Raw genomic sequence first — 230,686 nt, 5'->3', positions numbered from 1 at the left:
CGTATCTCTCCATCAGCAACGTTGTTGGCTGCCGTTGCGGCCAAGATTCCATCACGATCACGAACGCCTCCGCCGGCCCGCTGACCATCACCTCGGCAACGCTGAATGACCCGACCGGGAAGTACACGAAAGTCTCCGGCATGAGCAGCGGAACCTTGCAGCCAGGCGAAAGCACAACCTGGACGCTCCGCTATTGCCCCAACGATCTGGCCGACGACCGTGCGGACCAAGCCTTCATTGACGTGAACCTAAGCGATGGCCAGCGATACCAAGTCCTGATTCGGGGGACCAGCACCACCCCAAAACTCTACGTCACGCCGCTGACCACCTACGGATTGGTTGAGGTTGGGACAACAAGAACCGACCGCATTTTGGTGGAGAATATCAGCACGGTTCCGGTGGAGGTGGATACGCTGTATCTGCCGCCAGGGTACTCCATCGTTGCCACAACGCGCCCGTTCCCGGCAACGTTGCAACCGCGCGATTCCATTCTGGTGGATGTTCAATTCGCGCCAACGCAGGAGACGGCCTACAACGGGAACGTGCGTGCGGTCAGCAGCAACCCGTGTGCGATTCAGCAAGTTGGGAGCTTGACCGGGCAAGGGATTATCTACCGGTTGGACGTCCCGCTCAGCTTTATCAATTACGGGCTGGTGCGCCCGTGCGATTGCATTGTTCGGGAAATCCCGCTGCCGAACCAAAGTGCCTTCAAGCCGATCACCGTTGACTCCATCTGGATTGACGGGCGGAACGTTGCCAACGCAATCCCCGCAGTCTATTCGTGGCGAAGCAAGCTGACCGGCGCGCGGACGCTTCCCTACCAGATTCCGCCAAGCACCACCGACACGTTGGAGATTTCGTTCTGCCCGAACATTCCGGCAACGCAGCAGAATTTGCTGGCCAACGGGAAGTTCCACATCCGTTCGCACACCACCGATTGGAACCGCGAGGACACGGTGACGATGAGCGGGCGGCGCGAGCTGAATTTCCAGCCGGCTCCAACGCCAATCAACTTCCCGAACACCCGCGCCGGCACAACATCGCCCAACCGAACCGTGACGGTGACGGTCCCCGACCAGTTCGTGAATCCCAGCGGCGACAGCATGATCGTGACCGGGATTCGGTTTGTTCCGGACCAGCAAGTGTTTGCGGCGGCCCCGGTAAACGGCGCGCCATTTCCGTGGGTGATTAAGCGTGGCGACACCTTCCGCATTCGGGTGAACTTCACCCCACGCGCACCCCGCCCGTACCAGGCGCGGATGTATATCACCACCTCCTATCCCTGCAACGACGACGACACCACCGTGCTGGTTCGCGGCGAAGGGTTTGCCTTCCCCTACGGAATGCGGATGACGTTCGACACCGTTGCGGCCACGCTCGACACGATCACCATCACCACCTGCGACACGCTGCGGCTTCCGGTCATCACCGACCGTGATATGCCGCAGGATCGGATTGATGTTCGGTTCAGGATTCAGTACGATTCCACCATCGTAAGCCTGGGGCAGGTCTCCAGCAGCTACACCAACAACATCACCGCGATTGACACCGGCGACGGCGCACGGGTCACGCTGCGGAACGCGCTGCAGGTCCCGGCCGACACCATCGCGTGGGTGACGTTCATTCCACGAACGGGGGACACGATTTTCAAGGTCCACATTGATGAGGTGGATTTCGACAGCGACACGCTGGTCCTGTACAAGCTGGTGGTTCCGCCCGACAGCATCTACATCCAGATTGCGCAACCACGCATCGCCGTTTCATCGCTGACCAGCTTCGACACGGTGAACCTGAAAAGCTGCGCCGACAGGGTGCTGGCGGTGACGAACCCGGGCAAAATTCCGGTGGAGTTCAACGCGCTGCGGCTTCCCCCCGGGCATACGGTTGTGGGGAGCAGCGTCCCGTATCCAACCCAGCTTGCGCCGGGGGATACCGTCCTGCTGACGGTGCGGTTCTGCCCGTTCGTGGAGCGGTTGTACGACACCGCAATCACTGCCGAATCGAACCTCCCTTGCCCAATCGCCGACACCGGGCGGATCTACAGTTTCGGCTACGCTCCCCCCTTCCCGTTCCGCTTTACTTTGGACACGAACGTGAGCCAGATTGACACGATTGGCGGGGTGATTGCCGACACGATTGAGGTGGGGATTTACAGCGACCGGGACATTGCCCAGATGCCGTTGGATGTTGGGTTCGCGCTGAATTACAACCGGCGTGCGTTGCAGTTCTTGAGCATCAGCTCGCCCTACTCGGCGGCGGTTTCGGCAACGGAAGGGACAACCGGAATCAGGGTGAGCATCCCCGGCTGCGACAGCGTGCAACGTGGGGAGCTTGCGCGGGCGCGGTTTGCCGTTGCGGTTCCGGACTCCATCCGCTCGCCGATGCACCTTGCGGTGTTGGCAACCGATTTCAGCAGCGACTCCATCTTCTTCGTGAAGCTGATCCCAACCGGCGACACCAGCATCGTGCAGGTGGACCCGCGCTGCAATATCTCACGGCTGAATTTCCGTGGCGGGCTGAACCGGCTGACGGCTCCATCGCCGAACCCAACAAAAGGGATTGTGACGATTGAGGTGGAGTTCTTTGAAGATGCCAACGCACGGCTCAGCTTGTTCAACAGCGCGGGGGTCCAGGTGGCGAAGCTGATGGACGGGCACCAACTGCTCCCCGGCGGACGCTACCGCGTGGAGCTGAACACCGCCGATCTTCCGCAGGGAAGCTACTTCTACATCTTTGAAGCCAACAACTTCCGCGCAACCGAACGGATGGAAGTGGTGAGGTGAGTTTTTTGCAGCGAAACGGTAGCAGCTCCCGGATCCGGGCAACGGTAGCGGCCCCGACCTTCGTCGGGATTGATAACAGGTCTTTAGCCTGCCGAGACGTTCCCCAGAGATAGACACGGTAGCGCCTCCGACCTTTGTCGGAGCCCAGTCGTTCCTCAAAACTAGACGCCGAAGGCTAAAGACCTTCGGCTACCTCGTCCCTCCAATGCTGGAGGAATGGGCAGGTGAGTTTTTTGCAGCGAAACGGTAGCGGTTCCGACCTTCGTCGGGATTGATAACAGGTCTTTAGCCTGCCCAGTCGTTCCCCAATGCTAGACGCCGAAGGCTAAAGACCTTCGGCTACCTCACAGTGGTAGCGGCCCCGACTCATTCGGGACGGCTACCTTATGGCGGCATGGCACAACGCGTTTTTCCAACAACCCATGACACCGGTTTGACGCACTTGCATACTCAACAACACCGCGCACTCCTTCTTTGCGCGATTGCTTTTTCATTGATTGCGGCTTCGCAGGCCACGGCCCAGGAAACGCCCCCAGACACAACCGAATTCGATTCGGGGCGATTGGAGCGGGTGACGTTCCGGCTTGGGGCGTTGGGGGGATATGGCTACAACCGCCACGAAACCCAAGCCAGCATCTTCACCAGCGGAACCGAGTGCGGCGCGTTTGGCAATGGCGACGGGGAGGGGATGATTGCTGGGGTGTTCGGCGAGTTCCCACTGCTTGGCGGCGCGGTTGACCTTACCGCCCATCTGCTGTTTGCGCAGCGCGGCGGATCCTTCGGCGAGGCCTACACCGCAGGGCTTCCGGTGCTGGACCCAAACAGCAACCGCTACGTCCCGCTTGAACGGAAGCACAACTACACCGCAACGCTGAATTTTTTTGTGGGTGAGTTCGGGCTGCGGGTTGCGCCATTTCCAGAGTTCCCAATCTACGTCCGGGCCGGCGCGGGCGCGGGGTTTCCGCTGGCGGAACCGACCTACCACCAAACCGAGGAAATCACCTCCCCCGATGGTGTGGTCTATCCCGAAACCAATCGGGTGATTCGCGATGTTGGGAACGGACCAATCAACGATGTCCAGACGCTGATCACCGCAAGCGGGACGCTGGGCTACGCCTTCCCCATTGCCAACCGATTGAGCATTGCACCGGAGGTAAGCTACTATCACCCCTTCACCGACATCACTCTATCGAATCGCTGGCGCACCTCCACCATCCAGGGGGACCTTGCGCTCCGCTACGATTTTGGAGTTCCGGTGCAACCGCCGCCGCCACCTCCTCCGCCGCCACCGCCCCCCCCACCTCCTCCGCCGCCGGAGGTTCTTCCCGTGGCGGGAATCACCGCCAGCACAAGCGAGCGGGTCCAGGTGGTGCGAACCATCGTCACCGAGACGTTCCCGATCCTTCCGTACATCTTCTTCGACAGTGCCAGCACGGACATTCCCGGGCGGTATCAGAAGATTAGCCCCGAAGCGCGTGCGGCGTTCAATGAGAAAGATTTGCCGCACCGCTCGTTGGATGCCTACTACAACATCCTGAACGTGATCGGCTCGCGAATGGCCGCCGAGCCTTCCATCAAGATCACCCTGAACGGGACCACCGACGGGCGCGAAACCGCAACCCAACCCGAAGCCACCACGCTGGCCAAGCAGCGGGCGCAGGCGATAAAAACGTACATCACCAACACGTGGGGGGTGGATCCAAAACGGATCGCCATTGCGGTGCTTGCGCGGCCAACGTTCCCCAGCAGTGCCGAGTATCAGGAAGGGGTGGAGGAAAACCGGCGCGTTGAAATCGCTTCGCTGACCGATGACCTGTTGGCTCCGATCCTTCACGAGCGGTTCAATGAGTACTCCTACTCCCCCAAAAGTCTATCCTTCGCAACGGAGGCAACCAGCCCGGCGGCCATTCGCTCGTGGCAATTGCGGGTGAGTGCCGGAACCACCACCGTGGCCCAGCAGGCCGGAACCGGCGCGCCCCCCACAACGGTAACGTGGACCCTGGACGACCACGCCGCTGGGGTGATTTCCGAAAACGTTGGGGAGCGTGGGGAGATAGAAAGCGTGCTGGAGATCACCGATGCGCGGGGGAAACGGGCGCAATCGGAAGCAACGATTCCGGCAAGCGGGGCAACCCACCCGTTCGAGATCAGCAGGCTGAGCTTGATCGTGTTTGATTTCGACAAGGCGGAGATAACGCCGCAGAACCGGCGGATGGTTTCGGCATTTGTGGCGCAATCCATCTATCCCCGCTCCACCTTGCAGATCACCGGCTCCACCGACCGGCTTGGCGAGCTTCGGCACAACCAGCAGCTGTCGGAATCGCGCGCGTTTGCGGTGCGGGATTTGATCCTTGCCGAGCGGCCCGGCGCGGCCATTCTTGGCGCGCAAGGGGTGGGGCCGTCGCGGCTGCTGTACGACAACGCCCTTCCCGAGGGCCGTTACTACTGCCGCACGGTGACGGTGGAGGTCTCAACGCCGCTGGAGGATATTCGGAAGGAGCCGTAAGGGGTCAATGGGGACGAGTTACCCCGCACCGTGAAAGATTGCCACGTCTAAAAGCAGGCATCTGGTGGGGCCAGTCCTACCAGCAGTGTGGGATCGTGTAACCATTGAAGGAAGGCGGTGTTCTTGGGCATAATTTTTGCTTATTATGGGTGTCCGATTTGACCATAGCAAGAATACCATGCTGCTATGTGCCCAAATCTATCCAAGCCGATCAATCGTACAGTAGCGGGCGTGGATCCGTGCGCCGCACCTGCGATTTTTGACCCGATGACGCAGCAATAGCCAACCGATGACCAACAAACGCCAAGAATGAGGAGCACGATCGGACTCGAGAAAAAAGGATCCCCCCATGTTGTTGTTAACACTGTTACGCCACTATCTGCCTTGCTCTGCCGCAGATATTCGTCAATGGCGGCCAATAGCACGACGCACGCTATTGGCCATAACTGATTTATAGAAAAATCAACAATGCCCGCTGAAGCAGCCCAGAAGGGTTGCGGTTCATATCCATGAACCATGCGTGGTGCAATAGGCAATACAAAAAGAACGCATCCAGACTACATCTCTCACTAACCGGAGTTTCCAACCATGAGACACCTGTACAGACTTTTGCTGGGGGTAGCCCTAGCACTGATGCTGCCGATGGGCTTATCCTACGGCAACGTCTCCAACTACCAATTCTTGGACACCTACGGTGATCCAATTTCACCAGAGGGAAAGCCCACCGAGATACTCAGCGTCGGGGCCGATGACGATGTCGCCGCCTTTACTCCATCGGTTGCAAAAGGCCAACCGGCGTTCACCTTCTACTTCGATAACAAGCCGTACACACGATTCTCCGTAAGCTCCAATGGTGTGATTGGGCTTGGCTCAACGAACGTGACTGGCTACTATGTCAACAACCTAACAGCTACAAGCGGAAACTACTCATTAGGAACAACACCTCAGATTGCTCCGTTCTGGAACGATCTTCGCGTTCCAGGCGATGATTTTGATGATGAAGTTTCAGGGTCTGTCTCGTATTTCATCAACGGCACTGCCCCAAATCGCGTTTTGGTTATTGACTTCCAATCCATTGAGCTTTCATACTACGATTACGTGTACGGGTCCTTCCAAGTTCGCTTATATGAAGGATCCAACAGGGTTGAACTCTGGTATGGAGATATGAGCACCTACTCCAACGTGTATGGTGATTACTATTCCAATTCCGCATCCATCGGCATTGCCGCAAGCTCTTCCGATTTTATCAGCGTTACCCCTGGCTCTGAAAGCGGAGGGAGTGAGGCTAAAGCATCAGGAGGTGGTTTTCAAGGAATCACAGGAGCTACGACTAGCACCAGCACTGCGAACAACGACATCTATTTATTCGACACTCCCATTAGCTACGGCACCCTCTACATCTTCAACCCTTGCAACATCCAGATCAGTGGCGACCCTGCCCAGGGTGGGACCACGGTGATGGCCGACGGCGACAAGCTGTTGAGCGGAACGAAGATTCAGGTGTGGACCTCGCAGGGCTACCAGCCATTCACCATCTATTTGGATCCCGATCCTTGCTCGGCACGCGGCTACACCTTCAGCATCAGCGGAGCGAACCCAGGCGATTTCATTATTTCGCCAACTAGCGGGAAGATCGGTGCCGACAGCAAGGTGACACCAACGGTGACCTTTGCTCCAACGGCGATTGGCATCCGCACCGCCACGCTGCAAGTCACCGACGACAACGGTTTCAGCCGCAGCTACACTCTTGAAGCCGAAGCCACACGGCGGTTGATCTACATTGGCAACGTTGCCAGCGGCGGAACAGCTTCCGTTGCCAGCGGCGACACGCTTATCAACGGCATCAAAGTGACCCGCCTTGCGTGGCAAGACTTCATGCCGCTGACGGTGAGCAACACCAACAACAACGGCAAGGCCCCGAGCGCACCAACCAGCTTCGTGCTGAACGACCCAACCAACCAGTACAAAATCGTCAACCCAGACAACGGCCAGTTGGTGAACACTTACAGCACCGGGCTAACGGCTTTGGGTTCCACAACCCCGGCAATCCGCTTCTCGCCAAAAGGCGTTGGTCCGCAGCGGGCAACCTTGACGGTGAATGCCGAAGGGGAAATCCGGACGTACGTTCTCTACGCCTTCTCCGCCGCTGCCGGTGGTGAATTCTACTTGGGCAGCCGCAAGCTGGGTCCAAATGAAGATGTCTTCAACAAAGATTTCATTTGCGCCGGGGAGTATATCCAAAGCTACCCGATCAACGTGGTGAATGTTGGCGAAGGGGAGTTCCAGATTTTGGGATCCATGGTCTATCGAACCGATTCGATTTACGGGCAAGGGAACCCAGCCTATCCGCTGCTGATGGATGAGAACTGGATGCCGATTCCATCGGTTGATTACTTCATCAGCACCGAACCAGGCGTTGCTCCGGTTCCGGCAAACGGCTTCCAAGATTACCCGATCTCCGTTCCGGAGAAAGGCTCGCGGACGATTTACGTGAACTTTGTGGCACAGGAACCAGGCAAGCGGTTTGCCCGCATCTACCTGCCAACCAACGGCGCAAACTTCACCGGGATCAATCCGGTCACGGGTTACACCGAAGATGGATTGCTCACGTTTGATCTGTTCGGTCGTGGTTTGGGATCCAGCATCAGCGACCGTGTGGAAGGTGGCCAGCTTCCGAAGCCGGTGAAGTTCGCGAACACCGCAGTCCGCACCAGCCGCATGATGACCGTCACGCTTTACAACCCAGGTGCCTGCGACCTTCGGATTGACAAAAACCGCTTCCGTATTGGTTCGGGCGACGTGAAGGAGTTCAAGATTGTTGATGCCTTCAGCAACCTTACGCTGGACGGAAACACCGGAACCTACATGATGGCCCCGGGCGACAGCACCACCGTCACGTTAGAGTTCACGCCATCGCGCAGCGGATCGCGCCGCGCAACGATTGAGCTAAGGACCAACGATTCCACGATCATCCTTCCTGGGCTAACCGAACGGGGAAGCTACTACTGGGATGTTACCGGCGTTGGAACCGTTGGGCTTGAGCCACGCGACGTGATGTTTGCCCCGGCAGTGATTGGCGGCGCAACCGCGGACCACTCGGCAGCAAGCGCGATGGTGGAGAACACCACGCAGGAATTGATCTTTGTGAACAAGATTGAGATTGTGGGAACCGATGCAGCGGAGTTCACGATGGATCCAGCGAAGCCGTGGCCAGCCGTGCCGTTTGCAGTGATGCCGGGTGCAGCCATGCACTTCGCCATTGTTCACAACCCAGCACCAGCAAGCCAGCCAGGCCCACGCAACGCCCAGCTGAACTTGACCCTTTCCAACGGCGACGTTGTGACGTTGAACCTGATTGGCGAAGCCGGAACCCGCACGCTGGCCACCAGCCAAGCCTCGTTGTTCGACAACGTGACGATTCCGGTTGGGAAGGTCGCACGCCAAACGGTGATGATTACCAACAATGGCACCATGCCGATTAAGCTGGGAACCACAACCATCACCGGCGCAACCTCCACCGACTACACCCTGGGCCGCCTGCCACGCACCAGCTTGGCCCCGGGACAGAGTGAGTTCCTTGAAGTCACCTACCGTCCGCTCAACCAGGGAACCTCCAGCGCTACCTTGACCATCAACAGCAACGCCACCAACGGCGCGCTGACCGTCCAGCTTGGAGGAACCGCTACACGCATCCAGCCAGGAACCGGCGAAAGCAACGGAACCAGCAGCGTGGACGCGACCTTTGGCGCAAACGGCACAACGCTCTGGCAAACCGCACCAAACCCAGGCCGCGACCTTGTGACGCTGGCCTACCGTTTGGCCAATGCCGGAAACGTCTCGGTGAAGCTCTACAACGAGCAAGGCCAGGAAGTGCTGACTCTTGACGAAGGTGCACGCGCCGCCGGCGACCACAGCGTTAGCTTCAGCGTCGGTGAGTTGAGCAGCGGAAGCTACCACTACCGCCTGAGCGTCAACGGCCAGACGATCATCCGTTCGATGGTCGTGGCCAAGTAATCGCGCAGCAACGCGCACGCCGATAACCAACGCAGGGTGCTTCTTGAAGAAAGAAGCACCCTGCGCTTTTTTTTTCAAAGATTTGAACAATTAAGGAAAAAACTCTTTGTCATTAGCCCCAACTTTCCGATGTTTTCGGCTGCCAGCCGGAAGCCTTATCAAGGCCACCAGCTGTGGCATCTGTTTTCAGCCCTCCCTTCCCCAGCAATTCGCACCCGTAGAGCGCGTTGCTGTTGTTAGTGAATGTCGCCAAATGAGCAACGTTCTTCCATCCTTAATCCATCGGGAGTTAACCCATGATTTCTACGTATCGCCTACTGGGGGCAAGCCTCCTACTCATCATGCTGATATGCTGGCCGGCAAGCGGCCAGTCGCTTAATCAGTACCAGTTTTCATCCTCGACAGGGGCCTCGCTGACCGACATGGGCAGTGCAAGTTCGCTGTTGGGATCATATCAGGATGACGTAGCCTCATCCGTCACGAACATCGGGTTTACGTTCAAGCTTGCCGGAACCAGCTACACACAATTCTCCGTTAGCTCGAACGGGGCGTTGGGTTTGGGCTCATCAACAGTAACCACTACGTATTGCTGCCCGCCATCACTGGCTTCCAGCTATGGCACCCCAATCATCACAGCATACTGGCGCGACCAGTACTGCCCAAGCGATGGTGGCGTGTACTACTTGCTGAGCGGGTCATCGCCAAACCGCGTTTTAACAGTGGAGTGGCGTGTGAACCAATGCTGCGTTAGCTCTTCCTACCAAGTGAAGTTCCAAGTGCGGCTGTACGAAACGACCAACGCTATTGAGTTCGTGTACGGGTCCGGTTCTTCCGCGTACGGCACCAGCTACAATGGGTCTGTTGGTATCAGCATCAGCTCAACACAGTTTGCTTCTATCAACACCTCAACTCCATCTGTCTCCTTCTCATCGTACAGCTCCACCTACTACCCAACCTCGGGGACACTCTACAAACTGGCACCATGCGTTGCCAATCTGATGATTGCAGGGGACCTTGCGCAAGGTGGGACAGTAAAGATGGCCAACAACGACAGTTTGTTTACAGGCGGGGCGTTCTTGGTCCAACGCGGCAATGCCCCAACGTTCCAGCCGTTTTCAGCCAGCAACGGATCGGCATCGCTTCCGGCGTGCGGCACGCGCACCTACACGTACAGCATTAGCGGGGCAAGTGCTTCGGAGTATAGCTTATCGAACTCCGCTTCCGGTCCTTTCACTTCGGTGTTAAGCGGCACGTTGGTCAACGCAGCCACCAGCACGCCGTACATTCGCTTTGCGCCAACAGGGCTGGGGGTACGCCCGGCGGTGCTTACCATCCAAGATGACAACGGGTTTTCCATCAACTACAACCTTGCCGCCCAGGGGAGCACCCGCGTGCAATACGTTGGGAATATTGCCGAAGGAGGAACCGCTGCCATGGCCGATCAGGACACCCTGATGCGGATCATTCGGGTGGACCGTTTTGCTTGGCGCGATTGCACCCCGCTTTCCATCCTAAACTTCAACAGCAATGCTGCGGCCCCAGCAATGCCCGTCACCTACACCATCACCGACCCAACAAACCAGTATAAACTGGTGAACCCAGTGGGGGGCGGCTTGGTGAACACGTTTAGCACAACAGTGCAAGCCACGGGGACCTCAACGCCCGTGATTCGGTTCCTTCCGGTGGGCGTGGCAAACCAGTTGGCAACGCTAACCGTAACAACGGAAGATGGCAAACGGACCTTTAATCTCTACGCCTACTCCCGCGCTGCTGGCGCAGACTTTTTCATTAACAGCACCAAGCTGACATCCGATGCAGAGCTGTTCAAAAAAGATTTCATCTGCACCGGCGAGTCGTTCGTTACCCTCCCTGTTGTGATGAAAAACATTGGCGAAGGAACGATGCGAATCACCGATGTTGAGGCCTATGAAACCGACACCATCTACATGCAGGGGGCTCCACGGTATCAGTTGCGCCGCGTGAATGGAACCGCACTGATAGGAACCAAGGATTACTTCCTGACCACCGACCCAGGCGTGGCTCCGGCATCAAGCAATGCAACGCCGTTCTATCCATTGGAGACACCGGAAGCGGGTAACTCCACCTACTATCTGACCTTTGTACCACAGAAGCCTGGCAAGCGATTCACACGGATGTTTATCCACACAAACGCTGCCAACTTCACCGGAGTTGATGTTGATGGAACCGTGCGTGATGGATTGCTGGTGTTGGATCTGTTCGGACGTGGGATTGGGGCGCTTCCAGCCGCAAGCAACGGCTCTGCGATTAGCGCAGTCACCATGCCGCAAACCAAAATCGGCAAGACCTCGACAACAACCATCCAGCTATGCAACAACGGCGCGTGCGACCTTCGCGTTGGCCGCCGCCAGTTCCACGTGTTTGGCGGCGATGCCCAGGAGTTCAAGATTGTTGAAGCCTTCCTGGGAATTGGCACCGAGCAGAGCAACAACGACGACACATGGGTGATTCCGCCCGATAGCTGCGCTTCAATTACCTTCAGCTTCACTCCATCGCGCAGCGGAACGCGCCGCGCAACGGTGCAGCTGCAAACGAACGATTCCACAATCATTCTTCCAGGAAACACCGAGCGGGGAAGCTACTACTGGGATATCAGCGGCGTGGGGTTGGCCACGGTCCAGACAAACGATGTGGCCGTTGCCCCAAGCGTGATTGATGCCCCCGGCGCAGAGGCAGGAATCGGAAATGCCCACGCCGAAAACAACACCATCGAGCTAACAGTCATCGAAAAAGTGGTGATTGCCGGACCCGATGCTGCCGAATTTGCAATGAACCCGGCAAAGCCCTGGCCAGCCGTGCCATTTGCCATCAGCCCGGGGCAAAGCATTGATCTAAGCATCATCCACACGCCAGCGGCGGGAAGCCAGCCCGGACCACGCAACGCAATGCTCCTGCTGATTACCAGCACGGGCGACACGTTGACTGCAGCAATCACCGGCGAGGCCAACACGCGCACCATTGCAGTGGCCCCGGCCTCGTTGTTCGACAACGTGACGATTCCGGTTGGGAAGGTCGCACGCCAAACGGTGATGATTACCAACAATGGGACGGCCCCGCTGCGGTTGGGAACCACAACCATCACCGGCGCAACTTCCACCGATTACACCCTGGGTCGCCTGCCACGCACCAGCTTGGCCCCGGGACAGAGTGAGTTCCTTGAAGTCACCTACCGTCCGCTGAACCAGGGAACCTCCACCGCTACCTTGACCATCAACAGCAACGCCACCAACGGCGCGTTGACCGTCCAGCTTGGAGGAACCGCTACACGCATCCAGCCAGGAACTGGCGAATCCAACGGAACCAGCAGCGTGGACGCGACCTTTGGCGCAAACGGCACAACACTGTGGCAAACCACACCAAACCCAGGCCGCGACCTTGTGAAGCTGGCCTACCGTTTGGCCAATGCCGGGAACGTCTCGGTGAAGCTCTACAACGAGCAAGGCCAGGAAGTGCTGACCCTTGACGAAGGTGCACGCGCCGCCGGCGACCACAGCGTCAGCTTCAGCGTCCGTGAGTTGAACAGCGGCAGCTACCACTACCGCCTGAGCGTCAACGGCCAGACGATCACTCGTTCGATGGTCGTGGCCAAGTAATCGCGCAGCAACGCGCACGCCGATAACCAACGCAGGGTGCTTCTTGAAGAAAGAAGCACCCTGCGTTTTTTTTAGGAGAGTGTTAGAAATCGAGTGGGAGCAACAAGGCGCAAAATTGCGTTGCGCTCCCGCAGTCAAGAACCACCTTGCAAGCCCCCTACTTCCCCACTGCCGACATTCCTGCGTTGTGGTGGGCTTGCACTTCCAGCCAGCGTTCGGCATCAATCGCGGCCATGCAACCGCTTCCGGCGGCCGAGACCGCTTGGCGATAGACGTGGTCCTGAACGTCGCCACAGGCGAACACTCCATCAACGTTGGTGTAGGTGCTTTTTCCTTTGGTGATCAGATAGCCGTTCGTGTCGGTCTGAAGCTGCCCGTGGAAGACTTCGGTGTTCGGCTTGTGGCCAATGGCGATGAACAATCCGTCGGCCTTCATCTCCCATGTTTCCCCCGTTTTGGTGCTGCGCAGCACCACTCCGGTCATGGATTTCATCGGGGAGCTGTCGCCGATTACGTTCACCACGTTGGCATCATAAATCACCTCAACTTTGGGATTGGCCAACACCCTATCCACCATGATTTTGGAAGCGCGGAAGGTGTCGCGGCGGTGGATCAGCGTCACCTTGCTGGCAAAACGGGTAAGGTAGTTCGCCTCCTCCATTGCGGTGTCGCCCCCCCCCACCACCAGAACTTCCTTCCCACGGTAGAAGAACCCGTCGCAGGTGGCGCACGCGCTAACGCCGTAGCCCATGAAGAAGGCTTCCGACTCCAAGTTCAGCAGCCTTGCCGATGCGCCGGTGGCAACAATCAAGGCATCGCAGGAAAGAAGGTTGCCGCGATCGGTTTTCAGTTTGAACGGGCGCTGGCTTAGGTCCACTTCGTCCACAAACTCGAACCGGCAATCGGCCCCGAATCGCTGGGCTTGGCGGCGAAAGATCTCCATCATCTCCGGCCCCATGATCCCTTTTTCGAACCCGGGGTAGTTCTCAACATCGGTGGTGATAGTAAGCTGCCCGCCGGGGACGTTCCCCTCAAGGATGACCGGTTTTAGGTTGGCACGGGCGGCATACAACGCCGCCGTCAGCCCCGCAGGGCCGGACCCCATGATGATGAGCGTATGATGCTCGCGACCATTGCGAACCTCACCGTCGTGATGCGGCGGAACGAAAGGGGAATCGTTGTGAGAATCCATAGTTGAGCGGAAGTCGGTTGTTGGAAAATCAGGTATCGGGCCAGGTATCGGATCGGCTGAAGGGGTCGGCTTACACCGACAGAATATCCTTCTCTTTTTCAGCGAACAGTTTTTCGATTTCGGCAATGTAGCGGTCGGTCAGTTTTTGCACGTCGGCTTCCCCACCCTTGCGTGCGTCCTCGCTCATGTGCTCCTCTTTTTCGGCCTTTTTCAAAGCCTCCATGGCATCGCGGCGTGCGTTGCGGACACCGATCTTGGAGTCCTCGGCAACCTTCTTGGCCATTTTTGCAATCTCGCGGCGGCGTTCTTCGGTTAGGGGGGGAATCGGCAGGCGAAGCACCACGCCATCGTTCGCCGGGTTCAGGCCCAGATTGGCGGCTTGGATTGCCCGATCAATCGGCCCAATCATATTTTTTTCCCACGGCTGCACAACGATCATCGTGGCATCGGGGGTGGTGACGTTGGCCACCTGCGAAATCGGCACCAGCGACCCGTAATAATCCACCCGCACGGAATCCAACAGGCTTGGCGTGGCGCGCCCGGTGCGGATTTTTGCGAAGTCAATCGCGCAATGCTCGATTGCTTTTTTCATGCTGCCTTCGGCTTCGGCAAGGATCAGTTTAACATCCATAGTGGTTCTTGAATAGCTGTTCTATGCGTTGGTTGTTCAATGTTGCGGCAAGGCTTTCCCCGCTTTCCATCTCCGCCAATTCTTTCACCCTTCGCCCCGCACCACGGTTCCGATATGTTCCCCCAGGATCAGCCGTTTCAGGTTGCCCGGCTGGCTCATGTTGAAGACGATAATGGGAAGGCGATTTTCCTGGCAAAGGGTGATGGCGGTTAGGTCCATCACCCGCAGGTTGCGTTCGTGGACTTCGCGGTAGGTGACGTGGTCGTATCGCTGGGCGGTGGGGTTCGTGCGGGGGTCGGCGTTGTAGATGCCGTCAACGCCATTCTTCCCCATAATCAGCGCGCCGGCTTCAATCTCGATTGCCCGAAGCGCGGCGGCGGTATCGGTGGTGAAGTACGGGTTGCCGGTTCCCGCGCCAAAGATCACCACACGCCCTTTTTCAAGGTGGCGCACGGCACGGCGGCGGATGAACGGCTCGGCAATCTGCTCCATTTTAATCGCTGTTTGCAGCCGGGTGGTGATGCCCCGATTCTCCAACGCGCTTTGCATTGCCAGGGCGTTCATCACCGTGGCCAGCATCCCCATGTAGTCCCCCGTCACCTTGTGAATCCCTTCGGCAGCGGCTTGGATTCCGCGATAGATATTGCCGCCGCCAATGACGATTCCAATTTCCACACCAAGCTGATAGATCGTCTCCACCTCGCTGGCAAAAGTCTCCAGCATCTGCGGGTCAATGCCGTAGCCGGCTTCCCCCATAAGGGCTTCGCCGCTGAGCTTCAGCAAAATTCGCTTGTATTGTGGATGGTCCATGCGGTCTATCAGTGCGGTTGAGTTAGGGAACAGTCGCGGCCAGAATTAAGCGGCCAAAAGTAAGAAAAACTCCGGCAGCCACCGGCTTTAGCAGACTTTTCGTAACGGTTGGCTTTTCAAAAGCCTGCCTGGCCAATGCCCCGCGCAACGGCAGCCCCTTGATAACAAGCAGTGCCATTCAACGGTAACGTGAATGGCACTGTGTGTTGTCTTCATTCGATGCGTGCGCCAGTTAGCTTCCCACTACCGCCTTCACATACTCCCGGCGCATGGTCGCGATTGCGCTGATGCTGATCTCCTTCGGGCAAGCGGCTTCGCATTCGCCGTGGTTGGAGCAATCGCCAAAGCCTTCCTTCTCCATCTGCTCCACCATGTTGATAACGCGGCGTTTCCGCTCCGGCGCGCCTTGTGGCAGCAGCGCAAGGTGGCCAATTTTTGCGGCGGTGAAGAGCGACGCGCTTGCGTTCGGGCAGGCGGCAACGCAGGCCCCGCAACCGATGCACGCGGCGTAATCGAACGCACGGTCGCTGTCGGCTTTGCTGACCGGAAGCGAGTTGGCATCGGGGGGCGCGCCGGTGTTGGTGCTGATGAACCCGCCAGCGGCGATAATCCGGTCCAGCGAGCTGCGGTCCACCACCAAGTCGCGAATCATCGGGAAGGCAGCGGCGCGCCACGGTTCAACAACGATGTGGTCGCCATCGTTGAAATGCCGCATGTGAAGCTGGCACGCGGCGGTTCCGCGCTGCGGGCCGTGGGGCATTCCGTTAATTACCATGCTGCAGGACCCGCAAATCCCTTCGCGGCAGTCGTTATCGAACTCCACGGGGACCTCACCTTTTGCCGACAACTGCTCGTTCAGCAGGTCGAACATTTCCAGGAAGGACATGTGGGGGTTCACCCCCGGAACGGCGTACTGGACAAACTTTCCGGGCTGCGTCGGCGAATCTTGCCGCCACACCTTCAAATGGATGGTCATTAGTGTATCACTCATCGTGCGCTTCCCTGTTATTTGTAGCTGCGCTGTGTTGGCGCAACGTATTCAAAGGTGAGTGGTTCTTTGTTCATCGTCGGCAAGGTTCCTTCCCCTTGATACTCCCACGCGGCGGCAAAGCTGAAGTTTTCGTCGTCCCGTTTGGCCTCCCCTTCTTCGGTCTGGTATTCTTCGCGGAAATGCCCGCCGCACGATTCTTCCCGCTGCAAGGCATCGCGGGCCATCAGCTCGCCAAGTTCCATGAAATCGGCAACGCGCCCGGCGAATTCAAGGCTTTTGTTCATGGTGTTGCGCTCCCCAGGGATCTTCACGTTTTGCCAATACTCTTGGCGCATTTTTCCGATCTCGGTAATGGCGTGCTGCAACCCTTCGCGGTTGCGCCCCATGCCAACGTAATCCCACATCACCTTCCCAAGCGAGCGGTGGTATTCCTGCACCGTCTTGGTTCCGTTGACGTTTAGAAGTTGGCTGATTCGCTCGCGGGCTTCGTTCTCGGTTGCGGCAAAGGCTTCGTTCGATTCGTCAACCTTCGGGAAGGTATTGTTGGCAATGTAGTTACCAAGCGTGTAGGGGATCACGAAGTAGCCATCGGCAAGCCCTTGCATCAGCGCGCTTGCGCCAAGCCGGTTTGCGCCGTGGTCGCTGAAGTTTGCTTCGCCCAGCACAAACAGCCCGGGGATGGTGCTCATTAAATGATAATCCACCCACAAGCCCCCCATGGTGTAGTGAACCGCAGGATATATCCGCATCGGGACCTTGTACGGGTCCTCGCCGGTGATCTTCTCGTACATCTGGAACAGGTTCCCATACCGCTCGCTGATGGTTGCGTCGCCAAGCCGGCGGATGGAGTCGGCAAAATCGAGATAGACCGCCATGCCGGTGTCCCCAACGCCTTTTCCGCCGTCGGCTTGCTCCTTTGCGTTGCGGCTGGCAACGTCGCGCGGGACAAGGTTGCCGAAGCTGGGATACTTCCGCTCCAGGTAGTAATCGCGATCCTCTTCCGGTATCTGCTCCGGCGAGCGTTTGTCGCCGATGTTTTTCGGAACCCAGACGCGGCCATCGTTCCGAAGGCTTTCGCTCATCAGGGTAAGTTTGGATTGATAATCACCACTGACCGGAATGCAGGTTGGATGGATCTGCGTGAAACAAGGGTTCGCAAAAAACGCGCCCCGCTTGAAGCACCGCCACGCCGCCGTGACGTTGGAGTTTTTTGCGTTGGTGGAAAGGTAGTAGACGTTGCCGTAGCCGCCGGTGCAAAGCAGCACGGCATCGGCAGCGTGGCGTTCAATTTCGCCGGTGACAAGGTCCCGCACGATAATGCCACGCGCTTTGCCATCAACAACAACAAGGTCCAACATTTCGTGCCGGGCGTACATCTGGATTTTTCCGGCACCCACCATTTTCTCCATTGCCTGGTAGGCTCCAAGCAGAAGTTGCTGGCCTGTCTGCCCGCGGGCGTAGAAGGTCCGGCTAACCTGCGCGCCGCCGAACGAGCGGTTTGCCAGCAGCCCGCTGTACTCCCGCGCGAACGGAACCCCCTGGGCCACGCACTGGTCAATGATGTTGTTGCTGATCTGGGCCAAGCGATAGACGTTCCCTTCGCGGGCGCGGTAGTCGCCACCTTTTACGGTGTCGTAGAATAGCCGCCAGATGGAGTCGCCATCGTTCGGGTAGTTTTTGGCGGCGTTGATCCCCCCTTGCGCCGCAATGCTGTGGGCACGCCGGGCGGAATCTTGGATGCAGAACGCTTTGACGTTGTAGCCAAGCTCGGCCAACGAAGCTGCCGCCGATCCGCCAGCCAGCCCCGTTCCCACCACGATGATGGTATGCTTCCGCTTGTTGTTCGGGTTTACCAGCTTTGCGGTGGATTTAAAGTTCGTCCACTTCTCGCTGATATGCCCAGAAGGGATTTTTGCGTCCAGTTTTGGATGCGTTGGGTTCTGGCTCATACGGTGGCTCCTCGGTGATTAATGTACATCCAGATAGGAAGGAACAGGAACCCAACAGCAAGCAGCACCGCAAGCACAAAGGCAACGGAATAAATGGCTGTTGAGTAGCGGGGTTTCATTGCCGCAAGCGATTGCAGCGCGCTCCAGATACCATGCCGCAAATGGAAGCCCAGCATGATCATCACCCCAACATAAAAAGCAACCCACCAGATGTTCGAGAAGACCTCCACCACCAAGCGGTGCAGGTCGCGGGCTTCTTGGCCATTGATGACAGCCGTATATCCCTGGCTGATGTTTGGACCAAAGCGCATTTGAACGATGTGGATCACCAGGAAGATCAGCAGGATGCTGCCGGTAACGGCCATCGTCCGCGAGGAAAGCGACTGGCGACTTGGTCCCCCTTTGCTGGCCACAACATCGTAGCCTTGCTTGCGCGCCGCACGCTTACGCAGCATAATGGCAATGCCAACATAGGCGTGCAGCAGGATGACAAGCCCCAAGCCGATCTCCACGATAATCAGCAGCATCCCAAAGTTGTGAAGGTTTTGGGTGTACTGGTTGAACGGAGTTGGATCCGAGTTGAGCAAGGCAAGATTAGCGGAGAGGTGCGAGATCAGGAACAGCACCAGCAGAACGCCGGTGATGCCCGTCAGCAGCTTGCGCCCCACCTGCGAGGTCAGCGCTGATAACAGCTTGTTTGGTTCCTTCATGGCAGTGTGAGTAATCCAGAAGTTGATAGCCCCAGCGGGGACCTGTGTTTGAAACGTTTGGAGTAACCAGCAGAGGGATCGCAACCGGCAATCAGCCGGTTAAGAATCCACGCGACCGTTGGAGAAAGGCGCGGCGAATTTACGAATTGAGCATTCCTATCCAAGCGTTTTCCCCGTTTTTTTTGGGTTTCCAACCTGCGAATTACGGCAATTCCCCAGCCACGCAACCCTGACGGATGTCATGCTGCAACATTCCGATAAGGAGCCGCCGCAAACGACCGCCGCCCGAAACCATGTTCTGGCTTCGGGCGGCATAATCTCCCCTCTCTCACTCACTCTGTGTCGAACGTTCGCTTACTCAGCTTTCCCCAGCTTGCGAAGGTATTCCTGCAACCGCTGGCGTTGGGCAGCTGGAAGAGCGGTGATATCAATCACCACCTTCCCACCAACCACTTCATACGGAAGCAGCGTCTCCCCCCGTGTTCGCCGCTTTTCTTCCCCTTGCTCCACCAACGTTCCGCTGATTGCCGTGGCGGTGTCCAGATTCAGCTGCAGCCGCGCATTGTGCGACACCGCTTTGCTGGCAAGCAGCCGCTCGGTGGCCAACTCCGTGAAGGTCAGGCGGTTGTTCTGAAGGTCCAGAATATCAGCCGAGGTAATCGCCGCGCCAAGTCCACTCTCCTTCCCTTGTTTGGCGGAGCGTTGCTCGGCGGCGGCTTCCACCGTTGCCGGTTCCGCTGCTGCGGTCTTGTACGATTCCAGCTGACCTTCCGATTTCGGCAACCGCACTTCTGGCGGCAAATCCTTCGAAGGAGGAATGACGTTCCTGCCACGCGGGTTGCGGCCCTGAAGGTCGGGAACGATTGGCGCGGGCGGCGGCGCGCTGAACGCCAATCCCCCACCGTAATCCGCCGCAGAATCTACCTGGGAGCTGCTTTCGGCAGCCGCTTCTGTGGGGCCCATTAAGCTGATGCCATCGCTGGAGCGAAGGGTGTTGCTGTACACCGTTCCCCGATGCAATGGATTCTCCAGATACTCAACACTACTTTCTTCATCGCGAGCCAGCAGAGCATGGATTGGAGACGCGGCAGAGTCGGCAGGGGGTGGTTGCAGCTGTGGCGAGCCAACTCCATTCAAGACGACTGTCCCCTCGGCTGCATCGAACCGCCGCGTGCTGGTGGCACTCTCCTCATCGAATATTGCCAGTGCATCGCCACCCCATTCCTCCTCACCGATCGCGGCACCACTGGCCTCCGCTCCATCATCGGCTCCTTCCGGCACGCCCGATGGTGCGCTCGCATCCAATGGTGCGCTGTCGTCAGGGGCCACGACGATACTGGCGGGCGACGCTGCGGCAACGGTGGGTGCTGCGGTTCCGCGCCCGCTGCTGGTTGCGGAATATTCGCGAGCCGAGGCCCGTTCCGATAGCCGATCTGGTTGGTGTATCGCCAGCAGTTCCTCCCCAATTTTTTCCGTCACCGAAAGCTCCGTTGCTGAAGATTCCGGTTGCTTCGCAGCAAGGGTTTCGCTGGTTGGCTTCGGAGCCGATTGTGGCTGGGCAATGCCGACCGAGACTTCGGAGTTATCGGATGCAAGGCTTGGCGGCGCACTGCCGTTGCCACCCCCCACCCGATCCCATTGCCAGACGATGCCGGAGGCAACCACCAGCACCAGCAACGGAAGCAGCAACGCAACCAACCGCCGGCGGCGGCGCTCCGCTTTTGAGGCGGCAATGACTTCCTTCTGAACCAGCTCTGAGTTGATTGCGGCGTTCTTGGCTGCAACTGGGTAGGCATTGGGAGGATCAGTTTCTGCCAGCATCATTGCAGCCATTGGCGTTGGCAACGTTGCGGCCTGCGAATCGGCAAGGGACCCCATCCCCTCTTCCCGCTGCAGGCGATCGAACAGGGCGTTGCGCATCTGCAGCGTTGGCGTGTGAAGCACTCGCGCATCGCGGGCAACCCCCTGCAAGGCAATCTGCGCCTTGAAGATCTTCCGTGCCTCGGGCGACACCGACAAGCGATGATGCAGTTCGGCCTCGGCCTCACTGCTCAGCGTGCCATCAAGGTAGTGTGATATTAGATCTTCGATGTTCATCGTGCTGTTTTGGGAACGCTGATTGAAGCGTTAAATGCCAATGGAATAAGAACTCTGCTGTGTTGCAATCGCCCTGGGTTACTCATCTCTCACCAAAAATTTTTCCAATGCTTTGCGAAGCGCGCGGCGGGCGCGGCTAATCCGCATCCGTGCGGCTTCTTGGGTGCAGCCAACCGTGGCGGCCACCTCCTCATACTCCATCCCGTTTACCTCCCGCAGCACGAACACATCCCGCAGCGATTGCGGCAGAAGCTCAATCGCCACCCGCAGTTGCTTGTAGATCGTCTCGTTGGCGAACAGGTCATCTTCGCCGTACAACTGCGAGAACGATTCCTCGATGGGGACCATCAGGCGTTCGTCCCAGCGGCTTGCTTCTTCATCGTCGTCGGGGGTGAGGGAAACCGTGGGGCGGTTGGAGCGGTGGAAGCTGATCGCCAAGTTGTGGGCAACCCGGAAGAGCCATCCCCGGAAGTTCTGCACCGGGCGGTATTCCTCGCCACGGTTCAGAATCTCCTGCCGCCGTCCCCGCTCGCGGAACAGCTTCACGAACGTCTCCTGGAACAGGTCCTCGGCAGCGTCGGGGGCATCCTTCAGGACGGTGCGTAAATAGGTGAGGATGCCTTTATCGTAGCGTTCGTACAGCGCAACATACGCTTGCTCGCTGCCAAGCAGGAACTGCTCGAACAGCGTTTCATCGCTCAGATCGGCGGCGATGGAGGTTCGTATTTGGTGTTGGGAGTTCAACGCGATGTGTGCGGAGTATTCGGGAACGGTTTTCGGTTGCGCGCTCCCTTGCCTGACGCAGCCAACGGAGGGCTGTAACATCCCCCAGTTTCTGCGCGGCTGCGGCTTTTTATAAATCCCGTGCGGAGAAGGTGTCGCCCCCTTCCAACGTCCCGCTTTCCAACCCCTTGCGGAACCAGCGGGCGCGCTGCTCGGACGTTCCGTGGGTGAAGGCATCGGGGACGGTGTAGCCTTGCGCCTCCATCTGCAAGCGGTCGTCGCCAATGGCGGTGGCGGCGCGGAGGGCTTCTTCGATGTCGCCAATTTCCAACAGCCCTTGCTTCTGCGCATGGTGGGCCCACACGCCGGCCAAATAATCGGCCTGCAGCTCAAGCCGCACCGAAAGCTCGTTGGCGGCGGTCTTCCCAACCCGTTGCTGCTGGCGGTGGACCCGTTCAGAAATCCCTAACAGATTCTGGACGTGATGCCCAACCTCGTGGGCGATAACGTACGCTTGGGCAAAATCCCCCGGCGAGCGGAACCGACTGCGCAGCTCGCGGAAGAAGGAGAGATCAATATAGACCTTCTGGTCCATGGGGCAGTAGAACGGTCCCACCGATGCGCCAGCCACCCCACAGGCCGATTGCACCTGGTCCGAAAAAAGCACCAACCGCGGCTGGCGATAGGCTTCGCCCTGGCGCTGCATAATCCCCGACCACACGTCTTCGGTGTTCCCCAGCACTGCCGAAACAAAGGCTTTGGCCGAGTCATCATCCGGATTGATTGGGCGCGTTGCTTCGCTGCTGGAAGGGGAAGGAAGCATCGGGGCTTGGTCGGTCATTGCCCCGGGGTCAACCCCCAAGAAGTAGGCAAGCAAGGCAATCACGATTGCCCCCATCCCACCACCAACAGCCAGTCCGCGCCGCGGTCCCCCCTGCCCCCGTTGATCTTCGATATTGCTGCTTTGGCGTAAGTCTCTCCAACGCATATTTTTTTGCTCCAAGGTTTGATTGATTCCGTTGCCACACCCGGCCAGTGATCGGGTGCGGTTCAAAATGCCCAATCGGCTACTCGTTCTCCTCCGCCTTCATGGCCACCCATTGGGTGTCGGCCAGCTTCCCCTGGCGAAGCAGTGCGGATTGAAGAAGGTTCCCAACCTCTTCATCTTCCGGCAAAATAGAAAAGGTTTGCTGCAACAGCTGCTCGGCTCCGGCTGGGTCATCTTCGTTCAGCAATCGTTTGGCAACGGCCACGGCGGTGCTGCGGGCACGGCTCTCAAATTCTTCGCGAAGGCTTTCGTAGAACTCATCATACAACCCCGGGAAAGGGACCTGGCCGCGCCACAGCGCCAGCATCTGTTGGATGCTCCGCAAGGCATCGGCAACGCCCCCTTCGCGAAGCGCCTGCCGGGCTTGGCGAAGCGCGGCGTAGGCATCCAGAATGTCAACGTGGCAAAGTTCACGGTTCAGGCGTGGGGTGTCGCCGTCGGTCAGGATCATCTCCGTCCCAATCGCCTCGCGCAGGCGAAGCACCGCAACGTTCATCGAGCGGCGTGCGCGGTCGGGGTCCTCGGAATCGTTGGTTGCAAGCCGGCAAAAATCAATCCTCTCCAACGGCTCGCGCAGCATCGCATCGGCAACCAGCAGCCCCAGCAGGGCTTGGTTCCTGGCACCACGCAGCCGGCTTGGCTCGGCGGCTCCGCGTGGTTGGGTTGTAATCTTGCCAAACATTCCAACCCGCAAGGCCGGCTCGGGAGGGGTGGCCGTGGGTTGATTGCCTTCGGCATTTTTTGCCATTGCCCGCCCGGCGCGCAACCATCGGGTGGCTTCTTCTTTGGGAAGGTGGCTGCCGTAGCGGTCCAACAACGGCTCAATCGGCGTGTGGATTCCATGCTCCACAAACCACTCGACCAAGCTCCGTATTCCCATTTGCCGCAAGGCTTCGGCAGCCTTGGTGGCGGCCCACGGATTCCCTTCCTGCTCGGCTTGCTGCGCAATGGCCAGGAAGGTGTAGCGGTCGGCAAGGTCGTAGATGCGAAGGATTGGCCGATGCAGAAGCTCCCGCGCCATCTCCATTTTCATCTCCACTTCCATCTCCATCGTGGCTGGCTCCACCGGAAGCGTGCTGGCTTTCCACAACCTCAACAATGGATGCTCCTCCCCCCCCTCCTCCATGAATTCATCAGGAACCTCACCACCGGAAGCGGCGCAGCGTTGCCAGAAAAGCCTTTGCGAAAGGGGTGCATCGCCAAGCTCAAGCTGGAAGAATGCCGCCATTTCCATTGCCCCTTCAATGTCAAACCGCAAGGCCAGCGCAAGGCAGATATCCCAGCAGCGGCGGGCAACAAGTCCGTGCAATTCCTGGTCCAAATTCCCCCAGTTCGGCAACGCCGCAAGCAGCGATTGAAGTTCCGTTGCCGCAGCCCCCATCAACGCCAGCGAAGCCAGCTTCAGCAGCATGGCGGAATAGAAACTTTGCCAGTAGGCAGCGTCGCGGAAGTAGCGGACCAGGCGGTCGGACTGGGCGATTGTTTCGGAGGGGGCGCCGGTGGTGAACAGGAATTCCAGAACCCACGGGCGGTTGCGCAAATCGCCATCATCCAGCGCGTCAAGCTGCTGGCGCAGCCGCTGCCGCCGCGCCAGTTCCTCAAGGGTGTCGAACTTCAGGATCAGGTAACGCGCAACGTGAAGCAGCGCATGGTTCTTGAACGGCTCGGTGGCCTGTTCGCTGGCCATCAGCTCGTCAATCTCCTGCTCAATAATCCCCATCCGCTCAAGGTCTGGCTCGATAATCGCGAAGTGCATCGCCTGGCCCAGGAACTCTAGATACGGGAAATCATACCGGACCTCGGGGTGGCTGCGGCAAAGCTCCTGGACCTGATCCCAAACGTTCAGATAGGCGGGACCCTGGCAGCGCCACAGATATTCTTGCTGGAATGGGAAGGCGTACATCCGCGCCGTTGGATAGCCATCATCAAGAAGCGTTGCCGAAATCTCCATGATCTCATCAATCATTCCGGCATAGGCCTCCGGCGCGTTACGGGTGCGAAGCTGGTTTACGCCACGCATCAGCAGTTCAATCCGAACACGGTGTTGGTCGGTGCGGTTTTCCCATCCATCCACCGCTTGGTAAATGGCTTCGCAGGCATGATAGATGGTTAGGGCATAGGGCCAATCGGCAGAATGGTCCAGCGCGGAAGCTGCCGGCAGCAAAGCGGCAATCGCACGCTCGGCCAGCGATTGCGGTAACGGCTGGGGCAGCGCACGCTCGGCCAGCAGCTGGAACGGGCGCACCGAAAAGAGGGGCGGGGAATCGGTAAGCAACGCAACAATGCTCCGGAACGGCGGCGCGGCCCGCTCCCACAACGAACGGTGAAGCAGGGTATGAACAAACGCGAACGGAGGCTGCGCGCTTGCCACACCGTTCAACGTGTGGGAAGCTGTGTGCGGGCGAACAATCACCCCTTGCTCCATCAGTTGCTCCACCATTGGGCCAACATTGGGAAGCAGCAGCGTGGCGGCCTCGAAGGAGAACGACTCGCCCAAAACCGCAAGCAGCTGTGCGGCGTGAAGCTCTTCATCGGAAAGGTGGGCAATCATCCCTTCGGAGATTCGCTGGGCGGTCCGCTCCACCACTTCGGCAAAGGCTGCCGGAGCAAGGCTAACGCGCCAGGCGTTCGTGCGTTCGTCCATCCGCATTGCCCCGGTGTTGATTGCACCGCGAAGTGCCGAGCGGAACGCCAGCGGATTGCCCAGCGTTGCCCGCTCCATGGACCGCAAGGCTTGCGGGTCGGCATTGCCGCCGAACAGTTGATCCCAAAGTTCGGAAAGGGCTTCGCCTTCCAATCCAGCAAGGGCAACCTCCTTTTGAAGAAAGGGCTGCAACGGTTGGCGTGCTTCAAGGTCCGCAGGGCGCGACGTGCAGAGCAAGGCCAGAGAGTCGTCGGCAAGGGAATCAAGCAGCATTGCGAACTCGCGAAGCGTGGCCCCCTGCAGCAGATGGATATCTTCAATCACCAGCAAGGTGCGCCGCAATCCGGCAATCCGTTGCAGCGCGGCGGCGGCGGCGGGGATTGTCCCTTCCGGCTCCTGCTTCAGCAGCCCCCCAGCCGATTCCGACCCCCACATTGCCAGGGCCAGCACCGGCCCAATCGAGGCAGATTCTTCCGGGCGGAGCCTTGCGTGAACCACCGCGCCATCGGCAGCGGCAATGCGCCGAATTGCTTCCTCAACAAGGCGGCTTTTTCCGCTCCCCGCTTCGCCAACAACCAGCATTGCTCGCAGCGTGGCCGGCTCGGCATGGCTCCATAGTTGGGAAATCTGCTCAAGCTCCGCCACGCGCCCCACAAACGGAAGCGCGCCGCTGCGAACGAAGCGATCAATGGAAGGAATGGCAGCAGAAGGAATGGACATGGGACGCCAGACGATTGCAAACGGGAGAGGAATTGGCTGGGAAGATAGCACGGAATTGGCCGCCGTTCCGCAGCAAGGACCAGAAACGAGACAAGCCGCAGGAGACGATGATCCTGCGGCTTGCAATGAAGCTCAATAACCTGCGAAAAACTTTTCAGGCTACGCTGTTTTGGCGCACATCTTGGCTTAGCGAGCGTCGTCGGTGACGAACGGAAGCAGGGCAAGGTGGCGTGCGTACTTCACGGCGCGGGTTAATGCGCGCTGCTGCGTTGCGGTAAGCCCGGTGATACGCTTCGGGAGGATTTTCCCTTGGTCGTTGGTGAAGCGAAGCAGCAGCTTGGTGTTCGTGTAGTCAATGTACTCGATCCCCTTCAGCGGGTTCCGGCGGCGGCGCGGCGGCTCGGCACGTTTTTGCTGGCGAAGCGCACCATCGGGAAGGTTGTTTTGATCGCGACGATTATTACGTGGATTCACGGTAGCCTGAAATATGGAAGTTCTGAGTTGTTCGTATCGCTGGTTTACGAGTTCTGCTTGGAAGCGCGGATATCTTTGGAGCGTTGGAACCGCTGGTTGAAGCGGTCAATGCGTCCGGCGGTATCAATCATCTTCTGGCGCCCGGTGAAGAACGGGTGGCACTCGGAGCAGATTTCTAGCTTGATGTTGCCAATGGTGGAACGGGTAACAAACACGGCTCCGCAAACGCAGCTTACCTGCGCGGCAACATAGGTCGGATGAATTTTCTCTTTCATTATGGTTCAGCCCCTTTCAAAAAAAGTGATTAGCCTTTCACTGCTTTCTCAACTTCGGCAAGGTCCTTCACCTGGATGAATCGCTCGCCAAAGGTGTAAGTGCCCCGATTGGACTTGTTCATCGTGACGATTTTCACGGAAATCTTGTCCGATGCGCCTTTCTTCTTGTTCTTATCTTGGAACGTTTGCGTTTTTGCCATGGCTGCCTCCGGTCTACGTCGGTTGTTAAAGCTGTGTGCAGAATAAGGACGGCAAAGATACACCGACCAGTGTCCCTTTGCCAAGCACTGCACATCTTGCAATTGTTTCTTGGTTGTTCACGAAAGAGGGCGACCCCCTTGCGGGAAGCCGCCCGTCTTCCGTTTCTAGACCATTATGGGAACTTGCTGAAAAAGAGCTACGGTTGATTGCCCGTGTTCGTACTGGTCGCGCTCTGGTGTGCAGGAGGGGGGAGTCGAACCCCCACGGGTGTTGAGCCCGCCAGATTTTGAGTCTGGTGCGTCTGCCTATTCCGCCACTCCTGCTTGTTGCCGGGGTTGGGGGCAAAGCCCTGGGCTTTGCCGTTCGGCACGTTCCGCAGCCCGGTAAGTGGCACTACTGTTCTGCGGAAAAGGGCTGCAATGATACGCCCACAACCCCCACGAATGCAACAAAAGAATTGTAAACGGCTAATTATTCTGCCGAATCGCCGTTTTCTTCTCCATTTCCGCCGTTTCCTCCCTCCGCTCCTTCCTCGGAAGCCACAATGGCCACCCCGGTGATTTGGTCGCCTTCGTTCAAACGGATCAGCCGGACCCCCTGGGTGTTGCGGCCAAGCACGCGAATTTCCGCAACGTGCTGCCGGATCACCATCCCCCCTTTGGTCATCACCACGATGTCGTCGGCATCCACCACTTCGCGCATGGAGATAACGTTGCCAGTTTTATCGGTAGTGTTCATGGAGATCACCCCCTTTCCGCCACGCCGCGTCAGGCGGAAATCGGCAACCTGGCTCCGTTTGCCGTAGCCGTTTTCGGCCACCACCAGAAGGTTCGATTCGGTCCGTTTGACGGCCACCATGCCGATCACGAAATCGTTGTTGGCAAGCGTCACCCCGCGGACCCCTGCGGCCTGGCGGCCCATGTCGCGCACGTCGGTTTCGCGGAACCGGACGGCCATTCCCTGGTGGGTCCCGATAACGATGTCGTTGGTCCCGTCGGTTAAACGGGCTTCCACAAGGTTATCGCCGTCGGCAAGGTTAATGGCGATGATCCCGTTGGAACGGATGTTCGCGAAATCTTTCAGCGGCGTTTTCTTCACCGTCCCTTTCTGCGTCACCATGAAGACGAACTCCTCGGTGGCAAACCCACGCACGGCCATCACGGCAGTGATGTTCTCATCCTTCTCCTTCGGAAGTAAGTTGGCAAGCGAGCGGCCTTTTGCGGCGCGCCCGGCCTCCGGTATCTCGTAGATTTTCACCCGGAAACAGCGGCCACGGTCGGTGAAGAACACAAGGTAATGGTGGGTGGACCCAACAAACACGTGCTCGATGAAATCATCCTCGCGGGTTTGCATCCCTGTCACCCCTTTCCCCCCGCGAAGCTGGCGGCGGTAGCCACTTGCCGGGAACCGCTTGATGAACCCGTTGTTGCTGATGGTGACCACCATGTCCTCCTCGGCAATCATGTCCTCGATCGTGAAGTCACGATAATCGTAGATGATCTCGGTCCGGCGGGGGTTGTCGTATTTCTGCTTCAGCTCCAGAAGCTCGGTGCGGATGATCTCCATCTGCAGGTCCTTGGACCCCAAAATTGCGCGCAGCCGTTCAATCAGCTTGATGGTCTCGCGGTACTCATCTTCGATTTTCTGGCGTTCCAACCCGGTAAGGCGTTGCAACCGCATATCCAGAATGGCCTTGGCCTGGATTTCCGACAATCCAAAACGGCTCATCAGGTTTGCTTTTGCGGTCTCCACATCCTTCGATTTTTTGATCGTCTCAATCACCGCGTCAATGTTATCCAGGGCGATGATGTAGCCCTCAAGGATATGGGCGCGGCGTTCGGCAGCCTCAAGGTCGAATTGGGTGCGGCGGACAATCACCTCGTTGCGGTGCTTCAGGAAGTACTCCATCACCTCCTTCAGGTTCAGCACGCGGGGGCGGCCATCCACCAGTGCCAGCATAATCACGCCAAACGTCTGCTGCATTTGGGTGTGTTTGTACAGGTTGTTCAGCACCACTTCTGGGGTTGCGTCCCGCTTCAGTTCCACCACCACCCGCACGCCGTCGCGGTCCGATTCGTCGCGGACGTTGGAGATGTCCTCCAGCCGTTTTTCCCTGACCAGATCGGCAATTTTCTCAATCAACTGGGCCTTGTTGACTTGGTAGGGGAACTCGGTAATCACCAGCTGCTCCTTCCCCGATTTCAGCACCTCGGTGTTCACCCGTGCGCGCATCACCACGCGCCCGCGCCCGCTTTGGAATGCCTCGGCAACGCCTTCGTAGCCGTAGATGATTCCGCCGGTCGGGAAGTCAGGGGCTTTCACGTGCTTCATCAATTCCTGGATGGTGGTCTCGGGGTTATTGATGATTTCAATCAATCCATCCACCACTTCACCAAGATTATGGGGAGGGATATTGGTGGCCATTCCCACCGCAATGCCGCTTGCCCCATTTACCAGAAGGTTCGGGAAGTTCGCCGGAAGCACCGCCGGTTGCTGAAGGGAGTCGTCGAAGTTGGGGACGAAGTCAATGGTGTTTTTGTCAATGTCCCGCAGCATCTCCATGGCCACGTGGGTAAGGCGCGCCTCGGTATACCGCATGGCCGCTGGTGGGTCGCCGTCCATGCTGCCAAAATTCCCTTGCCCATCCACCAGCGGGTGGCGCATCGAGAAATCTTGGGCCATGCGGACCAAGGAGTCGTAAATGGCTCCGTCGCCGTGGGGGTGGTACTTCCCCATCGTCTCGCCAACGATACGGGCCGATTTTTTGAACGGACGGTTTGGGGAAAGGCTCAGTTCGGACATGGAGTACAGAACCCGGCGATGCACCGGTTTTAAGCCGTCGCGCACGTCGGGAAGCGCGCGCGAGACGATGACCGAAAAGGAGTAATCAAGGAAGGAGTTCCGCATCTCATCTTCAAGGGAGATGGGGACCAGTCGTTCGGACGTTGTTGCCATGGAGGGTCAGTTCTGTATGATTGAAAACGTTGATTGCTACAAGCCGCAAAGTGCCATAACGGATGCCTAACGAAACAGGCAACGGCAAACCGCCAACCACCATCGCAACCCCGTGGCTGCGGAAGGAGGCTGAAGCGTTGAAAAATGGTAGAAATCGGCGATTTCTGTGGTTGTTCTCTGCGCAAGCATCCGCCGCAAAGATAGAAAAAACGGCCTTCCCAACCGCCGAAAAAATTGCCCGCCGAGCGGGATTTTTTGCGATTGGGAACGCCGTTGCAACCTCAGCAAAAAACGGGGCAATCTCCCCGCCAAACCCAGCGATGATTCGGCACCGCCGCCACGTGTCAGGCTACCGCTTCCGCGTGCCATTTCTTGAGCAACTCCGCTTCCCGCTCGGCAGAGATTCCGGCGCGTGGTTGGCGATCCGCCGGAAGCGTCGCGCTCCAATCCAGAACGGCCCGAACGGTTTCGGCAAGGGGGCGGAAGGTTAGGCCATCGGCAATGGCGCGCCCGCAATCCACCCGCGAGAAACCGGCCATTGCGGGGTCCTCGGCAATCCAAAGCGGAAGCTCCATCCACTGCCCCACCCCCTCGCGAAGCAGGAAGTCATCGGGAACCCAAGTGAACGTGGCATCGCTTCCGCTTACGCTGCGGCACGCTTGGGCAACGTCGGCCATCGTCAGCTGGTGGCCAGGTCCGGTGGCGCTGTACAACCCGCTTTTCCCCTGCTCAGCCATGTTTAGGGTCCATGCAGCAAGGTCCTCAACATCAATAATCTGGACCGGAGCCTCCGGTTTTCCCGGGAGCAGGACCTGGCCGCCACGGGCAATCCGGCGGGGCCAGTAGCTGAAGCGGTCGCTCCAGTCATCGCGCCCAACAATCAGCCCGGGGCGGATATTCAGCGCGTGTCCGGGCATTGCCTGCTGGACGGCACGCTCGCACAGGACTTTCAGGGGGCCGTAGCTTTCAAACGTTACTTCCTCCATCGTCTCATCGTCCAAGCTCCCAACCGGTCCGGATTCATCCATCCCCGGCGTGCTGAAATCGCTGAATGCGCTGATGCTGGAGATGAACGTGTAATGGCCGATGTTCCCCCGCAGGGCATCCATCACCATCGTGATTTGCCGGGGGAACGATCCGCAAGTATCAATCACCGCATCCCATTTCCCGCCGGCCAGCAGGGCGCAATCGCTGTTGCGGTCCCCCTTGATTTTTGCCGCCTCCGGGAACAGATCGGGATTGTGAATGCCACGGTTGAACAGCGTTACCGAATGCCCCCGCGCAATCGCCTGCTGGGTAAGATGCTTGCCAAGGAAGATGCTTCCACCAATGATAAGAAGGTTCATTGTTGAGGTTGGAATTGTGAATTGGTTGTTGAAGAACAAGGGCGCAGAATTGGGCAGGCCGCTACGCCCAGATGGGACCGTAGGTTGCGGAAAATTTCTTGGGCTATTGCATTCAACCCGCAGAAGAGCGAGTTTACAAAGGGCGGCCAACCGAGTACACGTCCAACAAACACAATTTCCGAGAAGATGAGTATGCCGAACAGACGACCCACGATGCTGAACCGTGCCTTCATGGTGTGCGCCATGATCCTGTGCGCGGGATTGACCGCTGCCGGGCAGCAATCGCTTCCACAATCGCTGCAGCAAGCTGCTGCCGCTGGGGACCTTGCCGCCGTCCAGCAGATGGTGGCGGCCAACCCAACGCTGGTGAACCAGGCGGATGGAAACGGGCGCACGCCGCTTCACGCCGCCGCCACCGAAGGGAAGATTGACGTTGTCACCTTCCTGCTATCGAACAAAGCCGCCGTTGACCCGCGCGACAACTTTGGCGCAACGCCACTGTACCTTGCGCAGAACGATCACGAGCTGGTGATCCGCCACCTGCTTGCCCGCGATGCCAACCCCAGCGCGGCAACCAACGACGGCCTTACCCCGCTCCATTGGGCCGCGCTCCGCGGAACGCTCACAAATGCCGAACTGCTGTTGCAGCATGGAGCCAGCGTGAATGCCCGCTCGAAGGTTCAACAGATCACCCCGCTGCACGAAACTTGGTCCGGCAACCGTGCCGATATGGCCAAACTGCTGGTTCGCTACGGTGCCGACGTGAACGCTGTGGAGAAATGGTACGGCTTCACGCCGCTGCATTTTGCCGGGTTTAGCATGCGGATGGAGCTTACCGAAGAATTGCTTGCGCTTGGTGCCGACCCAACCATCAAAGCCGCCAACGGATTTACGGTTGATCTTCAGCAGATCAAAGCGTTCCGGGCAGCGGTGTTGCAGAGGGCGAAATAGAGGAAGGGGAAGGATTGCCGAAGAAATAACCAGCCAACACGCACGCGAGACACAGGGATCACAGAGGGGAACAACAATTTTCTCTGCGCCCCCTGTGTCTCGCGTTCATTTCACTTGTTCCACTAACGCTTGTACCACCGCCTTTGACCGCCACATTGACCGCCAAACAGAACCCGCTTCTACCGCTCTGCTCATTGCTGATCGCAATGGTGATGACATCACCCCAAGAAGCCTTCCCGCAGCCGATTATGGATGCCGTGAAGAAGGAGGATGTTGATGCTGTTCGGGACATCCTGAAGCGCCAGCCGGACGAAGTGAACCACCGCGATGCCGAAGGGTTCACCCCGCTTCATCACGCCGTCCGAAGCACGCAGATTGGGATGACCCGCTACCTTCTGGACCACGATGCCAACCCCAGCGCGGTTGCCAACAACGGCATGACACCGCTTCACCTTGTCTCCCACTCGGAAATTGCGCGGCTGCTTACCCGCTACGATATCCCCCTGAATGCCCAGGATACGGCCGGGGCAACACCGTTCCACTACATCGCCGAACGTGGACGACCGGGGTTAGCAGAGGTGCTGTATGAGAAGCTGGCGAAGCTGGAAATCCGGGACCACAACGGCATGACGCCACTGCTGCGCGCCGCACGCTCCGGCACGGCCGCAATGGTGGGGTGGTTTATCGAACGCGGGGCCGGCCTGGGGGCAAAGGATAACGCGGGCCACACCGCGCTCCACTGGGCCGCCGCGAATACCCCGCAGGCAGTTCAACAGGTGGCCGATAAAGGATTTAACCCAAACGAGCGCGACAACCTGGGGCGCACCGCACTCCATTATGCCCGCAACGATTCCGTTGTTCAGATTCTTGTTGCCCACAACGCCACCGTGAACGTTGCCGACCTTAACGGCGCAACGCCGCTGCACACCGCCGCATCGGCCGGGCTGACCACAGCCGTTACCGGGCTGGCCACGGCCGGGGCCACAATCAACGCTGCCGATGCCGCCGGACGCACCCCGCTCCACTACGCAGTGGCCACAGGCTTCGAAGCTGTCTGCCGCGAACTTCTGCGGCTGAAGGCGGACCCTTCCATCAAAGCCAACGATGGGCTATCGGCGGCGGACCTTGCCCAGTCCAGCAAGAATTCAGCAATCAAAAAACTCTTTCCGGCAGCATCCAAAGGAGGCACCAGCAAAGGGAGCAAGGGGAAAGGGAAGAAGAAATAGAGGTGGCGAAAAAGCTGGGGCTGCGTACTTTGCGGCAAGCAGCAGGCGGCCCAATCTGGCCGTGCCAGCGGTGCTGCTTCCGGTGCCAACCGTTCATCATTCATCCAACATCTGCATGGCCCACATCGAACTCAACAACCCGTACCCCGGCATTTCGGGACTTCTTGCCTACCGCCCCCAAACTGCCGAACCGCTGAACTTCCTGGCCGAAACGATCCTTCGGGGGAACTCCACCCTAACCACTGCCGAGCGCGAATTGATTGCGGGATACGTCTCGCACCTGAACCAATGCCGATTCTGCACCGGCTGCCACATCGGCGCGGCGCAATGCTTGTGGCAGGACGACGGCACGCTGATGGCGGAAGTGAAACGGAACCCGGAGGAGGCCGCAATCACCGAAAAAATGAAAGCCTTGTTGGCAATTGCCGCCGCAGTCCAGAAAAGCGGACGGGAAGTAACCCCGGCCCATATTGACCGCGCCAAAGCCGCCGGCGCAACCGATCTTGAACTTCACGATGCCGTGCTGGTGGCGGCCGCCTTCTGTATGTTCAACCGCTATGTTGACGGGCTTGGAACATGGGCACCGGACGATGAGCAGAGCTACGTCATGGCGGGGAAACGGCTGGCCGAACAGGGCTACATGAAGTAAGGAGTAACGCGGGAGGATTGGGCCTACAACCCGAACTCCACCACCAACACCCTGCGCAAGAACTCCCCAACGCTGGCCTGGGTCAGCTTGTGAAGCTGCACGCTGGCCAGGATGAACCGCTTCTCCCCGCTCCGCACGGCAACCACCGGCTCACCCTGCCATGCGGAAGAAAGTGGAAGGCGATACAGCACCGATGCCGTGATGGCCGGATACAACGGATGGACGAACATTGTCCCGCTCCCTTTCTGCAATGGTGGATATTCCCCCCCTTCCGGCAGCGGAACCGGCCCCAGCGTGGTGGTTGCCGGAAGCGGGTTCGGCAGCTCGTTGGTGGCCACCGAATCAACGGGGGCAAAATCGGTGATGAAGGCTTGGGCATCAAGAACGCTGGGGAGCGCGGTGGTCATCAGCACCTTGCCGCCGGAACGGGTGTAGGCCGGCAGCGTTTGCGCCGCCAGCGCAAGCGTCGGCGAGGCATCACCATACCAGATAATGGCATCGAACAGCCGGAACGTTTCAATCACCATTGGGTCAATAATCGGCGGGACCAGCGCGCCGTAGCCCCCGGTGGATGCGGCCCCGCGCCGGATGTCGAACTCATCATATTTCCCTGCCAATCTTCCTCCATCCAACGTATCTAACAACCCGGCATAAAATCCCGCAGCATCACTGAAGGTGTAATCGCGCACCAGCAGAAGCCTTCCGCGCGGGCGTTTGGCGTACCACACGCCGTCGTTCTCCGGCATTGCAATCGTTTTGCTGTTGGCCCCGGCAGCGTCCACTGCGCGAAGGTAGAAGCGGTTCAGATCGTTCGGGCGGATTCCATCCAACTCATGCAGCGTGATGGTGGTTGTCCCGGGCGGCAGCGGGTGCCACGCGCCACTGGCCACGGTATCGTTCAGCGCCCACTCGTAGCGGGCGATTGTTCCGGCCCCGTCAATGTCGTACCCCACCCAGCGGAATGTGGCAACGGTGAATGTGGTGTCGGGAAGTTGAACAAGCCGCCGCGAAGCCTGCGTGGAGTCGTCGCCGAAGAAGACCACCGGCGGGCTGTTCTCGATGGGGACATCCAGCGTTGCCGGCGTGGGATCGGTTGCGCCCTCAAGCCCCACGAACTTCTCTCCATCGTCGTATCTGCCGTTGCTGTTGGCATCATCGAACGGGACGGTGATGGCGGTATCGGCCTGGGGGAAGACCGCAGCCCCGTTATCCACCGCCGCGATGCTGAACGTGAACAAGCCATTTGCCCCCTGCAGCGGAAGCGAAAACGTGCTGTCGTTGCGGCGGGTGAAATACCAGTTTGCGCGATCCCAGGAGAAAAGGAAGCCCCTAACGAAGCCGTCGGGATCGTCGCCATACCAGTTCAGATGGACGCGGCTGGTAAGAACGTTGTTCACCGTGTCGGTGGCAAGATGCGTGACCGGCGGGCGGTTGGCAAGCGGGCCGTTCGGGGCGGTTTGGGTGCATCCCCAAAACCCCAGAAGCAACGGCAGCAACAGCAGGAACAATCTGCCGTGGAGGCGGCTTGGTGATGGTGTCAATGTGGTCCCCATTCTTCCTTTTGTTCAGCGGTTCAGAAACTGCGCAATCCCCGCTTGGCAATCGGGGGTTAGCCGGGCAAGGGCGTTCATTCGCGAGGCATAATCCAGCGCGGAAGTTAGGGGCATTCCATCAAGCGCGGTCAGCATCTGCTTGGTAAGCGTGATTGCCGAACCGCTTGCCGCCGCGAACTCCGCCGTCAACGTGGCGATGTGCGCATCCAGCGCGGCAATGGCTTCCTCTCCATTCCCAGGAATCACCGTGGTGACCAGCCCCCGCTGGAAGGCTTCGGTTGCGGCGATAATCCTTCCGCTCAACAGCAGTTCGCGGGTTTGCATCTGCTGGCTTTTGCGAACCAGAAACGCCATGACGATTGCCGGGATAAATCCAATCTTCACCTCGGTATAACCAAAGGTTGCCTGCTCCACCGCAACAACGATATCACACACGGTTGCCAGCCCGCACCCGCCGGCAATTGCCGGACCATGCACGCGAGCAATCACCGGTTTCGGGACTTCATAGATTGCCCGCAAGGTACGTGCAAGCGAAGCGGAATCGGCCATGTTATCCAGCGCGGTGAACTGCGCCAGCTGCTGCAAGTAGGCAAGGTCCGCACCGGCGCAGAAGGCTTTCCCCCGCCCGGCAATCACAATCGAGCGGACGGAATCGTCCCCCCCCAATTCCTGAACAGCGTCGTGCAGTTCGCTGACCATCAGGCTGTCCAACGCGTTCCGTTTTTCGGGACGGTTCAGGTAGATGAAGCCCGCGCTTTGCGCACGCTCAATTTCAAGGCGTTGATACTCTGGCATTCGGAAGGAAAAAGTTGAAAGAGAAGACTGTGCAAAGATTCGATTCCCCGGCTACTTCACCACCATCACCTGCTGCGAAGTCACCGTGGTCCCGTTGATAAGCCGCACAAGATACCGCCCGCTTGGAAGCCTGCTGGCGTCGTACGTGATGGTGGTGTCGGTGGCCGTCAGTTGGTCGGTAAGGTCCGCCACGGCGTTGCCGTTGTTGTCGAACACGCGCAGCTGGAAGTTCGGCCCGGCGGTCCTGACCCGCAGCGCGAACACCTGGGCCGTCGGGTTCGGGCGTGCAAGCCCCAGATACCCCGGCCCGGGCTGCGCCCCGGCATCGGCAACGCTGGTTGGGATTCCAAGAAGCTCGTAAATGGCTTGCTTCCCCTGGCGCGTTGGCGTGGTCATGCCAAACAGGAACAACGTGGTGTCCTCCTGGCCCGGGTCAAGCGTGGCGACCTTCCCCCACACCATGCTGATATCCCCCGGCCCCGCGCTTTCCGAGCCAACACCGTTGGAAATCGTCCGCCATTTTTCCGAGAAGGTGAAGCCGTTGTAGAGGTTGACGGTGTCGCCATCGTTGTCAATGGCGTAAAAGATTGGGCGTTGCACATTCCCCGCAATTGCCCCGGTCACGCCGTAGCCGCTGGCGTTTTCCACGCGGGAAAGGACGCTGATTTTTCCGCTGGGATCCGGCGCGTAACGGACGGTCTGCCCCCCCGATGATGCGAAGATGTCCCAGTCGGTGAAGGTGGCGATGCGCAAGCTGTCCAGCCGTTTGCCGCTTTGATTTCGGGTTCGCAGCTCAATCCCAATCGCATCCTGGATTCCTTCTTTTTTGATGAACCGCAGCCTCAGTTCAAGCCCCATTTTCCGCCCGTCGGTGACCACCGAGTCGGTCAGCGTCAGGGTGGAGTCGTTGGCAAGCGTGGGAAGGTCCAGTGGGCCAAAGTCAATCGTGCGCGGCTCGGAATCGCTTCCGCGAATGTTGCTCAGGATTGTTGCCCCGTCGCCAGCCAGAATAAACCCGCCCTCGTACAACAACGATTTCCCCTGATAGAGGAAGCCATCGCCCACGGTGTTGCTTGGGTAATCGTGGTAGCCCAGCCGCCCACGGATGGAGATGGAAGCCACAATGCCCGGGGTGGAGGTGCTGAAATATGGGCGCGCGAACATCTGGCGGTCGAAACCAAAATCGCTGTAGCCGCCGTCGGCGGAGTAGGCAAAGCGCAAGTGGACGATGGACTCGGTGGGCGCGGTGACGGTGAAGCGGATTCCATCGGCCACCACGGCAACGCCGTCGCGTAGCAATTGGGCGTGGCGCGCGGTGTCGTCGCTAATCTGGATTGTTGGCTCCTGGTCGCCAATGGTTGCGGCGGTGATGCGGATGTTGTTGGCATCCCCCAGCACGTTCCGCAGGCGAACCCGCAGCAGCCCTTGCTCGCCAACCGAGAAGTTGTCGCGTGGAATTCCGTTCAGGTCGGTAAGGAACACGGAGTCAATGATGATTCCCGGGCGGGAGAACGGGTCCTCGGTCAAGGCACGCAGGATATTGACCCGCCCGGTTCCCATCAAGCCAACTTTGTCGGGATTTTTGTTGTTGATATTCTCGGCCGTCAGCCGCAAATGGGCAATGGCTTGATCGGCAGTCAGCGCCGGGTAGCGGCTGCGCACCAACGCCAACGCTCCGGTAGCGTTCGGCGCGGAGAAGGAGGTGGCAACGCCAACCTCACCGTACGTGTTGTTCTCACCGGTGGAGAACCCTCCCGGGGCCGAAACCCCGATATGCGGGCCAAGCGTGGTTTCGTAAACATCATTCCCCCCCACCGCCCCAACACCCAACACATGGCGGTAGCCTGCGGGGTAGTAGGCTCCATATCCCGGCGGGTTTCCCCCCCCCGCCACGATTGCGCAATCGAACGTCTGCACCACATTGGTGATAAGGTCCTGCAGCACCCGCGAGTAGCTTTCCTCACCCCAACTGCAGTTGATCACTTTGCACCCCCGCCGCGCTGCGTAGATGATCCCTTCGTAGGCCATCGTCAGCTCGCCGGTTTTGTTGTTGGCCATTTTGATTGGGAAGAATCGGCACAGATTTCCAACCCCGGCAATCCCAATCTTGTTGTTGGTTGCTGCCGCCGCAAACCCGGTAACGAAGGTCCCGTGGGCCGAGCCTTTGGTGATGCCAGGAAGCGTGCTGTCCTCCTGCCACGTCAGGTTTGCGCCGCGCCAATCGTCCACGGCTCCGTTGCCGTCGTCGTCAAGGTTGTTGGTGCGTTTGTCGCGGCCCAGTGCGTCCTTTCCCATCTCGCCGGTGTTCTCGCTGATGTTCGGCGCAAGGTCCTCATGGAACATATCAATCCCCGCATCCACAATGCCGATCAGCATGGTGGTGTCGCCGGGCCAGACCTCCCATCCCTCGTAGGCCCTCATTTGGGGAAGCTGCCTTTGCTGCCAGATTTGCGGGTCGTTCGGGGAAAGTGGCGGGCTAACAAGGCGCGGAAGGATCATCGGCTCGGCATACTCCACTTCTGGGAACTCCATCAACTTCCGCGCGGCCTCGCGGGGGTGAATCGCGGCGGCGTACCGAACCTCGGTGATTCGGCTGAACTCCTCCTGCGCTTGCAGGCCACGCACGTACCGTTGCAACGCGGCCCCGCCGTTCCCCTTCCCCCCTTTTGCCGGCGGCTGAACCAGCGCAGGGATGGTGATGGGAATCCGCGTGGCATCCCCTTCGCCAAGCCCGGCGCGGGCGATAAGCTGGGCAACGTGGCTTGGGGCATCGGCATCGGCTTGCGAGGCTGGCAATCCGGCATTGCTTCCGGCACTGCTTCCCCACCCTTTCCGGAGCTTCACGTAGATAGCGTTGGCCACCACGTTATCCCCGCTAATCATGTCAGGAATGGAGCCATGCACGGCCAACGCCTGCTGTTTCGCGCTGGGGGGTAGCGGCGCAACGATAGCCGAACGAGTGGCTTTTTTATCAGCCTTTTTCTTCTCGATCGGCGCGGCCTTCTTTTCAACCTCGATAGACTTGGAGGGAGCTTGGGCAAGCGCGGGGATCGCGCCAATCAGCAGGAAGGCAATGCCAGCAAGGGAGAAGCGGAGTAATCGGGGCCGAGCGTTCATGGTTCGTGCGATTGAAAGACCACGATGGATTTCACCACCGTGAAATGGTTGTTTAGGTTCCTGCCAGCGGGCGTTCCCGCAGCAACGGGGGCGTTAGCAGTTGCTCGATTTTCACGGCGTGCATGGTTGCCGGGTCAATTTCCAGATAGACCGCTGCAAGCCGGGTGTCGCCGGTTGCCATCTCGAATTTGTGGGGGGTTTGCAGCATAAACCGCTTGATCGCCACCTCCTTTTTCATGCCGATCACCGAGTCGTACGCGCCGGTCATTCCAACATCGGTCAGGAATGCGGTTCCCCCGGGAAGGATGCGGGCATCGTTGGTCTGGACGTGCGTGTGGGTCCCAATCACCGCGCTAACCCGCCCGTCCAAGTAGGCGGCAAGGGCCATTTTCTCGGCAGTGGCTTCGGCGTGGAAGTCCACGATAATGGCGCCGGTTGTGTGGCGCAGTTTGTCCAACGCCCAATCGGCGGCATGGAACGGGCAATCAATGCTGGGAAGGAAGGTGCGCCCCTGCAAGTTTATCACGGTGACAGTGTGACCGGTGGGAAGGGCGTTTGTTACGAACCCCAGCCCAACATTGCCGCGAGGGTAGTTCAGCGGGCGGATCACGTTCCGGTTGTTGGCCAGCACATCTTTCGACTGCCATTTCTCCCAGATATGATTCCCAGAAGTGATCACGTGCGCCCCGGCGCGGAACATTGTTTCGGCATCCGAGTTGCGGATTCCCTTCCCGTCGTACACGTTCTCCCCGTTGACAATAACAAAGTTGGCGGCATACTGCTGGATCAATCCGGGAAGTTCGTCGGCAAGGCGTTGAAGCCCGGGTTCGCCAACAACATCACCAACCAACAGGATGCGAAGAAGTTCAGGCATGCAAGAAATTGATAAGTCGGGTTTGCTGGGTGCGGGTGTGCGCGAAGCCCGCTGTATTTTGCGCGGCACAAAATACAAACGAACCGCAAGCGGGGAAGGGATGGGCCATGAAGGAATCGTAACCCCAACCCGGGTAACTTCCCCCCCCATCCACCCGCACAACAGTTGCAGAGCCGATGGCACTAAAAATCTACACGAAAACCGGCGACGACGGGACCACCGGGCTGTTCGGCGGCCAACGGGTCAGCAAGGACTCGCTCCGCATTGAATGCTACGGAACGGTTGATGAACTGAACAGCGCGGTTGGCCTTGCCCGCTCGCACGGGCTTCCCGCCGAATATGAGGAGCTTGCCGACACCTTGCAGCAGCAGCTGTTCGTGCTGGGTGCGGACCTTGCCACGCCGCACCTGCACGATGCCAAGAAATATGATGCCAAAAAATTTTCCATCCCCCGCGTTACACCCGCCGATGTGGAGTGTCTGGAGACGGCAATTGACCGTTTGGAGCAGACGCTACCTCCGTTAAAGAACTTCATTCTTCCTGGGGGAACGCCCAGCGGTGCGGCGTTGCATCTGGCCCGCACAATCTGCCGACGCGCCGAACGAAGTGCCGTAACGCTGCATGGCCAGGAACCCACCATCGGCCAGTTGCCAATAACGTATCTGAACCGCCTGAGCGACCTGCTGTTTGTTCTTGCCCGCGCCGCTAACCATGCCGCCGGAATCGAAGAACACCCCTGGAAGCCTCGGGGATAACATGGCCAGAAAGGAGTGGGGCCCCCTTCTCCTTTTTGCAGCGAACCACGGGCAACCAGCAACTGGCCAATAACAGTTTCTAACATACCCCTACCAAAAACCTTCTTTTCTTCGCCCCATTGTTTTCCGTTTTGCCGTAAAAATGGTGGTACTTTCGCGCTGGCGGCTGCCAGCGGACATGGCCTGCCGATGCTGCTTGGCGAAGCTCCGCTAAACCGATTCCCGCGTGCTGCATCCATGCCGGCTAACTTGAGCGTCGGGCGCATCGTTAGGGGGGGGGCGGGGGAGATAGAAGCGACGGCACACAGAGCCAACAACAGGCCCGCGGCGCTTATTCACATCGAGCAAAGTTCAATCAATCATAACCCGACGGCTGGTGGATTTCCCGCCAGCGTCACAGTTCAACTACAGGAGAGACAAACCGTATGAAACTCAAAAGCTTTTTGATCGGCAGCGCGTTGCTTGCCACGTTGGTAGTGGGCGGTTGCAACGAGAACGACAACCCCGTTGACCCAACACCAGATCCAGTTGCACCGAAGGCCGTCACCAATTTGGTGGCCGTTTCGCTGGACAAGTCTACCGTTGGCCTCCGCTGGAATTCCCCAGTTGACACCGCCTTAACTGGCTATGAAGTATCCTGGAAAAGCCTTGACGGTATCGACTCCGCAAGTATCACCAGTAATGATACAACAGAAACAATCCCCAACTTGAGAGAAGGGAAGATCTACACCTTCACTGTAAGAACCAAGCGTGGCACAACGTTGTCAGCCGCTGTTACCCGCCAGTGGGCAGGCGCGCAGCGGTTCAGCAACGATGCTGCAAACCCAGCGATGACGATCAAGTTGTACGAAAAAGCATCCTCCAACGGAAGCGGATTGACCCTGGACCCAAGCCTGGGCGGCCCGAAGAACGTGTCGGTTGCCAAGCCAACATCGGATGTTCAACTTGGCTTTATTGTTGACCCCGCTGGGAAAGTGGTGATCGGTGCCGCGTACTCCTTCCCAGAGTTCAAGAACGTGGATAAGTTCGACAGCAACACCTACGTCTCCACGCAATCGTGGGTAGCAACGGGATTGAACGATTGGTTCATCACACAATCGCTTGACACGTATATTCCAAACGACGACGGCAACCTTCGCGCCTTCACCTTCGAGGCAACGGTAAGCGGAGCAACCGGGCAAGGGTTTGTGGTTCGCACCGGCGGAAAGGACAACTACCACTACGCTCGCGTTTTTGTGAACAACGTTGGTGGCAAGCTGCTGCAAGGCACCGCACCAAACCGCTACGTGGAGCTGACGATCTCCTACCAAAACACGCCAAACGTACCGTTCGCCAAGCGTGGTGCCGAGTCGCCAGTGGGTGTCTATTCCCGCCGCTTGTACTAAGCTGATGCGCCGTTCCGCCCAGCATCTGCTGGTTGGGATAAGCAAAAAAAGAACCGGGGTGGAAGCTGCAAGATGCTTCCACCCCGGTTTTCTTTTGTGGAGATTTCTTTGTCCCTTCCCCACTCCCCAATCTTTGCTGGGGGAGTTAGTAGAGGACTATCGCATTTCCTTCCCCTTTCCGTGCGGTGTCCAGGGCCTGCCGCGCTCCGTTGATTACCACATCGGCCCCTTCAAGATCGCCCAAATCGCAAAGCCCGGTTGAGATGGTCACCGAAAGTTTTCGCTGGCCAACGGTGATAACCCGCCCGGCAATCTCCTTCCGCAATTTCTCTCCCCAAAGGTAGGCCTGCTGGTCGTTCTTCCCAATCAGCACCACGCCGAACCCGCCATCGGGAAGCCGCCCGGCGGTGTCGTAGGGGCGGATGGCGCGGCTAATCATGGCCCCAACGTGGGCGTACACCGTTTCCTCCAACTCCGGCTGCCCTTTCACTTGCAGCGAAACCGGCATATCAATGGTGATAAGCGCAAGGGTCAGCGGGGTGGCAAAATCGCGGGCGCGCGAAACCTCACGGGTCAGCGCGGAATAGAGGTAATCGGAATTGTACAGCCCCGTCACCTCATCGAACACGCTTTGCGACTCCACCGCCTGGTTGGCGTTATAGACCTCAATGGCCATTGCAGCATAGCGGACCAAATCGCGCAGGATATCAACATCGCGGGGGATGTAGGCCGATGCCGCCGGATGCTCAATCGCCAACGCGCCGTAGCACTTGGCGGCGGCCACCAACGGCAGCGTCAGGAAGGTTCCGCCAACCGGAAGTTTCTCCCCCATTCGGAAGCGGGTCTCCTTTCCAATCTGGGCGATATAGACCTCCTCGGCAAACCGCGTTGCGCGGCCAATCAAGCTGCCGTGCATGTCGGGCTGCAGGGCTTTCACCTCCCACTTCAGCGTGTCGGAGTGGACCGCCGAAATCCGCCACTCGCCCCGCTCGGTGTCGAACAACACGCAGGCAACGTAGGCGGAATCGAACAGCTGCGAGACATGATCCACCAACATTTTTGCCACCGCTTCGGGGGTCAGCGAGGTCCCCGTGAAGGCGCGGTGCATCTGCTCGAACGCATCCAAAGTCCGCGCGCTCAGTTGCAGGTCGAACTTCTCGGTGTAGCTGCGAATCAGCCCAGAGATCAGCCGGGTGTATTCGGCAAGGGTGGCAACCGAACCTTCATCGAAGGCGTTCTCGATGTTCGAATCGGCGGCCAGCACCCCCACAGCCTCGCGGCGGAAAAAGACGGGGACCCCAACAAAGGAGCGGGTATCGGTTTCGCGGGCGTAGTATTGGATAAGCTCGCGCCCGGCGGCTGGGCTGATGTCGGTGATGATTTCCGGCACGCCACTGCGGGCAATCTGGCTGATGATGTCGGTCCCGATCGGGAACCGCGTTCCGGTTTTCACCTCGACGTTTCCGGTGGTAACGGTTGCTTCCGGCAGAACGTGGCCGCGTTCAAGATTCACCCAAAAATAGACGATGGACCGCGCCTCGATCGAGCGGGCAACAGCGTTCAGCGTCTGCGCAACCAACCGAACGAACTCGGCCCGCGGCTCGCTCCCCTTCCCTTCCTCATCTCCATCGGAAGCCAAAAAATCGTCCAGCATCATCTGCACCTGGTGGCGCACCGGTATCCGTTCCGGCTGGACTTCCTCCACCGGCCCGGTTAGCGGGACCGCATCGGCAACCTGCTCCTTTTGGGGAAGCTCAACGCTTGGCGCCTGGGCCGGTTCGGCGATGGGAGCCGCTGGCGCAACCTCAATCTCCGGCGTGGCAACTGGCTTGGGTGATGGTGGTTCCGGGGCAGCAATTGGCTCGGGCGATGGCAACTCCGGCACGGCAGCAGAAGGCTGCGCCGCTGTGGGCGATGCCGCGACCGGCGCGGCTGCCGGCGTGGCAGCGGCCACGGGCGATTCTTGGGAAGCAGGGGCCGCGGTGCGGATCGGCTTGATGATGCGGAACGATTCCCCGCCAGATTCCTCACCTTCCTGATCGTTGCCATCATCACCAAAGCTGCGCGAAGGGCGCGATGGGACCGATGGGGTTACGTCGAACGAACCGGCATTCACGTCGTCATCATCACCAAAACTGCGCCGCCCGCCGATTGGGGAGTTAGAGGTCCGTTCCGAAGTCCTTTCGGTTGATGATACCAGCGGGCGTGATGGCTCGCGCGTGGGTTCCGGTTCATCCTCCGGTCCAAATTTTTCTTGGAAGTCATCAACGTCAAAAACAATGCGGCGGGTGCTGCTGTTGGGGTCGGTTTTTACTTTGGTTTTGAACGCCGGTGTTGGAAGCGTGGTGCTTCGTTGGCGGATTTGCACTTGGTCGTTCATCCGCTGGCGGATGGTGGCGTACAACGCCAACCCGCCAAGCACCGCCACCGCCCCGCCGATAATTTTGATGATCGGATCGGGCAGGAACAGAGCAATGGCCACACCCAGCAGGGTGATCACCACCGCCAAGCCATCCTGCGGTTTGATTGCGTCACGGAATTGTACGGAGTTCATCCCCATAGAAGTTTATTGATGGAGCCGCGCACGGTTGCGCACGGCAAAAAGAACGGAACGATTCTTTGGCGGCAACGGCAGAAGAATGGCCGCATCCGCCGGTCAGGGCGTTGCGCCGGTGCCGGGCTGATACTCGATAAGTTCAACCAGCGTGCTAGAGTTTTCTTTCTGGGCCATCTGCTGCGAGATTCCTTTCTGCGGCCCGGCTTTTGCCGTCAACGTCATGTTCAGGGCAGCCTCGATGGTGGTCCGTTTCCGCACCGGGAACCCGCTGGCAAAATTCACCAGAGCTTCCCCCTCCTTTCACTTTTGCGTCGTTAATCACCGCCGCAAGCGCCTTGTTCTCCATGCTCTTTTTCGGGAAGGCCGCCGTCAGGGTCACTTGCACATTCCCCACGGATCCGGCTTCGGTGTTGCGGACCTCGGCCAGCCGGTAGGTGATGGTGCTGGCTGCTGGCAAGCCGCCAATCGGGAGCGTATCCAACCGCTTCCAGGAATTCCCCAGGGTTATGCCGGTGTCGGGGACAAACTGAAGGAAAAGTTCGGGAAGGACGATGCCGTAGTATTGCAGCTTCACGGCATCCTTCAGCATGGCGCGTTGCTGCGGGCTGATGCTATCTTTTTTGGAGCCAAGCATCTGGCTGATGATCGGGTCCACATTGGCAACATCCGAGACCTTCCCGTTGTTCTGCACGGTGATGTTCACCCGTTGGCCAATCAAGGCCTTCATGTCGCTTGCGCCCGGGACCGAAGGGTCCAGCTTGTTTCGGCTGTCGAAATGGAGCGTTTTGCCAACCGAGTCCAACGGGTTTGGGGGCATTGCTTGGTCAATGCGGATGCTGTCGTAGCGCATCTCCAACGTAAAGGATCCATCGCTGTTGATGCCGGTGATTTTGGCGGTGAAGTTGAACACGCTGGTTTGCTTCAGCCGCACGCCGTTTTGCTCCTTGTCGTTCTTCTGCGTCAGCCGGTAGCGGTAGATGTCGCCCGCTTTTGGCGTGACTTTCAGGGTGTGGCGCGTGTTGCTGTCGTTTACCGCAGGGGCCTGGGTAAAGGCCGCCGCGGCGGAGTCGGCAGCGGTTGAAGCAGAAGAATTCTGCTGTGCGGAATCGCTTTTCCCCTCGCCACTCTTTTTCCCCGCGGGTGGCGCGTCACTGCCGCATCCGGCAAGGAAGATTGTGGCAATAGCAATAGCAACGACCCACCCACCCGCACAACGGGCAATGGCGGAGAAACGATAGCGCAATGGGGACACGTGAGTATGGTTCACAAGGTTTACGAATGAAGGGATTGCGGAGAGGAAGCAACCACGCAAGAAGAACGCCAGCTTGGTTGCTATTCTTGGTTACTATCCTTTGAATACTGGGCTGCAATTTAGGGCATCTTCCCGCAACCTCCACACTGCCACCTGTTTGTGTTGGTGAGAAGGGAAAAAAGAGAGCGTGGGCGGCTTCGGAATAACGTATGCCGCGTTGGTGCGTAGGTTTGCGTTGGAAGTCCGCACGCCACGTTCAATCCAGACAACTCAAAATCAGAGAACCAACCACAGAAGGGAATCGCGATGAAGATCTTTAACCATCTGCCAGTATGCCTATTGCTGATTGGAGCAATCCTGTTCGGGTTGGGCAGGGAGGCCGCAGCCCAAATCGTCCCCGTGGCCGTGCCACGCAAAGCGATTGCAAGCGATGCGTTGGCGAACATCGGCCACGCCTCCATCCAACAGGGAATCAGCGGGGCGAACAACCTGCTGCAAGAACTTGGCTCGGCCAGCGACTCCCTCTCCGCGCCAATCCACGCCATGTTACGCAAGGGGAACGAAGCGATTGCGAAGATCACCAGCGACACAGCAACCACACTGCTGCAACGGATTCAACAGATGCGGAACCAGCTTGCGGTTGCACGCCAAGCGCTTGATTCGGTCATCATCAAGCAAGAAATCCGCTACCCCAACAGCCACCAGGGGATTGACTCGCTACGGCAAGCAGCGATAAAAACCATTAACGATGCAGATGCGTGGGCGAAGTCTGTGGAAAAGCGTTGGCGGCAGGCCGTGTGGGAAAAAGAGACCGGGGATGGATTCTCCTATCAGCTGGGGACTGACCTTCTGGAGACCACCCTCTATTTTGAGAACAGCACCAACGACGCGGTGTATCGGCTTACCCCGAACGTCCGGCTGGCGGTTGGCGGAAGCAACGCCGCGGTGGGTGATGCCGCAATCACCACCGATCTGTTCGTGATCTACGGGCCAAGCCTGCGTGCCTCGATCGGCGCGCTGGTGGTGAACAAGGAGGACGAGACCGCCGACTCCGCAGGGAACACCGTGGTCAACCAAGAAGCAATCAAACGGAACTTGCTGAGCGACCTGCTGAACGGCGGCGGCAACTACTTGGTGACGCTCACCAGCGGCTTGCTGCAATACCGCAAACCCGAGCTGGACATCCGTTGCAACCTTAACTATCGCTTGGGAATCCAGACCGGTGGCGCGTCCGCTTCCTCCATCCAAAGCAGCACCCATAACCTGCTGATCGAGGCAACGGGGAGCTACTCACCCGTGGCCGATGTTGTGGTGTTCGGCGGCGCAACGTTCAACTACCTGATTGCCGACAAAGCATCTATCGGCCAGCTTGGGATTGGCAATGCCGCCACGCTTCCGTTCTGCAATTACTACTTGGGCCTGAAGTTATTCCAGCGTGGCGAAGTCGCCTTCCGGGGGTTCGCACTGCTGGACCAGGATGCCCCCACCGTCAGCGGAAGTTTTTCGATAGCCCTTACGCCGTAGGGGGTTGTGGTTCGATTCCGAACTCCCATTTCTATCTCCCATTTCTCGCTCCTTTCTATCCCCCGCACAAGTATCGTTTCCCCTTGCTGGCGTTGCGGCTTACCCCTTCGTTTCTTCCCCCTTCATCTCCCCCATTTGCTGGATGATCTTTGCCACCAACGCGGTCCAGCCGGTTTGGTGGCTTGCGCCAAGCCCCGCGCCGGTGTCGCCATGGAAGTATTCGTGGAACAGCACAAGGTCGCGCCAGTTGGGATCGGCATCAAGGCGGGGGTTCCCTCCGTTGGCTGGGCGGCGATCCGCATCGCCACGCAGGAATAATCCCGCAAGCCTTCGCTCCAGCTCCATCGCCACTTCCCACAAATTCAACATGGTCCCCGATCCGGTTGGGAACTCAACGGTGAAATCGTCGCCGTAGTAGTGGTGGAATTTTTGCAGCGATTCAATAATCAGGAAGTTCACCGGGAACCACACCGGCCCGCGCCAGTTGGAGTTTCCGCCAAACATCCCGGTCTGCGATTCGGCCGGCTCGTAATCCACCCGATACTCCATCCCCTCCACCTGCAGCCGGTACGGATGCTGGCGGTGGTGCCGCGACAGCGAGCGAATGCCATGCTCGGAAAGGAATTCGTTTTCGTCCAGCATATACTTCAGGATGCTTCGCAGGCGTTCCTCGTTGGCCAGTGCCATCAGCCTCCGCTGGCCGGTGCCTGGGGCGTTCATCTGGGCAATGCCGCTCAGCAGATCGGGGCGATTCTCCAGGAACCACTCCATCCGCCGGCGGAACCCGGGAAGTTGCTCCAGCAACGCCGGCTCGATTGTCTCCACGGCAAACAGCGAGATCAATCCCACCATCGAGCGTATCCGAACCGGGAAGAAGCCATGCGGCAGATGGATGATGTCGTAGTAGAAACCGTCCTCCTCATCCCACATATCCAACCCGTCGTTCCCCCGGATGTTCATGGCGTGGGAGATGTACAGGAAATGCTCCCAGAATTTTGTGGCAAGGTCCTCGTAGGCAGGGTTCTGGTGGGCAAGCTCCAGCGCGATTGCCATCATGTTCAGGGTGTACATCGCCATCCAGCTTGTGCCGTCGGATTGCTCCAGATGTCCCCCCGTTGGCAGCGGCGCGCTGCGGTCGAACACGCCGATGTTGTCCAAGCCCAAAAATCCCCCTTCGAAGATGTTGTTCCCTTCGGCATCCTTCCGGTTCACCCACCACGTGAAATTCAGCAGCAGTTTCTGGAACACCCGCTCAAGGAAAACGCGGTCCCCCTTTCCCTTCCGTTTCTTCTCAATCCTGTACACCCGCAACGCCGCCCACGCATGGACCGGCGGGTTGACGTCGCCCAACTTCCACTCGTAGGCGGGTATCTGGCCGTTCGGGTGCATGTACCATTCGCGCAGGAACAGGATCAACTGCTGCTTTGCAAACTCGGGGTCCACCAACGCAAGGGGGATGCAATGGAACGCAAGGTCCCACGCCGCATACCACGGATATTCCCAAGCGTCGGGCATGGAGATAACGTCGGAGTTGTACAGGTGGGGCCAATCGCTGTTGCGCCCGCTGTGGCGTTCGGCAGGGGGCGAGGGCAACGCGGGGTCGCCTTCCACCCATTCGGAGATCACATAGTGGTAATACTGCTTGGTCCAAAGCAGCCCCGCAAACGCTTGGCGCATGACGTTGCGGGCATCATCGCTAAGGTTGTGGGGGATGATCGTGTGGTAGAACTCATCGGCCTCGGCACGCCGCCGCGCCATCACCTGGCTGAACTCGCGGCCAAACGCCCGCACACGCTCCACCCCGTAATCCCGATCGGTCAGCCGCAGCCTGATTGTCCGCTGCTCCCCCGGCTCCAATCGAATCCGGTAGTGGGCCGAAGCCTTTGTCCCTTCGTGGTCCGGGTTCACCGCGCCGCCGTTGCCCCGCACCAAATATTCGTTGATGCTATCCTTGACGAACGGGGTGGAGTTCGGGGCGTTGTACAGCCTGCGGTTGTTCGTGTTGTTCTCGGTGAACAGCAGCATCGGGTTCCCCTCGCAGTACAGCCTCCGCTGCTGGTAGTAATGGTGGTCCAGCTGGATGATTGGGCACGCAGCATTCGGAACGGCGTGAAGCCGGGGCTTCTCCCACGTATCCCTTCCCCACGTCCACGTGTTGCGGAACCAGAGGGTGGGAAGCAAGTGAAGCGTGGCCGGGTCCGGCCCACGGTTGGTTGCGGTGATGGAGATCAGGATGTCCTCCACATCAGCTTTGGCGTACTCAATCTCAACATCGAAGTACCGGTCCTCATCGAAAATTCCGGTGTCGTCCAGCTCGAACTCAGGGTCCGCTTTTCCACGGCGGCGGTTTTCCTCCAGCAGCCGTTGGTAGGGGAATTCGGCGTGGGGGTACTTGTACAGGAACCGCATGGAGGAGTGGGTGGGGGTGCTGTCCAGGAAGAAATAGTGTTCCTTCACATCCTCGCCGTGGTTCCCCTCCTTCCCGTTAAGGCCGAACAACCGTTCTTTCAGGAACGGGTCGCGCCCGTTCCAAAGCGTCAGCGCGAAGCAGATGAATTGGTGGCGGTCGCAGATTCCACCGATTCCATCCTCGTTCCAGCGATAGGCGCGGTAGCGTGCGTGGTCAAAGGGGAAGTACTCCCAGGGTTCGCCGTTGGGACTGTAGTCTTCGCGCACGGTCCCCCAGGCACGCTCGCTTAAGTATGGTCCCCACCGTTTCCAATGGCGGCTTCGTTCGGTGCTTTCGTTCAGGCGTTGTTCTTCGATGGTCATGGTTGGGAATTGGGAATCGGTTGTCGCGGGCGATTGGACGTAGCGGTTCTTCAGCATCACTGGCTCAGCATCACTGGCCCAGCATCTCTCACTCAGCATCACTCACTCTTCCGCCCCCTCACTTCTTTGCTGTTGCTGGCTACAGTTTCGGCCCGAACCGCCGTAGCCATTCCGCCATAAAGTTCTTGCGAAATTTTTCGCCGGGCGCGATTGCCAGCACGGTTTGGCGCAGCTGGCAGTAACGCCGCGCAAGCCGCTGCGAGGGGGAATCGGCATACTGGGCGGCAAGCACCAGCAGCCGGATGCATTGGTGGTTCAGCGTCACCGAGACATCATGCAGGGAACGGCTTTTGATTGCACTGGCCACCACCTCCAACCCATCAAGATCGCCAATGCGGTAAAAGTATTTGGCTTTGATCCGCAGCAGCGGTGGGATGAAGGGTGAGTTCGGTTCAAGATAGCGTTCCATTGCCAGAAGCGCGTCCATAATCTCACGGTGGTTCCCAAGCTCCGGCTGGTACAACCGGTATCGCGCCTGATATGCTCGCGCCGATGCCAGCTGATACTCCAACCCCGCCTTCCTGTTGTGGCAAATCAACTCCTCAATCAGCTGCGGAATCCCTTGCAAACGGTGGCTGGAAAAAAGGATGCCGATCCGCATCGTCATCATCCGGTGATACTGCACTGGGGTGCTTCCCATCACGCTCATGGCCTGGGCAAAGCAATCGCTGGCGGTCTCCAAGTCATCCTCGTTCAACGCCTTCATGCCGGTAGAATAGGCTTGGTATCCCTGCTCCTGTTCGGCAGTGATTGCCGCATCGCTCATAAACGAGTAGCCCTTGTCGGCAAGCTGCAAGAAGACCTCGACGCGCCGGTTCCATGCCTCCATCATCGTTCCCCAATCGTCGTGCAAACGGTGGTACTCGGCCTCGACGGTCAGCTTCATGTACTCAATCATCGGCTGGTGGTCGCGAAGGAACCACAGCCCCCGCAACTGCTCGATCTCCGCTTGCCATTCGGCAAGTTCTTCCTCGGTTCGTTTTGTGCGCAAGTCGCGGTGCAAAGCGGCCCGCAGGAAGTTCATGTAGCCATGCAGCACCACCCTGGCAAGCTGGTCGGCATCCTGCTGGCGGCTGTTGAGTGTGGCGGTTTCCGGCGCAGCGACTTTGTGGAGGATGCGCAAGTACAGGGAATGATTTTGGGCAACAAAAAACTCATCGTGGAAACCGGTGCGAAGCTCGGCAATGTTGTGGCGCAGCAACTGCTCGGCATCGTGCCAACGGCCATGCTGGTGCAGCGCGCGGGCTTGGTAGTAGCGAAGCTCCATGGGGGAAAGGGCAACCGCAACCGGCGCAGATAGTTGGCGCGATCCGAACTCACTCAGCTTTTTCCCCAAGCTGTCGTTCAGCCGCAGCAGCGCGGTGTAGGCTTTGCGGAACTCGGCGGGGGTCTGGTGCGCGCCGTACAGCTGCGCCACGGCTTGGCGATGCTCGAACGGTTGTTCCTGGGCGATTAATTGCTGGTAGAAGTCGAACAACATCTGCTGTTTCGACCCCGCCGCCAATGCCGCACCCGCTTCCCGGCGCTGGTCGGGAGCAAGACTGAGCAGTAATTGGATGACCGAATGTGGAGACACAGCACCGAACCGTTTTGGAAGAAACCCCTTGCGTAGCTACGCGAATGTATCAAAATGCTGATTCCAATGAACGCCGATTAGCTTTTTTTTGGAGCCACGGATTCCGCTTGGCCAATTCAAGAGAGGGGTCCGCCATGTATCACACACACAAAAGGATGAGACGATGAACACGAACGACACACACCGGATGAAGATTCTGCTGGCAACAATCGCGATGCTGCTGTTCGCGGTATCCTTGCCGGCAACAGCGCAACCGACGTACAAAGCCAGACTGGAGCTGGGAAAAAATCAAGCAGGAAAAGTGCTGGAGTATTTCTCCGGCAAACGGATGCCCAACGGCAACATCCGCTACGATGCCACAATTGACGGGCGGAAACGGGTGGTGATCTACAAACTTTCGCGCCAAGACCGGGCGCTCAGCGTCAGCATTGACGATGGAGCCGGAGGGGGGGCAATGGAGTATCGGGTACGCCCGATTGCAGAACCGGGCGGGACTGCATTCGTTTATCAAAAAATTGAGTGGGCAATTCTGGCAGGAGGCAATGTTATCGGCCAAACCACCAGCGATAAAAACAGCAAGGATGTGCTGATATACTCGAAATAAAGTAGTTTGCGAAAAAGGGATGATGGGGTTACGTTAGGGAAAAGATAGTAGTCATTGAATAGATAGAGGGAAGAGATGATAGAACTTACGGAGGAATTACGGACACAACTGCGGAAATTGCAGCGAATGGAGAAAGAAGCGTCGGTATGTGAAGATCACGACGCTGCTGATGCTTGACGGGGGATTTAGCGTTGGCGAGACGGCCTTTGCGTTGGGTGTTGATAATTCGACGATATATCGGTATGCCGAAGGGTATCGAGCATCAAAGAGCTTTGAGGATTACATAGAAGACAAGTATGTGGCTATGGTGGGAAGCTGAGCGGTGAACAGGCATCAGCTGTATCGAAGGAACTGGAGGGACATCTGCATCATACATCGAAGGAGGTAGTGGAGTTGGTGTGCGAGCGTTATGGTGTGCGATATACGGAGAGCGGGATGGTAGCATTGCTGAAGCGTCTGGGCTTTGTGTACAAGAAGACGAGTCTGGTCTGCCGAAGGGGAATCGAGCGGAGCAGGAGGAATTTCTTGAACGTCTGGCGGGATTGCTTGCTGATAGGGGTGAAGGCGAGGAAGGTGGGGTAGTGTATTTCAGTGATGCGGTGCATCCTCAGCACAACACACGGAGCAGTTACGGGTGGATCAAGTCGGGGAGTCGGTATGAAGTGCGATCGAACACGGGTCGGGAACGTGTGAACATCAACGCGGCATTGAACGCGCATGATGTGGGAGATGTGGAGGTGGTGGAAAGCGAGCGGGTGGATAGTGAATCAACGATTGAGTTGTATGCAGCCTTAGAGCGGAAGCATCCGAGTGGAAGGATCAGAGTGATTTGCGACAACGCGAGATACTATCGGAGTCGTCGTTTGCGGGAGTGGTTATCATCATCGCGAATAGAGCAGGTATTTTTGCCGAGTTACTCACCGAATTTGAATTTAATTGAGCGATTATGGAAATACATGAGGAAGAAGGTAATAGACAGGAGGTATTATGAAACGAAGGATGAATTTCGTGGAGCTATCCGAAGATTTTTCAACGATATTGAGGAGTACCGCCCAGAGTTAGAGAGACTTCTAACCCTGAATTTCCACGTGCTCTGATTTTCGCAAACCTCTTTGCAGTGAGTATAACCTTGAACCCGGGCGCCAGCTACGATGCCTACTCCATGGACGTACTACTCCATTTGCCAAGCGAAATTGCGGCACTTGACCCGGGCCAACTTGTTGATGGCGGCGGCACTCCGGAAGCCCAATCGGCAGGAAGTATTTTCAAAAAACTGCTGGACATTTTGATTGGCGGAGTGAAGTATCAACGTGATTGCCAAACAACCAAAGTGAAGGTCTGCAAATGCTTGGCAGCGTGTGCTCAGGCACCGAACACTCCTCCCGGCAATTGTTCTTGCAGCGATTGCTGTGGCATTTGCTGCAGCGGCGAATGCACCATCACCGAGGAAGAACAACGGAATTGCAGCGCGACGGTCAGCGTCGGAAAAACGAATTAGCGATTACTCAGGATCGGTACACACACACATCACACAGCAAAGGGGCTACCGTTTATCGGTAGCCCCTTTTCCATAATTATGCTTGGCACTTTCCTGCTATTCCCTTCCCTTGCTACCCCTTTCCCTTGCTACCCCTTCAGCACCTGGATATCCTCGGCCCGCAGTTGCTCGCGGATTTGTTTAATCAGCGAGGTCTGCACCGGGTTTGCGTCGCGCAGGCGTGCGTAGCAGTGGATGGCAAGCGTCACCCCGGCACTGTCCCCCTGGACCACTTGAACATTGGGGCGGGGGATTTCCAGGATTTGGTCGTTGGTGATAAACAGCCGCTGGATCAACTGCTGGGCGCGGGTGATCTCAACATTTTCGCCAATCGTCACCTTCAGCTCAATCCGAACATACTCATGCACGCTTCGGTTTTTAATCACCCCGCTGAAAATGGTGCTGTTGGGAACAAACGCCCTGACGTTATCGGGCATATCAATCATTGTGGAAAAGATGCCAATCTCGATCACCGTTCCGGTAACGCCGCTTACCTCCACCTCATCCCCCGCCTTGAACGGGCGGAACATCAGCAGCATAAACCCAGCCGCAAAATTGGAAAGCGACCCCTGCAACGCCAACCCGATTGCAAGCCCAGCAGCCCCCAGCACCGTCACCAACGAGGTGGTTTCGATGCCGAACACCCCAAGCAGAACAAGGATCAGAATCACCCACAACAGGATGCGCGCCGCGCTGCTGCTGTACCGCCGCACCGTGGGGTCGTGCACGGTCCGTTTTAGCGCGCTGGTGATTACCGACATCATCAGCTTCATCAGCAAGATGCCGATGATAAGAACGATGATTGCCGCAATGAACTTCAGCCCAAAATCCAACAACGAGAACTCCAACTTCTCGCCAAGTAACGTCCGTTTTAGATAGACCAGCGTGCTGTCCATGTACCCTGAGTAAGGTGTGCCGTGAAGGAAATAAACGGCACGAAAATACACCCCAACACCCCAGTCGAAGCAGCAACGGGTGTGTGGAACTGTCAAGCCTGGCGATTACGCCGCTGCTGTGTCGGTCAATAAGAAGAAACCGAAGTTGCCGATAAGCCATGTATTTTGCCGGCCATGAACTTCGGATAAACTTCAAGCAACAACCGTATCCCATACCGCCAATGCAGCCAAACCACCTGCCGCTATTTATCAATGGCCACTACACCAACGCTTCGTCGGGCCAGACCTTCAACGACATCAGCCCCGTTGATGGGCGATTGGTTGCCACCGTGGCCCAAGCCGATGCCAGCGATGTTGACCGCGCCGTGCAAGCCGCCAAACAAGCACTCCATGGAGCTTGGGGGAAGATGGGCGTTGGGGAACGCTGCGACCTTCTGGCACGCGTGGCCGACCGGATCATGGAACGGTTCGATGAGTTCCTTGCCGCAGAAATCAACGACACCGGGAAGCCCGTTGGCTGGGCCTGCAACGTTGATATCCCCCGCGGCGCGGCGAACTTCCGAATCTTCGCCAACCTTGTGCGGAACCTTCCCACCGAATCGTTCCAAACCGACACCGACGACGGACGCGGCGCGCTGAACTACGCGCTTCGCTCCCCCGTTGGCGTTGTTGGCGTGATCTGCCCCTGGAACCTTCCACTGCTGCTGATGACCTGGAAGGTTGCCCCCGCGCTTGCCTGCGGCAACACCGTTGTGGTGAAACCAAGCGAGGAAACCCCCGCCACCGCCACACTGCTTGGCCACGTGATGAACGAAGTTGGAATCCCCCCGGGCGTGTACAACGTGGTTCACGGGTTTGGCCCCGGTTCGGCGGGTGAGGCCATCACGCTCCACCCTGACATCTCCGCCATCACCTTCACCGGGGAAAGCCGCACGGGGCAATCTATCATGCGGGCGGCGGCGGCAAATGTGAAGCATCTATCGTTCGAGCTTGGCGGCAAAAATCCCGCCATCATCTTTGCCGATGCCGACTTCGAGGCGGCGGTGAAAGGGACCGCACGGTCCACCTTCGCCAACTGTGGCCAGGTCTGCCTTTGCTCCGAACGCGTCTATGTGGAACGCCCCATCTACGAACGATTTGTTGAGGCCCTGCAGCGCGAAGCCGAAAACCTGAAGTATGGCGACCCCATGGACCCCGCCACAACCATCGGCCCGTTGATCTCGAACGTCCACCGGGAGAAGGTCCTCAGTTACTACCAACTGGCACGGGAAGAAGGGGCAACGGTCATCACCGGCGGCGGCGTTCCCGACGTTGGGGAAGCCTACGCTGGCGGAGCGTGGGTCCAGCCCACCATCTGGACCGGGCTGCCCGAAAGCGCGCGCTGCATCCGCGAGGAAATTTTTGGACCGGTCTGCCACGTCCAACCGTTCGACAGCGACGAGGAAGCCGTGGCAATGGCCAACGACAGCCAGTACGGGCTGTGCGCCGCCGTTTGGACCCAACATCTAACGCGCGCCCATTGGCTGGGGAAGCAATTGGAGGCGGGGATGATTTGGGTGAACACCTGGTTCCTTCGCGATTTGCGCACCCCGTTCGGCGGCGTAAAACTTAGCGGGATTGGGCGCGAAGGGGGAATCCATTCGGTGAATTTCTACAGCGAAATGAAAAACGTCTGCGTGAAACTGTGATCCCCAACGCCCCCATGCCAGACCACGCCACCAACGCCCCGAACACCGAGTACTTCCTGCTTGGCGACGGGCGCATCACCGCCGCGGTGCAATGGAGCCGCGACCCCTCCCTTTCGCCGATTGGGCTGCTGTTGTGGGATGCCGAACGGATGACCCGCAAAGAAGGGACATGGCTGTTCCACCCCGAGCTTGGGTTGCAACGCACCATGCTGACCGTTGTGGTTGATGGAGTGCGCCACCGCCCAACCCACCAAACCGTCCGCGTGGAATGGCAGCTGCGCCGCCGGCCCGAAGTTGTTGCCACGTGGCAAGCCGGCGCGCTGAGCGTGACCGAGCGGTTCTACGTCCAAAACCCTTCCTCCAACCTGGTCAGGGAAGTCTCCATTGCCCCCGCCGAAGGCTTGGCGGCGGCAGTGCAGATCGAGGCGGCATTGTACGCCAACCCTTTGCTGTTCGATGAGTTCGGCATTCTTCCCGGCAACCTGCTTCATGCCGAAGGATACGCCGTGCTCCACCTGTTTGCGGTGCCGTCGGGAAGCGCGTTCGAGCGGTTCATCACCGTTCCCTGCAAGCCCGATGCTTCCGGCATTTGCGCAACCTTCATCTACTCATTGGAAGCGGTTGGAATGGCCGAGCGGGAAGGATTCGGGGAGGGGGATCGCGAGATTGTTGAGGAATCGCCCGCGGCGGATGATCTTTCCGGAAGCAGCCTTGCCGCGCAACTGAAACGCCAGTATTTCATTGCCCGCAACGGGCTGCGCGCCGCGGTAAGCCGCACCGGGAAGTTCGACGCATCAATCTGGCAGTATGGATACGAGTGGGGGATGGATGCCGCAATGGTTGCCACCGCCGCCGCCACCAGCGGGCGGTTTGCGTTGGCGCGGCAGCTTCTGCGGAACATCTTCGGGCGGCTATCCAACAGCGAAGGGATGATCGCCGAGTCAAGCCGATTTCGCGGCGGTGAGCTTTCCGAACTGAACGGAAACGGCGCGGTGCTGGACGCTATCTGGCACTACTGGCGATGGACCGGCGACACCGATCTGCTCCGGCTGTGGTGGCATCGCATCCGCGCCATTGCGGACTATCCGCTCCGCCCGGAATATCAGCACGAAAGCGGCTTGCTGCAAGGTCGCCGCGACCTTTGGGAACGGCTTCCGTGGATGGGCGTTCAGCCGGGGTTTGACATCAGCCACCAGGTTTTTTGCGCCGTTGGGCTGGTCCACATTGCCGAGCTTGCCCAGCACCTTGGCCATCACGACGATGCCCAGCGGTGGCACGCCGCCGGCAACCGAATCCGCGAAGCGATGCTTGGCCACCCGCAGTATCGGCTGGTTCACGAAGGGCGGATTATCCACCGCCGCTTGGCCGACGGCACGCCCGCTGAAACCATGCGCCCGGACCCAACATGGAATCACCCCGATTACGCCCCCCTACCTTCCCACGCCAGGAACCTCCACCGGCCCGATTGCCGCACCCCCTTGCACCCCCGACGCAGTGGAGGCCCTGCCGATTATCTACGGGCTGATCCCCCCAAACAGCAGCCTTGCGATGGAGACGTTGCAGAGTTTGGAGCAGCTGTGGGACCAGAATGGATGCGGGGGATATGGCCGAAGCACCGTTGCTTCCGACCCCGACTCCCCCGGGCCATGGGCCTTTGCAACCGCCTTCATTGCCTCGGCTGAAATTGAAGCCGGAGCAACCGAACGCGCCGAACGTTCGCTGCGGTGGCTGCTGGAAAAAGCCGGGGCGGGCGGGGCTTGGTTTGAGTATTATGGCCCGCGCCAAACGCCGCCATTTCCGCCGGTGGGGATTATCGTTTGGGGCTGGGCGCAGTTCATTATCCTGATGGTGCGCCACCTGTTGGGGGCAAGCATCGAGGGGGATTGGCTGGTGATCTCCCCAAAAATTTCCGGCATTCAACACACCCTTCGCGTGGGCGCGGGGACCATCGCAATCACCATCCGCGGGAAGGGTGCCGCCATGCTTGATGGCCAGCAGATTGCTGTTGAAAATGGCGGGGTGAAAATCCCGCTGCCGCTGAATGTGGGCCACACGTTGGAGTTCATGGAATTCGGGCAATGCCATTCTTTACCATCGTTATGAACCATCAGCTTTCGGCGTTCCGAATCTTCCTTCTGTGCGTTGCTTTTCTTCTTGCCCCAGCCGTTGCAATGCCGCAATCGCAGTCACAGTTGCAGCCGCAATGGACGCTGTACGCCGTTGTGCTGGGCAACCAGGACTCGATTGTTGGAAGCAGCACGCTTGGGAGCGGGTTGTTCCGCAGCGTTGATGCTGGGCAGACCTGGGACCACCTTGGCCCGCGCAATCTGAAAGCCTACTCGATGGATGCGGTGGACCGTTCGGGGGGGCAGATTCTGTTTATCGCTGCGGGGAACGGGGTGCATAAATCCACCGACTACGGGAAAACCTGGCGCATCACCACCAGCTGGCAAATGACCGAGGTGATGGACCTGAAGGTCTCCCAAGAACATCCGCAATGGGTCTTCGCCGCAACAGCATGGGGGTTGTGGCGGTCCAGCGACGGCGGCGAAACATGGCATAACCCGAAAGGGAAATTGCAGAAACGGTACATCTACCGGCTGGCTTGGGAGGGAAGCACCCTGATTGCCGAAGAAGCCTCCACCGGAAACTCCATCCGCTACCGCTCCGGCGACCAGGGCGAATCGTGGACCGAACCGAATTACGGATCCGCCGCCGCCAGCCCCGGCGATTACTTCTACCAGCCCAGCACCCCCGGGTCCATCACCCCCCCGGCGAATTACTACGTTGGGTTCAACGGGGTGCAGCAGTACCGCGCCGACTCCGCCGCGCCGCATTGGGCCGACATCACCGCCAACCTTCCCACACGCCGGGTCCACGCGCTGCTGGCAATCCCGCAAACCGGAACTCTTCTTGCCGGAACCTTCGGGCGGGGGCTATGGAGGAAAGAACTTGGCGACACCGCTTGGCAGCAATCCGGGTTGGGGAACGCGCAGGTCTGGAGCCTTGTGGCAAAGCCCAGAAATCTTGCGCCAGCAGGTGAGGTTTCCCGGGGCAAGCAAGCGGGCCGTGGAAAGAAGTTGGATGTTAGAACTTCCGCCGCGCCATCCTCAAAAAGGCTTTCTCAATCCATCAACATTCGGCGTTCGGCGGTTGCCGATTCCGCGCTGCACCAGATTGCACGGAACAACGCGCTGAACTTCCAGTTCGTTGCCGCAAAACTGATGACCGGAACCGACACCGCGCTGGCATGGCGGCAGCTTGACACACTGCTGCGCCAACCCAAAGGGGATATTTTTTGGATGTATCCCGCCACCGGTTTCTACTTCTACTGCCGCCACCTTCTAAGCCAGCAATGGCGGGACCGTTTCCGCCAAACGTGGGGACGCTACACCCCCTACCGTGGCGACACGGAGAACCATTTCCTGATGTACTATTCCTCGCTTCTCCTCTTCAGCCAGAATGGCCCGATCTTCCCGGAAGCCAATGGTTCAATGGGAAAAGCTCGCGCCAGATTCGTGCCGAGGCAACGGAGTATCTGCGCCACTGGATTGATGAAACCGCCACCAAAGGGATGACCGAATGGGACTCGCCACGGTATCACTACTACTACATGGCTCCGCTCCTTCTGCTGCAAGATTTTGCGGGCGACCAATCGCTCCGCCGCCGCTGCGGGATGATGCTGGAGTTCCTGCTGGCCGATGCCGCAACGGAGTATCTGGGCGGCAGCTACTGCGGCGCGCACTCCCGCGATGGCGAAAGCTCCACGCTGAACCCACGGGCTGCCGAGATGAACGGCTACATCAATTTCTACCTTCGCGACACCGTGCCGATTCCGTTTGCTGACTTGGCGTTTGCAGCAATCAGCCCGTTCCGTCCGCCGGAAATTATTCGGGAGATATTGGACCGGCGGGACCTTCCGTTCGTGCATCGTGAGGTGCACCGCTCGCGTGGGAAGATGCGGTTCAGCACCGAAGCCTTCACCCCCGTGGCCAAGCAGACGTTCATCAACCGCGACTACGCCATTGGCTCGATGCAAGGGGGGATTCAATCCCCAATCCAGCAACACACGTGGGACGTGACGTTTGCCGCCAACCGCCCAAACAACACCATCGTTGGGCTGAACCCGTACGCCTCGGCCCAGGAGCTTGGAACGTTTTTCCCGGAGGAGCCGGACCTGATGTTGGAGAATATCGGGACCACCAAAGCGGGCTACCGCAGCCCCGACAAATGGATTGGCGGGTCGCCATTCGAGCAGGTTTGGCAGCACCGTGGGACGCTGATTGCGCACTATCACATCCCGCCCGAAGCAACCTATCCCCACGTTGACCTTTTCTTCCCGAACTCCCTTGACACCTTGATTCGCCGCGACCCCAGCGGCTGGATTATCTGCCGGATGGAAGGGGGAATGGTGGGGGTGTGGCCGTTTGATTCATCGGGAACTTGGAGCCAGCTGCCAGCGGGGTCCCGGTATCGTTCCGGCAAGGGCTACGTGGTGGAGACCGCAAGCGGGAAGGAGATGGAGTTTGCCGATTTTATCGAGCGATTACGCCAGCGAAGGCCAAGCCCGAACAGCTACACGACCATCCACAGTGAGCAACTTACGCTGCAACAGCAACGCGACGGAAGCACGGAGTTATTGGTAAACGGAGCCGCCGCGCCCGCAATCCGCAAGGGGCTTCGGATGGAGGGGCCATTTCTTGAATGCACCACCAACGGAGTGGTGACGCTGCGCGCAGGGGCGCACCCGGGGGCAGCGGTGAGGGTGTTAGATTTTTCGCGTGGCCGCCGCTGACGCGTGCAGGGCTTTTTCCTGGGCCGGGCAATCAAGCCAGCCTGAATTTTTTCAGCATACTTCCAGCAACCGAATGCGGTATCTGTTGATTGTTATCGGCGCGATCGCCTTGCTTGCCGCAGGGGTGGTGATCTACGAAACCGCCACCAGCGACCGCACCATCTCGCGCCTTCTGTTCGGGGCCGGGACGGAGCCAGTGCCGGTTGCGGACCTCCCTTCCGATTCCCGCCATTTCAGCTTCCGCGCCGCAGCCGGCAGCGTGGTGAATATTCAGTTTGAGCAAGCGGAGATTCGGGTCCTGCGTGGCGTAACCGCCAGCATTGGTGTGGACCTGTTTGTGGAAGGGGATGCGGTGGGATTCGGGCGGGTGCGGGCCGATGCCACGCAGGACCCCAGCGGGAATGTTCACGTGGCGGCCTATCCAGTGGGGTCGCCGCTTACCGCCGGAAGCATCACCATCCTGATTACGCTTCCCGACAGCACAACGTTGGAGGCCAAAGGAAAAGCCGGAAGGCTTACGGTGGATGGAGTGGTTGGGGAAGTGCGGTTCGCCACGGAACGCTGCGCCACCGCCGTGCGGGACCTGCGCGGGACCGTTGCCGGAACGGATACCTCAGGAACCATCACCCTTGAGCGGCTGACCGGCAACGGCAGCTTTGCGCTGGCCGGATCGGCACTGCACGCCGCCATGAATGATGGAAACCTACGTGGATTTGGAGAAGGTGAGGTCCAGATTGAGGAGCATTTCGGCATGGTGAATATCCAGCTGCGGCGGGGGAACATTGCGGCCGCGCTGCGCCAAACAACGGACACCTGCCGGCTGCTGACTCAAGCGGGAAATATCGAGCTTCGCTTGCCCGGCGCGCTGCTTCCATCGCTTGACGCGCTCCCCCGCGCCATTGGCATTCCCGATTCGCTTCCCCTTCCCGTTGCCCCGCCAATCGTTGCGCGGGCACCGCAGGGAGCTATCAGCGTTCGATAAAACAATCCCTCCTTCCATTTTGAGTATTCAGGATGCAGCACTATCTTCGCGGCGATTTCCTGCTATTGAACTCCTCAAACAACAACCTACGAGGCTTACCAAATGACTGAACAGAAACGACTTTCCTTACTCCCACGGGTAGCAACGTTCTTACTGGGGACGCTCTGCGTGGCAAACATCGCCATTGCCCAGCAATCATCGCCAGTTGTTGACCCCAACGGGCACATGGGGGTGGGGACAACCGCACCGGATCAATCGGCAGCCCTTGACATCGTTTCAACAACTGGCGGGCTGCTGATTCCGCGAATGACCTCGGCCCAGCGCGATCAGATCCCGAACCCTGCAACGGGGTTGTTGGTGTTCAACACCACCACTGGCAATTTTGAGTACAACGATGGAACGCCGGGCACCCCAGTATGGGAAACGATTTTGAACACCAGCAACCTGGTGAACTTTGGGTGGTCCACTACTGGCAACCCGAACACCAACCCTTCCACCAACTTCCTTGGAACAAAGGATGACGTGGCGTTGGTGGTCCGCACCAACAACATCGAGCGGATGCGGGTGGATAACGATGGCGACGTTGGCGTTGGAACCACCGGCCCCAACGTTCGGATGGATGTTGATGGCGGGTTGGCAGTGCGCCCCTCATCGGAGGTCTCGGTAAGCGATGGCTCAACAATCACCGTCGGCAACCGCTCCTACATCCGCGCCCGCTCAACTACCGATTGGAATGCCACGGAAGTAAGCCTAAGCGATGGGGTGCAAGATGGGCAGATATTGGTGCTGCAAGTCAAGGGCGATTGCGACGATGGGTCCTGGCAAGGAGATCTGTCCGATGGCTTCAAACTCTCCGATGCTAACATCTTGGCCGGAATTTTCTCTGATCTACTTGATCTCCTCCCCGATGATGTAATCACGCTGATCTGGGATGCCGCAGCAGAGAAATGGGCTGTAATTAGTAGCGAAGACAGTTATAGCTGTGAAAGCGGTGGTAAGATCAAGCCGGAGAAAGAGGAGAAAGACTCGCCATCAACGACCTCACCAAAAATCCTCTACAACGGGCAATAACAACGCTGCGTACGTGCAAACGTCAGGGGCGGAACCGCGAAAGGTTCCGCCCCTATTTTTTTGATACTGGCGATAGGCTACAATGCCTCATCAATCCCAAAGTAGAACTCTAGTTTTTCCCCGATTCCGAAATCAAGCCGGATGTTGATCCGCTCCTTTGGGTCCAGCGAAAAACGGATGCCGGTCCCTGCCGAAGCACGAACGTCCCGCAGGCTGAAGGTTGCCAACGTTGGGGCAACCGCACCAACCCCGGCAAACCCCACCACGCCAAACCGCCACCAGACTGGCAAGCGATACTCCGCCTGCGCGGCCAGCATGTGGTTGTTCCGGTAGCGGCCTTCGTAGAAGCCCCTCATCCGATTTTCGCCCCCAAGCTGGGAGAGCATGTAGAACGGTGCGTTGCCGCTGGTGAACTCACCATACGCCTGGGCAGCCACCACGTGGCCATCGAACAATGGCCAATAGCGGCGTGCATCCAGCGTGTATTTTCCGAATCCGAAATCGCTTCCCAACGTGCCATCGTACCCCATTGCCGTCAGCCGCACGTAGGTTCCGCGCATGGTGCTGAAGGTGTAGTCGCGGTCGTCAATTCCGGCAATCACTCCGGCACCGCTCACCAGACCGCCGCCGCTTCCGGTGAACAAGCCTTGCTCTAAAAACCCGCCAGAATCCACCGCAAGGAATTTGTCGTGGCGGGCCTCGTAGCGGACCGCAAGCATCAAGTGGTCCCAGTATCGGGTGATTGCCGCCGAACAGCGAAGCGTCCGCGGTTCGTAGAGTTCCTCATCCTCCTTCCGCGTAGCATTCCCCACCCCGTAGAAGTAGGTGGGATATTGCAGATAACCCAAGCTCCCCTTCAAACTCCATCTTCCCTGATCCCAATAAATTTCCGGGTAGCAGATGATGGAAAGCTGCTTGTTTTGGGTGTAGATTCCGCCGCCGCTGATTTCATCAGCGCGTGAGTCCAACGGCGCATCCTCGGCGCGGGAATAGTAGATCACGGCCCCCCCGCCGGCCCAACGGGTCTCCGGCGTGTAGGCGATAAAAGGAAGAATGGCCAAGCCGCTGCGGTCGCGGGTCGCACTGTCGGCAGTGCCGGCGGAGGTGCTATCGGCGGCGGCTGTGGAGTCTTGGGCCTGCGTGGAAAGGAGCGGAAGTAGAAGAAAGAGGCAGGGAAGGAAGGCGTGTGTGAAGTATTGCATGGGTAAAAATCGTGTAAGTTTCTCACATACGGAAAGATAGCTGCCAGCGGTTTACTATCTTCGGCCCGATTGCTTATTGGTTATTGCCAATTTCTCCGTTTGGTCTTGTTGGTAGCCTTCTCTGTACCTCCCTTCTGCTCCGCATGACACATCACGAGCTTCTTCGCAGAATTACGGTTAGCACGCCAGGCGATCCCGGCAGTGCGCTGATTCGTGGGACCTCCATCGCCGTGATCGAGGTGCTGGGAAGGTTTGCCACGGGGGAAAGCACCGAAGAACTGCTACGCCGCTACCCCCAACTGGTCGAGGAGGACCTGCACGCCTGCGCCGCGTATGCCACCGAGATAGCGTTGCTATCGGCCGCGCCGCCAACTGAGGAATCGGCCTACATCCCACCAACCGGAACACGCCTGCGGCTGATTGCCGAGGCACTCCGGTTTGTTCGCGGGGTGATTGCTGCCGACGGAGGAAGCCCGCTGGAGGGGGTGATGCGGATTGCGCTGATCGGGTCCCTGGCAACGGCAAAACCGGACCCGGGGGACATTGATCTGCTGATCACCGTGGCAAGCGGGATGGAGCTTGCGCCGCTGGCTTCGCGGGCGCGGCGGCTTCACGAAGCTGCCGAAACCGTGCACCGCGGGGCGGACCTGTTTTTAACCGATGAGGAGGGACAGTATATCGGGCGGATCTGCCGCCAGATTGATTGCGGCCACGGCGTACGGATCAACTGCCGCGCGCTTCATTGCGGCCGCCGCCCGTTTCTGTACGACGACTTGCACCTGGTCAGGCTATCGGCCCGCCTGATTACGGAGCCACCAATTATCCTGTGGCCGAACTTGATTGTGCGCGTCCCGGTGCCGAACGACCTTCAGGCGGGATTGATTGCACCACTTCAACAATTGCTTGGAAACTGGAAATGACCCAACAAGAATGGCTTGAACATCTGCGCGACGGAAGCGGTCCGCTTGCCCCCGACGCAATCGCCAACATCACCCCGAACCCAGACCTGTTGCAGGTGGTTCAACGGCTTATCCAATCCCCCTGGCCCGATGACCCCGAGATGCCACCCCAGGAAGCACTGCTGCCGATTGCCGCAGCCTTTACCATTGGCCTTACCGGCGACACCGTTGCCCCAAAATTGCTAACGTCCGCGCTGCGCCGCGCCTACATCGAGGATTGGGATTGGATGGTTGAGGCCACGGCAACGGGGCTGAAGCATATCGGGCTTGCGGCCTTCCCCGTGATCCACGATGAAATGCTGGCGAACGAGCGCGGAACCGACCGCGAAGAGCCGCCCCCTTCCTACTACCAACGATTGGTCGAGGTGCTTGGCGCGCACGCCGAGAACCGCCCCGACGTTGCGGCCATTATCATGGCGATGCTTCGCCAACGGCTGGCCGACCCGCTGTTTAGCAATCAACGGCTGGAGCTGTGGCTGGCATCCTTGATGCCATTGCAACACCCCGATTTCCCCGAAACCATCCGCCAGTTTTTTGAACGAATGCCCCCGGAGTACACCTCCGAACTGATCGGCACGCTTCCGCAAGCACTGGAGCTTCATGACCGCTGGAGCGCGGTGAACAATCACCGCGAAAATATCCTGAGCCATTACCAATATCTGCGCGACCGGATTGACGAGGAGAACAACCCGCAACCCGCAGATCTATCGGCTGCCGAGCCGGAGAAGCCAGCCCCCAGCATGAGGGCAAAAGGGCCGCGCACGGTAATCCGCGCCGAAGCAAAAATTGGCCGGAACGACCTTTGCCCCTGCGGCAGCGGGAAGAAATACAAGAAATGCCACGGGATGAGCTAATGGCCCAAACAGGGCGCGGGAACGCGGCACACCGCATCAGCCGGAACAATCACACAACCTCAATCCTTCCATGCTTCTTCGCCTAACGTTGTTGCTGTTGGTTGTTGGCATTGCTCCGCTTTCGGCGCAACTTCTTCGAATTCCGTTTCTTGGCGCAAACCGCCCCGATGTTTCGTGGCACCAGTTCAGCACCGATCATTTTGTGGTGATCTACCATGATGGATTGGACAGCATTGCCCGCGAAGCCGCCAACGTTGCCGAAGCCGTCTATCCCGTGGTGACGGGGAATCTGAACACGCAGCTGAGCCACCGCGTCAAGCTCTACCTTTCGGACCTTGACGACGTGCAGAACGCCTTCGCCTTCGACGACGACCACATGTACATCTGGCTTCGCGGCATTCTGGATGACTTGGTGCTTGGGGGAATCCGTTCGTCGGGGCGGGCAAAGTGGTTCCGGGCGGTGATTACTCACGAGTTCACCCACATCGTGATTGCCCACGCCACAAAGGAGTGGACCGGTGCAATCTTTCCTTCGGCCAGCGTCCCCAGGTGGTTCAACGAAGGGACCGCACGGTTTATGGAGCCGGACGGATGGACCACAGACGTTGACCAAGTGCTTCGCGTGGCGGCGGTGAACGCACGGCTGGGATACGACGGCCTGGGAAGGCTTGACGGAGTGATGCTGTACGAGACCGGGCACTCCATCGTTCGCTACATGACGTGGCGGTTTGGCGACAGCACCCTTGCAAAGATTGTGAACGCCGGGCGCGGCGGCGGGCTTGGCCTTTACGACTTTGAGCTTGCCGTCAAACAGGCGACCGGGGAGAGCATGGGGGAAATCTACGCCGACTGGCGACGCACCCTGACGGTGATGTACAGTGCCCAATATGGCGTGCGCGAGGAAGCCGATGAGATCAGCCCGCCGCTGACGAAGCGGTTCGACTTCGTCACCGGGGTTCGCATCTCGCCCGATGGAAAGGAGGTGGCGATGATGGCCGCTTCCGGAGCCAGCACGCAACGGCTGTACGTACTCCCGAACAACGCGATAGCCTTGAGCGATACTGGCGGGCGGCCAGTGATCCTAAGCGATGAACCAGGATTCGACCCAGAGTTTTCTTGGAGCCCCGATGGCCAGCAGTTGGTGCTTTCCAAACAACGGTACGGGCGGCATGATGCATTGCTCCATGATCTGTATCTGCTTGATCGTTCAAGCCGGGGCCTGCGCCGGCTAACCACCAACGCTTCGTTGTTCGACCCCGCATGGTCCCCCGACGGCAGCACCATTGTTGCCGTGCAGAAACGGGCCGGGCGGGACCAGTTGGTGACGGTGGACCCAACAAGCGGGACGGTCCAACAGCTTGGGGCATTGCTTGGCGATGCGCAAGCCTACACGCCCAGCTGGTCCCCCGACGGAAAACGGATTGCCTTCAGCCTGTTCGATTCTTCGGGGCGGCGGGTGATTGCGGTTATCAACCGCGACGGAAGCGGGCTTGCGGTGCTTCCCAGCGATTCCGCTCGCGACCGCTATCCGGTGTGGTCCCCGGATGGTTCCCGAATCGCCATCACCACCCACTCCGGCGGCGTGCCGAACCTTCTAACAATGAAGCCCGACGGAAGCGACCGCCGCTACCTGACGGATATTGCCGGCGGAATCTACTCCGTGCAATGGGTCCCCGGCAGCGACTCCGTGCTGGCCATCAGCTTCGACACCCGCGACCGCATCCTTCCCCACCTGATCCCGGCTTCGCGCCAGATGACCCCAACGCCAGCGGCCCAAATCAAGGTGAAATATTCCGGCTGGCTGTTTGCACGGCTTCCGCGCCAAACCCCGCCAGCCGACAGCATCCCGATTGCACGAATTTTTGACGAAGGAAACTACAGCGCGCTGGCGCACATCACGCCGCTGGCCTACTCCCCTTTGTACGGAACCGACCGGAGCCACGATGGCCAGAAAGGTTCGCGCTGGGGATTGCTTGCGTTGCTGAACGACCCAATGGGAATCCACACAATCCAAGCGTTTGCCGATTATGGAACCGCATCGAATGAGTTTGGCGGGGCGGTGGGATACATCAACAACGCGCTGCCGTTCACGATCATGGTTGAAGGGGCGTATCAGCTTGGCTTTGCACGGATTGTTGGGGAAACACCCGCCTACCAACGGACAACCGCCGGCAGTGCCGCACTGCAATGGACACTCCGCCCGCCGAACTCACTCACCACCGTTCACCAGCTGAAAATCAACGGTGGATACCGAAAATTGGAACCGTGGAACAGCGGAGAATTTGCGCCGGGTGAGCTTGCACCCGCCGCTGCCGAATTGGTGGAGGCCGGGGCGGAGTACACGCTAACCTCACCGGAATTTTTCTTCACCGCCAACTTCCTCCGGTCCGAGCCAGCCATTGGGAGCAGCGTTCAATACAACCGCGTATCGAGCCTGACGGCGTGGAAGGTTCCGTTTGGCGATTGGAGCGATGCTTCACTGCTGTTCCGGATGGAAGGGGAAGCACACTGGGGAACGCAGTTGCCGCAGGAGTTTGTTGGCTTGGATAAATACGACCAGTTCCAACAAGGCTTCAATCTTTTTTCTCTTCACCCAAACCACCGCGTGCGTGGGGTGGAACGCTACGTTTACGGGGACCGCGTGGCCGTTGGCAGCGTTGGCTTGCTGCAACCGTTTGGGGGGGAATCAACGGGGCTATCCACCCTGCTGTTTGTTGAAGGCGGGGCCGCCTGGTTCAGCCAGCAAACGGAGCTGAAGGACGTTCCACTTCTGGGAAGCTACGGCGCGGAACTCCGGTTGCCGCTGATTGAGAACTACATTGCCACGTTCGGCATTGCCTTCGAGATGATTGAGAAACCACGGCGGGATTTGTATTTCCGGTTAGTGGTTGGGTTGTGATCGGTTGCTGGCGCAGGTTCCGCTGCTGTGGCATCTGGAATTGCATTCGGAATTGCATGTAAGGCCCCGCTTACTTGGCCAGAAATTGCCCCGCCATTGATCCATTTTCAATTGCTCATTCTTCCTACTTTTGCCCCATGGCTGAGATCACCTTTACGCTTGACCAACAGAAGGCCCACGACGCGCTGCGCCATCTTTCTATCACGGCAAATGCTGGCTCGGGAAAAACCCGCGTGCTGGTTAGCCGGTACTGCGACATCGTGGAGTACCTGGGGATACGCCCTGCCGAAATGGCGGCCATCACCTTCACCGAAAAAGCCGCCAGCGAGCTGCGAACCCGCATTGCCGAGGAGCTTGAAAAACGGCTGGGGGATGAATCCCACAAAGCCAACTGGGAGAAGCTGAAAAAGGCCCGCGAAGGCTTCACCTCCGCAATGGTTTCCACCATCCACGGCTTCTGCTCGCAACTGCTGCGGGAGTACCCGATCGAGACCGACACGCCGCCAAGTTTCCGGGTGATTAGCGGCTACGAACGCCGCGTGATCGAGAAAGAAGTGGTGGAGGAAGCAATCGAAACCGCGCTCTCCGGCCCAAGCGAGGACCCCCAGCAGATCACCGAATCGTACCGAACCGCACGCCGGATCAGTCGTGAGTTGCTGGAAGAGATCGTTGAGATGATGGTCAACAACCGCGAGCCGATCACCTTCAGCCTAACCAACGGCGTGCTGGCGTTGGGGAAACCGGAGACGTTGGAGCTGTGGGACACCACCATCAGGCAAGCCGTGGAGAGCACGTTGCGCACCCCAGAAGTGCTCAGCAAATTCCAGGACCTTATCAGTTTCATGCGGAACCCTGGCGAGGCGCAACACCTTCTTCAGGCACTGCGCGATGCGCAAACCCCACACGAAATTCTTCAGCAATTCAACGCGCTGAAGATTTTGCCCTTGACCAAAGATGGGACACCGCGAAGAACCGGGATCTTCCGGCTACCGCGCGAGGAGGTGGCGATGCTGAACCCACTTGCCGAGCCGATCCAACGCGCAGCCGAACGCGCAAAACCATTGCTGGAAATCGTCCCCGATCCCGCGCTTCACCAGGAGCTGCTTGACGACACACGGGTGATCTTGGACATCTTCTTTGCAGCAATCCACCTTTACGAGCAACGGAAATCCCACCAGAACGCTTTGGACTTCGAGGACCTTCAGCTGCGGTTGCTGTTTGCGTTGCAACAGCCGGATCCCAGCAGGGCGCTCCTAAGCCGATTCAAAGCAATCATGGTGGATGAATTCCAGGACACGAACGCGCTGCAATACGCCATTGTTCACCGCTTGCTTAGCCGGTTGCAATCGCTGGGAAGAATCTGCATTGTTGGCGATAAGAAGCAATCCATCTATGGCTTCCGCAATGCCGAGGTTGAGGTGTTCGACCACGCCGACCACGACATCACGGAACGGAACAGGGAGGAACAACGCGTGGGGCAGCCGTTGGAGTATCGCAAAAAAGAAATCCCCGAGACTTCCCAAGAAGAATCGCTTGGGATCATCCGGCTTGATGCCTCCTTCCGCCTGCTTCCCTCCAACTGCGCCTACGTCAACCTTGCTTGCAGCCCGGTGATGACCCCCGAGGGGTTGTTCAATTTTGGCGTTCCTTACGAGCCGCTTGTTTGCGCACGCCGCTCCACCGGAGCCGGAGGGGTGGAGGTGATACTGGCACGGGACAACAACGACAGCAACAACGACGACGAAGGGGAAAACAGCGGCCAGCACGAAGCGGAGCAAAAGATTGCGGAACAAACGATTGGCGACCCCAACGAAGCGGAAGCAACGGAGCCAACCGTTAGCGAGGCGGAACTGATTGCGCGCCGGATTCTTCAGTTGGTTGCCACGGGGGAGGAACAAGTGGTGTGGGAATCGCCCGCAGCGGGGGAACCGGAGCAACCACGCCCGGCACGATTTGGCGACATCGCAATCCTTTGCCGCAAGCGAAACAGTTTCCAGGAATTAGAGGATGCGTTCCGTGCCTACGGCATTCCCTTCCTCAACTTCGGCAGCTCGCGGTTCTACAGCTCGCAGGAGATTTACGACATCGTCAACTATCTATCGGTCCTGCTGAACGTCAACGACGATGTGGCGTTGTTGGGCCTGCTTCGATCCCCGTACTTCGGCGTGTCGGACGCGGAGCTGTACCGGATTGGCACAAGCCGTTCCGGGCGTTCGTTATGGGAGCGTGCGGCGCAGCGGGCCAAGCAGGAAGGGGCGCACGAAGCGGTCCGCCGCGCAATCCAAGCCATTGAAGAGGACCGCGCAATGGCGGGGCGTATCCCCCTTTCGCTGCTGATGCGAAGGGTGCTGGAGCGCACGGGCTGGCGCGGCGCGGTGATCGGGACCGAGCGGGGCGAGCAAGCAATGGCGAACATTGATAAGCTGATGGAGAATGCCCGCACGTTCGAGTCGCGCGGGTTCACCAACTTGTACGACTTCGTTGAGCAGATCCGCGAGCAAATTCAGGGCGATGAGGTGGAGTCCGAGGCCCCCATCAACACCGGGCGCGATGCCGTGCTGCTGATGACGATGCACGCATCGAAGGGCTTGGAGTTTCCGGTGGTCTTCCTTCCATCGCTTCACTCGCCGCCGCGCCGCGCCAACACAACCTTGTTCGACCGCGACCTCGGGTTCGGCTGGAATTGGAAGTTCAACCACGACGACCAGAAACCGGCCATTGCCTCGCTGATGAAGCTGCGTGCCACCGAACGCGAACGTGCCGAGGAAGCACGGCTGTTCTACGTTGCCACCACCCGCGCCCGGGACCTTCTGATCCTTTCCGGCAATGTTAAAACAACGAAGCGCGGGACGACGAAGCACGGGACGACGATGCTCGATTGGGGCCTGGCTCCGTTGGGCGATTTTCCCGCCGAGAACGGAACGGTTGAGGTCCCCTCGAAGCTCTGGTTTCTTAGCGAAGATGGCAGAACAAAAACGGAGAAGGATTGGAACCAGCAGGTGAAGGTCTGGTATCAGCTGCCGGAGCAACCGCGCCACGAAACGGAGGCGGGACCGGCGCAGATATTCCGCAGCGAGTTGGTGAACATCGGCGAACTTCCGGCGCGGGCCGAGGGGGACATCTATTCCGCCACGCAGTTCTTGGTCTATTCCCAATGCCCCACGAAGTATTACCTCAAATACCGGCTTGGGATTCCGGAGGATTTAACCGCAGCGTACGACCCAGAGTTCGACCCGAACACCCGCGACAGCGAGGACGGGACCACGTTTGCACGGCTGTTCCGCCGCGCCGCGCTTCGGGTTGATGAGATGCTTGCCGAAATGAGCGACGCATCCGAAGAAGAACCAAGCAACGCCCACGCCGCCGGCGATGAGTTCCTGCAAGCCATCTACGGCCAACAGATTGACTCGATAGCGGCGATGGTGGAAACGGAACCTTCCGCAGCCGCGCCCCAGGCCGAAGCCGACACGCGCGACGCGGTGGAGCGCGTTACCGACGACGTGTTGCTAACCGAGCCGCTCCCCACCGACCAAGCCGAGCGAATGCGCCAGCGGCTGATTGGGACCTTCCGGCGAATCTTGAACAGCCCGCAAGCCCAGCAAGCGATTGCGCCCGCCGGAAGCACCAGCTATGTGGAGCATGAGCTTCGGATTCCGTTCGAGAATGATTTTGTGTTGGGGGTGATGGACCGCTTGATTGTGGAGACCGATCAGGCGATCGCTGTGCTCCATTACAAGACCCGCAAGGTGGCCGCCAACGCGCTGAAAAGCACCGCCGATGAGTATCTGCCGCAGCTTCGGTTGTACGCCTACTTGGTCTCGCTACTGCGCCCCGAGCAGCGGACGTTCCGCTGCGTGATCCTGTTCACCGAGCATCCCGACGCGCCGCAGGAGTTCACCTTCAGCCGGTTCGATATGCACCGCGCCGAGGACGAGCTTCGGAGCGCATTCCGCGACATCCACGACCTTAGCTACACCTCGCGCAGCCGGCTCCCCTTACAAGCCCCGCACTGCCCCCATTGCCCGTACTGGATTGAGAAGGCTTGCTTGTTGGGGCGGGGGAACCAAGCAAACGGATAGCGGCGTGTTTGGGCAAGCCATTCCCCCTTGTTTTTGGAGGATTATTGGCTCCATGAATCGTTGGAATTGGGGCGTTTGGCGGTCCAGCTAAAAAAAAATGTGTTCCCAGGAAAATAATGCTTGCATCTTCCCCGAACTCGAAGTATTGTTGCACACGACACGCGCCGATGGGGTGACGGCGCGCTCGCCCAAGGGCTGATCTTTCGAGATCGGCCCTACTTTTTTTCCCCCTGCTTGTTCCCTGTTTTCGTCACTGTTTTTTGGTTATCCCTGCCGTTCGGCAATCCATGTGGTGTGCATATCGGTGTCGTCCTGGCGGAAGCGGCGGCCCATGGCGCGTTGCAGGCGGCGCGGGCGCAATCCGGCATCGGCCATCATCTGTTCAAGCTCCTGGCGCAGATACAGGCGCACCACTTCAGGCCCGTTGGCATAATAGACGGTTTCTTGATCGGGGGCAATCCAGGCTGGGTGGCTAATCATGACGCTCCGTTCCGGTTCCCAGCTGTTCTCCACCACGAATGTTCCTCCGGCAAGGGCATCGCTCCATGTTCCAAACGATTCGGCATTGTCGGCGGTGAACGTATCCAAGTAGAGTTTCCCCCCGGGCTTCAGCCAGCGGCTGATGTTGCGAAGAAGTTCGCCGTTCTGCTGGTGATTGCCGTAGCCAAAACTGGTGTTCAGCGAAAGAACCACGTCGAACATTGTTTGCGGCTGGAAGGTGAACATATCGGCGGCAACAAACTGCGCCACAACGCCACGCTCGGCAGCGGTGCGGGCGCAATGGATCACCAACGGTTCGGAGCGTTCCACCCCCACCGCACGCGCGCCCATCATTGCAAGCCGCATCACCACTTCGCCGCAGCCGGAGCCAAGGTCCAGCACGTCGGTCCCCGGCCCGATATCCAACTGGCGGGCCAGGCTGCGAGCCACGTTCTCCCAAGCAGGGCCTTCATCGGGATTGCCGTAATACTCACGCTGCAAAAAATCGCTCCACCAATTCCAATCTTTAATAACAGGGATTTGATCGGGAGGGAAAGTTCCGGTGCTGATGTTGTTCATGGCGCGAAAATACGGCGCGGCAGGTATTGCTTCGATGAAATGATGTTGCTACTTTCGTCCCCACGTTCGCACCATTCCCCTTCCATTCCGGCCACCGCCACGGCAGCGCGGCATAACCGCGTGCTCTTCGTTCCACATTCCATCTTCGTAATGCTATGGCTACTTGTCCACTGCTTCGTCGTTTTCTGGGGTGGCTGTTCTTGGTGCTGGGAATGGCGTTGTCCAACCACAACCTTGCCGCGCAAGAATTCAGCCTTGACGATTACCAGAGGTTCCTTAACCAACATGGGAATCTTACCGCCGATGAATTACGCACGCTGTACCCTTTGCCCGGGTTCCGAACCCGCACACACGTTGATTTTGGCAGCGCACTCTATGCCGACAGCATTGACCGCCGGTATCGGCTGACTTCGCACGAACGCTCGCTGCTGCGGGAGCATAGTTTCATGGTGACCGAGCGGGTAACGTGGCCATCGTTTGCGGATGCGTACGTTGACATCTACAACCACGACCTTCCGGTATTCATCACCACCGATGCGTTGCTTCACCCGCTGCATATGTCCTACGATGCGATCTTGGTGGAGCTGGAGGAGAACGCGCTGATCCCTGCGTTGGAAGCAATCCTGACAGGGCTTCGCGCACAGCTTCCGGCAATGGCCGCCCGTTACGCTGCCGAACCCCGCATGACATCCATCCTCCATGACCTTGATCTGTACCTCACCGTTCCCACACGATTGCTGTTTGAATCAAGCCAGACTACCGAACCAGTGTTCCCAGAGAACACCCAGAGAGTGGAACTGATGATGGAGGAGGTACGGAAAGAAAATCTGACTTCGATACCGTTGTTCGGGAGTACCCCACGAACGATAGACTTCAGCCAGTTCACCGTGCGGGGGCATTACACCCTCAATGAGAAGTTAGGCAACTACTTCAAAGCGATGATGTGGCTGGGAAGAACCGAGATATACTTGGCATTGCCGGAAACTGCAGGAGTGACAGCCACACTTGCACAGCTACAACGGGAGCTGATTATTGCCACGCTGTTATCGGAAGGGATGAAGCAGGGGGATTTGATGCAGCAGTACTACAGGATTGATAGCACCATCCAATTGATGGTTGGGAAATCCGACAACGTCACCTTGCCGCAACTGCGGGCAACGTTGGCACAGGTGGGGGTGACACGTGCCGACCAATTGCTGGACACCAACAAGGTTCGGCAGTTCCAAGACACCTTGCTCACCAATGCTTGGGCATATCAACGGATACTTTCGCAGGTGATAGCAGGAGACCCGAGTGTCCCCGGGGGAGCAAAACCAGCATCCGCTTTCCTGCTGTTCGGCCAGCGATTTATCATTGACTCCTATATCACTGCCAACGTGGTTTATGATAAGGTCCCCGATCGGCTCCTCCCATCCAGTCTGGATGTCCTTTTTGCGATTGGGAACAATGGTGCCGCGCAATTCCTGGGAAACTTCCCCTACGCTCCGCAACTTGCTGCGCTCCGCTATTTGATTGATTCATACGACAGCACATCGTGGGGGGAATCCTTTTACAACAGCTGGCTGAACGCTATCCGCGCACTAAGCCCACCGGCCGACCGATCCAGGCTCCCTGAATTCATGCAAACTGCGGCTTGGTGGCAGCAAAAAATGAACACGCAACTGTCATCGTGGGCGCAACTGCGGCACGACAACTTACTCTACGCCAAACAGTCCTACACCGCCCAGAGTGGCTGCTCCTTCCCCGAAGCCTTTGTTGAACCGATCCCTGAGTTCTACCAACGGCTTGCTACGTTTGCCGAACAAGCCTTCGATAAGGTGCAGCATTTGCCCTTCTCGAATCAATCACAACGGGTAGGCGTTGAACGCTATTTCAGCTCGCTGGCGAAGACCTCGCGCCAGCTTGCGACGATTGCACAGAAGGAGCTATCCAACGATACGCTTACCACCGAGGAGAAGAAGTTCCTGACCTCTATGATTCAATCATACAAAGGGGGTGCTGGTTGTGACACGCCGATCCGCGAGGAGGACAAAGTGACCCTCTACTATGGCTGGTACTTTGACCTTTTTTACCAATCGAGCAATTCGAGCAATAAGGCGTGGAAGGAGGATATGGTGGTGGCGGATATTCATACCGATCCAAATTCTACGTCGGTGCTGCACATCGGCACCGGGCCGATCAACATGATGGTTGCCACCTGCACCCTTCCCGACGGGCGTAACGTTGCCTATACCGGACCGGTGATGAGCTACTACGAGAACATCACCACGGAATTCAAGCGGCTAACCGATGAGGAGTGGAAGGATGAACACAAGCGATCGGCACGGCCATCGTGGGTCAACCTGTACTTGGCCAACACAATGGGGGAGGCGCGGGGTAACGCTCCATCGCTACTAACGGGGGTAAACGATCCGCCCCCAACAACAGGAAGCGACCAGAATGAGCTTCGGCTTTCGGCGAATATTCCGAACCCCTTTACCACCAGCACCAGCATTGGATTTACCGTGCCCCCTTCGGCATCTGGTGCCACCGCTACGGTGCGGGTGTTCGACATCAACGGGTCCCCTGTCCGGCAACTGATGCAGCAAGCCCTGGCCAGCGGCAACTACCGCTTGCAATGGGACGGAACCCGCAACGATGGAACCGCCGCGCCAGCCGGAACCTACTTGTGCCAGATTGAAGTTGGGGGATATGTGGGAAGCATCAAGATGACGCGATTGGCTCCGTAGCCAACAACCTAAAAAACACCGTGGGTCCGCAGCGGAATGCTCTGCGGACCCACGATGGTTCTTGCTCCATTGGAATCAAAGCGAACTTACTCCAACAACCGCCGGACAATCTCCTGCGGGGTGACGTTGTCGGCTTCGGCGTTGAAGTTGGTGACGATTCGGTGGCGCAACACCGGCAAGGCCACGGCGCGAACGTCCTCAATTTCCGGGGTGAAACGGCCTTGCAGCACGGCGCGGGTTTTGGCACCCAGAATCAGATATTGCGACGCACGCGGACCGGCCCCGTAGCTTAAAAAGTCGGCGATGAACTTCGGCACAGTCCCCGATTTCGGGCGCGTGTTTGCCACCAGCCGGACGGCGTACTCCACCACATTATCGGCCACCGGAACGCGGCGGATCAGCTCCTGCGCCGCCAGAATCTCACCCCCACCCAGCACCTTCTGCAACGCAATGCTTCCACCAGCTGTTGTCTGCTTAACGATCTGCACCTCCTCGGCAAAGGAAGGGTAATCCAGCCAGACGTTAAACATGAAGCGGTCCAGCTGCGCTTCCGGCAATGGGTAGGTTCCCTCCTGCTCAATCGGGTTTTGCGTGGCCAGCACAAAGAACGGTTCCGGCAACGGATACGTCCGCCCGGCGGCTGTAACGTGGTGCTCCTGCATGGATTCCAGCAACGCGGCCTGCGTTTTTGGCGGGGTGCGGTTGATCTCGTCGGCAAGGACAATGTTGGCAAAAATCGGCCCCTTCACGAACCGGAAAACTTTCTCGCCGGTGGAGCGATCCTCCTCGATAATCTCCGTCCCGGTGATGTCCGAAGGCATCAGATCGGGGGTGAATTGGACGCGATTGAAGGAAAGGTCAAGCACCTGGGAAAGGGTCCGGATCAGCAAGGTTTTTGCCAGCCCAGGAACCCCCACCAGCAAGCAGTGGCCACGCGCCAGCAGCGCAATCAGCAGCTGTTCCACAACGGCATCTTGCCCAACAATCACGCGACCAATCTGGCCACGAATGCGCTGGTACGATTCTTGGAGATTTTTAACGGCTTCTACGTCGGTCATGGGGATGGTTGGTTGTCAAGTGTGTGTGTGTGGTTGGTTGGACGGCGCAAAGGGGTTGTTGGGCGTTGGCGGCGCATCACTCCAGATACCAGGCTTTTTGCTGCCGGAAACTTTCGCCGGTGACGTGCAGGACTTTCATCATGCTTCGGGTGCGGTCGTCGTAGCGGACGCGGTTTGCGGGGGAGTCGCCCACCATCATCTCCTTCAACATCTCCTCGTATGGCTTATTGCTGGTGACGAACACCCGCCCGCCACGCTCGTGGGCGTTCAGCATCACGCTTTTGAAAAGCCGCGAAGCCATGCCGAACCCGCTGTTCAGATCATCAATAATCCACACCTGCCCCGGGCGAAGGTCCAGGCTTTGATTGAAGGTGTAGCGGTCCGCCGGTTGGAAATTCGGCTGCAAGCCACGGAGCATGAACTGCTTGCTGATCCCAACGGCAATATGCGATTTACCGATCCCCGCTTCGCCATGCATGTACAGCCCCGCCCCCATGCTGTCGTCGTTTAGCTCCACCAGCTTGTTGGCAAAATGGAGCATCTCCCGCTGGGAATCGTTGTTGGGGTGATAGTTGTCCAGCCGGGAGCAGAGGTTTTCCAGCGGGATAAAAGGGTTCAGGTCGTAGAACAGAAGGTCGTTCCGAAGGTTGGTGACATCCTGGGGCGAAAGCTGGCCAACAAAAAAATTGGTTTGATGGAGGCCGCTGGCTCCGTCCACTTCCAACAACGGGAAGCATCCCTTCAGCCGTGCAATCACCGCCGGGGTGTATTCTGCGCGATAGAGATGAATCGAGAGGATGTTGTCCATTATCAGAAAATCGGTTGTCGAAACGTCAGAAATCCACCCAACCACCCCGATCGGATCGGGGTGGCTTCGCTTCAGCTTGCGCCATTTCCATCACTTCTTCCCTTCTCTTACTTCCCCCCCATCATGGTTTGCATCTTTTGCCGGATGGTCGCTGGGTTGTAGGTCTGGGCGGCGCGGTCCAGATTGGCAAACTCCCCAAGCTGATCCAACATGGCGATGGAGCGTTGCGCGTACTCCTTTGCTTTGCCTTGCTCGCCGGCGCGGCTGTACGCTTCGGCGATGTTCGCCGAAACCCAGTACGGCATTGCCAACGCCTCGGGATTAATCAGCGATTCCAGTTTGTTGAGGATTGCCACAGCTTCCTTCGGGTTGTTCTTGGTGTTCAGCTCGTCCAATGCCAAGCTGATGTACAGCTCCCAATATCCAGGGATCCACTGGCGGTGATCTTCCAAGAAGAAGGCATCCGGCGTGTTCATGTTCCGGAGCTTGAACCCGAAGTGCGGCGTTTGGTACGATTCATCATCCTTCAATGTCTGCATGGCGCATTGCTTGGTGATGGTCGGCTCGATTGCAAAGCCGTAGGTGCTGCTCGGCTTTTGGCGGACCGGCATCACCCGATAGGCCATTCCTTCGCGGCGCAGATATTCCTCCAGCCCGCCCCACGCATCTTGGTAGGTGGTGGCCGAGAAGTAGATGGGGCGTTCCCACTTGGCCTGGGTCAAGATTTCTTTCACCATGATCTGCTTGAATCCGGCATAAACCCTTCCTTCCTGCGTTGGCTGGCCAGACATCGTCCAGGTCATGGCTCCATCGGTAATGGTTGCCTTCGACAAGCTATCGGGCGGAAGATACTGGGCGGCGGTTGGGCTGCTTATCCCCCACTTCACCACCGATGCCGGGACCGGAACGCTGGCTTGCGCCGGAACCTCGCGCGGGCCAAGCTCAGGGTGGGTTCCTTCTGGGTCCTTCATCATTTGCCCGGGCCAGCTTAGCTGGATTTTCTTTGCCCCCCACGGCTGCTCGTTTTGCATCTGCCACATATACCAATTGGTTTGGGCAAGCTCAAGGTTCACCACGCGAACGTCGCGGCGGACCCCGGCAACGTCTTGCAGGTACCAGAGCGGGAAGGTGTCGTTATCGCCGTTGGTGAACAGAATGGCATCCTTCTCGCAGCTTTGCAGCACGTTGTAGGAGAAGTCCCACGGGGTCCAATTGTGCGAGCGGTCGTGCAGTTTCCATCCGCCAACGCACATGTTGATTGGCACGGCAATGAAGCACAGGGCCAGCGCGCCGGCAACCATTCCGGTGTTTTCCGCACCGTCGTCGCTGGTGGATTGCGCCCCTTCGGCGCGGCGTTTGCGTGCGGCCTCGGCAATGGCCGAAGCACCCAATCCAATCCACATGGCAAAGACCATGAAGGAGCCAACGTAGAAGTAATCGCGCTCGCGGGGCTGCGGCTGCTGCTGGTTCTGCTGCAACGTTGCGATTGCCCCCTGGAACAAGAACACGGCAAGGAACACCATCGCCATTTTGGGGTCGCGGCGGAAATGGTAAACCAGCCCGAACATCCCCAGCAGCAACGGCAGCGCGTAGAACTGCACGGGGAATTTCGCGCCGGACCCCGCCGGCGTAATGAACGCAGCGCGGGTGGCATCGCTTACCCCGCTGAAGGCAAATCCGGCATCTTGCACATCGCTAACGCGGCCAACAAAATTCCAGAACAGATAGCGGAAGTACATGTGCCCAAGCTGCCACTTGAACATGTAGGTAAGCTCGCCCGCGGTGTTGATCTGGTCGAACTTGATGACTGCAGGGTTGTTGCTGTATTTCGGGTAATCGGGGTTCGGTTCGTAGCGGGGCGGGGTCCAAGGTTCGCCATACTCTGGCCAGTGGCGGCTGTAGTATCCGTCCGCCTCGATGCGGCGCGGCCAATCTGGACGCTGGCCGTACTGCTCGCGCCCCAAGTAGCTAACAAGCTCGGCAACGGTGTCCGGCTCGTTCTCATTCATTGGGGGATGGGCGTTGGCGCGAAGCAAAATTTGGACGTAGGTGGTGAAGCCCAAAAAGATCATCAGGAAGGAGAGCGCGGCAAGGAAGAACTGCGACTTCCGGTTTTTCAGGGACCACCACAGCAGCACGGCAATGCCAACCACCGCCAGCACCCCCAACACCTGCGCCGTTCCTCCATCAAGGGGAACCTTGAACAGGAGCAGGCTGACCTTCATATCCTGCCCGGCAATCATTTTGGGGATGTACTCAATCATCCCTTTGTAAATCACCACAAGGAAAGCGAAAGCCGTAATGGCCATCAACCCCAAGAACGAAAGGATGGAGAACTTGTAGTTGCGGAAGTAGATCACCATGGCAATGGCAGGGATCATCAGCAACGCCAGCAGGTGAACGCCAATGGCAAGCCCGCAGACGTACGCCATCAGAAGGATATACCGCTCGTGGCCCGGCTTGTCGTGCTTGCTGTCCCAAACCATCATCAGCCAGACCAGCAAGGCAATCAAGGTTGTCCCGCCGGCATACACCTCCGACTCGACGCTGTTGAACCACTGCGTGTCGCTCCACGTGAACGCCAATGTGCCAATCAAGCCTGCGCCGATGGTGCTTAGGTAGCTGGTGATTGGCGCGCCTTCGCGGTAGGGCCGCCAACGCTCCACCAGCTGGACAATCACCAGATAGACCAACGCTGCGGTGATCGAAGAACAGAACGCGCTGAACAGGTTCAGGCTCCATCCCGGGTCGCCCGGAACAATCAGTTGGAAGACACGCCCAACAATCAGCCACAGCGGCGCGCCCGGCGGGTGGGGAACCTGCTGCCACGTTGCCGCCGCCGAAAACTCGCCGCAGTCCCAAAACGGAACCGACGGCTGCAGGGTCATGGCATACGTGATGAACGTGACAAGGAATGCAACCCCAGCAAGGGCGCGGTTAATGGTACGGTAGTTCATTTCAGGAATCGGTTATCGAAAATTTGGGGTCGGTTGTTGGAGCCTGCGGCATTCCTTTATGCAGCCCCCGAATCTTCACAAGTTCGCGGAGCATTTTTAGGGAATCGTAGATTGGATGGAGTGTCGAGCGTTCGTCGTTGTGCCACTCCACGGGCATTTCTTTGATAAGGAACCCAAGCCGTCGTGCAAGAAAAAGGGCCTCGACATCGAAGCTGAAGCCATCAATCTTTGTGCGGCTGAAGATTTCTTTGGCGACGGTGTCGCGGAACCCCTTAAAACCGCACTGTGTGTCCTTGATTCCGGGGACCGCAAGCGCTTGCACCATCAAGTTGAAGATTTTCCCCATGGTCTCGCGGTACCAGGGCTGATGGACCTTCACCATGCTCCCCTTCAATGCGCGGCTGCCGATGACGATCTCGTACATCCCCAGCAGGACCATCATCCCCCCGGTTTCTTGGATTGGCGTTGAGAAATCGGCATCGCTGAAGATTCGGAACATCCCGTTGGCCTCCAGCATTCCGCGCCGCACGGCCGCGCCTTTCCCCATGTTGCGTGGCTGCACCAGCAACCGCAGCCGCTCCCCTTCATAGCGGCGAACGATGTCGGGGGTGCCATCGCTGGAGCCATCATCCACCACAAGGATTTCCCACGTGTAGGGCTGGCATTGGAAGTAATCAAGCGCTTGCTGCAACGATTTCTCGATGCGCGCCGATTCGTTGTATGCGGGAATAATAAAGGATAGCTCCATGAAGGGAAATAGTCCGCTGCGAATTCCGTGGCCGCTGCGTTAATTGGGGCAACGGTTCGGGCTGTGAGGGGGCGAAGATAAGAAGGAGCCGCCGTATTGCGGCCAACCAAAAACGTACTGGATCAATACCAATTGTTTGCTTCCCCCCCGCCCCGCACACGCCAGCAGCAACCGAACTGGCAATCATAAAAAAATAGGAGAGGGAGTTCCAATGGTGATGGAACCCCCTCTTGCTGTTTTGGGATTGTTGCTTGCGGGCCGCGCTACGGCTTCTTGCTGGTGTCGGCGGTTGCGCCGCCGGCTGGGGCAAGGGGCTTTCCGGTTAGTTCGGCCTGGAGCGCGCGCAAGGCTTCCTGGTTGCGCGACAGGTTCGGGTCGGTTGCGCCGTTGTATCCATCAATCAGCCGCTGGAGTTCGGCCAACGCGCCGGCGGTATCTTTTTTGGAAAGGAATTTCTCCACCTTCCATTGGTCAATCTGCGAGCGGATGGTCGCGGATTCCTGCGGGTACTGTTTCATCATCTCCTCAAGCTGGGCAATGGCTTGGTCATATTCCCCCATGGAGACTTGCAGCAGCATTCTGATCTGCTGTGGCGGGTAGTACTGCGTGGCGGGGTCGTTGCCGTAATCGCCTTTCATCGCGTCAATGGCATCAATCCCCATCTGAGCGTATTTCCGCGCCTTCTCAGGGCTTCCCGCCTGTTTATAGACGTTGGCAAGGTCCGACAGCATGAAGTACGGGACCTTGAAGCGTTCAAAGGAGATCAGCTCCCCCATTTTGTCCAGGGTTGCCACAGCGGCTTTCGGGTCCCGACGCTGGGTTAGCTCGTAGGTAGCAAGCGCCTGATAGAGCGGGATGATGTTGTAGATGACTGGGCGACGATGGTCATCCAAAAACATATTGTCGGGATTGTTCAGCCCGCGCAGTTTTATGCCGTAGTGCGGCTTGGTGTGATACTCGTCGTTGGGCAAGGGGTTCATCAGGTATTGCTTCATCACCTCGTAGTTCATCGAGGCACGCACGCCCCCTTGCTTCACCGGAAGCACGCGGTACGCCATTGCTTCGGGGCGCAAGTAGTCATCCAGCCCGGCCCAGCTGTCGGGTGGGTCGCTGGCGGCAAAGTAGATGGGGCGTTCCCACTTGTTGTTCTGGATGATGTCCGCCACAAGTTTATCCTGCGGGCGGATAAGGTATTGGTCCTTCCCAGCGGCGGGGCCACGCATCGTCCAGCTCATCGTCCCGCTTGCGGTTTCGGTTTTGCCGGTGAACTGGCTAAGCACGTTGGCGGGGACCGTTATCGAGACCGGTTTGCCCGGGGAGAACTCGGTCGAGAGGGCATCGCGTTTGCGGTCGGCCTCAAGTTCGTTAATCCGTAGGATGTCGTCGCCGTAGCTGATTGGCACTTTGTTGGCGTTCCAGGGGCGTTCGTTTTTCAGCTGCCACGTGTACCAGCGGGTGTTGGCAAGCGAAAGGTTAATCACCCGAATATCACGGCGCACGCCGGCAACGTCCTGCAAGTACCACACCGGGAAGGTGTCGTTGTCGCCGGCGGTGAACAGGATTGCATCCTTCTCGCAGCTTTGCAGGATGTTGTAAGCATAATCCCACGGGACCCAGTTGTGCGAGCGGTCGTGGAACTTCCAGCCGCCAACCGCCATGTTCAACGGCGCGGCAATGAAGCAGGCGGCAAGCGCAGCAATGGCAAGCCCGCCACCGGCCCCGGATTCCTCCGCTTCTTCTGCCTGGGCTCCATCCCCCTGTTTGCGGCGTGCCGCCAGCGAGGCCAGCCCCGTTGCCCCAATGCCAACCCACATGGCAAACACCATGAAGGAGCCAACGTAGAAGTAATCGCGTTCGCGGGGTTGGGGTTGTTGCTGGTTTTGCTGCAACGTGGCAATCACGCCAAGCAGAAGGAAGAGCGCGGTGAAGGTCAGCGCCATTTTCCAATCGCGCTTGTAATGGAAGTAGATGCCGAACAACCCAATCAGCAGCGGCAGCGCGTAGAACTTGACGGGGAACACATCGCTGTAGCCAGTGGCGTCAACAAACTGCCGCCGGATTTGGTCCTGGGTGACGCCGGGGTCGGAAATCCAGCTTGCATCGGTGACGTTGGTGAACACCCAATTGGCATCCTGGACATCGCTGGCGCGGCCAACAAAATTCCAGAGGAAGTAGCGCAGGTACATATGCCCAATCTGCCACTTGAACATGAAGTTCAACTCCGCCCCGGTGTTGACGCTTCCCGGAGCAAAGACAAAGGAGCCATCAGGATTCTGGTCCACGGGCGGTTCCCATGGGCCATACTTATCCTGGTAGCGGCGGAACTCTGGGTCCGGCTTGTATCGGCGCGGCCACGTGTTGGCGGTTCCATATTGCTCGCGCCCCAAGTAGCTAACAAGCTCGGCAACGGTGTCCGGCTCGTTCTCATTCATTGGGGCATGGGCGTTGGCGCGAAGCAGAATCTGGGTGTAGGTGGTGAAGCCAAGAATAATCATCACCAGCGAGGTTGCCGATAGGAAGATTTTTGGCTTATGAGCTTTCAAGGACCAGACGATCAGTCCTGCGATTGCCAGCAGCACCATGATCCCCAACGCCTGCGACATGGCCGCCGGAATGGTGATGCTGAAAAGCATCAATCCAATTTTCACATCGGTCCCTGCAATCATTTTCGGGAGGTACTCGATGATCCCCTTGTAGGCCAAGTAATTGAACGCCACCCCGGTAATTGCCACCATTGCCAAGAATGACCCCCAGCCAAAGCGGTAACTGCGGAAGTAGATCACCAACGCCACCGCCGGAATCACCAGCAACGCCAGCAAATGGATGCCGATAGCAAGGCCGCAGATGTAGGCAATCAGCAGCAAATAACGCTCGTGCCCGGGTTTGTCGTGCTTGCTGTCCCACACCATCATCAGCCACATCAGCAGGGCAATCAAGGTTGTTCCGCCGGCATAGACCTCCGATTCCACACTGTTGAACCACTGGGTATCGCTAAACGTGAAGGCCAGGGTCCCAATCAGCCCGCCGCCAAATGTTCCAACATAGCTGGCAATCCCTTCCCCCTCGCGGTATGGCTTCCAACGCTCGATTGCGCGAACAACAATCAGATAAACCAAACCGGCAGTAACTGCCGAGCAAAACGCGCTGAACAAATTCAGGCTCCATCCCGGATCCCCCGGCACAATCATCTGGAACACCCGGCCGATAATCAGCCAAAGGGGCGCGCCAGGGGGGTGGGGAACTTGCTGCCACGTTGCCGCAGCGGAAAACTCGCCGCAGTCCCAGAACGGGACCGAGGGTTGCAACGTCATCGCATAGGTAAGGAACGTCGCAAGAAACGCCACGCCGGCAAGGACGCGGTTGACTGTACGGTAAGAGCTCATGTCGAGAATCGGTTGTCGAGAATCGGTTATCGCAAGGGAGATAGAGGGAGAGAGAGAGATCGTTGCCTGGAATCGGACAATTCAGAAGCGTTTGGTCGTTGGTGAAGAAGCTCTCCCTTTCTTCTTCATGCTTTCCGTTGTTCCCCCATCAGCAACTCCACCGCAAATCGGTCGGCAAAGGGATAGCCTTTTGGGGTCATGCTCAGCAAGTGTTCGGAAAGGGTTGCGTAGCCTTCGGCGGTCAGCATTGCAACGGTGTTCGGCGCGTATTCGGCAAGGTCGCAACCGGCGGCCTGGCGGAAATCAGCGCGGTTCACCCCCCGGCTCCGAAGCCCCAGCATCACCACCTCCTCCAAAACAAGCTGCGAAGATAGCAATTCACGCGACGCAACGGGCAAGGTTCCGGCCTCCACCTGCTGCAAGTAGGCCGACAGGCTTGAGACGTTTGCCCAACGCTCCTGCGGCTGTTGCTCGCGGCGCAAAAAGCTGTGTGCCGATGGTCCAAAGGAGATGTAGGTCTGCCGCTCCCAGTATCCCAAATTATGCCGGCATTCCCGCCCGGGCTTCGCGTAGTTGCTCACCTCATACTGGCCGAATCCATGCTCGGCCAGCGTCTCCATTGTCTCGGCATACATCTCGGCATCCAGGTCGTCGGGCGCGGGGGAAACGCTGCCGCTAAGACGCATTGCGTTTAGGGGTGTTCCCTCCTCAAAGATCAGCGCGTAGGCACTGATATGCTCGGTTCCCAACGCCACCCCTTCGCGCAGATTGCTGCGCCAACGCTGAGTGGTTTGGCCCGGCAGCGCGAAGATGAGGTCCAGCGAGACGTTGCCGAACACCTCCATCGCGGCGGCAATTCCGCGCCGTGCTTCGGCGGCAGTGTGGATGCGGCTAAGGAACCGCAGGTCGTCGTCGTGGAAGGATTGCACGCCAAAACTTAAGCGGTTCACCCCCAACGCTCGGTAGCCAGGAAGCCAGCCTTCGGTTAGCGCGCCCGGGTTGCATTCCATGGTGATCTCGGCATCGGGCGCAATCGCAAACCGGCGGCGCAGCGACTCCATAATCCCCCCCAATTGCTCCGGCGAAAGGAGCGATGGAGTTCCGCCGCCGAAGAAGATGGTGGAATATTCCGTTGGGGCATCCGGCACCGCTGATAGCTGATCGGCACGCAGATCTATCTCCCGCGCCAGCGCCTGCAGAAACCGCTCGCGTGGGGCAAGGTTCTCCACCGAGTAGAAGTTGCAGTAAATGCACTTCCGCTCGCAAAACGGAATATGGAGGTATAAGCCAGGCATTGGAGAACGGTATGAAGTGATGGACGATGGAGCAGAAGGAGCGGCGCGCTTGCCACGGGAAAATGAACCAGCGCGGCTATGCGCTCACGGTCATCCGTTGTTCCCGTTCCTCCCCTTTTGGAGCGGTCGGGTTAATGGATGGATCGGGAGCCGGCGGCGGCGGGGGCGGTGGGGGATCGTCGTCGGGGTCTTGGGGGCTAAGGTGGCCGCCAATATCCAGCCACAACACACGCGACAGCCGCACGGTTAAAGGAACAATCGGCAGGATACCAACCATTGCCAACAGCCCATGGATTGCCGGATGGATATCGGGAAGCACGATCATCAGAACGAACATAAGGAACACCCCAAGCGGAAGCGCGAGGACATAGCCCAGGTACATCGCCCCGGTGAAGAACCCTGGTTCGCGGTCGAACCGTGCACCGCAGTATGGGCACCGATTGTTCATCTCCATCCCATGCCGGAACACAATTCCTTTGCGGCATTTTGGGCAGCGTTGGCGCGCAATTGTTTTGATATATCCAGTCTTGTTCATCTCTGTTTTTCTCTTCCGGCTTCGTGCTTATTCCGCCACCATTACGGCTGATTCCTGCATCCCGTGCCATCGTTCCAAATCGGTTGCAGGCGCGCCACCCCGCCAAGCAGTTTGCGGCAAGGGGCAGCAACGCCCCCTGCTTCCCTTTGCCAAGAAGATACAACCACTTTTCCCCGATGCGAGAGTTTTTTTATCCAGGCCAATCGCCATGGCGAAACTTTACCCCGCGCCGCTGCGTTGGCGGCGGCACCGCGCGGTGGTTCATATCCCTTGCTACTCTCACTGTATCAAACACACCAGCAGTATGGAACAACCGTATGCAACGCCTGATCGTAACTGCAATTCTTGCCGCACACGCCATGTCCACTACACCACAACCCACCTTCGCTGCGCCACCTTCGATGTATCATATCCCCAATGGAAGCGTTCGCCATTCTGGCAACGGGATCGTAAGCGGCAGCACCGGTAAACAGTTGGATGAGTACCTAACCCGCCTTGAAGCCTACGGCATGGCCGGCTCCATCCTTGTGGCAAAGGATGGGAAGGTGATCCTGCAAAAAGGCTACGGGCTGGCCAACCGGCAAACTGGGGCAAAGATCACCGCCGAAACTCCGTTTATCCTTGCCTCGCTCAGCAAGCAGTTCACCGCTGCTGCGGTGCTGAAGTTGGCGATGTATCAGCGGCTATCCCTGCAAGACACCGTCGGAAGATTCTACCCCCTTGCCCCTCCCGAAATCCGCAAGGTGACCATCCATCAGCTTCTTTCCCACACCTCCGGGCTGCCGTACTTGGGAAGCCAACCCTTTGCCCCAATGCCGCGCGACAGCGTGATGTGGGAAGTGCTGCGGATGCGGCTTGAGTTCACGCCCGGAAGCCGCGCCCAATATTCCAGCCCCGGCTACACCCTGCTTGCAGGCATTATTGAACGCGCATCGGGGAAGACGTTCGAGGCATACCTGCGGAAAAATTTGTTCGAGCCTGCGGGAATGGCCAACACCCGGTTCCAAGGGGAACCTGGCGACTGGCCCGGCCACGACGTTCTCCACTCCTACAGCGACAACAACGACGAAGGCCCGATTGGCCAGATGATCGGTGCCGATAAAGGGGTCGGCGCGGGAACGGTGATCTCAACCACCGGCGATCTTCGGCGATGGGAGGAGGCCCTGTGGGGCGGGAAAATCCTGAACGCCGAATACCTTGCCAAACTCTTCACCCCGTATGCCAAGGAGGGGAAAGGGTTCAGCCACGCCTACGGATGGAACATCATCAAAACCATCCGCAAGACGACGGTGATAAGCCACGCCGGAGATTTTGGGGGATACAACACCGATTTTCGCCATTATGTTAATGAAGGCTACTCCATCATCTTTGCCAGCAACACCCGCGTAAAAGGTGCGGGGTTCCGGCAAGCCGTGGTGAACAATGTCAGCCTGATTCTTACTGGCGGGGCGTATGCCGAACCACCCCATGTCCTTGCCACAACCATGGCCATCCCCCAAAACATTCTTGGGACCTACCAGCTGGCAACCGGTGGGCAACTTACCCTTCAGGCAAGGGAAGAAGAGCAAGGGAAATTGCTAATTAGCGGGGAAGGTCCCGATGCCATTGAACTGCTTGCCGGCGCACCAAAAGAGGAGAGCACAGAAGCGGGGAAGCTATCCTCCGTGGCCGCCGAAATCCTTGCCGATGCCGCACAGGGGAACTTGGACCGGCTTCGCGACAACCTCCATCCCAGCCTCCCCTTTGCCCACGTCGAGCAAGGGACTCAGCAACTCTACTCCATGCTGCGCGACAGTTTGGGGGAGTACGAAGGCGCGGAGATTATCGGCACGGGGATCACTGGGCCGCAAAGCGCGCAAACCTACTGGCGGCTGAAGTTCCAACGCGGAACCACCATTGGGATGTATGGCTGGGCTGGCGGGAAGATCATCGCGCTTGATGCCGATCTGCCGGCAGCAATGCAGAAAATCTTCCTTCCAGAATCCCCCACCACCTTTGCTGCCTTCGACATCTTCACCGGCAGGATCGTTCGGGTGAGCATTGCCGAGAAGGGGGGAAAGAAAACGCTGACGGTGGAATCGGACGCTGGGACCGCCGAAGCGGTGGGGTAGGGAACGAATCCGCCGCACAACACGCAAGCAAGCGTTGCATTCCCAAGTTTTTGGGAACGCAACGCTTGCTGTTTTTACTCCATCGGCTTAGCCGCGATATCCAGGGACCACCATCCCCATGCGGTGCATCATTTGGTGCAGCTTGGGCATGGCGACGGCGCGGGCTTGCTCGGCCCCACGCGCCAACAATCGGTCCAGCTCGGCGGGGTCCTGCATGAATTGTTGATACCGCTCGCGAACCGGCGTTAGCTCGGCAATGACGGTCTCGGCCACCTTCATTTTCAAATCGCCGTAGCCCCGTGCGTTGGCGAAGTCGGACTCCACCTGCTCGGTTGTCCGCCCGGTGATTGCGCGGTAGATCGTCAGTAAGTTGTTCACGCCGGCGCGCTCGGGAGCGTCGGAGAAACGAATCTCCCCCGATGAATCGGTCACGGCCCGCTTGAACGAGCGTTCGATTTCGGCGGGATCATCCAGCAACCCAATCCCGTGGCCCCGCACGCTGCTGGCACTTTTGGACATCTTGCTGGTGGGGTCATCCAGCCCCATAATCCGCGCCCCAACCGTTGGGATCACCGGCTCGGGCAAAACAAACGTTGGCCCTTCTTGGCCATACAACCGGTTGAACCGCTCGGCGATGTTGCGGGTTAGCTCAACGTGTTGCTTCTGGTCCTCACCCACCGGAACCTGGTCGGCATCGTACAGCAAGATGTCGGCAGCTTGCAGCACCGGGTAATCAAGCAATCCGGTGGAGACGGATTCCTGTTTTGCGGACTTATCCTTGAACTGCGTCATCTTCTGCAGCCATCCCAGCGGGGTGACGCAGTTCAGCAGCCAGCAGGCTTCGGCGTGGGCGCTGACGTGGCTTTGGATAAACAGCGTGCTCCGGTCGGGATCAATTCCCGAAGCCAGATAGACCGCCGCAAGCGAACGCGTCCGCTTCCGCAAATCGTCGGGGTCCTGGTGGATCGTTACCGAGTGGAGATCAACGATGCAGAAGAAGTTAAGGCTGCCGCTTTCCTGCATCTGGACCCAGCGTTTCACCGCGCCGATGTAGTTCCCCAAGTGAGGTTCGCCCGTTGGCTGCATTCCGCTGAAAACCCGTTTTGGGCGGTTGGGATCGGCTGCCAAATTGGCAGCATTGGATAGAGGTCCGGCCACAGTCGCCGGATCTTCTTCGTGTATTTCCATGATAGTTCTATTGTTTGAATGCTTATCGTTTGAATGGGACGCTTCTTGCACCGCCACCTCCCTTTCTCTTGGCCCCCGCCGCGTTACTCTGCGGTCCCTGCGGCTGATTCCCCACGCTCCAAAGCGCGGCGCAATTGCAGGAGGTGGGATGGTTCGTGGTAGGTGGCCATCTGCAGCCAGCCCAGCCCGTTCAGCTCGCCAAAAAATGGATGGGTGAACGAAGCCGGGTCCTGCAGCAACTGGCCGCTTTCCTGGACTTCCGACAAAAGATGTTGGCGGCTTTGCCACAGCATTGCGATAAGCTCATCGCGGCTCATCTGGCCCCGCGGGGCAACGCGATCCGGCGCAATGGCGCGGCCATTATCGCGCCACTCCCCGGGCTGGACGGTGATGGTTCGCACCGTCTCCCCACGGGCAATTTTGCGGACCCACGCCAACGCCCGCGCCACCGATTCCTCCACGCGGGCAATATGCTCAAGCGTCTCGGCACCGCTCCATTCTTCGGGAAGCGGTTTTGCAAACAGTGCTGCGTCGGAAGCGGCATCGGCCAGGGCAAGAAGCTCACTGCGTGAGGCATCAAGAAGCCGCAAGCAGTTGCCAGCATCGCCAATGGCAGCAAGGGTTGGAAGGCTATTGCGAGTCATTGTTGGAATAGGTTTGTGCGAATAATATGGCTATCTCTACTTTGGCGAAAGGCTACGTTTGGTAGCAACAAAAAAAACACCGAGGAAGCCAGCACGTTGCCGGTTCGCTCGGTGTTTTTTGCATCGAAGAATGATGCCTAATGGAAGTCGGCAGAGAAGCTCCCGTTGCTGACGGTCTTGGTTGCGCCAGTGGAGTGCGTTGCGGTGAATGAGAACGTTCCTTCCACCGTAGCATCATCTAATTTCGTGACGTTGATTTGTGCCTCGGGGGCAGTATAGGCGAAATCCGCGCCAGGGCCGGCACTATAATCCGCTGTGCCAACTGTTGGTCCGGTGGTCGTGGCACTAAATGTTAAACTGATGCTGACACCATTGCCGCTGTCGCCGCTGACGATGATTGATGAGCCGCCGGATTTCCGGGCGGTGACGGTACTGCTGGTTGCGCTGAACGCGGTGCCATCAACGGTGGCGGTCAGGGTGCCATCAACGGTGGCATCGGCGGGGCTGTCTTCGCACGCGCTGAACAGCAGTGCACACGCAAACAGCGCAGGAAGCAACGCGAAAAAACGCTTCATCGGTCGGTACTCCTTTCAAGGATTGATTGGTTGTTGATCTCATCCCCCCCCCCTCGCCTTTTCCCCTATCCTCGCCTATCTATCTTTTTGATGAGTTATGCATTCCTTATCCCCCCACGTGCACGGCGGGCCGCCGTTTGGGATTGCTTTCGGCTTGGCGCAGCACCTCGTGGGTGACGGGTGCGGTGTCCCCTTCGCCAAAAGCAATATAGCGAAGCATATAGCTGAACGGGTTCCCCTCGGTCCAACCGAAATAGACATGAGGGATTTTTCCGGTTCGGTCGCGGACGTACAGCAAGAATGCTGCAATGGCGTTTGGCACCGCTGGGGCCTGGCATCGCAGCACGTAGAATTCGCCGATCTTCTTCCCCTTCACTTTAATCTTCCCGGTGAACTCCGAAGCGTCCCCGGGTATCACCTCGAAGAAGAGGATTGGGTCATCTTCGGGGATATGGTTATTGGCGCGTTTCTCCCGTTCCTTCACCCGGTACTCCTCAACATCGCCACGGTCGCGGCGGTTGGCAATAATCCGGATATCCCCTTCGCGCAGTTCTTCGATAATCCCTTTTGCGGCATCGTCCAGCTCAATCTCCTCAATGCGAAGTTCGGTGGTGCGCAACACCCGCGAAACCAGCGAGCTTAGGACGATAGCAAGGATAAACAGCGAAGCAATCTTCAACCCCTCGGGCCGTTCAATGATGTTGACGATGGTGGTGTAGCCAAACACCAACGCAATCAGCAAAAACGCCCACCGCATTTTCTCCTTCTTCCATGCCGATAGCGTCACGGCAATGGCGGCGGAACTCATCAACACCAACACCCCGGTGGCATAAGCCCCCCCTTGCGCGTCAACATCGGCATCGAAGATGATGGTGACGGCAAAGGCAATGGCGGTGTACACCAACACCAACGGGCGCGTGGCGCGTGCCCACTCGGGGGCCATGCCGTAGCGCGGAAGGTAGCGTGGCACAATGTTCAGCAACCCCGCCATTGCCGAAGCCCCAGCAAACCACAGAATGGCGATGGTGCTAACGTCATAGACGGTGCCGAACAGATCGCCAAAAAATTTATGGGCCAAGAACGCCAAGGCGCGTCCGTTCGCGGGGCCACCAGGCTTAAAGGCTTCCGGTGGGATCAGCGTTGTGGTGACGATGCTGCTGGTGAACAACATCACGCTCATAATCAACGCTGCCGACAGCAACAGCTTGTGGGTGTTGTGGATCCGCCCGGTGGGTTGTTTGTGGGTGTCGCTTGGCTCCCCTTTCACCAGTGGCATCACTGCCACGCCGGTCTCGAATCCCGAAAGCCCCAGCGCAAGTTTTGGGAATAAGATGAGCGCAACGCCAATCATCACCCAGGGATTGCCGTGAACCTCGAACAGATGGTCGGTCCAGTCGGCAAGCACTGTTGCGTGGGTGGCCACCTCGTAGATGCCGTAGCTGACAACAACCACGTTCAAGAGCAGATACCCCGTCACCAAAAAGACCGCCAGCCCAATGGCTTCCTTGAACCCTTTCAGGAACACCGCGCCAAGCAGCGTTACCAGCACCAGCGTGACAATCACCGGATGCTCAAGCCAATGCGGGGCATACGGATTTTCCAGCACGTGCGCCGTGGCATCGGCAGCCGAAAGGGTGATGGTGATGATAAAATCCGTGGCCACAAACCCCAGCAACACCAACACAAACAGCTTCCCTTTCCAACGGGCAAGCAAGTTCTCCAGCATCGAAATAGAGCCTTCGCCATGGGGGCTTGCCGAGGCAACGCGCTTGTAAATAGGGAGCGCGCCAAACAGCGTCAGCAAAATCAGGATAAGCGTAGCAACTGGGGAAAGGAATCCGGCAGCAAGGAAGGCGATGCCAGGCTGATAGCCAAGTGTGGAGAAGTAATCCACGCCGGTCAGGCACATCACTTTGTACCACGGATGCTGGTGATGCTGGCCTTCTTGTTCGTGAGGTCCCTCAACTTCCTTAATCTGCCGCTCGAAAAACCACAGCCTGAACTTGCGGTTGAATAACCGCCGCCGTGCTGATTGATGATTCATAGGTTGTGAACTCCGCAAAAAACCTTCGCTGTTATTCTGGCAGGGGACTCTTGATGGATACTCCATTTCCCCTCTTCCCCCCCTCCTCCTTTTTAGAACACCTCATCCTCCATTGCCCCGACGAAGGTGGCCGCAAACATACGGGAAAGGGGTTTGCTTCGGCAAAGGGCTTTGTTAGAAGCTGTTGGAAGCCTTAGAAGTGATCTTCCTTATCCTTGAACAGCAGATTGAACGTGGTCATCGAGCCGTAGCAGCGGGTGATGTACTGCTGGAACTCCACTTTCTCCCCATCGCTTAACCCTTCGTGGGCGTTGATTTTTTGCTCCAGCACCCGCAGCTGGTTCCGCATCATCACGATTTTGTGGAAGAAGACCTCAATCGGAAGTTCCTTTGCCTGCAGCGTGGTGTCCGCTGGGCTTAGCACCATGGTTCCGCCGTTCCAGCGGGTTCCCAGCTTGTGGACCATAGAGTCCGGCTTTTGCAATCCCAGGCTTCCCACCACGGCCTCGGCCGTTTGCCGGATGAACTGCCCCAACGGGACCTCTAAGCCTTCCACGCTTGCAATCGGTTCGGCAGGTTGCAGCGCGCTTGCCTCGGGCGAGACGGTTCGGTTGTTGCCGTCGTCGAAACGAATTTCAACGGTTTGTTCGGTTAGTCCGCGGATTGTTCCGGTTCCATAGATCGGATGCTTAACCTTCATTCCAATCCGGAGTGCGTCGCTTTTCATCTATCTTGCTCCCAAATGTTCAACAACGTTTTGATTCTTTCGGCCTCCGCTGGTGCGGGGCATATCCGCGCAGCGCAAGCCATTGAGCAGGCCTTCCACCAGCTTGGTGCGGCCCGCAGCGTGCGCCACATTGACACGCTGCAATATACCAACAAGCTCTTCCGGAACTTGTACTCGCGGGCGTATATCGAGGCAGCGAACAACGCCCCCGAAGTGCTTGGCTGGTTGTACGACCAAACCGACCGCCCATGGAAGAACGAGCGGATGCGGCTGGCGTTCGACAAGCTGAACACCGGGCGATTTATCCGCATGATGAAGCAGTATCAGCCGGAGATCGTGGTTTGCACGCACTTCCTTCCTGCGGAGATCATCTCCTGGCTGAAAGCCAAAGGGAAAATCAGCAGTAAGCAAGCGATCGTCGTCACCGATTTCGACATCCACGCGTTGTGGTTATGCCACCATTACGAGCGGTACTTCGTGGCGTTGGAAGAAACCGCCGAACACCTGCGCCGGCTGGGAATACCGGAAGGCAAAATCACCACTTCCGGAATCCCGATTGACCCCGTGTTTGCCGCCCCAAAAGATGCAACGGAGATGCGCCGCAAGCATGGCCTGGCCCAGGACCGCACCACCATTTTGGTTTCCGCCGGAGGGTTTGGCGTGGGACCGCTGGAGCACATGATTGAGTCAATCGGGACCATGCGCCACAACGCGCAAGTGGTGGTGCTGTGCGGGCGGAATGCCGAACTGAAGGACCGGCTTACGCAGCAAGCGGCGAGCCTAGTTGGCCCGCACGTTGCGGTCCACGCGCTTGGGTTCACCACGCAGGTGGATGAGCTGATGGCCGCAAGCGACCTTCTGCTTGGCAAGCCTGGGGGGCTTACCACCAGCGAAGCGTTAGCGCGCGGGCTTGGCTTCGTGATCGTAAACCCGATTCCCGGGCAGGAGGAGCGGAACTCGGACCATTTGCTGGAGCAAGGGGTGGCAATCCGCTGCAACAACCTGCCGGTGCTTGGCTGGAAGATTGACCGCCTTCTGGACAACCCCGCCCAGCTTGCCACCATGCGCCGCAACGCCCGCACACTGGGCAAACCAAACGCAGCGGAAGCGATTGTGAGGAAGCTGATGGAGGGGTGAAAAAACCGAGCCGAGGTGAGAGAAGAATTTGAGAGAAGAATTGGAGAATGATGCCGAACAAAACAGCCCTCCAACTCTGTTGGAAAGATTGCGAGTGAACAGCCACAACAGGGTGATGGATGAATGCCATGGATGTGGCGCGATTCGCAGAAATCGCGCCACATCAATCAAACACAACGGCGCGAACCCTGTAAATCAGGCCAAAATCTAAATTCATGTGGCGCGATTCTCGCGAATCGCGCCACATGAACTATTTTGGTGGCGCGATTCGGACTCCTTTCCAGCAGACAATAACGATGCCGCAGCCGACACCACCATCGGATATGGATGCCCTTCTGCACGCCATATCCCGCTTCCCCAATGGGGCCTCGATGGAGGAGCTTCTATCATTGCCCCAATTTGCTTTTTCCCGGCGCACGTTGCAGCGGCGGTTGCGCCAGCTGGTTCAGCAACATTTGGTGGTTGCTGACGGGCGCGCCAGGGCCATCCGCTACCGCCGAACCGACACCCCCTTCCAGCCAAGCCAAGCACCCGCCACCGATGCCGACATGGAGGGGCAAGCCGAGGAGGTTATCCGGCTTTCACCTGCCGGAAAAAAAATCCAGAAGTATGTTCGCCAGCCGATTCAGCAACGGAAGCCCGTTGGCTACAATCATCGCTTCCTTGATGCCTACCGCCCGAACGAAACGTTTTACTTGCCGGCGGATACTCGCCAACATCTGATGAACGTTGGCCGCCCGTTGGAGGAACATCTTCCGGCCGGGACCTATCTCCGCCAGATTTTCCACCGCGTGCTCATTGATCTAACCTGGAACTCTAGTCGGCTTGAGGGGAACACCTACTCCTTGCTGGATACGCAGCGGTTGCTTGCGGGCGACAGCAGCATTGCCGGAGGGAAGGATGCGCAGGAAACCCAGATGATCCTGAACCACAAGGCGGCCATTGAGCTTCTGGTGGAACAGGCCGATGAGATCGGCTTTAATCGCTACACCATCTGCAACCTCCATGCGTTGCTTTCCGACAACTTGCTGGCCGACCCAATGGCGTGCGGGCGGATTCGTGCGCGTTCGGTGGGCATTGCAAACTCAGCATTCCTTCCATTAGAAGGTCCGCAGCTGATCGAGGAATGCTTCCAACAAGTTCTTGACACAGCCGAAGCGATTCTTGACCCGTTTGAGCAAGCCTTTTTTGCGATGGTTCACCTTCCCTACTTGCAGCCGTTCGAGGATGTGAACAAGCGGGTCTCGCGGCTGTCGGCAAACATCCCCCTTATCCGCCGCAACTTGTGTCCGCTATCGTTTGTGGGGGTGCCGGTGCAAACGTACATCTGCGGCCTGCTAGGGGTTTACGAATTGAACAGCGTGGATCTGCTACGCGATCTTTTTGTGTGGGCATATCAGCGGTCTAGCCAGCGGTACACAGCGGTGCGGCAATCGCTTGGCCAGCCGGATGAGTTCAAGGTGCGCTATCGCGAACTGCTGATTGCCACAGTTGGTGCGATTGTCAAAAACAAACTTGGCAGGAAAGAGGCGGATCTTTCTATCAGAGAATCGGCACTTCGGAGCGTGCCGGAACTGGACCGGCTGCGTTTTGCTGAAGTTGTGCATCGCGAACTCCACTCGCTGCACGCGGGGAACATTGCCCGCTACCGCTTGCGGCCATCGGAGTACGAAGCCTGGCGGGAGATTTGGGAGTGATTCATGGAGCCAGGAAAGCAGCTTCAATACTCCTTCAGCAGGCGGCTCGCAATCAGTTCATCCATCCATCCATCTATCAATCAATCAATCAATCATCGTCACATCCCGCTCAATTCGGAAGCGGAGGATTTTTTCGTTGTCGTAGCCGTGGAATGTCTTGGCGGTCTCGATGTTCTTCCGCCAGTTGGTGCGGTCGCCAAGTTTCAGGTAGCACTCGGCAATGTGAAGGAAGCTGAACGGCGCAACCCACGTCTCGGGATGCTTCCCAATCGCAACCGCGCTCCGGTAGGATTCCATCGCTTTTGCGTACTGCTTCTCCCCTTGCAACCCCAGGCCAATGGCGTAGTGGGCCTGCGCTTTTTGCGCCGGGGTTGCGTCGCGGCGGGCAAGCAGCGCGCTGGCCGTGGCAATGGCTCCATCAAAATTGCTTGCGGCAGCGTTGTTCAGTGCTTTGATTGCTTCCTTGTCGTTTGGGGTCAGCGGCGTGGCCATTAACATCTTTGCCCGGCGGTGCGCCACGATGTCCTCCGGCGCGCCGTAGTTTGGGCTTTGCAACGCCCGTTTGTACGCCTCCACCGCATCCTTCCGCCCCCCTTCCAGCTCCAAGCAGACACCTAACAGATACCAGCCGTAGGCCTTTAGCATCTTCTCATCGCTGCGGCGGAGGAATTTTTGCAGGTAGGTTTTTGCGCGTGCAAAATTGTTTTGGGCAAAGAACGCCATGCCGCAGCGGGCGTAGCTGAAATCGGTGATGCTGCGGAAATCGCTGTTCCCCAGCTGCGCCACTTTGTCCAGATAAACCACCGCTTTTTCCGGCTGGTTTTGGTCAAGGTAGGTGCTGCCCAGCGCGTAGAAAATGGCGACGTTCTTCGGGTACTTCCGCGCCATTTCGCTTAGCACTGCTTCGCCAGCTTTGAAGTTGTCGCGGTAGTAGATGTTCAGCAACGCCAGCACCAGCTTGGCATCGTTGCGGAAGTAGAATCCGCGTGCGGCGGCGTTTTCAATCTCGCGCAATCCCAACTGCGCATCCCCTTTCACCCCGCCCAGCCCCGCCAACACCCCCGCGGCTTTCGGGACCGAGCCAACGATGAAGTGAAAGATTCCCAACCCAAGCTGCGCATCGGCCAGCTTCGGGTCCGCCTTCACGACTTCGTTCAGATGGTCGTAGCAGGTTTTGGCCGAGAGTGCTGCCGACATCGCGTTTTCGGCGCGGGCGTTGGCAATGGCACGGTAGCCGTAGGTCATCCCCAAAAACATCCGCGCACGTTGGTCGCGGGGGTTGGTGCTTAGCCGCGCTTCGGCAACCTTAATCACCCGGTCGCTGGCATTGAAATACAGCACCGACTGCACCTGCTGCCGCGCAAACAAGTAGCTCCATAAATGGACGTTCGCACGGTAGAAATGCCCGCGAGGGTCCTTCGGGTCCAGCCGAATTGCTTGGTCGAAACTTGCGGCGGCGGCATCGAACTGCACGTTGTACAGCTGGTCCATTCCCTGCTGAACCAGGCGGTCAATCTCATCGGCAGATGCCGCCAACGGCATTGCTGCAAACAGCAGGAGAAGCAGAGGTAAAAAGCGGAGGTTCATGGTTATGGGTTGTTTAGGAAGGGATCGGCTGCCTGCGGAATCTGTTTTCACCACCTTGATGTGAGGAAGGTGACCACTGGCTCCAATCCCCCGGCCACCGACGAACGTTGCCCCGTTCTGATGCGGGCCGGCGTGTAAGAGTCGGTAAGATACGCCGCCCCCTTCCGCTTGCTCCCCAGATGCCGAACCGTTGGCGCGGCTTGCTCACGCTTCCGAACCTTGCCGGAACAGGGCCACATGGTATTTTCGCCCCCCATGAATTTAGACTCCTTTTCCCTGCTGATGAACCGGCTGCAGCCGGCAAACACCGATATCCACATCGCCGAGATGAGCGATGCTGAGATGAGCGACCTTTCCGCCGAGCAGGCGCAAGAACTGGTGGCGCGATTTGGCAGCAACACCTTGATCCGCCTTCCCCAACGGGAGCAGCAATTCTTTGAATGGCTGCGCCAAAACGATCCCCCCGTTTGGAACGATTTATGGGGCGATGATGAGGACCCCTACGTTGTTAGCCTTGGCTACCTTAACGACCTTCTTCCCAAACGCCGGGGGTTCCTGATTTGCGACCTTGTTGAGCAGCAGAACCTCATCTTCAGCGAGCAAAGCATCACCCCCGATGAAGGGAAGCTGATGCTGAACGCCGCGCTGGACGTTGTTGCCGCAAAAGGGCGGCTGACGATGGACCAAGCCTTTATGGTGGAGCTGTGGCGCGCACCGATTGACATCTGGCGGTTCACCTACATGTACGGTGTTTCGCTGGACGAGGCCAAGCGCATGGTCCTGTGGCTGATTAGCGAAGGCGCGCTGCTGCTGGCCGCCCCAGCTGGCGGCACCGATTCCGAAATGGAGATGCACGGAAGCAGCGCGGACGGCCAATCCGAAGATCACCACGGCGATGACCAGGAGGATTATCCCGAGGCCAACATGGAGGAAGAGGAGTGACCGAACAGAGCCAAGAAAAAACGGGGCAGCCAATCGTTCTGAAGTTTGGCGGGACCTCCGTGAAGGATGCCCAAGCAATGCGCCGCGTGGTGGCGATTGTTGAACGGGAGCGGGGCAACCATCCGGTGGTTGTCACCTCCGCTTGCGCCGGTGTCACCGATCTGCTTCTTGCCACCGCCCAAAGCTGCGGGGCTGGCGATTTGCACGGCGCGTTGCAGCGGGTCCACCAGCTTCGCCAGCGGCACTTGGAGATTTTGCACGACCTGGGATTGCCCGCCGAACATTCCTGCAAAACCGTGCTGACCACACTGCTTGATGAAGTCGAACAGCTTGCTCGCGGCGTGGTGCTGCTGGGGGAATTAACCCCGCGCACGTTGGACGCGTTTGCCAGCTACGGCGAGCGGCTTTCCAGCCAGTTGCTTGGCGATGCGTTCCGCGCCGCAGGGTGGCACACGGCGGTTGCCGACAGCCGCCAGTTCATCATCACCGATGCCAACTTCGTCAATGCCCGCCCGCTGATGCCGCAGATTGATGCTGCGGTTGCAAAGCGATTGGTGCCACTGATCCAGAGCCACGATGTTGTGGTGGCGCAAGGGTTCGTTGGCGCAACGTTGGACGGGGTCACCACCACGATTGGCCGCGGGGGATCGGACCACACCGGCGCGCTGGTTGGGGCGGCGTTGCACGCCACCGAAATTCAAATCTGGACCGACGTTAGCGGAATCCTGACGGCGGACCCGCGGGCGGTTCCGCAAGCCCAGGTTGTTCCGCACGTCACCTTCACCGAAGCGCGTGAGCTGGCGTGGTTCGGCGCAAAAGTGATCCACCCAGACACCATCGTCCCGGCGGTGGAGCGGGCGATTCCGGTGGTGATTAAAAACTCCATCCGTCCCGACGATGCTGGCACACGCATCCTTCCCGACGGCTCGCCAATTTCCCCGGGCATCCACTCCATCACCATGAAACGGGGAATGCTTTCGGTGATGGTTGGTCCGCGGGACCCGCGCGCAACATCGCTTGGGTTCCAGAAAGCGTTGGGGGTGTTCGCGGCGCACGGGCTGCCGATTCAGTGCGCCGCAATCGCCGAAGCACGCGCAATCATCACGGTGGAAGCGGCGGGGTTCAACGACCTTATCCTTGCCGGGCTGGAAGCCAACTACGTGGTGGAGCTGATGCCAGAAATGGCGGTGATTTGCATGATCGGCGCGGGGCTGCGGAACCAGCCAGGGGCGTTGGGCCGGCCACTTGCCGCGCTTGGGGAAATCCCCATCGGCTTTGTGGTTGCTGGCTCAAGCGACCACATCATCCTGCTTGGCGTTGCCGAACATCACGCCGCCGAAGCCTTGCAGAAAACGCACCACGTGTTGTTTGAGCAATCCCGAAACAAGTAACCGCTGCGCACGTCCCCCGGGCAACCATTCGCCCGGCAACGCGGGGCCGCAATCGGCAACAAGAATATCAACCAAACCAACAACCACACGGAGACCACGGCAATGACCAACCAACTGATGCAAGCAATGCAGCAGATGCAAGAAGTCCAGCGGAAGATGGACGAAGCGCAATCGAAATTTCACGAGCTGCTGATGACCGAAGAAGCCGGCGGCGGTGCGGTCCGCGCCACCGCAAACGGGCATGGCGAGCTTACCAAGCTGGTGCTTGATCCATCGCTGCTGCAACCAAGCGATAAGGAGGCATTGGAAGATTTAATCATCATTGCCGTGAACCGCGCAACGCTGGCCGCAAAGGAAGCTGCCGCGCAGAAATTGGAAGAAGCCACCGGTGGGTTTATGCCAGATATTTCTGGATTGATGGGGCAATAACCAACGCTGAACGCTCCGCATGAACCACCACCAACGCTTGCTTGCGCCGCTGCGCCACCGCGCCATTATCGGCATGGTCCATCTTCTGCCAATGCCGGGCACGCCACGGTTTGGCGGCTCGGTCCAACAGGTTATTGACCACGCGCTGGCCGATGCCACGGCACTTCGCGATGGAGGGATAGATGCGATTATGGTGGAGAACTACGGCGACATCCCTTTCCGCAAATCGGGGCTTGCGCCGCACACCATCGCGCTGATGGCGTTGATCGCTGCCGAGATCAAACGGATGACCCAGCTTCCGTTGGGGGTCAACGCCTTGCGGAACGATCCGCTGGCCGCCCTGGGAATTGCCGCAGCGTGCGGCGGCGCAATGATTCGCGTAAACGTCCACACCGCCGCGATGGTGACGGACCAGGGAATCATTGAAGGGAATGCACGGGAGACCATGGACTACCGGACCTTGCTTGGGGCCAACGTGAAAGTCCTTGCCGACGTAAGCGTGAAGCACGCGCTCCCCCTGGTCCCGTTTCCCATCGAGGAGCTTGCCGCCGACGCAGCCGAGCGGGGCCTTGCCGACGCGCTGATCGTCACCGGAAGCCGCACCGGAGCCGGGGTGGCGATTGAAGAACTTCGCCGTGCACGCGCCGCCACCCACGCCCCGGTGTTTGCCGGAAGCGGCGTAACCAGCGCAACCGTCCGCGACATCCTTGCCGAATGCGACGGAGCGATTGTTGGAAGCTGGCTGAAACGGGACGCAGACGTTGCCGCGCCGGTGGACCCCACACGGGTTGAGCAATTGATGGAAATAGCAAGGGCCGAGTGAGAGAGAGCGGGCATGAGGCGGAAGGCAAGGGAAATCGGCCCCCCCTAACTTGGCAGTAACGCAGTTGTGGCCGGCGCGTACTTGTTCGCTACTATGACCACCACGCATCCCATACGAACCGAAATCCGCACCATGCTTGCGCTGGCGCTGCCGGTGATCTTGGACCACATCGGCGGCATGAGCATGGGCATTGCCGACACGATCCTTGTGGGGAAACTTGGCCAGGAGGCGTTGGCCGCGGTGGGGATCACCAACTCACTCTACTACTTCTTCATGGTGTTCGCCTACGGCGCGCTGACGGCGATTGCCCCAACCGTTGCCCACGCACACGGCGCGGGGAATCACGACGAAATCGGCGAAGCAACCGGGCAAGGGTTTTGGATTGTTGCCGGGCTGTGGGTGGTGGGGATGGTGGCGATGTGGAATGCCGGGCCAATCCTGTTGATGCTGAAGCAAAAGCCTTCCGTGGTTGCGCTGGCCGAGCAATATATCCGGGCGTTAAGCATCGGGATGATTGCCAACTTAATCTACGCCAACCTTCGCGCCTTCACCGTTGGCTTGGGGAAGCCACGTGTGACGATGACGCTTTCCTTCATCGGCGCAGCAATCAATATCCCGCTGGCATACCTTCTGATTTTTGGCGGGCTTGGTATCCCACCATTGGGGGTGATGGGGGCGGGGATTGCAACCGCAGCCGTGAATTTCATCATGCTTGCAATCCTCCTTTACTACCTTCTCCGGACCGAAGAATTCCGGCAATATCACTTCCTGAAAAAAGCCCGCCGCCCCAACGTTGGGCGGATTATGAACCTGCTGAAACTTGGTGTCCCAATCGGCATGGGGAACAGCATGGAGCAAGGGGTGTTTGGGCTAACCTCCATTGTGATGGGGATGATTAGCACCGTGGCGGTGGCCTCGCACCAAATCGCCATTAGCGTTGCGGCGTTTACGTTTATGACACCGTTGGGCGTTGCCACCGCAACCACCACCCGAGTGGGCAACGCCATGGGCCGCCGCGACCCCAACGCCGCCGCGCTGGCCGGCTGGGTTGGCGTGGGAATTGGCGGAGCGTTCATGTGCCTTACCGGGTTGATCTTTGTGATCTTTTCCGGGCAGATTGTGATGCTGTACACCACCGACCAGGCCGTGGTGGAGTACGCCGGCGGGCTGCTGGCGATTGCCGGAGCGTTCCAGCTTTCCGATGGATTGCAAGTTACCGCAATGGGCGCGCTGCGGGGGATGAAGGATACCACCGTCCCAATGGTCACAAACCTTGTGGCCTACTGGCTTCTTGGGCTTCCAACCGGCCTTCTCTTCTGCTTCGTTCTCGAGATGGGCGGCTACGGCCTGTGGTGGGGCCTGACGATTGGGCTAAGCATTGCGGCGGTCCTCCATTCCCTCCGGTTCCGCACGCTTGTCCGCAAACGCCCCGATGCCAGCATGGGCGAAAGCAGCCTTGCATAAACCACGATTGCCGCAACGCTTGCCGCAGTTGCCGCAACCACACTATTTTCCCACGATGAAGCACTACGACGCACTAACCTGCTACGCCAACCGCGAAACCCTTGAACTTCTGCTTGCCGTCAGCAGCACGCTGCCGATTACTGGCACGCTGGATGAAGACACCCGCATCACCCTCTACTTCGACGAAGCAGGGGCAACGCCCCAGGCCATTCAGCAACTGCAATCTTGGCTGCCGGAAGGGGCCAACGTCCAGATGGAAATCACCAGCGTGGCGGAGCAAAATTGGAATGCCGAGTTCGAGGCATCGCTGCAGCCAGTGCGGATTGGCGGCGGGCTGCTAATCACCCAAAGCTGGCAGCCGGAGGAGGCCGAGGAAGGAACGCTGCGGGTGGTGATTGACCCCAAAATGTCGTTCGGAACCGGGCATCACGAATCCACCAGGTTGATCTCCCAACTGCTGATGCAGCTGGACCCAGCGGGGAAGCGCGTGTTGGATATCGGCACGGGAACCGGGGTGCTGGCGATTGTGGCGGCGCTTCGCGGCGCGGCGCGAACCCTGGCGTTCGACAACAACGAGTGGGCGGTGGCCAACACCCTTGAGAATGTTGAGCTGAACGGCGTTGCGGACCGCATTGACGTTCGGCAGTGCGAGCTGGATGACGTTGCCGAAGGTGAGTTCGACGTTGTTCTTGCCAACCTCCATCGCAACATCATCATGCAAATGCTCCCGGGAATCGTGCAACGAATGGCGGCCAGCGGCGCGCAGCTTCTTACCTCCGGCGTGCTGATCGAGGATTACCAAAGCCTGCTTGACGAAGCCGCCAGCCACGGCCTGCGCCCGATTGATGAAGCCCGCGAGAACGAGTGGGTGGCAACGGTGTTTGGAAGGTAGAACGATGAGGAAGTGCGAACGGGGAGCCGCAAGCAGATCGCACACTCCCCGACCTTACTCACCCCCCCCTCACGTGTGCATCACCATCAGCACATATCCATCGGGATCGGCAATGCGGAACTCGCCGTTGGGGGCGTAGAACGGTTTGCTGATTTGGCCGCACGCAATGCCGCGTTCCATCATCTGGTTCCGTGTGGCAGCAACGTCGTCGCAGTAGAGATAGAAGAGCACGGCTTGTTGGCCCGCATCCACCGGGCCGTCGGCTTGCGTCACCATCAGGTCGCACGCGCCGTTCCCCAGCCATGCCCATGTCAACCGGTTGTATCCGGGCGCGGTGTGGGTGTTCCCCACCTGAAATCCCACCTGTTTGTAGAACTCAATCGAACGTTCAACATCGGCCACGTGGACCATTGGAACCAATGCGCGAATCTGGATGCTCATAAGCGAAAAGGTGTTTGTGAAAGTTGTGAGTGGATCACCCAACGTGTTCTTTTGAACACCTGCAAAGATAGAGTAAAAAACACCGGTTTCGCGCTCCTCCAAAAACATTTTTTTTGAGCATTGCTGGCGGGCCGGCTTAGACCACCGCATCAATCCCAAAAGCGACCGCCGCAACCGGGCGAAGCTCAACACCGTCGCGGGGGGTGGATTTGCGGGCGTTTGCCTGGGGAAGCACCACGGTTTTGAATCCCAATTTCGCGGCTTCGGCAATGCGCTGGTCCGCTTGGGCCACGGTGCGGATTTCCCCCCCCAGCCCAATCTCGCCAATCACCACGGCCTCGCTTTCGGCGGGAACATCGCGGAAGCTGGAGACGATTGCGGCGGCCACAGCAAGGTCCACCGCGGGGTCATCCACCCGCACCCCGCCGGCGATGTTGACAAAAACATCATACTGCCCAAGCCCCAACCCAAGCCGTTTCTCCAGCACCGCCAGCAGCATCTGCAAACGCTTGTAGTCGAACCCCGTTGCCGAACGCTGCGGCACGCCGTAACTGGTTGGCGTGACCAACGCCTGCGCCTCCACAAGAATTGGCCGCGACCCCTCCAGCGTGGCAGTAATCACCGACCCGCTTGCCCCGTAGCTCCGCTCCGATAAAAACACGGAGCTTGGATTGGCCACCTCCACCAACCCCTGCTCCCCCATCTCGAACACCCCAATCTCGTTGGTGGACCCGTAGCGGTTTTTTGTGGTCCGCAAGATTCGGTACAAGTGGGTCCGCTCCCCCTCGAACTGCAGCACCGTATCCACCATGTGCTCCAGAACTTTTGGCCCGGCAATCGTCCCTTCCTTCGTGACGTGGCCAACAACGAAGATGGAGGTCCCCGTGGTTTTGGCAAGCTGCATCAGCGCGGCGGTGCACTCGCGAACTTGCGCAACCGACCCCGGGGCCGACTCAATCTCGGGGTGATACGTGGTTTGGATGGAGTCAACAATGGCAACGTCGGGGGCAAGGTCGCGGATGGTCCCAACAATCAGCGCAAGGTTCGTCTCGGTCATCAGGCTAACGCCCGGGTTGTTCACCCCCAGCCGGTCCGCACGCATTTTAATCTGGCGCAGCGATTCCTCCCCGGTGATGTACAGGATGGTCCGCCCCTTCAGCCCGGCACACATCTGCGCCATCAATGTTGATTTCCCAACGCCAGGGTCGCCGCCAACAAGGATGATGGAGCCGGCCATAATTCCCCCACCCAACACCCGGTCAAACTCGCCAATGCCGGTCAGGATGCGCGGCTCCTGCTGCACCGAGACCTGGTCCAGCGTCACCACCTCGGCCCGTGTGGTGGCCGAACGTGGTCCCCGCGCGCCGGAAGGAGCCGCCGGGGCCTCCACTTCCTCCACGTAGGTTTCCCAGTTCCCGCACGAGGGGCATTTACCAACCCACCGCGAAGCAATCGCGCCGCAGCTTTGGCAGACAAATCGGGTACGTTGTTTGGACATGATTACTGGTTGGGAATTGGTGAATGGAAACTGTGATTGCGCGTTGGCACTGGCGGCCGGGCCAAGCTGGCGGAAGCCCTCCGCCGTTTCTGGATTACGCCCCTTGCTGATAGCCTCGCAGAAATTCCTGAACCCCCATTGCCCGCTTCCCTTCTTGCTGCAACTGGACCACCGAAAGGGCAGCGGTGGCGGTCCCGATCAGAAGCTGGTTGGGTTCAATCCGAACGATTCCCGCCGGAATATCGGAGCGATCGGTGATCTGGGTTTGGAACAGCTTCAGCGTGCGGCCATTGTGGACCGTGAACGCCCCCGGATGCGGCGAAAGCCCACGGATAAAATTATGAACTGCTTCGGCTGGGCGGTTCCAATCAACGTGGCAATCGTCGCGGAAGATTTTTGGCGCGGGGGTTGCCTCGTCATCGTTTTGCGGAAGCGGGTTGGCCGCGCCCTGCTCAATCATCCGAAGCGTATCGGCCACGGCGATTGCCCCCACGCCCATCATCACATCGTGCAACTGGCCGGCGGTCATCTGGGGGGTGATTGGGATGGTGCGGCGAAGGATGACGTTGCCGGTGTCCACCTTCTGCTGCAGGAAGAACGTCGTCACCCCGGTCTCTGCCTCGCCGTTGATAATGGCCCAGTTAATCGGCGCGGCCCCGCGGTATTTTGGGAGCAAGGACCCGTGCAGATTGAAGCTCCCAAGCCGGGGGATCGTGAAGATTGATTCCGGCAAAATCCGGAACGCCACCACGCAGATAACGTCGGGCCGGGTTTGGCGAATGGCATCGGCAACCGCAGGGTCCTTCAATCGCTCCGGCGTTAGCACGGGAAGCCCGTGGCGCAATGCCGCTTCCTTCACTGCCGATGGCGTTAGCTTCAGCCCGCGGCCTTTGGGGCGGTCCGGGGTTGTCACCACCAGCGGGACGGTGTGGCCCTGCTCCAGAATTATTTCCAACGAGGGGACCGCGAACTCGGGCGTTCCCATAAACACCACCCGCAGCGTGCCGGGCTGGGCTTCAACTTCGGTGCTCATTGCCGTGGGTTCCTTCCGTTTATCCGTGCATTGTTGGTTGCGATTCCAGCGCCAGCACAATCTGCGATTCGCGCTCGGTTAGCGCGTCCAGCCGCTGGCGGACTTCACGTTCGGGGAAGTACTGGCACGCGATGTCGTAGAAGGTCCGGTAGTGGCCCGCCTCGCTGGCAAGCAACGACCGGTAGAACTCCTGCAGCTCGGCATCGGGGACGTGTTTGCTAAGGATGGAGAACCGCTCGCAAGAACGCGCCTCGATGATTGCCGCCACCAGAAGCTGATCCATCAGCCGCTCCGGCTCGTTGGGGCGAATCTCCTTGTGAAGTGCCTGGGCGTACGGGTCGCCCGGGTCCCGCTGCAAGGTGAAGCCACGGTTCCGCAGATACTCATAGACCATGCCGAAATGCTCCATCTCCTCCTGGCAAAGCTCAATCATCGCCTTCACCAACGTATCCTTTTCTGGATAGCGGCTTACCAGCGACATGGCGTTGACGGCGGCTTTTTTTTCGCAGTGTGCGTGGTCAATCAGAACCTTCTCAAGGTTCGATTCGGCAGCCATAATCCATGACGGCTGCGACGGGACTTTTAAGCAAAGCATAGTCGGGAAGGATGCTCGGTTGTGTGTGTGTGCTTGTTTTTTGCGACTTGGCTGTTGCAAGCCGTTGTTGTTCAGCGGTTAGCCGTTCGCCATGGCCCACACCGTGAACCCAACGGCGAACGCCATCATCAAGGCTCCGTAAATCCGTTCCAGCGTGGCACTGTGAAGCCGGGTGGCAAGCCGTGCACCCAGCATACTGCTTGGGATCGAGGTGCAGCACAGCAACAGCGCCGTTGGCCAATGGATGTTCCCCTCAAGCCCATGCGCCACCGTGTTCGGGACCGAAAGGCAAGCAACGCAGAAGAGTGAGGTTGCCAGCGCGGTTTTGGTTGGCAGCTTTGCCACGTTCATAAATGCCGGCCCCAGCACAATCCCGCCGCCAATGGCAAGGAAGCCGGAAAGGAATCCGGAGAGCGCGCCGGCTCCATACATCACCCCGCTGGAGCGATTCGGGTCGCCGGTTGGATGGGGTTGCTGCTTGCCGCGTGCGCCGATTTTCCACCCCCGCTCGATAAAACTCCATGCCGACCAGATCAGCACAAGCCCCGTCAGAATCATCAACACCACGTCGGGGGTCTGGCCCGTCAGCAGCGCACCAACCACCGTTAGCGGGAACGCCATCAGCAACGTTCGCCAGGCGATATCGAACCGCACCATCTTCTGCCGGGCATAGACGATTGATCCGGTAATGGCCGCCGGAACCGCCGCCGGCAACGGGGTGGCAACCGCCAACACCGCCGGAAGCCCAACCAGCAACCGCAGCAACGGGGTGGAAAGCAACGCCCCACCAATGCCGAACATCCCCGCCGAGAAGCCGATGATTGCGCCGATAAGTAAGGTCAGTACAATGTCCACAGTTGCAGCGAAAATAGAGTTCACGAACATGGAGATCACGAACGAGTTCACGAACGAGTTCACGATCCGGAGGCCGCTCCCCGCAAAGATTCTGGAACGATTCCACGCAGCAGCGGCTGGGGAATCGTTCCATCGTTTCTTAATCCTCCCTTCCCCTTGCCGCCCTTCCCACGTAGGGGCGATAGACCAACCCGAAACCGAGGCGAAGGTACAGAATGCCGCCAGCAAACGCGGGGTCGTACCCGGCCAGCACGCCGTTGGAGTATCCCACACGCCCCCGGAGGTTGATGTGGGGACCTTCGTCGAACGGGATGCGGTAATCGGCAACGCCGGAAAGATCGAATCCCAGTCCCCAGCCGGTGGATGTTGGCTGCTGGCCGATTGCATCCCCCAATTGGACCGATGTTGCGGCCAGCCCAATCATCGGTGTCACGGCAAGCCTCCCTTGCCGGAACTCATACCCCAAACTCAGCGTGGCATTGGTCATGCTGGCATCGCCGGCGGGCCAATGGTCCTGGCCAACGGTGAATGGATTGGGGACCGAAATCGAGAGGAACTGAACCGTGCCGGAGAGTGTGGCCCGGTAGAGATAGCCCTCCAACTCCACCGCCAAGCCATCCACTTTTCCGAAGCGATCGCCCAGCGTGCCAACGGCCGCACCGCCGCCATAGCTTGCCCCAATCCCCAAGCCGCCCACTTGCTCCGAATACTCCCGCCGAATATACGCCCGCGCCAACGGCAGAAACCGGCTTCGCGGATACTCCGCAGCGAACTGGCCCACCAGCGCGTTCAGCGATTCCTGCGCCCGGTAGCCGCGGACCGTCAGGTGGTTCAGCAGCAGGTTGAAGAATCGCCGCTCCTCCTCCGTTGGGCGATTGGCATCAAATCGGTCGCTGGCGGCTTCCGCGCCGGCCCGCAAAACCTCCCGCAGCCGCTCGCGAACTCCATCGGGTTGCAGCGCGCCCGGGATGGTCCACGTTTCGGCCAGCATCGGGTCCAACGCAACAGGGTCCAGCAGCGTGGCGGTGTCGGCAAGCAACGCAAGCAGCAGCAGTTGCTCCGGGCCGTTCAGCCACGGGCCTCCGTTTTGGCGGTGGTCCATGAACGCCCGCAGTTTCTGGACGGCTTCCCACTGGCCACGCTTTGCGCTTTCGGCCAGCACCAGCCGCGCATTTGCCACCACCGGCTTCCGCCGATTGATCCCCGCCAACCATTCCTCGTATGCCGCCGAGTCGGGATTGGCAGCGGGGGCTTGCGTTTCTGGTTGCGATTCCGTTTGCGCTTGCACCCGCGCGGCCGCACCGCAGCAAAGAAGCAGCACCGCAATGGCGAATATCCGCTTACCGCCGCGCACCGGAAGTATCTCGCGAAAGGGTTTCCACGCAGGCGACCAATTGCTCAACCAACGCGCTGTCCATCCCAACAACAAAGGCTTGCAGCTTCATCGGCTGGGGGGTTGGGAATGGCTCATCAAGGATCACCTCGCGCTGCAGCACCCGCGGCGACTCGTCGTCCAGGGTTGCTTCGTTCCAATCAATTCCTTCCCCAAGCAGAATCCCTTTGCTTGTGCCGGTCGCGCTGGAATCGGGGATGATGGGGTTGGGCGCGGGCCGAAGCTGAATCACCGCCATGCCACGCTGCGGGTTCCCGCTGTCGTTGGGGTTGACCACGTAAAACATATCATGCTTCGCCTCGGAAACCGACTCCACCATGAACCCAAATGGAACTTGGATTGAAAGATTGGGGGCCTTGGTGCGGCTGAACTCCATGGTGAACGGGACAAGCCGAACCCCTTTCAACGCCGCCGCACGGTCGCTGGTTGGCTGGCAACCAGCAAGAAGCAACGCCAACGGCAGCAGCAGAAATACTTGGCGAGAAAGGATCATGGTGAACCCAGAAGAAGCGGTCATGGTGTTGTTGTCAGCGTTGCGGCAGCGGCCATCAGCGCGGCAACGTGCGCGGTGTCGGTCCCCGCAGCATAGATATGCAGGAACAGCGGGGCTTTTTTCAGATTGGGAAAGGTTGTTTGGAAGAAGTCGCTGGCGGCAATCTCGGCAGCGTAGAACGCCTTGCCGGCTTGGGCCGGTTCTTTCCATTCGCGCCAGCGTGTTCGGTAGCCCATCAGCTGCGCCGATGCTTCGGTAAACTGCGTGTTGCGGTCCACCCCCGACTGCGCAATCGTCCCCATGTAAATCCGCAGGAACCCGGGGCTGACGGCAGTGGAGTCGGTCAACGTGGGGTCGTCGCTGCGGAAAATGTAGAACTCATCGGACGGCATCCGCCCAACAAATTTCACCTGGTAGCCCGGGGGAAGAGTGATCCAGAAATCGGGGGCCGGGGTGTGGATTGTTGGCAACTGAAACCGTCCGGAAGGAAGGTTTTTTATCAGCCGTGCGGTGTCCGGTTTCGCGCTGTTGTGGGAAGGCTCTTCGCGGCATCCCACAAGGATCAGCGGCAGAAGCCACAGCAGGAAAACAGCGTGGCGAAGCATCATCGGTTGGTGGCGGGTGGCGGCCATGCCTTAGGCAATCCCCGTTGCAAAGGTGTCCAGATGCTGGCGCAGCCGCTCCCCCAGCTCGGGCCGGGTTTCAATGATGTCATGGACCGAAAGGATGGGATAGACCGGAAGCCCTGTCTGTTGCTGGAACGCTTCGCGGGCGGTGCGTCCGGTGTCGTCAATCGGCTCGCAGCGGTCAAAGGCAATCACGAAGCCAAGCGGCGTGCAGCCCGCAGCCCGCAGCTTTTCGATCGCCTCCAGTTTGGTTCCGCCGGTGGTGATAACGTCGTCCACAATCACCGCCGTGTCGCCGGCGCGGATCACGCCCAGGAACCCGCTTACGTCGCCGTGGGTTTTGGCCTCCTTCCGGTCGCTCACGGCGCGGCGTTCTTCGTCGCCATCGCCGGCAAGTGCCATTGCAGTGGCCACCGCAATCGGAATCCCTTTGTATGCCGAGCCGAACACAACCGGGGCATCGGCGAACTCCGCAATCTGCTCAATCGTCCCCGCGTACAGCTTCCCCATTGTGGCAAGCTGGCGACCCGAGCAAAGGGAGCCGGTGTTGAAAAAGTATGGCGACTTCCGCCCGCTTTTCAGCGTGAAGTCGCCGAACGTCAGGACGTTCTCCGCAACGAAAAACTCCAAAGCCTCGGCACGGAGCGCGGCAAGATCGGCGTACAGCATGGTTGCAGTCTGGTTAATTTTTTTGGTGTGTGTTGATTCCCTTTTGATCCTTTCTTCCAAGCAGTTCCGGCAAGTGCCTCAGGCCTGGAAGTCGTCCGGCACCTCTATCTCCATTCTCAGCAGTGCCGAGGAAAGGGTTTTGCCCTGGGCATCCAATTTCAGCGAGACCGTGCCGCCGCCTCCAAGGGTGTTATGAAGCAGGAAGTTTAGCGCCCACAAGTTTGGAAGCTCGAACCGTTCCACCGGGCCATGGCAAATGCCGGCGAAGTGTTCTTTCACCCGTTCGGCGGTGAGTGCTTGGGCGATGATTGGATACCACTCGGCCCGCCGAGCGATAACGCCAACATTCCCCGCGTCCCCTTTGTCGCCGGAACGTGCGTGGGCAAGCTGCAGAAGCTGGATTTTTTTCACGGGAATATCCTTTGTTTCTGGTTAAAGAATCTGGGGCTACAGAATCGTGTCTTCGGGCGTGCTGTTGCCGGAGTACTCCATCAGGAAGGCTTTGATGAACGGATCAATCTCCCCATCCATCACCGCCTGGACGTCGAACGTTTCGGTGCTGGTGCGCAGGTCCTTCACAAGGGTGTAGGGCTGGAAGACGTAGTTGCGAACCTGGCTTCCCCATTCGATCCGTTTTTTCGAGCCTTCAATCGCCGCCTTCTTCTCCTCCTCCTCGCGCCGAAGAATTTCGTACACCTCGGACTTCAGCATCTTCATGGCACGTTCGCGGTTTTGCAGTTGCGAGCGTTCTTCCTGGCAGCTAACAATCAGCAGATGCTCGGCCCCGCGCGGGCTAACGTAGCGGTAGCGCAGCCGGACCGCCGTCTCCACTTTGTTGACGTTTTGGCCCCCTTTTCCGCCGGAGCGGAAGGTCTCCAACTCAACATCGGCGGGGTTGATTTCAATCGGGACATCTTCATCCACCACGGGATAGACAAAGACGCTGGCAAACGAGGTGTGGCGGCGGGCGTTGGAATCGAACGGCGAGATGCGAACAAGGCGGTGCACGCCATTCTCCGATTTCAACCTGCCGAAGGAGTAGGCCCCGCTGATTTCAATCGAGGCGGATTTGATGCCGGCGGTCTCCCCCTCCAACTCATCCAGCAAAGCAATCTTGTAGCCTTTGCGTTCGGCCCAGCGCATGTACATCCGCAGCAGCATCTGCGCCCAATCTTGGGCTTCGGTTCCGCCGGCCCCGGCCTGAACCTTCAGGATTGCATCGCGAACGTCGTCGGGGTCCGAGAGCATATTGCGGAACTCTAGGTCGGCAATGTCCGCAGCAAGCGCGTCGGACTCGCGGCGGAGTTCAGCATCCAGGGAGTCATCGCCCGCTTCCTGGCCCAGCTCAATCAGTGCTTCGATGTCGCCGGCGCGTTGGTTGGCGGCGTTCCAAGCGTCGGCCCACTCCTTGCGGGTGCTGATTTCCCGCATGATTTTTTGCGCGGCGATGTTATCGTTCCAGAAATCTGGCTGCTCGGTTCGTGCCTGAAGCTCGGCTATCTCCCGTTCTTTTCGGTCAAGGTCAAAGATACCTCCGGAGCAGGGTGATCCGTTCCCGTTGCTCGGCCAATGCTGATGAAAATTCTTCGTACATGATTGTTGGTGTTGTTCCGGTTGCGTATGCAGCGGGGAAGCCCGCCATGGTAGAAAAAGGAGCCATAAAAGTACGGCCACGGCAAGCAGTTGGGAAGATGCAAAGGGTAAAGAGCAGAAGCGGGAAACGGAGGTTCAACATTGGAGCCGCCGCACGCAACCCCGAGCCTTACGGAAGGAACGGCCCCGGCGCGGGAGTCTCGAGCGTGCCGAAAGCATCGAACGGCGTTTCGGTGCTGAAGACCACTTGGGTGAACTTCTTTTGGTCGAAGTTGTAGGGGAAGTCAATCCGAATCACCCCGCGCCCCAGTGCCACCCGTAAGTTGGTGATCCGAACGCCCAGCCCGGCGCTGGAATGGAACCGGGTTTCGGAAAGTTTTTCCGATTGATTCCACACGCCGCCAACGTCAAAAAACGCCGCCGCGCCGATCTTGAAGAACAGGAATTTCCAATCGGGAAGGGCGTTGTACTCAAGGTTCAGCAGCATCCGGTTATCCCCCACCAACCCGTACACCTGATAGCCCCGAAGCCCGCTGCGGTTGTCCAACTCCGTCTCGATGTAGCGATTCCACCGCCAGACGGTTTGCTGCTGGAACCGCCCGCTGAACGCCCCGGGGCCAACCCGCCAAACCCCGCTGGCCACCACGCGCTGCAAGGTGAACCGCGTCTCCTTCTGCACAAATCCGGTCCCGGCCTGGAACGCTGCAAAGCCGTACAGGTCCTGGTTCCCGCCCGCCTGCCGGACCTCGCCACCAACATACAGGACGTTATCCAGCCCCCCGTTGTGCGGGGAAATTTTGCCGATGTACGCCCCCCCCATTGCCCCAACCGGAGCAAGCACCTCGCCGTGATATTGCACGTTGTTCATCCGGACGAACTGGCGGCGCAGCGAGGCGATCCCCGCGAACGCCCCCACGCTATTCTCGAACGCAGGGCGGACATCTTGAAGGGAGTCGCGGGTGGTGTGGTCGTAGGAAAGGGCGACGGCCCAGCGGAACAGGTCCCGATCGCCCCCGCGCGAGCCGCCATACCACCCGCCAGCATCCACCGTGCGGAGCGGAACACCGATTGCGCGAACAGGTTGGGAGTGGGTGTACAGGTAATCAATGCCGTCAAGGTAGGAAAGGGCGGTCCCGAATCCCCACGGGCTGTAATCGGAGAAGTACGGGCGGCCAACCGAAAGCACCCCTACGTTTTCAAGTTTGGAAAGGCTGAAGACCCCGCTGGCTTGGATATGGCTTCCGAAGATATTGGGATCGGAAAGGGAGCCGTTGATTCCCCAGCCGCGGTCGTTCACCGTGGAGTAATCGCCGCCGACGCTGGCCTGATAGGACCAACCCAGCAGGTTCACCTCACGCAGGGAGAGTGAGTACTGTTCGGCATTGCCGCCGGTGCTGGCGCTAAACCCAAGCTGCGTGGACCAACCGTCGCGAGTGGTGATGGAAAGATCGCCACGAGGAAGCCCTTTTGGCGGGGTGGCGGAATCGGCAAGAAGGCATTGCAGGGCAACGTTCTGGAAGATGCCGATAGCGCGAAGGTTCCGCTCGATCTCATCTATTTTTTTCTGCGTCACCGTGTCGCCAGGGTTCAGATAGACCTCGTAGCGGACCACTGGCTCCTTCGTGACGATGTGGAGTGAATTCAGCAAGCCGGCCACCAGCGGAAGGTCCCGCCCGCTGGTGTCGAACACGGTGTGGCGATCAATCACCACATGGCGCAGGATAAATGGGCGAAGCGTGTCGCGGTGGCGGGGTGCCGCCGCCGTGTCCGGCTGCGCAGCCGCCCCGGGCGGAAGCAGAGCCGTGGCAAGCAGGAGAAGCAGGCCAAGCGATTTCACCAACGAAAGAAAGGCTTGCCGGAGGCCAGCAAGCCGAACTGCGTGGGAACAAATGGAGTTACTGGGCATTGATCTCAGTTGGGAGTTTACTCAGCCGGGAACTGGCGCGGCTGCGAATTGGGGAACGGCCATGTGGGGCTATGCCGTTCCCGCCGTTGTGCGCCGGACGATGATCTTCCGGCCCTCCACTTTCACCACCGCCACCGGTTCGCCAGCGCTGATGTAATCCCCTTCGGTGATGACATCGAACCGGCTGCTGTTGAACAGTGCGGTCCCGGCGGGGCGAAGCGTGGTCATGGCCTGGCCGGTTGCGCCAAGCAGCGCGGAGTAATCCGGCCCGCTAACGTAGCCTTCGTCGGACCGCTGGGTGGTTTGCAGCACAAACTTGTTGAACGCGCTGGACTGCGGAAGATATTTTATCATCAATCCAACAAGAACCCCAAGCCCCACCAGCGATGCCGCCAACGTGTAGAGTGGGACGGTGAGCGAGTCGTAGGAGACAAGATCGAACCGGCCGATCAGGGCCAGGAACAAGCTGCCGATCATCAACAAAATTCCCATGATCCCCGTCACCCCAAAGCCAGGAATGATGAATATCTCCACGGCCAAAAGCACCACCCCGGCAACGAACATCAGCACCTCGATTGCGCTGGCAAGGTCCACCAGATATTGCGCCCCAAAGAAAAGCGCGATTGCGGCGATTCCCACACCGGTAACGGTTCCCAAATGCCCCGTCTTCACGCCGTAAAAAATCCCCGCAAGGCCGATCATAATCAGCAGCGAGCTAACAACGGGATTGGTCAGGAATTTCACCAACTGCTCGCTCCACGTTTGCTGCGGGCGTTGGTACTCAACATTGGCATAGCCCAAGCTGGCAAGCGCGGAATCTAGATGCTCCGCTTCAAGGTCGCAGTATCCAACGCTTTGGGCTTCCTGGGTGGTAAGGGTCAGCAGCTGCCCAGCTTTTTTCAGGGAGGAATCGGGGAGCGCGAAATTTTCATCCACCATTGCGGCGGCGATGTCGGGGTTCCGTTTGTGGCGTTCGGCGGTGGCGCGCATCTCGCCCCGCATATAACTCACCACCTTCTCCGAAGCCTTCTCCCCCGATTGATAGACCGGCGTTGCCGCGCCGATTGCGCCCCCCGGGGTCATCACGATTTTTTGGCAGGAGAGGGCAATCAGCGCGCCGGCAGAGATGGCCCGTTTATCAATGAACGCAACCGTGGGGATGGTGGAGTTCAGGATGGCATCTTTCACTTCCGTGGCGGCATCCACCCGCCCGCCGAAGGTGTTGATATGGAAGACGATTGCCGTGGCTTTCTGCTCGGTGGCATCGCTGATGACGCGGCGGACGTACGGGGGAAGCCCCAAATCCACCTCGCCGGTAATCTCAACAACAACAATCTTTTGCTGGGCAACCGCTGGAACGCCAATGCCAGCAAGGCCGGCAACCGTCAGCAGCAGCAACAACAGCACCACGGGGAACTGTTTCATGGCATCACCTTTTGCTCCTCTTATCCTAAACAAGGGTTGATGATTGGTTGAAGATACGATTGCCGGCGGCTACGGCGCATCGTTGCGTAGGATGCAGCAGGAAATTTGCCAGGATGTGACGTTCGGCCATTGGACTATTGTGCCAGCGGATTACCGTGTGGGCGCAGGGTTTTGGGCATTGGCCAGGATTCCCAATATCTCCATCCCCCCTTGCTGCATTGCTTCGGTAAGGTCATCCCCTTCCATGTTGGCAAGGATTGCAACGGCGATATGGCGTTCGGGAAGAATCATCAGCAGTGCGCGGCAGCCCGATTGCGCGCCATCGTGCATGGCCAGCCGGCCAAGCGATGATTGGGCAACAAACCAGCCCAATCCGCACGGCATTGCCACGCCGCCAAACGTTGCGTTTGCCCACATCTGCCGCAACGTGGTGTCGGCAAGCAGCCGATGTTGCAGCAGGGCCAGCGCAAACTGTGCAAGATCGTTCGCGGTGGAAACCAGCCCCGCGCCTGGCAGGCGGTCGCTGAGGTTTAGCGGTTTTGAGGGGAGGATTTCGCCGGCAAGGGTGCGGGTGTATCCGTCGGCAATCTGCTCGGCCCCTAACCGCCGTAGCTGGCCGATTGACCCGCTGCGTGGCATCCCCGCCGGGGCCAGCACCAGCGTTTGGATTGCTTGCTGAAATGGCTGGCCGCACACGCGTTCCACCAACCGGCCAAGCAGGTTGAAGGCGTAGGTGCTGTAGTGGAATTGCGTTCCCGGCAGGAAGAGCAGCGAGTCGTTCGCGACAATCCCCACCGATTCGGCAATGGAGGGGAAATAGCGGCGATTGTAGTTTTCGGCAAGATCGGCGTAATGGCGGATTCCGGAGCAATGCGCCAGCAGGTGGCGCACCGTGACGACGTACCGCCGGAATGGATACTCGGGGCAATACTGCTGGATTGGCGAATCAAGCGCGACCCTCCCTTGCTCCACCAGCCGCATCACCGCAACCGCCGTCAAGGCTTTGGAGACCGATGCAAGGCGGTAGCGGGAATCGCCCGTTGCTGGGGTGGTTCCCTGGGCATCCAACGTGCCGAATCCTTCCGAAAAAATGATGCTGCCGTTGGCCACCGCAGCAACGGAAAGTCCTGGCATCGGGATTGCGTGGCGGATACGCTGGGCAACCGCCGCAATCCCCGCCGCCACCGATTGCGGAGCAACGGGTTGCGCAACCGCCAAGCCTGCAATGCCGCAAAGCAGCAGAATCGGAACAAGCGCTTGTTGAACGCTCCGTTGAACCCTCCCTTGAACGATACCTTGCTTCATCGGAATCTCAACTTTTTCACCTTCTTCCCCCCTCACCCACCACCACTTGCATCTCCACACGGCGATTTTTTGCGCGTCCATCCTCGGTTCCGTTGGTGGCGATGGGGCGGGTCTCGCCATACCCGGCGGAGGTAATCCGGTCGGCAACGACGCGGTTCCCCACAAGGTAGGATTTCACCGCCGCCGCACGCTGCTGCGACAGCTCGGCATTGGACGCCGGGTCCCCCACGTTATCGGTATGCCCGCCAATCTGGATGGTGAACCCAGGATTCTCCCGCAGCAACCGCACCACCCGGTCCAAATCGGCAATGGACTCACGTTTCAGCAACGATTGCCCAAAATCAAAAAACACCAACAACCGGGTGGAGCCATTCAGCGGCTGAAGTTGGAAGTCCATGTGGAGATGCTGGGTGGCTTCAAGGTCGTACGGGACGTTCACCTCCTGCGAGTAGAACAGGTGATTGCGCGACAGCCCCGTAAGCGCGTATCGCCGCCCGCGCGGAAGCACCACGGTGTACTCCCCCGTTTCCGGGTTGGTGATGGTGGTTCCGATAACATCGCTGGTGGCCAGGTCCACCACTTCAACGCTGCCAAACAGTGGTTGCCCGGCAGTGGTGGTGATGCGCCCCGTCACCACGGTGATCGGGTCAATCGGGAAGGGAACGGGGGAAACCCGATAGAGGTCGTACCCGCCTGTTCCGTTGGACCGGTTCGAGGCGAACGTTGCGATGCGGCCATTGCTGGAAAGGGTGAAGGAGATTTCATCGGCCTTGCTGTTGACCGGTGCGCCGATGTTCCGAACGTCGGCGGTGTCGTCGGCAAAGGTGGCGGTGAACAGGTCGAACCCGCCAAGCCCGGGGTGGCCGTTGGAAGCAAACATCACGGTCTGGTGATCGGGGGAAATCCAGGGGGAGACCTCATCGAACGCCGTGTTGATCTGCTCACCAGCATTGATTGGCTGGCCCCACGTTCCATCGTGGGTGCGGCGGCAGAACCAAAGGTCCCGCCCGCCGTTCCCGCCCGGGCGGTCGCTGGAAAACCACAGCACGCTTCCATCACCGCTGATGCAAGGCTGCGAATCCCAGTAGGGGCTGTTGACCGGAAGCCCAAGATTGGTGGGGATCATCCAGGGAACAAGGTCGGCGGGAATGTTTCCGCGCACGCCGGCATCAACACTGTACAGGTCGCAATCACCAAGCCCGTAATCGCACCCGGCAAAGTAGAGTTGTTGCCCGGAAGGCATCACCGAAGGCATTCCATTGCTCTGCTGATTATTGACCTGCGGTGCAGGTTCGGGGGGCATCCACACGCCGCGGACTTGCCGCGACACAAACAGGCTGTGCTTCCCCAACGCGCCGGTTCGGTTGCTGGTGAAATAGACGACGGTGGTATCCAACGGAATGGCTGCGCCGAACTCATCGGACGGGGTGTTCAGCTCGTTCCAGGGGAGGATCGTAAGCCCGGTTCGCTTCACCTCATCTTCGTCCAGCAGCGCAGGGCGAATCACACCGTTTGGCGATCCGCACCCGGCGATTGCCACCGCCAGCACAACCGGCCACGCCACCGATAGCAGCAACGCCAGCAATGGGATCCGCGCCGAAGCAGAAAAGGCAATGTTCACCATAAAAAATGCGTAGCGATTGATTGGAAGTTGGGGCCGCCACCGCAAACCCGCCGGCTACCGCAACTGATACTGCAACGTGGCCGAAACCGCGTAGATGCCTAGATCGGAGTTTGGGGATTTGTTGATGGCATTCATCCCAAAATCAAGAGTGAGTTCGGGAAGGAAATTCCAGTTGTCGTTGATGGGGTAGGTTAGCCCCACCCCAAGCCGCAAAGCATAATGGACGTTCGCAGGCTCGGGAACCGGGCCGGATTCCTCAATCGTGCTCCGGTTGGTCCCTGGGTACAGCAGGTCGCTTTTGCCGAAGCTGCGGGTTCGTTCCAATGTTGAGGAGACCGTGGTGGCGGCATTCAGCCCAAACAGCAGGTAGAATTTGGAGAAATCCAGCTTGGCCGCGCCCCCCCAGCGGAGGTAATCAATCGTGGCTTCGAACTCGTGAGCCGAAGCCGCCACGAGCGTATCACCACGGCTGGTTGTTGCCGGCTCGCTTACGGCCCCCGCCGAACTAAACCCGCTACGGACGTACTCCCCCGACACCACAAACGAGAAACCGGTGTTCAGCGGGAACTCCAATCCCAACCCAACCTGGTAGCCGAACCCGGCGGCGGCTCCGTAAATATCAGCCTCGCCCGAAACCTTCCCAACATCCAGCGGCACGTTGTCCAGATAGACATCGTTGGAGTATGCCGAGCGGTTCAAGCCGGCCTTCAGCGCGATTTTCAGATTTGGCGTGTTGCGGCGGGTGGTTGGCGTTAGGACATCGCCCGGAAACGGTGGCATTGCAAGCCCCAGATCACCCCCCGCTGGCTGCGGAGCAAGCGGGACCGCCGTTTGCGAAACGGCCACAGCAAGCCCTGAGCAAAATCCCACCGACAGCACGCCCGCCGCCAGCACGGCGCAGCGAAGCACATACAAAAGTTGCATGAGTGTGGCCACGATCATGGATGAATGATGCCAACAAAAACGATGATGCCAACCGAAACAAGGTCCATTTGCTGCGCCGAAGATAGCTCGGCCAGTGCGTATTTCCGCCACGGCTCCCCGATTATCGCGCCGGTTCGCATAGAAATTCACACGATTCCACAGGGCGATTCCGTTCATTGCCCCGTTGCCCGCTTGCCAACCGCCATGCGTGCAAGTAAATTTGCCAGCACTTGTTCCCCCGGGCGCGGAACCGCAGCGATTGCTTCCGGCAGTCGCGCCCGGCAATCGGCATCCCCGGCTTGGCCCGCGAAACACGCGGGTTGCGCCAACAACAGCAGCACGGAGAGATGTGATGGATTTTCTACAAGACAATTTCTGGATCATTCTTGGCGTGGCCATTTGGCTGTTCAGCTCGCTGTTTGGCGACAAGAAGAAAAAGGCCGAGAAGCAAGCCAAGCGGAAAGAACTGATGGAGGAAGCGCGCCAGAAACGCCAAGCCGCTGGCCGCCAGGTTGTGCAGAAACTTCAAGAAACCGCAGCCCGCAGTTCCGAAACTGAAGGAATCGTCCCGAACTCCTTGAAAGCATTGATTGCCGAGGCCGAGCGGAGGATTCAGGAAGGGATCAGCGAAGCCGAGCAACCAAAAGCCCCGGCGGTCCAACCGAAACCCGCCGAGCGGCAGCAGATCCGTGAGCTGGTGAATATGCCGGAGACCGATTTTGAATCGTTCGATGCAATGCCAACGCACGATCAAAAAAGCGACCCGTTCGAGTTCCGTAGCCAAATGGAAAATTTCACCGAACGGATGGATTACGACACGCAAACCAAAGCGTTCGAGTTTGTACAGCCAATCAGTGAGTCAATCGAGCAGCAATATCACACTGCGGGTTTCCAGCAGTTCCAATCGGCGCACGGGTTCACCCATCCCGGGGGGAAATCGCAAATTCTGGAAGCCGCAACCGTTGACGAAGATTCCGGAGCCTACGAATCAGCATTCCGCACGCCCGACGACGTTCGCCGCATCATGATTCTGAAAGAAATTCTCGATAAACCGCTCGCCCTTCGCCGCTAATGGCCACTACCCTGTACGACAACCGCCTTGCAAGCTCCCCCACGACTGAGTCAGGGGCGTTCCGTTTTGATTTCCGCACCTTCCTTGTGACGATGGCACTGGTGGGGATTGGGCTGATCTCCATCTACAGTGCCACGTACGATTCCGGCGCGTCGGCAATTTTCCAATCGCAGCTGGTGTATGCCGTGGCTGGGTTGGTGGTGATGGTGGCGGTGGCGTTCGCGCCGGACCGCTGGCTTCGCATGAGCAGCATCCCGATGTACGCCCTGGGGATGTTGCTGCTGATAGCGGTGTTGGTGATTGGGACCGAACGCTACGGCCAGAAGAACTGGATCATCATCGGCTCGTTCAGCTTGCAGCCGTCGGAGCTGATGAAGATTGGGACGCTGATGTTCTCGGCACTCTTCATCAGCCGCGAGGGGAAATCGCTGACGTACTGGCGCGACCTGGGAACCCTGATCGCCATTGTGGTGGTCCCCGTTGGGCTGATTATGGCCGGGAAGGATACCGGATCGGCAACGGTGTATATGGTGATGCTGATGGCGATTGCGTTCTGGGGTGGGGCCGATCTATTCCTGCTGTTTTCGCTGGTGGCCCCGGCAATTATTGGGTTGGTGGCGTTGCTTGGGTCCATCAGCGGCTACGGAAGCATCCCGCTGTATGTGGGGCTGGCGGCATTGCTTGGGGCGATGCTCCTGTTCCGCCGGCGGATGCTGCCAACGATGCTGGCGTTTGGGCTATCGCTGGGGGTGGGGCTTTCCACGCCGATTATCTACGACCACCTTCCCCCCCACATGCAGAACCGCCTTGCAACATTCCTGAATCCGGAGCTGGACCCGCAGGGGGCGGGGTATCACGTTATTCAGTCAATGCTTGCGGTTGGCGGTGGCGGGTTGTCGGGGAAAGGATTTTTGCAGGGGACACAAACGCAGCTTCGGTATATCCCGGAGCAGTGGACCGATTTTATCTTTTGCGTGCCGACCGAGGAGTTCGGGTTTCTGGGAGGGGTGCTGGTTATCGGCTTGCTGGTGATGCTGATCTGGTTTGCCGTTGACACCGCCAACCACTTGCGAAGCCGGTTTGAATCCACCATCTGCTTCGGCATTGCGGCGGTGATTTTTTACCACATGACCATCAACATCGGGATGGCAATCGGGCTGGTTCCGGTGATGGGAATCCCGCTGCCGTTCCTCTCCAAAGGTGGGTCCTCGCTCCTGCTGAATATGTTTATGATTGGGCTGCTCCTCAACTTCTACCGTTTCCGAACCGATGTACGCCGGTTTTAGGTACTGATTATGCTCACGCTTGCCAAACTCACCGAAGCCCTTCTTCCGCTTGCGTACTGCGTGGCGGTGGCGATGTACGGCATGGCGTTTCTGCGCCGCGACGAACGCGCCCAACGCTGGGGCCGGCCTGCCGCGCTGGCTGCCCTTGCCGTCCACTCGCTCCTGATCTTCGCCCTGACGATGTACCACGGCCATTGCCTGGTCTATACTCCGTTCGAGTTGATGACCATGCTTAGCTACACCATCACCCTGACCTATGTTGTGGTTGAGCTGGCAACGGGTGAGCGGGGAACGGGGGTCTTTTTTCTGGGGCTGGCCTTGATCTTCCAAACCGTCAGCGCGATGTTCAGCACCGGCGTGGATTCCTCTTCCCCCAATCCCATCCTGCTGGATAACAACGTTGCGCTGCATATCGCCGCTGGGCTGTTTGGCTACACCGGTTTTGCGATGTCGGCAGTGTACGGGGCACTCTATTTGCTGCTGTACCATGAGATTAAATCGAACCGGTTCGGGGCGTTGTACAACCGGCTTCCCAGCTTGGGATTGCTGCAAACCATGGGTGAGCTTTCCGCGTTGATTGGGCTGGTGTTTTTGTCGGTCGCCATTGTTATCGCGTTGGTTGCCTTGCCCGACATTCTTCCCACCTTCAGCTACTCGGACCCCAAGTTAATTGCCGAGCTTGCCATCTGGACGTTGTACTCCGGGACGCTTCTTGCCCGCTACGCCATGCGGCTGGATGGACGCAAAGTGATGATCCTTTCACTGATCGGCTTTTTTGGATCGGTGCTTTCGCTAACGGTCATCAATGCCCTGCTCAGTGGGTTCCATAAGTTCAGTTGATCCCCCCCCCCTATCCCCGCCCATCATGCTGAACATCTATGCCATTGGAACCTCCCACAAACATTCCCCGGTGGAGCTGCGCGAGCAGCTTGCGTTTGGCGAGGAAGAGCTTCCCGAGGCGCTGCGGGACCTGCAGCAAACGATCCCTGGCGAGTCGGCGATTATCTCCACCTGCAACCGCACCGAGCTGTACGTGCGCCCTTCGGCGGCGGAATTCAACACTGAGCAGTTGAAGGATTGGCTGCGCAAATGGAAAGGGGCGGAGCTTCCCGACAGCTACTTTTTTCAGCTTCGCGCCGCCAACGCCGCGCGCCATTTGTTGGAGGTGGCCAGCGGCGTGGATTCGCAGGTGATTGGCGACATCCAGATTATCGGCCAGGTGAAGCAATCGTACCTGATTGCACGCCAGCAGAAAGCCGTTGGGAAAGTGTTGATACGGTTGTTCGAGACCGCGCTCCGCACCGGGAAACGGGTGAAAGCCGAGACCGATCTGTTCGCCGGGGCAGTCTCCATCAGCTATGTGGCGGTGGAGCTTGCGCGGAAAATCTTCTACCCCCTAACCAACAAGCGGACGCTGGTGATTGGCGCAGGGGAAACCGGCGAACTGACCGCACGCAATCTGCACGCGCAAGGGGTGCGGAACGTCACCATCAGCAACCGGACAGAGAGCCGGGGGCTTGAGGTTATCGAGCGGTTAGGGTTTGGCCAATGGATGCCGCTGCCGGCGTTGGCACAACGGCTGCATGAGTTCGACATCGTGATTGTGGCCGCCGGCGCGCCAACATGGTTGGTTGGCTACGAAGCCGCACGAGCGGCCAGCCAGCAGCGCGGCGGCGAAACACAGCTGTACGTTGACATCTCCGTCCCGCGAAATGTGGACCCGAAGATCGGCACCATCCCGAACGTTTTCTGCAAGGACCTGAACGACCTGAACAGCGTTATCGAGACGAACGTTGAACGCCGCCGTGCCGAGCTTCCCCGCGCCGACGCGATTATTGCCGAGGAGCTTGCGGAGTTCAACGCCTGGTGCAACCTGCTTCCGGTAACGCCGGTGATTGCCCAGCTTCAGCAGCAGGCGCGGACGATTATGGACGCGGAGCTGGCGAAGCAACGCGGAAAGTTCTCCGAAACAGAATTCGGCCAAGTGGAGCGGCTGGTGGAGACCGTGGTGAAGCGGATTATCGGCATTCCGATGTCGCACCTTCTTGATGCCGAAGCGGACCAGGAAAGCATGCTGGAAACCGCTGCTCACCTGCGGAAATTGTTCAAGCTGGACCACGGGGAATAACGGGCTGGGGAAGCCCGGGGAACTTTGCATGCGGTTGCAGCGTGGTGGCCCGCGTTTCCTTTCCCCCCGTTACTTCCCGTCATTGCCCACACGGGGCAATCGGCGTATTTTTTTTGCGGTTCTCGCACACAGGATAAAAAGAATCAACACACAGGGAAGCACAATGGACCGACCGATTCGAGTACTGATTGCCAAAGCCGGCCTTGACGGCCACGACCGTGGCGCGAAGGTGATTGCCGCAGCATTGCGCGATGCCGGAATGGAGGTGATCTACACAGGGCTGCGCCAAACTCCGGAGATGATTGTGGAGGCCGCCTTGCAGGAGGACGTGGATGTGATTGGCATCAGCATGCTAAGCGGAGCGCACATGACCATCTTCCCAAAAGTGTTGGAGCTGATGCGCGCACGCGGAATGAACGACGTTCTGCTGACCGGCGGCGGCATCATGTCCGATGCCGACATCGAGGAGCTTCGCAGGGTTGGCGTTGGCGATTTGTTCACCCCCGGCGCGCCAACTACCGCAATCTCATCCTACATCAAAGAGTGGTTCCAAACCCACGAACGGGTCTAACCAGGCCAACCGATTGCCACACCGAACCGTGACCATGCCGAAGCACCAACCCACCGAACTTTCGCAGGCCGAACTTGGCATTGTGGGCCGCTCGGCAGCAATCGAGGAACTCCTTCGGCTGATCCGCCAAATTGCTCCAACCGATCTTACCGTCCTTCTGATTGGCGAAAGCGGAGCCGGCAAGGAGGTGTTTGCCCAGGCCATTCATCGGTTAAGCAACCGCGCAAGCCAGCGGATGATCCCGATCAACTGCGGCGCGATTCCGGAAACGTTGCTGGAGTCGGAGCTTTTCGGCCATGAGCGTGGGGCATTCACCGGGGCGGTGGATTCCCGCAAAGGGTTGTTCGAGGCAGCCGACGGCGGGACCATCTTCTTGGATGAAATTGGCGAGATGTCGCTGGCCACACAGGTGAAACTTCTGCGAGTGTTGGAGACCTTGGAGTTCACCCGCGTTGGCAGCACCGAACTGCGAAAAACCAACGTCAGGGTGATTGCCGCCACCAACCGCGACCTTGCCGACGATGTCCGGCGCGGCAAGTTCCGCGCTGATCTTTACTACCGTCTCCATTCCGCGCAGCTTCGCATCCCTCCATTGCGCGAGCGTGTTGAGGATATCCCGGTCCTGATTGCATGGTATGCCGCCGCCACCGCGCGACGTGTTGGTGCCAGCTTCAACGGGATCACCCGTGGGGCATTGGAGGTGCTGGTCCGCTACCCCTGGCCCGGGAACGTCCGCGAGCTTCGGAACTTCGTGGAACTGCTGATAACCCTTGAAGGGGGCGCGCAAATCACCGAAGAAGCGGTGTTCCGCCATCTGGATATTGAGAACCGCCCGCCGGTGATCGAGAACCCCAACGCCATTGTCCACCTTGCCGGAAAAACCAGCGAACAGGTGGAGCGCGAACTGATCTACCGCGCACTGATTGAGCTTCGGAATGAGGTTGGGGAGCTGAAAGAACTGATCCGCGACAACAGCCGCCGCGTTGTTGAGCCAACCTCCAATTTCCCCGCGCTCCCCCCGGCCCCCGCGCCCGAACCGGAGCCGGTGGATCCGATTGCAGAGCTTGGCCACGTGAACCTTGCCGAGGTGGAGCGCCGCGTTATTTTGCACGCCTACCAACGCCACGGATTCAACAAACGCCGCACCGCGCAGGCCCTGGGCATCAGCGAACGGACGCTGTTCAGGAAACTTCAGGAATACCAGATGGAGGGTGAGGGAATAAAGGATACGAAGATGCGGGATGAAGGATAACCGACGATAGGCAACCGAACTCTTCCAAGCTCCAAGCACTTTCAACTGACCAAATTCTTTTTGATGATGAACCACACCGGAAAAGCACGCGGCAAACGCGGGAGCAGCCCATGGGCTGCGCTGGCGTTGTGCCTGTTGCTTGCCGGGTGCTACTCGTTTCGCGGCGGCGCGCCCCCTGCCAATTTGAAGACGGTCATCATCCCCACGGTGGAGGACGCAAGCGGTTTTGGCCGGGCAACGGTCCGCGACGAGATGACGCGGGAGCTAATCCGGAAATTCCGCGAGGACAATAGCCTGCGGGTGGTTGATGCCGCCCAGGCGGATTCGCGGTTGGAGGTGACCATCACGAACATCCGCAACGACGAGCGCCGGAACATTTCCACGGGTGAGATCGAGACGGTGCGTGGCGTGACGATTAGCGCGCAAGTCACCTTTCTGGATAATCTGAAACGAACCTCGGTGTTTGCAAACCGGGCATTTTCCGGCGATGCGCAATATCGCCTTGATGAAGGGGCTGCCGGCGAAGAGCGTGCAATCCGCACAGCGGTGGACAAAATCACCAGCGAAATTCTTTTGGCAGCCGTCGCCGATTGGTAATTATGGAGACAACGTTCCTTATCGTCTATTTTGCGGCGCTTCTTGTGCTTGCATTTTTTGGGATGTACGGCTTGGTGATGGTGATCCACTACCTTCGCCTTCGCCCTGCCGATCCAACGCCGAGCAAAGGGGGCGGGCTATCGCGCCACCCACACGTCACCGTTCAGCTTCCGCTGTTCAACGAACTGCACGTTGCCGAGCGATTGGTGGAAGCCGTCTGCCGGCTGAATTACCCGTTGGACCGTTTAGAAATCCAAATCCTTGACGACTCCACCGACAACACCACCAAAATGTTGGCCAACCTTACGCGGCGGAAGCGGCGATTGGGGATCAACATCCATCATATCCACCGGACGAACAGGCAAGGATTTAAGGCAGGGGCATTAAAAGAAGGATTAGCAACGGCAACCGGAGAATTCATCGCGATTTTTGACGCTGATTTTGTGCCGGAGCCGGAGTTCCTTGCCGAGACGATTCCGCACCTGCTGGCCGACCCGCAGCTGGGATTGGTGCAGGCCCGGTGGGAGCATATCAACCACGATTACAGCTTGCTCACCCGAATGCAAGCAATGGCACTGGATGCCCATTTTGCAATGGAGCAGCAGGTGCGCAACCGTGCGGAATATTTCATCAATTTCAACGGGACGGCGGGCATCTGGAGGAAATCCTGCATTCTTGATGCGGGGAATTGGGAAAGCGACACGCTTACCGAAGATTTGGATCTTTCCTACCGCGCCCAGCTTCGCGGCTGGCGGTTTCTCTATTTGAATGATGTCACGGTTCCGGCGGAGCTTCCGGCGGAAATTAATGGATTAAAATCGCAGCAATTCCGCTGGACAAAAGGGGCTATCGAGACGGCAAAGAAGCATTTGCTTCGCGTTTGGTTATCGCGCCAACCGTTGCGAACTAAAATTCACGCGACCTTTCACCTCACCTCCAACATTGTTTTTCCGTTCATCTTGCTTGTCGGCATTTTGAACGTCCCGATGGTGTTTTTGAAAGCGAATAATCCTGAATTATCCCGCTATTTCGATCTGATGTCGGCGTTTATTTTCGCCTCCGTTTCATCATTTCTTTTTTACCTATTTGCCCAGCGCGACATCCGCCCCGATTGGCGGAACCGGATGTTCCTGTTCCCGATATTTATGGCCGGAACAATGGGGCTTGCGGTGAACAACACCAAAGCGGTAATCGAAGCAGTTATTAGCCACCGAAGCGCGTTTAACCGAACCCCGAAATACAACATCAAGCGGCGTGGCGACCGTGCGTGGCAGCGAAGCGCGTACCGTTACTCTAAGGTCAGCGCAGCAACGGCGTTGGAGGTGTTGTTGGCTGGATATTTCGTGTTTGGAATCGTGGCCAGCCTTTCCTTCCGCGAGCTTGCAGCAATCCCGTTCCAGCTGATGTATTTATTCGGTTTTGGTCTTACCGGCTTCCTTTCCATGCGCCACGCTTGGGTACGGCGGTAAGCGTGGTGATTAAAATTGGAGAGCCGTCCCGACTTATTCATGACGGCTACAATCCCCAGAAACTGGTTCTCCACAATGCAAAAAACGCTGGGCAATCGGGTAAGAATTGCCCAGCGTTTTTTATTTCTGAAAATATTCTAATTAATTCACCTTTGCCGTAACCGGACCGCGGGTTCCGCTGTAGCTGGTTAGCTCGCCATCAATGGAGCCGATCACCACTTTGCTGCTTACTTTTACCGGGATTTTCCGATCGTCGTCGGTCATATACACCACAATGCGCCCCTCGTTTTTGAACAATCCTCCTTCCACCACCATTGGCTCAACCACCACACAGTTAAAGGTTCCAGCGTCCGTTTCAATTTTCTCCTTCCCAAGCACCCTGATGCGAAGGTCGTGGGTTTTCTTCCCATAAAAATTTTGCAAGGTGATGGACTGCCCTTTTTTCATTGCGCTAAGGTTCAGGGTCCGCACGTAGTACATCGCGCTTAAGATGTCGTGAACAAACGGCGGCGTGGTGAAGGAGCCTTCGGTGGTTTTTGCCTTCTTGGCGCGTTGGTCAATAATTGCCGAGAAGTCGCGGCTGTAATTTCCTTCCTTCACCGACTGCTCAAATCGCCACGGGAAAATTCCATCTATATCAATGTAGGTTTGGTAGCGGTCGCGCACCTTAAAAACGTTATCGAAGCTGCTGGTGGTGCGGACGGTAAACTGCACGCTGTACGTTGGGCGGTCGCTGATGGTCTCCGGCTTGGAGGCAATTTGCATCACAGCTTTCCCCGCCGTGATGAATTTGTAGTTGACATCGAAATTGAGTTTTTCGCCATAGCCAAAGGCAATGTTGGGAAGGTAGCGAAGCGCGCCCGATTGCCACGTTGCCGCCATATCTTTTGAGGCTTCGCCGCTGGCGGACATCAGGGCAATCATCGAGCCAACCGCTCCAATGGCCACAAATCCAAAGGTCAGCAGCGTATGCCAGCGTTTTTTATTGGTTGAGTTCAGCGTTTCCATGCGTTGTGTATTCCTGAAAAAATGGTTTCCGTTCCCTGCCGAAGGGTGTCTGCTGGGGGCTGGGACGCAAGGTTTCCATGCTGGTTTGATAACCACCCATGCCAAGCACTCCCATTGCTCTGAACAGAAATCGCAAACCCGCATTGTTAGGCAATGGAGTCGCGCAGCCCGGCCCCTTTGCCAATCAGCATATCCATGCAGGCCGTCACCACGCGGTCCGGCTTGATTCGCAGGACGCAGTTTTCCGGCTGATGATCTTTCTCGCAGCGTGGGCAGAACGGCTCGTTAGCGTGCGGAACCAGCGTTGTCACCTGTTCGCCGATTGGCCCCCAGCGAGCCGGCCACATCGGGGGAAGCCCTGGGTAAAGCCCCACCACCGGAACTTTCACAAGCGCGGCAAGGTGAATCGGGCCGGATGAGGTTCCCAAAAATCCTTTTGCCCCCCGAAGCAGCTCGCTGAACAGGTCCAGCGACATCTCCCCAACGGCATGAACGCGGGAGCGGTTGCGCATCTGGCTTATGATTTTCGTTACCAATTCTTCTTCGTTTGGCCCAGCGGTGATAACGATGTTCAGCCCTGACCAATCGGCCAACAAGGCATCAGCAACGGCAGCAAATCCTTCCGGGGAATAATCGGACGCATGGCCACGGCTTCCCGGGTGGATCACCATGTATTCCCCCACAATCCCCAACGATTGCAAGCGGGCTTTGGCTTCGGCAGCCGCCGATGGAGCAACCTTCAGCCGGGGCATTCGCACCGGAAGTTCCCCCGGAAGCAGCGGGCTAAGCAGGTTCACTCCATACTGCGATTCATGCTTTTGCCCCCCTTTGCGGTGGTCGTACACCCAACGGGTGAACAGCCCGGAGTACCAGCGGTAGCCGGTTCCGATACGGACATCAATCCGTGCCCGCAGCGCATCCAACGCCAGCCGGAACTCCGGCTTCGCAAACACAACAGCGTTTGGCTGATAGATTTTCATCAGGTGCAGCCCTTTGCGCATTTCGGTGATGGTAAGCACCTTCCCAACGTCGCTGACGCGGTTCAGGATTGGCGCGGTGTACGGGCGGACAAGGAAGGCGACTTCCGCGTTCGGCAGGCGTTCTTTGATTGCGGCAGCGATCGGCAACGTTAGGATCACATCCCCCAAGCCATCGGTGCGGCAAACAAGGATACGTTTCAGGTCTTCGGTCGGTGTAAGGATCGGCATGGCCGGAAAATAGCGAACAACAACCGGAGAAGGAACAGAAAGATGAAGATTCGTGAAGAAGTTCTTGTTCCGTTGCGTAGGCTCACCGTTGCAACCGCCTCCGTTCGCTATCTTCGCGGCCAGATTGAACCAGAGATGGAAGACCAAAAAAATCCAACCCCTTCGCCATTGCGCGTTGCCCTTGTTGGCTACGGAACAATGGGCCATGAGATTGAGCGATTAGCCGCCGAGCGGGGTGCGCAGATTTCGGCGACGTTCGACCTTGCCCGCCCGATTGCTGCAAACGCTCCCATTCATGCCGATGTTGCTATCGAGTTCACCCACCCCAATGCTGTTCTGGGAAATATCAGAACTCTGGTGGAGTTAGGATGCCCCGTTGTTGTTGGGACCACAGGGTGGGACCGGCACGTTGATGAGGTCCGGCAGCTGGTGGCAGCGGCGCAAGGGCGGGTGCTGTACGGAAGCAATTTTTCCGTTGGGGTGAACCTCTTTTTCCGCATTGTTCGCGCAGCGGCCCAGCTTCTGAACGGGTTCCCGATGTACGATGCTGCGTTGTTCGAGGCGCACCACAACCGCAAAGCCGACGCGCCAAGCGGAACCGCAGTAACGCTGGCATCCATCCTTCTGGAGCAGCTTGATAGAAAAACCGAACTGTGCGCCGGAAACCCCACGGGGCGGATTGACCCGGCAGCCTTGCACGTTAGCAGCCAACGGGTTGGCGCGGTGGTTGGAACCCACACCGTCACGTTCGATGCCGAGGCGGACACGATTGAGCTGACCCACAGCGCACGCAACCGCTCCGGCTTTGCGCTGGGCGCGCTTCTTGCCGCCGAATGGCTGGTTGGGCAACCGCCAGGGTTCTACCGGTTTGAAGAGATATTCTGAAAAGGGAGCATCTTCCCTTCATCAATTCCGAGTCCCAACAACCAATTCCCGACACCATGTCACTACTGTTTCGCGGCACGGGGACCGCGCTGGCAACCCCGTTCCATGCCGATGGCTCGATTGATTTCCACTCGTTCGGGCGTTTGATTGACCACCAGCTGCAGGCTGGCATCGAGGCACTTGTCCCCTGCGGTTCCACCGGGGAAAGCGCCACCATGACCCACGACGAAAAGTTAGCGGTGATCCGCTTCACCGTGGAGCGGGTTGCGGCGTTTGCGGGAAACCGCCCCAGGGTGATTGCCGGCACCGGATCGAACATCACCGCCGCAACAATCCAGCTTTCCAGCGAAGCCGCCGGGCTTGGTGTGGATGGCCTTTTGCTGGTGTCGCCCTACTACAACAAACCCACCCAGCGCGGGCTGCTTGCCCATTTCGGAGCCGTTGCCGAAGCCCTTCCCGACGTGCCGATCATCCTGTACAACGTCCCGGCCCGCACCAGCAGCAACATGGCTCCGGAGACAACTCTGGAACTTGCGCACCGGCACGCAAATGTTGTTGGGATAAAAGAAGCGTCGGCAGATTTGGAGCAATGCTCGATGATTATCCGCGACGCGCCCGCGCACTTCGCACTGTACAGCGGCGAGGACAGCTTGACGCTTCCACTGCTATCAATGGGGGCCCAGGGGGTGATTGCCGTCATCAGCAACGAAGCACCGCAGCATTTTGGCGACATGGTTCGGCATGGGTTGGCCGGGAATTTTGCCGAAGCACGCCGGCTGCATCACCATCTGTTCGCCCTGATGCGAATGAATTTTATTGAGTCGAACCCCGTTCCGGTGAAAGAGGCGTTGGGGATGATGGGGGTCTTTGATTCGGTCAATTACCGGTTGCCGTTGGTTTCGCTTACGGAAGATCATCGCCAGAAACTGCGCGAATGCTTGCAGCAGTTAGGGCTGGTGGGCTGATACTTCCCCGCATACTCACATTATCAGGAACACGTTTGGACGCAGTTGAATTTTGGTCAATCTGTTCGGTCAACGGGCTTGTGCTCTCGCGCGAGCAAGTTGCCGAATTTGAACGCTACGCGGGCGACTTAGCCTACTGGAACGAAAAAGTGAACATGATTTCGCGCCGGGATATCGAGAATATCTGGGTGCGGCATCTGCTTCACTCGGTGTCGTTGGGGTTCACGGGGTTGCTCCCCAAAAGCGGGAAGGTGTTGGATATCGGAACCGGCGGCGGATTGCCGGGGATTCCGCTGAAAATCGCCTATCCAAAACTGGATATCACCTTGCTGGACTCCATCGCAAAAAAAGTGCAGACCGTTGGGATGATGGCCTCGCACATCACCAAGCACGGCCTGCGGGCGGTCCGGAACCGTGCCGAGGAATTGCCCAACGACCCGAAAAATCGCGGCCCGTACGACCTTGTCGTCTCGCGGGCAACCGCTCCGCTGGTTGATCTGATCAAATGGTCCCACCCCGTGTTGAAGCCTGATGGAAAAATCCTGACGCTGAAAGGGGGCGATTTAACTGAGGAGATTCGCCAAGCCCAAACCAAACACAGGGATGCTCAGATCACTGTTGTGGAGTTGAACGTTCGGGGGGTGGAGTGGTTCACCGAGGAGGAGAAAAAAGTTGTGGAAGTGACGTTCCCCCGGCAGGAACCTCAGCCACAGAACAACGACCCTGAGTAGCAAAACGAGCAGAGACCAGCACGCAGAAGCGGGCATCAACGGAACGCCAAGAATCAAAACAGCCCTGAACGGTTTCACGTTCAGGGCTGCTTGCTTGAGTGCCGTTGTTCATCCTTGCATAACCGTCACATCGCCACTCAAGAGGAGAGAAGAAATCATGGCCTCAGTGCTTGAACATCGTGTTCTCTCTCTCTCTGCTGTTCTCTCTTTGTGTTGCTCTCTCTCTATACTTCAGCTTCGCGTGGGGGGACGAAGCGCCATCGTGTGGGTGCTCGCGCTCTCTCTTCTTCAGTTGTGGTGGTGGAATCTGAATCTATCTACCTGCTGCTCTCTCTCTCTTTCCAGCAGTGTTTATTCTCTCTTGCGTTGTTGCTGTTGTTTAGTTGGCCGAGGCCGCCAGCGTGTTCACCCGTGAAAGCTGGGTGGGGTTAAGAACGGTGGCAATCTCCGTTTTGTGGCGTGCGACAATCGGCGCAAGTTGCTCGTTGATTTCAACGATCCGCTTCATGCGTGGGGCGGCTTCGGCAAAGGCGATGTCGTCGCTGTAGTCTGGGCGGGCAGTGATTGCTTTGTACTCGCTCCAGAGCTTTGTCCGCTCGGCTTGCAATGCCGCCACTTGGTTGCTCATTGCCGCAATTTTTGTGTTTTGCTGTGCCGTCAGTTTCAGTTCGGATTTGGCACTTGCGGCAATCGGAGCCACGGAGGTTGGCTGAAGGTGCTGCTGGCTAACCGGAACGCGGCGTACGCGGGATTCAACCGGCTGTTGTGCGGACATTTCGGCAGCCCCGAAAGCGATGATACCTGCCAGAACCAGTGTGCGGATTGCGATCGTTGTTGTCATATTGGCTCTTCTCCAAAGAAGGGTTTGTGTGGACGTTTTTTTGATATTGCCGCCAACGTGTTGATTGCTGTTGCGCGGGCTGTTGTTGTGAATCGCCGGCAAAGACCCGGCCATCTGGTTTGCGGTTTAATGCCTTCTCACGACTTTTTTCCCCCTTCCGCAACTACATTTGCGGCCACACTGACCGCCGCCCCGTGGCATTGGATTAACCGATGCCCAAGTTTTTTTTCCATGATCGAAACTCAACGATGAAGACCTTAGGACCAAAACGAAATTTCCTTGCTATCGAACGCCAGCACTCCACGTTGGAGTCGTCGCGCATCGCCATCGTCTCGGCTCCATACGAGCATACCGTTAGCTACGGCGGCGGAACCCGAAAAGGGCCGCAGGCAATCCTGGATGCTTCGGCATATGTGGAGTTTTACGACGACGAGTTCGACCGCGAACTCTGCTTCGATTTGGGAATCGCTACGCTGAAGCCGCTTGACTTCGGCCAGAAGGTGGACCAGGAGGCCCTGGGGCTAATCGCCGATAGCGTTGGGGGATTGATTGACGCAGGAAAGTTCGTGGTGACGTTGGGAGGGGAACACACCATCTCCACCGCGCCGATTCTTGCACACTTGCAGCGATACCCCACCATGAGCTTGCTCCATTTCGATGCCCATTCCGATTTGCGCGACACATATCAAGGAAGCAAATACTCGCACGCTTGTTTTGCGGCCCGCGTTGCCGAGGTTCTTCCCCCCGAACGGATCACCCAAGTGGGAATCCGAGCGCAGTGCATCGAGGAAGCGCGGTTTATTCGCGAGCGTGGGGTGAAGACCTTTTACGCCAACGCAATCCGCCGCGGTATCCATGGCCAGCACTGGCAGAAATCGGTGGCTGATACGTTGGGCGATCAGGTCTATGTAACGTTCGACGTTGATTTCTTCGATCCGGCAATCATGCCATCCACCGGAACGCCGGAGCCGGACGGGTTTTGGTACAACGAAGCGTTGGAAATCTTCCGCACGTTGCTGAAAGCTGGGAAGCGAATCATCGGGTTTGACGTGGTGGAGTTGGCCCCAACAAAAGGGCTGCACCACCCCGATCTGCTGGCCGCACGGTTAATCTACAAGATGCTGAATGTGGCCTTTGCCGAAACCGTTCCCGATTATCCGAACCTGTAATCCATCAACAAGCCGTTTCCCCTTTCCCTTCATGCCAACACATCATGCTCGTGCATCGGCAGCCACATTGATTGACCGCGTTGCCACCTCCTGGTGCGCACGCAATCGCCCCGAATCCATGAACACCGATTGGGGGCAATCGCTGCTGGCCTACGGGCTGATGAAAGCGGTGCAGGCCACCGGCAACGCCGCTGCGCGGGAATATCTGCGCCGCTGGCTGACCTACCATCTTGGCGCGGGGGTGCACCCCAATTATTTTGTTGGATCGTGGAGCATCGGGTTGCTCTATCCCGACGTGGTGGCGTTGTTTCCGGAGTTTCGCTATCCGCTGGAGGGGGTTGCCCAGCGGATTGACCATTTCATCCGCCAAAAAGCAATCCGCAACGGAGATGGGGTGATTCTTCACAACGTGGATCTGCCCCACATCTACATTGACACCATCTACTACTCCGCCCCGATTCTTGCCAAACTTGGCAGCACGTTGCGGCGCGACGACTGGCAGCAAGAGGCGTTGCACCAACTGCGGGAGCATTGCCGAATCCTGCGCGACCCCGCAACAGGGTTGTTTATTCACTGCCAGGAGAATTTGTCGGAGCGGAGATCGGAAGGGGCGTGGGGGCGCGGGAACGGATGGGTGGCAATGACCTGTGCGGAATTGCTTCCCCTGCTTCGGCGTGGGTCTGCGGAGCGGCGCGAGGTTTCCAACATTTTGTTGGATATGATGACCCGCCTGCTCCCCTACCAAACCCGAAGCGGGCTGTGGCGAACCATCCTTCCCGACAAGACTTCCTACCAGGAGACCTCGGCATCGGCGATGTACCTGTTTGCCATGCTGCGGGGCCGGCAGCAAGGGGTTCTTCTGGCAGCGTTCGATGAAGCGATTGAGCGCTGCCAGCGCGGGTTGCGCCGCCACATCAGCAGCGACGGGAAATTTGAAGGAGCATCCGAAGGGACGTGGCCCGGAACGGTGGAATACTACAAAAGCCTTGCCTGCGGCGAATGGTGGTGGGGAACAGGGGCGTATCTGCTGGCGTTGGCGCAAGAAATTGAGAGCAGATGAACGCAGGGGTCATAGCCTCGGTAAATATTCAACGGGCTGGCAAACAATGGTTGCCAGCCCGTTGAGCTACCAATCTGGATGGGCGATTTCTAGCACCAACCCGCCTATTGGAAATGCCCCCTTCTACTCCAACCCCTTCTCCCCAATCTTCTCCTTGATATACGCCCGCAGCACCTGATTGACTTCCCGAGGAATACCTTCGTAGGAACTTTGCTGCTCTTCGGTAAGGATGTTTTCTATGATTCGCCGGTGCATTCCTCCAACGGCAAATTTGGCCATCCGTTTCCACGCGCGCCGGTTGTCGCCAACTTCTTCACTGATCATTGCTAACCGCCCAATCATCCGCTCCACATTAAAACGGATGCGCCCTTTCTGGTCGTCGGTCATATCACCCAGCCGCGAAGTATATACCTCCATGATATTCCCAACTAATTGCTCCGGCGTGGTCTGCGAAGCTGGCTGCGTAGTCTGCCCTCCGGTTTTATTCTCTTCTATGGATTGCTGATTTCTTTTTTCAGAGATATTCGGCGCGGGTTGCTTTGCCAAGCGGGTTGCTGAGTCTTGCACTGCTGGAATGGAAGATGGGGCAACCGGCTGCGGCTCCGTTTCTTTTGGCTGCCGCTTTGCCACCGGCGGCATTCCTTTCCGGTGCGGGCGCAGCTCCGGCGGAAGCACGCGCTCCTCTATCTGGTCGTACCGGACCTTCTGCTCGGCGGTTAAGCGGGGATAGACCCGCTTCCGCAGCGTATCCAACACCTCCTGGTATTCCTCCTGCGCGACGCTGCGAAGTGCGCGAATCTCCTCATAGGCTTCCTCCAACGAGCCTCGCAGCGAATCGCGCTGGGCCTCGGTAGCTTCCAATCGGTCAAGGAATGCTTCGGAGAATCCTTCTTTCTCTTTCATCCGTTGTGCGTCGCGGACGCGGTCGCGAACCACAAGGCCCACAATCGCTCCGCCGCAGATCAACCCAATCAGGAAGACCGCCGAAAGCCCGAAGATTGCTTTGGTGCGCGTTGTCATTAAAACGGTAGGATTGAGCTAAGTGTGCCGAACTGGTCAATCGCATCAACAATGTGTGGCCCCGACCCCGTGAAGCCCAGCACCAGCAACGCCGTTGCGGCGGCCCCCAGTGCCAAGCCGATCCGTGGGGAGAAGTTGAGCATCAGGTCCCAGACGGTGGACCTCCCTTCCGGGGACATCGCCAAACGCGCCACACGCTCGGCAAACCCGTAAGGGAACTGCGGCGCGTACGACTGGCGCATGATCTGTTCAATGGTTTCGCGTGACATGGACGTGTGTATTGATGTTCTCTGTTGAATTGAATTTTATTTCTACATCGCGTTGCTGCGACCCGCTGTTGTGCTGCTCTATCATCTCCATCACATCATCCTCTATCACATCATCCTCTATCACATCATCCTCTATCACATCATCCTCTATCACATCATCTCCATCGGCACATCCACATCGTGGCCGGCAAGCAGTTCCCGCATTTTATCTTTTGCGCGGAACAAGCGGGATTTCACGGTTCCGGTTGATATGCCCAGCATCTCGGCAACTTCTTCCACCGATAACTCCTCCACCACACGCAGCACCAGCACTGTTCGGAACTCCTCGGGTAATTTTTTCAAGGCGGCCATCACCGCCGTTTTGCGTTCTTGGGCGATGATCGGCTGGTCCGTTCTGGAGCTTCCGGCAAACCGTTCTTCGGGTGGCTCGCGGTCGTCGTCGCTGTTGCCAAAGCCAAATCGGGTGAAGATTGAGCCTTTCCGCTTGCGCCGCTTCGACTCGCGGTAGCAGTAGCGAAGCGCGATTCGCGTAAGCCACGTGCTGAACAACGATTCCCCCCGGAAGGACCCCAACGCACGGAATGCCAGCACAAAAATCTCCTGCGCGATGTCGCCCATGTCATCCTGCGGAATATCCCCCACCACCGACTTTATCGTGACGGCAACGCGGCGCTCGTAACGCCGAACAAGCTCGGCGAAGGATTGCTCCCTTCCCTCAAGGGTTTGCCGAATTAATTCCTCGTCCGTGAGTTGCGTCATTGCCGATAAGGTTGCCGAATCGCTGCGGAAGGCTTAGAGACGAACCGGTTAGCACGGTTCCCCGTAATTTCCCAGAAATCTTGGCAGCTTCCGTTCGGTTGCAACCGGCTTGGGTTTCCAACCGGAACGATCCGCTTCCAGGGTCTTTCCATCTATCGCTCTTTCTATCCAATGTGCTCCCCAATGAACCAACGCCCGCAGATACCCGCGCAAAATATGGAGTTCCTTCATCGCTTCTTGGCTTTTTTCCCTGTTTCTGCTCCCTTGCCTGCTGGCAGCCCAGCAGCCCCTCACCTTTTTTGCGATTGGCGATGCCGGCCAAGCCGGGCCGGTGCTGGATGGCTGCGCAAACGGAATGAACCAATGGAGTGCAACGCTGCGCCAGCAAGGGAAGCCGCTTGGATTGCTCCTGTTCCTCGGGGATAATTTCTACCCGATTGGGCTGAACCATCCCAAGCCGGAACGGGAGCGATTGATCGCCGATATTCTTGGGCCACATCGGGAGCTGCTGCGGGCATTGGGGAAGGGGAACGTCCATGCGATTGCCGGCAACCACGACTACTACTGCCAAACCGTTGGCCCAATCCCGATGAACACCTGCGTTGCCGGAAACGAGCACGCCGCGCAAATCCCAGAATGGACCTACCACTACGGCCACCCCACCAGCATCCGCCGCGCCGTTGCTGCCGGAAGCCGCGACTCGGTGGAGTTCATCCTGTTCGATTCCGGATTGCCGGTGGCCGTGGGAGGACCCAGCTGCAAGCCGCTGTTCGACAGTTTGGAGAAGCTGCTGCGCCGTTCGGCAACGGCCCAAGGGGTGAAATGGCGGATACTTGCCGCGCATCACTCCCCGTTTACCGTTGGGGAGCATGGCGGCTGGCGGCGGTGGCTACCGGAGCAACGCCGCGTTGGATACGTGGGGAATTGCCAAGAAGAAGGTGACGACCCCTACCGCGCGATTTTCGACCTAATCAGCAACCAGGACAATTGCAATCGGGGATACCAAGCCTACTCCGACACCTTGCTGGCAACAATCCAGCGGAGCGGTGCGCGGGTCCAGCTGATGATGGCCGGGCACGACCACAGCCTTCAACTGCTGAACTATCCCGAACGCACCTGCCAGCTTTGCCCAAAAGTCTTTGTGATTTCCGGCGCGGGTGCAAAGCGCGAACCGGTAAAATCGCCCAATCCGCCAAGCGAGTTCACCCACCCGATCAACACCGACGCGGAGAAAGGGGCAAGCGCGGGGGGATTTATGATTGGGGAATTTGCCGAAGGGAGGCTGCGGCTGCGGTTCATCAACGCTGCCGATGGCGCGGTGCTTCCGATGGGTGGGGTGAAAGATTTCCAGATTGATGAATCAGGCCGATTGCTGGCGGAATAGCTCGTAGCAAAGAATCGAGCTTGCCATTGCAGCGTTCAGCGACTCCACATTCCCCACTCCGGGAATCCGCAGCAGCGTGGCTTGCTGGCGCACGTGCTGGCTGATGCCGTGCGCCTCGTTCCCAATCACAAAAATGCCATTGGGGGGAAGCAGGAGCTGGCCAAGCTGCTCGGCTCCATTTCCATCCAGCGCAATCAGCGGGCGATTGGCGGCGGCAAGCGTTTCAAAAGGGATATCGGCACAGACCGGAAGGGTGAACATGGCCCCCATGGTGGCGCGGACCGTTTTTGGGTTGTAGAGGTCGGCCGTGCCTTCCCCCAGCATCACCCCTCCCCAGCCGAACCATGCCGCGGTGCGGATGATCGTTCCAACATTTCCGGGATCGGCAAGCGCATCAAGATAGAGCCAGGGCTTCGGTTCGGAGAGGGCTTGCTGCGTGGGGATCGGCTCTGGGATTCTGACAACCGCGCCAACGCCCTGGGCGTTCTCGGTAGCAAACAGCGAATCGTTCCCCCAGCCAACAAGGTGGATTGGAATGCGCGTGCCGAACTGTTCTTGCAGCCACTCCGCCCTATCCTCCATCCCGAACAGGAACTCCACACTGGTGGGATTCTGGGCCAGCTCACGGATCAGCCGCTCCCCTTCGGCAAGGAATGCCCCTTGCTCGCGCCGCCCCTTGCGGCGATGCAGCGAACGAACCAGTTTGGCAAGCGTGTTAGAGAGTGGGGTTGGCATACAGGACCTTGCAGTGATCGTAACAACCAGATGAGGCTTTGCCCCAGTGGTATTGGCATGGGCCGAAACTACCACTCTCCGCCCAATCGCCATTCCATCCCCTCCATCCTGTAAGAGGTTTTTGCCGAAGGGCTTTCGTACAATCTTATTCTTGACTTTTTTGTACAGATTTGCTTAGGTTGCGCCCCGATTCCAAGAACGTTCCGCTGCAGAAGCAGCCCAAGCCGCATCAAGCCGGCCTGCCCGCAACAGCATTTTCTTCACGACCATCATAGAAGCACGCGATGAGCACCGACCTGGAAACCATCCAGCACGTTACCGAAAGTGAGTACAAGTACGGATTCACAACCGACGTTGATACCGAGGTCGTTCCCCCAGGGCTGAACGAAGATATCGTCCGCTTGATCTCCGCAAAAAAAGAAGAACCAGAATGGTTGCTGGAGTGGCGGCTGAAAGCCTTCCGCCATTGGCAGAAGATGGAAAACCCCGGCTGGCAGAACGTCCAGTTCCCACCGATTGACTACCAGGCCATTATCTACTTTGCTGCCCCAAAGAAAAAAGCAAAAAGCCTTGATGAAGTGGACCCCGAATTGTTGGAGATGTACGAAAAACTTGGCATCCCCCTGAATGAACGCGAGGCCCTGGCCGGCGTGGCCGTGGATGCCGTGATTGACAGCATCTCGGTGGCCACCACCTACAAGGAGAAGCTGGCCGAAAAAGGGATCATCTTCTGCTCCTTCAGCGAGGCCGTCCGCGAGCACCCTGAGCTTGTGCGGCAATACCTCGGCTCGGTGGTTCCTTATACCGACAACTACTTCGCCGCACTGAACTCCGCCGTCTTCAGCGATGGCTCCTTCGTCTTCATTCCCAAAGGGGTCCGCTGCCCGATGGAGCTTTCCACCTACTTCCGAATCAACGCCCAGAACACCGGGCAGTTTGAACGGACCCTGATCGTTGCCGAGGAAGGTGCCTACGTCAGCTACCTTGAAGGCTGTACCGCCCCCATGCGCGACGAAAACCAATTGCACGCCGCCGTGGTGGAGCTTGTGGCAATGGAACGCGCCGAAATCAAATACTCCACCGTCCAGAATTGGTACCCGGGCGATAAGGAAGGGCGTGGCGGCATCTACAACTTCGTCACCAAACGGGGCTTGTGCGCCGGGCGTGCCAGCAAAATCAGCTGGACCCAGGTGGAAACCGGATCGGCAATCACATGGAAATACCCAAGCTGCATCCTGAAAGGGGATGACTCCATCGGCGAGTTCTATTCGGTTGCCGTCACCAAGAATTATCAGCAGGCCGACACCGGAACCAAGATGATCCATATCGGGAAGAACACCCGCTCCACGATCGTCAGCAAAGGCATTTCCGCAGGCTTCGGCCAGAACACTTACCGCGGGCAAGTGAAAGTCTCCAAAGGTGCCGACAACGCCCGCAACTATTCCCAGTGTGATTCCATGCTGATTGGCGACCGCTGCGGCGCGCACACCTTCCCCTACCTTGAGGTCAGCAACCCCACCGCACAGCTGGAGCATGAAGCATCCACCTCCAAGATTGGCGAGGACCAGATCTTTTACTGCAACCAGCGCGGCATCAGCACCGAGGACGCGGTCTCGATGATCGTCAACGGGTTCTGCAAAGAAGTCTTCCGCGAGCTTCCGATGGAGTTCGCCGTGGAAGCGCAGAAGTTGTTGGCGGTGAGCTTGGAAGGAAGCGTCGGGTAAAACGGGCGCACCGGTATCCAGCCCCATCCAACCGCCAGGAACGCAAGCGCAGAACTGAAAATTTCACAACAGCAGATAGAACCAACCGATGTCACAACAACCGATTCTTGAGATTCGCGACCTTCGCGCAAGTGTGGAAGGGAAAGAGATTTTGAAGGGGATCAACCTGACGGTGAACCCTGGCGAAGTTCACGCCATCATGGGGCCGAACGGCTCGGGCAAAAGCACCCTTGCACAGGTCCTTGCCGGGCATAAAGCCTACGAAGTCACCGGCGGCCAGGCACTGCTTCGCGGGGAAGACCTTCTGGAGTTGGACCCCGAAGAACGCGCACGCGAAGGGGTGTTTCTTGCATTCCAATACCCCGTGGAACTCCCCGGCGTGAACAGCACCTACTTCCTGAAAGCCGCCGTGAACGCAGTCCGCAAACACCGGGGCGAAGAGGAGCTGGACGCTGCCGATTTCCTTGCGCTGGTTCGCAAAAAAATGAAGGTGCTGGACGTTGGCGAAGCATTGCTGAAACGCTCGGTGAACGAAGGCTTCAGCGGTGGCGAGAAAAAGCGGAACGAAATCTTCCAAATGGCGGTGCTGGAACCAACCCTGGCAATCCTTGACGAAACCGACTCCGGCCTTGACATTGACGCGCTTCGCGTTGTTGCCGACGGCGTGAACAAACTGCGCAGCAGCGATAACGCCATGGTCCTTGTCACCCACTACCAACGCCTTCTGGAGTATATCGTCCCCGATGTTGTCCACGTCCTGTACAAGGGGCGGATTATTAAATCTGGAGGGAAGGAGCTGGCGTTGGAGCTAGAAGAACATGGCTACGACTGGGTGAAAGAACACGCCGCCGAAACAGCGTAAAGGCCGCATCAACGCCGACGCAAGATCGCAAGCATCCATCGTTTCCCATTGGCCGATTTCCGACAACCGTTCCCTGCGATACCATGACTTCAACAACAGAATCTTTTCTCAAAAATTTTGCGCTGCTTGAGCAGAGCTTGAATGGTGAGTCGGAACTTCCGCTGCACCTGGTTCGGCGGCGTTCGTTGGAACGCTTCACCGCGCTTGGATTCCCCACCACACGCGATGAAGATTGGCGGTTCACAAACATCACCCCGCTGACATCCACCCACTTCCGCCCCGTGCTGATGCCGGAGCCGCACGGCATTGCCGCAAGCGACGTTGCAACGGCGGGATACGCCGGCGAAGCCGCGCACCGTTTGGTGTTTATCAACGGGCATTTTGCGCCGGAACTAAGCCAGCTTGGGGAAGTTGGGAAGGGCGTGGCGGTGCGCAACCTTGCCGCCGCGGTCAAAACTGCCCCGCAGGAGATTGAGCTGTTGATCGAATCGCTTCCGGTGGCCAAGCCCGATCCGTTCGCGGCGTTGAACACGGCGTTCCTTCGCGACGGGGCGTTTATTCGGGTCCCCAACGGCGCGATTATCGAGCAACCGATCCACCTGCTGTTTATCGGAATCGCCCCGGCGGAGGCAACGGTTTCGCACCTGCGCAATCTTATCGCCGTTGGCGAAAACGCCCAGGCCACGATTATCGAGGAGTACGCCAGCATTGGCAGCGGCCACCCCACGTTCACCAACCCGGTGACGCAGATTGTGGCCGGCCAGAACGCCATCGTCAACCACTACCGCATCCAACACGAGCAGGAATCGGGGTTCCATGTTGGGACGCTCCATGCCGAGCTTGCCCAGAGCAGCACCGTGAACTCCATCACCTTCACGCTGGGGAGCGCGATCGTCCGAAACAACACCAGTGCCCTGCTTGCGGGGACAGGGGCGCATTGCACGATGGATGGAATCTACCTTGCCAACGGCACGCAGCTGGTTGACAACCACACAACGCTGGACCACGCCGCCCCCAACTGCACCAGCCACGAACTGTACAAAGGGGTGCTGAACGACCGCGGGCGGGGCGTGTTTAGCGGGCGAATTATCGTCCGCCAGGATGCGCAGAAAACCGACTCGAAGCAATCGAACCGGAACCTTCTCCTTTCCGACACCGCCGTGATTGACAGCAAGCCGCAGCTGGAAATTTTTGCCGACGACGTGAAATGCACCCACGGCGCAACCATCGGCCAGTTGTCGGACGACTCCCTGTTCTACCTGCGCGCACGCGGCATTGGCCTTGCCGAAGCCAGGGCAATCCTGACCTACGCCTTTGCCGAGGAAGTGGTGGAGCATATCGCCATTCCCGAGCTTCGCGATTATCTGGAAACCCTGCTGAACACACGGTTGGAGCACTGAGAAAAGGGAGACCACGAACCACAATCAACCAACCCGAAACCGATGATTGCCACCGACCTTGCCCCGCTTGATGTTGCAGCCCTGCGCCAGGATTTCCCGATCCTGCAACGCGTTGTGCGTGGCAAACAGCTGGTCTATCTGGACAACGCTGCAACCACCCAGAAGCCGCAGCAGGTGATTGAGGCTATCGGCCGTTACTACGCCGAAACCAACTCCAACGTCCACCGCGGGGTCCATTACCTTAGCGAGCAGGCGACGCTTCACTACGAAGGCGCGCGGCGGAAGGTCGCCCAATTCTTGAATGCCGAAAGCGAGCGCGAGATCATTTTCACACGCGGAACAACCGAGGCGATCAACCTTGTTGCGGCATCGTTCGGGCGGAAATTTTTGCGCGAGGGGGATGAGGTTCTTCTGACAGAGATGGAGCATCACTCCAACATCGTCCCGTGGCAGATTGCTTGCGAGCTATCCGGCGCAACCCTTCGCGTTGTGCCAATCAACGACGACGGCGAGCTGATGATGGACCAGTTCCGCCAGATGCTAAGCCCAAAGACGAAGCTGGTGGCCGCCGTCCATTTGTCGAACGCGTTGGGAACCATCAATCCGGCACGGGAGATTGTGGAGCTTGCCCATTCCGTTGGCGCGTACGCACTGCTGGACGGGGCGCAAGCCGTTAGCCATTTGCCGGTTGATGTCCGCGCGTTGGATGCCGATTTCTATGCATTCAGCGGCCATAAAATTTTTGGACCAACGGGGATTGGAGTTCTGTACGGGAAAGCCGCGCTGTTAGAGTCCATGCCCCCGTATCAAGGTGGCGGCGATATGATCCGGTCCGTCAGTTTCCAGCGAACGATCTACAACGACATCCCCTACAAGTTCGAGGCCGGAACGCCCCACATCGCAGGGGCAATCGGCCTTGCCGCAGCGTTGGAGTACGTACAGGAAATCGGGCTGCAGCGGATTGCGGCTTGGGAGCATGAGCTGTTGGAGTACGGAACAAGCCTGCTTCAGGAAATCCCTGGGCTGCGGATTATCGGAACGGCGCGGCAGAAATCAAGCGTCCTATCGTTCGTGCTGGAAAGCGCGCACCCGCACGACATCGGCACCATCATTGATAACGATGGCGTTGCAATCCGCACCGGACACCACTGTGCCGAGCCGGTGATGCACCGGTTTGGCGTTCCGGCAACGGCGCGGGCCTCGGTGGCATTCTACAACACCCGCGAAGAGCTTCGCGCGCTTGCGCGTGCAATCCATAACGTCAACCGGCTTTTCTCCTAAATGAACGACCTGCGTGATTTATACCAAGAGATCATCTTGGACCACAACCGGAACCCGCGCAACTTCAGGGCAATCGAAGGCGCGACCCTGACCCTTGAGGGGCACAACCCACTGTGCGGCGACCGGTACACCGTTTATCTGCTGCTGGATGGCGACGTTGTGAAGGACATCAGTTTCACCGGAGCCGGCTGCGCCATTAGCAAGGCATCGGCCTCGGTGATGACCTCGCTTCTGAAAGGGAAAACACGCGCCGAAGCCGAAGCATTGTTCCAGCAATTCCACCATGTGGCCACCGGGGCGGATGCCGTTGGCGAGGAAGAGCTGGAGTCGCTTGGGAAGCTGGGGGCATTTGCCGGCGTGCGCGAGTTCCCGATGCGGGTAAAATGCGCCACCCTTGCCTGGCACACCATGCACAACGGATTGGAAGGAAAGCACGAAGCAGCAACCACCGAGTAGTAACGCCCGCGTAGCAATCCCCCAGCAGCAACGAACCAGTCAACCGATTCCCGACTTCCAATGGCCGATACCGATTTATCAACTTTGCCAGAGCAACCGGCCCCGCCGGCACCGGCAGCGATACCCGCAACGCTGAATCTGACGTTCGATCCCGAGCAGATTAAGCAGCTTGTGATTGATGTGCTGCGGACGGTCTATGACCCAGAAATCCCCGTTGACATCTACGAGCTTGGGCTGATTTACGACATCAGCGTGGAGCCGCCCGGGAACGTCCACGTGCTGATGACCCTGACCGCGCCCGCCTGCCCCGTTGCCGGAAGCCTCCCCGGAGAAGTGGAGGAAAAGCTGATGCAGACGCCCGGCATCACCAACGCCACGGTGGAGCTAACGTGGGAACCAGCGTGGGACCGCCACCTGATGTCGGAAGAAGCAAAACTGACGTTAGGGTTGTGGTAGAACTTTGCCGAACAGACCGCAGCCTCCGCTAACCGGAACCTGATAACCAACATGAAATTCAGCACTCAGGAAGAATATGGCATACGCTGCTTGCTCCGAATCGCCCGCGCGGGGGATGGAGCCAGCCTGACCATTCCTGAAATCAGCCAAGCCGAGGGATTGTCGGATGCGAACGTGGCAAAGCTGTTGCGAATTTTGCGGCTGGGGGGATTTGTGGAAGCCACCCGCGGGCGCGTGGGGGGATATTCGCTGGCACGCCAACCGGAAGCGATTCCAATCTCGGAAGTGCTGCACGTTCTTGGCGGGAAGCTGGTGGAGGATGATTTCTGCGAAGCATACAGCGGCGGCAGCGGCAAGCTGTGCGTGCACGCCATTGATTGCACCATCTTTTCCTTGTGGGAAACCATCCAACGCGCTGTGAACCAGGCACTGGAGAACGTCACTCTGGGTGACATGATCCCACGCACCCCAGAGGACCTGCAGCCGCACCGAAGCTCGTTCCTGCCGGAACTTCCCACCATCTCCAAAGCATAAACTCACGCCGCGGGCGCACGGACCGAACGTGGCGAACCGCAAGAACGCAAGTTTAGATACTCACCCTCTCCCCTTCTTCCGCAACGCCGAACCCTGCTTCTTCAATTCTTCGGCGCGCCGCGCTGTTGGGGTCCAGCGCGGGGTTCGTGTGGTTCAGATGGATGAACCGGATTTTTCTCCGCTCGGTTGCTGGCAATCCCGCAAAACGCTCCATACTTTCGGCGATGGTCGGGTGTGGGATCAACGTCATGTCGCGGCCCGGAAGCTCGGCTCGGTCAAAGAAGGTGGCATCAAGGAATGCCACATCCACCGCGGCGATGATCTCTTCAATCGTGGTTCCCCAGCGGTCCAGCAGTTCCCACCGGTCAATGTCTGGCAAGAAAAGCACGCTCCGCTCGGGACCAGCCACCACAAACCCAACCGTCTCCGAATACTCATCCCGATGCGGGACCAAGATCGGGGTGATGCGTACCCGCTGGCCCAACGGCGTTGCGCGGTTTGGCTCCATCATCACAATCCTCACGCTTCCCTCCCGAATGAGCATCTCCCACGGGGCATTTTGTTCCAGAAATTCCGCCATTCGTGGCATCACCATCAGCGGCAGCCCGCGTGCGCCCATTGCCTCGCGGCCCAAGTGAATCAGCCCTGCGTAATGGCCAACGTGTGCGTGGGAAATGGCGATACCGGAAAGTAGCGGCGAAGAATCGGGCGGGGAAAGCGTGCAAAGGTGATGGAGTTGTTCGCGGAAATCGGGGGTGCACTCAATCATCCACCGCTGATTGGTGGCGGGGTCAGTAATTCCCAGGCAAGCGGCGTGGCGGCGTAGCTGGCGGTCCCCCCAAGCCGGATGCCAATGCGCCCCCGCCTGCGGAACGCCACCATCTTGAGCAACGCCAAGAAGGGTGAGGAAGGGGGATGGATGATCCATGGGAAATCGTTAATAAGGGATCACGAAGAAACGCCATCGGCTTGGCGCAGCACCTCCAAAAACCCCGCCGGCGGGCGGACTGGCTTCATGCCGTCGGCGGTGGTGAAGACGTGGGTGGTTGTGCCGGCCACCAGCAGCAGGTCCTCGCGGTGGATCTGGTACTCAATCAGCAAGCGAACTCCAACCGGCTCCTTCATCGCGGCAGTGACCGTGATAAGTTCGTCGTAGCGGGCAGGGCGGTGGATTTGCAGGCTTGCTTCCAGCACCGGCAGCAGCAGCCCGCCACGCTCGATGTTGGAGTAGGCCATGCCGCAGTTTCGCAGCAGTTCGGTCCTTCCCGTCTCGAAAAATTCCAGATAGACCCCATGATACACCACCCCCATTTGATCGGTATCGCGGTAGCGGACACGGATGTTGGTGCTGTGGCGGATCATGCAGCGTTCAACTCTTTCAGTTTTTGCTCGGTGGCGGTGAAGGCCGCAGCAAGGTCGTAGCCGTTCATGTTGGCGATCTTCTGGCGGATCATCATAAACGGGCTGACGCGGATAACATCCTCCTCCGGCGCAACATTCCGGGGAACGAACAGGAGCGTGGCGGGGTCCAGATAGGTCAGGTCGCTAACCCAACGCCCGCGGCTGTTGCGGGCCAGAACTTCGCCAACGTACGCGCCGATTACCGTCACCGCATCGTCCGATGGCGGCTGGCTTCCTTGCTTCCCCCATCCCCGCCGGATCATCCTGTCCACCCGTCCGATGCTGCTAACGGAGTAATCCAGGTCCTCGCCAAAACTGCGCCGCCCAACCGAGGCACAGATGTTCGCCAGCTTTTTCATCCGAACGTCGGAAGGTTCTTCGTGGGTCAGGATTGTGGTTGGCTCGATATTCAGCAGGACGCGCCCGCCGGAAGTTCGCGCAACTTCGGCAGCGTCCGCGCTGGCACGCGCGCGCTGCCATGCCGCATACGCAACGCCAAACAACACCGCGCCGGCCACAAGAAAAATAATGCTGAGAAGAGTTGTGGAGTCCATGAGGTTTGTTAGTGAAAAGCCTGCTGCTTTGCGTTGGATTTTTTCTCATCAACCACAAATAATGTTGGTTGAGCTTCTATCAGTTTCACACGCCTGCTTGCTAATTCGCAATACTCTTGGCTAATATCAATGCCGATATAGCTTCTTCCCATTTCGGCGGCCACCCGTGGGGTTGTTCCGCTGCCACACATTGGATCCAAAACAACATCACCAGGGTTCGTCCATGAAGCCACATGGTCTCTTACTAATTCACAAGGGAAGGGAGCCGGATGCCCTTTTGCTTCCTGGTCTTCTTGTTTTTTTCCAACCACATATTCCCAGATATTGCCCTTGATTTTTTTATCCTTTACTGGATTAGCAAATTTTTCTCTGATCTGCTCATTTTTAGAATAATTTTTATACGTCGTTCCGTTTAGCTCCAATCCTGCGTGCATACAATCCACCATAATTGGATTGTGCGTTTTCACAATCCCTTTGCTAAACACAAACATATATTCAAACTCATTGTTGTAGCGTTTACGGTAAATCTGGGGAATTGGGTTCTTTTTTTTAAAGATCATTGTGTCATGGAGATTGAATCCTATTTCTTTAAAAAATAGAGCTTGCTTAAAACTTGTCCCGGTTTCTGTTGCTTCAATCGTAGCATCGGCCACCACCCAGACGACTACTCCACCTTGCTTAGTTATTCTAAATAACTCCTTCGCAATGTCTTCAAAAGGGAACACGTAGCCTTTATAATTTCTTAAATCATCGTACGGTGGCGATGTGATTGTTGCGTCAATGATTTCGCTGTCGAAGCCTTTCATTACTTCAACACAATTTCCTTTTATGATTGAATTGAAAATATTTTTCATTGCTTCATTGCATGGCAAACAAACCATTATCAGCAATGGCTTGGATCGTTTTAATCTTGCTGTCTATTTTATGAATTTTTATCAATTGCATTAAAGCCTCCTCATGGCTCATGCGCATTATGCTCTCGCGTTGCTGCGCCAAAAAGAACAGGTCGGCCTCCTTAGCAATGCTAACGGCCTCCAACGAAGCCTGCTTTTCTTTCTGCCATAAACTTTGGATGGATTCGGAAAATTCCAGCATGGTTCTGTTTATTCCCATCCAATAATCAGTGGCGTTTTTTGAAAGCGGAAGCTGTGGGACAGTCTTGAAAATTTCATGCAATAACTTTTGGGCCTTTTCTTTCCCATCAATTTTGGAGTATGCAACGATTAAGGAGATGTGCGAATAGGTTAGGATGCAGACATTGCGACTTGTCGCGCTTTGGTAAATCTGGCTTGAAGTTTTTGGAAGCTGATAAATTGGGCAGACCACCACTGCGTTAGGTTTCCCTCGCTTCCAAGTATCCATTGCCTGTATCTTGAAATCCTTCTGGTTTTTCGCCGTCCGGCTCAAACGGAAAGATTTAGCATCCGCCACAAAGCTGTAGTCTGTAGCGAACACCTCAACATCTGCAGCGTCTGATCGCTCGCTAAGGACAATGCTCTTCAAACCTATTGCGTTAAAACTTAAGGAAAGCAAGCAATCTGTGTATTTTGAATAGAGCTTCTCCTCACTTGAATCGCGATTATACGATTCAGGGATATTGCCACACAGCCTTAGATGGTCAATTAATGAAGCAATGCCATCATTAGCGATTTCTGCTGCCAGCTCCTCGGCTAAACGCTCGTAATCATCGCTAAACTTTCCGCTTAATTTTCGGATTTCTTCAATCCAAAAAAGCCGCTTTTGGACTCCACTATTTGATATCACCTTCATTGCTGAGCCATCACATTTAAAAATCGGATAAACGATTTAGCCCCCCCCACTCACCGCCCATGCCGCTCAATCAGTGCGAACAGCTCTAGCAATCGCTCTAAATCTTCGCTGCTGTAGAAATCAATGGTGATGTTGCCGTCGCCGGCGGCATTCGATTTCACTTTCACTTGCGTGCCGAACACCTGGCGAAGCCGCGCGGAAATTTCTGTCAGGGTTAAATCAAGCTCGGTGCGGGTTGGGCTGGGGCTGGCAATGCCGTTGGATGCCGCCGGCTTCTTCTCCTTCCGCGCGGCCCCCGATTGCGCCACCTGCTTGACGATTGCCTCCGTTTTCCGCACCGACAACCCTTCGTCCCGCACCTGCTTCCAGACTTCTATCTGCCCTTCCACATCTTGAACCGTCAGCAATGCCCGGGCGTGGCCCATCGTGATCTCGCCATCCCGCAACGACTCCTGAACCTGCTGCGGAAGCCGAAGCAACCGAAGCATATTCGTGACGGTGGAGCGGTCCTTCCCGACTTTATCGGCCACCTCCTCCTGCGTCAGGCTGCACTCTTTTATCAGCCGCTGGTAGCCAAGCGCGATTTCAATCGGGTTCAGGTTTTCGCGCTGGACGTTTTCAATCAGCGCGATTTCCAGCATCCCGCGGTCGCTGTTTACATCAAGGATGTAGGCGGGGACCTCGGTCAGCCCAGCATCAATCGAGGCACGCACGCGCCGCTCGCCGGAGATCAGCTCGAACCGCTCGCCAACCCGCCGCACGGTGATCGGCTGGATCACCCCATGCTCCAAGATTGAGTTCTTCAGCTCCTCCAACGCCTGCGGGTTGAAATCAACGCGGGGCTGAAATGGGTTTGGGCTAACCTTTGCGATGTCAATTTTGCAGATCGTCCCCACCGACCGGCCATCGTCGTTGGGAAGATGCTCGCGCAGATCGGCCGCTTCGGCTGCCGAAGCGGTTCCCGAGAGTAGCGCTCCAAGTCCGCGCCCTAGCACACCTTTGTTCTTGGCCATTGTTCCGGTTCCAGTCACGTTGTTTTATCCGAGGAGTTGTCGCGTTTTTTTTGTTGTTGCTCTGCAGGTTTTGCCGATTGCTCGGGTTCCTGGTTGCCCGCAATGCCGTTTTCCGTGCCCCCTTTCTGTGCCGCATCGGGGGGCGTGGCTTGTGACGGTGGCAATGGAGAATCTTTCTGGGGTGGGGTCGCATCCGCCGCGGCTGGCGGCTTGGCCTGGCCCTCCACCGTGCCGTTTTCCGTTGGCTGTGCCAGGTCGGGGGGGGCGGCTGGTTGGGGCGGCGATGAAGGCGCACCCGAGGGGGGCGAGATAATGGCCGAGGCCACATCCACCGCCGGCGGCTCGGTGATGATTCCGTCGCGCCGGAGCATCTCGGTGGCAAGGTCCATGTAGTTTTTGGTCCCGATGGAAAGCGCGTCGTACAGCAGCACCGGCTTGCCGTGGCTGGGCGCCTCGCTTAACCGCACGTTTCGGGTGATGATCGTCTGGAAAACTTTGTCGCCAAAATACCGCCGAACCTCGCTGGCAACCTGGTTCGACAGGCGCAGGCGGCTGTCGTACATCGTCAGCAGCACCCCTTCGATATCCAGCGATTGGTTCAGATGTTTTTTCACGATGGAGATGGTGTTCAGCAACTGCCCCAACCCCTCAAGCGCGTAGTATTCGCATTGCACGGGGATCATCACCGAGTCGGCAGCGGTAAGGGCGTTCAGGGTTAGAAGGCCAAGCGAGGGGGGGCAATCAATCACCACGTAGGTGTATTTGCGCCGCACCGCCTCCAACGCTTTCAGCAGCACTTTTTCGCGGTGGATCACCTCAATCATCTCAATCTCGGCCCCAACAAGATTGATGTGGGAAGGGATCATCTCCAGATATGCCAAATCCGTTTTCATGGTGGCATCTGCCGGGGCAATGCCGTCCACCATCACCTCGTAGATCGTCTTCGTCAGCTTTTGCGGATTGATCCCCAATCCGCTGGTGGCGTTGGCTTGCGGGTCCGTATCAATCAGCAGCGTTGGTTGCTCGGCAGCAGCAAGCGAGGCCGCAAGATTTACTGCGGTCGTCGTCTTCCCGACTCCACCTTTCTGATTTGCTACGGCGATTACTTTGCCCATGTTGATGCTGGTAAAAAGCTAACGAACGGAGAATATGCTGGAAGATGTTGCTGGCTCTGGCAACAAGGCTGCGCCATCAGCCCGTGCGGTTGGTCATCGGCAAGAACACAAGGTTCGCGGTGGCTTCCCCATCGGTGCGGTTTGGCGAACCCTGTTCGCCCATTCCAACTTCGGCGAAAATACGGTTCGCTGGGGATATGGCCACAGGCTTGTTCTGGTTAATCTGTGCAAGCTCCGGAATCGGCCACGTTGCTGGCTTGGGATTGGCGCAGGTGATACCAGTGGAACGCCGCAACCACCAGCGCGTGGGTAATCGCCCCGCTGCGGATCAGTTCCGGAATCTGGCCGATTGGGGCCTCCACAAGCTCAATTTCCTCATGCTCATCAAAGCTGGTTTGGCCAGCGGTCAGCCCGGTTGCCAGCACCGTCCAGGTCCAGTTGTCGAACAACGCGGGGTTGGACCGCACCCGCCCGATGATTGCCGTTTCGGCGCAATCGTAACCCGATTCCTCCAGCAACTCGCGCCGGGCAGCGTGCTCCGGCGTTTCGCCGTCGTCAATGATTCCGCCGGGGATTTCCAGGGTGATCTCATCGGAGCCATGCCGGTACTGGCGGACCAGAACCACACGGTTGCTGGGGGTGATTGCCACCACGTTCACCCAATCGCGGGTGCCAATCTGGTAGAAATCCCCCTCGTTCCCGGTGTCGCGGCTGCGGCGGCGAACTTTACGGATGTCGAACACTGGCGAATGGAGAACCGACTCGCTCTGCAACGTCTCCCACCGCTGCAAACCACCGCTGGTTGATGGATCCATGATTCAGATTAGCTCCAATAAAAAATTTCCGATGCCCCCCAACCTTGCCGCTTCACAACGTGTGCGATTGGCCAGGGTCCAGGATCAATGCTTCGTGGCCGGCGGACTGCACCAGCCGGCGGAACTCGTTCGCGTCCACCGTGATTGCGGGGAAGGTGTTGTAATGAATGGGGATCGTCAGCTTTGGATTCAGCAGCCCCACGGCATAGGCGGCATCCTCAATCCCCATCGTGAAATTGTCCCCAATCGGAAGCAACGCAACGTCAATCGGGTGGCGTTCGCCAATCAACTTCATGTCGTAAAACAGCGCGGTGTCGCCGGCGTGGTAGATTGTTTTTCCCGCAATCGTCACCAGCACCCCGCAGGCCGCCCCCATGCTGTATCCCCCCGGCCCGCCCGATCCGTGGTGGGCAATCGTGAACTTCACCCTGCCGAACTCAAAATCGTGCGCGCCGCCGGTTGACATCGCCCACCCTTTCCCCCCGCGCTCCTCCAAGTAGGTGACAACCTCAAACGGAGCAATCACCAGCGCCCCGGTTCGTTGCGCAATCGCTTCGGCATCGCCCAGATGGTCGCCATGCCCGTGGGTTAGAATGATATGCGTGGGATTCACCCCGCCAGCCACGACCGATGCCGAAGGGTTTCCGGTGAGGAATGGGTCTATCAGAATTTCAAACGTGCCGGTGCGAATCTGAATGGCAGAATGCCCCAGAAACGTCAGTGAAATATCAGCCATTGGGAATTTTGCTGTTTGAGAAGTTGGAACGTGCAGAGGGAACAAAGCATCCAGCACCCAAAGCGGCAGCCCCGTTGGGCAGATTGGATGTAAGAGAGCGTTGGCAAGATAGCCCAAAGGGGGCGTGCTGGCAATCGGCTGGTGTAACTTTGCTCTTCTTCAACATCATGATCTGCCATTATTGCCTGCCATGACTGCCCGCGTGAGCAAGGACCGCCATACCTCGCCATCGCTTCTTCGCCGCCTGAAATTTTGGCTGCTGAACCTGCTGTTTGGCCGCCAGCAAGGGTTGCCGTTGCTGCGTCCGGAGCAGTTGCGCCGCGTGCTGCTGCTGCGCCACGACCGCCTGGGGGATGCGATCATCACCACGCCATTGATTGACGCGCTTCGCCACCTGAACCCCGCGGTCCAGATTGATGTGATTGCCGCCCCCGCCAACCGCGAGTTCTTCCAAAACGATCCACGGATTGGCGTGGTTGAGGTGCTGCAAGGGTCGCCACTGCAACGGCTTGGGCTGATACTCCGCTGCCGCCGCCGCCGCTACGATGCAGGGCTGCAGTTGGTGTTGGGAAGAACCACGCTTCCGGCAATCCTGCTTTGGCCTGTGCCTCCCCACCGGGCGGACGCTTGGGATGCGGGTCCCGCTCCACGAACGGTTGTTCAACCACAGCATCCCCATCCCCAGCGAACTCCATTTTAGCGAACGCACCCTTGCCGTGCTGACCAGGAACATTGCTGCGGGAATGGAGCTTCCCCACTTCCCCTACTCCATCCCGCTCCGGCCGCACGATGTGGCGATTGCCGACGCGATGCTTGCGGAAAAAGGGCTGCTGGGGAAGCAATGGATTCTGCTGAATATCAGCACCGGAAAGGCGGACCGGAATTTTAGCGACCAGCAGAATGTGGCGTTGGCGAAAGGGTTGGCGGGGCTGGGGCTTCCGGTGGGGATTATCGCCAGCCCAAAGGAGCATGGCCGCGCAAGCCGCATTGCCACGGAAGCTGGCGCGGGCGTTACTCCGCTTCCATTTGGCACGCTTGGGGCGGTGATGTCGGGGATCGGGAACGCCGCGCTGGTTGCCACCCCCGACACCGCGATTGTCCACATCACCTCGGCAATGGGGCGGCCAATTGTGGCGATGATTCCGGCGGATGTGGTTGGCGGCTGGGAGCCGCTGGGCGTGCCGTCGCGAGTGATTATTGCGGGGGGGGCCGCCACGATGGAACCCACCAACACCGAACCCACTAACACCGAACCCACTAACACCGAACCCACCAACTTCGTGAAGCTGGCGATTGCTGCGGCGGGGGAATTGCTGGGGATTGCAGCGCGCCAACAGTGAGAACGCTCCAGTGGCCAAGCGGGCAACCGCTTGCTATCGGTTCATCCCTCCGCCCCCCTCAAATCCGTGAGTTTTAAAATTCAGCTGGCGCCCGTTTTCCGTCACGATCCGCACGATATTCGCCGGCACTCCGCCGGGAACCGTGGCTGCAATCTCCAACGTCACCTGCACATCCGAACCATCCAGCGCAACTAAATGCGCGATTACTTCCTCGGCAATGTGCCCGGCATCCCGCCCAACCCGGCTGTTGTCCAGCCGGACGCTTCCATGATATCGGTTTGGCTTGGCTGGCTCGGTTGGCGTGTTGGCCAGGGCTTCGGTTGATGGTTGGAGTAGGCCGTTATCACCAGGGTCCTTTGGTTCGGAGCCAACGGGCGCAGGCATTTCGGCCTTGCGTTGCTCATCGGCCACTTGGGGCCTGACGATCACCCCCGATGAATGAGCGTCCGAGACCTCCACCGGCTCGCCGCAACGCAGCCCGCGGTACCGGCCAGCGGCTTCATCGTAGCTGTCGGCGTAGGCAAAGGAGTCATGGACCCATACCAGCAACCCCAGCCCGTCGCGAATGGCCTTGAACAATACCTCGGGGCTTTTTAACCGTTGCAAGTACAGATAGCTGGCGAAGTCTTCGGCCAGCTGCTCGATTGCAACATGGTTGCCACGCCACAGCGGGATGCGGTCAAGCTCCATGCGAAGCATGGTGGGGGCAAAGCTCGCAACCATCGCCTGGTCCGCCTGCAGCCTTTTGCTTGCCCGTTCGGCAAGGCTATCCTGCCCGGTGTTCGCCAGCCGAATCGCTTGCCAACGCACCGCGGCTTGCGGATTCTCTTGGCTGGGCACCAGCAACCATTGGTAGGCTTCCGGTATCCGCGCCGTCAGCGCGCTTTCGGCAGCCTCCAGCTGTATTTGGGCCTGCCGTGCCTGATGCGGATCCAGGTTCAGCTGCTCCCTTTCGGTAAGGATGGACCGCCAAGCAAGGTATTTCCGCACCGCTTCGTCAAGGTCCTGCATCCGGGATGTATCGGCAGCAAGGAACAACAGCGTGTTCCGGAACAAGCGCGGGGTGTTGCCGCGCGATTCCAGAATCACCTTCGCCATTGCCTCGGCGGCGTTGTTCGGATCTTTGCTGTATGGGTGCTCGCTGCTTAGCACAACCAGCCGTGCCTCACAGCTGTCGGGCACGTCGGCACTGGTGCGGGGCATGGAGTGGATTCCCCTAAAACCGCCGTCCCGCCGCAGGTCCGCGGCCAATCGCTTGTTCAGTTCGTGCGCCACCGGGTCGGGGTCGCGCCGCAGCTGCTCGGCACGGTCCTCGGCCAGCTTGGTAACGGTCGGTTGGGTGGAGTACCACACCCGCGGCCCATCCTGATAGAGATAGGTGGCGGCCGATGCCAGCCGCCGCAACGCATCGCCAAACACCGCAGGGGCCTCGCCCGGCATCACACATCCAAGTTTTACTTGGCGGTCCTCGATCCCCCGATGCGCCGCCGCAGCCGTGGGGGCCGAGCCAAGATAGATGGTGCGCGCCACGCGGCGGACCGCCTGAAGTTTCCCCAGGTTCGCCACCTCGCCATCAATGCGAAGCGGCAAGGAGTTCGGGCCGTCAACATCTTTCTCGATCACCGGCACCCAGTTGTCGGAGAGGTAGCGGGTTAGCTCGGACTGTACGCGCGGGTCGTCAATCGGAAGGGTGGAAGGAAGGATCAGCGGGCTGCGGTCCCCTTTTTCCCACAGGCTGTAGATTACCGCAGCCATCAACCGCAGCACCCCACGGGTCGCTGGAATTTCACCAACGTGGACCAGTCGTTGTACAACCGGTCGAAAATTTCCGGGTGGATGGGATACGCCGATTTCAGCCGCTGCTCGTACTCGCTTTCGTGGCACTCCGGCGGGAACTCCGTTTTCTGCGTTCGATATACATCAAAGAACGCTCGCGCCGTCAGGTCCCGCTGCTTGAACTTCTCGGGGTCCGCAAGCGGCTCGAACAATCGCCGCCGAACAATCTCAAACCCTTCCTCGGCACTTGCCGGGCGCCAGGGCGATTCCACACGCCCAATCACGTTCCGCAACCGGTCCAACGCTTCGCGCCCACGCACCCCGCCAACCTCAACGTCGTCGGCAGCGGCGTGCGGCGCCCCGACGGCGGCGGCAGCGGTGGCCGAGGCCGGAAGGCTAACCACCAGCAGGCTGTTCCCCGCCAGCTTGGCCGATTCGGTCAGCAGCTGCGCAAAGGTGAACTGCGTCTCGAAACTTCCCCCGGGCAAATCGCTTTGGTCGTGCAGCTGCCGCGCATATGCCACCCATTCATCAATCAACACCAAGCAGGGGCCATACTCCACAAACAACTCCCGCAGCAGGTCCCCCGGGTTGGTTGCCCGTTCGTCGTCGGCGGCAATCCGGGCGTAGGCGTTCGCGCCGCCAAGCTGCCATGCTAACTCCCCCCACAAGGTCCGAACCACCGTCCCATCGCTTTTCACCGATGGATTCCCCGGGGAGATTTTGTTCCCCACCAACACCACCCGCCGAACCGTGGGAAGGTCCCCCACCCCGGCCCCAGCAAGCACCGCATCAACCCCCGGAAGCAGGGTTGGCGAAACCCCGGAAAACAGGTGGAATAACGCCAACATCGAGTGGGTTTTCCCCCCGCCAAAATTTGTTTGCAGCTGCACCACCGGGTCCCCACCGGTGCCAGCCACCCGCTGCGCCGCACCCGCCAACAACTGCTTCAGGCTTTCGGTCAGATACGTCCGGCGGAAAAATTCCGAGGGGTCGCGGTACTCGTCGCTCCCTTCGCCAAGATATACCTGCCACAAATCCGCAGCGAACTCCGCCTGCTGGTAACGCCCGCTGGCAACGTCCGCGTGCGGCGTCACCACCTGGCGCCAGGATGGCAGCCCGCCGGCCACCTGCGGCTCAATCGTGCTTCCGGTGGTTTTCCGCTTCTCCTGCCGCACTTTCTCGTCGAACTGCAACCGCAGTAACTCCATCCGCATCTTCTCCACTTCGTCGGCTTCCGCTGCCGAGACGGAGGTGAGCAGCCGCACCGAGGAATCCAACACCCGGTAGGTGTCGTCGCCGTTGAAACGGCCTTGGTGCGCCCACGTGTTCCGCGCCTCGCGCAGCTCGCTTACCAGGTTCCGCTCGGCCTGGCCAAGCGTGCGGGCAAACACATCCTTCCAACCATGCATCATCAGCTTCAGCAGCAGGGCCGTGTCGTAGCTGGCAATTGGCTTGCTGGCAAATTCGGTCCCTTCCCGCAAAATGTACGATGCCTCAAGCTCCATTTTCTCCTCATACTTGCTCCGCATCTCGCGCTCCACAAACGGCGCAAGCCCCAGCCGAAGCAGTTCCATCGCCCTTCCAACCCGTTCGTAATTGGTGATTGCCATTCTCTCTTTCCTATTTCAAGTATGTGTTGTTGATTTTTTTTTTTACCTGCTTGCCAAACCCGCTCACAGGAACGATTCCTGCACGCCCGCGGCCTGCGGCGGCGCCTGGCGCGCAAGGCGGGCAACCTCCGGCCAGCTTTGCACCAACCCGTTGTACCACCCCCCCTCGGCCGCGCGCTTCTTCCGCTCGCAGATGGTGTACAGCCGGTAGGCAAGCTCGCGCGCGGCTTCGGCACGCGCGCCCAGGGCCGCCACAAGTTCGGCCGCCGCCGGCTCCCCCCCCGACTCCAACACGCCAACCAACCGGTGCACCACCTCCCACGCCGGAAGCCGTTGGTCCGTGGCCGGGTCCCAGTTGCTTGGGAACTCCGTTGGCCGCAACAGCCGGACCTTCCCCCCTTTCGAGGCCACAATCCCCGCCTCCACCATCCCCCGAATGCTGGTGTTCTTTGCCGTGGAAAGCGTCTCGGCAATCCCGTACTCCCCTTCGCCAAACCCTTGCTGCTCGAACCACGCCAACGCCCAACGGCTGTCGGCATCGAACGCCCCTTCCTGCTCGGCAAGCGCTTCGTCCAACGTTTGGTTAATCATGGCCAACGCCTCCCGCACCGTTAGCGCCTTGCCGTCGGCGTCCAACACCTTGCTGTAGCGGGTGTAGATTGCCATCCCAGGGCCAATTGCCCCCTGCGCCAAATCCACCGGCGCAATGTTGCTCCCCTGAAAATGCCGCAACGCCAACGGAAGCTCCCTTTTCAAGACCTCCAAAAATTCCCGCCGCGTTGCCGCGCCCGCTTCCGCCGGACGCTTCCGGCACACCAACACAATGCTGGAGGCTAACGCGTTGGTGCCCATCGCCACTTGCCGGTTCTTCATCTCGGTCCGGACTGGCCACGTTCCGCTGATCGTAAATCCCGAACGAATCACCGCATCAAGAAACGTCTCCCATCCGGTGCTTGCCACCCCCCCGGTGCCCTGGTTCTCCGACTGTTTGAAGGCGTAGTAGATCGTGACCGGAAACGCCGGGTGCGCTTGCTTGGCAAGTTGCTCCATCACCTCGGTCATCCCATCAAGGAAAAATTCCTCCGCCTTCTTCTTGGTTCCGTGCCGATAGGGCGTGGCCACCAGCTCCTCCGTTTTCGGAACCGTTAGCGTGGCCAGCAGCCCAGGGAACACCCCCCGCAGCGAACGCCGCAGCCAAACGTAGAAAAAATCCGAAAGGTCCGCGTAGCCAATGTTGTCGTAGTAAGGCGGGTCGGTCGAGATGATCTTCCCGCTCGAAATCGCCTGGCGGGCCGCATCCGCTTGGTGCCCCTTTCCCGGCATCCCTTCCCCAAGTGCTTCAAAGCCTTGCACTTGCCGCTCAAACAGATTATTAAAGCTGCCGGAGGAGTCGCAGAAAGGATTGCTTTCGGCGTAGTCCCAGACCATCGGGATTGCTTGCCGAGCAAACACGTTGCGCATCTGTGTGTTGGCAGAGTGCCACCCACACATGGAGGATCCGTGGTTTGCCAGTTGGCTTACCAGGAAGCTGAGGTAGATGGAGACGGCCTCGGCGTAGGCTTTTGCGCCGGTTCCGCCGGTGTCCAGGCCGCGGGGGTCGTTGGGCATTCCGGCGGCGGCGGCATCGCGTTCAATCTGGGTGCGGGCTTCGGCCACCAGGTCGGAGAAGGTGGTAAGCGCAACCAGCTGGCGCGGGGTGAACAGGTCCCTCCATCGGGTCATCCCGTACTCCTGGACGCGGAAGCCGAGTGCTTTTGCTGGAAGGGGCGTATCTGGCACATCCTTTGGGTGTGCGTGCCGGATACGTTCTTCCATTTCCTGAGTTGGCGCAAGATAGACCCGGCCCCGATCGCCTTCGGCCACAACGGCCATCAGGCGTGCGCCCATGTTTCCATTTTTTGCCTCGGCCCTAATGAATTCAAACGGTATGGGCGTTCCCGACATCAGGCATAAGAAATTGCTTCCGCTGCCTGCTGATTTGGTTCCATTTTTAGTGATCTCTGGGTTATCCGGTTTTCCGGCATGGACGCGGAAGTGGTAGGAATCGCCATCAACAACGGGCTGAACGTAGGCTTCTTTTCCTGGTTTGGTGGAGAGGAAGAAGCTGGAGACCAGGGGGACGTGGATGTGGCTGAAGGCGGGGTTTGGGCTTTTTACGGTGCGTGCCCACAGCCAGGCAATGGGGGTAAGCTGGCGGCCCAGGTAGGGTTGCAGGTCGGGGCGGTCGGCAACCATGGCGTGGGTAACGTGGATGGTGGGGTACAGGTGGCCAATGCGTTGTTCGGCTTGTTCGCGCATCCATTGGCCGTAGTGGCGGACGTCGTGGGCAAGGCCCTGGGCGGCGTTCCACTGTTGCGCAAACAGGTGGTGGTGGTCCTTGCGGGCTTCGGGGTTGGCCGGTGGCATTCCGGCAAAGGTTGTGGGGATTTCGATCATGGCCTTGTTGATCAGGACCGCCACGGGGTTAAGGTCGCTGGCGTGGGATTCCAGGCCCAGGCGTTGGGCCTCCAGGGGAAGCGCGCCGCCGCCGGCAAAGGGGTCGTGGAATGGTGGAAGGTTGGCTGGGTTGAACAGCTCGGCGGCGCGTGGGTGTTGGGCGTTGTGGGCGCAGGTGCGCCGCCAGCTTTGCCAGATTTCGGCGCGTGCGGCGGCCAGAACCTGTGGGTTGGTGGTGTTCTCCCATTGGACCAGGTCCTGGATAATGCCGAACAGGCGGTCCCGTTCCTGCTGTTGTTCGTGTTCGGTGGGGAACAGGTCCGGATTGGCCGAGGGGTCGTCCACCAATTGGGCAAAGATCACGGCGCGTGCGGCGGCCAGCGGGCGGCGTGCCCACCACAGGTGAAGGGTGCTTGGGTGGCCATGCCGGATAGATTTTTCGCGGACGGCAGCGGCGTTGATGGCTTCCAGGGGAAGCGCAACTTCAATCAGTTTTTTTCTGCGAGACATTGGAGCCATGGGAAGGAGAGAGAGAGAGAGAAAGAGCAATGGCCGCCCCGGGGCGTTGGCCCGGGATTAGCTGTTGTTGCTTACGCCATGCGTGCGGGTTATTCGGGGGGTGTGGCGCGGGCCAGAAGCTCCGCAAAGCTGTAGTTGACGGCCACCACACCGAAGTCAGGTTCCCGCAAGAATGGGCGGCGAATGTAGTGAACCTTGTGGGAAGATTCATCAAGGAACTCCACAATGGCCAGGATAACGTCGTCCGGTTTGTTCAGGAAGTAGAGGATTTCGTTTTTGGTAACGGTGATGGTTTCGGCGCCGGCGGCGCGCCCTTTCACCTCGATAAACCGAAGCTGGCCGGTCCCTGGGACGCGGCTTTCGATGTCGTAGCCAAGTTTTTCGGTTTCCCGGTCCACGGGGTCGTATCCCAGCGCGCGTTCCACCTCCATGACGGCATTGCGTGCGCGTGCGGCGGCGGCTTGGGTATCGCGCGGGAAGGTTGGGATTGTTGGGGTTGCGGCGGGGTCCATTGCGGCAAGCAAGCCAATGGGGACCACCAGCAGGCCGCCAATCACCACCGGGGGGAGTGGGGAGATTTTGGCTTCAAGCTCCAGTTCTTCCATTCGTTTTTGGCGGCGTGCCTGCAAGGTGTCGGCGCGTTTGCGTGCTTCGTTGGAGTTCAGGCGTGTGTTGAGGATTCCCGATTGTTCTTGGGCTTTCAGGTCCTGGGCGCGGCGGTCCCAGTGGGCGATTTCCTTTGTCAGGCGTTCCTGCACGGCGGCTTTGGTTTTGGCAATCAGCCTGATTTTCTGGGCATAGATTTCTTGGTAGTGGGCCTGGACCACGGTGGCGACGGCATAGTTTTGGACTTGGTGTTCCAGGTCGTGGGTAATCCATGCGCACTCTGGGCGTTGCAGTATCTGGGCCGGGGTTGGCTCGGTTGATTGCAGTGGGCGGTAATCAAGGTAGGGGGCGTATTGGATATGGGAAGCGTTGCCGGCAGGGTCCATCTCCACATAGAGCATACGCGTGGAGATGATGCGGCGCTGGCCGTTGCGTGTTAGGCTGGCATCTTGCAGGGAGTGCTCCAGATAGAAGAGCATGCGGGGTTGGGTGGTGGGATCGCTTGTGTCCACCAGGACCGTGCCGTTGCGAAGCAGATCGCGGTGGTTGTGGTAGATCAGGTCCAGGGTGGCATTCAGCAATGGGTGGCCTGGGGAGATGAAGGCGGCGGGGGGGGCATCGTGGGGTTCAATCAATTCCTTCTGGAAGGTGATGCGTTCGTAGCGTTGCAGCACGGGCTGGCCGCCGATGTTGTTCAGCTGCCCGTGCTGGCGGACGGCCACGGGAACATGGGTGATTTCAAACCGTTGGGGTTCGCGCTGGCGGATGGTTCCGTGCAATCGTTCGAAGGCTTCCAGGAAGAAGGATTGGATGTAGTGGGGTTGCAATCGGCGTGCTTCGGCGCGCTCCATATCCTCGCGGATCGTGTGGATGCGATCGGCCCCGAGCAGGTTATGGACCAGGGCGCGTTCCTGCAGCAGGCGTTCCAGTTTTTCGCGGTTGAAGGTGCTGGAGACGACCCGCTGAAGCCTTGCTTTGGTTTCGGGAAGTTCGCCGTAGCGGATGGCCTCCAGCAGAAGGTCGCGCAGGGAATGGCCGTCGAACTCAAGTTTGCCCAGGATATCGAAGACCTGCCCGCCAAGCGTTTGGCGGGCTTCCTCAAGTTTTGTCAGAAGGGTGCGGTACACCTCTCCTTCGCGGGTTTGGGCGGCCACAAGGTTCCAAAGGTGGCAGACCTCGGTTTGCCCAATTCTGTGAATGCGCCCGAAGCGTTGCTCGATACGATTGGGATTCCAGGGGAGGTCGTAGTTCACCATCAGGTGTGCCCGCTGCAGGTTGATTCCTTCGCCAGCAGCATCGGTGGCCAGCAGGACCTGGACCTCTGGGTCGTGTTTGAACACTTCCTGCACTTGCAGGCGGGCCTGGCGGCCCATGGCCCCATGGATACAGACAACGGATTTCGGCCGACCCAGGACGGTAGCGATCTTGTTGTGAAGGTAGTTCAGTGTGTCGCGATGCTCGGTAAAGATCACCAGCTTTTGCAAGGGGGAGGGCTTCGGCGCCCGCTCCGGTCCGGCAGAATACAGGGGCGACCCTTCGCCAATACGTTGGGCAATGGCGGGTGGGGAGAATATGGTTTGGAGAAGCCCGCGAAGTTCCTGCCATTTTTTATCCTCGCCGCTGTGTTGCACCCGCCGTGCCAGCGACTCAAGCCGGGCAAGGGTGGCAATTTCGGCTTGAAGTTCGGCAATGGTGCGGGCGGCAGTGGCTTGGTTCAGGATGGTTTCTTCCACGGCTTCCACCTCACCATCTGGGGCATCTTCCAGGTTTTCAATTTCTTCTGGATCAATCTCCTTTGGGTCAAGCAGCAGGTCGTTCTGGTGCAAGCTGGCACGATTGGCGGCGGTGCGCTGGGCTTCTGTGTGCTGGCGCAGCTGGGCTTCCAGGCGTTCCCTGCGCCGCCGCAGCGATAAGTAGATAGCTTCCGGCGAGGAGGCAAGGCGGCGTTGCAGGATGGTCAGCGCAAAGCCAACGGTTCCGGCGCGCCGCTCGTTCTGCGTGGCCTCGGCACGGTTAAATTCTTCGTTGACGTAGTGGGTGACTTCTGTGTAAAGCTGCTCCTCCATTGGGGAGAGCTTGTAGGGAATGGTGTAGGCCAGGCGTTCGGGGAAGAGCGGGGTGGCATCGAAGGTAAGGAGGTGCTCCTTGACCATGCGGCGCATAAGATCGGAGACATCGGCGGTGTGGGCTTCATCGCGGAACCTCCCCTCGAAGCGATCGGCATCAATCAGGGCCATGAAGAGTTGGAAATCTTCTTCCTTGCCGTTATGGGGGGTGGCGGTCATCAGCAGGAAATGGCGGGTGATCTGCGAGAGGAGCTGGCCCAGTTTATAGCGTTTGGTGTACTTGACTTCCCCCCCAAAGAATGTAGCGGACATTTTGTGGGCTTCATCACAGACGACAAGGTCCCACCCGCCGTCGGGGGCAGCAAGTTTGGCTTGCACGTCTTCGCTGCGGCTTAGCTTATCCAGGCGCGCAATCACCAGGTTGTTTTCCACAAACCAATTTCCGGTGCGTGCGGTTTCTAGTTTATCGTTGGTAAGGATTTCGAAGGGGAGATTGAACTTCCGGTACAGCTCATCCTGCCATTGTTCGGCAAGGTTGCCCGGGCAAACAATCAAGCAGCGTTGCAGGTCGCTGCGGGCGATAAGCTCCTTGATAAGCAATCCGGCCATAATTGTTTTGCCAGCGCCGGGGTCGTCGGCCAGTAGAAACCGGAGCGGCTGGCGCGGAAGCATCTCCTGATAGACCGCTGTAATCTGGTGCGGCAGCGGTCGGATATCCGATGTATGCACGGCCAGCAACGGGTCGAACAGGTGCGCCAACCGAATGCGATGAGCTTCGGAGACCACCCTGAACAGATGTCCATCGGCATCAAAGCTCCAAGGCCTACCATGTTCGATAACTTGTATGCGAGCTTCATCGTGGCGGTACAGCAGTTCGTTGCCAAGTTTCCCGGAAGGATCCTTATAGAGTAGCTCCAGTGCCTCCGTTCCGAACCACTGCACACTGCTGACTGTGACAAGGCAATCAGGGAGGATTCCCCCCAGGGTGATTGTTGGCCGGATATCTTCAAGTTTAGCCATAGATGTTGAAGGGTTGATGTGAACAATGCAGGTGCTTGCCGTAGAAGGAAAATAGTTCCTGTTGCACGATAAGCATGACGTGGGTAGCCACAGACAGCAAGTGAAGGCACGCGGATTCCGGGCGTGTGAGCCATGCCACAGAATACCATTGGATCAACACTCATCTTCCCCTCCCCCCTTCTCCCTCACTCCGTCCCCACCCGCTTGCGGTAGAGTTTCACGGCTTGCTCGTGCTCGGCGCCGGTGCGGCTGAAGGTGTGCTGGCCGCTGCCGTCGGCTTTGGCAACCATGTACAGGTAGCCATGGCTTGCGGGCTTCAGCGTGGCGGTGATGGAGGCCCGCCCGGGGTTGTTGATTGGCGTTGGAGGAAGCCCCTTGTAGCGGTAACTGTTGTAGGGGTTGTCCATTTCCAAATCTTTGTACAACAATCGCCGGGGGCCATCGGGAAGGACGTACTGGATGGTGGGATCGGCCTCCAATTTCATTCCGCGCCGCAAACGGTTCAGGTACAGCCCGGCGATAATCGGGCGGTCGCCTTCGGTGCGTGCTTCCCCTTCCACAATGGAGGCAAGGATAATCGCTTCGTAGGGGGTAAGCCCTTGCGCGGCGGCAAGTTTCTTCAGGTTGTCGGTGTAGAATGCGCGGAAGGTTTCCGACATCCGCGCCAGCACCGTTTCCGGCTGCTCGCCCCAATACAGGAAGTAGGTGTCGGGCATCAGGTAGCCTTCGGCGGTGGAGGCGTTGATGCCGATTGTTTCTAGGAACTTCCGGTCGTTCGCCAGCCGCACAAACGCTGCGGAGTCCACCCCGATTTCACGCGTGAGGATCGCGGCCATTCGCCGGATGGTGCTCCCTTCCGGGAAGGTGACTTTCATCCGCACCGAGGACCGCCCTTCCACCAACGCGTTCAGCAGTGCGGCGTTGGAGATTCCGCGGGTGAACTTGTAGGTTCCGGGCCGAATCTTCCCGTCGCTTCCGGTGGTGACCGCCAGCAGGCGGAAGGCGATGGAGTTGCTGACCAACCCGGCCTCCGTAAGCGTGTCCAGCACCTCAGCAAACGAGGCCCCCGCCGGGATTTTCACGATCACCTGGTTGGAGTCGGAAGAACTACTCCAGATGGAGTATGCAAACCAGCCCACCACAATGATGAGGCAAGCGATCAGAACAATACTGACATTTTTCAGCAGAGAATTCCTTGCGGAGCGGCCCTGTGGCATTGTAGTTTCTTCTATCGGTAATTTCTTTGCAGAACTTGAAGATACATCCCACGTCCGAATGGCGAATACGAAGCGACTCATCAAACAGAAACGAACCGTGCGGATTGCTGGCGTAACGGCTTGGCGGTGGGCGGCCCTGCTCGTTTGGGGAGCAATGGCGGCTCTATCTATGCCGGCGCAAGCGGAGCAGCAAGGGGGGATGGCATTCCCCGCAGCTGCCCGGCCCGACTCGATTCCCCCCACGGCACGGAAAGCACCAACGGCCCCGGCACAGGACTCGGCGATTGCTGCTGCCTGGGGGGCAATCGCCACCGATCCGACCTTGGTTCCAGAGTATCAGAAGATCATCGCCGTGTACAAGTCGCGCAAGCTGCCGGAGCAGGAGCACACCGTTGCCACGGCAATGATGGCGGCCAACGCTGGCAATCCAATCGCCTGGTACACCTACGCCGATGTGATGCTGGACAACTCCGAGCCGGACACCGCCATTTTCTGGTTGCAGCGGGCGTTAATTGCGGAGCCGCAGTTTGTGCGGGCCCACACGCTGATTGCCGAAGCATGGGGGATGATAGACTCCACCAGCCAAGCCCTTGCCCATCTGGACACGGCAATCGCGCTGAACCCACGGTTTGCGCAAGCCCGGTTGCAGCGGGCAAATTTGCTGAGCAAGCTGCGGCAGTACGGCCAAGCAGCAGAAGATTTGGAATCGCTGGTGGACCTGATCCCGGAAGATGCTGGCAACTGGATGCGGCTGGGGAACACCCACGCAAAAGCCGGGAACCACGCCGCCGCTGCCGAAGCCTTCCGAACGGCGGTGGCAATGCACCCGGCAATGCCCGACCCGCTCTTCCGGTTTGCCGAGGAATCGGTGGCCGCCGGCAACAGCGAGGAAGGGATGCACGCCTACGAAAAATTTATGCTCACCTTCCCCACCGACTCCCGCGCCCTTGAAGCCGAACGACGCGCCCGAGCAATGGGGGGCGGAAGGCCGTAGAACGGGGGGGGGGCGGAGAGAAGAGTATCCAACAAAAAAAACGACCCGCTTGGCAGTTGCTCAGCGGGTCGTCTCGTTCGGGACAGTGTGTTTTTCGTCTGCTTTGCTTGGCCGTTACTTCACGACTTTATCGAAATCCACCACCAGCGTAAATCGCAGGGTGTTTGCCAGCGGGTGGGTGTCCTCAATCGTGTTGATGTAGCTGAAGTCGAAGCCGTAGATGTCGTACCGAAGCCCAGCACCAAAGGTGAGGAACTCGCGGTTGCCGCCGTTGGCCGATTCGGTGAAGTATCCGGCGCGCAAGGCCACCAGTTGCTCGTACCAATATTCCAACCCGGTTGCAAGCTCCACCCCTTTTCCGTTGCTCCATGCGGTCACCAAGGACTTTGGCACAGGATCAACTTCGCGGTCGCTTGGGCGGTTCACCAGCAGCTTGGCAATATCCAAGGAGAAGGTGAGGTCGTTGAACTCATCTTGCACAAGATGGAGCCCGGTTCCGAAGCGGAACATGGTTGGAAGCGGGTCGGCTTGGGCGATGTCAATGTAGTGGATTTTTGGACCGATGTTCGTGATGGTCGCGCCCAGGCTCAGAAAGTCTTTGGGCATTCCCCAATCGGTCTGCGGCTTCCAGATTGCGCCGATGTCGAACCCGACGCTTCGGCCAATCCCGCTTCCCTGCTCGTTGGCAACGGGAACCGAGGAAAGATTCGACTGGATGAACCTGGCTTGGATACCGGCTCCGACATCATCGGAAAGTTTGGTGGCATATCCAACACCGATAGCGAACTCTAGCGAGCGGAATTTCTGCCCGGCCTGGCCGTTCTCGAACGTTTGTTGGAACTCGCCAAGGTCCAGAAATGTGATCTGGCCGCTCAGCACCCCATCAAGATCGTTGACGAAGGTGGAGCCGGCCAGATAGCTGTAATGGAGATCGGCATTGAACTGCGGCAGCCATTTGGAGTACGTCAGCCCCAGCTGCGTATTCTTCTGGTAGGCCAGCCCGCCGATGTTCCAGAATGTTGCGTTGATGTCGTTTGCCGTCCCCGTCCCCGATTCACCGATAGCACTGTTCCGTGCGTTTGGCGAAATCAGCAGGAAAGGAACCGCAGAACCGCCGCCGGTTGTCTGGGCCGATACCACGATCGGCGCAAGCCATAGCAGCGAAAATGCCGGCAGCAACCGGCGCAAGGCAGATGTCCACATATTGGAGATTCTCATTGAGTTAGTGCGCAATTTACGTTCAATTCCAGCAATGCAAACGCTATCGTGCCATAAAAAACACGATGGTTCTTCGTATCAGTTGGTGCTTTGCATCTGCTCCTGAGCTGTTAAAACGGCGTACAGGGTCTCGAAATTGCTCGATAAATGCGTCCTCTGTTGAGTTTCTCGTCTGTTGATTCGGGGGTCAATATAGCCGCCCGCACCTCACCCGTGCAAGGGGAATTTGGACGGGTGAGAAAACACGGCCAACGCCGGAAAAGTTTCGGCAGCCACGAATACGGCATCTGACAGATAGGCATTTGCCGCAGCGGCCGCCGTGCGGTGGCACTATGTTGGCGCAGAAGCCTATTTTTGGGCAAACAACATCTACCATTGCTCGCGCGCAGGATTGCAAGCATCCTTCGCATCCGCCACACAAGCCAACCGCCACGTGGGGGATTGCGAATTCGGAGCCGGACGGCTCTTGCAATCTTTGCCGTGCGCCAAACCCAACCTGACCGATCATGCAACCTGAAGCCTGGCTACGCGGCCCCGTCCCCAATATTGACCCTTACCTGATGCCTGCTGCGCACATCCTTCTTCAAGCCGAGGAAGAAATTGAGAGAGCGGTGGAGGGGCTAACGCTGGAACAAGTGTGGAGCCGCCCGGGCGGGGCTGCCTCGATCGGTTTCCATCTGCGGCACATTGCGGGGAGCATGAACTCCTTGATGATCTACGCACGCGGCGGGCAGCTTAGCGATGAGCAACGCGCAGCAATCGCGCTGCAAGGGGAGCCAGGGATGGAGCTTTCCGAATTGCTATCGGAGCTTCGCGCAGCCATTGCAAACGCCATGGACCACTACCGGGCAACCCCTCGCGAAATGTTTTTGGAGGCTCGCGGTGTTGGCCGGGCAAAGCTCCCCAGCAACGTCTTCGGAATTTTGGTGCACGCCGCCGAACACACCCAACGCCACACCGGGCAGATTGTGACGACAGCGAAGATTGTGAAGGCTATGGCTAATTATTGACAAAGCCAGATTCTTTCGCTTCCTAATCTGCAATGCTCAGGGATGGCTTTTGGCCGTTCTGGACAGAGTATATTCACCCCACTTCCACCACCAACCTCCTCACCAAATTCAGCGCGATGTTCGCGGCGCGGGTGCAGGGTTATGGGATTTCGCGGTAATCACGGCGGTAAATTCTTTTATCTGCTGTGGTCAGAATAATGTCGTTGTTATAGAGGAATAGCGATTTCACCTTTAGCGGGCGATCTGTAGGCAAGCCTTGCCTGCAATCTTTCCATGTTTTTTCTTTATTGATAAACACGAACAATCCACCATTGGCGTAAGAACGGAACAATCTATTGGCACAAACAAAATAGCTGCCATAACCATTATCGTTTCTCAAGCGGCTTACGGGCAAACCTTGCCCGCATTCCTCCCAGGCTGCTCCTTTATTGATAAGAGCGAATAGGCTGCCATCTATGTAAGAGCAGAATAATTTGTCATCATAAGGAAAGTATGAAATGCCTTCTACTGGTTTTTTAGGCAAATTACATTTGATCTTTTTTCCTTCATAAAATACTATCAACTCATATTTCTCACTTTGCTCTTCCTGTTCAGAATACTTAAACTCCCCATGTAGCATATCTCTAACAAAGACCAGCATTTTATTAGATATTACTCTAATTGAAAAATAATCTGATGAAATATTTGCATCGAATTCCTTCCAACAATTTTTATGTAAGTAGAACAGCCCTTCACGTGTGTATATAATTAATTTATCATGGAAAACACCTATTTCATATAGTGATATCATATGATCAACCAATGGATGCCATAACGTTACTGAGCCATCAGGATGAACTTCTTCCCGAATAGATCTGTGGCTTCTTATGGGTATTCCACAGTTTACAGACTTCCAGTTATGGCCTTTATCTTCAGAACTCATAATGCCATGATTCGTACAGATGAACCAAGTATCATGGTAAATAACCCCATTGGATATCGCAATATCATCTGGGAATGCGCTCTCCACTTTGCTTGCAAAGTGGTCCCTTACATTTGAAAAGATCAACAAATTTGAATCGCATTCCAGAAATGCGAACTGGCCGATATGATGCAGAAGGCCGCTGGAGCTACGTAGTAGGTATTCATAGTTTGGAAACAAAGCATTGGTGTCGTTGGTACGTGAGGATTGATAGAGGGTACATAAAAAATCAACCGGATATTCTTCGTTTTCAATGCTCTTCCATTGAGAGAATGCCAGATTACTGTTCACCGCAAATGTTGCAAGGATCAGTACAGGTAGGAGTTGTTTGCGTAGCAGCTTCATCTTCGGAAAGGATTGGTTGTTGTGTGCCCAAACCAGCGAACGTGGCCGTTGCTGTGTCCGTAACCCGAACAGGACGTTGCCACTATGGCGGCGTAACAACAGGAAGGTTGGCATCTGGAAACTGATGCTGCATCCGGCAAAAACATACCCGACCATTCACCCCACTTCCACCACCAACCTCCTCACCAAATTCAGCGCGATGTTCGCGGCGCGGGTGCGGACGACGTTTCGTTCGCGGCCAAGCTGGAAGCGTTCCACCATCGTTTGGCCGCTGCTGACGGCGGCAATCCAAACCGTCCCAACTGGTTTTTCCGCGCTGCCGCCATCTGGGCCGGCAATTCCGGTGACGGCAACGGCAAGGTCGCTTCCGGTGCGGTCCCGCACGCCACGCGCCATCGCTACGGCCACCTGCTGGCTGACTGCCCCATGCTCCCGCAGATCGCTTTCGGCAACGCCCAGCATCTCCCGCTTCAGGCTGTTGGCGTAGCTGATAATCCCCCCTAAAAAATAACCACTGCTCCCCGGGGTTTCGGTCAGCATCATCCCAACGGTTCCTCCGGTGCACGATTCGGCAACCGAAAGCGTTAGCCCCCGCTCGGCAAGCAATCTTCCCACCGCTTCGGCCATCGTTTCGTCACGGTCGCTGACGATCCATTTGGCGGCCAGCGTTGCAATCCCTTCCACCAATTGCTGGAAACGCTGGCGCGTATCTGCGCCGCTGCCGTTGCGCATGGCACGCAGGCGAATCCCACCAAACGAAGGGAGATACGCCAGCGAAACGCCGTTGCCCAACAAGGCATTCAGCCCCTGCAAACTATCGGCCAGTGCCGACTCGGCGGGACCAAAAATCAGGAATGTTTGGCGGGCAATGGCGCTGGCTTCGGAAGCGATTTCAGGGGTGATCTCCTCCGTAAAAATCCCCTTCAGCTCCGACGGCACGCCCGGAAGCGCGTAGGCACGGCAAGATCCAATGGTGAACGCCAGCCCCGGCGCGCTGCCGTAATTGTTGACCAACGTGCGGCAGGCTTCGGGGACGGAGGCTTGGCGGATGCTCCGCTCGTTCAGCTGAAGGCCACGCTCGGCAAATCGCTGCTCAATTCTTCGCAGTTGATCTTCATCAACCCGAAGGCCGCAGCCCAGCAGGTCGCAGATTGCTTCGCGGGTAAGGTCGTCGTGGGTGGGGCCAAGCCCGCCGCTGATCATCAGCAGATCGCTGGTGGCGGCTAATCGCTGGATTTCCTGGGCGATCGTTTCGCGCCCATCGCCAATTGTGTTGATTGCCACAACGGCCACACCAATCGAGGTGAGTTGATCCCCCAGCCAGGAGGCGTTGGTGTTCACCACCTGGCCAATCAGAAGTTCATCGCCAATGCAAAGAATCGAGCAGGTCATCAAGGGTTGCTGGGAGGATGTGAAGGATTGGAAAAGCCGCCCCGACTGTGCCGGGGCGGCTTCACGTTGCTATTTGCTTACCACCACTTTTTTGGCCACCACCATCTTCTGGTTGCTGACGGTGACAAGGTAGGTTCCGGCGGGCTGGCCGCGTAAGTCAAGCGTGTGGAGCAGCTGGTCGCCGTTCGGCTGCACACGCTCGGTGCTGACCACGCGCCCTGCCGGATCCACCACCGTGACGCTGACCGGGCGGCCACCGAAGTTCCCCATTGCCTCCACCGTGAACTCCCCAGGCGACGGGTTGGGATAGACCTCACTCCAAGATTCTTCCGCTGGGGTTTCCGGAACGCCGGTTGGCAAGCCGACGGCAAAGCTGAAGATCATCCGCTTCCCAAAATCTGCGGGAAGGCTGCGAACCACCGATACTTTCCCTCCCTCAATTTTTCGCAACGACGCGCTTCCGCTTCCCACTGCCGAGATCAGCGGATATGCCAGCCCGAAGCCTTCATTCGTGGTGATCTCCAGCGTGTAGCAGTCGGGCGGAAGCTGGAAGGTGTCCAGATAGGTGGCATTGATATCCATGTTGGAACGCCCGATCATCTCCACCCCCGCGCTGTTTTTCAGCGTGTAGGCAACATCGTTCGGGATTGCGTTGTTCTTGATCCGGAAGATGTACTCCGTTGCGGCGTACACCGGCGCAGGGGTGAAGGTCGTGGCTGCCTTGTTGTTGCGTGGATACTCATCGGCGGCACCGTTTACGGTAATCACTTCGGCAAAAAATTCTTTGTCGCCAACGCCGCCGCTGTACCAGTCGCCAGCGGCAAAGGGGACCTCAAGGGTGGCCGTTTCCAAGAACTTCAGCCTGCCGGTCCAGCCGAAGGTGCGGCTTGCCCCGCCAACAACCCCGTAGCGAATTTCCGCGCTGGTCATCTCCGTTGCCCCGGTGTTCTTGATGCGAACAATTGGGTTGCTGCACATCGGGTTGAACCTCCGGTAGAACTCCCAACTTGTTGGCTTGATAATCGCATCCACCGTGGCATCGCGTTGGAAATTTGGCGCGCCGTATTGGATCATATCCATGGTCATCACATAGTTCCCGGTCCCCTGCCCGGTGTTGTTGGCGGGGACGGGGTCAATGCTGTAATCCAGCCGGACGCTGTCGCCGCTGACGTACGGGGTTAGCTCGAACTCATAATCATCCACCGTTGCCCCCGGGCACCAGCCGGCGCGTGGCGGGGCCCAGTTCCCCCCCTGGGCCATCACCGGGTTCATGGCGCAGTTGTCGTTCTGCCAGATGTCCCACGCGAACCGCTCCACGCCGTTGATATGGAGGTAGTGCTTCTTGTTTGCCCACTCGCAGCAGTGGATCAGGTTCAGGTTCGGGTCGTAGGTCCCTTCGTGGCCATGCCCGGTGATGCGGGTCTTGATGCGGAAGCCCTTTGCCGCCGGATCAATCTTCACCGCTTGCTCGGTGATTGCCGTGTTCTCGGCAAGGCTGCGGTAGCTGTAGCTGCCGGAGCTTGGCCAGACGTGGTTCACCCGAACGACATCGCGCGGCGGAGTGCCACGGATGAACAGGAATTTCAGATCAATCAGCTCCTGCTGGTTCCCCGCGCTGATGGTTACTTGGTCATGGAGGTACGGGGCGTAATCGGTGACATCGTAGATCCACGTGAAGCCGTTCGGGCCAAGGTCCAACCCAATCCCGTACGGGGTGATGAACCGCCCAAGCTCCACCACATCCACCACCTCAAATTTCTGGTAGTACTCCCGCACGTTTGCCCGAAGCGTCACCCGCGCCGGAACAGCGGTGGAATCGGCTTTGGACCCATCGGGGGCGTAGGTGTAGCTGTATCCGGCGGGCCACACGGCAAGCGTGTCGGTGGGGATTGTTGGGTCCGTTGGATGCTCGAACATCACCACCGTGGTGGGGCTGTTCAGCAGGGTGTCGGCCACGATTGCTGAATCCAGCTGCGAATCGTACTGGCCGCGAAGGAAGCCAACGTTTGGGCGAATGCCGCTTGCGGTGAAGCGCCGGAAGATTCCATCCCCCGTCATCCGCCGGTAAATCGGAAGCCCCATCATCACCCCGTTGTGGCTGCTTGCGGATCCATCGCTGGCTGTGGTTCCGGTGGCATCGTTCAGCGGATAGTACAGGATCAGGTTTTGGTAGTTAGGATTATCCGGGGTGATGCTCCGGTTCATCAGGTTCAGGATTGCGGCTGTGTCAAGCTCCTTGTTCCACACGGAGAATTCGGCAAGCCCGCCACGGTAGCTGTCGGAGTTGGGTGAGGTTCCCCGCCCAACAACAAACGTGGTGATTCCGCTCATTGCCATTGCCTTCCCCGATCCACTGTGCCACAGCTTTCCGTTCAGAAAAATTCGCATCGCCCCGGTCCTGACATTCTTGGTGAAGGCCCAGTGGTTCCATCCCCCTTTTTGGGCATCGGCAGTGGCGGCTTTGTTGATTCGGTCGAACGCGCCGCCGTTGTTTCCGGCATCCCAGTAGATGTTCCCATCGCTCCACGGAAGGTGAACGTTCAGCACGCGGTTCCCTTCGGCATCGCGCCCTTCAAAAGCGTAGGTGTTGCTTGGAAGCGAACGGTCCCCCAGCGCCCAAAAGCTGACGGTGACGGCACTATCAAGCTGGCCGAACGGCGCGGCGGCATCGGGGACGTTCACGTAATCGCCGCTGCCGAACTCTATATACCCGGTGGTATCGGTTGCGGTAAGGCTGGTGGGAAGGGGCGTGGTGCTTCCCACCAGATGCACGCCGGTGCCGCCGTCGCAGCTAAGTTCCACCATCAGGTTTGCCGTCCCGTTCCACGCAAACGGCGTTGTGAAATCAATCCGAATTTTGCTTCCAGCGGTGATCGTCGTGTTCCGCTGATAGACCGTTGCGAAGCCGCTGTTATCGTAGCGGTCCGCCGCAAGCGCGGCAAGCGTGGTCCCTTTCATCCGGACGGTGAGGTTCCGGAGCGTGGCCCCTGGCGTTACTGCTGCAAGGGTCAATCCGGTGATTGGGCCGGCGGTCAGCCCGGCCGCCTTCAGCTCATCAGCGGTCCAGAGATAGACCCCTTTCCCGATTTCGGTGTCGCTGTTCAGCGGAAGCGATAGCTGGTGTGTTTCGGTTCCAATCGCCGTCTCCGTTTCCTGGGTCGTGGCGGTGATGGTGCGGTACTGCTGCCAACGTTGCTGGATGGTGTACGTTGCCCCCGTGGTGTAGGCAAAGGAATCGGGCGCGGCGGCCCCAATCATAAAACTGGAGTGCGTTTTTTTCAGCGAGTCAATCACCCCGGTGCTGTCGTACAGCATGGCGTTGGTGATGTAATCCCACTCGCCGTAGGGATATTTATCCTGCGTTGTTGCGGGGTCGCATTTCAGGTTTTGCAGCATCAAGATTTTCTCCCACCGATCCTTCGGCGGGAACTGCCACGTCCCTTTTCGTTTGGTGATATCCTTCCACGTCAGTGTCTGGATGATGAGGCTATCCCCCGACTGCGCAAACGCCACGCCGGAAAGGAAGCAGAAGCAGAGAAGGGTTGCAAGAATTCGGGAAGGGATCATGGCAGGAATGCCCAAAGGCTGTTGTGTGAAAGGAACTGCTGCGCGGTGACTCCCCGCAGTTTGTCGTTGCTGGAAGAATGGGGCGAAAGGGGGAAAGAACGGGGGGCTACTGTTCGCCCAAAAATTTCGTCACAAGGCCGGCGAACGAAAGGCCGTACCAGATGATGTGGCTGGCAAGGTTGGCGTAGATTCCGGCAACCACGTCGTCGGCCATGATGCCCAGGGGGCCGCGGCGGCGGTCGAAGTAGCTGGCGGGCCAAATCTTGGCGATGTCGAAAGCGCGGAAGGTGAAGAAGCAGATCACCGCCCATTGCCAATGGGGCTGGCCAATCACCAGCGGCGAGGCCAGCGTGATCCACTGCCCGGCGAACTCATCAATCGTGACGAAGCTGGGGTCGTCGCCCAGGGCTTCTTCGCAGGGGCCGGCAAGCCACAATCCCACCCCGAACGCCACCCCAGCCATTGCCAGCATGGCCCAAGGATTGGCAAGGCCCGGGACAAAATAGAACCCCACCGCCACCGCGCTTGCCACGGTCCCCGAGGCCACCGGCGAAAGCCCCGTGAACAACCCGCTGGCCACCAACTGCTTCCAAAAAGGGATGTTGTGTTTACGAAGAAGTGCGGATGAACTTGCCATTGATAAATCGAAGAACGTGGCGGTTAGCAATCAGATATTGCACCGCGGTGATAATGGAAAGAAGGGTCAGCAACAGCATCGAGCTTGTGACAACCCACGGCGACAGCAACCCCTTGATGGTTGCTGCGGAGATGTATTCCCGCAACCACGCCACGTTCTGCAGCGTGAAAACCAGCACCACGTACCACAGGAACACCAGCTGCAACGCCGTTTTCCATTTGGCAAGGTTGCTGGTGACAACCGGCTGGTTCCGGCGGTCGGCAACCACCCGAAGCACCGTCACCAACACGTCGCGGCCAACAATCACCAGAACCATCCACAGGGAAAGGATGTCCAGAAATGCAAAGGCAAAGAAGGCCGCGCCAATCAGCACCTTGTCGGCAAGGGGATCGAAGAAGCGTCCGAAGCTGGTCATGGCATTGTATTTGCGGGCGTACCAGCCGTCGTACCAATCGCTGATGGCCGCAACCAAAAACACTGCTGCCGAGGCTTGCACCATCGCGCTGTCGCCGCTCATCATCAAATAGATGAATAGTGGCGTAAGCACAATCCGCGATGCGGTGATGATGTTCGGCAGATGTTCGGGACGCATGAGAACAGGTTCGTCAAGAGAAGGGGGATCAACACTCCGATGATGCCAACAGAAGGACCAGACCGTTGCCGGAACAATGATGAACCCAACACTGACCTTGCGGCAAAGGTACACAACCGGCTGGAATGTGGAAGATGCTAATTCCGCAAAGCTCCCCCGCCGCCAGCCTCTTTGCGAAATGGAAATTTGGGGAAGCAATTCCCGCCCCCCAACGGCGCGACGAATCGTTTAGCAAACCGTGATCTTCCTTGCACGTCAGGCGGCCCAGAATGTAGCTTGCACCGTAACGCGAAATCGGCCCCAGCCGCCGATTCATTTTTTTTGAAACACCGATGACCAGATTCCTTGCTTCGCTCCTTCTTCTGCTGCTTGCCGTTCCGGCAATCGGAATCGCACAGAACTTCAGCCAGTTCACCGAGTTCTACCGCTCGGTGCGGGTGAATGGATTGGAGCAACTTGTCTTTGCCCACCCTTCCACCGACCCCGCCCGTGACCCTTCGGCCTACGGCGTGCAACGGGATTCGCTGGGGCGGCCAACAATGGTGATGCGGTTCTTTTTTGGGAACCCCCACACCCGTGGGCTGTGGACCTATCTTCGCATCATCTACATCAGCAATCCCGAAGCCGGGACCACCCTGCAACGCCGCACCTTCCACGCCCCGAACAACGCGCCGATGCAAGTGGCATACGCCCACGGCGAAGAAGCACTCCACCGCGCCAACGGCGAAATCGTCCGCTACGCCCAGCTGGACCGCGAGGACCGCTTGCTGGGGAAAGTCCCGATCGTCACCGCTTGCCGCTACCGATACACCGCGCCAAACACGCTGCTTCAGGAATGGCGTTTCCAAAGTGGGAAACTCCATTGGGTGGCGAACAACTACCCCGATAGCACCCAACGCTTTTTTGTCCCCGCCCCGAACGGAGCCTACTTCCGAACCCTTACGCTTGATGGCAATGGCGAGGTGGTCCAGGAGCAGTTGCAGGGGATCAACAAACGGCCGTTCCCGTACCAGCCTGGCATCTATGCCGTGCGATACCTGCGCGACTCGCTGGGGCAGATCACCTCAATCCAGTATCTGGGCAACAACGGCCAGCTTGCTGCCGACACTTCGGGGATTGCCAGCATCAATCTAGAGTATGATGATTGGGGGCGGGAAGTCGCGTGGAAAGCGTTTGGGATTGATGGGAAGCCGCACGGGCGGCGAAGCGACGGAATCGCCACCATCATTCGGCAGTACAACGATTTTGACGGGACCCTTGCCAGCGAGGAACGCACCGACGCTGCCGGGGCCGCCATCACGGATGCTCCAGCGGATGCTCCGTAGGCCGGCAGCGTGCCGATTGCTCACGATTCCAGCAGCAGCTTCATCAACTGCTCGGCAGCAATCGCCCCGATAGTTTCGGCCCGCTGCTCCCCAACTCCATCCCCCATTTCATACGTCACCGCCGGGGCGCCGAACTGGCGCACGAACCAACTTTTGAAGATCGGCGACTCTAGGTTGGAAGGCTCGACACGAGGGGTAAAGCCCGGGATGGATTCTTCAATTTGCTGAATCCACCGCTCGGTAAGCAGTGGCAAGCGCACCGCCACGGTGCTGTCCAGCGTGTAGAAAACGTCACTCCATGTGGAATGGAAATCCAGCCCGAACAGCACCTCGGCTGGGCTGCCAACCGATTGCAGGAACGCATCGCGCACCGCCCGCGTTTCCGGCTGGTTGAAGCTGAACCAATCGCGATTCAGGTCCACCCCGCCGGCGTTGTGCCGCCAATGCCCACCTTCCACCCCGTCGGGGTTCACCAGCGCAACCACTTGGACCCTGAACCGCTGGCGGAACGATTCGGCAAGGGGCGTTTGGGTTGTTAGCTGGCGCACAAATCCTTCCAGTGCCCAAGCCCCTGCCACCTCGGGGGGGTGCTGCCGCCCAATCACCAGAATCTGCCCTTCTTTCCCTTCCCCTATCGTCAGCCGCCGCAGCGGGCGGCCTTGGGTTGAGGTCCCAATCACATCCAACCGAACGAACGGCAGCCTGGCCAACGAATCTTCCCAGCTTCGGACCCGATCGGCGGTGAACAGCTGGCGCGCGGCCACCCACAACGTGTCGCGGCCAACATCCAACCAGATGGTGGCGTTGCCGGTGGCGCGTTCCCGCTCCACCCGGCTTGATTCCAGCCGCCGCCAATGGGTTCCGTCGTGGCTGATGGTGGGGGTGTAGCGGTGGTCCCCGCCGTCGTAGGCCAAGTGGAGCCGGATGGTGCGGCGCGTGCGGGACCAGACCTTGAAGGCATACCACGGGCTGTTGTTGATCGGTGCGTTTTCCGGCTTCACCACCGCCACAAAATCGCTGTCGCTGGTGCGGGAAATCCGGCCCAGCCGCGCTCCCGCAAAATTGGTTGCGAACCCAATTCCATCCTCGTCAAAATCGCGCACCCACCGGCTGGCCGGCTCGATTGCGCGGCTGGTGGTGATGACCGACCCCGGCGGATCGTACGGCTGCGGCGCACCGTGCGAAAGGGGGATTGCCGAAATCCCCCCAGCCGCCTGCTCCGTTGCCGAAGTGTCGTGGGCCAGTGCCGACGATGTTTTTGTTGGGGTTGAGGAACAGGCCGCCAAAAAGGCTGAGAGCAGCGCGGCGGCAAGCGATATGGCCAGCATCGGAGCGGCAACAGCCAGCAACGCAGGGGTGCGTTGCTGGCTGTTGCCGGTTTCCGAACGATGTTGAGCAAGAATAGCTGTTGGGTGCATGATGCTTTGGTTGTTCTCTGCGTTTTCCCCCCTTCGGCCTTCCGGCGGATTACCGCCGCGGATTACCGCCCTGGTGGCGGTGGTGGCGGTGCGTCGCCACCTGGCGGAGGGAAGGGGGTGGGCAAGCTCATGCCGCCAAAATTACGGATGCTGTAGGTGAACGTCAGAAGCGCGTAACGGCCCAGGACGGTTGATTTCAGGTCCTCAATATAGGCATCGTTCACCGTGCGTGAGACGCTGGTGTTCTGGTTCAAGATGTCGTTGACCGCCAGCCGCAGCTCGCCACGATTCTCCGGCAAAAACTTCACCCCCAAGCTGGCGTTCCACAGAAGATAATCGCCGTTGTTTTCTTCGGCCAGACCGTTGTTCGATTGGTGGGTAAGGTCGGTCCCCAGCACAACATTCTCGAACAGGGTCCAGCTTAGCCGCGCCCGTGCGATGTTGTTGGTGTACTCGGTGTTCTGGTCCTGGCGAACGGAGTTGCGGACAAGGTTGCCGGTGAAGTTGTTGGAGATGGTGAAATCCACCGCCTCGCTGATATTGCTGCTTAGCACCACGCCAATCCCGACCGAAGGGGCGTGCGCATCGTTCTGCACGTTGTTGATGATACCAGGGGTGCGGGTGTAGTTGGCCGAGGCAAACAAGTTCAGGTTCGATTTCAAGAAGCTGACCGGGAAGCCGTAGCTGGCAAACGAGCGTGCGCTGATGTAGCCATCCAGATTTATCGGCTGCGTCAGCTGCGCCCCTTGCTGAATCGCCACGCCATTGGCCAACGTTGTGTCCCGCGTGGGGATAATCGTTTGGTTGCCGATGTAGCTGCTGGTAAGGCTTCCCCCCAGCATCGCAAAAAAGTTGCTGGCCGACGGGACGTTGGTGGAGGAATACCGCACGAACAGATTATGCTGGTAGCTTTCCTGCAACGACGGGTCCCCGATGCTTAGCAGCAGTGGATTGCTGTTGTTCAACGCCGATTGCAATTGGTCCACCCCGGGCATTGATACCGAAGTGCGATAGCTTAACCGCAGGCTTGCATCGCGCGAGAAGTTGTAGCGAACCGAGGCGGTGGGAAGCAGGTCCCCGTAGGTGCGCTCCACCGTTGACGGAATCGGGAATTGGTCATCATACTGGAAGCCGGACCACTGGTAGGAAGCCCCGGCACTCAGTTCCCACGTTGAATCGCGGTACTGGTAGGTCACCCCGCCGGTGTGCGTTGTGGTGCGCGATTCGGCGCGGCTGCTAAGCGCGGAATCCAGCACCATTGCGGACTCCCCCACGGTCCCACCATCCAACGGCGACATCGTCTGTTGGTCGCTGTTGCTTACCGACACCGAAGGGGCGTAGCTGAAGAGCAATCCCATCCCCGTGGCCAGCGGCTCGGTGTAAGAAAGATTCCCCGATGCCGACCACCCGTTTTTGTCCAGGTCCGCATTCTGGATCAGCGTGTCGAACGATGGCGAAGGCTGCAGGAAGCTGTTATCCGAACGCTGGTTGCTGGTCCCGATGTTACTGTTGTAGCTGGTGGAAAGATTTGCCGAGAAGGTCCGCCCCGGCGTGCCAAAACTGTGGCGGAACAGAAGGTCGTTCGAGAAGGAAAGGCCGGTTAAATCGGTAGCGGTTGTGCTGTTGCTGGCTCCGGTCTGGACCTCGCCCGCGCTGTTGTTTCCACGCAGGCTGCTGCTTCCATCGTTTTGCTGCAAAGTAAGCCGGGGGCGGAGCGTAATGGAGTTGAGCGAGTCCAAACGCAGATCCAATTTTGCGTTGAACCGGTGGTTGATATTGTCGCTTTCGCTGTTGTTCTGCTCGTTGTACCGCTGGTTGCTGGCCGAAGGAAGAACGTACTGGCGCAGCAGTGTCTGCTCCGATTCGGTGTTCGTAAGGTTGAAGAAATAGCTGGCGGTCAGATCGGCCACGCTGCCGAAACGATCCGAGTAATTCACCCCCGCGGCATGGGTTGTGGAAAGCCCCTCGCGGCTGTCAACAAGGAAATCGCTGATGCCCCCGCCCCCTCTTGACCAACGCCCGCCGCCACCACCACTGCTTCCGCCACCATGCGGGCGACCCATGGCCATCATCACTCGCCCCATTCCACCGCCGAACATTCCGCCGCCGCCGCCCATCGCGCCCAGGATATCTTCAATCGCAAAATTCTGCTCGCTAACGTTGTTGGTTTGGGCAATGATGGAGATGCGGGTGTCGCCATTGAACAGGCTGAAATTCCCGCCAGCTTTGTACTTGTTATCCAAGCCGTACCCGCCGTAGATCTTGCCGAACTGGCCGTTCCGCATGGTGGGGCGGGTGACGACGTTGATGGTTTTGTTGGAGTTCCCGGTGTTGAACCCGGTGAACTGCGACTGATCCCCTTGCTGGTCGTAAATCTGAATTTTATCCACCATCTCGGCCGGAAGGTTCCGCATGGTTGCGGTGGGGTCGTCGCCAAAAAACGGGCGGCCATCCACCAGAACTTTCTGAACATCTTCCCCTTGCGCTTTGATCTTTCCATCCTGCATGGTGATGGTTGGCATCTTCCGCACAAGGTCCTCCACGTTGGCATCGGGCGCGGTCTTGAAGGCTTTTGCGTCAAGCTCGGTGGTGTCGCCATTCTGCACCGCGGCAAGGCGTTGGTCGCTGACCACAACCTCATTCCCCTGAACGTCGCGGGGGGCCAGCACGATTCGTCCAAGCTGGAGATCGCCGCCGCCAACCCGCGCCACAACGCTCCGCGGCTGGTAGCCAACGGAGGTGATCTGCAGAAGGTAGCCGCCCGCGGAAGGGAGCTCCACGCTGAAATTTCCGGCGCGGTCGGCAATGGCCCCGGCAATGATTGTAGCGGTGTCGCGCAGGCTGCGCGCCGAAACCCGCGCCCCGGGCGTGGGGTTGGTTGTGGCGGAATCCACCACGGTGCCGCGAACAATGGCCGATTGCTGCGCGGTGGCGGAGGCAGCAGCCAGCAATATCACAGCAACAATCGGCGGAACCCAACGGCAAACGCCGCGTGCAAAATCAATCATACGGTATGAGTTATGGAAGGACGCTCAGTGTTTGGACCGCTGCGCCTGCGGTTGATGAGTAGCATCATTGTTTCGGCACATCAGTGCCCCCCCGAAGACGAGAGGTTCCGGCAGCGATTGCAGAAAAATGTTAAGGGAACTGCATCAGTCTGCTAACATTTGGGGCAATTCCTGTGTTAGTACAACGGAGCGTCCGCTCAACTTCCCCATTGTCGCACAAATTCTGGATCGCAGACTAACGGAACTGATATTTACCTGCTGCACACATCGCACGCATCTGCGCCCGCAATCGCCGGCAAACCGCCGGAAGCGTGATTCCTTCAATCAGTGTACCAGGTATGTCAACCATTTCTGCGCCCGCACGCAAGGGTTCCGCACGCCCACACCTGCCCGAAAACGCTGCGCCACAATCGTTGGAGCATTCGTTGGAACAGAACGCCTTGTGGGCGATTCTTTCCGGCATCAACACCGCCAGCCCCGCCCCACATCACCCACTGCTGCAACGGCTGTTCGACGTTACCGTGTCGGCATCGCTGCTGCTGCTGCTTGCCCCGCTCCTCTCCATTATCTGGCTTCGCTTGTTGCAAACCGGAACCGTGCCGTTGTATCGCCACGCACGGATTGGCCGCCACGGGAAGCGGTTTACCTGCTTGAAGTTCAGCACCATGTACCCCGATTCCGATGAGGTGCTGCGCCGCCACCTGCGCGATAACCCGCTGGCCCGGTTGCAGTGGGAGACCTACCGGAAGCTCCGGAACGACCCTCGCGTCACCCCGTTCGGGCGGTTCCTGCGCCGCACCAGTTTCGATGAACTTCCCCAGCTGTGGAATGTGCTGCGGGGCGAGATGAGCATTGTTGGCCCGCGCCCGATCCTTCCGCACGAATCGCAAAGCTACGGCAGCGCACTTGCCATTTATCAATCCGTCCGCCCGGGCCTGACAGGGCTGTGGCAGGTTAGCGGGCGAAGCAAACTGGGATTCCGCGAACGGGTGATGCTTGATATGCTGCATATCTGCAACCGCACGTTCTGGCTGGACCTAGTGATCTTGATAAAAACCATTGGAGTGGTGATCCGCGGGAACGGCGCGTGGTAATGGGTGCGCCCAGCATTTTGCGGCTTCGGTGTTTTGACGTGTCTCCCTTCCCCCCTTCCCACTCAGCAGCGGGAAAAGAGCAGCACACCCCATCTGCTCTTTTCTCGCTGTCGTGTATCTTGCCCGGGTTCCAATCAATCAACTGTGCACAATCATCAACGCTGCCATGCCAAATCTTACTCCATCCGATTTTCTTGCCGCCGCCATGCGCCGCAACGAACGCCTTGTGGAAATCCGCCGGACGCTTCATGCAAACCCAGAGCTTGCGTTCCAGGAATATGAGACCTCGGCACTGGCGCAATCGGTGCTGCGGGAGTTGGGAATTGAGACGTTGACCGGGGTTGCACAAACCGGAGTGGTGGGGGTGTTGCGCGGCGGGGCAACCACCGAAGCAAGCAAGTGCGTGGCCCTGCGTGGCGATATGGACGCGCTTCCAATTCACGAAGAAACGGGGCTTCCGTTTGCCAGCCGCAACCCCGGGAAGATGCACGCCTGCGGCCACGACTCGCACACCACCATGGCGTTGGGCGCGGCAATGATCCTTTCGGAAATCCGCGACCAACTTCCCGGGACCGTGAAGTTCCTGCTGCAACCAAGCGAAGAAAAACTTCCAGGGGGAGCCTCGGTGATGATTGCCGACGGCGCGCTGCAGAACCCTGCGGTGGATGCGATCTTTGGCCAGCACGTTGCGCCAATGGCCCCGGCCGGTGCCGTCGGATTTTTCCCGGGGACCATGATGGCCAGTGCCGACGAACTGTACATCACCGTTCGCGGACGCGGCGGCCATGCAGCAATGCCACAGCTGTCGGTGGACCCCATCATCACCGCGTGCGAGCTGGTGACATCGCTCCAGAAAATCGTGAGCCGGAACGTGGACCCGTTCCAACCGGCAGTGCTGACGATTGCAAAGATTCAGGGGGGATCGGCAACGAACATCATTCCCGATGAGGTGAAAATTGAAGGCACCCTGCGGGCCATGAACGAAGAATGGCGGCGCAACGCACACGCCATGATCGAGAACACCTTGAAAGGGGTTTGCTTAACGAACGGGGCGGAGTACGATTTGGAAATCCGGCTTGGATACCCGGCGTTGCAGAACGACCCCTGGGCCACGAAGTTCGCGCAGGAATCGGCGCGGCAGATGCTGGGGCAGCAAGCGGTGTTCGATGCCCCGCCGATGATGGGCGCGGAGGATTTTGCCTACTATCTGGAGAAAGTCCCCGGGACCTTCTGGTGGATTGGCGCGGGAACCCGCGAGCAAGGCTGCATGGGGGGATTGCACAACCCCAAATTCACCATCCACGAAAGCATCCTTCCCGTTGGCAGCGCGCTGATGGCATGGGTGGCCTACCGGTATTTGGTGGAGCAGGGGAATTAAGACCCTGCGGGGAATCAGCAGAAATTGGAGGGAGGGGGGGATGCCAATCAGGGGGCAATCGCGCAGTGGCGATTACCCCCTTCAAGCATTCGTCCACTTATCCCTTCCCAAACTTTGCCTTCAAATCATCAACGGTAAAAGGGCGTTGGGCTGGCTGGGATTCCCGTGCGCGTGGGGCGTTGGAGCGGGCCGGGGCTTGGCCGCTGCGCATTGTTAGGCTGATTCGGCGCAACTGTTCGTTCACCTCCAGCACCCGAACTTTTACCACTTGCCCAACATGCACCACTGTTTTGGGATCGTTCACAAACCGGTCCGAAAGTTGTGAGATATGCACCAGTCCATCTTGGTGCACGCCAATGTCCACAAACGCCCCAAAGTTTGCCACGTTCGTCACCACCCCTTCCAACTCCATCCCAACGTTCAAATCGGCAATGGCTTTTACCCCTTCGGAAAAATTGGCGTAGCGGAATTCGGCGCGTGGGTCGCGGCCTGGTTTTTCAAGCTCGGCAAGGATATCGCGCAGGGTTGGCTGGCCAACATCGTCGGTGATGTATTTCTGCAAATCCAGGGATTTCAATCGCTCGGGCACGCGGGTGATTTCCGGCAACGGGATGTTCAAATCGGCGGCCATGCGCTCCACCACGGCATACCGCTCGGGGTGGACCGCGGTGTTGTCCAGCGGTTCGTCGCCACCACGAATCCGCAGGAATCCTGCGGCTTGCTCGAACGCCTTTGCTCCAAACCGGGGCACGTTCAGAAGCTCGCGCCGGTTGCGGAATGCGCCCAAGCGGTTGCGGTGGTCCACAATGCTGCGGGCCACGCTGGGGGTGATGCCGGCAACATACCCCAGCAACTCCTTGCTGGCCAGATTCAGATCCACCCCCACATGGTTCACACACCCTTCCACCGTTTCCTCCAATTTCTTTTTCAGCAACCGTTGGTCAACGTCGTGTTGATACTGGCCAACGCCGATTGACTTTGGGTCAATCTTCACCAGCTCCGCAAGTGGATCCTGCAGCCGCCGCCCGATGCTAATCGCACCACGCACGGTAAGGTCAAGCTCGGCAAATTCCTCGATGGCAACCTCGCTGGCGGAATAGACCGAGGCACCCGATTCGCTTACCATCACTACTGCTGGCACCACCGCTGGCACCACTGCTGACCCCACCGCTCCCCGCGCCGGAATGGATGCGTCCAACGCCTCGCGCAGGAATGCCTCGGTTTCGCGCCCTGCGGTTCCGTTGCCAACGGCCACTAACTGGATTCCGTGCTGGGCTATCAGGGTGCGAACGGTTGCCCCGGCGGCTTCGCGCTCGCGCTGGGATTGGTGGGGGAAGATTGTGCGGTACTCTATCAGCTGGCCGGTGCCATCAATCACCGCGATTTTGCAGCCGGTGCGGAACCCGGGGTCTACGCCAAGCGTCGGCTTCATTCCGGCAGGACTTGCCAGCAGAAGGTTCCGCAAATTTTCCTCGAACGTTCGGATTGATTCGGCATCGGCCACCTGCTTCTGCTGATACCGAACTTCGCCAATCAGCGATGCCCGCATCAGCCGCTGGAAGGCATCGCGGAGCATCGCTTCCAGGAACTCGCGCAATTCAAGTTGGCGGGTTCTTATCTCCTGCGTGCCCAAGTATGCAAGAATGCCCTCCTCATCGAACTGAAGCTCCAACGTCAGCACCTCCTCTTCTTCCCCCCGGCGCATTGCCAGCATCGTGTGGGCAGCAATCCGGCTTACCGGAACGCGGAACTGGCGGTACATCTCGAACTTCGTGGTCCCCTCTGGGAAGGCGTCCTTCACCTTCGTCACAAACGCCCCTTCGCGCAGGAAGAACTCACGGATCCAAGCGCGATGCCCTGCACGCTCGGCAACTTCTTCAGCAAGGATGTCGGCGGCCCCTTTCAGTGCTTCTTGAGCGGTCATCACGCCATGCTCTATGCTGATAAACGGGGTGGCTTCCTGGTCCAACCGAACGTGCGGCGCGGCGGCGGTGTTCAGGTCGCGGATCCGCTGGGCAAGGGGTTCCAGCCCCTTCTCGCGGGCGATGGTTGCGCGCGTGCGGCGCTTGGGCTTGAAAGGGAGGTAGAGGTCCTCCAAATCTGTTTTCACCAAGCAGGCTTCAATCGTTTTTCGAAGCTCATCGGTGAGCTTCCCTTGCTCGGCAATGGAGGCAAGGATCGCCTCTTTCCGTTCTTGCAGCTCGGTCAGATAAGCGAATCGGTCAAACAGGTCGCGAAGCTGAATTTCATTCATCTCGCCGGTGCGCTCCTTGCGGTAGCGGGCAATAAAGGGGAGCGTTCCCCCTTCGTCCAGAAGCTGCAACGCATTCTGCACTTGCCAAGCCTGCAAGCCAAGCTCGGCGGAAAGGATGGATGGGATATCTATCATTCTGATTTTTCGGTTTGGTTCCTGTTGTGCCTGGTTGGGAAGCCCCGCCACCACATTGCCCCCACCAGGGTTGGGGAAAGTGGGGCGCGAAAATACAACCCCACCCGCCACCCGCAACGCATCCTTCCTCTTTACGCATTCTTTACGCTTCCCCCCCAACTTCTTATACCCCTCTGATACTTTTCCTGCCAAGTTGCCGTTGTGGTTGGCGGCAGAGGGATACGCCCCCACACACACAAGGGTTCCGCCCATGAAGACTGTTCAGATAGAAATCGCTGAAGGGTTTGGTCCGGCAATCGCAACGGCTGCAACGCCGCCGCGCCGGTTGCTGGCGGCGGGCCATCACCGGCTTGCGCCACGGCAGATTGACGCAAACATCACCATCGCGCTGTTGGGGAACGCGCGTCGCGTTCTGCGTATTGTGGAAGAGCAGAGTGGGTGTATCATTGCAGCAAGCTGGGGGATAGCGCCACCCACCCACGCTACATTATCACCGAGCCTGGGGTTGGCTACCGGCTAAGAATTGCCGAGGAAGAATAGCAAGCAGCATTTCCCCCCCGGGGGGACAGGAAACAACCAACGTAACGGCATTGAACCAACAACCCATGAAGAAGAAAACATCCATCCAGAACAATGACCAACTGTGGCAGATGCTGGCCCCGGTGATGGGCATTGCGGAAATCCGCGAGGTGCAGGCCTATCTGCGCGGCGAAAGCCACCATTACGACATGGGCTACGGTGATCTTTCTATCGAGCCGTACGACGCACGCGGCGGGGCCAGCACGCTGTTCCGCCTTCGGCACCTGCAGCGCGGCGAGCTGACGATCAGCCGCGCCGCCTTGCAAAGCATCTTGCAAGAACTGCTGCACGAACTGCGCCGGGCTGGGTGATTCCCGCCCGGTTTTACTCTATCTTGCAGCAGGCTCCTCCTGGCCTATCTCCTACCTCCTTTCCCTCCTCCGTAGTTTTTCCGTAGTGATTTCCCCTTCCCCTCTTGGTATGGTTGCATCAGTTCTTCGGCAATAAATCAACGTAATCAACCGAGGTGTCCCGTGTCGTTCTTCCTTTCCTCTACGTTTCGCGCAGTGTTTACGCTTGCGATCGCGCTGGTGGTTTCCACCGTTGCGGCAGTTGGCCAGGCGTTTCTGCGTTCGGAGTTTCTTCCGCACAACAATGGCGCGCTAACGGTGCCGCAAATTCAACAAGCCGCTAACGATTACTTCCAGGCCCATCCGGAAAAAGTTGGGAAGAAAGGGAGCGGGTGGAAGCAGTTCAAACGGTGGGAATGGTACTGGGAGCAACGGACATGGGGGAACGGCGGGAAACTTCCCGCCCAAGACCACGACTGGAAGGAGTGGGAACGCTACGTGGAGAAAAACGGAGCGGTGCTGGCAAGCAGCGCAAACAGCGCGGGGCAATGGAAACCGCTGGGACCAACCACCGCGCCGGCACGCGGCTGGAACGGGCTTGGGCGGCTGAACTGCATCGCCTTCCACCCCACCGACCCGAACACTTTCTGGGTAGGTTCCCCTAGTGGCGGGCTTTGGAAAACCACGGACTTCGGCGCAACGTGGCGAACCATCACCGATAACCTTCCGGTGCTGGGGGTCAGCGATATCGCCGTGCACCCGAACGATCCCAACATCATCTACATTGCCACCGGCGATGGAGATATGGGAAGCCTTACCAGCTTGACGGGGATGAAACAGGAAGGGGACACCAAAAGCATCGGCGTGCTGCGGACCACCAACGGCGGCTACACGTGGGAAACCACCGGATTGCTGATCCCCGTGCAGCAATCGGTGCTGATCCGGCGGCTGGCGATGAACCCCGCCTACCCGAACGTCCTGCTGGCGGCCACCTCGGCCGGGATGTACATGACCGTTGACGGCGGCGCAACCTGGGGCCTGACCCTGGCCGATTACATGATGGATATCGAGTTCCACCCCACCAACCCAGCAATCGTCTATGCCACCAGCTACAACGACCCGCGCAACGGGACCACTGCCGCCACCTTCTACCGCTCGGAAGATGGCGGGATGACGTGGATCCCCACGGTGAATCTGGAGGATGTGATTCGGATGAAAATCGGCGTGACCCCGGCGCAGCCAAACCGCGTGGACATCCTTTGCGCAGGGAAGCATCTGGGACTGTACGGCATCTTCGCTTCGCTGAATACCGGCATCAATTTCAATTCCGGCTACATTCCCGATACCCTTCGCGGGCGGCCAAACTTGCTGGGGTGGTATCACGGAATGGCCGGGTACGATTTCCAAACAGGGCAGGGGCAGTACGACCTTGCCTACGCCATCTCACCACAACAACCGTACGAGATGTACGTGGGCGGGGTGAACACGTGGCGCACCACCGATGCCGGGCTGAACTGGGAGACATCGAACGTCTGGAGCGACCACCCGGAGATTCATTCCATGCTTCCCAACCCCACCGACGTGGCCCATGCCGACAAGCACTGGCTGAAATTCCACCCGCTGAAACCGGAATATTTGTTCGAGTGCAACGACGGCGGGTTGTGGTACAGCAGCGACCGCGGGCGCAACTGGCATAACCTTAGCAGCGGCTTGCAGATTGGCCAGATCTACCGCATTGCCGGGTCCGCCAAAGAGGAAGGAACGATCATTGCCGGGCACCAAGATAACACCACGATGCTGCTGCAAAACGGGGTCTGGAAAACCGCAATCGGTGGCGATGGAATGGATTGCGTGATTGACCACACCGATCCCAACATCATGTATGGGTCCTACGCCAACGGAAAGATTTACCGCTCCTACAATCGCTATGCCGATCCGGATGACACGAACGACATTACCATAATCTCCGCAAACATCCCCGGCTACGGCAAGGATTTCCAAGGGGCGTGGGTGACGCCATATGCGATGGACCCGTTCGACTCCAAAACGCTCTACGTGGGGATGAACCAGGTCTGGAAAACCACCGACCGTGGGGATTCCTGGCAGGCGATTTCGCCGCAGGTCTTCAGCCGGTTCAAGACCGACAGCGAAGGGAACCCGCTTCTGCTGAACCTGCGCTCGCTGGCGATTGCCCCCTCCAATCCGAACGTGATCTACGTTGCCACCTTCGAGGATATCTCCGTCACCACCAACGGTGGCCAAAGCTGGCAGGACCTGAACGCTTTTGCTTCCGAAGGTGAGTCCATCACCTACATTGCCGTGGACCCGGAGAACCCGGGGCTGCTTTTCATCTCCATATCAGGCTACAACGCTGGCTCAAAAGTTTACGCCTACGATCTTTCCACCCACACCTTGCTGAACATCTCGCGCAATTTGCCGAACGTCCCGGCCAACTGCGTGGCGGTTGACACCAAGCGTGGGCGCGGGCTGTACGTCGGGACCGATCTTGGCGTGTTCTATCTGGACCTGCTCCGCTCCTTCTCGGCATGGCAACCGTTCAACGACGGAATGCCGATTGTTCCGGTGACGGATCTGGAAATCCACGAGGCATCGGGGAAGCTGCGGGCCGCAACGTTCGGGCGGGGGGCTTGGGAGACGCTGTTGCCGGAATACGTCCCGTCGGCAGTTCCGCAAACCACCGATCAGCCCGCAGACCCGGCCTTGCCAAGCGTGGCATCCATCAGCGACGATGGGATGTTCCAACTAACCGTGCCAACGCTGGCCCATGGTGAGAAAGCGATCATCTACGATTATCTTGGCAAAGCCATCATGGAAATTCCGGTGGCCGCCAACGAACAGATGATAGACCTGCGCTTGCAACCCGCCAGCATCTATTATCTTGCGCTTGGCTCGCAACGGGGCAGCCAGCGGCCAATCAAGCTGGTGAAAGCGAAGTAAGGAGCCAGGGGGGGGGAAGCGACTTCCCCTCATCGGAACATTCGGCATTTGACATTCCCGACAACCAATTCCCAACACGTATCATGCTACGCAAATTCTTTTTGCTGCTGGCGGCGATTGCAGCAACGGCATCGGTTCATGGCCAGACGGTGACATCGTTGAACATGAACACCACCCGCGACGACTTCGCTTCCACGTTCGCGGGGAACTCGCGGGTGATGTACCTGACCTCGCGCAGCAACGGCAACCAACGGGTTTTCACTGCCGAGCGGAACTCCAGCGGGTGGGGGGCAATCACCGAAATTCCCGAGCTAAGCGAAGGGGATGAAAACGGAACCGTAACCCTAACCCCCGATGGCCAGCTGATGATCTTTAGCTCGCTTGACAATCCGGTGGATGGGCAAGGGCGCACCGACCTTTACTCCGCCCAAAAAATCAACGGCGTGTGGACCAACATCCAAAACCTTGGGCCGGAGATCAACTCCGAATACTGGGACTCGCACCCCTACCTTAGCAGCGACGGGCGCACACTCTATTTTGCCAGCGACCGCCCGGGGGGAAGCGGGAAGGTGGATATCTACATCAGCCGCTACGTCAACGGGAAATGGGGCGTGGCAACGAACGCCGGCACAACCATCAACACCGCCGATGATGACCTTTCCCCAAGCGTGGCGCCCGACAACAAAACGTTCTACTTTGCTAGCAACCGCCCGGGTGGGCAAGGCGGGTTCGACCTGTACACCGCAAAGGCAAGCAACAGCGGATTCAGCGGGCTGAAGAACATGGGGTCGCCGATTAACTCCGCAGCGGATGAGTACTTCTACACCGCGCTCAGCACTGCCGACCGTGCGTTCTTCAGCAGCAACCGCAGCGGCGGCGCGGGGGGGCTTGACATCTATCTTGTTTCCCCAAACCCGTTCCCGTCCGAGGCCGTGGTGAACGTTCATGGCGTGGTCAGCGACGCAACCACAAAAGCACCGCTGGGAAGCACAATTACCATCACCGATCTGAAAACCAACCAGCAGGTGGCGCGGCTCCGCAGCGACGACATCAACGGCGAATACTTTGCCACGCTGGTGGCCGGGCGCGAATACTCCATCACTGCCGAGCGGAACGGATATCTATTCTACACCGAGCGGTACGAGGTCCCCACCAGCGGACTAAGCCAGGATATTGAGAAGGACATCACCCTTAGCCCGATTGCGGGGGGAATGGTTCGGCTGATGGTCCTTTTCGATTACGACAAGAGCGACCTGCTGCCGGAATCAGTTTCGGAATTGGAGCGGCTTGCGGAGTTCATGCAAAGCAACCCCGATATGCGGATTTCGTTGGAAGGACACACCGACGACCAGGGGACCGACGACTACAACGACGCGCTGTCGCAACGGCGCGCGGCGGCGGTCCGCCAGTATCTGCTGGATGCCGGAATTGAAGGGGCGCGAATGGAGACCAAAGGCTTCGGCAAACGGAAACCCCTGGTTTCCGGAACAAGCGATCAGGCCCGCCGCACCAACCGCCGCGTGGAGATGCGGGTGATTCAGTAATCCCCACCCGCCACGCATGGCCGCAGCATCATTGCGGTACGATGACCAACAGCAGGTTCGCACGCCAAGCAGACTCCATGCTTCGCCGCGAACCTGCTGTTTTTATTTCCCCCCCCGCACCGGTGCTGAACGTACGCGCCAGTAGCGCAGCCGCCAACGGAGGTAGCCGTCCCGACCTTCGTCGGGATTGATAAAAGGTCTTTAGCCTTCGGTGTCATCTTCGGTGTTTGGTCACAGGGCCCCGATAAAGATCGGGGCCGCTACCCGGCACACTGGAACCGCTACGGGCTGAACGTGCGCGACGGAGCCCAGCCGCCAACGGAGGTAGCCGTCCCGACCTTCGTCGGGATTGATAAAAGGTCTTTAGCCTTCGGTGTCATCTTCTTCCGCTAGCACTCGGCAGGCTAAAGACCTGCCGCTACCCCGGCACACTGGAACCGCTACGGGCTGAACGTGCGCGACGGAGCCCAGCCGCCAACGGCGGTAGCCGTCCCGACCTTCGTCGGGATTGATAAAAGGTCTTTAGCCTTCGGCGTCATCTTCTTCCGCTAGCGCTCGGCAGGCTAAAGACCTGCCGCTACCCCGGCACACTGGAACCGCTACGGGCTGAACGTGCGCGACGGAGCCCAGCCGCCAACGGCGGTAGCCGTCCCGACCTTCGTCGGGATTGATAAAAGGTCTTTAGCCTTCGGCGTCATCTTCTTCCGCTAGCACTCGGCAGGCTAAAGACCTGCCGCTACCCCGGCACACTGGAACCGCTACGGGCTGAACGTGCGCGAGGGAGCGTGGCACACAAAGTTTTCGCAGACATAGACCGCCGCGTGGCCCTCAATCGGGCGCATCCCGGAAAGGGTTGGGACCCGCTCGGCAAGCCACGGGTCAACTCCAGAATCGGGGACCAGCAGCAACTGAGTATCGGGCAGATATGCCTGTTGGACCTGCTGCCACAACCCTTCCGTTTCGCTTGGATCGGCCCCGGCGGCCACCACCACTTGGCGCGGCGGTGCCGAAAGCGCCAACCCCACCGCCGACATCAGCGGCATCATGATCGGAACATCAGCAACGCGGTTCAGGAAAAGATGGATGGTCCGCTCGGCACGGCCAAGCAGATGCGGGTCGCCCAGCAATCTGCCAAGCCGCAAAAGGTTCATCGCCATGACGCTGTTCCCTGCCGGTTCGGCCCCGTCGTGGTCCACCTTTGGCCGAACAAGAATCGCGGGATCGCCACCGCTGGCCATGAAGTATCCGCCGCCAACGTCGTCGTGGAACAGATGGTCGGCAAGGCGGGTCAGCTGCTCGGCATGGCGCAGCCACTCTGGGTTCAGCGTTGCGTGGTACAGCTCAATCAGCCCTGCGGCAACAAAGGCGTAATCGTCCAAGTATCCCGCGAACTTCGCTTCGCCATCTTTCCAACGGCGCATCAGTTTTCCATCCACCATCATCGTTTCCAGAACGGCCCTTGCTGCGCGTTCGGCCATTGCCGCAAAGCGTGGTTGGGAAAGCGCGGCGGCGGCGTTGGCAAGCCCGCCAATCGCCAATCCATTCCATGCCGCCAAAATCTTCTCATCGCGGTGGGGCCGGACCCGCTGCTGCCGCAATTGGAACAACCGCTCCCGCGCCGTGGCCAGCAGCTGCTCAACTTCAGGAATATCTGTTCCCAACGCTTCGGCAACGTCCGCAAGGGTTGCGCTGGTGTGCAGCACGTTCTTCCCATGCTCAAAATTTCCTTCCTCCTCAATCCCGTAAAACCTCACCACAGCGGCAAGCTCCCGATCCGGCAACGCTGCGCGAAGCTCCTCCATCGTCCAGACGTAAAACTTCCCCTCCTCCCCTTCGCTGTCGGCATCTTCGGCGGAGTAGAATGCGCCGTTCGGGGCGGTCATGTCGCGTTCCAGATAGTCGGCTGTTTGGCCAATCACCCTTGCCAGCTCGGGGTCGTGCGTCAGGCGGTAGGTGTCGGCAAGAAGTGAAAGAAGCTGCCCCTGGTCGTACAGCATTTTCTCGAAGTGCGGAACGCGCCACTCCTCGTCAACCGAGTATCGGGCAAATCCGCCGCCAAGTTGATCGTACATCCCCCCGCCAGACATCGAGCGAAGGGTGTGGTGGACCATGGCCAGCGCGGATTCCGCACGTTGGTCAACGGCAGGCGCGTTCCCCACGTGGTGGCGATAGCGAAGCAAGAATTGCAAGATGCTTGGCTGCGGAAATTTTGGCCGCCCGCTGAACCCGCCATGCCTCGGGTCGTAGCTCCGTTGAAGATGTTGGAAACAACGCTCGGCAATGGGAAGCAGCGGGGCCACGCCGCCATCGGCTTGGATCAGCGAGATTTTCTCCACCGCCTCGATAATCGCCGTTGCGGAATCCAGCACCTTCTCCCGTTGGTGTTGCCAAGCATCGCTTAACGCCCGAAGCGCGTCGCGGAAGCTGGGGCGGCCATAAGCTGGGCGTGGTGGGAAGTAGGTTCCGGCGTAGAACGGCAGCAGCTCCGGCGTTAGCCACACCGACAGCGGCCACCCTCCGGACCCAGCAATGGAGTGAAGCGCGGTCATGTAGATATGGTCCACGTCGGGCCGCTCCTCGCGGTCCACTTTGATGTTGATGAATCGCTCGTTCATCATCGCGGCGGTCTCCTGGTCCTCGAACGATTCCCGCTCCATCACGTGGCACCAGTGGCAGGTGGAGTAGCCGATGGAAAGGAAGATTGGTTTCCCCTCACTTCGGGCGCGGGCAAACGCTTCCTCCCCCCACGGATACCAATCCACCGGGTTATGGGCGTGCTGCTGAAGGTAGGGGGAGCGTTCGTGAAGAAGTCGGTTCGGCATTGGGAATTGATTATTGAGAACGGTGAATGGGAAGGATTGGGCACTTGCGTTGTGGCAGCCAACTTGGCGACATCAGAGTTGGCCTGCTAACACCAAAGGGTAGCACGGGAGAAGCACAAGGCACTACCAGTACTGAGGCCATTAAGGCTAACCTAGGCTCCACCGCTATCCCACCACCACCGTCTTCACGTTCACAAATTCGCGGATTCCGAATTCGCCCAATTCACGCCCGATACCGCTGGCTTTGATTCCGCCAAACGGCAGGCGTGGGTCCGATTTCACCATGCCGTTGATTGCCACCGTCCCCGCCTCAAGCTCGCGGATGAACCGCTCCTGCTCCCCCGCATCGGCGGTCCAGGCCGCGGCTCCCAAGCCGAACCGCGAGTTGTTGGCCAGCGCAATCGCCGCATCCAGATCGGGCACGCGAACCAGCGCGGCAACCGGCCCAAACGTCTCCTCATCGAACGCCGCCATTCCCGGCCGTACGTCGCTAAGAAGCGTGGGGGGGTAGAAATATCCCGGCCCGCCCAGCTTCTTCCCCCCCGTCACCAACCGCGCCCCCGCAGCAACGGTGGCGGTGACTTGCTTGTGCAGATCCTCCACAAACTCTGGGCGTGCCAACGGGCCAATCTCCACCGCAGGCTCCATCGGGTCGCCAATCTTCAAGGCCGCCAGCCCTTCGGCAAACTGCCGCTCCACTTGGTCGAACACCTCGGTGTGGACAATGAACCGCTTGGCCGCAATGCAGCTTTGGCCGTTGTTCAGGGTGCGCGCCGTCACTGCGGTTTTTACCGCCGCCGCGATGTCGGCACTGGGCATGATGATGAACGGGTCGCTTCCGCCAAGCTCCAACACCACCTTTTTTAGATTTCGCCCCGCGGCTTCCCCCACGCTTCGCCCTGCCCCTTCGCTTCCGGTCAGCGTGACGGCGGCAATCCGTGGGTCGGCAATGATTGCTGCCACCGCAGGCGATTTCACCAGCAACGTCTGGAATGCCCCTTCCGGGAATCCGGCATGGAGGAACACCTCCTGGATAGCCAGCGCCGACATCGGCACGTTGGCGGCGTGCTTCAGCAGCCCAACATTCCCGGCCATCAGTGCCGGAGCGGCAAACCGGAAGACTTGCCAAAAGGGGAAATTCCACGGCATCACCGCCAGCACAACGCCCAGCGGCTGGAAGGTCACAAAGCTGCGGGAAGCGTCGGTGTCAATCTGCTGGTCGCTCAGGAAAAACTCTGCTTGGTCGGCATAGAACTCGCAAACCCACGCGCACTTCTCCACCTCCGATTCCGCCGCAACAATGGTTTTCCCCATCTCGCGAACCATGATTTCGGCATAGCTGGTTTTCCGCATCCGCAGCAGCATTGCCGCACGGCGCATCCACTCGGCCCGTTTGGCAAACGTGGTGTGGCGATACCCCAAAAAGGTGGCAGCGGCCACCCCTATTTTCGTCTGGATGTCGCGCTCTTTCAGTTCGGGGAACTCGGCAATCTGCTGGCCTGTGGCAGGGTTGATGGAACGCATGGCAATTCGGTTGGAAATGGTTGAATGGGAACATCAAGGAGACGCAAGCAATGGTTTGCGAAGCCCTTCTCTGTTCCTCCGAATCTACAACGGAGAACCGGCCATTGGTGCAGGTGGGATTGCAGGTGCGGAAGTTTTTCCCCGCTTACGAATTGGGGGAGGAAGGAGAAGAAGGAGCAGCTTGATTGCCAGAAGCTGAGTGAGATTTCGGGTTGGCGGAAGGGGGCGGGGTTGCGGATGTTTGGCGGGCGTTTCGGGAAAACGCCAGCATTGCCAGCCCCACGCCAACCACCACAAACTCCCGCGCACGTTTCACCACCGCCAGCTGGGCCGACGCGCCAACGGGGTTGGCGATTCCATGCACGGTCATCAGGCCGGTGATTGCCCAATCTTGCCCGCCAATTCCGATTGGAAGGATGAACATCACCATCCGAATCACGCAGCTGACGGCATCAATGGCGAAGGCTTGCGTGAAGGTGGAATCAACCCCAAGAAAATGGAGGATCAGATACGCTTCCACGCCGTTCAGGGACCAGGAAAGGAACCCGCAGAACACCCCGGCGGCCAGCTTCCCCCCTTGCTTCCGCCCGGCGACGGCAACCAGTTGCTCGATGCTGTGGGCTTCGGCAACAAGGCGGTTCCAAAGGTCGCCCCAACGCCCTTCGCGCTCGGTTGGGACCAAGTAGCGGAGCATCGGTTGGAACCAGACCATTGCGCCAAGCAGCGCCAACAGCAGCAGCAGAATCACCCCCACAGCCCCCAGCACCAGCAGCCCGAAGTGCTCCGTTCCGAACGTTGCTTCCCCGCGCCCGCTAAGCACCGCGTAGCTGAACAGCACCCCAATCACCACATACAGGACTTGCCCAATGATGATGCAAAACTTTGCCAGCAGGAAGCTGGTGGTGGCTTCGGCGGTGGTCATGGTGGTGGCGCGCAGCAGCTGCATCACCTTCATCGGCTCGCCGATCACCGCCCCCCCGGGAAGGATATTCGTTAGCGACTCGCACCGCAACCGGATGGCCGTTAGCGACAGGAAGGATGGACGTTTTTCCCCGCAGACCAGCCACCAACTGAGGGTATCCAGCGAGTAGTTAATGGCGGTCAGGATCAGCAGCACCAATGCCAGCACCAGCAGTGAGGTTCCCGCATCGGCAACGTGGGCAAAGCTGACGTTGCGGGCCAAGTAGGCGAACATCCCGATCCCGGCAACCGCCAGCACCCCTTGCAGAATCCGCCCCAGCGAAGGGCGGCGAAGCAAGGCGCGCCCTTCGGGAATTGGCTTGGGCGTTGGCAGCGGTTGGTTCATTACGGAGCAAAGAAACAGGAAAGGAGGGGAACAGAAGGGGGAAACAACAGAGCGCAGAAATGGGGACAGCCGTTCATTGCTGGGAAGCCGGTGTGGGGATTGCTACAGCCGTTCCCCGGTGGCGGCAAACGGATGCACCCGATCGCTTTGAACGCGCAGCCAGGCTTGATCCCCGTAGCGGATTTCGTGGTCGGGGCTGATTGCTGCAACTCCCATCCCACCTCCGGTTGGGAAGTGGATCAGCGTCTGGTTGCCAAGCGTCTCCACCACCTGCACCGTCACCGCAAACCCGAACTGGTCGCCCGGTTCGGTCAGCAAAAAATGCTCGGGGCGGACCCCCAGCGTGGCCGCACGCGCCATCGCCTCGGGGCTTTGTTCCAGCGGTATCCGCAGCCCGTTTTCCCCTTGCTCGGCAAACCACGTTTGCTCCCCTTCGGTTTCCGTTTTTCCCTCAAAAAAATTCATTGCTGGGGTGCCGATAAATCCGGCCACGAACCGGTTTGCGGGGCGGTTGTACAGGTCCAGCGGGCTGGCGATTTGCTGCACTTTCCCGCCATCCATCACCACAATCTGGTCCGCCATGGTCATGGCTTCCACTTGGTCGTGGGTGACGTAGATGCTGGTGGCGTTCAGTTGGTGATGGAGCTTCTGAAGCTCGGCACGGGTTTGGCTTCGGAGCTTGGCATCAAGGTTGGAGAGGGGTTCATCGAACAGAAAAACTTTGGGATTGCGGACGATTGCGCGCCCCAACGCCACGCGCTGGCGTTGCCCGCCGGAAAGGGCTTTTGGCTTCCGCTCCAGCAGTGGTTCAAGTTCCAGCATTCGGGCAACCTCCATCACCCTGCGTTGGCGGTCGGCCTTCGGGACCTTCCGCATCTTCAGCGCGAACTCCATGTTTTGGCGGACGGTCATGTGGGGATAGAGTGCGTAGTTCTGGAAGACCATTGCGATGTCGCGGTCCTTCGGGTGGACGTTGTTCACCACTTGCCCGCCAATAGTGATCTGGCCGCTGGTGGCGGTTTCAAGGCCGGCAATCATCCGCAGTGTGGTTGATTTGCCGCAGCCGGAAGGGCCAACAATCACCAGAAATTTTCCGTCGGGAAGATCGAAGGAAACGGAGTTGACAGCAACAGTTCCGTCGTCGAACTGCTTGGTAACGTTGGAGAGTGTGACTTGAGCCATGTGTTGAAAATCGGCGCATCGGGGGATTGCTCACGAAGAACAACCCCCCGATGCGGAATGATCGGTATCCTACGTTGCGCGTTATCGCTTCACGGTTAGCGGCATTGTTCGCGTTCCTTGCTTGCTGCTCAGCTTCACGTAGTACACGCCGCTGCTCCAGTTCCCGGTCTCGATTCGGTTCAAGGTTTTGTCCGATTCGAACCGCCCTTCCACGTGATAGACCTCGCGCCCAACAACATCGGTGATGGTGATGGTGTAGGCCTGGCCAAGTTCGCCGTTCATGGGAGCAATCGCCAGCTCCACCGCCCCGGCTGTGGGGTTCGGGGTAAGGGCCATTCCTTGCACCTCAGCTGGCTGGCCCGGCACCGCGCTTAGCCCATCGGCATTGGCGTACAGGTACAGCGTATCCACACGGACGCGGACCGGGTTTTTATCGTCCGACACGTCGTCGGTGCTGACGATCAGCATGGCCGATTTCGCCCCTTTGCGCTCGCTGTAGAACGTGAGCTGAAGCTCATCCCCTTGCCCAGGCGTCACCTCCACCAAGCTGTTGTTGCTGAAGAAATCGGTGGAGTTGTCGCCATCCACATAGAAGGAGATGCTTAGCGGCACCGTGCCGGCGTTGTAGTAGAAGTTGGAGAGGACAGTATCGTAGGTTTTGAAGGTTTTCACATCCCCAAAATTGATTGCCCCCGAACGCAGGCGCAGGTCCACAACCCCGGCACCGCTTCCAACAACGCCTTCGCCGGTGAGCATGATGCTGTCGGTCCCATCTTGGATGTTGTTGCTGTTGCTCCAGACCTTCAGCCAAGCGGTTTTTTGGCCAACGGAGGATGGGGTGAACTTCACGATAGCATCGCGCCCGCTTCCGCTTTTCAGGTCGAACGGCGCGGTGCCGGCAACCATCTCGAAATCGAACCGATCCGGCCCCACAATCTCCGTGCGGTCCACATACAACGGCGCGCCGTTGCTCCCCTGGTTGCGGTACAATGGCCGCAAGGTGTCATAGACCGGCTTCTGGATTGTGCGCCGCCCGAAATCAATCTTCCCGCTCCCTTTGGTCACGAATCCCAGCACCGGCCGCTTGTTCTCGGCATAGGCTTCAAAGGAGATAACGACGGGGCCTTGGCTGATGTAGTTCAAGCCGTTGTGCGTCACCAACATTTTGGCGTATTGCGGAACCTCCTCCACCTTTGCGGTGAATGTCAGCTCCAACGATTTCGTCTCCCCTGGCTTCAGGGTGAAGCCTTCCAGCGGTGTTTTGAACTCGAACGCGGCAACGTCGCCGGTCATGTCTATCTTCGTCACCATCACATCTTCCTTGCTGTTGTTGCGGAACATGGCGTTGATGGTGGTGTCCTTCGGGTTATTGAGCTTCACGATTGGGAAGATGATCCGCTGCGGGATCACCGTGAGCTTCCGCGAGAACTCGAAGCACCCTTCCCCGTTCGGTCCAAACTTGTTCTCGTTGATTTTTGGGATCATCCAATCAATCTGGATTTGATCGAACCGCAGATCCGATTGTGAGCAGTAGCTCATAATCGTCCCAAGCTGCTGCTGGGTTCCGGTGAAGCAGCTTCCCCCTTCGGCTGGTGCGCATTTATCAATCGCGCCGCCGTACTGCCCGCCCCAGCTGCAATCGTGGGTGTGGCGCATGGAGAAGTTGTGGCCAATCTCATGGCACAGCACCATGATGTCGCGCGAGGGGTTGGTGTAGGTGATGGCACTGAAGTTGCACGATTGCCGGTCAATGCACAGCACGTCCAACCATGCAATGCCGATTGGGTTCACCCAGGGCTTCCCGCTTAGGATGCTCATGAACGCCCGCTCCGGCTTGCTGCTATCTTTCCAATATCCCGTGGCTTCGTACAGGGCTTGATCCATGCTGACACTTTCCTTGTACGGCTGTTGCCCCTGGTTATCCCAGATGTGGATGTAGTTGACCACAATCTGCGTCTCCAAATCCCGCTCATAGACGGCGCTGGCCTTGCTGGCAAGGCCCACCATGTAATCCTGGGCCAACGCCACGTCGCCGTTGAACAGCCGCAGATACTCATAATCGGCATCGAAGCCAGCTTTGATGGAGTAGTTGATTGCGCCGGACCCCTGCAGGCGTGGACCGCCGCTATTTTTTGGGAGATTGCGGGTGTGCCCTTGATCCAAGCGAAGCAGGTTTTGGTCGTTGACACCGCAACGGACCATGTTTCCGGGAAGATCGGAAAATGGATACGTCACCACCGGAAGGATATCCCCCTGCTTCGGCGTTCCCAAATCGGTCGTGACCTCATACCCCTTGCCGTCCATGTTGACGTGGCCCAGAACCATGCGGTCGCCAATGGCCAAGAAGACATCGCTTGCGGGATCGTTCGCCACCTTCCCGCGGAACGTGCGGACCGTGGGGGCCGGAAGCGGAATGCGCCGCCCGTTGGCATCGGTGTAGCTGCGGTCCGCGCCCGGGGCAATGTTGTTGTGTTCGTACAATTCCAGATCAACCGCTACCCCCGGGGCAATCGGCATGGCGGCAATGCGCATCTGCGGTGCGGCAGCGGCGCGGAATGCGGCAAGATCAAGGTTCAAAGTTTGGGTGCGGGCAAGGGTCAGCAGCTGAAGCGATTGCAAGGTTTTGCCGGAAACTTTCCGCTCGGCAAGCCGGAACATTCGGGTTCCTTGTCCGGGAGCCTGCTGCGCCGTTGCGGCGGTCCAGGCCAGCAACCCAGAAACCAGCAACAGCCCAGCACGGCGCGTAGTAGCGCGTAAGTATCTCTTCATGGTGATTCGGTTGATGAATAAGGAAGATGTATGGAGTTAGCGTTGGTTGGAATCTCTCCGAAAGGACGCGCAAGATAGAGAAGTTGCTGAACCTATCCAGCAAAGTCTGTGCTCCTTCTCCTAACGTTTCAAACGCCCCGCCCCTCACGCAGGCAATGGCGTTCAATACCCAGATGCAAGGAAGCGGAACGGGAATTTGGGGGAATTGAAGGAGACAGGCAAGGAAGAATTCCCGCAAGGCTGCCAGAAAAAACGCCACAACATGAAATTCAACTACCGCTAAAGACACACGCATTCCCCTAATCGTCACAAAAAAAATCCCGCCAGGCGGCAGGAAAGTCTTCAGCCTTTAATGTCATCTAACCGGTAGCCGCCCCGACCTCCGCCGGGGTAGCCGAAGGTCTTTAGCCTTCGGCGCCATCTTCTCTGGGCAGGCTAAAGACCTGTTATCAATCCCGACTGAGTCGGGGCCGCTGCCAACGCGCAACCGCTTGCGGCGGATCGGTGGGGCGCGGCGGTTATCGGGTGGCGAACCAGAGTTTGGGGACGCTGAGGAGCTTGCGTGGCAGCGGAACCGAAGCGCGCTGGGTGAAGACGTTGTAGTTGTTCCGCCGGATCGCTTCAAGGATACCCTGGTAGTTATGGCTCATCAGCGTCACGGTTAGGCGGCTGTCCGGCTCCAGCATCCGAATGCCGCGCTGGGCACTGCGGTAGTAGCTGTTGGCGCGTTCAATCTGGAACTCCATCAGCCGCCGGAACTCCAGCGTCACCTTCCCCCGCGCCACGGCGTTGTCGTCCAACCCGAACGCCTGCAACTCCTGCTGTGGCAGGTAGATTCGGTTCATCCGCCAATCCTCCCCAACGTCGCGCAGGATGTTGGTAAGCTGCATGGCAATGCCAAGGTCCACAGCGTGGTTCAGCGCGGCGGGGTTGCTGTAGCGGAAAATCTCGCTGGTCATCAGCCCCACAACGGAGGCAACTTTATAGCAGTAGGTGTACAACTCATCGAAGGTCCGGTAGCGAACCGCCGGACGCAGATCCATCATCACCCCTTCAATCAGTTCATCGGGAAGGTTGCGGCTGATGTTGTAGCGGCGCAGCGTATCGCCCCAAGCCACCATCACCGGCGTTGCCCCCGAATCGCCGGCATACACCCGGTCCAAGTCGCATTGCCATTGGGCAATCGTTCTTTGGATTGCTGCGCCGTCGGCAATGCCGCCGCTGTGGGCCACTTGCTGGTCAATCAGGTCATCAACGTACCGGCAAAAAGCGTACACCGCGTAGCAGGCATTCCGCTTGTTGTGGGAAAGAAATCGCGAAGCAAAGTAGAAGGTCTTTGCGTGGCGCAGCGTTACCAAACGGCAAAACTGATAGGAATCTGCGATGGCTTCCATCATGGGAAACGGTGTGCGTGTGGAATGCTTTGTGCCGAACAAGCGCCGTGATTCGTTATGCCCCCCCCCAACTTCGGCTCAAAGACTCACCTCCCCTTTTTTTAGAACGTTGCCGTCCCCCCCAGCGCAAGCTCTATCCATGAGCGTTCGTTGGCGATATCGTAGCCGACCCGACCTCGTAGCCCAAAATTGTGCATCGGGAAAAGCCCTGTGAACCGGACTCCGTTCGGGTTCATCACCCCAATCCAACCTTCGGCAAAAGGGGAGGTTGCGGCAAAGTCGGTTGATGCCCCCGCGCCGCCAGCAAGGCCAACCCAGTAAAGATTACTCCGGCTGATTGATGCCACCCGGTAATCGAACAGCAGCGCGGCACGCAGCAGCAGCGGGCGGTCGCGGTGGAAGTACCAGGTCCCTTCGGCTTGCAGGCGCGCATCGTGGAACCACCAAAGGCTGCGGCGGTCGCCCCCAAACCCGATCCCTGCCGAAAGCCCCACCCCGGTTCGCCAAACTCCATCTTCCTGCATCGCGCTAACCGATGGCGGAACCGTTGCCAATCCCCCAACCACAATCAGCGATGGAAGTGTGGCAGCGGTATAAAGCGATAACAGAAACCGCTCGCTGTCGGTCATCCTGGCGTAGCGTGGTTTCGTCACCGTTAACGTGTCGTACCACTCAGCCCCTTGCTGCTGCGGTTGCGGTTGGGCGGCCAATGGGCTGGCGGAAATCAGTGTGGCAAGCACCGCCAAACAAGCGATTATGGAAGCGTGATTCATATGCCCCCAACGACGTTCATCCTTCGCAGGCTCTTGTAATCGCCCACGTTATATTTGCTTGCTGTTGGTGTCTTCCATCCCATAAACGTAACTCCTACTCATTCGGTTTTCCCTTCTCCATGAAAACAATCTGGCTACACCTTAGCATCCTTGCTGTTTCCCTTGCTTCGCTTGTGCCGTTTGGTGGTTGCGGCGTTCCCGGGCCGTTGGGGGCAACGGTTGGCGGCGCGCAAGATATTGGCTACGCACGGCGGCTTATTGAAGCAGGGGGCGTTCCCGACTCCTCGTTCATCGTTGCCGAAGGCTTGTTCAGCGAGCACGACATCCCCACCCCCGCTGGCGATTGCACCGACTCCCTTTGCCTGGCACTTGGCTACGGCTACACCCCAATGATTGACGATGAAAAGGAGGCCCTGCTGATCCATCTGGGGATGACCTCCACCCTTCAACCAAAAGACTTCCACCGCCAGAACCTTCAGCTTGCGCTGGTGGTGGACCATAGCGGCTCGATGAGTGGCGAAAGCATGGAGTCGGTGAAGAAAGCGTTGCGCACGCTGGCAACAAAATTGGGAGAGCAGGATGAGGTGATCCTGATCCAATTCGACGAAAATGCCGAAGTGATGATGGGCGCAACCCGCATGGGGAACCCCGACCAATTCCTGCACAACGTTGATAGATTGGAACCCGACGGAGGAACGAATATCGAAGCCGGAATCCAGCTTGGATACGAACAACTGGCCAAGCTGGCCGGGCGCGCTGGCGTGGCAAAGCGGCTGATGCTTTTCACCGACGCACGCCCGAACATCGGCGCAACCGACGAAGGGAGTTTTCAGGCGATTACCCAGAAGTACGCCGATCAAGGAATCGGGCTATCAGCCTTCGGCGTGGGGGTTGACTTTGGGCAAGAACTGATCTACCACATCAGCCAGCTGCGCGGCGGGAACTTCTTCTACTTGGGAACCCAGGAGCGGATTGCCACGGTGTTCGATTCGGAGTTCGACTACCTTGTCACCCCAATCGCCTACGACCTCCGCATTGCCGTAAAAACCCCGCAGGGTGCGCGGCTTCGGCAGGTGTATGGCCTTCCAACATGGAAGCCCGGGGACCCCGACGCAGTGCTGAATATCCCCACGGTGTTCCTTTCCTCCAACCGCGGCGCAATCATCCTTCGCTACGAAAGCCAGATGCTGGAAACAGGGTTGGAATTTGAACAAGGGGAATCGTTGGGAACCGGGACGATGGAGTACACCACCGCCAGCAACGTGAAGAAATCGCAACAGATGCTGCTAAGCAACAACACCGGGAACGCGCTAACCCAGGGGCGGCAGTACTTCACCCACGACGGCACACGGCTGGGCGCGGCCCTGACCAACACCTACCTGGGATTACGCCTTGCTTGCGCCCTGTTTGCCGAAGGGAAAAAAGCCGAAGCCGTGGGAATCCTGGACCGCGCCATTGCCACCGTCCAGCAAGAAAACAGCATCCTGAACAACGAAGGATTGCGAGCCGAGCTGGCACTGATGGAGAAATTGCGGGAGAACATCAAAGCGAAGTAACGGAAGGCCACAGCACCGCTTGGCAGAAACCGAAGAGAGGGGGGAAAGAGCAAACATCTTTCCCCTTTTTTCGTTGGTTCTTTTTTTCGTTGGGAGATTGTGTCGACAGCGTCGACACAATCTGCCCCCCCTTCGGCAATATCCCCTTGCTCCGCTGCGTCAACGGGCGTACCTTTGTGCCGGTCTTCCATTCATGTTCCGCCCGATTACCATACTGCTGACGCTTCTGGCGTTCCTGTTCCACACGCTTGGCGTTCCGGTGACGCTTCACGCGTGCCGGATGGAGCGCGAGGCCGCAGCGCGTGGCCAACAGAAGGAAGCCCCCGCTTGCTCGGCCTGCAAGGTTGCTCCAACATCAACGCCGAAGCACTCCAACCAGAAGTCATTCCGCTCGATCCCCTGCTGCACCTACAAGACCATCGCCCCCGACAAGGTGGATTCGGCACTTCCGAAAGTGCAGCTGCCTGAGCCGGCAGCGGGGTTGCATTTCGCGACCGCAGCGGTCCATGATCTTCTTCCCCGTCTTCCCATTCTTCTCTATCGCCACGCCGCGGACCTTCCCCCTCCCGACGGCATTGTTGCCCTTGCCCGCACCGCCTATCTCCGCAACGCCACACTTCTGATTTGATCCCACACTTCGCGGATCCATTCCGGTTCGCGGGGGCGTGCTTTGCTCAATCCTGAGTAACCGTTCCCAACCTTCCTCGTCGCTTCCTTTGTTGCCAAGCAGCTGTGGAAGCCCGCGCCCGTTGCTCCATTGGCCAACAGCACAACCCGCTGTTTCCGGGCAGCAGCAATTCAGCCGAACCCGTTCGTTCTGTTTTCTCAAGAATCCTTCTTCACGGCCATGAACCGTTTTCTCCGGTGGAAAGGTGGGATGATTGCCACAGCCACAGCCATTGCCTTGCTTGCAATGCCTGCGGTGGCTTCGGCGCAGCCGCTTGATTCCCTTATCGCTATCGCGCTCCGTGTGCACCCCAGGGTGCGGGCGGCGCAGCACGCAATCGCCGTTGCGGACCACCGCGCACGCTCCGCTTCGGCATGGGATCCGCCCAGCATCGGGATGGAGTTCCGCGACCTTGTTATTGACAACCCAACCCCCTGGAACAACGGCGAAACAATGCTGATGGCCGAGCAGATGATCCCCTTGTTTGGGCAGAATCGCGCAATGGCCAACGCAATGGCCGCCGAACGCCCCGTTGCCGAGGCATCGCTTGCGGGGCTGCGGCGGAAGCTCCGGTTGCAGGTCCGGCAGGAGTATCTGGCAATCTGGCTGGCCGACCGGAAGGTAGAGCTGAACGCCGAAGAACAACGGCTGACGGAGCTGGTCCACCGCACCGCCACCATCGGATTTCAGGCCGGGAAAACGCCGGGGTCGGACCTGCTTCGGATTGAATCGGAGCTTGCGCGGCTGGCGAACCAAGCCACCACCATCGCTGCCGAACGTGCCGAATCGGTCGGGCAGCTGAACGCGATTCTTGCCCTCCCCTCCGGCTCGCCAATCCAGATTTCACCGGAGCTTCCCCCCGTTTCCGCCCCGCCGTTCGACGCTGCGCGCAAGGCCATTGCCGGCCACCCTGAGCTTCGCCGGATGGAAGCAATGGCCCAGATGTCGAACCTGCAATCCCAGGCCGCAACCGCTATGGGCCGCCCGATGCTGATGCTGCGCGGCGGCGTTGGATATATGCCGGAAGGCCATCCCCTGCGCGAGGCAAACGCCGGCGAGCATGGCGTTACCGGCGCGGGCGAGCCGATGAACTGGGGCCTGACGCTTGGCGCAATGGTGACGATCCCCGCAACCGGCTGGAGCCGCGACCGCGCCGAAGGTGAAGCACTGGCCTGGCAGGCCGAAGCCGAAAAAAATCTGGAGGAAGGAAAAGGGATGGAGTTGGAGATGGAGGGGATGCTCCGCGCGGCCTACTCGCAGCTTTCCCGCGCCGAAGCCACCATTGGCTACCTGCGCCAAACCCAAACCCCACTTCTTGAGCGAACGCTGCAAGCCCTGCGGAACGAGTACTCCGCCAACCGCGCCCCGCTCCCTTCCCTTCTGGATGGCATGAAGATGCTCATCATGGCCCGCATGGACCTGCTGATGGCGCAAATGGAGCAAGGCATGGCCGCAGCAATGATTGAAGAACTGATAGCCAACGACTGATAAAAAAGGACCAGGAGCCGTCCCGATTGAATCGGGATTGATAGAAGGGGTAGCCGCCCCGGCTAAGTCAGGGGTAGCCGAAGGTCTTTAGCCTTCGGCGCCATCTTCGATCCTGGGCTCCGACTAAGGTCGGGGCCGCTACCGTGATGGCCCCGGCTAAGTCAGGGGTAGCCGCCCCGACCTCCGTCGGGATTGGTAAAAGGTCTTTAGCCTTCGGCGCCATCTTCGATCCTGGGCCCCGACTAAGGTCGGGACCGCTACCGCAGCAGGAGAGAACGAGAAGCAGAGAATGACAAACGACTAACACCGATGAACTCAACTTCAACACAACCAACATTCCGCCGCCGGGCACTGATTGCCGCGATTGGCCTTGCGATTCTTGCCGGGGGCGGGTTTGCCTTGTGGCATTTCCAGCCGTGGAAATCGGGGGGGGAAGCGAACGCCGCACAGGGGGGGAACGCCGCCACCAAATATATCTGCCCGATGCACCCACAAGTGGTGCGCCCGGGTCCCGACATCTGCCCAATCTGCCACATGGACCTTGTGCCGGAAGGGAGCGGCCAAACCCACGACGAGTCCCACAATGGTCCCCACAGCAGCCACGACACCGGCCACGCCAGCATGATCCACCTGACCGAGCGTGGGCGAGTGTTGGCGCAGGTAAGCACCGTCGCGGTGGAGTCGCGGGCGGTGGGAAGGGGGATTCAGGTTCCGGCGGTTGTGGAGGTCAACGAATCCACACAGCGGGCCGTTGCCGCGCGCGTTGCAGGGCGGATTGAACGCTTGTACGCCACGCAGACATGGCAAGCAATCCGCAAAGGCCAGCCGTTGCTGGAGTTGTTCAGCCGCGAGCTGATTGCCGCCCAGCAGGAGTATCTGCTGGCGCACGAATCGGCCACCAGCAACGCGCTTGATTTCCGCGCCGTGGGCGGGGATAGCAACGGAAGAAATCGTGCCGACAAGGTTGTTGCTGCGGCGCGGACGCGGCTGCTGCAGTTTGGGATGACCAGCACGCAAATCGCCGCGCTGGAGGAACGCGGAACCGTTGCGGAAACCATCACCATCTACGCCCCAATCAGCGGCATGGTGGCACGCCGCGCAGTGGTGGAAGGGGCCTACGTGAACGAAGGAACCTTGCTGTTGGAGTTGGTGGACTTGTCCAGCGTGTGGGTGAAGGCGAACGTCTTCGAGGCGGACCTGCCGCGGATTCGTGCGGGGATGGAGATGGGGCTTAGCGGCCCGGCAATTGGCAACCAGCGGCTGACGGGGCGGGTGGATTTCATCTATCCCACCATTGACCCGGCCTCCCGCACGGCGCAAGTCCGCGGGGTGTTTGGCAACGGCGGGGGGATGCTGAAACCTGGGATGTACCTAACCGCCAACCTTGCTCCCGATCCCGTCCGCTCCCTTGCCGTTCCCGTTGGCGCGGTGGTCCGGACTGGGGGGATGGACATGGTGTATGTGGAGGTGGAGAAGAATATGTTCCAAGCCCGGAAAGTCACCATTGGCGCAAGCGATGGGGCGTGGTACGCAATCACCGGAGGCGACCTGCGGGCCGGCGAAAACGTTGCCGCCGAAGGGGGTTTCCTGCTTGACAGCGAAGCCCGCCTAAACGCAGGAACCAGCAGCGGGCATGAAGGGCATTAATACCAATTCTATCAGCGCGATTTCTGGTATGATGCCTGAATTGAAATCACCATTGGCGTTGTACCCCATAGGAATCGAAGACAGTGTCGCGACTTAAAAAAATAAGTTGGTGATGCAATGCTTGAATCGCAAGGAGGCGATCAAATGGATCACGGTGATGGAGAGGTAGCGATTCAAGGGCACAAAGAGCACTTGTAGAAATTGGAAGGACGGACACACCTAACGCAGCAGTCTGGGTTTCGATGAGGACATGCAATGGGACTGCAAATCGCAGCTTACCTGTTGAGAGTTTGATCGCCATTTCCCAGATACTGGCTTGGCTGAGCAGAAGAACGGATTCCGAATCAAGAAGAGCGGCGATTGCGCTCGCTCCTATCAATTCCTGATTTCCATTGAGCATCCAGATAAAGGTGTGCGTATCAATAAGGTAGTTGCTCATTCAATATCCCCTTGAAATTCATCAGGGGTATCATCAAAATCATCAGCCATATACAGGAGCAGGCCTTTGCCGGTTCCTAAACGGCGAGGTTCCGTTTCGGTTGGCATTGGCTGAAGCAGCACACGCCGGTTTCCATCATCAGCAATGATGATTTGCTCCCCCTGCAACGCCAATGCGATAAGCCGCCGAAGATCAGCTTGGGCATCGCTGACAGTAATGTTCATCATAGAGATACTCCAATTATACAGCGATGAAAATAGTGCAATTGATACCTGGAACCAATAACTAACTCCCGGCAACGGATTTCTGTTTCCCATGATAGAACGCATCATTGATTGGAGCGCGAACCACCGCGCGTTGGTGATCCTTCTGTTCCTCCTCCTTTCGGGGGCTGGGGCTTGGGGGGTGATGACCACTCCGGTGGACGCAATCCCCGATCTCTCCGAACATCAAGTGATTGTCTTCACCGAGTGGATGGGCCGCTCGCCGCAGATTGTTGAGGACCAAGTCACCTATCCAATTGCCACCGCGCTGCAAGGGCTTGCCAACGTGAAGGCCGTCCGCGCCAACAGTATGTTCGGGATGAGTTTCATCTTCGTGATCTTCGAGGATGGGACCGACCTTACCCAGGCCCGCACCCGCGTGCAGGAACGGCTGCAGGTTGCCCAAGCCAAGCTCCCCCCGGGCGTAACCGCAACGCTTGGCCCCGACGGAACCGGCGTTGGCCACGTCTTCTGGTACACCGTCCAGGGGGAGGGCTACGACCTTGCCACGCTCCGCTCAATCCAAGATTGGTTCATCCGCTACCGATTGGCGGCGGTGGATGGCGTTGCCGAAGTTGCCAGCATCGGCGGCTTCATCCGCCAATATCAGGTGGATGTGAACCAGGAGAAGATGCGCTCGTTCGGCATCACCTTCGATGCCATTGTGGCGGCGGTGCAACGCTCGAACAACGAAGTTGGCGGGAAGCTGATCGAGGTCTCCGGTGCGGAATTTTTTGTGCGGGGCCAGGGCTATCTCAACGGCCGCGATGACCTTGCGCGAACCACCGTCGCAACGCTTACGGGCGGGATTCCGGTGCGGCTGGACCAGGTGGCAACCGTCCAGCTTGGTGCCGATTTGCGGCGCGGATCGCTGGAGAACGATGGCAAGGGGGAAGCCGTTGGTGGCATCATTGTGATGCGCCAGGGGGAGAACGCCGGGGAAGTGATTGAACGGGTGAAAGAGAAGATTGCCGAGATTGCTCCGGGCCTGCCAAAAGGGGTGGCAATCGTCCCAAGCTACGACCGCACGCCGCTGATTAACGAAGCAATCGGAACGCTTGAACGCGCCCTGATTGAAGAAGCCCTGATCGTGACGTTGGTGGTGCTGATCTTCATCTTCCACGTCCGCAGCGCGGTCCGTATTCTTATCGAGATTCCGGTCTCGGTGCTGCTGGCGTTCTTGCTGATGCGGGCGTTCGGCATCACCTCCAACATCATGTCGCTTGGCGGAATTGCGCTGGCGATTGGCGTGGTGGTTGATTCCTCCATCGTCCTTGTGGAAAACGCCTACCGGAACATCGCCGAAGCGCAGCGCGCCAACCCGAACCTTCCCCCTTCGGAGTACGCTCGGCTGGCGATTGTATCGGCCAAACAAGTTGGGCGCGCAATCTTCTTCAGCGAAGCGATTATGGTCCTCTCCTTCCTTCCGGTCTTCCTTCTGGAAGGGCAGGAAGGGAAGCTGTTCCACCCGCTTGCATGGACCAAAACGTTTGTGATTGCGGCCTCGGCTGTGGTGGCAATCACCCTTGTTCCGGTGCTGATGACCCTGTTCATGCGGGGGCGGTTCCGGCTGGAGACGGAGAACCCCGTGATGCGGTTCTTCCACTGGCTCTACGCGCCGATTCTCCGCTGGTGCCTTCGCTGGCGGAAGACGACGATTGCGCTGAACCTGCTTGCCTTGCTGGTGGCAATCCCAATGGTGATGGATACCGGATCGGAGTTCATGCCGACGCTGGACGAAGGCTCCATCCTTTTCATGCCGGTGCTGCTGCCAAACGCCTCGATGCCGGAAGTGAACCGGGCAATGGCTGCCCAGGACCGAATCATTGCGGCCTACCCCGAGGTGGCGCACGTTCTGGGGAAAGCCGGGCGCGCCGAAACCGCAACCGATAACGCCCCCCTTTCCATGATCGAAACGATTGTGCTGCTGAAGCCCCGCGACCAATGGCGGCCCGGCATCACCAAGCAAAAAATCATTGAGGAACTGGACAAGCAATTGCAAATCCCCGGCGTGCGCAACGGCTGGACCCAGCCAATCATCAACCGCATCAACATGCTGGCAACCGGGGTGCGGACCGAGCTTGGATTAAAGATCTACGGAACCAGCCTAGACACGCTGGAACGGCTGGCAATCCGCGCCGAAGAAATCTTGAAAACAATCCCCGGCGCGGCGGACGTTGCTGCCGACCGCGTGCAAGGGGGAAGTTTCCTTGACATCACCCTGCGCGATGACCAAATCGCCCGCTACGGGCTGCGCCGCGCCGACGTTCAGATGTTGATCGAGACGGCAATCGGTGGGGAGAATATCGGGCAGATCTTGGACGGGCGCGCACGCTACCCCGTGCGGGTCCGCTACGAACGGAGCACACGCAACACCCCCGAAGCAATCGCCTCCATTCTGGTCCCGGTCGGGATGCCCGGCGCGATGCCTTCGCTCCCCGCCGCAGCAACTTCTGCCGAGGCCGCGCCCCAGGGGATGGGTGGCGGGCAATCGGGCGGGATGAACGGGATGGGAGCCAATGCTGGCGCAGGAACAGCCCCCGGCGGAGTTAGCTCCACCGGCGCGTTTGCTTCGGCTTCGGGGTTTGCGCCGCAAGCCAACTACATCCCCCTCGGGGACCTTGCCAACATCCGCCTTGCCGATGGACCCGCGATGATCTATAGCGAGAACGGCCAGCTCCGCTCGGTGGTTTTCCTGAACGTTCGCGGGCGCGACATGGGGAGCTTTGTGGCCGAAGCAAAGGAGCGGATAACCACGGAGCTGAAATTGGACATAGGATACAGCCTGGAATGGAGCGGCCAATATGAGAACAAGCAGCGTGCCGAATCGCGGCTGATGGTGGTGATGCCGGTAGTCTTTCTGGTTATTTTCCTGATGTTGTACATGACCATCAAAGATTGGAAAGAAGCCGGGGTGGTGATGCTTTCCGTTCCGTTCGCTTTGGTGGGTGGGGTCTATCTGCTGTACGCTCTGGGGTACAATTTCTCGGTGGCGGTCTGGGTGGGGTTCATTGCGTTGTACGGCGTGGCGGTGCAAACGGGGGTGGTGATGGTGGTGTATCTGCACCACGCGCTGGACGCAAAACTTGCGGCGGGCAAAGCAATCACCGCCGCCGATCTCCATGCCGCAACAATGGAAGGGGCCGTGCAGCGGCTGCGCCCCAAACTGATGACCGTGGCAACCTCGATGCTGGGCCTGGTGCCGATCATGTTCGCCGCCGGCGCGGGAAGCGACGTGATGAAGCCGCTTGTCACGCCGATGATTGGCGGGCTGCTGACCTCTGCGGTCCACGTTCTGATTATGACCCCCGTGCTTTTTATCATCATGAAAGAACGCGCGCTGCGGAAAGGAACCCTGCACAAAAGCCAAATGGCAGAGTGGATGGGGTGATACTCAACAGGGTGATGATCACCCCAATGGAACGACAACAAACCGATGGAGCGATACTACACAATGGAGCCACTTTCCCTTCCTGATAACGGCGCTGCGATGATGCAGGGAAGGGGTATCCAAGGTCTTGCCCGATAGGCACTTGGTAATCAACACTTAACCTTCAAACTTCCCATGAACCGTCGCCGTTTTCTTCACACGATCGCGCTTTCTGGCGTTGCCGCAACCGCTGCCCGCGTTCCGCTTCTTGGTGCCGGGAAGCCGCTTGCTTCCCCCCACTCCACGCTGCTTGCTGGCGGTGGAAATCCGCTGCGTTTTCCGCCCGAATGGAAAGGCGAGCCGCTGGTGGCCGCCCAAACAAAACAGAACGTCTGGTCCGATGCCAAAACTGACCTTTGGACCATTGGCGGAAGCTGGCCCGGCCCCACAATTCGGGCGAAGCGGGGCGACACGTTCAACGCTCGCTTGGTGAATATGCTGGCCGAACCGACCATCATCCACTGGCACGGGATGATCGTTCCCCATGAGATGGACGGCCACCCGATGCAAGTGGTCGGGACCGAAGGCACCTACGATTACTCCTTCCCCATTCTGAACCGCGCCGGGACCTACTGGTACCACCCCCACCCGCATCACCGCACAGCGATCCAAGCCTACCGGGGAATGGCTGGGTTGTTCATTGTGGAGGATGATGCCGAGAAGGAGCTTGGGCTTCCCGATGGCGAGCACGACATCCCGCTGGCGTTGCAGGATCGCCGCATTACTGCCTCGCGCCAGTTCACGTATGAAGTCGTCACCGACGACGACCACTTGCAGGGATTTCTTGGCGACACCGTCTTCGTGAACGGAACGCCCGACCCCTACCTTGAAGTGGCCAAAGGGTTGTACCGCTTCCGCATTTTGAACGGCGCAAACGCCCGGATTTTCTACCTATCGTTCACCGACGGCCGCCCCTTCCACATCATCGCCAGCGATGGCGGGCTGCTGGATAAGCCGTACAGCGTCACCCTTCTCTCAATCTCCCCCGGCGAACGCTTCGAGATTTTGGTTGATTTTTCCGGCGATAAAATTGGCACCTCGGTGATGCTCCGCAGCGAGAACACCGGCGCGGGTGCTGGGTACCCGCCGCCGCAAGGGGCCGAGCTTCCAATCATCCGGTTCGACGTGGTGAAGGAAGCATCCAAGCCGTTCACCATTCCGCAAACGTTGGTCCCCTACGAACGTTATCGCGAGCAAGATGCCGTGCGTGAGCGTGACTTCGTCCTTTCCATCAGGCATGAAGGGAGCGTTGGGAATTTGGAGGTTGGCCATTTCATCAACGATAAGGAGTTCGAGATGGAGAGGATTGATGAAACCGTGCCGATGGATCAATTGGAGATTTGGAGCTTCCGCAACAGCAGCCTTGCGCCCCACCCGATGCACGTTCACGGCGTGCAGTTCCAGGTGCTGGACCGCGCCGGAAACGCCAACCTTGTCCCCCGCGACCGCGGTTGGAAGGATACGGTTCTTGTGCTTCCCTACCAGATGGTTCGGGTGCTTGTTCGCTTCAATCGCTATCCAGGAATCTACCTTGTCCACTGCCACAATCTTGAGCATGAGGATCACGGGATGATGCTAAACTTCGAGGTGAAAGAGAACTCAACCGGGGTGGACGTTGGCCCCAATCGGCCACAAAAATTAGATCTGAATTAGGCCTGCGGTGAACATCACCGCAGCGCCTGTACCGTGGCTGAGCAAGCCTTGTTGTTGCTCAGCCACTCACTCTAACCTTCAACAAAAAAACTGACGATGGCTACGCGTTCAATACTTCTGGTTAGTCTGCTGTTTGCGGGGTTCCTGGCCGCCGGGTGCGGGACCTCCGCAACGGATCACGACGACGACCACGACCACACCGAGTCTCCGCTTCCCGAAACCGTTCCAATCCCCGCCATTGCGTTCGACGCGTTGTACGTGGTGAACGGTGGGGATAGCAGTATCAGCGTCATCAACACCGAAACGAACACGGTGGCGGGGACCATCCGGCTGAAGAACATCAGCTATCCCCACCACATTTCGCTTACGCCGGACCGCAGCGCGCTGTTGGTTGCAATATTGGGCCAGGACCTTAGCGGCGGCCACTCGCACAGCGGCCACGGCGGCGGGGCGGCGGCGTACCTGCTGATGATGGATGCCACCACCGGAACGCTTCGTGAATCGCGGAAGCTGGACCACCCGGCCCACAACGCGGTGATGACCCCAACGGGAAGCTCCGTCTGGGCCGCGCAATCCGCAACCGCCGGGACGGTGCTGGTGCTGGACCCGGTGCTGCTTGGGACCCGCAGCACGGTGTCGGTGGGGGAAATGCCGCTGGAGGTGACGATGACCCCGAACGGACAATACGCCTTTGTGGCAAACAACGCTTCCGACAACGTGACGGTCATTGACGTAGTCGGCAAGTCCATCGTGAAAACTATCGCCGTTGGCGACGGCCCAGTTGGCGCGTGGCCCGGAAGCAATGGGGTGATGTACGTTGACAACGAAACCGGCAAAACCGTAACCGCCATTGATGCCACAACGCTGCAAACGATACGGACCTATAACCTGGGATTCACCCCCGCAATGGCAACCGTTGCCCCCGACACCACACTCTGGATCACCGACGTGGAGAACGGGAAAGTGGCCATTTTCAGCACCGAGCGCGATGAGAAGATTGGGGAGATCACCGTTGGGGCCGGCGCGCACGGAATCGCCTTCAGTGGCGATGGAAAAACCGCATACGTCAGCAATCAAAACGCAGGGACGGTTTCGGTGATTGATGTTGCCACACGATCGGTGAGCACCACCATCGCCGTTGGCGCAAAACCCAATGGAATCGTCTGGAGAAAAGGGTGAGGTCCGGCCACGCAAGGCTTAACTGGCTCCCCAAAAACATTCAAACAATCAAACAACCAACTTCCAAACCTATGACGGAAATTTTATCAATCAGCGGCATGAGCTGCCAGGGCTGCGTGGCCAGCGTTCAGAAAGCCATTTCACGATTGCCGGTGGAGAAAGCCGAGGTAGAGATTGGCAAAGCGATGGTGGAGTTCGATGAATCCAAAGTCACCCACCACCAGCTTGTCGAGGTTATCGAGGATGCTGGATTTGAGGTTGCCGCCACGTGGTGAAATCGCGCCGCAACATTCGCCACCGTTGGTGGTTTGCGCTGCCGTTGATCCTTCTGCTGCTTGCTGCCGATTTCCACACGGCCGACGCAAGCGCACGGAAGCGAAAACGGCAGCGGCGTTCGGTTGCGGCAAAAACCGTTGTGGCCAAAACCGTATCGCCAGCCGAGCGGCGGCTGCGTGAGTACATTGACTCCGTTGCCGCGCCGCTCGATCCCCGAATCAACAACGCGCTGCGCCGAATCGGCGTAACGCCGCGCCGGCTGCTGGCACTGAAATATTACTTGGGCCGGCTGCCGGAAGTTGACTCCACCTGGGCATGGACCGCCGAAGAAGCGCGGGCCTACCGGAAGACCGAGGAATACGGCCATGCAATCGCCGAAGTCACCCGGGTGCGCACCGTTTTTGACTCACTCTACCCCGGATACAGCCTTAAAGCCCCGATGGAGATTCGGAGCCTTGAGGCGCAGTTGCGCAACTGGAACAGCGTCCGTTCGGTGGCGGTGGTGGCCGATTCCTTGTTCGACAGCTGCATGGTGATGATGGCCGACACCACATCCCCATTTGGCAGCGGCGGCAGCATCCAGGCCGAGCGGTTTCGGGAGTTTTTGGTGGCGTGGGAAACGCCGGTTGCGCCAACGGTGGCGGTGCCTGGGTTATCGCAGCACGGGCAGTTGCGGGCGTTCGATTTCCGCATCTATCGCCGCCGGCGGCTGATTGCCGGGGCCACGGCGGCAACCATCGAGCAGGCGTGGGATTCTTCGGGATGGACCGCAAAACTGAAAGCGGCCGTTGCCCTTGCCAGCAGCCATTTCTACGGCCCGCTCCAGAATCCTTACGAGCCGTGGCATTACACCTACACTCCATCGGTCCCGCAGCCAGAAGAACCGCCCAAGGCCGACACCGTGGCAGCCCCTTCCACGCCTCCAATCCCATTCAACCCCAAAGGGCCGAAGCAGGGGGAGGATGATTGAGCAGATTTTTTTCCACACACACAACAACTCTCCACGGATAGATGACGCTTCACGCACGCCGCAAGGCTGCCCCGATGTTCTTCGCAACCATGCTGCTGGTGGCCGTTTTTGGCGCGGCGGTTCCCCCGCTTGCGGCCCAATCCCCCGAACGCCTTCCGGTGGAGATCAACAGCCCCCGTTCCGAGCTTGTTCCGGTGATTGCCCCCGACGGGAAAGGCCTGTGGTTTGTTCGGAAAGATGCGCCGGAAAATATCGGCGGAAGCGGCTTCGACATTTGGCACGCAACGTTGGGAAGCAACGGACGCTGGAACCAAGCCCGCAACGTTGGCGCGCCGCTGAACAGCATCGGCGACAACTACGTCTGCTCGGTAACGCCCGACGGACAGACGTTGCTGCTTGGCGGGAGATACTCCGCAAATGGTGAGGTGTCCGCTGGCGTATCCATTGCCCGGCGCACAGCCGAAGGGTGGGGAAAACCCCGCGCGCTGAACATCCACGATTTCTACAACACCGCAAGGTTTGCCGAATACTCCCTTGCCAACGATGGCCGCACGCTTCTGCTGTGCCTGCAACGCGACGACTCCTACGGCGACAAGGATATCTATGTCAGCTTCTGGCAGAAGGATGGATCGTGGAGCCGCCCGCTGAATCTTGGCCGCGAACTGAACAGCAAGGGGAGCGAGGTAAGCCCCTTCCTTGCTGCCGATGGCGTAACCCTTTACTTCTCCACCGACGGGCGTGGCGGAAGCGGGGATAACGACATCTTCGTTGCGCGCCGATTGGACAGCACCTGGACCCGATGGACCACCCCGGAAAATCTTGGCCCGGCAATCAATACCTCCGGCTTCGATGCCTACTACACCATCCCCGCCTCCGGCGATTTTGCGTACTTCGTCAGCACGCATAACGAGAGCAATCGGGAGGATATCTACCGCGTTCCGCTCCCCAAACCTGTGCGCCCAAAGCCGGTGGTGTTGGTGAAAGGGAAAGTGCTAAACAGCCAGACAAAGGAGCCAATCGGCGCGCGGATCCGCTACGAGCGGTTGGCCGACGGGAAGGTGGAGGGATACGCCGATTCGGATCCGGCCACCGGGGCTTACGCCATCGTCCTTCCCGCCGAAGCGGCCTACGGCTTCCGCGCCGAAGCTGGCGGGTTCATTGCCACCAGCGACAATTTGGATGCGCGCACCGTGACGGAGTATCGGGAACTCACCCGCGACCTTCTGCTGGCCCCAATCCAGGTTGGCCAGACGATTCGGCTGAACAACATCTTCTTCGATTTTGGCAGCGACACGCTTCGCCCCGAGTCGTTCCCCGAGCTTCAGCGGATTGCCACGTTGCTGCGCGACAACCCGCGCATGGTTATCCAGATTGCGGGCCACACCGACAACATCGGCAGCGATCAATCGAACCTCCGCCTTTCGCAGAACCGCGCAACAGCCGTGATGGAGTATTTGGTCCAGCAAGGATTCCCCCGCAACCAGATTGGCGCGCATGGCTACGGGCGCAGCCGCCCAATTGCCACGAACGACACCGAGGAAGGGCGCAGCCAAAACCGCCGCGTGGAGTTCACGATTCTTGGGGAGAAATAAGCCCGCAATCGTGTCAGATTTTTGAACCTTCCGCCACCTGTAACCGCCCGCCCCCCTTTTTTTAACCACCCTCCGCTACCTTGATTCCACGCTCGGGAACCCGGGCGTGGCATGGCAGATTTGGCCTATCAGTGCCGCCGCCATGCGTGGATATTCCCATCAACAAAACGGAGAGATACCGATGAGACCGCGTTCAACACTTCTGCTTCTTTCTAGCTTGGCGTTGCTTCTTGCTGCGGCAACCCAGCAATCCGCCGCGCAATGCAGCGGGGGAACCGCACCCGCCACCGAAACGCCAGCGATGGAGCAACCCGCGCAGACTTCGCAAGCCGAAGAACCGCCCACCGTTAGCCAGGGAACCGAGGCCAGCGATGGAGCCGAAGAGCAGGCCACAACAGCCGAGCAAGACCCAGGACTTGGAACAACGGAAGAAACCGCAGCCCCCCAAACCGAAAGCGCGGCAACGCCAGCGGACCCGGTGGCCACCGTGAATTCTACGGTGAATTCCACGGTAAACAGAACAATGGAGCAGGTAGCGAAAGGGACGAAAGTGGTGAAGGCTGGGGTCAAAACCGTCACGAAGGCGGCGCAGGCGTTTGATGATTTGCTGAAGGCATTCGACCCGGAGCCGGCAACAGAGGAACAAGCCACCGAACCACGATGATTACCTACCACGCGGCACCAATCGCCCCCCACATTCTGCTGGGCGATTACCGGTTTGTGCGTTGCCCCGCGTGCGGATCGCTGGCATGGAAATGGATGGCTGCCTGCCCCTGCTGCGGGCAGCCAATCCCGCATGAGGTTCGCGTTGGGTGGCGCGGAATCGCCGCCCAACGCCCCCCCCACTACCGCAAGAACTGTCCCCAAACCCAATCGTACGGGTGAACTTCCCCCACCACTTGATTGCCGGCCCAAACCTGGCGGCCCTGGTTGTGCCACAGGAAAATCCCGCCGTACAAATTCCGCACGTTCGTGAATCCTAATTCTTGGAGTTGGCGGGCAACGATTCCGCTGCGATATCCAACCGAGCAGTAGGCCACGATTGGTTGGTCGGGGTCGGTTCCGGCAAGGTCAATTTCCTGCAGGTCGGCAAGGGTGGCGGGGTCCACGCGGCGCGCCCCTTTCAGGTGGCTAACGGCGAACTCCTCGGGGGTTCGGGTATCCAGCAGCAGCGGCGGCTTGCCGCTTGCAATGGCCGCAGCAAGGGAATCGGGGGAGATCATCGGGACATCGGCGAACTTCCGTTCGTACATCCAATCCAGCAGCAGCCGGAACCCGCGCTCGGTTTTGGTGACGAACAACGCGCCACCAACCCCAAGCACCGCCACCGATCCAAGCGCAACACCAAGTAGTTTAGAAAATTGAGGCATGGGGGAAATTACAGGATTGGCGAAAAGTGAGCACACGAGGGAACGAAAGAATTATAAAAAAGGCCTTGCAACGCTTACGGCAAACGCAGCGTCGTCTGCCAAAAATCGCCAAATTGGATTCGTCCATTTGGTGTGGACAATGCGCCCGGGCGATGCCATTGTTCCTTTGGGCTGTTTTGTAACTTGCAACCGACTATGCCACAAGAAGGATACATAGAGATTATTGTTGATGGGAAGCAAGGCCAGTTTCCATTAACACCCGACACGTATGATATTAAGGACCTGATAGAGGTTCTTCATACGGTTGAAGGCTTGGTGTTTGGCTCGCTTAAAAACCAACGCCCAACAATGAGTTATTCTGTTTTGGAGGGGTCGGTACGGCATCGCTTCAAAACAACGTTCCAAAGCGCGCTAACCTTTGCTGCTATTCTTGCACAAGTGCAGCAGAGCAACTCCCTGGATGATTTAGAAGCCACCACAGCAAAGGCATTCGAAATTTTCCAGATAAGCGCGCAAAAAAAGAATGTGGAATACCGGATTAATAGCTCGGCAAACCAATCAGCAACCGTTGTTATTAACCCAACAACAGCATTGATCCGCTCCAAAGAATTATGGGCAAATGCTGAATTTTATTTTTATGGAACCATTGTGGATGCAGGGGGAAAGGGGAAAGCCAATATCCATCTTGACACCCAAGAATATGGGCTGCTGAAAATTGCCACAAACAAATCTATGCTTTCCGAGCTTGAATTGAATCCGCTGTATAAACAATATGGGGTTCGCGCCACCGGCATGCAGAACCTTGCAACAAGGGAAATTGACAAAACGACGCTTCTGCTTATCGAGATTATTGACTATCACCCGGCGTTCGACGAACAATATCTGCAATCCCTTATCGAAAAAGGGACGAAAAGTTGGGAAGGCGTAGAGGACCCTGATACATGGCTTCAACAATTGCGTGGTAATTATGAAGTATAAAAACATATTGCTGGATACCAGTTTTTTTATCCGCCTGTTGAAGGATGATGATCCACTTCATCCTCAGGTCAAAGAATACTTCCGAACGTTTCTTACCGAAGGAACCATACTTTGGTGCTCAACAATTTCAATAGCGGAGTATTGTGTAAAAGGAACAATAGGCGAACTCCCGCTGCACAATCTGCGCATCCTACCGTTTAATATCAACCATGCCCAACAGGCAGGACCAATGGCGCGATTACTATTCGAGCAACGGAGCAATCTGGAAGGCGTGGAAAGAGTTGTGATTCCGAATGATGCCAAATTGTTTGCCCAAGCCCAATCGGAACAAGCCATTGACGGATTTGCCACCGCCGATAAACGATGCTTGAAGATCTATTATCGGTTAGCCGAAAACCAGAATATGAATTTCACGATCATCAACGTACGGAATGATCTTGCAACCGAGCTTCAGCGGCTGTTGTAATCAATGCATTGCCCCTTTCCAACGATCGCCAAAAGCCCCCCACCCATTTGCCACGTTGAACCGATAGCTTGGCTGACCGAAGCATCAGCTGCATGGATTGATTACCATCTTTCTTCCTCTCCCCTTTCTTTTGCCTTGCCCTCCCGTATCTTGCGCGGGCATATTCTTGCCTGATGTTCCGCCTTCTTCTGCTTGCCGCCCTTGCGTTGCTGATGCCGCTTCTTGCCGCCGTTGGGCAGGGGGCGCGGCGCGTTGATACGCTCCGGCTTCCGCAACAACAAGGCGACTCCACCCTTCAGCTTCGTTTCCCCTTTGTCATCTCCGGCTCCGTCACCCTTCGGCTTGATTCCACCACGCTGGAAACCCCGCGCGATTTCACCATCGAGGAACGGTCCGGCACCATCGTTCTTTCTTCGGCAATCCGCCAGTTGCTGGCCGCCGACACCGCAGCCCGCCGCGCCGTTGTTGCCAGCTACCGCTATCTGCCGCTGGGAATCCCGCCAGAGTACGCGTTGCAGCGATTGGTGGCGCGAACCGATTCCGCCGCCGTCCGCCGCGACGTTGCCGAGCCAAGCAGCGGATCCGGCAGCTTGACCGGCTCCGATATCTTCGGGAAAAACTTCCAACGCTCCGGCTCCGTGATTCGTGGGCTTACCGTGGGGTCCAACCGTGACCTTACCGTGCAAAGCGGGCTGCGGCTTCAGTTCAGCGGACCGATTGCCGACAGCGTGATCGTCACCGGAGCCGTCACCGATGAGCAAACGCCGATCCAGCCGGAGGGGAACACCCAAACCTTGCGCGAGGTTGATAACATCTTCATCGAGGTCCGCTCCCCGATTGCTGGCGCAACGCTTGGCAAGTTCGTGGCCACCAGCAACGGAAGTGAGTATCTGGCCTACTCCCGGAAGCTGCAAGGGGTGAAAGGGAACATCCGTGCCGGCCAGTTTGGAACAAGTGAGGTGGTGGCGGCGGTCGCGCCAGGGCGGTTCCTGACCCAGACGTTGCAGGGGCGCGAACGGGACCAGGGACCATACCGCCTAACCGGAACAAACGGCGAGCAGAACATTGTGGTGGTGGCCGGAACCGAGCGGGTGTTTGTGGATGGAGTGGAGATGGTCCGCGGCGAAAGCAACGATTACGTGATTGATTACAGCACCGGAGAGGTCTTCTTCCAAACCCGCCGCCCAATCACGTCGCAAAGCCGCATCACTGTGGATTTCGAGCTTGCCGACCGCCGCTACTCCCGCTCGTTCCTTGCGCTGAATCACACCGTTCCGCTCTTCAATTCCGCACTGACCCTGGGCGTTGGATTTCTTCGCGAGGCCGATAACCAGGATGCCCCCATTGATCTTCTGCTTGACGATGCCGACCGCCAGTTGCTTGCCAACGCTGGCGGCGACCCGCTGCTGGCAATCCGCAGCGGCGTTCGGCTTGTTGGCCGCAGCGACACCACGTTCGGAAGCTACTACCGGATTGACACCACCATCGCCGGCGTGCCCGACTCCATTTTCATCTACGCCCCCACCGATCCGCGCGCGGTCTTCAACGTCTCGTTTTCCATTCCGGCAAGCGGCGTGGGGGATTACCAAAGCGTGGCGTTTGGCGAGTACCGCTTTGTTGGGAAAAACGCCGGGCGATATATGCCTGTGGTCTTCCTTCCGCTGCCGGAACTGCGGCAAGTGGTTGGGGTGAACGCCAGCGCCCGCCCCGCCGCCGGGATAACCATTGCGGGGGAGCTTGCCCTTAGCGATGGCTCGGTCAATCGCTTCAGCAACCTTGCCAGCGCCGAACGGCGGGGGGCGGCGTTCAAAGGGTTCCTTTCCCTTCTGCGCGACTCCATTCGGGTTGGCGGACTATCGGTTGGAAGCATCCGCGCCAACGCCAGCGCGCGCTATTTGCAAAACGAATTCCGAGCGGTGGAACGGTTGGGTGAGGTGGAGTTCGGAAACCAATGGAACACAGGCGCACGGCTTGGCGAAGGGGGAACCGATGACTTCGTGGCCGAGGGCGCGCTCCATTGGCAGCCGCTGCGCCAGTTGGAGCTTGGCGGAAGCGCGGGATGGCTAAGCCGTGGCGGGCTGTTCACCTCGCTTCGCCAGCAATACAGCGCGCAGCTTCGCGGCGACACCACGCTCCCCGGGGCCGATTACACCGCCGAACTGATTGGAACCCGCGACACCGTTGGCGGCGGCAACACCGTTAGCAACTGGCTGCGGCAGCGCGGCGGAATCAGCTACGCCGTTGGCCGCTTTACCCCAGGCTTCCGTTTCTTGGCCGAGAACCGCGACGACCGCAACAAGGCCGTGGGGGATTCCTTGCTTCCAGCATCGTTCCGGTTTTTTGAGTTCGGGCCGGAGCTTCGGGTGGAGCTTCCGTTTATGAGCGGAATGGCATCGGTCCGATTCCGCAACGAGGATTCCGCACGGATTGACACCGCAACCCGCCAGCACCAGCTGCGTGCCGACGGAACCGCCGCCACGTGGTCCCTTCGCGGGGAGCTTCGCGGGGTGAAGAACCTGAACTCCAGTGCCGACTTCACCTACCGGACGCGCAGCTACAAGGATATCCCCGGCGTTCCAACCCGGCTGAACAGCGTCACGGTGTTGGGGCGTTCGCAAACGCGGTGGAGCGGGTTCAATCGCGGGGTTGATTTGGAGGCGTTGTACGAAGTCCAGACCGAGCAGGCTGCGCGGCTGCAATATCTGTACATCCGCGTTCCGTTTGGGCAGGGTGAGTACGTCTGGATTGATCTGGACAGCAACGGGGTCCAGACGGAGAACGAGTTCCGGCTGACCAACGCCAGCGATGGCGAGTATGCCCGCCGCACCTTGCAGACCGAGCAGTTGTTCCCGGTGATTGACCTGCGGACCTCGTTGCGGCTGCGACTTGCTTCAAAATCGTTGTTGGATCCAAAGGAAGGGATTGGAAGCTGGCTTGCGCCGCTCACCGCCGAAACGGTGCTACGGCTGGAGGAAAAAAGCCAGACCGAGAAGGAGAGCGACATCTACCTGCTGCGGCTCAGCACATTCCAAAACGACTCGACGACGGCGATGGGGAACGGGACGATCCAGCAGGACATCAATCTGTTCGAGAACAACGCCGATTACTCCTTCCGGCTCCGTTGGTCCCAGCGGGAAGGGATGACCAAGCTGTTCAACGCAACGGAGCGGAGCGGAAGCACCGAGCGTTCGTTGCGTGCGCGCTGGCAGCCAACGTTCGACGTTGGGTTGCAGCTGGACCTTGCCGGCAACCGCAGCTTCCTGCGGACCACCGAAACCGCCTCCACGCGGGCGTTCGATGCCACCACACTTAGCGCCGCCAGCGACCTAAGCTACCGCCCCACCAACAACCTTGAAGTTGGCTGGCGGCTGAAGGTTGCCACCAACGAAGACCGGCTTCCGGCAACGCCCCGCAGCACCACGGTTAGCACCAACGAACTGCGCTGCATCTACTCCATCGAAACCAGCGGGCGGCTGCGTGCCGAGCTTGAGCGGACAGTGGCAACCGGCCAGAACATCTCCGCAGGCGACATCTACTCGCTCCCCTACCAACTCACCGATGGCTACGTGATCGGGACAACGTGGGTGGGGCGGGCAACGTTTGAGTATCGAATCAGCGGCAACATCCAACTTTCCGTCACCTACACCGGCCGGGCGCAGCCGCCATCGAATCGGGTACTCCACCTGGGGCAAGCGGAGGTGAGGGCATTTTTTTAACAAGCGAAGGCGCAAGGCAGATATGCTAACAAAACACCGATTGCCTGTGTTAGCAGAATAGAGGACGGGAAACTGAGGAGCAGGAAACGGGAAATTAGACGTACGCGTAGGAGATAGAAACCATGAAAACCAACACAAAAACTACACTCCTCCTGCTGATTACCACAGCAGCAGCTCTCCTTGCCCATGACACTACCCTATCACAGCCCAACACTTGGATTGACCCAAGACACCCCTCCGTTGCCTGGCTCCAAGAATGGGGATACATGACCGGAACAGGACTTCCATGCAAGCCATACCGAGGTGAAGAATTCGGCAGAGGTATCATTCCCGTGGGGGATGTGAACGGGGACGCGATCGCCGATTTTATCCTTGAACGCTCTCGCTGTGACACCCTCTTTGGACCATCGAAGGCTGAACGAGCCAACGAGTTATTGCTCTACTTCGGTGATAAAGGTCGCTTGCCAATCCCTGCCAGCGGACAACGCCTTG

The 230,686-nt window shown here is 58.6% G+C and carries 177 protein-coding genes, 1 tRNA gene and 2 pseudogenes (2 of these 180 cut by a window edge); 83 read left to right on the top strand and 97 right to left on the bottom strand.

Annotated elements, in window-relative coordinates; all coding sequences use genetic code 11:
* From IPM61_10750 to IPM61_10735, 4 genes are all read left to right on the top strand, one after another.
* A protein-coding gene (locus IPM61_10750; GenBank protein MBK8911794.1) for a choice-of-anchor D domain-containing protein crosses the window boundary here: on the top strand, positions 1-2,783 show its 3' portion. 2,140 nt of this gene lie to the left of the window's left edge; only the last 2,783 of its 4,923 coding nucleotides appear in the window; its start codon lies off the left edge, out of view; its stop codon occupies positions 2,781-2,783.
* A 433-nt stretch (positions 2,784-3,216) separates the two neighbouring features.
* Positions 3,217-5,289, top strand: a complete 2,073-nt coding sequence (locus IPM61_10745; GenBank protein MBK8911793.1) for an OmpA family protein — start codon at positions 3,217-3,219, stop codon at positions 5,287-5,289.
* Between the two features lie 588 nt (positions 5,290-5,877).
* Complete coding sequence (locus IPM61_10740) at positions 5,878-9,303, top strand: choice-of-anchor D domain-containing protein (GenBank protein ID MBK8911792.1); 3,426 nt, start codon at positions 5,878-5,880, stop codon at positions 9,301-9,303.
* 341 nt (positions 9,304-9,644) lie between these two features.
* Positions 9,645-12,935 carry a choice-of-anchor D domain-containing protein gene (locus tag IPM61_10735; GenBank protein MBK8911791.1) on the top strand — a complete coding sequence of 1,097 codons (3,291 nt, stop codon included), beginning with the start codon at positions 9,645-9,647 and terminating at the stop codon, positions 12,933-12,935.
* A gap of 157 nt (positions 12,936-13,092) precedes the next feature.
* On the opposite strand, the gene trxB is transcribed toward IPM61_10735, so the two are convergent.
* From trxB to IPM61_10650, 17 genes are all read right to left on the bottom strand, one after another.
* Positions 13,093-14,127 (bottom strand): thioredoxin-disulfide reductase, encoded by a 1,035-nt coding sequence (gene trxB, locus IPM61_10730; GenBank protein ID MBK8911790.1) that lies wholly within the window; start codon positions 14,125-14,127, stop codon positions 13,093-13,095.
* 70 nt (positions 14,128-14,197) lie between these two features.
* Entirely contained in the window at positions 14,198-14,758 is a 561-nt protein-coding gene (gene frr, locus IPM61_10725; protein ID MBK8911789.1) for a ribosome recycling factor, read from the bottom strand.
* A gap of 84 nt (positions 14,759-14,842) precedes the next feature.
* Entirely contained in the window at positions 14,843-15,568 is a 726-nt protein-coding gene (locus IPM61_10720) for a UMP kinase (protein ID MBK8911788.1), read from the bottom strand.
* A gap of 22 nt (positions 15,569-15,590) precedes the next feature.
* A complete protein-coding gene (locus IPM61_10715; protein ID MBK8911787.1) occupies positions 15,591-15,746 on the bottom strand; it encodes a hypothetical protein in 156 nt (51 codons plus the stop codon).
* A 54-nt stretch (positions 15,747-15,800) separates the two neighbouring features.
* Positions 15,801-16,544, bottom strand: coding sequence for a succinate dehydrogenase/fumarate reductase iron-sulfur subunit (locus IPM61_10710; GenBank protein ID MBK8911786.1), 744 nt, complete (start codon positions 16,542-16,544; stop codon positions 15,801-15,803).
* Positions 16,545-16,573: 29 nt separating this feature from the next.
* Positions 16,574-18,508, bottom strand: coding sequence for a fumarate reductase/succinate dehydrogenase flavoprotein subunit (locus IPM61_10705; GenBank protein ID MBK8911785.1), 1,935 nt, complete (start codon positions 18,506-18,508; stop codon positions 16,574-16,576).
* Positions 18,505-19,218: a succinate dehydrogenase cytochrome b subunit gene (locus IPM61_10700; GenBank protein ID MBK8911784.1), complete on the bottom strand. Its 714-nt coding sequence runs from the start codon at positions 19,216-19,218 to the stop codon at positions 18,505-18,507. Before IPM61_10700 ends, IPM61_10705 begins: the two co-directional genes overlap by 4 nt.
* A gap of 354 nt (positions 19,219-19,572) precedes the next feature.
* Positions 19,573-21,315, bottom strand: coding sequence for a hypothetical protein (locus tag IPM61_10695; GenBank protein MBK8911783.1), 1,743 nt, complete (start codon positions 21,313-21,315; stop codon positions 19,573-19,575).
* Between the two features lie 78 nt (positions 21,316-21,393).
* Entirely contained in the window at positions 21,394-22,059 is a 666-nt protein-coding gene (locus tag IPM61_10690; GenBank protein ID MBK8911782.1) for an RNA polymerase sigma factor, read from the bottom strand.
* A 109-nt stretch (positions 22,060-22,168) separates the two neighbouring features.
* Positions 22,169-23,026: a zinc metallopeptidase gene (locus tag IPM61_10685; protein MBK8911781.1), complete on the bottom strand. Its 858-nt coding sequence runs from the start codon at positions 23,024-23,026 to the stop codon at positions 22,169-22,171.
* A gap of 79 nt (positions 23,027-23,105) precedes the next feature.
* Complete coding sequence (locus IPM61_10680) at positions 23,106-26,450, bottom strand: AAA family ATPase (protein MBK8911780.1); 3,345 nt, start codon at positions 26,448-26,450, stop codon at positions 23,106-23,108.
* A gap of 186 nt (positions 26,451-26,636) precedes the next feature.
* On the bottom strand, positions 26,637-26,924 hold the full coding sequence (locus tag IPM61_10675) for a 30S ribosomal protein S18 (protein ID MBK8911779.1): 288 nt from the start codon (positions 26,922-26,924) through the stop codon (positions 26,637-26,639).
* A 44-nt stretch (positions 26,925-26,968) separates the two neighbouring features.
* Positions 26,969-27,199, bottom strand: a complete 231-nt coding sequence (rpmE, locus tag IPM61_10670; GenBank protein MBK8911778.1) for a 50S ribosomal protein L31 — start codon at positions 27,197-27,199, stop codon at positions 26,969-26,971.
* A gap of 29 nt (positions 27,200-27,228) precedes the next feature.
* On the bottom strand, positions 27,229-27,399 hold the full coding sequence (locus tag IPM61_10665) for a hypothetical protein (protein ID MBK8911777.1): 171 nt from the start codon (positions 27,397-27,399) through the stop codon (positions 27,229-27,231).
* Between the two features lie 239 nt (positions 27,400-27,638).
* Positions 27,639-27,723 (bottom strand) — tRNA-Leu (locus IPM61_10660).
* Positions 27,724-27,871: 148 nt separating this feature from the next.
* Positions 27,872-30,355 carry a DNA gyrase subunit A gene (gene gyrA / locus IPM61_10655; protein MBK8911776.1) on the bottom strand — a complete coding sequence of 828 codons (2,484 nt, stop codon included), beginning with the start codon at positions 30,353-30,355 and terminating at the stop codon, positions 27,872-27,874.
* A gap of 344 nt (positions 30,356-30,699) precedes the next feature.
* The gene (locus IPM61_10650) at positions 30,700-31,701 is read right to left on the bottom strand and encodes an epimerase (GenBank protein ID MBK8911775.1); all 1,002 of its coding nucleotides are present in this window, start codon (positions 31,699-31,701) and stop codon (positions 30,700-30,702) included.
* 192 nt (positions 31,702-31,893) lie between these two features.
* Between IPM61_10650 and IPM61_10645 the strand changes: the two genes are divergently transcribed.
* The 3 genes from IPM61_10645 to IPM61_10635 all read left to right on the top strand — a co-directional run bounded on the left by IPM61_10645 (position 31,894) and on the right by IPM61_10635 (position 34,527).
* Positions 31,894-32,652: an ankyrin repeat domain-containing protein gene (locus tag IPM61_10645; protein ID MBK8911774.1), complete on the top strand. Its 759-nt coding sequence runs from the start codon at positions 31,894-31,896 to the stop codon at positions 32,650-32,652.
* Positions 32,653-32,795: 143 nt separating this feature from the next.
* Positions 32,796-33,878, top strand: a complete 1,083-nt coding sequence (locus IPM61_10640) for an ankyrin repeat domain-containing protein (GenBank protein ID MBK8911773.1) — start codon at positions 32,796-32,798, stop codon at positions 33,876-33,878.
* Between the two features lie 115 nt (positions 33,879-33,993).
* The gene (locus IPM61_10635; GenBank protein MBK8911772.1) at positions 33,994-34,527 is read left to right on the top strand and encodes a carboxymuconolactone decarboxylase family protein; all 534 of its coding nucleotides are present in this window, start codon (positions 33,994-33,996) and stop codon (positions 34,525-34,527) included.
* Between the two features lie 23 nt (positions 34,528-34,550).
* On the opposite strand, the gene IPM61_10630 is transcribed toward IPM61_10635, so the two are convergent.
* The 4 genes from IPM61_10630 to IPM61_10615 are packed head-to-tail and all read right to left on the bottom strand — an operon-like array spanning position 34,551 to position 40,866.
* Complete coding sequence (locus IPM61_10630) at positions 34,551-36,080, bottom strand: hypothetical protein (protein ID MBK8911771.1); 1,530 nt, start codon at positions 36,078-36,080, stop codon at positions 34,551-34,553.
* Between the two features lie 12 nt (positions 36,081-36,092).
* Positions 36,093-36,875, bottom strand: a complete 783-nt coding sequence (locus tag IPM61_10625) for an enoyl-CoA hydratase/isomerase family protein (GenBank protein ID MBK8911770.1) — start codon at positions 36,873-36,875, stop codon at positions 36,093-36,095.
* A gap of 51 nt (positions 36,876-36,926) precedes the next feature.
* On the bottom strand, positions 36,927-39,992 hold the full coding sequence (locus IPM61_10620) for a S8 family peptidase (GenBank protein ID MBK8911769.1): 3,066 nt from the start codon (positions 39,990-39,992) through the stop codon (positions 36,927-36,929).
* Between the two features lie 52 nt (positions 39,993-40,044).
* A complete protein-coding gene (locus IPM61_10615; protein ID MBK8911768.1) occupies positions 40,045-40,866 on the bottom strand; it encodes a TIGR00282 family metallophosphoesterase in 822 nt (273 codons plus the stop codon).
* Positions 40,867-41,042: 176 nt separating this feature from the next.
* On the opposite strand from IPM61_10615, the gene IPM61_10610 reads away from it, so the two are divergent.
* Both IPM61_10610 and IPM61_10605 read left to right on the top strand, forming a co-directional pair.
* Positions 41,043-41,621, top strand: coding sequence for a cob(I)yrinic acid a,c-diamide adenosyltransferase (locus IPM61_10610; protein ID MBK8911767.1), 579 nt, complete (start codon positions 41,043-41,045; stop codon positions 41,619-41,621).
* Between the two features lie 425 nt (positions 41,622-42,046).
* A complete protein-coding gene (locus IPM61_10605; protein MBK8911766.1) occupies positions 42,047-43,006 on the top strand; it encodes a fibronectin type III domain-containing protein in 960 nt (319 codons plus the stop codon).
* A 145-nt stretch (positions 43,007-43,151) separates the two neighbouring features.
* Here the strand turns inward: IPM61_10605 and IPM61_10600 are convergent, their stop codons facing one another.
* A complete protein-coding gene (locus tag IPM61_10600; GenBank protein MBK8911765.1) occupies positions 43,152-45,560 on the bottom strand; it encodes a GAF domain-containing protein in 2,409 nt (802 codons plus the stop codon).
* A gap of 154 nt (positions 45,561-45,714) precedes the next feature.
* Positions 45,715-46,815 carry a hypothetical protein gene (locus IPM61_10595; protein MBK8911764.1) on the bottom strand — a complete coding sequence of 367 codons (1,101 nt, stop codon included), beginning with the start codon at positions 46,813-46,815 and terminating at the stop codon, positions 45,715-45,717.
* A 306-nt stretch (positions 46,816-47,121) separates the two neighbouring features.
* Between IPM61_10595 and IPM61_10590 the strand changes: the two genes are divergently transcribed.
* Positions 47,122-48,339 carry a hypothetical protein gene (locus IPM61_10590; GenBank protein MBK8911763.1) on the top strand — a complete coding sequence of 406 codons (1,218 nt, stop codon included), beginning with the start codon at positions 47,122-47,124 and terminating at the stop codon, positions 48,337-48,339.
* Positions 48,340-48,438: 99 nt separating this feature from the next.
* Here IPM61_10590 and IPM61_10585 read toward each other — a convergent pair whose 3' ends face one another.
* Both IPM61_10585 and IPM61_10580 read right to left on the bottom strand, forming a co-directional pair.
* Positions 48,439-51,111 carry a glucosidase gene (locus tag IPM61_10585; GenBank protein MBK8911762.1) on the bottom strand — a complete coding sequence of 891 codons (2,673 nt, stop codon included), beginning with the start codon at positions 51,109-51,111 and terminating at the stop codon, positions 48,439-48,441.
* Positions 51,112-51,250: 139 nt separating this feature from the next.
* On the bottom strand, positions 51,251-52,747 hold the full coding sequence (locus IPM61_10580) for a hypothetical protein (protein ID MBK8911761.1): 1,497 nt from the start codon (positions 52,745-52,747) through the stop codon (positions 51,251-51,253).
* 163 nt (positions 52,748-52,910) lie between these two features.
* Between IPM61_10580 and IPM61_10575 the strand changes: the two genes are divergently transcribed.
* The 4 genes from IPM61_10575 (at position 52,911) to IPM61_10560 (ending at position 54,849) form a co-directional block, all read left to right on the top strand.
* A complete protein-coding gene (locus IPM61_10575; protein MBK8911760.1) occupies positions 52,911-53,351 on the top strand; it encodes a hypothetical protein in 441 nt (146 codons plus the stop codon).
* A gap of 148 nt (positions 53,352-53,499) precedes the next feature.
* Positions 53,500-53,670, top strand: coding sequence for a hypothetical protein (locus tag IPM61_10570; protein MBK8911759.1), 171 nt, complete (start codon positions 53,500-53,502; stop codon positions 53,668-53,670).
* 79 nt (positions 53,671-53,749) lie between these two features.
* Positions 53,750-54,448 (top strand): IS630 family transposase, encoded by a 699-nt coding sequence (locus IPM61_10565; protein MBK8911758.1) that lies wholly within the window; start codon positions 53,750-53,752, stop codon positions 54,446-54,448.
* 20 nt (positions 54,449-54,468) lie between these two features.
* Positions 54,469-54,849, top strand: a complete 381-nt coding sequence (locus tag IPM61_10560; GenBank protein MBK8911757.1) for a hypothetical protein — start codon at positions 54,469-54,471, stop codon at positions 54,847-54,849.
* Positions 54,850-54,977: 128 nt separating this feature from the next.
* Here IPM61_10560 and IPM61_10555 read toward each other — a convergent pair whose 3' ends face one another.
* Positions 54,978-55,784 carry a mechanosensitive ion channel family protein gene (locus IPM61_10555; protein MBK8911756.1) on the bottom strand — a complete coding sequence of 269 codons (807 nt, stop codon included), beginning with the start codon at positions 55,782-55,784 and terminating at the stop codon, positions 54,978-54,980.
* 221 nt (positions 55,785-56,005) lie between these two features.
* Between IPM61_10555 and IPM61_10550 the strand changes: the two genes are divergently transcribed.
* The 6 genes from IPM61_10550 (at position 56,006) to IPM61_10525 (ending at position 64,320) form a co-directional block, all read left to right on the top strand.
* The gene (locus IPM61_10550; GenBank protein ID MBK8911755.1) at positions 56,006-57,472 is read left to right on the top strand and encodes a 2-hydroxymuconic semialdehyde dehydrogenase; all 1,467 of its coding nucleotides are present in this window, start codon (positions 56,006-56,008) and stop codon (positions 57,470-57,472) included.
* 14 nt (positions 57,473-57,486) lie between these two features.
* Entirely contained in the window at positions 57,487-59,154 is a 1,668-nt protein-coding gene (locus IPM61_10545; GenBank protein ID MBK8911754.1) for a hypothetical protein, read from the top strand.
* Between the two features lie 417 nt (positions 59,155-59,571).
* Positions 59,572-61,050, top strand: a complete 1,479-nt coding sequence (locus tag IPM61_10540) for a hypothetical protein (protein MBK8911753.1) — start codon at positions 59,572-59,574, stop codon at positions 61,048-61,050.
* Positions 61,047-62,267: a hypothetical protein gene (locus IPM61_10535; protein ID MBK8911752.1), complete on the top strand. Its 1,221-nt coding sequence runs from the start codon at positions 61,047-61,049 to the stop codon at positions 62,265-62,267. The genes IPM61_10540 and IPM61_10535 overlap by 4 nt, the downstream gene beginning before the upstream one ends.
* A 73-nt stretch (positions 62,268-62,340) precedes the next feature.
* Positions 62,341-63,249: a hypothetical protein gene (locus IPM61_10530; GenBank protein ID MBK8911751.1), complete on the top strand. Its 909-nt coding sequence runs from the start codon at positions 62,341-62,343 to the stop codon at positions 63,247-63,249.
* A 102-nt stretch (positions 63,250-63,351) separates the two neighbouring features.
* Entirely contained in the window at positions 63,352-64,320 is a 969-nt protein-coding gene (locus IPM61_10525; protein ID MBK8911750.1) for a hypothetical protein, read from the top strand.
* A 77-nt stretch (positions 64,321-64,397) separates the two neighbouring features.
* Here IPM61_10525 and IPM61_10520 read toward each other — a convergent pair whose 3' ends face one another.
* On the bottom strand, positions 64,398-65,522 hold the full coding sequence (locus tag IPM61_10520; protein MBK8911749.1) for a BamA/TamA family outer membrane protein: 1,125 nt from the start codon (positions 65,520-65,522) through the stop codon (positions 64,398-64,400).
* Positions 65,523-65,665: 143 nt separating this feature from the next.
* On the opposite strand from IPM61_10520, the gene IPM61_10515 reads away from it, so the two are divergent.
* The 4 genes and pseudogenes from IPM61_10515 (at position 65,666) to IPM61_10500 (ending at position 74,313) form a co-directional block, all read left to right on the top strand.
* The gene (locus IPM61_10515) at positions 65,666-66,442 is read left to right on the top strand and encodes a DUF433 domain-containing protein (protein ID MBK8911748.1); all 777 of its coding nucleotides are present in this window, start codon (positions 65,666-65,668) and stop codon (positions 66,440-66,442) included.
* Positions 66,443-67,233: 791 nt separating this feature from the next.
* A pseudogene (locus IPM61_10510) lies at positions 67,234-67,335 on the top strand (SEC-C domain-containing protein).
* A 70-nt stretch (positions 67,336-67,405) separates the two neighbouring features.
* Positions 67,406-70,234, top strand: coding sequence for a PD40 domain-containing protein (locus IPM61_10505; GenBank protein MBK8911747.1), 2,829 nt, complete (start codon positions 67,406-67,408; stop codon positions 70,232-70,234).
* Positions 70,235-70,371: 137 nt separating this feature from the next.
* The gene (locus tag IPM61_10500) at positions 70,372-74,313 is read left to right on the top strand and encodes a UvrD-helicase domain-containing protein (GenBank protein MBK8911746.1); all 3,942 of its coding nucleotides are present in this window, start codon (positions 70,372-70,374) and stop codon (positions 74,311-74,313) included.
* A 264-nt stretch (positions 74,314-74,577) separates the two neighbouring features.
* On the opposite strand, the gene IPM61_10495 is transcribed toward IPM61_10500, so the two are convergent.
* Positions 74,578-75,372: a methyltransferase domain-containing protein gene (locus IPM61_10495; protein MBK8911745.1), complete on the bottom strand. Its 795-nt coding sequence runs from the start codon at positions 75,370-75,372 to the stop codon at positions 74,578-74,580.
* A 155-nt stretch (positions 75,373-75,527) separates the two neighbouring features.
* Here IPM61_10495 and IPM61_10490 point away from each other — a divergent pair, with 155 nt between their 5' ends.
* The gene (locus IPM61_10490) at positions 75,528-78,101 is read left to right on the top strand and encodes a DUF3160 domain-containing protein (GenBank protein MBK8911744.1); all 2,574 of its coding nucleotides are present in this window, start codon (positions 75,528-75,530) and stop codon (positions 78,099-78,101) included.
* Between the two features lie 86 nt (positions 78,102-78,187).
* Here IPM61_10490 and IPM61_10485 read toward each other — a convergent pair whose 3' ends face one another.
* The 7 genes from IPM61_10485 to IPM61_10455 all read right to left on the bottom strand — a co-directional run bounded on the left by IPM61_10485 (position 78,188) and on the right by IPM61_10455 (position 88,885).
* A complete protein-coding gene (locus IPM61_10485; protein MBK8911743.1) occupies positions 78,188-79,159 on the bottom strand; it encodes a MoxR family ATPase in 972 nt (323 codons plus the stop codon).
* A gap of 76 nt (positions 79,160-79,235) precedes the next feature.
* Complete coding sequence (locus IPM61_10480) at positions 79,236-79,967, bottom strand: ATP-binding protein (GenBank protein MBK8911742.1); 732 nt, start codon at positions 79,965-79,967, stop codon at positions 79,236-79,238.
* A gap of 107 nt (positions 79,968-80,074) precedes the next feature.
* Entirely contained in the window at positions 80,075-82,924 is a 2,850-nt protein-coding gene (locus IPM61_10475) for a DUF2723 domain-containing protein (GenBank protein MBK8911741.1), read from the bottom strand.
* A gap of 1 nt (position 82,925) precedes the next feature.
* Positions 82,926-83,672: a glycosyltransferase family 2 protein gene (locus tag IPM61_10470; GenBank protein MBK8911740.1), complete on the bottom strand. Its 747-nt coding sequence runs from the start codon at positions 83,670-83,672 to the stop codon at positions 82,926-82,928.
* 263 nt (positions 83,673-83,935) lie between these two features.
* Positions 83,936-87,055 (bottom strand): DUF2723 domain-containing protein, encoded by a 3,120-nt coding sequence (locus IPM61_10465; protein MBK8911739.1) that lies wholly within the window; start codon positions 87,053-87,055, stop codon positions 83,936-83,938.
* A gap of 125 nt (positions 87,056-87,180) precedes the next feature.
* Positions 87,181-88,350: a radical SAM family heme chaperone HemW gene (gene hemW / locus IPM61_10460; GenBank protein ID MBK8911738.1), complete on the bottom strand. Its 1,170-nt coding sequence runs from the start codon at positions 88,348-88,350 to the stop codon at positions 87,181-87,183.
* Positions 88,351-88,426: 76 nt separating this feature from the next.
* Positions 88,427-88,885, bottom strand: a complete 459-nt coding sequence (locus tag IPM61_10455; protein ID MBK8911737.1) for a DUF983 domain-containing protein — start codon at positions 88,883-88,885, stop codon at positions 88,427-88,429.
* A 317-nt stretch (positions 88,886-89,202) separates the two neighbouring features.
* On the opposite strand from IPM61_10455, the gene IPM61_10450 reads away from it, so the two are divergent.
* A complete protein-coding gene (locus IPM61_10450; GenBank protein MBK8911736.1) occupies positions 89,203-90,996 on the top strand; it encodes a beta-lactamase family protein in 1,794 nt (597 codons plus the stop codon).
* Positions 90,997-91,083: 87 nt separating this feature from the next.
* Here the strand turns inward: IPM61_10450 and trpS are convergent, their stop codons facing one another.
* The 5 genes from trpS to IPM61_10425 all read right to left on the bottom strand — a co-directional run bounded on the left by trpS (position 91,084) and on the right by IPM61_10425 (position 96,174).
* Positions 91,084-92,184, bottom strand: coding sequence for a tryptophan--tRNA ligase (gene trpS / locus IPM61_10445; GenBank protein ID MBK8911735.1), 1,101 nt, complete (start codon positions 92,182-92,184; stop codon positions 91,084-91,086).
* Positions 92,185-92,267: 83 nt separating this feature from the next.
* Positions 92,268-92,828 carry a DinB family protein gene (locus tag IPM61_10440; GenBank protein ID MBK8911734.1) on the bottom strand — a complete coding sequence of 187 codons (561 nt, stop codon included), beginning with the start codon at positions 92,826-92,828 and terminating at the stop codon, positions 92,268-92,270.
* Positions 92,829-92,965: 137 nt separating this feature from the next.
* On the bottom strand, positions 92,966-93,403 hold the full coding sequence (locus IPM61_10435; protein ID MBK8911733.1) for a hypothetical protein: 438 nt from the start codon (positions 93,401-93,403) through the stop codon (positions 92,966-92,968).
* Between the two features lie 106 nt (positions 93,404-93,509).
* Positions 93,510-95,312, bottom strand: a complete 1,803-nt coding sequence (locus IPM61_10430) for an amino acid transporter (protein MBK8911732.1) — start codon at positions 95,310-95,312, stop codon at positions 93,510-93,512.
* Positions 95,313-95,640: 328 nt separating this feature from the next.
* Positions 95,641-96,174: a hypothetical protein gene (locus tag IPM61_10425; GenBank protein ID MBK8911731.1), complete on the bottom strand. Its 534-nt coding sequence runs from the start codon at positions 96,172-96,174 to the stop codon at positions 95,641-95,643.
* Positions 96,175-96,189: 15 nt separating this feature from the next.
* Here IPM61_10425 and IPM61_10420 point away from each other — a divergent pair, with 15 nt between their 5' ends.
* Both IPM61_10420 and IPM61_10415 read left to right on the top strand, forming a co-directional pair.
* Positions 96,190-97,311 carry a glycosyltransferase gene (locus IPM61_10420; GenBank protein MBK8911730.1) on the top strand — a complete coding sequence of 374 codons (1,122 nt, stop codon included), beginning with the start codon at positions 96,190-96,192 and terminating at the stop codon, positions 97,309-97,311.
* Between the two features lie 296 nt (positions 97,312-97,607).
* On the top strand, positions 97,608-99,008 hold the full coding sequence (locus tag IPM61_10415; protein ID MBK8911729.1) for a Fic family protein: 1,401 nt from the start codon (positions 97,608-97,610) through the stop codon (positions 99,006-99,008).
* An 84-nt stretch (positions 99,009-99,092) separates the two neighbouring features.
* On the opposite strand, the gene IPM61_10410 is transcribed toward IPM61_10415, so the two are convergent.
* Both IPM61_10410 and IPM61_10405 read right to left on the bottom strand, forming a co-directional pair.
* Complete coding sequence (locus IPM61_10410; protein MBK8911728.1) at positions 99,093-100,595, bottom strand: DUF3808 domain-containing protein; 1,503 nt, start codon at positions 100,593-100,595, stop codon at positions 99,093-99,095.
* A 47-nt stretch (positions 100,596-100,642) separates the two neighbouring features.
* Positions 100,643-100,834 carry a hypothetical protein gene (locus IPM61_10405; GenBank protein MBK8911727.1) on the bottom strand — a complete coding sequence of 64 codons (192 nt, stop codon included), beginning with the start codon at positions 100,832-100,834 and terminating at the stop codon, positions 100,643-100,645.
* A 43-nt stretch (positions 100,835-100,877) separates the two neighbouring features.
* On the opposite strand from IPM61_10405, the gene IPM61_10400 reads away from it, so the two are divergent.
* From IPM61_10400 to prmA, 6 genes are all read left to right on the top strand, one after another.
* The gene (locus IPM61_10400; protein MBK8911726.1) at positions 100,878-101,537 is read left to right on the top strand and encodes a hypothetical protein; all 660 of its coding nucleotides are present in this window, start codon (positions 100,878-100,880) and stop codon (positions 101,535-101,537) included.
* Positions 101,534-102,928: an aspartate kinase gene (locus IPM61_10395; protein ID MBK8911725.1), complete on the top strand. Its 1,395-nt coding sequence runs from the start codon at positions 101,534-101,536 to the stop codon at positions 102,926-102,928. Before IPM61_10400 ends, IPM61_10395 begins: the two co-directional genes overlap by 4 nt.
* 102 nt (positions 102,929-103,030) lie before the next feature.
* The gene (locus tag IPM61_10390; protein ID MBK8911724.1) at positions 103,031-103,357 is read left to right on the top strand and encodes a YbaB/EbfC family nucleoid-associated protein; all 327 of its coding nucleotides are present in this window, start codon (positions 103,031-103,033) and stop codon (positions 103,355-103,357) included.
* Positions 103,358-103,376: 19 nt separating this feature from the next.
* Positions 103,377-104,180 (top strand): BtpA/SgcQ family protein, encoded by an 804-nt coding sequence (locus tag IPM61_10385; GenBank protein ID MBK8911723.1) that lies wholly within the window; start codon positions 103,377-103,379, stop codon positions 104,178-104,180.
* 93 nt (positions 104,181-104,273) lie between these two features.
* Positions 104,274-105,644 carry an MATE family efflux transporter gene (locus IPM61_10380; GenBank protein ID MBK8911722.1) on the top strand — a complete coding sequence of 457 codons (1,371 nt, stop codon included), beginning with the start codon at positions 104,274-104,276 and terminating at the stop codon, positions 105,642-105,644.
* 55 nt (positions 105,645-105,699) lie between these two features.
* Entirely contained in the window at positions 105,700-106,536 is an 837-nt protein-coding gene (prmA, locus tag IPM61_10375) for a 50S ribosomal protein L11 methyltransferase (protein MBK8911721.1), read from the top strand.
* A gap of 69 nt (positions 106,537-106,605) precedes the next feature.
* Here prmA and IPM61_10370 read toward each other — a convergent pair whose 3' ends face one another.
* The 16 genes from IPM61_10370 to IPM61_10295 form a co-directional block, all read right to left on the bottom strand.
* Positions 106,606-106,977 carry a VOC family protein gene (locus tag IPM61_10370; GenBank protein MBK8911720.1) on the bottom strand — a complete coding sequence of 124 codons (372 nt, stop codon included), beginning with the start codon at positions 106,975-106,977 and terminating at the stop codon, positions 106,606-106,608.
* 136 nt (positions 106,978-107,113) lie between these two features.
* A complete protein-coding gene (radA, locus tag IPM61_10365) occupies positions 107,114-108,475 on the bottom strand; it encodes a DNA repair protein RadA (protein MBK8911719.1) in 1,362 nt (453 codons plus the stop codon).
* A gap of 94 nt (positions 108,476-108,569) precedes the next feature.
* Complete coding sequence (locus tag IPM61_10360; GenBank protein MBK8911718.1) at positions 108,570-109,508, bottom strand: methionyl-tRNA formyltransferase; 939 nt, start codon at positions 109,506-109,508, stop codon at positions 108,570-108,572.
* A 19-nt stretch (positions 109,509-109,527) separates the two neighbouring features.
* Positions 109,528-110,103 (bottom strand): tRNA-(ms[2]io[6]A)-hydroxylase, encoded by a 576-nt coding sequence (locus tag IPM61_10355; GenBank protein MBK8911717.1) that lies wholly within the window; start codon positions 110,101-110,103, stop codon positions 109,528-109,530.
* Positions 110,104-110,181: 78 nt separating this feature from the next.
* Positions 110,182-110,958, bottom strand: coding sequence for a sulfite exporter TauE/SafE family protein (locus IPM61_10350; protein ID MBK8911716.1), 777 nt, complete (start codon positions 110,956-110,958; stop codon positions 110,182-110,184).
* A 139-nt stretch (positions 110,959-111,097) separates the two neighbouring features.
* The gene (locus IPM61_10345) at positions 111,098-112,312 is read right to left on the bottom strand and encodes an autotransporter outer membrane beta-barrel domain-containing protein (protein ID MBK8911715.1); all 1,215 of its coding nucleotides are present in this window, start codon (positions 112,310-112,312) and stop codon (positions 111,098-111,100) included.
* Entirely contained in the window at positions 112,299-112,868 is a 570-nt protein-coding gene (locus IPM61_10340; GenBank protein MBK8911714.1) for a hypothetical protein, read from the bottom strand. Before IPM61_10340 ends, IPM61_10345 begins: the two co-directional genes overlap by 14 nt.
* Positions 112,865-113,476: a hypothetical protein gene (locus IPM61_10335; GenBank protein MBK8911713.1), complete on the bottom strand. Its 612-nt coding sequence runs from the start codon at positions 113,474-113,476 to the stop codon at positions 112,865-112,867. The genes IPM61_10340 and IPM61_10335 overlap by 4 nt, the downstream gene beginning before the upstream one ends.
* A gap of 3 nt (positions 113,477-113,479) precedes the next feature.
* Positions 113,480-114,139 carry an orotate phosphoribosyltransferase gene (pyrE, locus tag IPM61_10330; protein ID MBK8911712.1) on the bottom strand — a complete coding sequence of 220 codons (660 nt, stop codon included), beginning with the start codon at positions 114,137-114,139 and terminating at the stop codon, positions 113,480-113,482.
* Positions 114,140-114,217: 78 nt separating this feature from the next.
* The gene (locus IPM61_10325; GenBank protein ID MBK8911711.1) at positions 114,218-114,550 is read right to left on the bottom strand and encodes a hypothetical protein; all 333 of its coding nucleotides are present in this window, start codon (positions 114,548-114,550) and stop codon (positions 114,218-114,220) included.
* 36 nt (positions 114,551-114,586) lie between these two features.
* A protein-coding gene (prfB, locus tag IPM61_10320) for a peptide chain release factor 2 (GenBank protein ID MBK8911710.1) occupies positions 114,587-115,733 on the bottom strand; the annotation gives its coding sequence in 2 pieces (ribosomal slippage) (positions 114,587-115,663 and positions 115,665-115,733; 1,146 coding nt in all).
* 168 nt (positions 115,734-115,901) lie between these two features.
* Positions 115,902-117,638 (bottom strand): BamA/TamA family outer membrane protein, encoded by a 1,737-nt coding sequence (locus IPM61_10315; protein ID MBK8911709.1) that lies wholly within the window; start codon positions 117,636-117,638, stop codon positions 115,902-115,904.
* Between the two features lie 69 nt (positions 117,639-117,707).
* Positions 117,708-119,063, bottom strand: a complete 1,356-nt coding sequence (locus tag IPM61_10310; GenBank protein MBK8911708.1) for a nodulation protein NfeD — start codon at positions 119,061-119,063, stop codon at positions 117,708-117,710.
* Positions 119,064-119,213: 150 nt separating this feature from the next.
* Complete coding sequence (locus tag IPM61_10305) at positions 119,214-120,368, bottom strand: beta-lactamase family protein (protein ID MBK8911707.1); 1,155 nt, start codon at positions 120,366-120,368, stop codon at positions 119,214-119,216.
* A gap of 16 nt (positions 120,369-120,384) precedes the next feature.
* Positions 120,385-121,992: a PD40 domain-containing protein gene (locus tag IPM61_10300; GenBank protein ID MBK8911706.1), complete on the bottom strand. Its 1,608-nt coding sequence runs from the start codon at positions 121,990-121,992 to the stop codon at positions 120,385-120,387.
* Positions 121,993-122,046: 54 nt separating this feature from the next.
* Positions 122,047-122,916: an outer membrane beta-barrel protein gene (locus IPM61_10295; GenBank protein ID MBK8911705.1), complete on the bottom strand. Its 870-nt coding sequence runs from the start codon at positions 122,914-122,916 to the stop codon at positions 122,047-122,049.
* A gap of 220 nt (positions 122,917-123,136) precedes the next feature.
* On the opposite strand from IPM61_10295, the gene IPM61_10290 reads away from it, so the two are divergent.
* From IPM61_10290 to IPM61_10255, 8 genes are all read left to right on the top strand, one after another.
* Positions 123,137-123,988 (top strand): hypothetical protein, encoded by an 852-nt coding sequence (locus IPM61_10290; GenBank protein MBK8911704.1) that lies wholly within the window; start codon positions 123,137-123,139, stop codon positions 123,986-123,988.
* On the top strand, positions 123,988-125,274 hold the full coding sequence (gene rodA / locus IPM61_10285; GenBank protein ID MBK8911703.1) for a rod shape-determining protein RodA: 1,287 nt from the start codon (positions 123,988-123,990) through the stop codon (positions 125,272-125,274). The genes IPM61_10290 and rodA overlap by 1 nt, the downstream gene beginning before the upstream one ends.
* Before the next feature lie 9 nt (positions 125,275-125,283).
* Positions 125,284-126,114: a cytochrome c biogenesis protein CcsA gene (gene ccsA / locus IPM61_10280; protein ID MBK8911702.1), complete on the top strand. Its 831-nt coding sequence runs from the start codon at positions 125,284-125,286 to the stop codon at positions 126,112-126,114.
* A gap of 25 nt (positions 126,115-126,139) precedes the next feature.
* Complete coding sequence (locus IPM61_10275) at positions 126,140-127,402, top strand: glutamyl-tRNA reductase (GenBank protein MBK8911701.1); 1,263 nt, start codon at positions 126,140-126,142, stop codon at positions 127,400-127,402.
* Between the two features lie 163 nt (positions 127,403-127,565).
* Positions 127,566-127,973, top strand: coding sequence for a cobalamin B12-binding domain-containing protein (locus tag IPM61_10270; GenBank protein MBK8911700.1), 408 nt, complete (start codon positions 127,566-127,568; stop codon positions 127,971-127,973).
* A 34-nt stretch (positions 127,974-128,007) separates the two neighbouring features.
* The gene (locus IPM61_10265) at positions 128,008-129,225 is read left to right on the top strand and encodes a sigma-54-dependent Fis family transcriptional regulator (GenBank protein ID MBK8911699.1); all 1,218 of its coding nucleotides are present in this window, start codon (positions 128,008-128,010) and stop codon (positions 129,223-129,225) included.
* A 63-nt stretch (positions 129,226-129,288) separates the two neighbouring features.
* A complete protein-coding gene (locus IPM61_10260; protein ID MBK8911698.1) occupies positions 129,289-129,822 on the top strand; it encodes an LptE family protein in 534 nt (177 codons plus the stop codon).
* Positions 129,823-129,824: 2 nt separating this feature from the next.
* Entirely contained in the window at positions 129,825-131,291 is a 1,467-nt protein-coding gene (locus IPM61_10255) for a glycosyltransferase (protein ID MBK8911697.1), read from the top strand.
* A gap of 141 nt (positions 131,292-131,432) precedes the next feature.
* Here IPM61_10255 and IPM61_10250 read toward each other — a convergent pair whose 3' ends face one another.
* Both IPM61_10250 and IPM61_10245 read right to left on the bottom strand, forming a co-directional pair.
* The gene (locus tag IPM61_10250; GenBank protein ID MBK8911696.1) at positions 131,433-132,215 is read right to left on the bottom strand and encodes a DUF3108 domain-containing protein; all 783 of its coding nucleotides are present in this window, start codon (positions 132,213-132,215) and stop codon (positions 131,433-131,435) included.
* A gap of 230 nt (positions 132,216-132,445) precedes the next feature.
* Complete coding sequence (locus tag IPM61_10245) at positions 132,446-133,507, bottom strand: glycosyltransferase family 9 protein (protein ID MBK8911695.1); 1,062 nt, start codon at positions 133,505-133,507, stop codon at positions 132,446-132,448.
* Between the two features lie 168 nt (positions 133,508-133,675).
* On the opposite strand from IPM61_10245, the gene dapB reads away from it, so the two are divergent.
* Genes dapB through rsmG form a run of 3 tightly spaced genes read left to right on the top strand, consistent with a single transcriptional unit; the run spans position 133,676 to position 136,088 of the window.
* A complete protein-coding gene (gene dapB / locus IPM61_10240; GenBank protein MBK8911694.1) occupies positions 133,676-134,392 on the top strand; it encodes a 4-hydroxy-tetrahydrodipicolinate reductase in 717 nt (238 codons plus the stop codon).
* A gap of 56 nt (positions 134,393-134,448) precedes the next feature.
* Positions 134,449-135,357 (top strand): 4-hydroxy-tetrahydrodipicolinate synthase, encoded by a 909-nt coding sequence (locus IPM61_10235; GenBank protein ID MBK8911693.1) that lies wholly within the window; start codon positions 134,449-134,451, stop codon positions 135,355-135,357.
* 35 nt (positions 135,358-135,392) lie between these two features.
* Positions 135,393-136,088 carry a 16S rRNA (guanine(527)-N(7))-methyltransferase RsmG gene (rsmG, locus tag IPM61_10230; protein ID MBK8911692.1) on the top strand — a complete coding sequence of 232 codons (696 nt, stop codon included), beginning with the start codon at positions 135,393-135,395 and terminating at the stop codon, positions 136,086-136,088.
* 379 nt (positions 136,089-136,467) lie between these two features.
* Here the strand turns inward: rsmG and IPM61_10225 are convergent, their stop codons facing one another.
* Positions 136,468-136,929, bottom strand: a complete 462-nt coding sequence (locus tag IPM61_10225; protein ID MBK8911691.1) for a hypothetical protein — start codon at positions 136,927-136,929, stop codon at positions 136,468-136,470.
* 248 nt (positions 136,930-137,177) lie between these two features.
* Between IPM61_10225 and speB the strand changes: the two genes are divergently transcribed.
* Together speB and IPM61_10215 are read left to right on the top strand one after the other, a co-directional pair.
* Positions 137,178-138,098 carry an agmatinase gene (gene speB / locus IPM61_10220; protein MBK8911690.1) on the top strand — a complete coding sequence of 307 codons (921 nt, stop codon included), beginning with the start codon at positions 137,178-137,180 and terminating at the stop codon, positions 138,096-138,098.
* 31 nt (positions 138,099-138,129) lie between these two features.
* A complete protein-coding gene (locus IPM61_10215) occupies positions 138,130-139,158 on the top strand; it encodes a glycoside hydrolase family 88 protein (protein MBK8911689.1) in 1,029 nt (342 codons plus the stop codon).
* Positions 139,159-139,281: 123 nt separating this feature from the next.
* Here IPM61_10215 and IPM61_10210 read toward each other — a convergent pair whose 3' ends face one another.
* The 3 genes from IPM61_10210 to IPM61_10200 form a co-directional block, all read right to left on the bottom strand.
* Positions 139,282-140,178, bottom strand: coding sequence for a hypothetical protein (locus IPM61_10210; GenBank protein ID MBK8911688.1), 897 nt, complete (start codon positions 140,176-140,178; stop codon positions 139,282-139,284).
* Positions 140,178-140,447 (bottom strand): hypothetical protein, encoded by a 270-nt coding sequence (locus IPM61_10205; GenBank protein MBK8911687.1) that lies wholly within the window; start codon positions 140,445-140,447, stop codon positions 140,178-140,180. The genes IPM61_10210 and IPM61_10205 overlap by 1 nt, the downstream gene beginning before the upstream one ends.
* 150 nt (positions 140,448-140,597) lie before the next feature.
* Positions 140,598-141,206, bottom strand: coding sequence for a sigma-70 family RNA polymerase sigma factor (locus IPM61_10200; GenBank protein MBK8911686.1), 609 nt, complete (start codon positions 141,204-141,206; stop codon positions 140,598-140,600).
* Positions 141,207-141,561: 355 nt separating this feature from the next.
* Between IPM61_10200 and IPM61_10195 the strand changes: the two genes are divergently transcribed.
* Positions 141,562-142,590: a hypothetical protein gene (locus IPM61_10195; protein MBK8911685.1), complete on the top strand. Its 1,029-nt coding sequence runs from the start codon at positions 141,562-141,564 to the stop codon at positions 142,588-142,590.
* Here IPM61_10195 and IPM61_10190 read toward each other — a convergent pair.
* Entirely contained in the window at positions 142,567-143,325 is a 759-nt protein-coding gene (locus tag IPM61_10190) for an RNA methyltransferase (GenBank protein MBK8911684.1), read from the bottom strand. The genes IPM61_10195 and IPM61_10190 overlap by 24 nt on opposite strands.
* 284 nt (positions 143,326-143,609) lie before the next feature.
* On the opposite strand from IPM61_10190, the gene sufB reads away from it, so the two are divergent.
* The 7 genes from sufB to IPM61_10155 all read left to right on the top strand — a co-directional run bounded on the left by sufB (position 143,610) and on the right by IPM61_10155 (position 150,038).
* Positions 143,610-145,049, top strand: coding sequence for a Fe-S cluster assembly protein SufB (sufB, locus tag IPM61_10185; protein MBK8911683.1), 1,440 nt, complete (start codon positions 143,610-143,612; stop codon positions 145,047-145,049).
* 103 nt (positions 145,050-145,152) lie between these two features.
* Entirely contained in the window at positions 145,153-145,911 is a 759-nt protein-coding gene (gene sufC, locus IPM61_10180) for a Fe-S cluster assembly ATPase SufC (protein MBK8911682.1), read from the top strand.
* Positions 145,912-145,994: 83 nt separating this feature from the next.
* A complete protein-coding gene (gene sufD / locus IPM61_10175; protein ID MBK8911681.1) occupies positions 145,995-147,311 on the top strand; it encodes a Fe-S cluster assembly protein SufD in 1,317 nt (438 codons plus the stop codon).
* Positions 147,312-147,353: 42 nt separating this feature from the next.
* On the top strand, positions 147,354-148,592 hold the full coding sequence (locus IPM61_10170) for a cysteine desulfurase (GenBank protein MBK8911680.1): 1,239 nt from the start codon (positions 147,354-147,356) through the stop codon (positions 148,590-148,592).
* On the top strand, positions 148,593-149,048 hold the full coding sequence (locus tag IPM61_10165; protein ID MBK8911679.1) for an SUF system NifU family Fe-S cluster assembly protein: 456 nt from the start codon (positions 148,593-148,595) through the stop codon (positions 149,046-149,048).
* A gap of 60 nt (positions 149,049-149,108) precedes the next feature.
* Positions 149,109-149,504 carry a DUF59 domain-containing protein gene (locus tag IPM61_10160; protein MBK8911678.1) on the top strand — a complete coding sequence of 132 codons (396 nt, stop codon included), beginning with the start codon at positions 149,109-149,111 and terminating at the stop codon, positions 149,502-149,504.
* 51 nt (positions 149,505-149,555) lie between these two features.
* Entirely contained in the window at positions 149,556-150,038 is a 483-nt protein-coding gene (locus tag IPM61_10155; protein ID MBK8911677.1) for an Rrf2 family transcriptional regulator, read from the top strand.
* 52 nt (positions 150,039-150,090) lie between these two features.
* Here the strand turns inward: IPM61_10155 and IPM61_10150 are convergent, their stop codons facing one another.
* The 9 genes from IPM61_10150 to IPM61_10110 all read right to left on the bottom strand — a co-directional run bounded on the left by IPM61_10150 (position 150,091) and on the right by IPM61_10110 (position 157,433).
* Complete coding sequence (locus IPM61_10150) at positions 150,091-150,966, bottom strand: pyrroloquinoline quinone biosynthesis protein PqqB (protein ID MBK8911676.1); 876 nt, start codon at positions 150,964-150,966, stop codon at positions 150,091-150,093.
* Between the two features lie 20 nt (positions 150,967-150,986).
* The gene (locus IPM61_10145; GenBank protein MBK8911675.1) at positions 150,987-151,400 is read right to left on the bottom strand and encodes an acyl-CoA thioesterase; all 414 of its coding nucleotides are present in this window, start codon (positions 151,398-151,400) and stop codon (positions 150,987-150,989) included.
* Positions 151,397-151,993, bottom strand: a complete 597-nt coding sequence (locus IPM61_10140) for a hypothetical protein (GenBank protein MBK8911674.1) — start codon at positions 151,991-151,993, stop codon at positions 151,397-151,399. The genes IPM61_10145 and IPM61_10140 overlap by 4 nt, the downstream gene beginning before the upstream one ends.
* Positions 151,994-152,001: 8 nt before the next feature.
* The gene (locus IPM61_10135) at positions 152,002-152,847 is read right to left on the bottom strand and encodes a site-specific DNA-methyltransferase (GenBank protein MBK8911673.1); all 846 of its coding nucleotides are present in this window, start codon (positions 152,845-152,847) and stop codon (positions 152,002-152,004) included.
* Positions 152,848-152,851: 4 nt separating this feature from the next.
* The gene (locus IPM61_10130; GenBank protein MBK8911672.1) at positions 152,852-153,763 is read right to left on the bottom strand and encodes a HindIII family type II restriction endonuclease; all 912 of its coding nucleotides are present in this window, start codon (positions 153,761-153,763) and stop codon (positions 152,852-152,854) included.
* Between the two features lie 50 nt (positions 153,764-153,813).
* A complete protein-coding gene (locus IPM61_10125; GenBank protein ID MBK8911671.1) occupies positions 153,814-154,776 on the bottom strand; it encodes a ParB/RepB/Spo0J family partition protein in 963 nt (320 codons plus the stop codon).
* Between the two features lie 14 nt (positions 154,777-154,790).
* Entirely contained in the window at positions 154,791-155,891 is a 1,101-nt protein-coding gene (locus IPM61_10120; GenBank protein ID MBK8911670.1) for a ParA family protein, read from the bottom strand.
* 218 nt (positions 155,892-156,109) lie between these two features.
* Positions 156,110-156,706: an NUDIX hydrolase gene (locus IPM61_10115; protein MBK8911669.1), complete on the bottom strand. Its 597-nt coding sequence runs from the start codon at positions 156,704-156,706 to the stop codon at positions 156,110-156,112.
* Positions 156,707-156,758: 52 nt separating this feature from the next.
* The gene (locus tag IPM61_10110; GenBank protein MBK8911668.1) at positions 156,759-157,433 is read right to left on the bottom strand and encodes a metal-dependent hydrolase; all 675 of its coding nucleotides are present in this window, start codon (positions 157,431-157,433) and stop codon (positions 156,759-156,761) included.
* A 199-nt stretch (positions 157,434-157,632) separates the two neighbouring features.
* Here IPM61_10110 and IPM61_10105 point away from each other — a divergent pair, with 199 nt between their 5' ends.
* Positions 157,633-158,142, top strand: coding sequence for a hypothetical protein (locus IPM61_10105; protein MBK8911667.1), 510 nt, complete (start codon positions 157,633-157,635; stop codon positions 158,140-158,142).
* Positions 158,075-158,782, top strand: coding sequence for a glycosyltransferase family 9 protein (locus IPM61_10100; protein MBK8911666.1), 708 nt, complete (start codon positions 158,075-158,077; stop codon positions 158,780-158,782). The genes IPM61_10105 and IPM61_10100 overlap by 68 nt, the downstream gene beginning before the upstream one ends.
* A 33-nt stretch (positions 158,783-158,815) precedes the next feature.
* On the opposite strand, the pseudogene IPM61_10095 reads toward IPM61_10100, so the two are convergent.
* The 4 genes and pseudogenes from IPM61_10095 to mltG all read right to left on the bottom strand — a co-directional run bounded on the left by IPM61_10095 (position 158,816) and on the right by mltG (position 169,957).
* Positions 158,816-162,171, bottom strand: a pseudogene (locus IPM61_10095) (DUF499 domain-containing protein).
* Between the two features lie 63 nt (positions 162,172-162,234).
* Positions 162,235-165,117: a DUF1156 domain-containing protein gene (locus tag IPM61_10090; GenBank protein ID MBK8911665.1), complete on the bottom strand. Its 2,883-nt coding sequence runs from the start codon at positions 165,115-165,117 to the stop codon at positions 162,235-162,237.
* A gap of 98 nt (positions 165,118-165,215) precedes the next feature.
* Positions 165,216-168,818, bottom strand: coding sequence for a DUF3883 domain-containing protein (locus IPM61_10085; GenBank protein ID MBK8911664.1), 3,603 nt, complete (start codon positions 168,816-168,818; stop codon positions 165,216-165,218).
* Between the two features lie 185 nt (positions 168,819-169,003).
* Positions 169,004-169,957: an endolytic transglycosylase MltG gene (mltG, locus tag IPM61_10080; GenBank protein MBK8911663.1), complete on the bottom strand. Its 954-nt coding sequence runs from the start codon at positions 169,955-169,957 to the stop codon at positions 169,004-169,006.
* 136 nt (positions 169,958-170,093) lie between these two features.
* Between mltG and IPM61_10075 the strand changes: the two genes are divergently transcribed.
* Positions 170,094-171,029, top strand: coding sequence for a tetratricopeptide repeat protein (locus tag IPM61_10075; GenBank protein MBK8911662.1), 936 nt, complete (start codon positions 170,094-170,096; stop codon positions 171,027-171,029).
* Between the two features lie 114 nt (positions 171,030-171,143).
* Here the strand turns inward: IPM61_10075 and porV are convergent, their stop codons facing one another.
* Positions 171,144-172,247 carry a type IX secretion system outer membrane channel protein PorV gene (porV, locus tag IPM61_10070; GenBank protein ID MBK8911661.1) on the bottom strand — a complete coding sequence of 368 codons (1,104 nt, stop codon included), beginning with the start codon at positions 172,245-172,247 and terminating at the stop codon, positions 171,144-171,146.
* Between the two features lie 506 nt (positions 172,248-172,753).
* On the opposite strand from porV, the gene IPM61_10065 reads away from it, so the two are divergent.
* A complete protein-coding gene (locus IPM61_10065; protein MBK8911660.1) occupies positions 172,754-173,257 on the top strand; it encodes a DinB family protein in 504 nt (167 codons plus the stop codon).
* A 139-nt stretch (positions 173,258-173,396) separates the two neighbouring features.
* Here the strand turns inward: IPM61_10065 and IPM61_10060 are convergent, their stop codons facing one another.
* The 5 genes from IPM61_10060 to pgsA all read right to left on the bottom strand — a co-directional run bounded on the left by IPM61_10060 (position 173,397) and on the right by pgsA (position 180,751).
* The gene (locus tag IPM61_10060) at positions 173,397-174,677 is read right to left on the bottom strand and encodes a hypothetical protein (protein MBK8911659.1); all 1,281 of its coding nucleotides are present in this window, start codon (positions 174,675-174,677) and stop codon (positions 173,397-173,399) included.
* Between the two features lie 42 nt (positions 174,678-174,719).
* Positions 174,720-175,955 carry a competence/damage-inducible protein A gene (locus IPM61_10055; protein ID MBK8911658.1) on the bottom strand — a complete coding sequence of 412 codons (1,236 nt, stop codon included), beginning with the start codon at positions 175,953-175,955 and terminating at the stop codon, positions 174,720-174,722.
* A gap of 69 nt (positions 175,956-176,024) precedes the next feature.
* Positions 176,025-179,522 carry a T9SS type A sorting domain-containing protein gene (locus IPM61_10050; protein ID MBK8911657.1) on the bottom strand — a complete coding sequence of 1,166 codons (3,498 nt, stop codon included), beginning with the start codon at positions 179,520-179,522 and terminating at the stop codon, positions 176,025-176,027.
* 106 nt (positions 179,523-179,628) lie between these two features.
* The gene (locus IPM61_10045) at positions 179,629-180,159 is read right to left on the bottom strand and encodes a phosphatidylglycerophosphatase A (protein MBK8911656.1); all 531 of its coding nucleotides are present in this window, start codon (positions 180,157-180,159) and stop codon (positions 179,629-179,631) included.
* Positions 180,131-180,751 (bottom strand): CDP-diacylglycerol--glycerol-3-phosphate 3-phosphatidyltransferase, encoded by a 621-nt coding sequence (pgsA, locus tag IPM61_10040; protein MBK8911655.1) that lies wholly within the window; start codon positions 180,749-180,751, stop codon positions 180,131-180,133. The genes IPM61_10045 and pgsA overlap by 29 nt, the downstream gene beginning before the upstream one ends.
* 332 nt (positions 180,752-181,083) lie before the next feature.
* Between pgsA and IPM61_10035 the strand changes: the two genes are divergently transcribed.
* A complete protein-coding gene (locus IPM61_10035; GenBank protein MBK8911654.1) occupies positions 181,084-182,076 on the top strand; it encodes a hypothetical protein in 993 nt (330 codons plus the stop codon).
* A gap of 20 nt (positions 182,077-182,096) precedes the next feature.
* Here the strand turns inward: IPM61_10035 and IPM61_10030 are convergent, their stop codons facing one another.
* Both IPM61_10030 and IPM61_10025 read right to left on the bottom strand, forming a co-directional pair.
* Positions 182,097-183,494, bottom strand: a complete 1,398-nt coding sequence (locus tag IPM61_10030; GenBank protein ID MBK8911653.1) for a peptidase M14 — start codon at positions 183,492-183,494, stop codon at positions 182,097-182,099.
* Between the two features lie 62 nt (positions 183,495-183,556).
* Positions 183,557-186,502, bottom strand: a complete 2,946-nt coding sequence (locus IPM61_10025) for a TonB-dependent receptor (GenBank protein MBK8911652.1) — start codon at positions 186,500-186,502, stop codon at positions 183,557-183,559.
* A gap of 338 nt (positions 186,503-186,840) precedes the next feature.
* Between IPM61_10025 and IPM61_10020 the strand changes: the two genes are divergently transcribed.
* Both IPM61_10020 and IPM61_10015 read left to right on the top strand, forming a co-directional pair.
* Positions 186,841-187,596, top strand: coding sequence for a sugar transferase (locus IPM61_10020; protein ID MBK8911651.1), 756 nt, complete (start codon positions 186,841-186,843; stop codon positions 187,594-187,596).
* A 205-nt stretch (positions 187,597-187,801) separates the two neighbouring features.
* Complete coding sequence (locus IPM61_10015) at positions 187,802-188,974, top strand: amidohydrolase (protein MBK8911650.1); 1,173 nt, start codon at positions 187,802-187,804, stop codon at positions 188,972-188,974.
* Between the two features lie 97 nt (positions 188,975-189,071).
* Here IPM61_10015 and IPM61_10010 read toward each other — a convergent pair whose 3' ends face one another.
* The gene (locus tag IPM61_10010; protein ID MBK8911649.1) at positions 189,072-191,363 is read right to left on the bottom strand and encodes an RNA-binding transcriptional accessory protein; all 2,292 of its coding nucleotides are present in this window, start codon (positions 191,361-191,363) and stop codon (positions 189,072-189,074) included.
* Between the two features lie 250 nt (positions 191,364-191,613).
* On the opposite strand from IPM61_10010, the gene IPM61_10005 reads away from it, so the two are divergent.
* The 5 genes from IPM61_10005 to IPM61_09985 all read left to right on the top strand — a co-directional run bounded on the left by IPM61_10005 (position 191,614) and on the right by IPM61_09985 (position 196,925).
* Entirely contained in the window at positions 191,614-191,883 is a 270-nt protein-coding gene (locus IPM61_10005) for a hypothetical protein (protein MBK8911648.1), read from the top strand.
* A gap of 85 nt (positions 191,884-191,968) precedes the next feature.
* Positions 191,969-192,253: a hypothetical protein gene (locus IPM61_10000; GenBank protein ID MBK8911647.1), complete on the top strand. Its 285-nt coding sequence runs from the start codon at positions 191,969-191,971 to the stop codon at positions 192,251-192,253.
* A 162-nt stretch (positions 192,254-192,415) separates the two neighbouring features.
* A complete protein-coding gene (locus tag IPM61_09995; protein MBK8911646.1) occupies positions 192,416-195,190 on the top strand; it encodes a hypothetical protein in 2,775 nt (924 codons plus the stop codon).
* A gap of 83 nt (positions 195,191-195,273) precedes the next feature.
* Complete coding sequence (locus tag IPM61_09990; protein MBK8911645.1) at positions 195,274-196,734, top strand: OmpA family protein; 1,461 nt, start codon at positions 195,274-195,276, stop codon at positions 196,732-196,734.
* Between the two features lie 41 nt (positions 196,735-196,775).
* Positions 196,776-196,925, top strand: coding sequence for a hypothetical protein (locus IPM61_09985; protein ID MBK8911644.1), 150 nt, complete (start codon positions 196,776-196,778; stop codon positions 196,923-196,925).
* A gap of 567 nt (positions 196,926-197,492) precedes the next feature.
* On the opposite strand, the gene IPM61_09980 is transcribed toward IPM61_09985, so the two are convergent.
* From IPM61_09980 to IPM61_09950, 7 genes are all read right to left on the bottom strand, one after another.
* The gene (locus tag IPM61_09980; protein MBK8911643.1) at positions 197,493-199,556 is read right to left on the bottom strand and encodes a thioredoxin domain-containing protein; all 2,064 of its coding nucleotides are present in this window, start codon (positions 199,554-199,556) and stop codon (positions 197,493-197,495) included.
* Between the two features lie 165 nt (positions 199,557-199,721).
* Complete coding sequence (locus IPM61_09975) at positions 199,722-201,086, bottom strand: NAD-dependent succinate-semialdehyde dehydrogenase (protein ID MBK8911642.1); 1,365 nt, start codon at positions 201,084-201,086, stop codon at positions 199,722-199,724.
* A 139-nt stretch (positions 201,087-201,225) separates the two neighbouring features.
* Positions 201,226-202,386: a flippase-like domain-containing protein gene (locus tag IPM61_09970; protein ID MBK8911641.1), complete on the bottom strand. Its 1,161-nt coding sequence runs from the start codon at positions 202,384-202,386 to the stop codon at positions 201,226-201,228.
* Between the two features lie 102 nt (positions 202,387-202,488).
* Positions 202,489-203,568 (bottom strand): sn-glycerol-3-phosphate ABC transporter ATP-binding protein UgpC, encoded by a 1,080-nt coding sequence (gene ugpC, locus IPM61_09965; GenBank protein ID MBK8911640.1) that lies wholly within the window; start codon positions 203,566-203,568, stop codon positions 202,489-202,491.
* Between the two features lie 81 nt (positions 203,569-203,649).
* Positions 203,650-206,337, bottom strand: a complete 2,688-nt coding sequence (locus IPM61_09960; GenBank protein MBK8911639.1) for a T9SS type A sorting domain-containing protein — start codon at positions 206,335-206,337, stop codon at positions 203,650-203,652.
* Between the two features lie 518 nt (positions 206,338-206,855).
* Positions 206,856-207,734 (bottom strand): phytoene/squalene synthase family protein, encoded by an 879-nt coding sequence (locus IPM61_09955; protein ID MBK8911638.1) that lies wholly within the window; start codon positions 207,732-207,734, stop codon positions 206,856-206,858.
* Positions 207,735-207,832: 98 nt separating this feature from the next.
* Positions 207,833-208,504, bottom strand: coding sequence for a hypothetical protein (locus IPM61_09950; GenBank protein MBK8911637.1), 672 nt, complete (start codon positions 208,502-208,504; stop codon positions 207,833-207,835).
* A gap of 119 nt (positions 208,505-208,623) precedes the next feature.
* On the opposite strand from IPM61_09950, the gene IPM61_09945 reads away from it, so the two are divergent.
* The 4 genes from IPM61_09945 to IPM61_09930 all read left to right on the top strand — a co-directional run bounded on the left by IPM61_09945 (position 208,624) and on the right by IPM61_09930 (position 213,862).
* The gene (locus IPM61_09945) at positions 208,624-210,060 is read left to right on the top strand and encodes a VWA domain-containing protein (protein ID MBK8911636.1); all 1,437 of its coding nucleotides are present in this window, start codon (positions 208,624-208,626) and stop codon (positions 210,058-210,060) included.
* A gap of 193 nt (positions 210,061-210,253) precedes the next feature.
* Positions 210,254-210,688 (top strand): hypothetical protein, encoded by a 435-nt coding sequence (locus IPM61_09940; protein ID MBK8911635.1) that lies wholly within the window; start codon positions 210,254-210,256, stop codon positions 210,686-210,688.
* A 219-nt stretch (positions 210,689-210,907) separates the two neighbouring features.
* Positions 210,908-212,215 (top strand): TolC family protein, encoded by a 1,308-nt coding sequence (locus IPM61_09935; GenBank protein ID MBK8911634.1) that lies wholly within the window; start codon positions 210,908-210,910, stop codon positions 212,213-212,215.
* Between the two features lie 309 nt (positions 212,216-212,524).
* Positions 212,525-213,862: an efflux RND transporter periplasmic adaptor subunit gene (locus IPM61_09930; GenBank protein MBK8911633.1), complete on the top strand. Its 1,338-nt coding sequence runs from the start codon at positions 212,525-212,527 to the stop codon at positions 213,860-213,862.
* A gap of 46 nt (positions 213,863-213,908) precedes the next feature.
* Here IPM61_09930 and IPM61_09925 read toward each other — a convergent pair whose 3' ends face one another.
* On the bottom strand, positions 213,909-214,301 hold the full coding sequence (locus IPM61_09925) for a type II toxin-antitoxin system VapC family toxin (protein MBK8911632.1): 393 nt from the start codon (positions 214,299-214,301) through the stop codon (positions 213,909-213,911).
* Positions 214,298-214,528 (bottom strand): type II toxin-antitoxin system prevent-host-death family antitoxin, encoded by a 231-nt coding sequence (locus tag IPM61_09920; protein ID MBK8911631.1) that lies wholly within the window; start codon positions 214,526-214,528, stop codon positions 214,298-214,300. The genes IPM61_09925 and IPM61_09920 overlap by 4 nt, the downstream gene beginning before the upstream one ends.
* 88 nt (positions 214,529-214,616) lie before the next feature.
* On the opposite strand from IPM61_09920, the gene IPM61_09915 reads away from it, so the two are divergent.
* From IPM61_09915 to IPM61_09880, 8 genes are all read left to right on the top strand, one after another.
* Complete coding sequence (locus tag IPM61_09915; GenBank protein MBK8911630.1) at positions 214,617-217,955, top strand: efflux RND transporter permease subunit; 3,339 nt, start codon at positions 214,617-214,619, stop codon at positions 217,953-217,955.
* Between the two features lie 174 nt (positions 217,956-218,129).
* Positions 218,130-219,647 carry a multicopper oxidase domain-containing protein gene (locus IPM61_09910; GenBank protein ID MBK8911629.1) on the top strand — a complete coding sequence of 506 codons (1,518 nt, stop codon included), beginning with the start codon at positions 218,130-218,132 and terminating at the stop codon, positions 219,645-219,647.
* A gap of 96 nt (positions 219,648-219,743) precedes the next feature.
* The gene (locus tag IPM61_09905; protein ID MBK8911628.1) at positions 219,744-220,826 is read left to right on the top strand and encodes a YncE family protein; all 1,083 of its coding nucleotides are present in this window, start codon (positions 219,744-219,746) and stop codon (positions 220,824-220,826) included.
* Positions 220,827-220,897: 71 nt separating this feature from the next.
* Complete coding sequence (locus tag IPM61_09900; protein MBK8911627.1) at positions 220,898-221,101, top strand: heavy-metal-associated domain-containing protein; 204 nt, start codon at positions 220,898-220,900, stop codon at positions 221,099-221,101.
* The gene (locus IPM61_09895; GenBank protein MBK8911626.1) at positions 221,098-222,072 is read left to right on the top strand and encodes a hypothetical protein; all 975 of its coding nucleotides are present in this window, start codon (positions 221,098-221,100) and stop codon (positions 222,070-222,072) included. The genes IPM61_09900 and IPM61_09895 overlap by 4 nt, the downstream gene beginning before the upstream one ends.
* 41 nt (positions 222,073-222,113) lie before the next feature.
* On the top strand, positions 222,114-223,664 hold the full coding sequence (locus IPM61_09890; protein MBK8911625.1) for an OmpA family protein: 1,551 nt from the start codon (positions 222,114-222,116) through the stop codon (positions 223,662-223,664).
* A gap of 181 nt (positions 223,665-223,845) precedes the next feature.
* On the top strand, positions 223,846-224,328 hold the full coding sequence (locus tag IPM61_09885; GenBank protein ID MBK8911624.1) for a hypothetical protein: 483 nt from the start codon (positions 223,846-223,848) through the stop codon (positions 224,326-224,328).
* A complete protein-coding gene (locus IPM61_09880; protein MBK8911623.1) occupies positions 224,325-224,549 on the top strand; it encodes a hypothetical protein in 225 nt (74 codons plus the stop codon). Before IPM61_09885 ends, IPM61_09880 begins: the two co-directional genes overlap by 4 nt.
* Here IPM61_09880 and IPM61_09875 read toward each other — a convergent pair.
* Complete coding sequence (locus tag IPM61_09875) at positions 224,510-224,917, bottom strand: rhodanese-like domain-containing protein (protein ID MBK8911622.1); 408 nt, start codon at positions 224,915-224,917, stop codon at positions 224,510-224,512. The two genes, IPM61_09880 and IPM61_09875, sit on opposite strands and share 40 nt — an antisense overlap.
* A 312-nt stretch (positions 224,918-225,229) precedes the next feature.
* Between IPM61_09875 and IPM61_09870 the strand changes: the two genes are divergently transcribed.
* The 4 genes from IPM61_09870 to IPM61_09855 all read left to right on the top strand — a co-directional run.
* Positions 225,230-226,012, top strand: a complete 783-nt coding sequence (locus IPM61_09870; GenBank protein MBK8911621.1) for a hypothetical protein — start codon at positions 225,230-225,232, stop codon at positions 226,010-226,012.
* Positions 226,002-226,478: a hypothetical protein gene (locus IPM61_09865; protein ID MBK8911620.1), complete on the top strand. Its 477-nt coding sequence runs from the start codon at positions 226,002-226,004 to the stop codon at positions 226,476-226,478. The genes IPM61_09870 and IPM61_09865 overlap by 11 nt, the downstream gene beginning before the upstream one ends.
* Positions 226,479-226,651: 173 nt before the next feature.
* Positions 226,652-230,194 carry a hypothetical protein gene (locus IPM61_09860; protein MBK8911619.1) on the top strand — a complete coding sequence of 1,181 codons (3,543 nt, stop codon included), beginning with the start codon at positions 226,652-226,654 and terminating at the stop codon, positions 230,192-230,194.
* A gap of 122 nt (positions 230,195-230,316) precedes the next feature.
* A protein-coding gene (locus tag IPM61_09855; protein ID MBK8911618.1) for a hypothetical protein crosses the window boundary here: on the top strand, positions 230,317-230,686 show its start. It continues 1,244 nt past the right edge of the window; only the first 370 of its 1,614 coding nucleotides appear in the window; it begins with the start codon at positions 230,317-230,319; its stop codon lies beyond the right edge, outside the window.

The organism is Chlorobiota bacterium, assembly GCA_016710285.1.
In the GTDB taxonomy this organism is placed as follows: Bacteria; Bacteroidota; Ignavibacteria; order OLB7; family OLB7; genus OLB7.
This window is presented reverse-complemented; position numbering and strand designations above follow the sequence as displayed.

What these genes read in the sequence shown, in the direction of transcription:
- IPM61_10740 (MBK8911792.1), top strand. Translation starts at nt 5,878, where the DNA reads ATGAGACACCTGTACAGACTTTTGCTGGGGGTAGCCCTAGCACTGATG.
- IPM61_10735 (MBK8911791.1), top strand. Translation starts at nt 9,645, where the DNA reads ATGCTGATATGCTGGCCGGCAAGCGGCCAGTCGCTTAATCAGTACCAG.
- trxB (MBK8911790.1), bottom strand. Translation starts at nt 14,127, where the DNA reads ATGGATTCTCACAACGATTCCCCTTTCGTTCCGCCGCATCACGACGGT.
- frr (MBK8911789.1), bottom strand. Translation starts at nt 14,758, where the DNA reads ATGGATGTTAAACTGATCCTTGCCGAAGCCGAAGGCAGCATGAAAAAA.
- IPM61_10720 (MBK8911788.1), bottom strand. Translation starts at nt 15,568, where the DNA reads ATGGACCATCCACAATACAAGCGAATTTTGCTGAAGCTCAGCGGCGAA.
- IPM61_10715 (MBK8911787.1), bottom strand. Translation starts at nt 15,746, where the DNA reads ATGGCACTGCTTGTTATCAAGGGGCTGCCGTTGCGCGGGGCATTGGCC.
- IPM61_10710 (MBK8911786.1), bottom strand. Translation starts at nt 16,544, where the DNA reads ATGACCATCCATTTGAAGGTGTGGCGGCAAGATTCGCCGACGCAGCCC.
- IPM61_10705 (MBK8911785.1), bottom strand. Translation starts at nt 18,508, where the DNA reads ATGAGCCAGAACCCAACGCATCCAAAACTGGACGCAAAAATCCCTTCT.
- IPM61_10700 (MBK8911784.1), bottom strand. Translation starts at nt 19,218, where the DNA reads ATGAAGGAACCAAACAAGCTGTTATCAGCGCTGACCTCGCAGGTGGGG.
- IPM61_10695 (MBK8911783.1), bottom strand. Translation starts at nt 21,315, where the DNA reads ATGAACATCGAAGATCTAATATCACACTACCTTGATGGCACGCTGAGC.
- IPM61_10685 (MBK8911781.1), bottom strand. Translation starts at nt 23,026, where the DNA reads ATGCGTTGGAGAGACTTACGCCAAAGCAGCAATATCGAAGATCAACGG.
- IPM61_10680 (MBK8911780.1), bottom strand. Translation starts at nt 26,450, where the DNA reads ATGTCCATTCCTTCTGCTGCCATTCCTTCCATTGATCGCTTCGTTCGC.
- rpmE (MBK8911778.1), bottom strand. Translation starts at nt 27,199, where the DNA reads ATGAAAGAGAAAATTCATCCGACCTATGTTGCCGCGCAGGTAAGCTGC.
- IPM61_10665 (MBK8911777.1), bottom strand. Translation starts at nt 27,399, where the DNA reads ATGGCAAAAACGCAAACGTTCCAAGATAAGAACAAGAAGAAAGGCGCA.
- gyrA (MBK8911776.1), bottom strand. Translation starts at nt 30,355, where the DNA reads ATGGCAACAACGTCCGAACGACTGGTCCCCATCTCCCTTGAAGATGAG.
- IPM61_10650 (MBK8911775.1), bottom strand. Translation starts at nt 31,701, where the DNA reads ATGAACCTTCTTATCATTGGTGGAAGCATCTTCCTTGGCAAGCATCTT.
- IPM61_10645 (MBK8911774.1), top strand. Translation starts at nt 31,894, where the DNA reads ATGCCGAACAGACGACCCACGATGCTGAACCGTGCCTTCATGGTGTGC.
- IPM61_10635 (MBK8911772.1), top strand. Translation starts at nt 33,994, where the DNA reads ATGGCCCACATCGAACTCAACAACCCGTACCCCGGCATTTCGGGACTT.
- IPM61_10630 (MBK8911771.1), bottom strand. Translation starts at nt 36,080, where the DNA reads ATGGGGACCACATTGACACCATCACCAAGCCGCCTCCACGGCAGATTG.
- IPM61_10625 (MBK8911770.1), bottom strand. Translation starts at nt 36,875, where the DNA reads ATGCCAGAGTATCAACGCCTTGAAATTGAGCGTGCGCAAAGCGCGGGC.
- IPM61_10620 (MBK8911769.1), bottom strand. Translation starts at nt 39,992, where the DNA reads ATGAACGCTCGGCCCCGATTACTCCGCTTCTCCCTTGCTGGCATTGCC.
- IPM61_10615 (MBK8911768.1), bottom strand. Translation starts at nt 40,866, where the DNA reads ATGCCTGAACTTCTTCGCATCCTGTTGGTTGGTGATGTTGTTGGCGAA.
- IPM61_10610 (MBK8911767.1), top strand. Translation starts at nt 41,043, where the DNA reads ATGGCACTAAAAATCTACACGAAAACCGGCGACGACGGGACCACCGGG.
- IPM61_10605 (MBK8911766.1), top strand. Translation starts at nt 42,047, where the DNA reads ATGAAACTCAAAAGCTTTTTGATCGGCAGCGCGTTGCTTGCCACGTTG.
- IPM61_10600 (MBK8911765.1), bottom strand. Translation starts at nt 45,560, where the DNA reads ATGAACTCCGTACAATTCCGTGACGCAATCAAACCGCAGGATGGCTTG.
- IPM61_10590 (MBK8911763.1), top strand. Translation starts at nt 47,122, where the DNA reads ATGAAGATCTTTAACCATCTGCCAGTATGCCTATTGCTGATTGGAGCA.
- IPM61_10585 (MBK8911762.1), bottom strand. Translation starts at nt 51,111, where the DNA reads ATGACCATCGAAGAACAACGCCTGAACGAAAGCACCGAACGAAGCCGC.
- IPM61_10575 (MBK8911760.1), top strand. Translation starts at nt 52,911, where the DNA reads ATGAACACGAACGACACACACCGGATGAAGATTCTGCTGGCAACAATC.
- IPM61_10555 (MBK8911756.1), bottom strand. Translation starts at nt 55,784, where the DNA reads ATGGACAGCACGCTGGTCTATCTAAAACGGACGTTACTTGGCGAGAAG.
- IPM61_10550 (MBK8911755.1), top strand. Translation starts at nt 56,006, where the DNA reads ATGCAGCCAAACCACCTGCCGCTATTTATCAATGGCCACTACACCAAC.
- IPM61_10545 (MBK8911754.1), top strand. Translation starts at nt 57,487, where the DNA reads ATGCCAGACCACGCCACCAACGCCCCGAACACCGAGTACTTCCTGCTT.
- IPM61_10540 (MBK8911753.1), top strand. Translation starts at nt 59,572, where the DNA reads ATGAACCATCAGCTTTCGGCGTTCCGAATCTTCCTTCTGTGCGTTGCT.
- IPM61_10535 (MBK8911752.1), top strand. Translation starts at nt 61,047, where the DNA reads ATGACCGAATGGGACTCGCCACGGTATCACTACTACTACATGGCTCCG.
- IPM61_10530 (MBK8911751.1), top strand. Translation starts at nt 62,341, where the DNA reads ATGCGGTATCTGTTGATTGTTATCGGCGCGATCGCCTTGCTTGCCGCA.
- IPM61_10525 (MBK8911750.1), top strand. Translation starts at nt 63,352, where the DNA reads ATGACTGAACAGAAACGACTTTCCTTACTCCCACGGGTAGCAACGTTC.
- IPM61_10520 (MBK8911749.1), bottom strand. Translation starts at nt 65,522, where the DNA reads ATGCAATACTTCACACACGCCTTCCTTCCCTGCCTCTTTCTTCTACTT.
- IPM61_10515 (MBK8911748.1), top strand. Translation starts at nt 65,666, where the DNA reads ATGACACATCACGAGCTTCTTCGCAGAATTACGGTTAGCACGCCAGGC.
- IPM61_10505 (MBK8911747.1), top strand. Translation starts at nt 67,406, where the DNA reads ATGCTTCTTCGCCTAACGTTGTTGCTGTTGGTTGTTGGCATTGCTCCG.
- IPM61_10500 (MBK8911746.1), top strand. Translation starts at nt 70,372, where the DNA reads ATGGCTGAGATCACCTTTACGCTTGACCAACAGAAGGCCCACGACGCG.
- IPM61_10495 (MBK8911745.1), bottom strand. Translation starts at nt 75,372, where the DNA reads ATGAACAACATCAGCACCGGAACTTTCCCTCCCGATCAAATCCCTGTT.
- IPM61_10490 (MBK8911744.1), top strand. Translation starts at nt 75,528, where the DNA reads ATGGCTACTTGTCCACTGCTTCGTCGTTTTCTGGGGTGGCTGTTCTTG.
- IPM61_10485 (MBK8911743.1), bottom strand. Translation starts at nt 79,159, where the DNA reads ATGACCGACGTAGAAGCCGTTAAAAATCTCCAAGAATCGTACCAGCGC.
- IPM61_10480 (MBK8911742.1), bottom strand. Translation starts at nt 79,967, where the DNA reads ATGGACAACATCCTCTCGATTCATCTCTATCGCGCAGAATACACCCCG.
- IPM61_10475 (MBK8911741.1), bottom strand. Translation starts at nt 82,924, where the DNA reads ATGAACTACCGTACCATTAACCGCGCCCTTGCTGGGGTTGCATTCCTT.
- IPM61_10470 (MBK8911740.1), bottom strand. Translation starts at nt 83,672, where the DNA reads ATGGAGCTATCCTTTATTATTCCCGCATACAACGAATCGGCGCGCATC.
- IPM61_10465 (MBK8911739.1), bottom strand. Translation starts at nt 87,055, where the DNA reads ATGAGCTCTTACCGTACAGTCAACCGCGTCCTTGCCGGCGTGGCGTTT.
- hemW (MBK8911738.1), bottom strand. Translation starts at nt 88,350, where the DNA reads ATGCCTGGCTTATACCTCCATATTCCGTTTTGCGAGCGGAAGTGCATT.
- IPM61_10455 (MBK8911737.1), bottom strand. Translation starts at nt 88,885, where the DNA reads ATGAACAAGACTGGATATATCAAAACAATTGCGCGCCAACGCTGCCCA.
- IPM61_10450 (MBK8911736.1), top strand. Translation starts at nt 89,203, where the DNA reads ATGCAACGCCTGATCGTAACTGCAATTCTTGCCGCACACGCCATGTCC.
- trpS (MBK8911735.1), bottom strand. Translation starts at nt 92,184, where the DNA reads ATGGAAATACACGAAGAAGATCCGGCGACTGTGGCCGGACCTCTATCC.
- IPM61_10440 (MBK8911734.1), bottom strand. Translation starts at nt 92,828, where the DNA reads ATGACTCGCAATAGCCTTCCAACCCTTGCTGCCATTGGCGATGCTGGC.
- IPM61_10435 (MBK8911733.1), bottom strand. Translation starts at nt 93,403, where the DNA reads ATGAAGCGTTTTTTCGCGTTGCTTCCTGCGCTGTTTGCGTGTGCACTG.
- IPM61_10430 (MBK8911732.1), bottom strand. Translation starts at nt 95,312, where the DNA reads ATGTGCCTGACCGGCGTGGATTACTTCTCCACACTTGGCTATCAGCCT.
- IPM61_10425 (MBK8911731.1), bottom strand. Translation starts at nt 96,174, where the DNA reads ATGAAAAGCGACGCACTCCGGATTGGAATGAAGGTTAAGCATCCGATC.
- IPM61_10420 (MBK8911730.1), top strand. Translation starts at nt 96,190, where the DNA reads ATGTTCAACAACGTTTTGATTCTTTCGGCCTCCGCTGGTGCGGGGCAT.
- IPM61_10415 (MBK8911729.1), top strand. Translation starts at nt 97,608, where the DNA reads ATGCCGCAGCCGACACCACCATCGGATATGGATGCCCTTCTGCACGCC.
- IPM61_10410 (MBK8911728.1), bottom strand. Translation starts at nt 100,595, where the DNA reads ATGAACCTCCGCTTTTTACCTCTGCTTCTCCTGCTGTTTGCAGCAATG.
- IPM61_10405 (MBK8911727.1), bottom strand. Translation starts at nt 100,834, where the DNA reads ATGTGGCCCTGTTCCGGCAAGGTTCGGAAGCGTGAGCAAGCCGCGCCA.
- IPM61_10400 (MBK8911726.1), top strand. Translation starts at nt 100,878, where the DNA reads ATGAACCGGCTGCAGCCGGCAAACACCGATATCCACATCGCCGAGATG.
- IPM61_10390 (MBK8911724.1), top strand. Translation starts at nt 103,031, where the DNA reads ATGACCAACCAACTGATGCAAGCAATGCAGCAGATGCAAGAAGTCCAG.
- IPM61_10385 (MBK8911723.1), top strand. Translation starts at nt 103,377, where the DNA reads ATGAACCACCACCAACGCTTGCTTGCGCCGCTGCGCCACCGCGCCATT.
- IPM61_10380 (MBK8911722.1), top strand. Translation starts at nt 104,274, where the DNA reads ATGACCACCACGCATCCCATACGAACCGAAATCCGCACCATGCTTGCG.
- prmA (MBK8911721.1), top strand. Translation starts at nt 105,700, where the DNA reads ATGAAGCACTACGACGCACTAACCTGCTACGCCAACCGCGAAACCCTT.
- IPM61_10370 (MBK8911720.1), bottom strand. Translation starts at nt 106,977, where the DNA reads ATGAGCATCCAGATTCGCGCATTGGTTCCAATGGTCCACGTGGCCGAT.
- radA (MBK8911719.1), bottom strand. Translation starts at nt 108,475, where the DNA reads ATGTCCAAACAACGTACCCGATTTGTCTGCCAAAGCTGCGGCGCGATT.
- IPM61_10360 (MBK8911718.1), bottom strand. Translation starts at nt 109,508, where the DNA reads ATGAGCACCGAAGTTGAAGCCCAGCCCGGCACGCTGCGGGTGGTGTTT.
- IPM61_10355 (MBK8911717.1), bottom strand. Translation starts at nt 110,103, where the DNA reads ATGCTTTGCTTAAAAGTCCCGTCGCAGCCGTCATGGATTATGGCTGCC.
- IPM61_10340 (MBK8911714.1), bottom strand. Translation starts at nt 112,868, where the DNA reads ATGACCGCTTCTTCTGGGTTCACCATGATCCTTTCTCGCCAAGTATTT.
- IPM61_10335 (MBK8911713.1), bottom strand. Translation starts at nt 113,476, where the DNA reads ATGGCCGCCACCCGCCACCAACCGATGATGCTTCGCCACGCTGTTTTC.
- pyrE (MBK8911712.1), bottom strand. Translation starts at nt 114,139, where the DNA reads ATGCTGTACGCCGATCTTGCCGCGCTCCGTGCCGAGGCTTTGGAGTTT.
- IPM61_10315 (MBK8911709.1), bottom strand. Translation starts at nt 117,638, where the DNA reads ATGCCCAGTAACTCCATTTGTTCCCACGCAGTTCGGCTTGCTGGCCTC.
- IPM61_10310 (MBK8911708.1), bottom strand. Translation starts at nt 119,063, where the DNA reads ATGAAACAGTTCCCCGTGGTGCTGTTGTTGCTGCTGCTGACGGTTGCC.
- IPM61_10305 (MBK8911707.1), bottom strand. Translation starts at nt 120,368, where the DNA reads ATGAAGCAAGGTATCGTTCAAGGGAGGGTTCAACGGAGCGTTCAACAA.
- IPM61_10300 (MBK8911706.1), bottom strand. Translation starts at nt 121,992, where the DNA reads ATGGTGAACATTGCCTTTTCTGCTTCGGCGCGGATCCCATTGCTGGCG.
- IPM61_10295 (MBK8911705.1), bottom strand. Translation starts at nt 122,916, where the DNA reads ATGCAACTTTTGTATGTGCTTCGCTGCGCCGTGCTGGCGGCGGGCGTG.
- rodA (MBK8911703.1), top strand. Translation starts at nt 123,988, where the DNA reads ATGGCCACTACCCTGTACGACAACCGCCTTGCAAGCTCCCCCACGACT.
- ccsA (MBK8911702.1), top strand. Translation starts at nt 125,284, where the DNA reads ATGCTCACGCTTGCCAAACTCACCGAAGCCCTTCTTCCGCTTGCGTAC.
- IPM61_10275 (MBK8911701.1), top strand. Translation starts at nt 126,140, where the DNA reads ATGCTGAACATCTATGCCATTGGAACCTCCCACAAACATTCCCCGGTG.
- IPM61_10270 (MBK8911700.1), top strand. Translation starts at nt 127,566, where the DNA reads ATGGACCGACCGATTCGAGTACTGATTGCCAAAGCCGGCCTTGACGGC.
- IPM61_10265 (MBK8911699.1), top strand. Translation starts at nt 128,008, where the DNA reads ATGCCGAAGCACCAACCCACCGAACTTTCGCAGGCCGAACTTGGCATT.
- IPM61_10260 (MBK8911698.1), top strand. Translation starts at nt 129,289, where the DNA reads ATGATGAACCACACCGGAAAAGCACGCGGCAAACGCGGGAGCAGCCCA.
- IPM61_10255 (MBK8911697.1), top strand. Translation starts at nt 129,825, where the DNA reads ATGGAGACAACGTTCCTTATCGTCTATTTTGCGGCGCTTCTTGTGCTT.
- IPM61_10250 (MBK8911696.1), bottom strand. Translation starts at nt 132,215, where the DNA reads ATGATTGCCCTGATGTCCGCCAGCGGCGAAGCCTCAAAAGATATGGCG.
- IPM61_10245 (MBK8911695.1), bottom strand. Translation starts at nt 133,507, where the DNA reads ATGCCGATCCTTACACCGACCGAAGACCTGAAACGTATCCTTGTTTGC.
- IPM61_10235 (MBK8911693.1), top strand. Translation starts at nt 134,449, where the DNA reads ATGTCACTACTGTTTCGCGGCACGGGGACCGCGCTGGCAACCCCGTTC.
- IPM61_10225 (MBK8911691.1), bottom strand. Translation starts at nt 136,929, where the DNA reads ATGACAACAACGATCGCAATCCGCACACTGGTTCTGGCAGGTATCATC.
- speB (MBK8911690.1), top strand. Translation starts at nt 137,178, where the DNA reads ATGAAGACCTTAGGACCAAAACGAAATTTCCTTGCTATCGAACGCCAG.
- IPM61_10215 (MBK8911689.1), top strand. Translation starts at nt 138,130, where the DNA reads ATGCCAACACATCATGCTCGTGCATCGGCAGCCACATTGATTGACCGC.
- IPM61_10210 (MBK8911688.1), bottom strand. Translation starts at nt 140,178, where the DNA reads ATGACAACGCGCACCAAAGCAATCTTCGGGCTTTCGGCGGTCTTCCTG.
- IPM61_10205 (MBK8911687.1), bottom strand. Translation starts at nt 140,447, where the DNA reads ATGTCACGCGAAACCATTGAACAGATCATGCGCCAGTCGTACGCGCCG.
- IPM61_10200 (MBK8911686.1), bottom strand. Translation starts at nt 141,206, where the DNA reads ATGACGCAACTCACGGACGAGGAATTAATTCGGCAAACCCTTGAGGGA.
- IPM61_10195 (MBK8911685.1), top strand. Translation starts at nt 141,562, where the DNA reads ATGAACCAATGGAGTGCAACGCTGCGCCAGCAAGGGAAGCCGCTTGGA.
- IPM61_10190 (MBK8911684.1), bottom strand. Translation starts at nt 143,325, where the DNA reads ATGCCAACCCCACTCTCTAACACGCTTGCCAAACTGGTTCGTTCGCTG.
- sufB (MBK8911683.1), top strand. Translation starts at nt 143,610, where the DNA reads ATGAGCACCGACCTGGAAACCATCCAGCACGTTACCGAAAGTGAGTAC.
- sufD (MBK8911681.1), top strand. Translation starts at nt 145,995, where the DNA reads ATGACTTCAACAACAGAATCTTTTCTCAAAAATTTTGCGCTGCTTGAG.
- IPM61_10170 (MBK8911680.1), top strand. Translation starts at nt 147,354, where the DNA reads ATGATTGCCACCGACCTTGCCCCGCTTGATGTTGCAGCCCTGCGCCAG.
- IPM61_10165 (MBK8911679.1), top strand. Translation starts at nt 148,593, where the DNA reads ATGAACGACCTGCGTGATTTATACCAAGAGATCATCTTGGACCACAAC.
- IPM61_10160 (MBK8911678.1), top strand. Translation starts at nt 149,109, where the DNA reads ATGGCCGATACCGATTTATCAACTTTGCCAGAGCAACCGGCCCCGCCG.
- IPM61_10155 (MBK8911677.1), top strand. Translation starts at nt 149,556, where the DNA reads ATGAAATTCAGCACTCAGGAAGAATATGGCATACGCTGCTTGCTCCGA.
- IPM61_10150 (MBK8911676.1), bottom strand. Translation starts at nt 150,966, where the DNA reads ATGGATCATCCATCCCCCTTCCTCACCCTTCTTGGCGTTGCTCAAGAT.
- IPM61_10145 (MBK8911675.1), bottom strand. Translation starts at nt 151,400, where the DNA reads ATGATCCGCCACAGCACCAACATCCGTGTCCGCTACCGCGATACCGAT.
- IPM61_10140 (MBK8911674.1), bottom strand. Translation starts at nt 151,993, where the DNA reads ATGGACTCCACAACTCTTCTCAGCATTATTTTTCTTGTGGCCGGCGCG.
- IPM61_10135 (MBK8911673.1), bottom strand. Translation starts at nt 152,847, where the DNA reads ATGAAAAATATTTTCAATTCAATCATAAAAGGAAATTGTGTTGAAGTA.
- IPM61_10130 (MBK8911672.1), bottom strand. Translation starts at nt 153,763, where the DNA reads ATGAAGGTGATATCAAATAGTGGAGTCCAAAAGCGGCTTTTTTGGATT.
- IPM61_10125 (MBK8911671.1), bottom strand. Translation starts at nt 154,776, where the DNA reads ATGGCCAAGAACAAAGGTGTGCTAGGGCGCGGACTTGGAGCGCTACTC.
- IPM61_10120 (MBK8911670.1), bottom strand. Translation starts at nt 155,891, where the DNA reads ATGGGCAAAGTAATCGCCGTAGCAAATCAGAAAGGTGGAGTCGGGAAG.
- IPM61_10115 (MBK8911669.1), bottom strand. Translation starts at nt 156,706, where the DNA reads ATGGATCCATCAACCAGCGGTGGTTTGCAGCGGTGGGAGACGTTGCAG.
- IPM61_10105 (MBK8911667.1), top strand. Translation starts at nt 157,633, where the DNA reads ATGACTGCCCGCGTGAGCAAGGACCGCCATACCTCGCCATCGCTTCTT.
- IPM61_10100 (MBK8911666.1), top strand. Translation starts at nt 158,075, where the DNA reads ATGCGGGTCCCGCTCCACGAACGGTTGTTCAACCACAGCATCCCCATC.
- IPM61_10090 (MBK8911665.1), bottom strand. Translation starts at nt 165,117, where the DNA reads ATGTCTCGCAGAAAAAAACTGATTGAAGTTGCGCTTCCCCTGGAAGCC.
- IPM61_10085 (MBK8911664.1), bottom strand. Translation starts at nt 168,818, where the DNA reads ATGGCTAAACTTGAAGATATCCGGCCAACAATCACCCTGGGGGGAATC.
- IPM61_10075 (MBK8911662.1), top strand. Translation starts at nt 170,094, where the DNA reads ATGGCGAATACGAAGCGACTCATCAAACAGAAACGAACCGTGCGGATT.
- porV (MBK8911661.1), bottom strand. Translation starts at nt 172,247, where the DNA reads ATGAGAATCTCCAATATGTGGACATCTGCCTTGCGCCGGTTGCTGCCG.
- IPM61_10065 (MBK8911660.1), top strand. Translation starts at nt 172,754, where the DNA reads ATGCAACCTGAAGCCTGGCTACGCGGCCCCGTCCCCAATATTGACCCT.
- IPM61_10060 (MBK8911659.1), bottom strand. Translation starts at nt 174,677, where the DNA reads ATGCCAACCTTCCTGTTGTTACGCCGCCATAGTGGCAACGTCCTGTTC.
- IPM61_10055 (MBK8911658.1), bottom strand. Translation starts at nt 175,955, where the DNA reads ATGACCTGCTCGATTCTTTGCATTGGCGATGAACTTCTGATTGGCCAG.
- IPM61_10050 (MBK8911657.1), bottom strand. Translation starts at nt 179,522, where the DNA reads ATGATCCCTTCCCGAATTCTTGCAACCCTTCTCTGCTTCTGCTTCCTT.
- IPM61_10045 (MBK8911656.1), bottom strand. Translation starts at nt 180,159, where the DNA reads ATGGCAAGTTCATCCGCACTTCTTCGTAAACACAACATCCCTTTTTGG.
- pgsA (MBK8911655.1), bottom strand. Translation starts at nt 180,751, where the DNA reads ATGCGTCCCGAACATCTGCCGAACATCATCACCGCATCGCGGATTGTG.
- IPM61_10035 (MBK8911654.1), top strand. Translation starts at nt 181,084, where the DNA reads ATGACCAGATTCCTTGCTTCGCTCCTTCTTCTGCTGCTTGCCGTTCCG.
- IPM61_10030 (MBK8911653.1), bottom strand. Translation starts at nt 183,494, where the DNA reads ATGCACCCAACAGCTATTCTTGCTCAACATCGTTCGGAAACCGGCAAC.
- IPM61_10025 (MBK8911652.1), bottom strand. Translation starts at nt 186,502, where the DNA reads ATGATTGATTTTGCACGCGGCGTTTGCCGTTGGGTTCCGCCGATTGTT.
- IPM61_10020 (MBK8911651.1), top strand. Translation starts at nt 186,841, where the DNA reads ATGTCAACCATTTCTGCGCCCGCACGCAAGGGTTCCGCACGCCCACAC.
- IPM61_10015 (MBK8911650.1), top strand. Translation starts at nt 187,802, where the DNA reads ATGCGCCGCAACGAACGCCTTGTGGAAATCCGCCGGACGCTTCATGCA.
- IPM61_10010 (MBK8911649.1), bottom strand. Translation starts at nt 191,363, where the DNA reads ATGATAGATATCCCATCCATCCTTTCCGCCGAGCTTGGCTTGCAGGCT.
- IPM61_10005 (MBK8911648.1), top strand. Translation starts at nt 191,614, where the DNA reads ATGAAGACTGTTCAGATAGAAATCGCTGAAGGGTTTGGTCCGGCAATC.
- IPM61_10000 (MBK8911647.1), top strand. Translation starts at nt 191,969, where the DNA reads ATGAAGAAGAAAACATCCATCCAGAACAATGACCAACTGTGGCAGATG.
- IPM61_09990 (MBK8911645.1), top strand. Translation starts at nt 195,274, where the DNA reads ATGCTACGCAAATTCTTTTTGCTGCTGGCGGCGATTGCAGCAACGGCA.
- IPM61_09985 (MBK8911644.1), top strand. Translation starts at nt 196,776, where the DNA reads ATGACCAACAGCAGGTTCGCACGCCAAGCAGACTCCATGCTTCGCCGC.
- IPM61_09980 (MBK8911643.1), bottom strand. Translation starts at nt 199,556, where the DNA reads ATGCCGAACCGACTTCTTCACGAACGCTCCCCCTACCTTCAGCAGCAC.
- IPM61_09970 (MBK8911641.1), bottom strand. Translation starts at nt 202,386, where the DNA reads ATGAACCAACCGCTGCCAACGCCCAAGCCAATTCCCGAAGGGCGCGCC.
- ugpC (MBK8911640.1), bottom strand. Translation starts at nt 203,568, where the DNA reads ATGGCTCAAGTCACACTCTCCAACGTTACCAAGCAGTTCGACGACGGA.
- IPM61_09960 (MBK8911639.1), bottom strand. Translation starts at nt 206,337, where the DNA reads ATGAAGAGATACTTACGCGCTACTACGCGCCGTGCTGGGCTGTTGCTG.
- IPM61_09955 (MBK8911638.1), bottom strand. Translation starts at nt 207,734, where the DNA reads ATGATGGAAGCCATCGCAGATTCCTATCAGTTTTGCCGTTTGGTAACG.
- IPM61_09950 (MBK8911637.1), bottom strand. Translation starts at nt 208,504, where the DNA reads ATGAATCACGCTTCCATAATCGCTTGTTTGGCGGTGCTTGCCACACTG.
- IPM61_09945 (MBK8911636.1), top strand. Translation starts at nt 208,624, where the DNA reads ATGAAAACAATCTGGCTACACCTTAGCATCCTTGCTGTTTCCCTTGCT.
- IPM61_09940 (MBK8911635.1), top strand. Translation starts at nt 210,254, where the DNA reads ATGTTCCGCCCGATTACCATACTGCTGACGCTTCTGGCGTTCCTGTTC.
- IPM61_09935 (MBK8911634.1), top strand. Translation starts at nt 210,908, where the DNA reads ATGAACCGTTTTCTCCGGTGGAAAGGTGGGATGATTGCCACAGCCACA.
- IPM61_09930 (MBK8911633.1), top strand. Translation starts at nt 212,525, where the DNA reads ATGAACTCAACTTCAACACAACCAACATTCCGCCGCCGGGCACTGATT.
- IPM61_09925 (MBK8911632.1), bottom strand. Translation starts at nt 214,301, where the DNA reads ATGAGCAACTACCTTATTGATACGCACACCTTTATCTGGATGCTCAAT.
- IPM61_09920 (MBK8911631.1), bottom strand. Translation starts at nt 214,528, where the DNA reads ATGATGAACATTACTGTCAGCGATGCCCAAGCTGATCTTCGGCGGCTT.
- IPM61_09915 (MBK8911630.1), top strand. Translation starts at nt 214,617, where the DNA reads ATGATAGAACGCATCATTGATTGGAGCGCGAACCACCGCGCGTTGGTG.
- IPM61_09910 (MBK8911629.1), top strand. Translation starts at nt 218,130, where the DNA reads ATGAACCGTCGCCGTTTTCTTCACACGATCGCGCTTTCTGGCGTTGCC.
- IPM61_09905 (MBK8911628.1), top strand. Translation starts at nt 219,744, where the DNA reads ATGGCTACGCGTTCAATACTTCTGGTTAGTCTGCTGTTTGCGGGGTTC.
- IPM61_09900 (MBK8911627.1), top strand. Translation starts at nt 220,898, where the DNA reads ATGACGGAAATTTTATCAATCAGCGGCATGAGCTGCCAGGGCTGCGTG.
- IPM61_09890 (MBK8911625.1), top strand. Translation starts at nt 222,114, where the DNA reads ATGACGCTTCACGCACGCCGCAAGGCTGCCCCGATGTTCTTCGCAACC.
- IPM61_09885 (MBK8911624.1), top strand. Translation starts at nt 223,846, where the DNA reads ATGAGACCGCGTTCAACACTTCTGCTTCTTTCTAGCTTGGCGTTGCTT.
- IPM61_09880 (MBK8911623.1), top strand. Translation starts at nt 224,325, where the DNA reads ATGATTACCTACCACGCGGCACCAATCGCCCCCCACATTCTGCTGGGC.
- IPM61_09875 (MBK8911622.1), bottom strand. Translation starts at nt 224,917, where the DNA reads ATGTACGAACGGAAGTTCGCCGATGTCCCGATGATCTCCCCCGATTCC.
- IPM61_09870 (MBK8911621.1), top strand. Translation starts at nt 225,230, where the DNA reads ATGCCACAAGAAGGATACATAGAGATTATTGTTGATGGGAAGCAAGGC.
- IPM61_09865 (MBK8911620.1), top strand. Translation starts at nt 226,002, where the DNA reads ATGAAGTATAAAAACATATTGCTGGATACCAGTTTTTTTATCCGCCTG.
- IPM61_09860 (MBK8911619.1), top strand. Translation starts at nt 226,652, where the DNA reads ATGTTCCGCCTTCTTCTGCTTGCCGCCCTTGCGTTGCTGATGCCGCTT.